Annotated in this window: 204 protein-coding genes and 3 tRNA genes (2 of these 207 running past the window's edge); 73 read left to right on the top strand and 134 right to left on the bottom strand. The window is 69.0% G+C overall.

Annotation, left to right across the window (positions count from 1 at the left end; genetic code table 11):
• Together KVY00_RS14180 and KVY00_RS14175 are read right to left on the bottom strand one after the other, a co-directional pair.
• A protein-coding gene (locus tag KVY00_RS14180; protein WP_223043512.1) for an amidohydrolase crosses the window boundary here: on the bottom strand, positions 1-416 show its 5' end (the start). Its footprint begins 1,294 nt before the window's first position; the window shows 416 of its 1,710 coding nt (coding positions 1-416); the start codon lies at positions 414-416; its stop codon lies beyond the left edge, outside the window.
• 55 nt (positions 417-471) lie between these two features.
• Positions 472-1,287, bottom strand: coding sequence for an SDR family NAD(P)-dependent oxidoreductase (locus tag KVY00_RS14175; RefSeq protein WP_223043511.1), 816 nt, complete (start codon positions 1,285-1,287; stop codon positions 472-474).
• A gap of 209 nt (positions 1,288-1,496) precedes the next feature.
• On the opposite strand from KVY00_RS14175, the gene KVY00_RS14170 reads away from it, so the two are divergent.
• From KVY00_RS14170 to KVY00_RS14160, 3 genes are read left to right on the top strand one after another with little or no spacing between them, the layout of a single operon-like run.
• A complete protein-coding gene (locus tag KVY00_RS14170; protein WP_223043510.1) occupies positions 1,497-3,587 on the top strand; it encodes a primary-amine oxidase in 2,091 nt (696 codons plus the stop codon).
• Between the two features lie 40 nt (positions 3,588-3,627).
• Complete coding sequence (locus KVY00_RS14165; protein WP_223043509.1) at positions 3,628-5,265, top strand: amidohydrolase; 1,638 nt, start codon at positions 3,628-3,630, stop codon at positions 5,263-5,265.
• 43 nt (positions 5,266-5,308) lie between these two features.
• The gene (locus KVY00_RS14160) at positions 5,309-5,620 is read left to right on the top strand and encodes an EthD family reductase (protein WP_223043508.1); all 312 of its coding nucleotides are present in this window, start codon (positions 5,309-5,311) and stop codon (positions 5,618-5,620) included.
• Positions 5,621-5,824: 204 nt separating this feature from the next.
• Here the strand turns inward: KVY00_RS14160 and KVY00_RS14155 are convergent, their stop codons facing one another.
• The 5 genes from KVY00_RS14155 to KVY00_RS14135 are packed head-to-tail and all read right to left on the bottom strand — an operon-like array spanning position 5,825 to position 11,566.
• Positions 5,825-8,158: an arylsulfatase gene (locus KVY00_RS14155; protein ID WP_223043507.1), complete on the bottom strand. Its 2,334-nt coding sequence runs from the start codon at positions 8,156-8,158 to the stop codon at positions 5,825-5,827.
• Position 8,159: 1 nt separating this feature from the next.
• Entirely contained in the window at positions 8,160-8,945 is a 786-nt protein-coding gene (locus KVY00_RS14150; RefSeq protein ID WP_223043506.1) for an ABC transporter ATP-binding protein, read from the bottom strand.
• Positions 8,942-9,778: an ABC transporter permease gene (locus KVY00_RS14145; protein WP_223043505.1), complete on the bottom strand. Its 837-nt coding sequence runs from the start codon at positions 9,776-9,778 to the stop codon at positions 8,942-8,944. The genes KVY00_RS14150 and KVY00_RS14145 overlap by 4 nt, the downstream gene beginning before the upstream one ends.
• On the bottom strand, positions 9,778-10,554 hold the full coding sequence (locus tag KVY00_RS14140; protein ID WP_223043504.1) for an ABC transporter permease: 777 nt from the start codon (positions 10,552-10,554) through the stop codon (positions 9,778-9,780). The genes KVY00_RS14145 and KVY00_RS14140 overlap by 1 nt, the downstream gene beginning before the upstream one ends.
• Positions 10,555-10,558: 4 nt before the next feature.
• Positions 10,559-11,566, bottom strand: a complete 1,008-nt coding sequence (locus KVY00_RS14135; RefSeq protein ID WP_223043503.1) for an ABC transporter substrate-binding protein — start codon at positions 11,564-11,566, stop codon at positions 10,559-10,561.
• Between the two features lie 199 nt (positions 11,567-11,765).
• On the opposite strand from KVY00_RS14135, the gene KVY00_RS14130 reads away from it, so the two are divergent.
• Positions 11,766-12,362, top strand: coding sequence for a TetR/AcrR family transcriptional regulator (locus KVY00_RS14130; protein WP_223043502.1), 597 nt, complete (start codon positions 11,766-11,768; stop codon positions 12,360-12,362).
• Positions 12,363-12,477: 115 nt separating this feature from the next.
• Here KVY00_RS14130 and KVY00_RS14125 read toward each other — a convergent pair whose 3' ends face one another.
• Both KVY00_RS14125 and KVY00_RS14120 read right to left on the bottom strand, forming a co-directional pair.
• Positions 12,478-14,001, bottom strand: coding sequence for an ABC transporter substrate-binding protein (locus tag KVY00_RS14125; RefSeq protein WP_223043501.1), 1,524 nt, complete (start codon positions 13,999-14,001; stop codon positions 12,478-12,480).
• Positions 14,002-14,052: 51 nt separating this feature from the next.
• Positions 14,053-16,374: an arylsulfatase gene (locus tag KVY00_RS14120; RefSeq protein WP_223043500.1), complete on the bottom strand. Its 2,322-nt coding sequence runs from the start codon at positions 16,372-16,374 to the stop codon at positions 14,053-14,055.
• Between the two features lie 171 nt (positions 16,375-16,545).
• On the opposite strand from KVY00_RS14120, the gene KVY00_RS14115 reads away from it, so the two are divergent.
• Both KVY00_RS14115 and KVY00_RS14110 read left to right on the top strand, forming a co-directional pair.
• Complete coding sequence (locus tag KVY00_RS14115; protein WP_223043499.1) at positions 16,546-17,151, top strand: TetR/AcrR family transcriptional regulator; 606 nt, start codon at positions 16,546-16,548, stop codon at positions 17,149-17,151.
• Between the two features lie 86 nt (positions 17,152-17,237).
• On the top strand, positions 17,238-18,173 hold the full coding sequence (locus KVY00_RS14110) for a formylglycine-generating enzyme family protein (protein ID WP_223045339.1): 936 nt from the start codon (positions 17,238-17,240) through the stop codon (positions 18,171-18,173).
• A 37-nt stretch (positions 18,174-18,210) separates the two neighbouring features.
• Here KVY00_RS14110 and KVY00_RS14105 read toward each other — a convergent pair whose 3' ends face one another.
• From KVY00_RS14105 to KVY00_RS14070, 8 genes are all read right to left on the bottom strand, one after another.
• Positions 18,211-19,191: an AraC family transcriptional regulator gene (locus tag KVY00_RS14105; protein WP_223043498.1), complete on the bottom strand. Its 981-nt coding sequence runs from the start codon at positions 19,189-19,191 to the stop codon at positions 18,211-18,213.
• 30 nt (positions 19,192-19,221) lie between these two features.
• Positions 19,222-19,722 (bottom strand): flavin reductase, encoded by a 501-nt coding sequence (locus tag KVY00_RS14100; protein WP_223043497.1) that lies wholly within the window; start codon positions 19,720-19,722, stop codon positions 19,222-19,224.
• Complete coding sequence (locus KVY00_RS14095; RefSeq protein WP_223043496.1) at positions 19,719-20,039, bottom strand: EthD family reductase; 321 nt, start codon at positions 20,037-20,039, stop codon at positions 19,719-19,721. The genes KVY00_RS14100 and KVY00_RS14095 overlap by 4 nt, the downstream gene beginning before the upstream one ends.
• Positions 20,040-20,064: 25 nt before the next feature.
• The gene (locus KVY00_RS14090; RefSeq protein WP_223043495.1) at positions 20,065-21,294 is read right to left on the bottom strand and encodes a styrene monooxygenase/indole monooxygenase family protein; all 1,230 of its coding nucleotides are present in this window, start codon (positions 21,292-21,294) and stop codon (positions 20,065-20,067) included.
• A 207-nt stretch (positions 21,295-21,501) separates the two neighbouring features.
• Positions 21,502-22,245: an IclR family transcriptional regulator gene (locus KVY00_RS14085; protein WP_223043494.1), complete on the bottom strand. Its 744-nt coding sequence runs from the start codon at positions 22,243-22,245 to the stop codon at positions 21,502-21,504.
• A 221-nt stretch (positions 22,246-22,466) separates the two neighbouring features.
• Positions 22,467-23,210 (bottom strand): SDR family NAD(P)-dependent oxidoreductase, encoded by a 744-nt coding sequence (locus tag KVY00_RS14080; RefSeq protein WP_223043493.1) that lies wholly within the window; start codon positions 23,208-23,210, stop codon positions 22,467-22,469.
• Between the two features lie 11 nt (positions 23,211-23,221).
• The gene (locus KVY00_RS14075; RefSeq protein WP_223043492.1) at positions 23,222-24,796 is read right to left on the bottom strand and encodes a GMC family oxidoreductase; all 1,575 of its coding nucleotides are present in this window, start codon (positions 24,794-24,796) and stop codon (positions 23,222-23,224) included.
• A 180-nt stretch (positions 24,797-24,976) separates the two neighbouring features.
• Positions 24,977-26,893, bottom strand: a complete 1,917-nt coding sequence (locus KVY00_RS14070) for a bifunctional metallophosphatase/5'-nucleotidase (protein WP_223043491.1) — start codon at positions 26,891-26,893, stop codon at positions 24,977-24,979.
• A gap of 279 nt (positions 26,894-27,172) precedes the next feature.
• On the opposite strand from KVY00_RS14070, the gene KVY00_RS14065 reads away from it, so the two are divergent.
• Positions 27,173-27,763, top strand: coding sequence for a TetR/AcrR family transcriptional regulator (locus tag KVY00_RS14065; RefSeq protein WP_223043490.1), 591 nt, complete (start codon positions 27,173-27,175; stop codon positions 27,761-27,763).
• A gap of 44 nt (positions 27,764-27,807) precedes the next feature.
• On the opposite strand, the gene KVY00_RS14060 is transcribed toward KVY00_RS14065, so the two are convergent.
• The 3 genes from KVY00_RS14060 to KVY00_RS14050 form a co-directional block, all read right to left on the bottom strand.
• Positions 27,808-28,977 (bottom strand): phosphotriesterase family protein, encoded by a 1,170-nt coding sequence (locus KVY00_RS14060; protein WP_255572659.1) that lies wholly within the window; start codon positions 28,975-28,977, stop codon positions 27,808-27,810.
• A complete protein-coding gene (locus KVY00_RS14055) occupies positions 28,974-30,224 on the bottom strand; it encodes a phosphotriesterase family protein (protein ID WP_223043489.1) in 1,251 nt (416 codons plus the stop codon). Before KVY00_RS14055 ends, KVY00_RS14060 begins: the two co-directional genes overlap by 4 nt.
• A 110-nt stretch (positions 30,225-30,334) precedes the next feature.
• Positions 30,335-31,309, bottom strand: coding sequence for a methyltransferase family protein (locus KVY00_RS14050; protein ID WP_223043488.1), 975 nt, complete (start codon positions 31,307-31,309; stop codon positions 30,335-30,337).
• Positions 31,310-31,559: 250 nt separating this feature from the next.
• Here KVY00_RS14050 and KVY00_RS14045 point away from each other — a divergent pair, with 250 nt between their 5' ends.
• Positions 31,560-32,282, top strand: a complete 723-nt coding sequence (locus tag KVY00_RS14045) for an alpha/beta fold hydrolase (protein WP_223043487.1) — start codon at positions 31,560-31,562, stop codon at positions 32,280-32,282.
• A 106-nt stretch (positions 32,283-32,388) separates the two neighbouring features.
• Here KVY00_RS14045 and KVY00_RS14040 read toward each other — a convergent pair whose 3' ends face one another.
• Both KVY00_RS14040 and KVY00_RS14035 read right to left on the bottom strand, forming a co-directional pair.
• The gene (locus KVY00_RS14040) at positions 32,389-33,312 is read right to left on the bottom strand and encodes an endonuclease domain-containing protein (protein WP_223043486.1); all 924 of its coding nucleotides are present in this window, start codon (positions 33,310-33,312) and stop codon (positions 32,389-32,391) included.
• A gap of 223 nt (positions 33,313-33,535) precedes the next feature.
• Positions 33,536-34,561 carry an aldo/keto reductase gene (locus KVY00_RS14035; RefSeq protein ID WP_223043485.1) on the bottom strand — a complete coding sequence of 342 codons (1,026 nt, stop codon included), beginning with the start codon at positions 34,559-34,561 and terminating at the stop codon, positions 33,536-33,538.
• 120 nt (positions 34,562-34,681) lie between these two features.
• On the opposite strand from KVY00_RS14035, the gene KVY00_RS14030 reads away from it, so the two are divergent.
• Positions 34,682-35,458, top strand: coding sequence for an SDR family NAD(P)-dependent oxidoreductase (locus KVY00_RS14030; RefSeq protein WP_223043484.1), 777 nt, complete (start codon positions 34,682-34,684; stop codon positions 35,456-35,458).
• Between the two features lie 195 nt (positions 35,459-35,653).
• On the opposite strand, the gene KVY00_RS14025 is transcribed toward KVY00_RS14030, so the two are convergent.
• Entirely contained in the window at positions 35,654-37,126 is a 1,473-nt protein-coding gene (locus KVY00_RS14025; RefSeq protein ID WP_223043483.1) for an amidohydrolase, read from the bottom strand.
• 179 nt (positions 37,127-37,305) lie between these two features.
• Here KVY00_RS14025 and KVY00_RS14020 point away from each other — a divergent pair, with 179 nt between their 5' ends.
• From KVY00_RS14020 to KVY00_RS13985, 8 genes are all read left to right on the top strand, one after another.
• Positions 37,306-38,445 (top strand): zinc-binding dehydrogenase, encoded by a 1,140-nt coding sequence (locus KVY00_RS14020; protein ID WP_223043482.1) that lies wholly within the window; start codon positions 37,306-37,308, stop codon positions 38,443-38,445.
• A 27-nt stretch (positions 38,446-38,472) separates the two neighbouring features.
• On the top strand, positions 38,473-39,435 hold the full coding sequence (locus KVY00_RS14015; RefSeq protein WP_223043481.1) for an aldo/keto reductase: 963 nt from the start codon (positions 38,473-38,475) through the stop codon (positions 39,433-39,435).
• 5 nt (positions 39,436-39,440) lie between these two features.
• Positions 39,441-40,466, top strand: a complete 1,026-nt coding sequence (locus KVY00_RS14010) for an alpha/beta hydrolase (RefSeq protein ID WP_223043480.1) — start codon at positions 39,441-39,443, stop codon at positions 40,464-40,466.
• Positions 40,459-41,484: an alpha/beta hydrolase gene (locus tag KVY00_RS14005; RefSeq protein ID WP_223043479.1), complete on the top strand. Its 1,026-nt coding sequence runs from the start codon at positions 40,459-40,461 to the stop codon at positions 41,482-41,484. Before KVY00_RS14010 ends, KVY00_RS14005 begins: the two co-directional genes overlap by 8 nt.
• Positions 41,481-42,809 (top strand): multidrug effflux MFS transporter, encoded by a 1,329-nt coding sequence (locus KVY00_RS14000; RefSeq protein ID WP_255572658.1) that lies wholly within the window; start codon positions 41,481-41,483, stop codon positions 42,807-42,809. Before KVY00_RS14005 ends, KVY00_RS14000 begins: the two co-directional genes overlap by 4 nt.
• A gap of 32 nt (positions 42,810-42,841) precedes the next feature.
• Positions 42,842-44,257, top strand: a complete 1,416-nt coding sequence (locus tag KVY00_RS13995; RefSeq protein ID WP_223043478.1) for an aldehyde dehydrogenase family protein — start codon at positions 42,842-42,844, stop codon at positions 44,255-44,257.
• 108 nt (positions 44,258-44,365) lie between these two features.
• A complete protein-coding gene (locus KVY00_RS13990; protein WP_223043477.1) occupies positions 44,366-44,722 on the top strand; it encodes a nuclear transport factor 2 family protein in 357 nt (118 codons plus the stop codon).
• 56 nt (positions 44,723-44,778) lie between these two features.
• On the top strand, positions 44,779-46,020 hold the full coding sequence (locus KVY00_RS13985) for a tyramine oxidase subunit B (protein WP_255572657.1): 1,242 nt from the start codon (positions 44,779-44,781) through the stop codon (positions 46,018-46,020).
• A gap of 345 nt (positions 46,021-46,365) precedes the next feature.
• Here the strand turns inward: KVY00_RS13985 and KVY00_RS13980 are convergent, their stop codons facing one another.
• The 6 genes from KVY00_RS13980 to KVY00_RS13955 all read right to left on the bottom strand — a co-directional run bounded on the left by KVY00_RS13980 (position 46,366) and on the right by KVY00_RS13955 (position 54,678).
• Positions 46,366-48,774: a DEAD/DEAH box helicase gene (locus tag KVY00_RS13980; protein ID WP_223043476.1), complete on the bottom strand. Its 2,409-nt coding sequence runs from the start codon at positions 48,772-48,774 to the stop codon at positions 46,366-46,368.
• A gap of 43 nt (positions 48,775-48,817) precedes the next feature.
• Positions 48,818-49,231, bottom strand: coding sequence for a hypothetical protein (locus tag KVY00_RS13975; protein ID WP_223043475.1), 414 nt, complete (start codon positions 49,229-49,231; stop codon positions 48,818-48,820).
• A 216-nt stretch (positions 49,232-49,447) separates the two neighbouring features.
• Positions 49,448-50,311, bottom strand: coding sequence for an ABC transporter ATP-binding protein (locus tag KVY00_RS13970; RefSeq protein ID WP_223043474.1), 864 nt, complete (start codon positions 50,309-50,311; stop codon positions 49,448-49,450).
• Positions 50,308-52,119: a dipeptide/oligopeptide/nickel ABC transporter permease/ATP-binding protein gene (locus KVY00_RS13965; protein ID WP_223043473.1), complete on the bottom strand. Its 1,812-nt coding sequence runs from the start codon at positions 52,117-52,119 to the stop codon at positions 50,308-50,310. Before KVY00_RS13965 ends, KVY00_RS13970 begins: the two co-directional genes overlap by 4 nt.
• Positions 52,116-53,057 (bottom strand): ABC transporter permease, encoded by a 942-nt coding sequence (locus tag KVY00_RS13960; RefSeq protein WP_223043472.1) that lies wholly within the window; start codon positions 53,055-53,057, stop codon positions 52,116-52,118. The genes KVY00_RS13965 and KVY00_RS13960 overlap by 4 nt, the downstream gene beginning before the upstream one ends.
• A gap of 76 nt (positions 53,058-53,133) precedes the next feature.
• On the bottom strand, positions 53,134-54,678 hold the full coding sequence (locus tag KVY00_RS13955; RefSeq protein WP_223043471.1) for an ABC transporter substrate-binding protein: 1,545 nt from the start codon (positions 54,676-54,678) through the stop codon (positions 53,134-53,136).
• A 305-nt stretch (positions 54,679-54,983) separates the two neighbouring features.
• On the opposite strand from KVY00_RS13955, the gene KVY00_RS13950 reads away from it, so the two are divergent.
• From KVY00_RS13950 to hpaD, 6 genes are all read left to right on the top strand, one after another.
• Positions 54,984-55,769 carry a fumarylacetoacetate hydrolase family protein gene (locus KVY00_RS13950; RefSeq protein WP_223043470.1) on the top strand — a complete coding sequence of 262 codons (786 nt, stop codon included), beginning with the start codon at positions 54,984-54,986 and terminating at the stop codon, positions 55,767-55,769.
• Complete coding sequence (locus KVY00_RS13945) at positions 55,754-56,572, top strand: HpcH/HpaI aldolase family protein (RefSeq protein ID WP_223043469.1); 819 nt, start codon at positions 55,754-55,756, stop codon at positions 56,570-56,572. Before KVY00_RS13950 ends, KVY00_RS13945 begins: the two co-directional genes overlap by 16 nt.
• A 234-nt stretch (positions 56,573-56,806) precedes the next feature.
• Positions 56,807-58,342, top strand: coding sequence for a fumarylacetoacetate hydrolase family protein (locus tag KVY00_RS13940; protein ID WP_223043468.1), 1,536 nt, complete (start codon positions 56,807-56,809; stop codon positions 58,340-58,342).
• 2 nt (positions 58,343-58,344) lie between these two features.
• Positions 58,345-59,031 carry a GntR family transcriptional regulator gene (locus tag KVY00_RS13935; protein WP_223043467.1) on the top strand — a complete coding sequence of 229 codons (687 nt, stop codon included), beginning with the start codon at positions 58,345-58,347 and terminating at the stop codon, positions 59,029-59,031.
• A 53-nt stretch (positions 59,032-59,084) separates the two neighbouring features.
• Positions 59,085-60,581, top strand: a complete 1,497-nt coding sequence (gene hpaE, locus KVY00_RS13930) for a 5-carboxymethyl-2-hydroxymuconate semialdehyde dehydrogenase (protein ID WP_223043466.1) — start codon at positions 59,085-59,087, stop codon at positions 60,579-60,581.
• A 41-nt stretch (positions 60,582-60,622) separates the two neighbouring features.
• Entirely contained in the window at positions 60,623-61,765 is a 1,143-nt protein-coding gene (gene hpaD, locus KVY00_RS13925; protein ID WP_223043465.1) for a 3,4-dihydroxyphenylacetate 2,3-dioxygenase, read from the top strand.
• Between the two features lie 83 nt (positions 61,766-61,848).
• Here the strand turns inward: hpaD and KVY00_RS13920 are convergent, their stop codons facing one another.
• Together KVY00_RS13920 and KVY00_RS13915 are read right to left on the bottom strand one after the other, a co-directional pair.
• The gene (locus tag KVY00_RS13920; protein WP_223043464.1) at positions 61,849-62,448 is read right to left on the bottom strand and encodes a hypothetical protein; all 600 of its coding nucleotides are present in this window, start codon (positions 62,446-62,448) and stop codon (positions 61,849-61,851) included.
• A gap of 54 nt (positions 62,449-62,502) precedes the next feature.
• On the bottom strand, positions 62,503-63,966 hold the full coding sequence (locus KVY00_RS13915) for an APC family permease (protein ID WP_223043463.1): 1,464 nt from the start codon (positions 63,964-63,966) through the stop codon (positions 62,503-62,505).
• 105 nt (positions 63,967-64,071) lie between these two features.
• Here KVY00_RS13915 and KVY00_RS13910 point away from each other — a divergent pair, with 105 nt between their 5' ends.
• On the top strand, positions 64,072-65,232 hold the full coding sequence (locus tag KVY00_RS13910) for a DmpA family aminopeptidase (protein WP_223043462.1): 1,161 nt from the start codon (positions 64,072-64,074) through the stop codon (positions 65,230-65,232).
• A 44-nt stretch (positions 65,233-65,276) separates the two neighbouring features.
• Here the strand turns inward: KVY00_RS13910 and KVY00_RS13905 are convergent, their stop codons facing one another.
• A complete protein-coding gene (locus KVY00_RS13905; protein WP_223043461.1) occupies positions 65,277-66,764 on the bottom strand; it encodes an APC family permease in 1,488 nt (495 codons plus the stop codon).
• Between the two features lie 304 nt (positions 66,765-67,068).
• Between KVY00_RS13905 and KVY00_RS13900 the strand changes: the two genes are divergently transcribed.
• Entirely contained in the window at positions 67,069-68,607 is a 1,539-nt protein-coding gene (locus KVY00_RS13900) for an APC family permease (RefSeq protein ID WP_223043460.1), read from the top strand.
• A 157-nt stretch (positions 68,608-68,764) separates the two neighbouring features.
• On the opposite strand, the gene KVY00_RS13895 is transcribed toward KVY00_RS13900, so the two are convergent.
• The 3 genes from KVY00_RS13895 to KVY00_RS13885 all read right to left on the bottom strand — a co-directional run bounded on the left by KVY00_RS13895 (position 68,765) and on the right by KVY00_RS13885 (position 71,407).
• The gene (locus KVY00_RS13895; protein WP_223043459.1) at positions 68,765-69,742 is read right to left on the bottom strand and encodes a ribose-phosphate diphosphokinase; all 978 of its coding nucleotides are present in this window, start codon (positions 69,740-69,742) and stop codon (positions 68,765-68,767) included.
• Positions 69,743-69,747: 5 nt separating this feature from the next.
• Positions 69,748-71,199: a bifunctional UDP-N-acetylglucosamine diphosphorylase/glucosamine-1-phosphate N-acetyltransferase GlmU gene (glmU, locus tag KVY00_RS13890; RefSeq protein ID WP_223043458.1), complete on the bottom strand. Its 1,452-nt coding sequence runs from the start codon at positions 71,197-71,199 to the stop codon at positions 69,748-69,750.
• 136 nt (positions 71,200-71,335) lie between these two features.
• Positions 71,336-71,407 (bottom strand) — tRNA-Gln (locus KVY00_RS13885).
• A 213-nt stretch (positions 71,408-71,620) separates the two neighbouring features.
• Between KVY00_RS13885 and KVY00_RS13880 the strand changes: the two genes are divergently transcribed.
• Positions 71,621-72,157 carry a MarR family winged helix-turn-helix transcriptional regulator gene (locus tag KVY00_RS13880; protein WP_223043457.1) on the top strand — a complete coding sequence of 179 codons (537 nt, stop codon included), beginning with the start codon at positions 71,621-71,623 and terminating at the stop codon, positions 72,155-72,157.
• Positions 72,158-72,256: 99 nt separating this feature from the next.
• On the top strand, positions 72,257-72,883 hold the full coding sequence (locus tag KVY00_RS13875) for an HAD family hydrolase (RefSeq protein WP_223043456.1): 627 nt from the start codon (positions 72,257-72,259) through the stop codon (positions 72,881-72,883).
• 10 nt (positions 72,884-72,893) lie between these two features.
• Here the strand turns inward: KVY00_RS13875 and KVY00_RS13870 are convergent, their stop codons facing one another.
• Positions 72,894-74,630, bottom strand: coding sequence for an amidase (locus tag KVY00_RS13870; RefSeq protein WP_223043455.1), 1,737 nt, complete (start codon positions 74,628-74,630; stop codon positions 72,894-72,896).
• Positions 74,631-74,770: 140 nt separating this feature from the next.
• Here KVY00_RS13870 and KVY00_RS13865 point away from each other — a divergent pair, with 140 nt between their 5' ends.
• Positions 74,771-75,358: a TetR/AcrR family transcriptional regulator gene (locus tag KVY00_RS13865; RefSeq protein WP_223043454.1), complete on the top strand. Its 588-nt coding sequence runs from the start codon at positions 74,771-74,773 to the stop codon at positions 75,356-75,358.
• 18 nt (positions 75,359-75,376) lie between these two features.
• On the opposite strand, the gene KVY00_RS13860 is transcribed toward KVY00_RS13865, so the two are convergent.
• Positions 75,377-76,300, bottom strand: a complete 924-nt coding sequence (locus tag KVY00_RS13860) for a LysR family transcriptional regulator (RefSeq protein ID WP_223045335.1) — start codon at positions 76,298-76,300, stop codon at positions 75,377-75,379.
• Between the two features lie 76 nt (positions 76,301-76,376).
• Here KVY00_RS13860 and KVY00_RS13855 point away from each other — a divergent pair, with 76 nt between their 5' ends.
• Together KVY00_RS13855 and KVY00_RS13850 are read left to right on the top strand one after the other, a co-directional pair.
• Entirely contained in the window at positions 76,377-77,903 is a 1,527-nt protein-coding gene (locus KVY00_RS13855) for an aminotransferase class I/II-fold pyridoxal phosphate-dependent enzyme (RefSeq protein WP_223043453.1), read from the top strand.
• Between the two features lie 46 nt (positions 77,904-77,949).
• Positions 77,950-79,389, top strand: a complete 1,440-nt coding sequence (locus KVY00_RS13850; RefSeq protein ID WP_223043452.1) for an amino acid permease — start codon at positions 77,950-77,952, stop codon at positions 79,387-79,389.
• A gap of 25 nt (positions 79,390-79,414) precedes the next feature.
• Here the strand turns inward: KVY00_RS13850 and KVY00_RS13845 are convergent, their stop codons facing one another.
• The 3 genes from KVY00_RS13845 to KVY00_RS13835 form a co-directional block, all read right to left on the bottom strand.
• A complete protein-coding gene (locus KVY00_RS13845) occupies positions 79,415-80,866 on the bottom strand; it encodes an HNH endonuclease signature motif containing protein (protein ID WP_223043451.1) in 1,452 nt (483 codons plus the stop codon).
• 258 nt (positions 80,867-81,124) lie between these two features.
• A complete protein-coding gene (locus tag KVY00_RS13840) occupies positions 81,125-82,537 on the bottom strand; it encodes an MFS transporter (protein ID WP_223043450.1) in 1,413 nt (470 codons plus the stop codon).
• A 91-nt stretch (positions 82,538-82,628) separates the two neighbouring features.
• Positions 82,629-83,525 carry an arginase family protein gene (locus KVY00_RS13835; RefSeq protein WP_223043449.1) on the bottom strand — a complete coding sequence of 299 codons (897 nt, stop codon included), beginning with the start codon at positions 83,523-83,525 and terminating at the stop codon, positions 82,629-82,631.
• A 128-nt stretch (positions 83,526-83,653) separates the two neighbouring features.
• On the opposite strand from KVY00_RS13835, the gene KVY00_RS13830 reads away from it, so the two are divergent.
• Positions 83,654-85,222, top strand: a complete 1,569-nt coding sequence (locus KVY00_RS13830; RefSeq protein ID WP_223043448.1) for a PucR family transcriptional regulator — start codon at positions 83,654-83,656, stop codon at positions 85,220-85,222.
• A gap of 65 nt (positions 85,223-85,287) precedes the next feature.
• Here KVY00_RS13830 and KVY00_RS13825 read toward each other — a convergent pair whose 3' ends face one another.
• Positions 85,288-86,514: an acyl-CoA dehydrogenase family protein gene (locus KVY00_RS13825; protein ID WP_223043447.1), complete on the bottom strand. Its 1,227-nt coding sequence runs from the start codon at positions 86,512-86,514 to the stop codon at positions 85,288-85,290.
• Between the two features lie 194 nt (positions 86,515-86,708).
• On the opposite strand from KVY00_RS13825, the gene KVY00_RS13820 reads away from it, so the two are divergent.
• Both KVY00_RS13820 and KVY00_RS13815 read left to right on the top strand, forming a co-directional pair.
• Entirely contained in the window at positions 86,709-87,398 is a 690-nt protein-coding gene (locus tag KVY00_RS13820; protein WP_223043446.1) for a TetR/AcrR family transcriptional regulator, read from the top strand.
• 91 nt (positions 87,399-87,489) lie between these two features.
• Positions 87,490-88,227 (top strand): ABC transporter permease, encoded by a 738-nt coding sequence (locus tag KVY00_RS13815; protein WP_223043445.1) that lies wholly within the window; start codon positions 87,490-87,492, stop codon positions 88,225-88,227.
• Between the two features lie 10 nt (positions 88,228-88,237).
• Here the strand turns inward: KVY00_RS13815 and KVY00_RS13810 are convergent, their stop codons facing one another.
• From KVY00_RS13810 to KVY00_RS13785, 6 genes are all read right to left on the bottom strand, one after another.
• On the bottom strand, positions 88,238-88,675 hold the full coding sequence (locus KVY00_RS13810) for a VOC family protein (RefSeq protein ID WP_223043444.1): 438 nt from the start codon (positions 88,673-88,675) through the stop codon (positions 88,238-88,240).
• A 106-nt stretch (positions 88,676-88,781) separates the two neighbouring features.
• Complete coding sequence (locus KVY00_RS13805; RefSeq protein ID WP_223043443.1) at positions 88,782-89,369, bottom strand: helix-turn-helix domain-containing protein; 588 nt, start codon at positions 89,367-89,369, stop codon at positions 88,782-88,784.
• A gap of 25 nt (positions 89,370-89,394) precedes the next feature.
• Positions 89,395-90,477, bottom strand: coding sequence for an ABC transporter ATP-binding protein (locus KVY00_RS13800; protein ID WP_223043442.1), 1,083 nt, complete (start codon positions 90,475-90,477; stop codon positions 89,395-89,397).
• On the bottom strand, positions 90,474-91,262 hold the full coding sequence (locus tag KVY00_RS13795; RefSeq protein ID WP_223043441.1) for an ABC transporter permease: 789 nt from the start codon (positions 91,260-91,262) through the stop codon (positions 90,474-90,476). The genes KVY00_RS13800 and KVY00_RS13795 overlap by 4 nt, the downstream gene beginning before the upstream one ends.
• Entirely contained in the window at positions 91,259-92,161 is a 903-nt protein-coding gene (locus tag KVY00_RS13790; RefSeq protein WP_223043440.1) for an ABC transporter permease, read from the bottom strand. The genes KVY00_RS13795 and KVY00_RS13790 overlap by 4 nt, the downstream gene beginning before the upstream one ends.
• Before the next feature lie 19 nt (positions 92,162-92,180).
• Positions 92,181-93,290: an ABC transporter substrate-binding protein gene (locus tag KVY00_RS13785; RefSeq protein ID WP_223043439.1), complete on the bottom strand. Its 1,110-nt coding sequence runs from the start codon at positions 93,288-93,290 to the stop codon at positions 92,181-92,183.
• A gap of 175 nt (positions 93,291-93,465) precedes the next feature.
• Here KVY00_RS13785 and KVY00_RS13780 point away from each other — a divergent pair, with 175 nt between their 5' ends.
• Together KVY00_RS13780 and argH are read left to right on the top strand one after the other, a co-directional pair.
• On the top strand, positions 93,466-94,719 hold the full coding sequence (locus KVY00_RS13780) for an NAD(P)/FAD-dependent oxidoreductase (RefSeq protein WP_223043438.1): 1,254 nt from the start codon (positions 93,466-93,468) through the stop codon (positions 94,717-94,719).
• Positions 94,720-96,168, top strand: coding sequence for an argininosuccinate lyase (gene argH / locus KVY00_RS13775; protein WP_223043437.1), 1,449 nt, complete (start codon positions 94,720-94,722; stop codon positions 96,166-96,168).
• Positions 96,169-96,173: 5 nt separating this feature from the next.
• Here argH and KVY00_RS13770 read toward each other — a convergent pair whose 3' ends face one another.
• Both KVY00_RS13770 and KVY00_RS13765 read right to left on the bottom strand, forming a co-directional pair.
• Positions 96,174-98,012, bottom strand: coding sequence for an ABC-F family ATP-binding cassette domain-containing protein (locus KVY00_RS13770; protein ID WP_223043436.1), 1,839 nt, complete (start codon positions 98,010-98,012; stop codon positions 96,174-96,176).
• Between the two features lie 234 nt (positions 98,013-98,246).
• Entirely contained in the window at positions 98,247-98,405 is a 159-nt protein-coding gene (locus KVY00_RS13765) for a hypothetical protein (RefSeq protein WP_223043435.1), read from the bottom strand.
• 197 nt (positions 98,406-98,602) lie between these two features.
• On the opposite strand from KVY00_RS13765, the gene KVY00_RS13760 reads away from it, so the two are divergent.
• Both KVY00_RS13760 and KVY00_RS13755 read left to right on the top strand, forming a co-directional pair.
• A complete protein-coding gene (locus KVY00_RS13760; RefSeq protein WP_223043434.1) occupies positions 98,603-99,016 on the top strand; it encodes a hypothetical protein in 414 nt (137 codons plus the stop codon).
• An 8-nt stretch (positions 99,017-99,024) separates the two neighbouring features.
• Positions 99,025-99,477, top strand: a complete 453-nt coding sequence (locus KVY00_RS13755) for an ImmA/IrrE family metallo-endopeptidase (protein ID WP_223043433.1) — start codon at positions 99,025-99,027, stop codon at positions 99,475-99,477.
• Positions 99,478-99,568: 91 nt separating this feature from the next.
• Here KVY00_RS13755 and KVY00_RS13750 read toward each other — a convergent pair whose 3' ends face one another.
• The 7 genes from KVY00_RS13750 to metG form a co-directional block, all read right to left on the bottom strand.
• Positions 99,569-99,769 (bottom strand): hypothetical protein, encoded by a 201-nt coding sequence (locus KVY00_RS13750; protein WP_223043432.1) that lies wholly within the window; start codon positions 99,767-99,769, stop codon positions 99,569-99,571.
• Between the two features lie 12 nt (positions 99,770-99,781).
• Positions 99,782-100,558 carry a DsbA family oxidoreductase gene (locus KVY00_RS13745; RefSeq protein WP_223043431.1) on the bottom strand — a complete coding sequence of 259 codons (777 nt, stop codon included), beginning with the start codon at positions 100,556-100,558 and terminating at the stop codon, positions 99,782-99,784.
• A gap of 136 nt (positions 100,559-100,694) precedes the next feature.
• Positions 100,695-102,089 carry an NAD(P)-binding domain-containing protein gene (locus KVY00_RS13740; protein WP_223043430.1) on the bottom strand — a complete coding sequence of 465 codons (1,395 nt, stop codon included), beginning with the start codon at positions 102,087-102,089 and terminating at the stop codon, positions 100,695-100,697.
• A gap of 515 nt (positions 102,090-102,604) precedes the next feature.
• Complete coding sequence (locus KVY00_RS13735) at positions 102,605-103,531, bottom strand: 4-(cytidine 5'-diphospho)-2-C-methyl-D-erythritol kinase (RefSeq protein WP_223043429.1); 927 nt, start codon at positions 103,529-103,531, stop codon at positions 102,605-102,607.
• A gap of 9 nt (positions 103,532-103,540) precedes the next feature.
• Positions 103,541-104,518: a 16S rRNA (adenine(1518)-N(6)/adenine(1519)-N(6))-dimethyltransferase RsmA gene (gene rsmA / locus KVY00_RS13730; protein WP_223043428.1), complete on the bottom strand. Its 978-nt coding sequence runs from the start codon at positions 104,516-104,518 to the stop codon at positions 103,541-103,543.
• A complete protein-coding gene (locus tag KVY00_RS13725) occupies positions 104,511-105,434 on the bottom strand; it encodes a TatD family hydrolase (RefSeq protein ID WP_394358251.1) in 924 nt (307 codons plus the stop codon). The genes rsmA and KVY00_RS13725 overlap by 8 nt, the downstream gene beginning before the upstream one ends.
• On the bottom strand, positions 105,431-107,032 hold the full coding sequence (metG, locus tag KVY00_RS13720) for a methionine--tRNA ligase (RefSeq protein WP_223043427.1): 1,602 nt from the start codon (positions 107,030-107,032) through the stop codon (positions 105,431-105,433). The genes KVY00_RS13725 and metG overlap by 4 nt, the downstream gene beginning before the upstream one ends.
• A gap of 89 nt (positions 107,033-107,121) precedes the next feature.
• Between metG and KVY00_RS13715 the strand changes: the two genes are divergently transcribed.
• Complete coding sequence (locus KVY00_RS13715; RefSeq protein WP_223043426.1) at positions 107,122-108,474, top strand: aminotransferase class III-fold pyridoxal phosphate-dependent enzyme; 1,353 nt, start codon at positions 107,122-107,124, stop codon at positions 108,472-108,474.
• 149 nt (positions 108,475-108,623) lie between these two features.
• Here KVY00_RS13715 and KVY00_RS13710 read toward each other — a convergent pair whose 3' ends face one another.
• From KVY00_RS13710 to prmC, 14 genes are all read right to left on the bottom strand, one after another.
• Positions 108,624-109,457, bottom strand: coding sequence for a PP2C family protein-serine/threonine phosphatase (locus tag KVY00_RS13710; RefSeq protein WP_223043425.1), 834 nt, complete (start codon positions 109,455-109,457; stop codon positions 108,624-108,626).
• Positions 109,441-110,292: a YaaA family protein gene (locus KVY00_RS13705; protein ID WP_223043424.1), complete on the bottom strand. Its 852-nt coding sequence runs from the start codon at positions 110,290-110,292 to the stop codon at positions 109,441-109,443. The genes KVY00_RS13710 and KVY00_RS13705 overlap by 17 nt, the downstream gene beginning before the upstream one ends.
• A 144-nt stretch (positions 110,293-110,436) precedes the next feature.
• Positions 110,437-110,694, bottom strand: coding sequence for a F0F1 ATP synthase subunit epsilon (locus tag KVY00_RS13700; protein ID WP_223043423.1), 258 nt, complete (start codon positions 110,692-110,694; stop codon positions 110,437-110,439).
• Between the two features lie 3 nt (positions 110,695-110,697).
• On the bottom strand, positions 110,698-112,161 hold the full coding sequence (gene atpD, locus KVY00_RS13695) for a F0F1 ATP synthase subunit beta (protein ID WP_223043422.1): 1,464 nt from the start codon (positions 112,159-112,161) through the stop codon (positions 110,698-110,700).
• Between the two features lie 21 nt (positions 112,162-112,182).
• Positions 112,183-113,073 (bottom strand): F0F1 ATP synthase subunit gamma, encoded by an 891-nt coding sequence (locus KVY00_RS13690; protein WP_223043421.1) that lies wholly within the window; start codon positions 113,071-113,073, stop codon positions 112,183-112,185.
• An 81-nt stretch (positions 113,074-113,154) separates the two neighbouring features.
• Positions 113,155-114,780 carry a F0F1 ATP synthase subunit alpha gene (gene atpA / locus KVY00_RS13685; RefSeq protein ID WP_223043420.1) on the bottom strand — a complete coding sequence of 542 codons (1,626 nt, stop codon included), beginning with the start codon at positions 114,778-114,780 and terminating at the stop codon, positions 113,155-113,157.
• A 54-nt stretch (positions 114,781-114,834) separates the two neighbouring features.
• The gene (locus KVY00_RS13680) at positions 114,835-115,611 is read right to left on the bottom strand and encodes a F0F1 ATP synthase subunit delta (protein WP_223043419.1); all 777 of its coding nucleotides are present in this window, start codon (positions 115,609-115,611) and stop codon (positions 114,835-114,837) included.
• Positions 115,611-116,159: a F0F1 ATP synthase subunit B gene (locus KVY00_RS13675; RefSeq protein WP_223043418.1), complete on the bottom strand. Its 549-nt coding sequence runs from the start codon at positions 116,157-116,159 to the stop codon at positions 115,611-115,613. The genes KVY00_RS13680 and KVY00_RS13675 overlap by 1 nt, the downstream gene beginning before the upstream one ends.
• A gap of 50 nt (positions 116,160-116,209) precedes the next feature.
• The gene (atpE, locus tag KVY00_RS13670) at positions 116,210-116,437 is read right to left on the bottom strand and encodes an ATP synthase F0 subunit C (protein WP_017883370.1); all 228 of its coding nucleotides are present in this window, start codon (positions 116,435-116,437) and stop codon (positions 116,210-116,212) included.
• 54 nt (positions 116,438-116,491) lie between these two features.
• Positions 116,492-117,316 (bottom strand): F0F1 ATP synthase subunit A, encoded by an 825-nt coding sequence (atpB, locus tag KVY00_RS13665; protein ID WP_223043417.1) that lies wholly within the window; start codon positions 117,314-117,316, stop codon positions 116,492-116,494.
• 166 nt (positions 117,317-117,482) lie between these two features.
• Positions 117,483-117,962, bottom strand: coding sequence for a 3-oxoacyl-ACP reductase (locus tag KVY00_RS13660; RefSeq protein WP_223043416.1), 480 nt, complete (start codon positions 117,960-117,962; stop codon positions 117,483-117,485).
• Positions 117,959-119,164, bottom strand: a complete 1,206-nt coding sequence (locus tag KVY00_RS13655) for an MraY family glycosyltransferase (protein WP_223043415.1) — start codon at positions 119,162-119,164, stop codon at positions 117,959-117,961. The genes KVY00_RS13660 and KVY00_RS13655 overlap by 4 nt, the downstream gene beginning before the upstream one ends.
• 13 nt (positions 119,165-119,177) lie before the next feature.
• Positions 119,178-119,843, bottom strand: a complete 666-nt coding sequence (locus KVY00_RS13650) for an L-threonylcarbamoyladenylate synthase (RefSeq protein ID WP_223043414.1) — start codon at positions 119,841-119,843, stop codon at positions 119,178-119,180.
• Positions 119,844-120,292: 449 nt separating this feature from the next.
• Complete coding sequence (gene prmC, locus KVY00_RS13645; RefSeq protein ID WP_223043413.1) at positions 120,293-121,255, bottom strand: peptide chain release factor N(5)-glutamine methyltransferase; 963 nt, start codon at positions 121,253-121,255, stop codon at positions 120,293-120,295.
• Between the two features lie 124 nt (positions 121,256-121,379).
• Between prmC and cysK the strand changes: the two genes are divergently transcribed.
• Positions 121,380-122,315, top strand: a complete 936-nt coding sequence (gene cysK / locus KVY00_RS13640) for a cysteine synthase A (protein WP_223043412.1) — start codon at positions 121,380-121,382, stop codon at positions 122,313-122,315.
• Between the two features lie 90 nt (positions 122,316-122,405).
• Positions 122,406-122,975 (top strand): serine O-acetyltransferase, encoded by a 570-nt coding sequence (cysE, locus tag KVY00_RS13635; protein ID WP_223043411.1) that lies wholly within the window; start codon positions 122,406-122,408, stop codon positions 122,973-122,975.
• Between the two features lie 26 nt (positions 122,976-123,001).
• On the opposite strand, the gene KVY00_RS13630 is transcribed toward cysE, so the two are convergent.
• The 13 genes from KVY00_RS13630 to trmB form a co-directional block, all read right to left on the bottom strand.
• Positions 123,002-124,393 (bottom strand): MFS transporter, encoded by a 1,392-nt coding sequence (locus KVY00_RS13630; protein WP_223043410.1) that lies wholly within the window; start codon positions 124,391-124,393, stop codon positions 123,002-123,004.
• Positions 124,394-124,403: 10 nt separating this feature from the next.
• Positions 124,404-125,066: a VanZ family protein gene (locus tag KVY00_RS13625; RefSeq protein WP_223043409.1), complete on the bottom strand. Its 663-nt coding sequence runs from the start codon at positions 125,064-125,066 to the stop codon at positions 124,404-124,406.
• A gap of 72 nt (positions 125,067-125,138) precedes the next feature.
• Positions 125,139-125,684, bottom strand: coding sequence for a GNAT family N-acetyltransferase (locus KVY00_RS13620; RefSeq protein WP_223043408.1), 546 nt, complete (start codon positions 125,682-125,684; stop codon positions 125,139-125,141).
• Positions 125,685-125,760: 76 nt separating this feature from the next.
• On the bottom strand, positions 125,761-126,834 hold the full coding sequence (gene prfA, locus KVY00_RS13615) for a peptide chain release factor 1 (RefSeq protein WP_223043407.1): 1,074 nt from the start codon (positions 126,832-126,834) through the stop codon (positions 125,761-125,763).
• The gene (gene rho / locus KVY00_RS13610; protein ID WP_223043406.1) at positions 126,834-129,002 is read right to left on the bottom strand and encodes a transcription termination factor Rho; all 2,169 of its coding nucleotides are present in this window, start codon (positions 129,000-129,002) and stop codon (positions 126,834-126,836) included. The genes prfA and rho overlap by 1 nt, the downstream gene beginning before the upstream one ends.
• A gap of 172 nt (positions 129,003-129,174) precedes the next feature.
• A complete protein-coding gene (thrB, locus tag KVY00_RS13605) occupies positions 129,175-130,113 on the bottom strand; it encodes a homoserine kinase (RefSeq protein WP_223043405.1) in 939 nt (312 codons plus the stop codon).
• A complete protein-coding gene (locus tag KVY00_RS13600) occupies positions 130,110-131,429 on the bottom strand; it encodes a homoserine dehydrogenase (RefSeq protein WP_223043404.1) in 1,320 nt (439 codons plus the stop codon). Before KVY00_RS13600 ends, thrB begins: the two co-directional genes overlap by 4 nt.
• Before the next feature lie 96 nt (positions 131,430-131,525).
• On the bottom strand, positions 131,526-132,947 hold the full coding sequence (gene lysA, locus KVY00_RS13595) for a diaminopimelate decarboxylase (protein ID WP_223043403.1): 1,422 nt from the start codon (positions 132,945-132,947) through the stop codon (positions 131,526-131,528).
• A 190-nt stretch (positions 132,948-133,137) separates the two neighbouring features.
• Positions 133,138-133,905 (bottom strand): hypothetical protein, encoded by a 768-nt coding sequence (locus KVY00_RS13590; protein WP_223043402.1) that lies wholly within the window; start codon positions 133,903-133,905, stop codon positions 133,138-133,140.
• Positions 133,906-133,918: 13 nt separating this feature from the next.
• Positions 133,919-135,589, bottom strand: coding sequence for an arginine--tRNA ligase (gene argS / locus KVY00_RS13585; RefSeq protein WP_223043401.1), 1,671 nt, complete (start codon positions 135,587-135,589; stop codon positions 133,919-133,921).
• Between the two features lie 103 nt (positions 135,590-135,692).
• Positions 135,693-135,765, bottom strand: a tRNA-Arg gene (locus KVY00_RS13580).
• A 694-nt stretch (positions 135,766-136,459) separates the two neighbouring features.
• Positions 136,460-137,836, bottom strand: coding sequence for an MFS transporter (locus tag KVY00_RS13575; RefSeq protein WP_223043400.1), 1,377 nt, complete (start codon positions 137,834-137,836; stop codon positions 136,460-136,462).
• Positions 137,837-137,889: 53 nt separating this feature from the next.
• Positions 137,890-138,636: a tRNA (guanosine(46)-N7)-methyltransferase TrmB gene (trmB, locus tag KVY00_RS13570; RefSeq protein WP_223043399.1), complete on the bottom strand. Its 747-nt coding sequence runs from the start codon at positions 138,634-138,636 to the stop codon at positions 137,890-137,892.
• Between the two features lie 127 nt (positions 138,637-138,763).
• Here trmB and aroQ point away from each other — a divergent pair, with 127 nt between their 5' ends.
• Positions 138,764-139,204: a type II 3-dehydroquinate dehydratase gene (gene aroQ, locus KVY00_RS13565; RefSeq protein WP_223043398.1), complete on the top strand. Its 441-nt coding sequence runs from the start codon at positions 138,764-138,766 to the stop codon at positions 139,202-139,204.
• 149 nt (positions 139,205-139,353) lie between these two features.
• On the opposite strand, the gene KVY00_RS13560 is transcribed toward aroQ, so the two are convergent.
• From KVY00_RS13560 to KVY00_RS13545, 4 genes are all read right to left on the bottom strand, one after another.
• The gene (locus KVY00_RS13560; RefSeq protein WP_223045333.1) at positions 139,354-140,361 is read right to left on the bottom strand and encodes a CPBP family intramembrane glutamic endopeptidase; all 1,008 of its coding nucleotides are present in this window, start codon (positions 140,359-140,361) and stop codon (positions 139,354-139,356) included.
• A 441-nt stretch (positions 140,362-140,802) separates the two neighbouring features.
• Entirely contained in the window at positions 140,803-142,323 is a 1,521-nt protein-coding gene (locus KVY00_RS13555; RefSeq protein WP_223043397.1) for a tripartite tricarboxylate transporter permease, read from the bottom strand.
• A 1-nt stretch (position 142,324) separates the two neighbouring features.
• Complete coding sequence (locus KVY00_RS13550) at positions 142,325-142,939, bottom strand: tripartite tricarboxylate transporter TctB family protein (RefSeq protein ID WP_223043396.1); 615 nt, start codon at positions 142,937-142,939, stop codon at positions 142,325-142,327.
• The gene (locus tag KVY00_RS13545) at positions 142,936-143,976 is read right to left on the bottom strand and encodes a tripartite tricarboxylate transporter substrate binding protein (protein ID WP_223043395.1); all 1,041 of its coding nucleotides are present in this window, start codon (positions 143,974-143,976) and stop codon (positions 142,936-142,938) included. Before KVY00_RS13545 ends, KVY00_RS13550 begins: the two co-directional genes overlap by 4 nt.
• Positions 143,977-144,114: 138 nt before the next feature.
• Here KVY00_RS13545 and KVY00_RS13540 point away from each other — a divergent pair, with 138 nt between their 5' ends.
• The 5 genes from KVY00_RS13540 (at position 144,115) to KVY00_RS15685 (ending at position 149,074) form a co-directional block, all read left to right on the top strand.
• Positions 144,115-145,398: an ATP-binding protein gene (locus tag KVY00_RS13540; protein ID WP_255572654.1), complete on the top strand. Its 1,284-nt coding sequence runs from the start codon at positions 144,115-144,117 to the stop codon at positions 145,396-145,398.
• Entirely contained in the window at positions 145,388-146,170 is a 783-nt protein-coding gene (locus KVY00_RS13535; protein ID WP_223043394.1) for a response regulator, read from the top strand. Before KVY00_RS13540 ends, KVY00_RS13535 begins: the two co-directional genes overlap by 11 nt.
• Before the next feature lie 38 nt (positions 146,171-146,208).
• Positions 146,209-148,602, top strand: coding sequence for an ATP-binding cassette domain-containing protein (locus KVY00_RS13530; protein WP_223043393.1), 2,394 nt, complete (start codon positions 146,209-146,211; stop codon positions 148,600-148,602).
• Between the two features lie 71 nt (positions 148,603-148,673).
• Positions 148,674-148,991, top strand: coding sequence for a type II toxin-antitoxin system ParD family antitoxin (locus KVY00_RS13525; protein ID WP_223043392.1), 318 nt, complete (start codon positions 148,674-148,676; stop codon positions 148,989-148,991).
• Positions 148,937-149,074, top strand: a complete 138-nt coding sequence (locus tag KVY00_RS15685; protein ID WP_394358289.1) for a hypothetical protein — start codon at positions 148,937-148,939, stop codon at positions 149,072-149,074. Before KVY00_RS13525 ends, KVY00_RS15685 begins: the two co-directional genes overlap by 55 nt.
• A gap of 37 nt (positions 149,075-149,111) precedes the next feature.
• On the opposite strand, the gene KVY00_RS13520 is transcribed toward KVY00_RS15685, so the two are convergent.
• The 10 genes from KVY00_RS13520 to rsmI all read right to left on the bottom strand — a co-directional run bounded on the left by KVY00_RS13520 (position 149,112) and on the right by rsmI (position 159,926).
• Positions 149,112-150,074 (bottom strand): GGDEF domain-containing protein, encoded by a 963-nt coding sequence (locus KVY00_RS13520; RefSeq protein ID WP_223043391.1) that lies wholly within the window; start codon positions 150,072-150,074, stop codon positions 149,112-149,114.
• A 62-nt stretch (positions 150,075-150,136) separates the two neighbouring features.
• Positions 150,137-151,255: an LOG family protein gene (locus KVY00_RS13515; protein WP_223043390.1), complete on the bottom strand. Its 1,119-nt coding sequence runs from the start codon at positions 151,253-151,255 to the stop codon at positions 150,137-150,139.
• 31 nt (positions 151,256-151,286) lie between these two features.
• Positions 151,287-151,757, bottom strand: a complete 471-nt coding sequence (locus tag KVY00_RS13510) for an SRPBCC domain-containing protein (protein WP_223043389.1) — start codon at positions 151,755-151,757, stop codon at positions 151,287-151,289.
• A gap of 10 nt (positions 151,758-151,767) precedes the next feature.
• Positions 151,768-152,898, bottom strand: coding sequence for a flavodoxin-dependent (E)-4-hydroxy-3-methylbut-2-enyl-diphosphate synthase (gene ispG / locus KVY00_RS13505; RefSeq protein WP_223045331.1), 1,131 nt, complete (start codon positions 152,896-152,898; stop codon positions 151,768-151,770).
• A 92-nt stretch (positions 152,899-152,990) separates the two neighbouring features.
• Complete coding sequence (locus KVY00_RS13500) at positions 152,991-154,391, bottom strand: M15 family metallopeptidase (protein ID WP_223043388.1); 1,401 nt, start codon at positions 154,389-154,391, stop codon at positions 152,991-152,993.
• A gap of 187 nt (positions 154,392-154,578) precedes the next feature.
• A complete protein-coding gene (locus KVY00_RS13495; protein WP_223043387.1) occupies positions 154,579-156,066 on the bottom strand; it encodes a M50 family metallopeptidase in 1,488 nt (495 codons plus the stop codon).
• A gap of 217 nt (positions 156,067-156,283) precedes the next feature.
• Positions 156,284-157,375 (bottom strand): 1-deoxy-D-xylulose-5-phosphate reductoisomerase, encoded by a 1,092-nt coding sequence (dxr, locus tag KVY00_RS13490; RefSeq protein ID WP_223043386.1) that lies wholly within the window; start codon positions 157,373-157,375, stop codon positions 156,284-156,286.
• Between the two features lie 95 nt (positions 157,376-157,470).
• Positions 157,471-158,523, bottom strand: coding sequence for an FKBP-type peptidyl-prolyl cis-trans isomerase (locus tag KVY00_RS13485; protein ID WP_255572653.1), 1,053 nt, complete (start codon positions 158,521-158,523; stop codon positions 157,471-157,473).
• A gap of 84 nt (positions 158,524-158,607) precedes the next feature.
• The gene (locus KVY00_RS13480) at positions 158,608-159,096 is read right to left on the bottom strand and encodes a hypothetical protein (protein ID WP_223043385.1); all 489 of its coding nucleotides are present in this window, start codon (positions 159,094-159,096) and stop codon (positions 158,608-158,610) included.
• A complete protein-coding gene (gene rsmI / locus KVY00_RS13475) occupies positions 159,093-159,926 on the bottom strand; it encodes a 16S rRNA (cytidine(1402)-2'-O)-methyltransferase (protein WP_223043384.1) in 834 nt (277 codons plus the stop codon). Before rsmI ends, KVY00_RS13480 begins: the two co-directional genes overlap by 4 nt.
• A gap of 69 nt (positions 159,927-159,995) precedes the next feature.
• On the opposite strand from rsmI, the gene KVY00_RS13470 reads away from it, so the two are divergent.
• Both KVY00_RS13470 and KVY00_RS13465 read left to right on the top strand, forming a co-directional pair.
• Complete coding sequence (locus KVY00_RS13470) at positions 159,996-161,009, top strand: DsbA family protein (protein WP_223043383.1); 1,014 nt, start codon at positions 159,996-159,998, stop codon at positions 161,007-161,009.
• A 22-nt stretch (positions 161,010-161,031) separates the two neighbouring features.
• Positions 161,032-162,303 (top strand): MFS transporter, encoded by a 1,272-nt coding sequence (locus KVY00_RS13465; protein ID WP_223043382.1) that lies wholly within the window; start codon positions 161,032-161,034, stop codon positions 162,301-162,303.
• Positions 162,304-162,350: 47 nt separating this feature from the next.
• Here the strand turns inward: KVY00_RS13465 and KVY00_RS13460 are convergent, their stop codons facing one another.
• On the bottom strand, positions 162,351-163,013 hold the full coding sequence (locus KVY00_RS13460) for a trimeric intracellular cation channel family protein (RefSeq protein ID WP_223043381.1): 663 nt from the start codon (positions 163,011-163,013) through the stop codon (positions 162,351-162,353).
• A 129-nt stretch (positions 163,014-163,142) separates the two neighbouring features.
• Between KVY00_RS13460 and KVY00_RS13455 the strand changes: the two genes are divergently transcribed.
• The 3 genes from KVY00_RS13455 to KVY00_RS13445 are packed head-to-tail and all read left to right on the top strand — an operon-like array spanning position 163,143 to position 165,597.
• Positions 163,143-164,450, top strand: coding sequence for an aminotransferase class V-fold PLP-dependent enzyme (locus KVY00_RS13455; protein WP_223043380.1), 1,308 nt, complete (start codon positions 163,143-163,145; stop codon positions 164,448-164,450).
• Positions 164,447-164,917: a Fe-S cluster assembly sulfur transfer protein SufU gene (gene sufU, locus KVY00_RS13450; RefSeq protein ID WP_223043379.1), complete on the top strand. Its 471-nt coding sequence runs from the start codon at positions 164,447-164,449 to the stop codon at positions 164,915-164,917. The genes KVY00_RS13455 and sufU overlap by 4 nt, the downstream gene beginning before the upstream one ends.
• Positions 164,914-165,597: a DNA alkylation repair protein gene (locus KVY00_RS13445; protein WP_223043378.1), complete on the top strand. Its 684-nt coding sequence runs from the start codon at positions 164,914-164,916 to the stop codon at positions 165,595-165,597. The genes sufU and KVY00_RS13445 overlap by 4 nt, the downstream gene beginning before the upstream one ends.
• A gap of 9 nt (positions 165,598-165,606) precedes the next feature.
• Here the strand turns inward: KVY00_RS13445 and KVY00_RS13440 are convergent, their stop codons facing one another.
• Entirely contained in the window at positions 165,607-166,539 is a 933-nt protein-coding gene (locus tag KVY00_RS13440; protein ID WP_223043377.1) for a LysR family transcriptional regulator, read from the bottom strand.
• Between the two features lie 78 nt (positions 166,540-166,617).
• Here KVY00_RS13440 and KVY00_RS13435 point away from each other — a divergent pair, with 78 nt between their 5' ends.
• Together KVY00_RS13435 and KVY00_RS13430 are read left to right on the top strand one after the other, a co-directional pair.
• Positions 166,618-168,393 (top strand): FAD-binding protein, encoded by a 1,776-nt coding sequence (locus tag KVY00_RS13435; RefSeq protein ID WP_223043376.1) that lies wholly within the window; start codon positions 166,618-166,620, stop codon positions 168,391-168,393.
• A 290-nt stretch (positions 168,394-168,683) separates the two neighbouring features.
• Positions 168,684-169,952: a DUF4192 family protein gene (locus KVY00_RS13430; RefSeq protein ID WP_223043375.1), complete on the top strand. Its 1,269-nt coding sequence runs from the start codon at positions 168,684-168,686 to the stop codon at positions 169,950-169,952.
• A 38-nt stretch (positions 169,953-169,990) separates the two neighbouring features.
• Here the strand turns inward: KVY00_RS13430 and KVY00_RS13425 are convergent, their stop codons facing one another.
• From KVY00_RS13425 to KVY00_RS13405, 5 genes are read right to left on the bottom strand one after another with little or no spacing between them, the layout of a single operon-like run.
• Positions 169,991-171,181, bottom strand: a complete 1,191-nt coding sequence (locus KVY00_RS13425; protein WP_223043374.1) for a cysteine desulfurase family protein — start codon at positions 171,179-171,181, stop codon at positions 169,991-169,993.
• The gene (gene nadC, locus KVY00_RS13420; RefSeq protein WP_223043373.1) at positions 171,178-172,026 is read right to left on the bottom strand and encodes a carboxylating nicotinate-nucleotide diphosphorylase; all 849 of its coding nucleotides are present in this window, start codon (positions 172,024-172,026) and stop codon (positions 171,178-171,180) included. The genes KVY00_RS13425 and nadC overlap by 4 nt, the downstream gene beginning before the upstream one ends.
• Positions 172,020-173,546 (bottom strand): L-aspartate oxidase, encoded by a 1,527-nt coding sequence (locus tag KVY00_RS13415; protein ID WP_223043372.1) that lies wholly within the window; start codon positions 173,544-173,546, stop codon positions 172,020-172,022. The genes nadC and KVY00_RS13415 overlap by 7 nt, the downstream gene beginning before the upstream one ends.
• A complete protein-coding gene (gene nadA, locus KVY00_RS13410) occupies positions 173,543-174,880 on the bottom strand; it encodes a quinolinate synthase NadA (protein ID WP_223043371.1) in 1,338 nt (445 codons plus the stop codon). The genes KVY00_RS13415 and nadA overlap by 4 nt, the downstream gene beginning before the upstream one ends.
• Entirely contained in the window at positions 174,877-175,881 is a 1,005-nt protein-coding gene (locus tag KVY00_RS13405) for an NUDIX hydrolase (RefSeq protein WP_223043370.1), read from the bottom strand. The genes nadA and KVY00_RS13405 overlap by 4 nt, the downstream gene beginning before the upstream one ends.
• 305 nt (positions 175,882-176,186) lie before the next feature.
• Here KVY00_RS13405 and KVY00_RS13400 point away from each other — a divergent pair, with 305 nt between their 5' ends.
• Positions 176,187-176,390 carry a cold-shock protein gene (locus tag KVY00_RS13400; RefSeq protein WP_223043369.1) on the top strand — a complete coding sequence of 68 codons (204 nt, stop codon included), beginning with the start codon at positions 176,187-176,189 and terminating at the stop codon, positions 176,388-176,390.
• 178 nt (positions 176,391-176,568) lie between these two features.
• Complete coding sequence (locus KVY00_RS13395) at positions 176,569-178,665, top strand: NADPH-dependent 2,4-dienoyl-CoA reductase (protein WP_223043368.1); 2,097 nt, start codon at positions 176,569-176,571, stop codon at positions 178,663-178,665.
• Positions 178,666-178,829: 164 nt separating this feature from the next.
• Here the strand turns inward: KVY00_RS13395 and KVY00_RS13390 are convergent, their stop codons facing one another.
• Positions 178,830-179,393 (bottom strand): TetR/AcrR family transcriptional regulator, encoded by a 564-nt coding sequence (locus KVY00_RS13390; protein ID WP_223043367.1) that lies wholly within the window; start codon positions 179,391-179,393, stop codon positions 178,830-178,832.
• 161 nt (positions 179,394-179,554) lie between these two features.
• Between KVY00_RS13390 and KVY00_RS13385 the strand changes: the two genes are divergently transcribed.
• The 4 genes from KVY00_RS13385 to KVY00_RS13370 all read left to right on the top strand — a co-directional run bounded on the left by KVY00_RS13385 (position 179,555) and on the right by KVY00_RS13370 (position 184,780).
• Positions 179,555-181,189 (top strand): ABC transporter substrate-binding protein, encoded by a 1,635-nt coding sequence (locus KVY00_RS13385; protein ID WP_223043366.1) that lies wholly within the window; start codon positions 179,555-179,557, stop codon positions 181,187-181,189.
• A 282-nt stretch (positions 181,190-181,471) separates the two neighbouring features.
• Positions 181,472-182,437 carry an ABC transporter permease gene (locus KVY00_RS13380; RefSeq protein ID WP_223043365.1) on the top strand — a complete coding sequence of 322 codons (966 nt, stop codon included), beginning with the start codon at positions 181,472-181,474 and terminating at the stop codon, positions 182,435-182,437.
• Positions 182,434-183,267, top strand: a complete 834-nt coding sequence (locus KVY00_RS13375; RefSeq protein WP_223043364.1) for an ABC transporter permease — start codon at positions 182,434-182,436, stop codon at positions 183,265-183,267. Before KVY00_RS13380 ends, KVY00_RS13375 begins: the two co-directional genes overlap by 4 nt.
• Complete coding sequence (locus tag KVY00_RS13370) at positions 183,260-184,780, top strand: ATP-binding cassette domain-containing protein (RefSeq protein WP_255572652.1); 1,521 nt, start codon at positions 183,260-183,262, stop codon at positions 184,778-184,780. The genes KVY00_RS13375 and KVY00_RS13370 overlap by 8 nt, the downstream gene beginning before the upstream one ends.
• Positions 184,781-184,892: 112 nt before the next feature.
• Here the strand turns inward: KVY00_RS13370 and KVY00_RS13365 are convergent, their stop codons facing one another.
• Together KVY00_RS13365 and KVY00_RS13360 are read right to left on the bottom strand one after the other, a co-directional pair.
• Positions 184,893-186,023 carry a carboxylate-amine ligase gene (locus KVY00_RS13365; protein ID WP_223043363.1) on the bottom strand — a complete coding sequence of 377 codons (1,131 nt, stop codon included), beginning with the start codon at positions 186,021-186,023 and terminating at the stop codon, positions 184,893-184,895.
• Positions 186,024-186,141: 118 nt separating this feature from the next.
• The gene (locus KVY00_RS13360; RefSeq protein ID WP_223043362.1) at positions 186,142-188,439 is read right to left on the bottom strand and encodes a bifunctional alpha,alpha-trehalose-phosphate synthase (UDP-forming)/trehalose-phosphatase; all 2,298 of its coding nucleotides are present in this window, start codon (positions 188,437-188,439) and stop codon (positions 186,142-186,144) included.
• A 221-nt stretch (positions 188,440-188,660) separates the two neighbouring features.
• Between KVY00_RS13360 and KVY00_RS13355 the strand changes: the two genes are divergently transcribed.
• From KVY00_RS13355 to KVY00_RS13345, 3 genes are all read left to right on the top strand, one after another.
• Positions 188,661-189,134: an Hsp20/alpha crystallin family protein gene (locus tag KVY00_RS13355; protein ID WP_223043361.1), complete on the top strand. Its 474-nt coding sequence runs from the start codon at positions 188,661-188,663 to the stop codon at positions 189,132-189,134.
• Between the two features lie 115 nt (positions 189,135-189,249).
• A complete protein-coding gene (locus KVY00_RS13350) occupies positions 189,250-189,888 on the top strand; it encodes a dihydrofolate reductase family protein (RefSeq protein ID WP_223043360.1) in 639 nt (212 codons plus the stop codon).
• 249 nt (positions 189,889-190,137) lie between these two features.
• On the top strand, positions 190,138-191,304 hold the full coding sequence (locus tag KVY00_RS13345) for a low temperature requirement protein A (protein ID WP_223043359.1): 1,167 nt from the start codon (positions 190,138-190,140) through the stop codon (positions 191,302-191,304).
• Positions 191,305-191,474: 170 nt separating this feature from the next.
• On the opposite strand, the gene KVY00_RS13340 is transcribed toward KVY00_RS13345, so the two are convergent.
• The 3 genes from KVY00_RS13340 to KVY00_RS13330 form a co-directional block, all read right to left on the bottom strand.
• Positions 191,475-192,245, bottom strand: coding sequence for a YidC/Oxa1 family membrane protein insertase (locus KVY00_RS13340; RefSeq protein ID WP_223043358.1), 771 nt, complete (start codon positions 192,243-192,245; stop codon positions 191,475-191,477).
• Positions 192,246-192,441: 196 nt separating this feature from the next.
• Positions 192,442-192,747 (bottom strand): hypothetical protein, encoded by a 306-nt coding sequence (locus tag KVY00_RS13335; RefSeq protein ID WP_223043357.1) that lies wholly within the window; start codon positions 192,745-192,747, stop codon positions 192,442-192,444.
• A gap of 182 nt (positions 192,748-192,929) precedes the next feature.
• On the bottom strand, positions 192,930-193,238 hold the full coding sequence (locus KVY00_RS13330; RefSeq protein ID WP_223043356.1) for a hypothetical protein: 309 nt from the start codon (positions 193,236-193,238) through the stop codon (positions 192,930-192,932).
• Between the two features lie 135 nt (positions 193,239-193,373).
• On the opposite strand from KVY00_RS13330, the gene KVY00_RS13325 reads away from it, so the two are divergent.
• From KVY00_RS13325 to KVY00_RS13315, 3 genes are all read left to right on the top strand, one after another.
• Entirely contained in the window at positions 193,374-194,177 is an 804-nt protein-coding gene (locus KVY00_RS13325; protein WP_223043355.1) for a MerR family transcriptional regulator, read from the top strand.
• Between the two features lie 44 nt (positions 194,178-194,221).
• Positions 194,222-195,049, top strand: coding sequence for a TrmH family RNA methyltransferase (locus KVY00_RS13320; protein ID WP_223043354.1), 828 nt, complete (start codon positions 194,222-194,224; stop codon positions 195,047-195,049).
• Between the two features lie 347 nt (positions 195,050-195,396).
• Positions 195,397-196,041, top strand: coding sequence for a DUF1801 domain-containing protein (locus KVY00_RS13315; protein WP_223043353.1), 645 nt, complete (start codon positions 195,397-195,399; stop codon positions 196,039-196,041).
• Positions 196,042-196,180: 139 nt separating this feature from the next.
• Here the strand turns inward: KVY00_RS13315 and KVY00_RS13310 are convergent, their stop codons facing one another.
• On the bottom strand, positions 196,181-197,101 hold the full coding sequence (locus KVY00_RS13310) for an alpha/beta fold hydrolase (protein ID WP_223043352.1): 921 nt from the start codon (positions 197,099-197,101) through the stop codon (positions 196,181-196,183).
• A gap of 270 nt (positions 197,102-197,371) precedes the next feature.
• On the opposite strand from KVY00_RS13310, the gene KVY00_RS13305 reads away from it, so the two are divergent.
• Entirely contained in the window at positions 197,372-198,049 is a 678-nt protein-coding gene (locus KVY00_RS13305; RefSeq protein ID WP_223043351.1) for a VTT domain-containing protein, read from the top strand.
• 210 nt (positions 198,050-198,259) lie between these two features.
• On the opposite strand, the gene KVY00_RS13300 is transcribed toward KVY00_RS13305, so the two are convergent.
• From KVY00_RS13300 to KVY00_RS13280, 5 genes are read right to left on the bottom strand one after another with little or no spacing between them, the layout of a single operon-like run.
• Entirely contained in the window at positions 198,260-198,889 is a 630-nt protein-coding gene (locus tag KVY00_RS13300; RefSeq protein ID WP_223043350.1) for a CotH family protein, read from the bottom strand.
• 37 nt (positions 198,890-198,926) lie between these two features.
• On the bottom strand, positions 198,927-200,396 hold the full coding sequence (locus tag KVY00_RS13295; protein WP_223043349.1) for a carbohydrate-binding domain-containing protein: 1,470 nt from the start codon (positions 200,394-200,396) through the stop codon (positions 198,927-198,929).
• Positions 200,393-201,250 carry a polyphosphate polymerase domain-containing protein gene (locus KVY00_RS13290; protein WP_255572651.1) on the bottom strand — a complete coding sequence of 286 codons (858 nt, stop codon included), beginning with the start codon at positions 201,248-201,250 and terminating at the stop codon, positions 200,393-200,395. Before KVY00_RS13290 ends, KVY00_RS13295 begins: the two co-directional genes overlap by 4 nt.
• Positions 201,250-201,840 (bottom strand): DUF4956 domain-containing protein, encoded by a 591-nt coding sequence (locus tag KVY00_RS13285; protein WP_223043348.1) that lies wholly within the window; start codon positions 201,838-201,840, stop codon positions 201,250-201,252. The genes KVY00_RS13290 and KVY00_RS13285 overlap by 1 nt, the downstream gene beginning before the upstream one ends.
• Before the next feature lie 3 nt (positions 201,841-201,843).
• The gene (locus tag KVY00_RS13280; protein WP_223043347.1) at positions 201,844-203,094 is read right to left on the bottom strand and encodes a DUF3500 domain-containing protein; all 1,251 of its coding nucleotides are present in this window, start codon (positions 203,092-203,094) and stop codon (positions 201,844-201,846) included.
• Positions 203,095-203,244: 150 nt separating this feature from the next.
• On the opposite strand from KVY00_RS13280, the gene KVY00_RS13275 reads away from it, so the two are divergent.
• Both KVY00_RS13275 and KVY00_RS13270 read left to right on the top strand, forming a co-directional pair.
• Positions 203,245-203,976 carry a response regulator transcription factor gene (locus KVY00_RS13275; protein ID WP_223043346.1) on the top strand — a complete coding sequence of 244 codons (732 nt, stop codon included), beginning with the start codon at positions 203,245-203,247 and terminating at the stop codon, positions 203,974-203,976.
• Positions 203,973-205,427 (top strand): sensor histidine kinase, encoded by a 1,455-nt coding sequence (locus KVY00_RS13270; protein ID WP_223043345.1) that lies wholly within the window; start codon positions 203,973-203,975, stop codon positions 205,425-205,427. The genes KVY00_RS13275 and KVY00_RS13270 overlap by 4 nt, the downstream gene beginning before the upstream one ends.
• Here KVY00_RS13270 and KVY00_RS13265 read toward each other — a convergent pair.
• From KVY00_RS13265 to KVY00_RS13220, 10 genes are all read right to left on the bottom strand, one after another.
• A complete protein-coding gene (locus tag KVY00_RS13265; RefSeq protein WP_255572650.1) occupies positions 205,417-206,271 on the bottom strand; it encodes an SDR family NAD(P)-dependent oxidoreductase in 855 nt (284 codons plus the stop codon). The two genes, KVY00_RS13270 and KVY00_RS13265, sit on opposite strands and share 11 nt — an antisense overlap.
• A 206-nt stretch (positions 206,272-206,477) precedes the next feature.
• Positions 206,478-207,491 carry a hypothetical protein gene (locus KVY00_RS13260; protein ID WP_223043344.1) on the bottom strand — a complete coding sequence of 338 codons (1,014 nt, stop codon included), beginning with the start codon at positions 207,489-207,491 and terminating at the stop codon, positions 206,478-206,480.
• A complete protein-coding gene (locus tag KVY00_RS13255; protein ID WP_223043343.1) occupies positions 207,488-208,636 on the bottom strand; it encodes a sensor histidine kinase in 1,149 nt (382 codons plus the stop codon). The genes KVY00_RS13260 and KVY00_RS13255 overlap by 4 nt, the downstream gene beginning before the upstream one ends.
• Before the next feature lie 138 nt (positions 208,637-208,774).
• On the bottom strand, positions 208,775-209,308 hold the full coding sequence (locus tag KVY00_RS13250) for a hypothetical protein (protein ID WP_223043342.1): 534 nt from the start codon (positions 209,306-209,308) through the stop codon (positions 208,775-208,777).
• A 6-nt stretch (positions 209,309-209,314) separates the two neighbouring features.
• Positions 209,315-209,665, bottom strand: a complete 351-nt coding sequence (locus KVY00_RS13245) for an META domain-containing protein (RefSeq protein ID WP_223043341.1) — start codon at positions 209,663-209,665, stop codon at positions 209,315-209,317.
• The gene (locus KVY00_RS13240) at positions 209,665-210,063 is read right to left on the bottom strand and encodes an SHOCT domain-containing protein (protein WP_223043340.1); all 399 of its coding nucleotides are present in this window, start codon (positions 210,061-210,063) and stop codon (positions 209,665-209,667) included. Before KVY00_RS13240 ends, KVY00_RS13245 begins: the two co-directional genes overlap by 1 nt.
• Positions 210,064-210,126: 63 nt before the next feature.
• Positions 210,127-210,387, bottom strand: a complete 261-nt coding sequence (locus tag KVY00_RS13235; protein ID WP_223043339.1) for an SHOCT domain-containing protein — start codon at positions 210,385-210,387, stop codon at positions 210,127-210,129.
• Positions 210,384-210,788 carry a hypothetical protein gene (locus tag KVY00_RS13230; protein WP_223043338.1) on the bottom strand — a complete coding sequence of 135 codons (405 nt, stop codon included), beginning with the start codon at positions 210,786-210,788 and terminating at the stop codon, positions 210,384-210,386. Before KVY00_RS13230 ends, KVY00_RS13235 begins: the two co-directional genes overlap by 4 nt.
• Before the next feature lie 2 nt (positions 210,789-210,790).
• Positions 210,791-212,305, bottom strand: coding sequence for a leucyl aminopeptidase (locus tag KVY00_RS13225; protein ID WP_223043337.1), 1,515 nt, complete (start codon positions 212,303-212,305; stop codon positions 210,791-210,793).
• A gap of 40 nt (positions 212,306-212,345) precedes the next feature.
• Positions 212,346-214,004, bottom strand: a complete 1,659-nt coding sequence (locus KVY00_RS13220; protein ID WP_223043336.1) for an AbgT family transporter — start codon at positions 214,002-214,004, stop codon at positions 212,346-212,348.
• Positions 214,005-214,168: 164 nt separating this feature from the next.
• On the opposite strand from KVY00_RS13220, the gene KVY00_RS13215 reads away from it, so the two are divergent.
• A complete protein-coding gene (locus KVY00_RS13215; RefSeq protein WP_223043335.1) occupies positions 214,169-215,737 on the top strand; it encodes an SLC13 family permease in 1,569 nt (522 codons plus the stop codon).
• 7 nt (positions 215,738-215,744) lie between these two features.
• Here the strand turns inward: KVY00_RS13215 and KVY00_RS13210 are convergent, their stop codons facing one another.
• From KVY00_RS13210 to KVY00_RS13200, 3 genes are all read right to left on the bottom strand, one after another.
• Positions 215,745-216,377 (bottom strand): response regulator transcription factor, encoded by a 633-nt coding sequence (locus KVY00_RS13210; RefSeq protein WP_223043334.1) that lies wholly within the window; start codon positions 216,375-216,377, stop codon positions 215,745-215,747.
• A 242-nt stretch (positions 216,378-216,619) separates the two neighbouring features.
• A complete protein-coding gene (locus tag KVY00_RS13205) occupies positions 216,620-217,672 on the bottom strand; it encodes a 2,3-butanediol dehydrogenase (RefSeq protein WP_223043333.1) in 1,053 nt (350 codons plus the stop codon).
• Positions 217,673-217,733: 61 nt separating this feature from the next.
• Positions 217,734-219,398, bottom strand: coding sequence for a GMC family oxidoreductase (locus KVY00_RS13200; protein ID WP_223043332.1), 1,665 nt, complete (start codon positions 219,396-219,398; stop codon positions 217,734-217,736).
• A gap of 210 nt (positions 219,399-219,608) precedes the next feature.
• Between KVY00_RS13200 and KVY00_RS13195 the strand changes: the two genes are divergently transcribed.
• Positions 219,609-220,136, top strand: a complete 528-nt coding sequence (locus KVY00_RS13195; RefSeq protein ID WP_223045326.1) for an acyl-CoA-like ligand-binding transcription factor — start codon at positions 219,609-219,611, stop codon at positions 220,134-220,136.
• 35 nt (positions 220,137-220,171) lie between these two features.
• Here KVY00_RS13195 and KVY00_RS13190 read toward each other — a convergent pair.
• Positions 220,172-220,248 (bottom strand) — tRNA-Pro (locus tag KVY00_RS13190).
• Between the two features lie 191 nt (positions 220,249-220,439).
• On the opposite strand from KVY00_RS13190, the gene KVY00_RS13185 reads away from it, so the two are divergent.
• Positions 220,440-222,092: an amidohydrolase gene (locus KVY00_RS13185; protein ID WP_223043331.1), complete on the top strand. Its 1,653-nt coding sequence runs from the start codon at positions 220,440-220,442 to the stop codon at positions 222,090-222,092.
• Positions 222,093-222,193: 101 nt separating this feature from the next.
• Here the strand turns inward: KVY00_RS13185 and typA are convergent, their stop codons facing one another.
• Entirely contained in the window at positions 222,194-224,098 is a 1,905-nt protein-coding gene (typA, locus tag KVY00_RS13180) for a translational GTPase TypA (protein ID WP_223043330.1), read from the bottom strand.
• A 120-nt stretch (positions 224,099-224,218) separates the two neighbouring features.
• Positions 224,219-225,178: an arginase family protein gene (locus KVY00_RS13175; protein ID WP_223043329.1), complete on the bottom strand. Its 960-nt coding sequence runs from the start codon at positions 225,176-225,178 to the stop codon at positions 224,219-224,221.
• 125 nt (positions 225,179-225,303) lie between these two features.
• On the opposite strand from KVY00_RS13175, the gene hutH reads away from it, so the two are divergent.
• On the top strand, positions 225,304-226,896 hold the full coding sequence (hutH, locus tag KVY00_RS13170; RefSeq protein ID WP_223043328.1) for a histidine ammonia-lyase: 1,593 nt from the start codon (positions 225,304-225,306) through the stop codon (positions 226,894-226,896).
• Positions 226,897-227,057: 161 nt separating this feature from the next.
• The gene (locus tag KVY00_RS13165) at positions 227,058-227,846 is read left to right on the top strand and encodes an IclR family transcriptional regulator (RefSeq protein ID WP_223043327.1); all 789 of its coding nucleotides are present in this window, start codon (positions 227,058-227,060) and stop codon (positions 227,844-227,846) included.
• Positions 227,847-228,024: 178 nt separating this feature from the next.
• Here the strand turns inward: KVY00_RS13165 and KVY00_RS13160 are convergent, their stop codons facing one another.
• Both KVY00_RS13160 and hutU read right to left on the bottom strand, forming a co-directional pair.
• Entirely contained in the window at positions 228,025-229,338 is a 1,314-nt protein-coding gene (locus KVY00_RS13160) for an amidohydrolase family protein (protein ID WP_223043326.1), read from the bottom strand.
• A gap of 28 nt (positions 229,339-229,366) precedes the next feature.
• Positions 229,367-229,630, bottom strand: partial view of a urocanate hydratase gene (hutU, locus tag KVY00_RS13155; protein ID WP_223043325.1) — the 3' portion only. It continues 1,464 nt past the right edge of the window; only the last 264 of its 1,728 coding nucleotides appear in the window; its start codon lies off the right edge, out of view; it ends in the stop codon at positions 229,367-229,369.

The raw sequence follows: 229,630 nt of genomic DNA, 5'->3' as shown, positions 1-229,630 counted from the left end.
ATGTCGGAGCGGTGCGGGATCGCGCGTTCGCCGTCGAGGCACTCGCTCAGATAGCCGACATCCCAGCCCTGACCGACGATCCACTCTCCCGGCGGCGCGGTCTCCGCCGCCCCGCGCACGGTCTCAGCGATCTCGGCGATCGAGCGCACGGCCGGGAACGACAGGTCGAGCGAGTACGGCGGGCTGCCGATCCCCCACGCCGCGGCGTGCAGGTGGGAGTCGTCGATGCCGGGCAGCACGGCCCGCCCCGCGAGCTCGATCACTCGAGTGTCGGGCCCGATCGCCTCGGCGACCTCCTCGTCGGAGCCCGTGGCGAGCACCTCGCCGCCGCGCAGGGCGATCGCCTGCGTGACGGTGAAGGCCTCGTCGAGGGTGTAGACGCTGCCTCCGCGCAGCACGAGATCGGCAGTCTCCATGGTGTTCCCTCCGGTCAGTCGGTTTCGATGAGGATCGGCGCGGGATCCGCGTCGCTCACATCCCGGCGTGCTCGAACGCGAGCGTCGGGAGGTCGACGATGTGCGCGCCGCCGTCGGCCATGATCACGGCCCCGGTGATGTACGACGACTCGTTCGAGCCGAGGAAGCGCACGACCGATGCGATCTCGTCGGGCTCGCCGACGCGCTTGAGCGGGACGTCGCGGGTGACACGGCCGTACGCCTCGTCACGGCTGGCGATCTCGGGTACGTGCCCCATGAACTCGTCCATCTCGGCGTCGGCCATCGGCGTGCGGGTCCAGCCGGGGCAGACCGCGTTCACCCGCACGCCGTGCACGCCGTAGTCGCGGGCCAGGGAGCGGGTGAGGCCGATGAGCGCGTGCTTCGTCGTGGTGTACCCGGCGACCTTCGGGCCGGCGAAGACGCCCGCGAGCGAGGAGATCACCACGATCTGACCGCGGCTCTCGATGAGCGCCGGCAGGGCTTCGCGCGACATCGTGAACGCGGTCGTCAGGTTCACCTTGATCGACGATTCCCAGGTATCGTCGTCGGTCTCGCCGACCGCGTTGAAGCCGTGGCCGCCCGCGTTCGCGACGAGCACGTCGATGCGGCCGAACTTGTCGACGATCTGCGCGACTGCGGCGCGAGCCGATTCGCCGTCGGCCGCGTCGGCGGCGATCGCGGTGCCGCCCAGCTTCGCCGCGACGTCCTCGATCGGGCCGATCCTGCGTCCGATGAGCACGACGTGGGCGCCCTCGCCCGCGTAGCGCTCGGCGATCGCGGCTCCGATGCCGGTGCCGCCGCCCGTGATGACGACCACTCGCCCCTGAACGCCGTCGTTCTTGTCTGCCATTGAGGTTCCTTTCGCCGGAGGCCTGTTCCGCGGATCGCCATGACCCGTCCACTCACATCTTCTCGGCTCCGGGCGCCTCCGGGGAGGGTGTGGGCACTCGCAGCGCAGCACTCTTCCCGCAGAGTCAACTGCTCGACTGTCCAAATGCCAAGCCGCTTGGGATACTGAGGGGAACTCCCCAACGTTCACCACGACGAGGATGATTTTCAATGACGCAAGCCGCAGGCCGCCAGCATCGACCCGACGCCACCCACACCCACGGCAAGCGAGTGACCACTCCTGAGACGGTCGAGCACCCGCTCGACCCGCTCACCGGCGACGAGATCGCCGAAGCGCGGCGGATCCTCGCGGACGCGGGGCACTTCACCGGGCACACGCGAGTGCCGCGCATGCTGCCCGTCGATCCGCCCAAGGCCGACCTCGCGGCGTGGCAGCCGGGAGATGCGCTCGACCGCCGCATCAGGGTGACGCTGCTCGATCGCAGCACCGGCGTCGCCTCCGAGGCGATCGTCGCTGTGACGCGCGGCGAGATCGACAGCCTGCGGGTGCTGCCGAACGGCGAGGCGCCCTACGGTCAGCCGCAGTACCTCTTCGAGGAGTACGAGGATGCGGCCGCGATCGTGAAGGCCTCCTCGGAGTGGCAGGCCGCTATGAAGCGCCGCGGCCTCGAGGACCGCATGGAGCTCGCATTCTGCTCCCCGCTCGCGCCCGGCTTCTTCGGCCGTGAGGACGAGGTCGGCAAGCGGATCGTGCGCTCGCACACCTACCTGCGCGACTCCGAGACCGACAGCCCGTGGGCGCACCCGGTCGAGGGCCTCGTGGTGCACGTCGACCTCACCGAGCGCCGGGTGATCCGCATCGACGACGAGGGCGACATCCCCGTGCCCGAGGCGCACGGCAACTACACGCTCGACGTGCAGGGCCCGGCCCGCACGAGCCTCAAGCCCATCGAGATCACGCAGCCGGAGGGGCCGTCGTTCTCGGTCGACGGCAGCCTCGTACAGTGGGAGAACTGGAAGTTCAGGGTCGGATTCACGCAGCAGGAGGGTCTGGTGCTGAACCAGATCAGCTTCCGCGACGGCGACGAGGATCGCTCGGTCGCGCACCGAGCGAGCGTGCCCGAGATGGTGGTGCCCTACGGCGACACCTCGGTGAGCCGCTACTGGATCAGCTACTTCGACGCCGGCGAGTACCTGCTCGGCAAGAACGCGAACTCCCTCGCGCTCGGCTGCGACTGCCTCGGCGTGATCCACTACTTCGACGCGTTCGTGCCCGACGACCGCGGCAACCCCGTGAGCATCCCCCAGGCGATCTGCATGCACGAGGAGGACTACGGGATCCTCTGGAAGCACACCGACCTCGACGGCAACGCCGAGGTGCGCCGCAGCCGCCGCCTCGTAGTCAGCTACTTCGCCACCATCGGCAACTACGACTACGGCTTCTTCTGGTACTTCTACCTCGACGGCTCGATCCAGGTCGAGGCGAAAGCCACCGGCATCGTATTCGCGGGCGCGGGGGTCCCGGGCAGTGAGGACGCGCACCGCACCGAGATCGCGCCCGGCATCTTCACCCCCGTGCACCAGCACCTCTTCTGCGCCCGCATCGATGCCGCCATCGACGGCGAGGACAACACGCTGCACGAGGTCGAGGCGGTGCAGATCCCGACCGGCCCCGACAACCCCTACGGCAACGCCTTCACCTGGTCGGACACGCAGCTGAGGAGCGAGCAGGAGGCGCAGCGGATCGCCAACGGCCTCACCGGCCGGGTGTGGGAGGTGCGGTCCGCGCACCGCAAGAACCACGTGGGCAAGCCGACCTCGTACTGGCTGATCCCCGAGGGCAAGATGCTGCTCGCGGCGCAGCCCGAATCGACGGTGCACGGGCGCGCCAACTTCGCCACGAAGCACCTGTGGGGCACCCGGTACGATCCCGAAGAGCTCTACCCGGCCGGCTTCTACCCCAACGCCCACGCGCCCGGGGCCGGGCTGCCCGAGTGGACGAAGGCCGACCGCTCGCTCGACGGCGAGGACATCGTGCTGTGGCACGTCTTCGGCCCCACCCACATCCCGCGCACCGAGGATTGGCCGATCATGCCCGTCGATTACTCGGGCTTCTGGTTCAAGCCGCACGGCTTCCTCGACCGGAACCCCGCGATGGATCTCGCCTCCGACGCGCGCGCCGGGGGCGGCGCGTGCGCCTCGGACGGCGCGGGATCCGGCTGCTGCGCGGGATCCGGCTGCGGATGCTGCGCGGGCGAGACCTGCCGCTGCGGCAACGAGCGCTGCGCCTGCGGCAAGTAGCCCGTTTTCAACTCACCACACCCCACGAACGGAGTCAACGATGACCACACAGCCCGATCTGATCCTCACCAACGGCCGCGTCTACACGGTCGATCCGGCGAACCCGCGCGCCGAGGCGATCGCGGTAGCGGGAGGACGGATCGTCGCGGTCGGATCGGCCGATGAGGTCGGCGCACTGGCGGGCCCTGATACCGAGGTGCGCGATCTCGCCGGGGCCTTCCTCATGCCGGGGCTCGCAGATGTGCACAACCACTTCTTCCTCGCAGGCAAGGAGGAGCTGTTCGAGCTGCGCGTGCCGATCGGGGCCCACCTCGACGGGATCCTCGAGGCGGTGCGCACCCACGCCGCGGAACTGCCGGCGGACGCCTGGGTGGTCGGCGGCCCCTGGGCGAGCGACCGCCTGAACGAGGTGAACACGGCCGACGCGCTCGCGCAGCTCGACGAGGCTGCGGGCGGGCGCCCGGTGATGCTCTCCGACGACTCCCACCACAACCGCTGGGTCAGCACCCGGGCGATGGAGATCGCCGGGATCGAGGCCGGGCAGCCCGGTGTGGTGCTCGATGCCGACGGCCGGCCCACGGGCGTGCTGCTCGAGGCCGCGGGGCTGCCCGTCGCGAAGGCGCAGCAGGCGGCGGGCGGGCTCGAGCCCGAGCAGGAACGGCGCGCGGCGCAGCGCGGCGTGGAGATCCTGAACTCCTTCGGAGTGACCGCGTTCCAGGACGCGGGCGTCTCGAACCACATCATGGAGGCGCTGCGCTCGCTCGACGCGGCAGGCGAGCTCGACGCCTGGGTGATCTCGTCGATGCTCATCAACGACGACATCTTCGGCTTCACCGAGATCGGTGACGGCCTCGTGTTCAACGGCGAGCAGTACCGCACCGAGCACCACCGCCCCGACTTCGTGAAGATCTTCCTCGACGGCGTGCCGCCGACTCGCACGGGCGCGTTCCTGGAGCCCTACCTCCCCGACGACGTGCACGGCGACCATCACCACGGTGAGACCCTGCTGAAGCCCGAGGAGCTCACCGACTGGCTGCGCCGCGTCGCGAAAGCCGGCCTCTCGGCGAAGATCCACTGCACGGGCGACGCCTCGGTGCACGAGGTGCTGAACGCCGTCGAGACGCTGCGCGGCGAGGGCATCACCGAGACCCGCTACCATATCGCCCACGGCCAGTTCGTGCACCCGGACGACATCGAGCGCTTCGCGAAGCTGGGCGTCGACGCCGACATCTGCCCCTTCATCTGGGTGCCGGGTCCGATCGTCGAGGCGATCCGCGAGGTGCTGCCGCGCGAGCGCGCGGACAAGATGCAGCCGAACCGTGCGCTGCTCGACGCCGGCGCCATCGTCGCGGGCGGATCCGACTGGCCCGTCGCGGCCTCGCCCAACGCGTGGGAGGGGATCCACGGCCTCGTCACCCGCGAGGACCCGAACGGCCAGTACCCCGGTACGCTCTGGCCGGAGCAGGCGATCACCCTCGAGGAGGCGATCTCCGCGTTCACGATCGGGGCCGTCACCGCGATGGGACTCGCCTCGGAGACGGGCTCGCTCGAGGTCGGCAAGTCGGCCGACTTCGTGCTGCTCGATCGGGACCCGTTCGAGCACCCCGCGAAGGAGCTCGTGCAGACCACCGTCGTGGAGACCTGGTTCACCGGTCGACGCGTGTACGCCCGCGACTGATCCGGCGCTGCCGCCGAACCGCCATAGTTTCAAGGAGAACCCCATGCACAAGCTCACCGTGCTCTACCCCGAGCCCGCCGACCGCGCCGCGTTCAGGGACTACTACCTGAGCACTCACCTGCCGCTCTGCGCCAAGCTCCCCGGAGTGCAGGAGATCACCTATTCGCTCGACATCTGCGAGCCCGGCGAGGGCCCCTACTACGGCATCTTCCAGGCCACGTTCGCCGACGAAGCGGCGCTCGGCGCGGCGCTCGCCTCCCCTGAGGGGCGGGCGGTCGAGGCCGACGTGCCGAACTACGCCACGGGCGGCGCGGTCGTGTTCCCGTTCGCGGTGGAGACGCTGCCGCTCGGCTGAGGCTGCCGCTGATCCGCCCTGCCCTCACCCCGCCCTGCCCCGCCCGCTCCCGCCCGCCCCTCGCGAGCCGTCCCATTTATTGCGAGCCGGCCCATGATTCGCGCATATTCCGGGCCGACTCGATACGAATAGGCGGTCTCGAGGGAGCGGGAGCGAGGGAGCGTGCGGGAGCAGGAGCAGGAGCGCAGGCCAGGAGCGCGCGCCTCAGTCCGCGAGCTCTGCGACGGCCTCGCCGATTGCGCGCAGCACGGTGGGGTCGTGCCGCGAGCGAGCGCCGGGCACGTAACGCAGCCGCGAGATCCTACCGCCTGAGAAGCGGAACGCCCGGTGCCGCTCGTGCAGGTCCCAGTCGACGGGCCCGCCGTAGTCGTAGCCGACGCTGATGCCGGTGAACGGGGCCATGCCCAGCAGCATGGGCACCGCGGCGATCTCCGCGGACGGCACGCCGTCGACCTCGAGCCGCAGGCGCCACCGCAGCCCCTCCAGCTCGTCGACGCGCAATACGAGCTCCCGGATCCCGGGCTGCAGCGCGGCCCCCCGGGCGCGATGCATGTCGCCGTAGGCGTTGTAGGAGATGATCGGCGCGCCGTCCTCGATGGCCAGCAGGTATCCTCCGCCCTGGTCGCCGTGGGCGACGAGCACACCGGCCGCACCCTCCTCGAGCTCGAGTGAGGCCTCGACGACGAACGACTTCAGCACGGTCAGCTTCGCCGACCTGAACCGCTCGAGCGGCGGGCGGAACGGCACGAGCGACACCGGAGCCTCGAGTCGCGCCTCCGTCTCCGGGCGATTGCTGTGCAGCGTCCCGTCGTCGTCGAGAGGCAGCACGGCGTTGTTCCAGGCCTCATCGAGCCACCGATCGGCGAGGGCGGTCACCCGCTCGGGGTGGGAGGCGGCCAGGTCGCGGGTCTCGGTCGGATCGTCGGCGAGGTGGTACAGCTCCCACGATCCGCCGGCGGCGCCCTCCTCGCGGCGAGGCGGCAGTGGGGACACGGCCTTCCACTCCCCGTCGACCATCGCGCGGCGCCCGACGCACTCGAAGTACTGGGCCTCGCGGCCCTCGGCTGAGGGATCGGCGAGCACCCCGGCGACGCTCCTGCCGTCGGGTTCCTGCGTCGGCCTCCCCCGCAGCTCGGCGAGCGGCGGCACCCCGGTCAGCTCGAGGATCGTCGGGGCGAGATCCGACACGAATACGAACTGATCCCGAATCCCGCGAGCCCGCGCGGGAGCCGCCGGCCACGAGACGATGAGCGGCGCGTGCACGCCGCCCTCGTACGTCGACGATTTGAACGATCGGAACGGGGTGTTCGAGACGCGCGCCCAGCCGGTCGGGTACTGGCTGAAGAGCCTGGGGCCGCCGATATCCTCGGGATCGCGGGGCACGTCGCGCACCCAGCCGTCGGGCACGGGAGCCGAGTGCCCGAACTGGGCGAAGTAGCTGCGGGTGCCGCTCGGGCCGCCCTCCGCGGTGCCGCCGTTGTCGCTCGCGAGCACGACGATCGTGTTCTCCAGCTCGCCGAGCCGCCTCAGGTGCTCGACGAGGCGGCCGACGCTCTGGTCGACCTCGTCGACCGCGGCCGCGTACACCTCCATATGCCTGGCGAAGAGCGCGCGATCCTCGTCGCTCAGCGACTCCCAACTCGGGATCCGATCCCCGTCGGCGATGGCGTCGGCGGGCAGCTCAGCCTGCGGCGGCACCACCCCGAGCTCCCGCTGCCGCGCGAATCGCGCTTCGCGCAGCGCGTTCCACCCGGCCTCGTAGCGCCCGCGATGGCGCGCGATGTCGGCCTCCTTCGCCTGGATCGGCCCGTGCACCGAGGTGTGCGCGTAGTACAGGAAGAAGGGCTTCGACGGGTCGTTGACCCGCAGCTCGTCGATCATGGCGAGCGCCTCGTCGGTGAGCTCGTCGGTGAGGAAGTAGCCGTCGGGGAACTGCTGCACGTCGACCACGGAGTTGTCTCGCACGAGGCGGTGCGGGTGATGCAGCGAGGTGAAGCCGTCCATGCTGCCGAAGTAGCGATCGAAGCCGCGCTGCAGCGGCCAGGACGACTTGTCGGCGGCGTCGTGCAGGCGCGACTCGAGCGTCAGGTGCCACTTGCCGACAGCGAAGGTGGCGTACCCGCCGGCCCGCAGGGACTCGGCGAGGGTGGGGGCGTCCTGCGGCAGCTCGCAGGTGAAGCCCGGGTACCCGGGATCGGTGTGCGCCACGTAGCCGAAGCCCGCGCGGTGCGGGTTGAGACCGGTCATGAGGGCGGCGCGGGCCGGCGAGCACATGGGGGCGGTGCGGTAGTTCGTGAACACCCATCCGTCATCGGCCAGCGCGTCGATGTTCGGAGTCGGGATCTCGCTGCCGAACGGACCGAGATCGCTGAAGCCGAGGTCGTCGACCAGCATCACGATCACGTTCGGGGCGTCATCGCGAGCGGTCGGGCGCTCGGGCCACCACGGCACGGAGTCCGAGACGAACTCGGCGGCGCGGCCGCCGAACGACTCGTATCCCCGCCGCGAGAGCTCGGGTTGCGCCGGTCGATCCCCCACCTCAGTGCGCCTTTCGGATGAGTTCGAAGATGTCGGTGCGGTGTTCGGCGAACGCGGGGGTGGCGCGGGTGGTGATCTGGTCGCGGGGTGCGGGGAGGTCGATATCGACGATGCGGGTGACGCGGGCGGGGCGTTCGCCGAGCACGACGACGCGGTCGGAGAGGTACACGGCCTCGTCGATGTCGTGGGTGACGACCACGATCGTCATGCCGAACTCGTCGCGGATCTTCAGGCAGAGGTCCTCGAGCTCGAACCGGGTCTGCGCGTCCACGGACGCGAAGGGCTCGTCCATGACGAGCACCTCGGGACGGTACGCGATCGCGCGGGCGATCGCGACGCGCTGCTGCATGCCGCCAGACAGCTGCCACGGGTACTTCGTCTCCGCGCCGGCGAGTCCGACCGCGGCCAGCGCGGACCGGATCCGCTCTTCCCGGTCCGCGGCCGACAGGCGCAGGTGCTTCAAGGGGAGGCGCACGTTCTTCTCGACCGTGAGCCACGGCATGAGCGAGCGCGTGTACTCCTGGAACACGAGCGCCATCTCCTCCGGCGGCCCATCGATCTGCTTGCCATCGATGCGCGCCGAACCCGACGTGATCGACTGCAACCCGGTCAGGCACTTCAGCAGGGTCGTCTTCCCGATCCCCGAGGGGCCCACGATGCACACGATCTCCGCGGCCTGCACCTCGAAGGTGAGATCGGCGATGACGGGCACCGCCCCCTGTTTCGTGTCGTACGTCTTCGCGAGGCCCTGCACGCTCAGGCGGGGCGCGGTCGTGGTGGTGGTCATAGGTTCTTCTCCTGCTGTCGGATAGCGATGTACCAGCGCAGCACGCGGCGCCGGAAGATGGCGAGCAGAGCGGTCGCGGCATAGCCGAGCACGCCCAGCACGAGGATCCCGACCCACATGTCGGCGATCATGAACGACTGCTGCGCGAGCAGGGTGCGCGCCCCGAGCCCGACCGAGGCGCCCAGCATCTCGGACGCGATCATCACCACGAACGCGGTGATCAGGCTGACCTGCATGCCCGACAGGATGCGGGGGCTCGCCTCGGGCAGCGCGACCTGGAAGATCCGATCCCACACCCCCAACCGGTAGATGCGGCTCACCGACCGGCGATCCGGATCCGTGGCATGGATCCCGTCGATCGTGGAGATCAGCACCGGGAACACCGCCGACAGCGTGATCGACAGGATGCGGGTCTCGTTGCCGAACCCGATCAGCGACACGAAGATCGGCACCAGCGCCACGGGCGGGATCGCGCGGAAGAAATGGATCGTGGGCTCCACCAGCCACGACAACCACCGCGACAGGCCCAGCACGATCCCGAGCCCCACCCCGATCACGCAGGCGAGCGCGAACGACAGCAGCAGGTTCCCCACCGACGACCCCACATCGCCCCAGAACGCGGGGGTCGCCACCAGCGCCCCCATCCGCTCGAGAATCGTCTGCAGGGGCGGGAAGAACGTGTTCGTCGAGTTCGCCGACGCCACCCACCACAGGCCCAGCAGCAGGATCGGGACGAGGATCTCGGCCCCGATCAACGCCCACTTGGGCAGCCCGCTGCGCTTCTGACGGCGCGCTTCCTTCGTGCGGATCAGCACGGTCGAGGTCACCGACATCACACCACCTGCTTCCGGTACTGGGGGTGCCAGTGCAACAGCCTGCGCTCGCCCCACTGACTCACTCCCTGCACGATCAATCCCAACAAGCCCAGCACGAGCACGTACGCGAACAAGCGCGGCTGATTGCCCGCGATCTGCGTCTGCACCAGGCTCTGCCCCAGCCCCGGGCCGCCCCCGATCAGGCCCGCGACCACGGCCACGATCAACGCGGTCGGCGCCGCGACCCGCACCGCCGTCCCGATATACGGCAGCGCACTCGGCAGCACGATGCTCCACAGCACCTCACCCCGACTCAACCCGTACGACTGCCCCGTCGCCCGCGCCACCGGATCCGTATCGAACACACCCGCCGACGCCTGCACCACGATCGACACGAAACACCCGATGAACACCAGGAACACGCCCATGCCCGCCGTAGGGCCGAGCACGAGCACCACCACCGGCAGAATCACGATCGGCGGGATCGGCTTCAAGAACTCCAACGGCACCCGCGTCGCGTGCATCGCCAAAGGCGACACCCCGATCCCGACACCGAGCAGCACCCCCGCCACCGTCGCGATCACCAGCCCCAGCACCGCCATCGCCACCGTGTCCCACACCGCGGACCACATCTCCAAAGTGACGACCAGCCCAGCCAGCTCCCCGATCGCCTCACCCGCGGTCGGCAGAGGCGAACCCGCGAGCGGCCCCGCAGCAGCCACCTGCCACACCCCGAGCACGACCAACGCACCCAGAGCACCGACACCCCACCTCAGCAGTCGAGAATCTCGCACGGGATCACTCCGAGACGATCACGTCGGTGAGATCCACCGGCTCGGGCAGGAAGCCGAGAGAGACCATCTTCTCGTTGGGGCGCTCGAGGTCTTCAGGGTTCACCACGGTCGGCCACACCGGCACCTTCACCTGGTCGACGGTGAGCTGCGAGTCGGTGTAGTCGAGACCCGCCTGAATGGCCTCCTCCGGGTTCTCGGTCGCCCACTCGTTCGACTTCACGATCGCCCGCTGGAAGGCCGCGATCGCGTCCTTCTTCTTCTCGACCGTGGTGGCTCCCGCGGTCCACAGGCCGGTCGCGCCCGTTTCGAAGAAGCCGATCGACGGGGCGGAGAGCTGCTCGGCTCCCGCGGCCTCGGCCTCGGTGGTGAAGGGACTCACGAGGCCGGCTGCGTCGACGGTGCCGTTCTGCAGCCCGGCCACGGCCGAGGTGAAGTCGAGCACGACCCAGTTCACGCCGGACGCGGGATCGATGCCCTCCTTCTCGAGCTCGCCGGCGATGACCACCTCGAGCTGCGCCTTGCGAGCCGGCACGGCGATGGTCTTGCCCTTGAGGTCCGCGACCGAGTGGATATCGCTGCCGACCGCGGCGAACAGCCCGGTGTCGTCGAAGTCGGCGGGATCGTCGATCTCCGAGGGATCGGCGGGGTATCCGTCGGCGGCCCCGATCACCTTGATGCCCACGCCCTGCCCGAGCGCATTGAGCAGCGGAATACTCGGAGAGTAGGCGATGTCGACCTGCCCGCTCTGCGCTGCGGCGAGGCCTGCCGGCGGGTTGGCGACGATCGAGGTCTCGATCTCCAGCCCCTCCTCTTCGAAGAACCCCTGTTCGATGCCGCCGATCAGGCTGCCGTCGGAGGTGAGGCCGATCGTCGCCACCTTGAGAGTCGTGACGTCGCCGCTGCCGCCGGACGGGGCTTCGGCGCCCCCTCCTCCCGACGAGCAGGCGGTGAGTGCCAGCGCGGCGGCCGGAATGAGAGCGAGCGCACCCCACAGGCGGTTGATCTTCTTCATGTGTTCGACTCCTTCGTCGGCGGAGATCGACGCATTCGCCGAGCTCACTTTAATCACCATTCGGTGACTAAAGAATAATCTCCAAGTGGTTATTTTAAGTAACGCTCCGGTAACGATTAATCACCAATTGGTGACGAAACCCCGCCGCACAGGTCGAGACTGGATTCCTCCCTAGAATTCAAGGGACGAACGGAGACACATGCCGAAGATCGTGGATCATGACGAGCGACGATCCCACATCGTCGAAGCCGTCACCCAGATCATCATCAGGGACGGCTTCGACCGGGTGACCATGCGCGAGATCGCCGCCGAGGCCGGATACGCGCACGGGGCGATAGCCCGCTATTTCCCCGACAAGAAGAGTCTGCTCACCGCGGCCTTCCTCGAGGTCTTCCAGAAGTCCCACGAGTACACCCTTCGGCGCACCGAGGGCGTGCGCGGTCTCGAAGCGCTCCGCCAGATGTGCCTCGAACTCATGCCTCTGGAGGCCGACGGACCCCAGCGGTCCAGGGTCGTCCTCTCGTTCTGGGACCGTGCCGCTCAGGACCACGAGCTCTGGGAGATCCACCACGAGAACATCACGCGGCGGCGCGACCTGATCCGAGGCTTCCTCACCGAGGCCCGCGAGGACGGCGAGCTCGCCGAGGAGGTCGACATCGAGGACGCGGTGAACCGGGTCTCGGCGCACAACGCGGGCTGGCAGATGATGGCCGTGCTCGTACCCGAGGCCGCGAACGACGCCAGTATCAACACCAGCGTCGACTCCATGATCGCCGATCTGCGGGGTTCCGTGTGAGCGGGCGCGACGCCGCGGGCAGGCGGTGCTGCTGCCCAGCGCGAGAAGTGCGGAACCGGCGGCCTCCCCGATGCGCTTCGCAGGGAGACCGCCGGAGCGCTCGATCACCGCTCCGTCACGCGGCGGGCTGGATCTGCCTCAACGTCGGGAACATCATGCCGGTCACCGGAGTCAATTCGATGTCAGGGGTGGTCACGTAGGTGTTCGCCGACTGATACCAGACGACGTTCCACGCCTGCTCCGTCACCATCTCGTTGAGCTCACGGATCTCGGCTTCCTGCTCTTCGCCGCGCGGCGCCTCGAGAGCCGCGTCGACCTGCGACTGCAGTTCGGGGAACTCGGAGATATCGGGTTCGGGCATGTACCACTGCGGCACCGTGAACTGACGGGCGATGGTCGCGACGGGATCCGAGTCCACGGCGAGCGAGACGATGAACATCGGGTAGTTCGGAGCGTTCGACTGGTAATCGGTGAACTGATATTCGTCCCAGGTGACCCGGATCCCCAGCTCCTGGAACACCTGCTCGACCGTGGGCTGCCAGGTCTGGAAAGGTCCGGACATCGGCATCGCCACTTCGAAACCGTCGGCATATCCCGCCTCCGCCATCAGCTCTTTGGCCTTCTCCATGTCGTAGGCGCACCGGTCGTCGAGAGCGGGATCATTACCGGGAAATCCGACCGCGAAGACCTGGTTGGTGACCTCGCCCCGGTCGCGTCCGAGCGAGGACAGGATCTCTGCACCGTCGAACGCGTAGTTGAGCGCTTGCCGAACACGCACGTCGCCGAGGGGTTCGAGTTGCTCGCCGGTGTGGTCGTTGATGCGCAGGCCGATCCAGGCTGCGACCTTCGATTCCGTCGACCAACCGTTCTGCTCCGCCATCTCCACCGTCGTGTCGTCGGCGAAGGTCACATTGATCTGGCCGGCCTCCATGGCATTGTTCCGAGCGCTATCGTCTTGGATCGGCAGCACCGAGACCTTCTCGAAGCGGAACTCGTCGGCCGCCCAGTGGTCGGCCACCCGGTCGAAGTGATATTCGGCGCCGGGAATGCTGCTCTCCGACAGCGTGTAGGGTCCGGATCCGACGGGGGCTTCGGCGAGAGTGCCGGCCTCTATCGCCGACGGCGCGGCCATGTAGCTTCGGCCGAGCCCCATGAAATAGAGCAGCCGATCGTCACGAGCGCTCAGGTCGATCTCCACGGTATCCTCGTCGACCGCCGTGAAACTCTCGACGTTGAGATATGCCTCACGGGAGACCGCTCCGTCTCGCAGGTACTCGAGGTTCGCGACGGCAGCATCGGCATCGAACTTCTCGCCGTCGGAGAACACCGCGTCGGTGCGCAGCTCCAGCGTGACCGTCAGAAAGTCTTCCGAAACCGTCCAGTCCGTGGCGAGCGCCGGAACGGGCTTCCCCTCCCCGTCGAGCGCGATGAGCGGGTCGTAGACCGCAGAAAGGTAAGGGCCGTTGAACCCGATATCGGCGACAGCGGTGTCCCACGACGTCAGATCCATGAAGTTGCCGATCTTCAGCTCGGTCGGCGAAGTCGATGAGCCCTCGTTCGGCGATCCTTCTCCCGAGCAAGCGGTCAGGGTGAGCGCGACGGCCGTGAGCCCGGCGGCCACGGCGAGTGTTCGTTTCATGATGTTCCTTTCAGTAATACTGCGAGTCGTTCTTCACGCTCGACCGCCTCGTCAATCCGCGACGGCGAGCGCGGCCTCCCCGATGCGATGCAGCACGGTGCGGTCGTGTCGGGAGCGCTCCCCCGGCAGATAACGAAGCTCGACGATGGCTCCGCGGGTGAACCGGAAACCGTCGGCATGGCGCTCCGCGAGCTCCCAATCGACGGGACCTCCGTAGTCGTAGCCCACGCTGATACCGGTGAAGGGCGCCATTCCGAGCAGCATGGGCACCTCGGGGATCTCCGCCGCCGCGCGACCGTCGATGAGAAGCGTGATCCTCCATCGCAAGCCTTCGATCTCCGCGAAACGGAGCTCGACACGGTGAGCGCCCTGCTCGAGAGGGGCCGCCCGCACCCGTCTCATGTCACCGTATGCGTTGTAGGAGACAAGAGGTGCACCGTCCTCGATCGCCAGTAGATACCCGCCACCCTGATCCCCGTGCGCGACGACGACTCCCCCGGTGTCGCGCTCGACCTCGAGGTCGGCGATCACGGTGAACGACCGAAGCACGGTCAGCTTCGAAGCACGGAACCGTTCGAGAGGAGGCCTGAACGACGTGAGCCGCGTTTCTCGAGAGAGCGCGCCTTCGCTCTCCGGACGAGTCGAGAACAGGCTGCCGTCGTCGTTCAAAGGAAACACGGTGTTGCGCCAGGCCTCGTCCCGCCAGCTCTCCGCCATCTCTCGAACGGTATCGGGGAACTCGGAGGCGCGATCCCTCGTCTCGGTCGGGTCGGAGGCCAGGTCGTAGAGCTCCCAGCGACCGCCGGTCGCGCCTTCAGCAGGGGTCGGCGGCACGGGGGAAAGCGCCTTCCACCGGCCGGAGAGCATGGCCCGCGACCCGAAGGCCTCGAAGTGCTGGAGATCACGGCCGGGAGAAGCGGCGTCCGCGAGCGCCGCGGCAAAACTCCGACCGTCGAACTCGAGGGCCGGTTTGCCGGAGCGCGCCGGCAGCGGCGGGATACCCGCGAGATCGAGCAGGGTGGGCGCGAGGTCCGAGACGAAGACCGATTGACCACGCAGCCCTCTGCCCCGGAGCTCCTCCGGTGCGGCGGGCCACGACACGATGAGCGGAGCGTGCACGCCGCCCTCGTAGAGGGTTCCCTTGAACGCCCGGAACGGCGTGTTGGAAACCCGCGCCCAGCCAGCGGGATAGTGCCCGTGCACCCGAGGACCGCCGAGCAGGTCGAGTTCTCGGGGAACGTCTCGCACCCAGTCCTCCGGGAGCGGGAGCCCGGACACGAACTGGGCGAAGTAGCTTCGAGTGCCCCGCAGACCGCCCTCCGCGGTACCTCCGTTGTCGCTCGCGATCACGATGATCGTGTTGTCGAGTTCACCCAGCTCTCGGAGCCGTTTCACGACTCGCCCCACACTCTCGTCGACCTCACTGACACACGCGGCATACACCTCCATGTGGCGCGCGAAGAGTTCTCGCGCCTCCTCGTCGAGGTCGTCCCACGCTGGGATCCGGTCCTGGTTCTGCCCCGATTCCGGGAGCGCCGAAAGATCGGCGATGATCCCGAGCCTTTTCTGCCGCTCGAAGCGCTCTTGCCTCAGGGCATCCCATCCCGCGGCGTATCTTCCTCGATATCGGCGGATATCCTCGCTCTTGGCCTGCACCGGCCCATGAACCGCGGAGTGAGCGAAGTACAGCAGGAACGGCTTATGACTATCGTTGGCGCGCAGATCGTCGATCATGCCGATCGCCTCGTCGGTCAGGTCGTCCGTGAGGAAGTAATCTTCGGCGAACCCGGTCCGATCCACGACTGAATTGTCACGCACGAGCCGATGCGGATGGTGGAGCGAGGTGAACCCGTCCATGCTGCCGTAGTAGCGATCGAATCCCCGCTGCAGCGGCCATGACGACCTGTCGGCCGCGTCGTGAAGTTGGGATTCGACGGTGAGGTGCCACTTCCCCACCATGAAGGTGGCGTATCCGCCCGCTCGGAGCGACTCCGCGAGGGTCGGGGCATCATCGGGGAGGGTGCAGGTATAGCCCGGATACCCGGGATCCACGTGCGCCACCGTGCCGAATCCCGCTCGGTGCGGGTTCAGCCCGGTGAGGAGCGACGCCCTCGCGGGCGAGCAGACCGGCGCAGTGCGATAGTCGGTGAAGACGCAGCCGCTCTCCGCTACGGCGTCGATGTTCGGGGTCTCGATCTCGCTGCCGAACGGACCCAGATCGCTGAAGCCGAGATCATCGACCAGCACGACGACCACGTTGGGAGCGCCTTCGGGCGCGACGTCCCGAGGTGGATACCACGGGCTCGACGCCGAGGAGAACTCCTCCACTCGGCCGCGAAAGCTCTCGTATCCACGTGCATCAGCTCCTGCCATCGCATCCTCGCCATCTTTAGAGACCAATTGGTCACTAACGATAACCGCGTCGCGATGCCCAAAAGTTACAAATCAATAACTTTCTACAAATGGAGAATAAAGTAGGCTGGGAACACCGGTCGCAAGACACTTCCGCGACCCCTGGCCCCTGCCGAGCGCGGAGAACCGAGAATGCCCAGAGTTATCGATCACGATGCGCGTCGCGACGAGATCGCGGAAGCTGCATGGCAGGTCATCGCACGCGACGGCTTCGACCGACTCACGATGCGCAATATCGCAGCGGAAGCGGGTTTCACGCACAGCGCGTTCGCCCGCTATTTCCCCGACAAGGAGAGTCTCCTCACAGCCGCGTTCCTCCGCACCCGCAATCTCGCAGACCAGAGCATCGAAGAGATGACCGCGGGCAAGCACGGGCTCGAAGCGCTGCACAGCCTGTGCCTGGCCGTGCTGCCTTTCGGGGAGGATGGGAGCCGTCACGCACGCGTCGCCCTCGCGTTCTGGAACCATGCTGCGCAGAACGAGTCGTTCTGGTTCACGCAGCGTGAGCACGCACGTCGGTGGAGGGCTCGAATCCTCCGCTTTCTCGAGGAGGCGGAGGACGCGGGCGAACTCGCGCCTGGCGTGGACCTGACCACGGCGTCCGACGAGATCGCCGCCGCGAACATGGGCTGGCAGACCCTCCGTCTCCTCATGCCCGAGTTCGCGACCGATCAGCGCATGCGAGCCTCTCTCGACTCGCTGCTGGCCAGCATCAGCCGCGAAGGGAGCGGGGCATGAACGCGGGTGCGACGCCGACCGGCCAGCCGCACTGCTGCGGTCCCGCCCACCGGGCGGCCGCTCCCCCGGCGAGGGCCGACAGGTCGATGACGGGTTCGATCCCCGGCGCGCACGACCCCGCCGGCACACAGGTGGCCGCCTCGGGCTCGGGCGAGCACCGGATCGAGCAGTGCCGCATCCCGGCGGGAGCCTTCACGATGGGCGACGCCTCCGGCGACGGACTCGCCGCCGACGGCGAACTGCCGCTGCACACCGTCGAGATCGACGCCTTCGAGATCGACGCGACCCCCGTCACCAACGAGCAGTTCGCCCGCTTCGTCGAAGCCACCGGCTATCTCACCGATGCCGAGCGCACCGGCGCCTCGGCGGTGTTCCATCTACTGGTGGACGCTCCCACCGCGGACATCATCGGCCCGATCGCGGGCACACCGTGGTGGATCGGCGTGCGCGGAGCCGACTGGCGGCATCCCGGCGGTCGGGCCTCGTCGCTCAGCGGACTCGAGCAGCACCCGGTCGTGCACGTGAGCTGGGCCGACGCGCTCGCCTACTGCGAGTGGACCCGACGCCGCCTGCCCACCGAAGCCGAGTGGGAGCGTGCAGCCCGAGGCGGCCTCGAGGCGGCGACCTACCCGTGGGGCGATGCGCCCATCGACGGCAGCGACGGGACCTGGCGCGCGAACGTCTGGCAGGGATCCTTCCCCGCTCACAACACCGCCGCGGACGGCTGGATCGGCACGGCCCCCGTGCGCTCCTTCGCTCCGAACGGCTATGGACTGTGGCAGGCGGTCGGCAACGTCTGGGAGTGGTGCGCCGACCGATTCGATCCTCGCTACTACGGGGTCTCCCCGCGCAAGAATCCCGAGGGCCCGACCGCGAGCAACGGAGCGGAGCGGCGGGTGCTGCGGGGCGGCAGCTATCTCTGCCACCCCTCCTACTGCAACCGCTACCGCAACTCGGCCAGGTCGAGCAACACCCCCGATTCGACGATGGGCAACGCCGGCTTCCGCACGGTCGGAGTCTGACCCCGCTCCGGCGCTCGGGCGGAGTACATCCCTCCGTTCACCTATCGAGAGTCACCGAGGGCAACTCGCCGAACTCCTCGCGATACTGACCCGAGAATCGTCCGAGGTGCGTGAAACCATGGCGAAGCGCGACTGCTCCGACCTGCTCGCCAAGCGGGTCGGAAGCGAGGAGCTCTTTGCGCACCCTGCGCAGTCGCTCTCGACGCTGCGCTCGCATCGGGCTCTCCCCGATCACCTGCCGGAACGCCGATTGCAGGGTACGGCCGCTCACACCCGCATACTCCGCGATCACCCCCAGCGACAACGGCGGGCCTTCCGCATGCATGATGGCTTCCATCGCCGACGCGACCACCCGATCGTCGCTGCGCTTCCCGTCCGTCTCCTCTCCTTCCGACCTCAAGACGCTCACGATGAAACCGTCGACGCAGCGCTCGCCGAAATACCGCACGATCCCCGCGTCGAGATCTGCGAGCCGTTGAGTGGTGCGAATCGTCGACCGTACCGCGGTGATCCAGGCACGCCCGACTCCCCGCGACACATCGAGCTCCGCAGCGTCCCAGGGCCGCTCCCCTGAAGCAGCCAGCTCATGCGCCAGGCGCTGCTCTACCAGCTCACGATCGAGCTTGATAGCCAACATCACGCACGGCTGCTCCCAACCGCTGATCGCGGTCGAGACATCCGGGGTATAGAGCGCTGCTCGAGAACTCGTGGCCTGCAGGTGCTGATCACCGATGGAAGTACGGAGCGTACCCTGCAGAGGAACATTGACCTGGAAGGCCGTCTCATACGGATCCGTATCGATTCTGACGGCCGTGGAGTACCGGAGCAGACCTGCTGTCACCGGGCCGAGTCGCGCCGCCGTGAGCGTGAGAGTCAACTCATCCGAGGCAGTGCCCGCGATCAGCGGCGTGAGACGGTGGCGATAGTAGAGTCGCTCACCGAGCGCCTGGGCGGCGTGAAGCGATCGTGCCTGCGCGGAGACGCCCACGGCTCTCAGCGGAGACTGGCTGCTCGACACGCCTCCTGGCTCCCCCGGGGCCGCCACCGTTCACGCTCCAGTGCCGACAGTGTGGAATGAACGACTGTCATAGACGAGCGCACGGGCGTCCGCGCGAACGCGGATCCCTTCGACCCTCACGAAGAACACCGTGTGCGTGCCCTGCTCGAGAGTACTGGAGATACGGCCCGAAAGCGCTACGCGCGCGTCTCGAATCGTCGGGATCCCCACCAGATCCTCCCAGATGTCCCACGAGAACCGTTCCTCCATCGGGACTTTCGTCTGCCCCGAGAAGTGGCGCGCCAGCTGCTCCTGCTCTCCGGCGAGCACGTTCAGGGCGAGCCGCCCGTTTCCGACGAAGACATCGTGGGCGGCGCTGCTGCGATTGATGCAGACCAGCAGAGTCGGCGGGTCGTCAGTCACCGAGCAGGCGGCGCTCACCGTGATACCGAGCCGGCCTCGCGGGCCGGCAGTGGTCACGACATGCACCGCGGCGGCAAGATTCGCCATCGCCTGTCGGAACTGCAGCTGCTCAGGGCTCAACTCAATCATGATGCTTCTCCTCCCGTAATCGTGTAGTCGAGAACGACCGCCCCACCCGTGGCGTAGTTCGGCACATCGGCTGCGACAGCGCGCCCCGCTTCCGAGCTCATGGCCAGCCGGAAGGCATCGGCATCCGCGAACTCCGCCTCGAACACCGCGAAGTAAGGGGCCGGGGCGCTATCGGGTCCTGGCTGCACGTCTATGGAGTAGCGCCAAGCGAGCATTCCGGGCAGTTGCTTCGCGAGTTTCAGGTGCGTCGTTTCGTAGTAGTCGATGAAAGTTCGGCGGTCCGCAGGTTCTGGATAGAGCACAGTGAGCTTGTGCATGGAAGTCTCCTTTCGGTTCTTCGCGTCACTCGCCGGTGGTCGCCGCGATCGCCGCAGCGACACGCTCGGGGGAACCGAGCAGATCGATCTGACGGATGGGGTAGTTGAAGTTCTCCGTGAAGCGGTTCGCCAGCTCCTGGTTGTGCACCATCTCGGTGAAGAGGAGAGGGATCTGCTCGGCGGGAGGGTTCTGGATGATGATGTTCACCCAGTCAGTGGACGCCTCAAGACGTTCAGCACGGCGCCGGGCGACCTTGCGCATGAAGCGCTCGTCGAAGACATGATCCTCTCGGATCACATCGGCCACCACTTTCGCGGAGTAAGTCGCGGAGTTCGCACCCTGTGCCTGCACGGGGTCGACTGTCATATGCACGTCTCCGAGCGCGAGCAGATACCTGCCGTTGGGCAGCAGCACGTAGTCCTCCCGAAGCACCGGGGTGACAGCGCCCTGCAAGATGTCCTTCGCACCGTTCTGCAGTTCGAACGCGCTTTCGTCGATCCTTTCGTAGACGGTGGGATGAAACTCCTTCAGCATCTCCAGTGTGAGAGCCCGATAAGCCTCCGGATCCTCCTCGTAGCGACGGTCGGTCAGCACTTCCTGAGGACCTCCGGGAACGCTCTCGAATAGCAACGCGTTAACCTTGCCCGAGAACGACCACATCGGCAGCACGAGCAGCTCTCCCGCGGGCGGTGCAACGCTGATCTCTACGCCACGAGGATCCCGTTCTGCAACGCCTTTCCAGAACCCCACGGCGAGTTTGCGCTGCGGACTCGTGTAGGGGGACTTGCCCTCCCGTCGCGGGAACAGCGCACCGATCTCGCCCTTGCCTGTCGAGACGACGACGAGGTCATGTTGTTCGGTGAGCGCCTCGATCTCGGCCACCGAGAGGTCGCGGATCTCGAGTCGTCCGCCGCGAGCCTCGAACTCTGCCATCAGTCGAGGGAGATAGATGCGGTAGTCGATGATGCGCGCGGGTTTCTCGAAGACGCCTTTGAAACGCCGATCATCGCCCCACCCGTTGTAGTGGTAATGATATGAGTATTCCGCGTCGGTGCCCGGCCATTCCCCGATGCCGAGCTCGTGCTCGATATCTATCGTTGCACTCATGTGCGCGACGCTATTCATGATCCGACCGTCCGCGACCTGTTCGGCTGTGCGGTTCGTGTAGATCGTGACGTCGAGGTCCTGCTGCCGCAGGTGAAGGCCGAGGTGCAGCCCAGCGACCCCCGCGCCGACGATACCGATACTGGTCATGTTCTCTCCGTTCTCGTGAAGGGACGCCGACGGAGTCGCCCGCGCCATTGCGTTAGCAGCTCGATATAAGAGCTCATATCGAGCAAATGCTCGATATTTGAGCACCATGCTACGCTTGGCGCCCCGCAGCACAATAGGGGCTTCGCAAAACGGATAGTGTGAAGAACAAGATGCGGAGCTCGGAGCAGCCGGAACTCCGGTTCGGTCTCAGCTCGACCACACCTCGGCAGGCCGCTCGATACGGAGCGCCGCATGCTGCAGCGGCTGCGCGACCTCGCGGGAGCGATGCTCGCTCGTCGGATACACCACGGCGAGACTGCCTCCCTGACTATCGCCCATCCTGACCGGCCGCGCGACCGCATCGAAGCCGGGGAACGGCCCTCCCTTGGTGTGCACATATCCGATCTTGCGGGCGAGCTTGACCTCATCGGAGTCATCTTCGCTCAGCGGATCGAGCGCGAGAATCGCCATTCCCGGCGCCCCCGAACTCAGCGGGAATCGAGTACTGCGGCGGATCGATACCGCCGCCGTCTGCGAAGAGGGCCTCGCGGAGAAGAGCACGACTGCGTGGTCCTTCTGTGCGACGCAGAGAATCGCGGTCGCCTGCGTCGCATTCGCGAGTTCATCGAGAATGTCTTCGACCCGCAGCTCAGAGCCGCTCAGACCGGATTCGGCAAGTGCGGCGATCCCGAGGCCGAGGATATAGCGACCGTCCTGCGCACGGCTCACGAAATGATAATCCTCGAGGGTTCGCAGAAATCGGTAGACGATGGAGCGGTGCAGGCCGAGTTCGGCGGCGAGTTCACCACTGGCGCGAGGCTTTCCGTCAGCCAGGATCCCGAGCGCATCGAGCGCGCGTTCGAGCGTCTGCGATCGGCTTCCCCGAGCACCGCCCGCGGGCCGCCGAGAGCCCGACGCGTCGGTAGAGGACTCACCGGGACGCTCGGACATGCGACTCGCGCTCCTTTGCTCAGACGTTGTATTCCTCTCATGCTATCCGAGCGCTCAGACAGGACAACGCCGAGCAGGTGCTCGCTCACTGACGATGAGCGTGCCGGTCTCCGCGGTGGCGTAGGCGCGGATCGCCGAAAATCGCGTACGGGATTCCAGCTGAGCGATCCACGGGCCCACGCAGGATAACGATTTCAAGAAGACTCGGCTCCTCCGACCCCTCAGATCGCGGTGGTGAGGTACCCGCCGTCGACCGGCAGCACGGCTCCGTTGACGAACGATGCCGCGTCCGACGCGAGGAACGCGATCACCGCGGCGACCTCGGCGGCCGCGCCGAAGCGGGCGAGCGGCGTGCGGGAGAGGATCCGCTCCTTCGCCTGCTGGTCCAGACCGTCCGCGAGCGGTGTCTCGATCCATCCCGGCGCGACGCAGTTCACCCGGATGCCGTCGCCCGCCCACGCCTCCGCGAGCGACTTCGTGAGCTGCACGACGCCGCCCTTCGACGCGGAGTAGGCCACGCGCGATCCACCGCCGAAGTACGCGAACATCGAGGCGATCGTGACGAGGGATCCGCCCGACGCCGCGAGCAGCGGGCGCGCCAGTTCGGCGACGCGGTACACGGCGGCGAGCTGGATCGACACAACGGTGTTGAACGGCTCCCACTCGAGTTCGCGCTCCCCCAGGCTGATCCCCGCGGCGGGAACCAGCACGTCGAGCCGGTCGAGCCCGGCGATCAGAGCGCGCAGCGCTTCGTCGTCGGTGACGTCGACCTCGACGAGTTCGAGGTCGACGCCCTCCGAGACCTCCGCGCGCTCGGCGCCGAGACCCACCGCGAGCACGCGGGCGCCCAGACGCGCGAACGTCTCAGCCGTTGCGAGACCGATCCCCGAGGTGCCGCCCGTGACCAGCACGGTCTTGCCGGAGAACAGCCCGGGCGCCAGGGCGGGAACCGCGTGCGCGCTCATCGCCGATCCCTCTAGCGTTCGCCTGCGAGCACGAATTTCGCGCCCTGTTCGCCGATGAGGATCGCGGGAGCGTTCGTGTTGCCCGTAGTGATGCGCGGCATCACGGACGCGTCGATCACGCGCAGCCCGTCCACCCCGTGCACCGCCAGCCGGGGCGAGACCACCGCGAGCTCGTCGACGCCCATCTTGCAGGTGCCGACCTGGTGGTGGTAGGTCGCGAGCGTGTTCCGCACGTAATCGACCAGATCCTCGCCGTCACCCACCTCTGGGCCCGGGTACACCTCGGTCGCGCCCCACCCGCCGTCGGCCGGAGCCGCCGCGAGCGCGGCCTGGCTCCCGATCCTGCGGCACTGCCGCACCGACGCCACGAGCGACGCGACATCGTCCTCGTGCTCGAGCGCGTGCGGATCCAGCAGCAGCGGATCCTCCGGATCCGGCCCCGACAGGCGGATCTCGCCCCGCGACTGCGGCGTCACCAGCCCGGCCATCAACGAGAACCCGTTATCACCCTTCGGCTCCAGGAAGTCGCCGTACATCGGCACCGAGAAATGGATCGGCTGCGTATCCGGGCGATCCAGCTCCTCCCGGCTCTTCCAGAACAGATGCGACTGCGTCACCGACACGCCCTCGCGCGGCGGATCGATCGGGGTCTCCGTATCGAAGATCACCGGCGCCAGATAGTGATCGTGCAGATTCTTCCCCACACCCGGCAGGTCCACGCGCGGCTCGATCCCGACCTCCCGCAACTCGTCGGCCGGGCCGATCCCGCTGCGCAGCAGCACCCGCGGCGAATCGATCGCACCCGCCGCGAGCACCACCTCATCCGCCCGCACCTCCCGCAGTTCCCCGCCCTGCGAGAACCGCACCCCCACCACACGGGGACGCCCGCCCTCGCCGTCCTCGGCGAAGATCAACTCGTGCACATGGCACCCCGTCTCGAGCCGGATGCGATCCCGCACCGGCTTCACATACGCCATATACGTATTCAGCCGCTTCCCGTCGCGCACCGTGATCTGCTGCTGCGCCACCCCCTCGATCGAGGCGCCGTTGTAATCCGGGTTACGCGCGAGGCCCTCCTCGACCGCGGCCTCGATGATGGACCGCTGGATCGGCGACAACTCGTACTCGTCCGTCACATCCAGCAGGCCCTCGGCCCCGTGCAGGGCCGGCTCGCCCCCACCCCGATAGTGCTCGATCGCCCTGAACACCGGCAGCACGCTCTCCCAATCCCAGCCGTCATTGCCCAACGACGCCCAGTGATCGTAATCCTGCGGCACACCCCGCACCCAGATCATCGCGTTCAGCGAGTGGGAACCGCCCAGCACCTTGCCGCGCGGCCAGTGCAGACGATGCCCGTTCGCGCCCGCCTGCGGCACCGTGTAGTAATCCCAGTCATCCGGCGAGTGCCACAACTCGCCCATCCGGCTCAGATCATGGATCGCGGGATTCGTATCCTCACCACCGGCCTCCAGCAGCGTCACCTCGACCCCCGCATCGGCCAACCGACGCGACACCACCGACCCCGCCGAACCCGCACCGACAACGATCACGCTCTCCGGCACCGCCGAACCCGAATGCTCCGACATCAGAACTCCTCTCACACGTGCAGCGCCCTCGCCGCACCCGTCCTCCAGCCTGGCACCGCCGCGAATACCGGTCGAGAGCTTCCGCCCCGGTCGTGCTCCCAGGTGCAAGACCAGTGCCGGGGCGGTCAATCGGGGTCGGACGCGGGGCGGTGGATCCCTGACCTCGTGTCGGGCCGGCCCCTACCGGCGCACCGCCCTCGCACGCAGGCCGAGCACGGCGCCCCCGACGAGTACCGCGATCCCGGCCAACCCGAGCACGACGCCCGAACCCTCGGAGCCGGTGCTCGCGAGTCCGACTTCCGAGTCGCCCTTAGCGGACGGTGCCGGGCCATCCGAGGCGCCGCCGCTCTCCCGGCTGTCCGCATCCGCGTCGGATCCAGCGCCAGCACCCGCACCGGAATCGGCAGCCGCTTCGGATCCCGCCGTCGCCTGCCCGCTCGCGTCGGCATCCCCCGGCGCACTGCCGTCCGGCGATCCCGCACCGGCATCGCTGTCGCTCTCGGGTCCGCCGCCCGCGTCACTGCCCTCAGCGCCCGAGTCGGCACCGGCATCGCTATCGCCGGGCCCCGGGGTCGGCGCGAAGGCGATCCGCCCCTCGAGTTCGGGCGACACCGGGCTGTGCGCCCGCAGGTACGCCTCGAGCATCGGAGTCGCCGAGCCGTGATCCGCCACGGTCTCGGCGTCGATCGCACCGGGGAACTCGCCGCCGCCCTTCGGCAGCGCCACGAGGTAGCTCGTGTCGAGGCCGATGGGCTCACCGTCGACCGTCACACTGTGCACGCGGCGCTCGGCTTCGACGTCGATGGAGTAGCCTCCACCGCCCACGTGGATGAACTCGCCCGATTCCCTCGGATACTCCCGCACGCACCGCTCGATGTAGTCGAGGATCTGCTGCCCCGTCATGCGCTTGGTGATGATGCTCGTGTCGACCCGCGCGATCTCGAAGAGTTGACGGCGCGTGATGTCGCCCGGCTCGATCTGGCCTCCGACGTACCCGGCTGAGAGGAACGCGAGATCCGCCTCGGTCGCCTCCCTGACCGCGTCGGCGAACATGTTGGCGACGGCGGCCTCTCCGGTGCGCACGAGCGAGCGATTGCCGTCGAGCGGCACCAGCGTCGACCCGACCACCTCCGCGAACTGCTCATCAGCGCTCTGCCGCATCTGATCCAGCGCCTGCTGCGTATCGGGCTTCGGAGCGAGCCCGGCCAGATCCTCGAGACCGCTGAGCTGCGCCTCCACTCCGGTGACCCCGCCGTCGACGAGATCGAGATCGACCCGTCCGATGTATTCCGAGAATCCCCCGGCCTGCGCGATGAGCGTGCCGTTCACGACGAGCCCCTCGGGAAACGCCGTGTGGCTGTGCCCGTCGATGATCACGTCGAAATCGGGGATCGCCTCGGCGAGCTTCGGACTCGACATCTCCGCGTCGAGTTCGCCCAGGTGCACGAGGCCCACGAGCAGGTCGACATCCGCCGCGCGCAGCTCGGCGACGCCCTGGCGCGCCACCTCGATCGCGTCGACGTAGGCGAGATCGTCGGCTCCCATGAGCGCAGAGGAGGGCGTGGTCACCCCGACGATCCCGACGGTCATGCCGTTCGGCAGGTCGACCGTGGTGGTGGTCGGGGCGATCGGCCGCCGGTCGGCGCGGTAGATCATGTTGCCCCCGAGTGCCGGGTAGTTCAACGCGCCGAGCCGCTCCTCGAGCACGGACGAGCCGTAGGTGAACTCGGCGTTTCCCACCGTCATCGCGTCGAGATCGAGGGTGTTCAGCACCGGCACGAGGCCGGCTCCCTCGTCGATCGCGGAGTACGGGTTCCCCGCGAACACGTCGCCGGCGTCGAGGAAGAGCGTGTCGGGATTCTCCGCGCGCACCTGCGCGGCGTAGGCTGCGGCACGGCCGTAGCCGATGCCGGGCTCCCCCTCGAACACGTTCGAGTGCACGTCGTTGATGTGCACGATGCTGACGGTGCCCGTGAACGCGGGATCGGCGGCGGGTTCCTCCGCCACCGCTGCGGGTGCAGCCGCCAGGAGCAGCGCGGCTGCCCCAGCCGCGGTTCCGATGATCAGGTTCTGCGAGGTTCTTCTCCGTTGAAGCATCCCCTGATGCTAGGCCAGGGTGCGGGCGACCTCTAGGGTTTCGACGCACCGGCATTGCACTCCTGCGCACAGCGGGTGGGGGAGGCGCCCGTGATCGAGATCACGCCTGTTGCCCCCGGCAGCGCCCGCAAGGGGCCGTACGCGTCATCTCGATCGCAGGATCAAGCGCCTCGCTCACGAGAGGAGGGCGCGGATCCGGGGCGTTCCCACGCTCCGCAGCGCGCCGCCGTTTTCGTCTACAATGGAGGAGAAAACTCGAACTCGCCGGAGAGGTTCTCAATGCCGAAGATCATCGACCACGATCAGCGCCGCAAGGAGATCGTCGACGTCACGTGGCAGCTCATCGTGGAGGGCGGCATCGAGGCGGCCACCATGCGCGAGATCGCGTCGCGGGCCGGCTTCGCGAACGGCGCCCTGAAGCACTACTTCTCTGGCAAGGACGCGATCATCGAGGGCGCCTACGAGCGGTCGCTGTCGCGCATTCAGGGCCGTCTCGCCGAGCATGTCGCGGGCAAACGCGGCATCGAAGCGCTCGAGATGTCGATGCGTTACACGCTGCCCACCAACGAGGACGCCACCGCCGCGCGCGTGCTGCTCTCGTTCTGGGAGCGCTGCGCCTTCAGCAGCGAGATCGATCACGACTACGGGGAGCACCTCACCAGCTGGAAGGCCGGGTACATGCAGTACCTGCGCGAGGGGCGCGAGGACGGCGACATCGTCACCGAGACCCCCGACGAGCAGCTGGTCAGCGAGATCGTGCTCATGAACATCGGCGCGACCGTCACCCGCGTCGTGAGCCCCGAGCACCTCGACAGCGCCGTGCTCGACGCGCAGGTGACCGACTTCATCGCGCGGCTCCGCAAGCCCTGAGGGGCGGCGCCCACTCTCCTGCGGCTCGCGCAGCTCAGCGGCGCTCAGCCCTCGCGCGGCTCCCGGAACGTCAGCACTCGCGCGGGATTCTCGACCATCATGCGGTCGAGCGCCTCGGGGGCGACGCCGAACTCCTCGAGCGTCGGCAGGAAGTGGTCGACGATGTACCCGTAGCCGTGCCCGCCGTAGCGGCGCAGCTGCACCCTCTGGCACACGTCCCCGCCGAGCACGAGCTGCGATCCCCATCCCTCGGCGACGAGCTGCGCGAAGCCGCGCGCCACCGAACGGTCGGTGAACGGGAAGAGCGTGCCCCACGGGCTCCCGGTCGTGCCCAGGAAGTCCGCCTCGACGGTCACCCCGCGCGAGAGCAGCCGCCGCGCGAGATCCATGTCGTCGGCGATAGTGCCGGCGTGCCCGAAGACGACGGATCGCGGATCCGCGCCCTCCTCCTCGAGCGCATCGAGCACCCGAAGCTTCGCCTCACCGAAACCGCCCATGTGCAGCGTGATCGGCGCGCCCGTCAGAGCGGAGGCCCGCCCGGCGGCGCGCACGCTGCGCATCTCCTCGGGGTCGACGGGATCGCCCTCGGCGCCGACCTCGCCGATGATGCCCGAGCGGATCCCGGTGCTCCGACCGTCCGCGTCAGGGACGCCGAGAACGATGTCGCGCACGATCTCGGCGGCGAGATCGTCGATGCTGCGGTCGGAGAAGCCGGCCGGGTGAAGATCCTTCTGGTACCAGCCGGCGCCCATCACGATGTTGAGGCCCGAGGCGCGGCTGAGTCGCGCGAGCGCCCGGGCGTCGCGGCCCACGCCGTTCGGGGTGACCTCCACCATCGTGCCGCCGCCCTGGCGGGCGAAATCGCCCACCTCGTCGAGCGCCGTGTCGAAGTCGCCGAGCACGTCGTTGTCGATGTTGGGGCGGCCTCGGCGCACGGCGGCGAGCGCGTCGAGGGTGAGCGGATCCCGGGCAGCTTCGTCCCACTCCCCCGGCCGCGGGTTCGGCGTGTGCGCCGGGCGGCGGATGTCGAGGAAGATGTGCTCGTGCATGAGCGTCGGGCCGAGCTGCTCGGGCGGCAGCGGGCCGAGCACGGTCTGCACGAGACCCGAGAGGTTCGGGATCGGCGGCAACCCGTCCGAGTTCGGGATCGGGCCGCCGCCCGTGCGGCTCATGCCCGCGGGGCCGCCCCGGCCGATCGCGCCGTTCGCACTCATGCGTTCGCTCCCCGAGTCGTCTCGTCGTCGTGCTCCCCGGCCCGCGCGGGTTCGCGCGCGAGCAGGCGCAGAGCGTTCCCGCCGCCGACGGCGCGCACCAGCGCGTCGTCGGCGCCCAGCATCCGCAGATATGGCAGGAACTGCTGCGGCACGAACTCGAGCCCGTTGCCGCCGTACGACGCGAGGCGGTGCTTGTTGCGTATGCCGCAGCTGAGCAGGATCCGGCTCGCCGCTCCCCGCTCGGCGGCGCGCAGGATCGCGACCGCGATGTCGTGGTCCGAGACGATCGTGCGCACGTTCGGGATCCGCCCCAGCTGGTCGAAGCAGATCGCCGCACCGAGGTCGAGGAGCGCATCGAGGCGGCCGTGATCCGCGCCCGCCCCGGAGGCGTCGCAGACAAGGCCCGCGGCCCCGGTGAGGATGACGCGCGAACGGTCGAGGCCCGCGGATTCCGCGACCTCGAGAGCCTCCTCGAACAGGGCCACGGTATCGCGGGCCGCTCGCTCTTCCGTGTCGCCGACACCGCCGGCGAGCCCCTGCGAGACGGCCCAGGGATCGGTGCGCGGGGCGAGCACGAGCGCCGCCCCGGCTCGATGCGCAGCGGCGGCGGCCGCGGCGAGGAGCGCGCGATCGGCGTCGGGTGCGGCCGAGGAGGCGCCGGATCCCGAATCCCCTCCCTGCGCCGCCCCGGGCAGCGGGATCGCCCCCACGACGCCGGCGTTGAACTCCTCGAGCTCGACCGCGATCCTCTCCCCCGCGGCCTCTGGGTCGTCGCGGGGTGCGAGTCCGCCGTGGGGCGCGGTTTCGTCGTCGCGCGCTGGTCGGCCGTCGGCCCCCGCGGCTCGACCGTCGACGCCCCGCACGATCGCGATCCCGCTCGCGCGGCTCAGGCACGCGAGCGAGGCGCGGTCGGCGGTCGAGCCGAATCCGGCGAGGGCGATCACCGCGGTCGCGGCGGCATCGCCGCCCTCGTCGCCGTTCTGCCCGCCCGTCGCCGCTGCGAGCGTGTCGAGCGCGCCCTCGGCGTCCGCGGCGACGAGCGTGCGGTCGTCGATGTTGGGCGCGCCCAGCATGAGCCGGCCGAGCATCGGCATGCTCACCGCCGCACGCGCGAACTCCGCGTCGGTGGCCGGCAGACCTGCGTTGCCGCGTTGCTGCGGCGGGGCGCACAGCAGGGTCTCGGCTGCGAGCACGGTGCGCAGCGGTGCCGCGTCGACGGCTCCCAGCACGGTCTCGATGACGGGCATCCGCGATCCTCCATTGCGTTCACACCCCGGGTCATGCACGCCCGAGCCTCATATCCCGCTGCGAGCATGCGCTGCGAGCTCGCGGCGCATGCCCGCTCCCGCGTCCGCGCTCAGACCGCGGTCGCGACGAGCACGCGCGGGCTGCCGGGCAGCGCGACGAGGCGCTCGGCCTTCCAGCCGGTCTCGGCGAGCCAACCCTCCACCTGCGCGATCGGGTACACGACCGTGCCATCGATGTTGAAGTACTCGCCGGCGTGCAGCGCGTCGATGGGGCGCTGCGTCTCGTCCTCGTCGAGGAAGAAGTCGAGCAGCATGAGCGTCGCCCCCTCGGCGGCCGCGCCCCGCGATGCGCGCAGGATCGCGCGGTTCTGGGCCTCGTCGAAGCGGTGCAGCACGTGGGTCAGCAGCACGAGGTCGTGCTCGCCGCCGGGCTCGGTCGACTCGGTGGCGCCCTCCTCGACGGTCACGCGGTCTGCGAGCCCCGCTGCCGCCGCGGCCTCGGCGATGCCCCCGGACATGTCGGGGGCGTAGACGAAGCGGGTCTTCAGCTCGGGATTCTGCTGCATCGCGACGATCGAGAAGCCGGCCGCGAGGCCGCCGAAGTCGAGCGCATCGCGGTACTGCGAGAAGTCGAACGCCTCGCCGAACTGCTCGGCGTGCAGGGCGTTGTAGGTCATCACGCCGTTCAGGAAGAACGCCCAGCCCGCCTCGTCGAGGTCGAGGGTGCCGGCCTCGTCAGTGTCGACGGTCTTGTCGTAGCCGAGCCACTGCTTGTAGCTGATGTCGCCGAGGAAGGCGATGAACGGGGTGAGGTCGATCTCGCCCTTGCCCGAGAGGTACTTCTCGGCGTCTTCGGCGAGGGAGTAGACGCCGTTCTCGCGCCCGAGCAGGCCGAGGCTGTTCATGGCGTCGGCGAGGGTGCGCACCTGGCGCTCCGCGTGCTGCGTGGCGGCGGCGAGCTCCGAGAGACTCTTGGGCCCGTCGGCGAGCGCCTTGAAGAGGCCGATGCGAGCCGCGGCGTCGAGCTGCTTCGCGCCCATGAATCCGATGGCGATGTCGACGATGCGGGAGGGGGTTGCGGTCATGCGAGTCGTTCCTTGCGATTCAGGGCCGCCCCGCGAGCGGGACGACGGTGTCCGTGGTGTGGCCTGCGGAAACTCTACAGACGTAGACATAAAAAGTCCAGCGCCCGATGGCTTATTTTCTACTACCATAGAAAATAACGGGGTTCGGGATCGCCGACTGCCGCGATCCCGAACCGTGCGATGCGGGATCGCGCCGATCGCCCCGGCCCGCTCCCCCAGACCCCACCCTTCACCGTCGAAAGGCTTTCCAATGGTTCTCGCAGCCCACCACTTCCCCGTACCCGAGAGCGACCTGCCGCCCGTCGTGCTGGTCCACGGCTTCGCGTCGAGCGCCGCCGAGGACTTCCTCGCGACCGGCTGGCCCGAGACACTGAACGCGGCCGGGCGCTCGGTCATCGCGATCGACCTCCCCGGACACGGCGAGAGCCCGGCCGTCGAGTCCTCCGCCGAGGCCACCACCTCGGCGGTGGTCGCCGCGATCCTCGACAGCGTCTCCGGCATCGCCCCGGAGGGCGCATTCGACGTGATCGGGTATTCCCTCGGCGGCAGGCTCGCGTGGGAGCTGCCTGCGGCCTCGCCCCGCGTGCGGCGCATGGTGCTCGGAGGGGTGAGCCCGCTCGAGCCGTTCACCGCGGTGGATCCCGCCGAACTCGACGCGGCCCTCGCCGGCGCCGAGCCCGGCAACCCGCTCGTCGGGATGATGGCCGGCATGATCTCCGCGCCGGGCCGCGACACCGCGTCGCTCGCCAGGCTGATCCCGGGCCTCGCCAGCGAACCCTTCGCGCCGCAGTCCGCGGCCCCCGCCGTGCCCACGCTGCTCGTCGCCGGCAGCGACGACCAGATGACGCAGGGCATCGAGGATCTCGCCGACGCGCTGCCCGACGGCTCCCTCACACGCGTGCCCGGAGACCACCGCGGTGCACTCGACAGCACGGAGTTCAGGGAGGCGGCGATCCGCTTCCTCAAGGGATAAGCGCAGTACCCTTACACATCTCCCTCACCTTCCCCAGTCATCCTCCCCCGCCCCCAGGAAACGCGGAGTCCCGAATTGCGGGATCACCACCACCCGAACCCGCAATTCAGGACTCCGCGTTTTCTCCGGTGGGATACCAACCCCGTGAGCGCAGCGCCCGGCGCGCCTGCCGCAGCTGACTGCTGAAGCTGTCGTATCGCGTGAAGCACACCGGCAGCCACCCCTCGGAGCCGAGCGCGTTGAGACGCCTCGCGTCTCGCCCGCGTTGGGCTTCCTCCCCGTGATACTCGCCGTCGTATTCGAAGACCAGCCGGTACTCGTACAGCACGAGATCGCCGTAGAACACCTCACCACCCACGAGCTCGATCCGCCCGTTCGGAACACCCGTCGGCACCCCGTCGTCCTCGAGACGAAGCCGCAGCCGCGTCTCCCGCGGTGAGTGCGTACCCGGCATCATACGGACCCTGGCCGCCCTCAAACGAGCGATGCCCTTCCAGTTGCGCAGGTCTCCGAGCATGGCATCGACGGCATCGACCGACACCAGCGGCTCGAATCGATCCCACAGTCGCTCGCCGGCGACGAGCAGTGCCACGTCGCTCCACACCAGCCCCGCCAGCGATGCCCAGGCATACTCCGGAGCGAGCACCCTCACTCCGTTCTTCATCACGACCGGCAGCGCGCGTTTCGTACGCGAACCGCACAATCCCCTTCCGTCGGGAGCGTTCGCACCGCCGATCGCGACCACGTGCAGACGGGTGTCGGTCTCGAGCTCTCTCGGCAGGGGCAGCCCGTGCAGCCGCGCCGCGGTGGCTCCACCGATGGCCCAGTTCTCGGGCTTGCCCGTCAGCAGCAGGCGGCAGCGATCCGACAGCCCCCGCAGTTCAGAGCGAGGTGCTCGCACGCCGTGGAACTCCCGCTGCAGGTCTCCGCATCGCAGCCGATGGGGCGGCACCCCTGACGCGAGCGCAGCGCTCACCGTGAACGGCGCACCGGCGAGGTGCGGAGGGAGGGGTGAGGGATCGCGAGGCATGCCCAGCATCCTGCCCCGGCGTCGGCGCCTGGAACGGGTTATCCACCGCATCCCGGGTCGATTCGAATCATCCGGTCGATCTCGGCCAGATGTGAGCGAAGTACCGCACGCTCGATCCGCCCCAACCCCTCAATCGCGGAGTGTCAATCTGCGGCTTACCCCGCCCTCGACCCCGCAATTTGAGACTCCGCGATCCATGGGGAGGGTCGGCGGGCGTCCACCCCTACGCGGCAGGGGGCGCAGGTGACGCAGGGGGCGCAGGGGACTCCCAGACCCCGTCTGCCCGCACCTCGCGGTCGAGCCAGAGCTCCGCGGTGGCCTCGCGGATCCGCTGCGCGCCCACGCGATCGAGCAGCGAGATCGCGCCGAGGTTGTCGTCGAGCTGCCGCACGCTCGAGGCCCCGAAGAGCACGTTCGCGGTCGCGGGGTTCGCGAGGCAGAACGCGATGCCGAGCTGCGCGGGCGTCGCGTCGAACGATGCGGCGATCTCGGCGACGCGCGGGTAGGCCGCGACGATGCGCTCGCGGATCCCCCCGACGTCGGCGCCGATCTTGCGGGCGGGGCTGAGCTTGCCGACCAGGATCCCGCCCTCGAAGGCGTCCGATGCCTGCAGCGCGAGCGTGCCGTTCTCGAACCAGCGCCCGTAGAACTCCCCCTCGGCCATGCTGCGGCGCACGAGCCCGTACTTGAGCTGGGCGAAGCTCGGCGGGGTCAGCCCCTCGGCGGTCGCCGTGTCGAGCGCGAGCTGCAGCGACTCGGCCGGCCAGTTGTTGACCCCCCAGCTGGCGAAGCTGCCGCGGTCGATCTCCGCCTGCACGTCGCGCACCACCTGGGCGATATCGATGTCGCCCATGAAGTCGCCCACGACGACCGTGTCGAAGCTCTCGGGTCCGCCGGCCCCGGCGCCGATGCGCTCGAGCGAGACATCCATCTGGCTCGCGAAGCCGGTATCGGGGTACTCCCACAGCCAGAGCTTGCCGCAGAGCTGATAGTCGGAGCGCGCAAGGCCGAGATCCCGAATCGTCTCACCGAAGAGCAGGTCGGTGCGCGAGGCCTCGGCATGCGGCCCCATGTTGTAGTAGGCCACGTCGAAGAACGCCGATCCCGCCTCGACGGCCCGGCTCATCAGCGCACGGCGATCCGCCGCCTCCATGCGGTCCCAGATATTCCAGGAGCCGAGCGCGAAGACCGGCACCTCCGGCCCGCCGGGCCCGAGCTTCCGAGTGGGAACCTTGCCGTTGAACTCCACAACCGCCTCCTCGCAGTTCGAGACTTCGGCTCCGCCGAGCCGTTGCCGTTTATTTTCTACGATCGTATAATATAAATCGCGAACGATCCACTCTCGCATCCGACCGACGAAGGAGTCACCGTGACCTCATCCGCGCCCACCCCCACCCCCAGCCCGGGCAGCGCTGAACCCCGCACCGTCCTCATCACCGGCGGCGCCGGCGGGATCGGGCAGAGCATCGCCCGGGCCTTCATCGCCGCCGGGGACCGCGCGATCCTCGCCGATCGCGATGCCGCAGCGGTGACCGCGGCGGCACCGGAACTCGGCGCCGAGGCCCTCGCGCTCGACATCACCGACGCCGCAGCCGTCGCCGCCGCGCTGAACGACCTCGCCGAGCGGGGCGGCGTCGACGTGCTCGTCAACAACGCCGGGATCCTGTCGGTGCACGGAGCTGTGACCGAGCTCGAACCCGACGCCTACCGCTCGATCCTCGAAGTGAACGTGATCGGTACCTTCAACATGATCCAGGCGTTCGCAAGGCACCGTATCGCGGCCGGCGGCGGTGGCGCGATCGTCAACATCTCATCGATCGGCGGACGCCAGCCGACCCCGGGCATGGGCGCCTACGAGTCGAGCAAGGCAGCGGTCGACTCCGTGACCCGCTGGGCGGCGATCGAGCTGGCCGCCCACGGCATCCGCGTCAACGCGGTCGCCCCAGGGCCCGTGCTCACGCCGATGCTCGAGATGGGGATGCCCGAGGGATCGGCGGCACGCGAGGCCTGGTCGAGCCGGATCCCGCTCGGCGACCTCGCGAAGACCACCGACATCGCACCCTCGGTGGTGTTCCTGGCGAGCACCGACGCCGGGCACATCACCGGAGTGAGTCTCGCTGTGGACGGCGGCCAGCTGCTCACCTGAGCCTGGGCACCCGGTGTCCGCGCCTGCACCCGGCACCTGCACCGGCACCCGAACCGGCACCGACACCGGCACGAAAACGCGGAGTCCCGAACTGCTGCTTCCACCCGAGGAATATCAGCAGGATGGGACTCCGCGTCGGCGTCGGCATCGGCGTCGGAGTCCGCGTCGGCGTCGGCGCACACGAGAGCGCGCCGCCTACCGCTCGAACACGACCCGCCCGTCGAGCACCGTGAGATCGACGGGCACCTCGGGCAGCGCCGCGGCGCCGACCTCGAAGGGGTCGCGCGCCAGTACGACGAGGTCGGCGACCTTGCCCGTCTCGATCGTGCCCTTCCACGCGGCGGCGCGGTCCTGCGCGGCGGGCACCGCGGTGTAGGCGCGCAGCAGCCGATGCAGGCGGTCCCGCGCCGCTTCCGGCATAGCTGATCCGCCCATCGCGACGATGCGGGCGTCGGCGTCGGCGATCCACCGCCGCCAGTCGAATCCGAGGATCGGCGAGTCCGACGAGAGCACGAGCACACCCGCGTCGAGCGCGGCGCCGAGCTGCCAGGCGCTGTCGGCCACGGCGTCGCCCATCATGCTCGCGAGCCAGTCGCGAGTGATGGCGGCGATGCCGGGCTGGGTATTGAGCCAGACGCCCAGCTCGGCCATGCGCCGCACCTGGGCCTCGGTCGCGAGGTCGCCGTGGATCATGACGTGGCCGAGCTCGTGCGACGAGGGGGCGCCGGGCACGGCCGCGGCCTCGGCGATCGCGTCGAGCGCGACCTGGATCGTGCGGTCGCCGGTGGCGTGGAGGCCGATCTGCAGGCCCGCCGCGTGGGCCGCGCGGATCATCTCGGCGAGCCGCTCGGCCTTCTGCTCGACGGTGTCGCCGTGCACGAGCAGGTCGCCGTGGGTGCCGTCGTCGTAGGGGTGCGAGGTCCACGCCTGGCGCGAGAGCGGGATGAGATCACCGAAGATCTTCACGCCGGGGACGTTGAGCCACGCGGGATCGGGTTCGGGATCAGCTGCCGCCCGCTCGCGGATGCCGGCGAGCACGGTGTCGACGTCGCACGGGCCGTCGAGCACTCCGTAGAGGGCCAGCATGGTGACCCGCTGGCGCAGTTCGCCGGCCGCGGCGAGCTCGCGGTAGACGTCGAGCACCTCGCTGTGGAAGCACCCGGTCTCGCCGTCGTCCTCCCCCGGGCCGATGCCGGGCTCGGTGTAGCTGGTGATGCCGAGTTCGGAGAGCATGCGGCCGGCAGCGAGGATCGCGGCGCGGCGCGAGGCCCGATCCGGCGCGAGCATCCCGCTCACCTTCGCGGCGGTTTCGGGATCCGGAGCGCCGAAGAACGTGTGCGGCCAGCGCGCGCCGAGCCAGGTGGCGTGCAGGTGGGAGTCGTTGATGCCCGGCAGCAGCGCGCGGCCCGCGAGCTCGACGACCCGGGTGCCGGGGCCGATCAGCGGCTCGATCTCGGCGTCGGATCCGACGGCCGCGATGCGCCCGCCGACGACCGCGACGGCCTCGGCGCGGTCGCCCGCGCCTGCCCCTGCGCCGCCGCTCCCCTCGGTCATGGTCAGCACGGTTCCGCCGCGCAGCACGAGGTCGGCCCGACCGGCCGCGACGGAGGGGGCGACCTCGCCCGGCTCGCACGCCCCGCCCGAGGATGTGTCACTGCACTGCGCCATGGATGCACTCCGTCTCGATGAATTCTCTCGCGACCTCGCGATTTCGCGACTCTCGGTTCGGCGCCTGCATCGCATCGGCGAATCGGGCTTCCCGTTTGGGTCAACGTATGTAGAATAAAACCACATCCTCGGCAGTCGGGCAACGACGCCATGCCGACACCCACGGAATGGAGCATTCGATGACGATCCCCACGTCCACCCGCGCCGCGGTGCTCACCGAGCACGGGCGCCCCCTCGAGATGCAGGACCTGCCTCTGCCGGAGCGCATCGAACCCGGCGCGGCGCTCGTGCGCATCACCTGCACTACCCTCTGCGGCACCGACATCGAGATCTGGGCGGGCAAGATGAGCTTCCCCGGCATGCTGCCGATGGTGCTCGGGCACGAGATGGTCGGCGAGGTCGTCGCGGTCGGCGAGGGCACGACCGACGCCCTCGGCGAGCCCATCGCGGTCGGGGACCGCCTCGGCTGGTCGGAGTCGGTGTGCGGCGAGTGCTTCGGTTGCACCGTGCTGCGCCAGCCGAACGCCTGCTCCAAGCGCGGCTACGGCTTCCTGCAGCGCAGCGACGTGCCGCCCTACGCCACCGCCGGGCTCTCCGACTACGCCTACGTCACCCCCGGCGCCCAGAAGCTGCGGCTGCCGGCCGAGGTGAAGGACACGTGGGCCTCGGCGGCCGGCTGCGCGGCGAAGACCGTGCTGCGGGCCTTCGATCGGGCGGGCGGCGTGCGCGCCGGATCGCGCGTGGTCGTGCAGGGCTCGGGCGCACTGGGCCTGTTCGCCACGGCCGTCGCGAGCATCTCGGGGGCCGGCACCGTCGTCACGGTCGGGGCGCCCGCCGCGCGGCTCGAGCTGGCGAAGCGCTTCGGCGCGACCCACACGGTCGACATCGGCGCCCCCGGGGCTGACGGCAAGCCCGGCGGATCGGAGGCGACGATCGCGCGGGTCATGGAGATCACCGACGGGCAGGGCGCGGATCTCGTGCTCGACTTCGCGGGCGCCCCGAGTATCGGACCCGAGGCCGTGGCCATGGCGGCGCAGCGCGCCACCGTGGCGATCGTCGGCTCGACCGGCCCCGCGGGCGACCCGTTCCCGCTCTCGACCGTCATGGGCAAGGAGCTCACCGTCGTGGGGTCGCTCAACGGCGACGTCTCCGACTACTACCGCTCGATCGAGTTCTTCCGCACCTTCGCCGACCGCTTCCCCTGGGACGAGCTGTTCTCCGCGCCCTGCGGCCTGTCCGAGGCCTCGGACAGGATCGCGAACATGCACCGTCTGGGCGAGGTCAAGGCCGTGATCGATCCGCGGATCGACGCCGCCTGATCCGCGACTCCACTGAAAGGACCTGACATGAACACCCCGATCCCCCGCCGCCGCATCGGACTGAGCGACCTCGAGACCTCGATCTTCGCGCTCGGCTCCTGGCACATCTACGACCGCATGCACTTCGAGGATGCCGTCGCGATGGTGCGCACCGCGATCGACCGCGGCGTCAACCTGTTCGACGTGGGCGTCTACGGCGCCCCCGGCATGCCGCCGGCGTTCACCGACGTGCTGTTCTCTGCGATCATCCGCGCCGCGGGTGTGCGCCGCGACGACTACCTGCTCTCGGAGAAGCTGTGGCTCGAGGGGTGGGACGCGGATCGCGGATTCCGCCCGCAGCTCGAGAACGCCCTCTTCCGCGTCGGCGACGACCACGCCGACCTCGTGATCCTCGGCGATCTGCGTCGCGACGACGTGGAGCTGCGCGATATCGCCCTGAGCCTTGATGAGCTGCGCCGGGACGGCCTGATCCGCGCGTGGGGCGTCAACAACTGGTCGGCGGCGAACGTGCAGGCCCTGCTCGACATCGCCGAGGCCGAGGGTGTCGCCCGCCCCGAGATCGCGCAGCTCAAGTACAGCGTCTCGCGCCGCTCGATCCCCGACGGCGAACCGTTCGCGCGGCTGTGGCAGCAGGGGCTCTCGATGCAGGCCTCCGACGTGATGGAGGGCGGCTACCTCGCGGGCAAGGTCGAGACGGACCGCATGGTGGGTCGGGATCCGGGCGGGATCCGCCAGCGCATCATCGACGACGTGCCGGCCTTCGTGGAGCTCGCCGAGGAGCTGGGCGGCACCCCCGCGCAGCTCGCGATCGCGTTCACGCTCACGCACCCGGCGACGGCGACGACGCTCTTCGGCACCTCGAGCGAGGCGCAGCTGGAGGCGAACCTCGGCAGTCTGGAACTGCTCGAGCGCGTGGGCGCCGAGGAGATCCGCGCCCGCGTCGAACCGTTCTGGGCCGATCGCGGCCTCGTCGATCCGGAAGGGCCGTGAGCGCGATGAGCACCCCGAACCGTCCGATCGCACACGGCGCCCCGAGCGTCGCCCCTGTCCCGTTCGATCCCGAGCTGCTGCCCGCGCTCGAGGCGCTCGCGGCATCGCCCCAGCCGGGCCTGAGCCGCGCCACGCTCGCCGCGATGCGGGAGCCCGGCGCCGGGCCGGCCTTCTCGAGCGGCGCCGAGCTGGTCGCGGGGCGCCCCGTCACCGCCGAAGAACTGCTGATCCCCGGGCCGGAGGGCGCACCCGATCTCGAGATCACGGTGTTCGCTCCCGCGGATCGCGGGCCGAGCCCGCTACCGGTGCTCGTGAACTTCCACGGCGGCGGCATGATCGTCGGGCATCGCTCCTGGGAGCACGGCCGGGTGGTGGATCTCGTCGAACGCCACGGTGTGGTCGGCGTCAACGTCGAGTACCGGCTCGCCCCCGAGCATCCGTATCCCGCCGGGGCCGAGGACAACTACGCGGCGACCCGCTGGGTCTCGGAGCACGCGGCCGAACTGGGCGCCGATCCGGATCGCCTCATCGTGATGGGCGGCAGCGCGGGCGGCGGCTTCGCGGCGGCGGTGTCGCTCATGGCGCGGGATCGCGGCGGCCCCGCGATCGCGGGCCAGCTGCTGCTGTGCCCCATGCTCGACAACACCAACTCGACCGTGTCGAGCCTGCAGTACGACGGCATCGGCACCTGGGCGCGCGATGCGAACCTGCTCGCGTGGGAGTGCGTGCTCGGCGAGGAGCTCGCCTACTCGCCCGAGGCTCCGGCCTACGCGGCTCCGGCGCGGGCGGCCGACCTCTCGGGACTGCCGCCGGCATTCATCGAGGTGGGCGCGGCCGAGATGTTCCGCGACGAGGACGTCGACTACGCGCGGCGCATCTGGGAGACCGGCGGACAGGCCGAGCTGCACGTCTGGTCCGGCGGATGCCACGGCTTCGACATGTACATGCCCGACACCGAGATCAGTCGGGCCGCGCTCGCGTCGCGCGACTCATGGATCTCCCGCGTGCTGAGCGGAGGCGGCGATGCCTGAGACCGGTTCCCTCTACCGGGCGCCCGAGCCCGCGAGCCGCCCCGCTCCCGTGCCCTACGATCCCGAACTCGAGAGCGGGCTCGCCTTCTTCCTCGATCTCGTCGAGCGGATCCCGCTGCGGGCCCACACGATCCTCGAGAACCGCGCGCACTTCGAGACCGTCATCCCGCCGATCGAGGCGCAGGCCGACGGCAGGGCGGTCGAGTGGGAGCACCGCACGATCCCCGGCCCCGCGGGCGCGCCCGACGTCGAGGTGACGATCGTGCGTCCCAGCGATTCCTCGCGCAGATTGACAGAGACCCGCCCGGGCGTGCTCGGCATCCACGGCGGGGGCTACGTGCTCGGCACGCGCTTCTTCGGCACCGGCGAGCTGATCGATCTCGCCGAGCGCTACGGCACCGTCGGCGTCGCGGTCGAGTACCGTCTCGCCCCCGAGCACCCCGCTCCCGCCGCCGCGGAGGACTGCTACGCAGCGCTCGCCTGGATGGCGCGGCACGCCGCGGAGCTCGGCGTCGATCCCGATCGCATCGTCGTCTCGGGAGCCTCGGCCGGAGGCGGCCTCACCGCCGCGGTGGCGCTCATGGCGCGGGATCGCGGCGGCCCCGCGCTCGCCGGACAGCTCGTGGGCTGCCCCATGATCGACGACCGCAACGCCACGGTCTCGGCATGGCAGTACGACGGCATCGGCGCCTGGGACCGCAACAATAACGACACCGGCTGGGACGCCGCGCTCGGGGCCGACCGCGGCGGCGAGCGCGTGCACCCGTACCAGGCTCCCGCGCGGGCGACCGACCTCTCGGGTCTGCCCCCGGCGTTCATCGAGGTCGGTTCAGCGGAGGTCTTCCGCGACGAGTCCGTCGACTACGCGAGCCGCATCTGGGCCGCGGGCGGAGAGGCCGAACTGCACGTCTGGTCCGGCGGGTACCACGGCTTCACGGGCTTCTCACCCGACGCCGCGGTGTCGCGCGCCGCGAACGACGCCCGCGACAGTTGGTGGCGCCGGATCCTCGCCCGATGAGCGCGCGGAGGCGACGGAGCGCGCGATCCTCCCCCACCCGGCCGATGGGGCTGCTGCGGATCACCCTCGTGCTGGGTCTGCTCGAGGCCTTCGGCCCGCTCTCGATGGATCTCTACCTGCCGCAGCTGCCGCAGCTCGCGCAATCACTCGGCACCTCCGATGCGCTTGCGCAGGCGACCATGTCGGTGTGCATGATCGGGCTCGGGATCGGGCAGCTCGTCGCCGGCCCGCTCTCCGATCGCTTCGGCCGCAAGCGACCGCTGGTCGTCGGGGTGATCCTCTTCTCGGTGCTCTCGGCGGTGTGCGCGATCGCGCCGACGATCGAGGTGCTGCTCGCGGCGCGGCTCCTGCAGGGGCTCGCCGGATCGGCCGGCGTGGTGATCAGCATGGCCGTGGCGCGGGATCTGTTCCACGGCGTCGAGCTCTCGCGCATGCTGTCCCTGCTCGCGCTCGTGACCTCGCTCACCCCGATCATCGCGCCCGTGATCGGGGGTCAGCTCGCCCGGGTGATGGACTGGCGCGGCATCTTCTTCGTGCTGGCGGGGATCGGCGCCGCGCTCGTGTTCGTCGCGGTATTCGGGTTGCGGGAATCGCTGCCCGAGGCGGGGCGGCACGCCGGCGGGGTGCTCGGCACCACGGTGTCGCACGCCTCGGTGGTGCTGCGCGATCCGCTGTTCGTCGCACTCATGCTGGCGGCGTGCCTGAGCGGCGCGGCCTTCTTCTCCTACCTCTCGATGTCGAGCTTCGTGCTGCAGGGGCAGTTCGGGCTCACCCCGCAGCTCTTCAGCCTGGTGTTCGCGATGAACGCGCTGTCGCAGCTCGGCGGGGCGCAGGTCAGTCGGGTGTTCGTGCGGCGGCTGGGCACGGCCCGCATGTACCTCACCGGGCAGCTCGCCGGGGCGACCGCGGCCTTCGCGCTGCTCATCGCGACGCTCCTCGGCGCGCCGGCGCCCGTGTTCATCGCGCTGCTCGCGCTCTACCTGGGGGCGGCGGGGCTCGGCGGACCCAACGGCACCGCGCTCGCGCTCGGCGGGCACGGGTCGCGAGCCGGCACCGCGTCGGCGCTGCTGGGAATGGCCATGTTCACGGCCGGCGCCGTCGCGGCACCGGTGGTATCGGCGCTCGCCGGCAGCTCGGCCGCAACCATGACGACGAGCATCGCGGCGGGCGCCGCGGCGGCGGCGCTCATCGGCTGGCTCGCCGTCCGACGACTCGCCCGTGAAGCGCCGGGGACCGATCCTGCCCCCTCCCCGGCGACTGTTCCCTCAGAGACAACGGGGGCACCGCACGAGTCAAGCCCCGATGAGGCGGGGAAGCTACGCTGAGAACACCTAGCGGTATTCGACCTGGAGGATCCATGGAAACCTACGAAAGCCTGCTCGCGGCGGTCGTCGCCACCGACGGCGAGACGCGCGACTCGGTCAACCCGGCCACTGACGAGGTCATCGGCAAGGTGCAGAAGCAGTCGATCGAGGATCTCGAGGCCGCGATCGACAAGGCCGAGGCTGCGCAGCCCGCGTGGGCCGCGCTCTCCGACGAGGAGCGCAGCGCGTACCTGCACCGTGCCGCTGACAAGATCGAGGCGTCGTCGGAGGCGCTCGCCGAGCTGCTCTCGCGCGAGCAGGGCAAGCCGCTCAACGGCCCGAACGCCCGCTTCGAGGTCGGCGGCTGCGTGGCCTGGACCCGCACCGCGGCCGACACCCCGCTGCCCGTCGAGGTCCTCGTCGACGACGAGTCCGGGTACGCCGAGATGCACTACCGCCCCATCGGCGTCGTCGGCGCGATCTCGCCCTGGAACTGGCCGATGATGATCTCGATCTGGCAGATCGCGCCCTCGCTGCGCATGGGCAACACCGTCGTCATCAAGCCGGCCGACACCACCGCGCTGTCGGTGCGCGCGCTCGTCGCCGTCATGAACCAGGTGCTGCCCGAGGGCGTGCTGAACATCGTGACCGGCCCTGGCCGCACCGTGGGCGATGCGCTCACCCGCAGCCCGAAGATCGGCAAGATCATGTTCACCGGCTCCACCCCGGTCGGCCAGCAGATCATCGAGGCGTCGGCGAACAACGTCACCCGTCTCACGCTCGAGCTCGGCGGCAACGACGCCGGCATCGTGCTCCCCGACGTCGATCCCGCCGCGATCGCCGAGGAGCTCTTCTGGGGCGCATTCATCAACACCGGCCAGACCTGCGCCGCGCTCAAGCGCCTCTACGTGCACGACTCGGTCTACGACGCCGTCGTCGACGAGCTCGCGAAGTTCGCCGCGAACGTGCCGATGGGCGTCGGGCTCGACGAGAACAACGTGCTCGGCCCGCTGCAGAACCGCAACCAGTTCGACACCGTCGACCGACTCGTCGAGGCAGCCAAGGCCTCCGGCGCCCGCGTGGTGCTCGGCGGTGAGCCCGACCGCGAGGCCCCGGGCAACTTCTACCCGACCACCATCGTCGCCGACATCGACCCCCACAACGATCTCGTCGTCGAGGAGCAGTTCGGGCCGGCGCTGCCCATCATCCGCTACACCGACCTCGACGAGGCGATCCGCCTCGCGAACGAGCTCGAGTTCGGCCTCGGCTCCTCGGTCTGGACGCAGGATCGCGCCAAGGCGCTCGAGGTCGCGGGCCGCCTGCAGGCCGGCACCACCTGGATCAACTCGCACGGCGGGCTCCACCCCATGGTGCCCTTCGGCGGTGCAAAGAAGTCCGGCTACGGCCGCGAGTTCGGTGTCGAGGGCCTCAAGGCCGTCGCCGAGCCCCAGGTGATCAGCGGACGCTGACCCGAGGCTCGAGAAAGGGCGCGGTGCTCGCTCGAGTACCGCGCCCGCCGTCGTCTCGTCGCCGTGCGAGACCTCCCCTCGTCTTCCCGTTATGAGCAGGAGAACAGTATGAGTGAAGCAGCAGCGGTCGAGGCCGCAGTGCAGAAGTACGTCGACGGGTGCAAGGCAGCCGATCCCGCGGTCGTGCGCGACGCCTTCGATCCGAACGCGATCATGTGGGGCTACCTCGGGCCCGACTACGCCACGATGAGCGGAGCGGAGTTCGCCGACAACGTCGTGGCGACCGCCGCGCCCGCGGGACCGGAGTACTCCTCCGAGATCCACAGCGTGACCGTCACCGGTGACATCGCCCACGCCGTACTCGACGAGCGGGGCTTCCTCGGCGCCGACTTCCGCAACCACTTCGGGCTCATCAAGCGCGACGGGGTGTGGCGCATCACCAGCAAGGTCTTCACCACGGTCTGAGCGGCGAGCCGCGCCGGGACTCTTCTCCCATTCCTCACCCCGCCCGAAGGAGCACAGTGACCGTCGAAAGCGCCCCCTCGGCGAGCGACCCCGCTGCTGCTTCTGCGGGCGGCCCCGCCCCGCCCTCCGCGCCCGGTTCCGTGCCACCCTCGCCGGGCAGCCCCGCCCCGCCCTCCGCGGGCCTCGACTTCCTCTACCTCGACGAACCGGCCATGATCGCCGCCGGCGTGACCGACATGGCCGCGTGCGTCGACACCATGACCGACGTGCTCGAGCTGTTCGCCCGGGGCGACTACCGCTTGGCCGGCGCCGACAGCCTCTCGCACGGAGCGATGCTGTCGTTCCCGGCCGATCCGGAGTTCCCGGGCATGCCCGCCGACGGCCCCGACCGCCGCTTCATGGCGATGCCCGCCTATCTCGGGGGCGACTACCGCGCGACGGGGTGCAAGTGGTACGGATCGAACGTCGAGAACCGCCAGAGGGGTCTGCCCCGCTCGATCCTCATGTACACCCTCAACGACACCGACACCGGGGCGCCGCTCGCGATCATGTCGGCGAACCTGCTGAGCGCCTACCGCACCGGCGCGATCCCCGGAGTGGGGGCGCGATACCTCGCACGCGAGGACACCCGCACGGTGGGCGTCGTCGGACCGGGACCGATCAACCGCGCCTCGTTCGAGGCCTTCATGGCGGTGCGGCCCGGCATCGACGAGGTGAAGGTCTACGGCATCGTGCAGGCCGACGTCGACGGGTTCATCCGCTGGACGCGAGAGCAGTTCCCCGCGGTCGCCTCGGTGGTGGCGGTCGACAGCATGGAGGCCGCGGTAAGGGGCTCCGATATCGTCAGCATCGCGGTGCCCAGCCCCTCGGGGTCCGAGCACTATCCCTTCGTCGTCAACGAGTGGGTGAAGCCCGGCGCGTTCATCTTCTGCCCCGCGCACCTCGCCCTCGACGAGGCACTGGTCGAGCGGGCTCGGCACGTCGTCGACGCCCGGCGCATCTACGAGGTGTGGGCCGACGAGGTGCCCGCTCCCGCATACGAGACGGTGGGGCTCTGGGGCGTGCACCTCGTCGAGCGCGTGCGTGCCGGGAGCCTGCCGGCCGAGCGGTTCGAGGACCTCGGCGAGATCATCCCCGGCCTCACCCGGGGACGCGAGCACGACGACGAGGTATTCGTGTTCGGCACGGGCGGCATTCCGGTGCAGGATGTCGCGTGGGCGACCAAGGTCTACCGCAACGCGATCGAGCGCGGCATCGGCACGAGGCTGCGGCTCTGGGATTCGCCGGCGCTCTCGTAGGGTGGGCCGGCGCGGGTCCGGGGGCTGGCGGGCGTTCGAGGGCTGGCGCGGGGCCGGGGTTGCGCCGCGGGGCCGCGCGCATCCGCTGCGCTCCGGCAGCACGCTCCGCCTCCAGCCCCTCTGGTCTCCCCTGCCCCTGGCTTACCCAACCGAGGGCGGGTTTTGCACGGAATCTCGGGGTTCAGCGTGCAAAATCCGCCTTTCGGCGTACATGAAGCGCACGGGGGCCGAGGCCGGGGCCGAAAGCCCGCTGACTAAGCCGGGGTCCGCCCGAACGCCCGTAGAAACGCTCGGGGCCGGACGCGATGCGTCCGGCCCCGAGCGTGCAGTCAGTAAGACCCGCGTCTACCAGCGAGGCTTGCGCTTACCGTCGGCGCGGTTGCCGCCGCGGTCGCGCTGACCGCCATCGCGCTGACCGCCGTCACGGCGGTCGTTGCGATCCCAGCGGTCTCCCCCGCCCCGGCGGTCGTCGCCGCGGTCCCAACCGCGGTTGCCGCGATCGCCACGATCGTACCCGCGATCGCCACGATCGTACCCGCGATCGCCACGATCGTTGCGGCTGCGGTCGTAGCCGCCCCGGTCGTAACCACCGCGATCGTCGCGCGAGCCGCGATCATAGCCGCCTCGGTTGCGATCGTAGCCGCCTCGATCGTCGCGGTCGCGGCGCTGGTATCCGCCCGAACGGTCTCCGCGATCCCCGCGGTCGTACCGATCATTGCGACCCCCGCGGTCGTAACGATCGCCGCGATCACCGCGATCGCCCCGGTCGCGACCGCTCGAGCCGCCCTTGTCGAGCGACATGTCGATGAGCTTGCCGCTGATGCGGGTCTGCGCCAGCTTGTCGAGCGAGTCGGCGGGCAGCTGCTTGGGCAGCTCGACGAGGGTGAACTCGTCGCGGATCTGGATGCGCCCGAAGTCGTCGCGCGACAGCCCGCCCTCGTTCGCGAGCGCGCCCACGATCTGGCCGGGCTTCACCTTCTGGCGATGCCCGATCTCGAGGCGGTACATCGCGAGGTCATCGCGGCGCGCACGCGGGCCGCGATCCTCGCGCTCCCGACGGTCGCCCCGGTCGCCGCGATCGTTCCGGTCGCGTCCCCGCGAGCCGTCCTCGAGGAAGCGCGCGGCCTGAGCGCGATCGCGCTCGAACTTGCGGTCATCGGCCTCGGTGAGCAGCAGCGGGGTGTCGCCCTGGGCGACGACGGCGAGCGCCGCGGCCACGTCGGCCTCGGGAACGTCGTGGTGCCGCACGTAGTGGTCGATGATGTCACGGAAGGCCTCGATGCGCTTGGTCTCGTCGAGCGCCGCCGTGATGGCGTCGTCGAAGCGCGACAGGCGGGTGGCGTTGACCTCCTCGACGCGCGGCAGCGGCATCTGGGTGAGCGGCTGCTTGGTGGCCTTCTCGATCGCCTTGAGCAGGCGCTGCTCGCGCGGGGTGACGAAGCTGATCGCGTCACCGCTGCGGCCGGCACGGCCGGTGCGACCGATGCGGTGCACGTAGCTCTCGGTGTCGATCGGCAGATCGTAGTTGATGACATGGCTGATGCGCTCGACGTCGAGGCCGCGCGCGGCGACATCGGTCGCGACGAGGATGTCGAGCTTGCCATCCTTGAGCGCCTGCACGGTGCGCTCGCGCTGCGCCTGCTGGATGTCGCCGTTGATGGCCGCCGCCGAGTAGCCGCGGGCGCGCAGCTTCTCGGCCACCTGCTCGGAGTCGCCGCGCGTGCGGGTGAAGACGATGAGCCCGTCGAACTCCTCGACCTCGAGAATGCGCGTGAGCGCGTCGAGCTTCTGGGTGTACGAGACCACGGTGTAGCGCTGCGTGATGCTCGAGCTCGTCTGCGTCTTGCCCGCGATCTTGATCTCCTGCGGGTCGTTGAGGTGCTGCTGCGAGATGCGCCGGATCTGCGCGGGCATCGTCGCGGAGAACAGCGCGACCTGCTTCTCGGCGGGGGTGTCGGCGAGGATCGTCTCGACGTCCTCGGCGAAGCCCATCTTCAGCATCTCGTCGGCCTCGTCGAGCACGAGGTACTTGATCTGCGAGAGGTCGAGCGAACCGCGGTTCAGGTGATCCATCACGCGCCCCGGCGTGCCGACGACGATATCGACGCCGCGGCGCAGCGCGCTCAGCTGCTGGCCGTAGGCCTGGCCGCCGTAGACGGGCAGCAGGCGCACCTCGGGCAGGTGCGAGGCGTACGATTCGAAGGCCTCGCAGACCTGCAGCGCGAGTTCTCGGGTGGGTGCGAGCACGATGGCCTGCGGCACGCCGAGGCCCGGCTGGATGCGGGAGAGGATCGGCAGCGCGAACGCGGCCGTCTTGCCGGTACCGGTCTGCGCGAGGCCGACCACGTCGCGGCCGCTGAGCAGCACCGGGATCGTCGCGGCCTGGATGGCCGAGGGGTTCTCGTAGCCGACATCGGTGATGGCGCGCAGCACGTCGGGCTGGAGCCCGAGGTCGGCGAAGGTGGTGCGGGGCTTCTCGGCGGCAGCTTCGGCCTGCTTCGAGGACGCCTCGGCGGGCTTCTCGGCGGGCGAGTCCGCGGCCTCGGTCTGCTCGGCGGAATCGGTGGAAGCCTCGGGCGCGGAATCGGCGGAAGCCTCGGCGGTGGAATCGGTCTCGGGAGCGGGGCTGGCCGGGGTATCGGCCTCCGCGGGAACTTCGGGCTGGGTCTCAGCCGGCACAGCAGCCTCGGTGGAGGCGACGTCGGTGGCGGTCTCGATGGGCTCGCCTGCGTCGACGTTTTCAGAATTGGTCATCATACAAGCTTACCGCGGATTCTTCGACGCCGCGCCGACGGGCTCAACTCCCGGCTGTGAGTCCGCCCTCCGCGATCCACGACTCCGCCCAGCGCACCGCCTTCGCGGGGTCGTCGGTGACGCGGGAGGGGCCGCCCCAGAACCTCATGCCCTTGCGGATCGCCTTGGCATTCGCGGCCTGCGATTCCGCCGACAGCACCACGGCCAGCCCGAGGCAGTTCTGCTGCAGCAGCGGCTTCATCCGCTTCGCGATGCGCACGAGCTCTGCGGCGCTGCCCAGCAGCCGCAGTTTGCTCACGACCGAGGGCAGCTCGATCACCGCGGCGAAACGGCCGTCCTCCGCCGCCCGCTCCAGCTCTTCGGCGAGTTCGCGCGCACCCTCGATCGGAGTGCGGTCGCTGACGTCGAAGCGCAGCAGCCGTGCGTCGGATGCAGATGTCGGGCCGGTTCCGGTCAAAGCGGTTCTCCTCGTGCTGTACGTCATAACGGTCGCATGGGCGTTCGCCCACGGCGACGGGCTTCCGATCGAGGCTACACCGGGCGGGCCGCGCCGGTCGAGCTCGCACTCACTCGCGCACCCGCAGACGCGGAGTCCCGAATTGCGGCCTCGGGCCGGGTCGAAACCGCAATTCGGCACTCCGCGTTCTCGGGCCGGGATGAGCGCAGATCGCACCTACGCCGTCGGAGACTCGCGCAGCGCGAGCCACTCCGCCCGGCGCTCCGCCTGCCGCGCCGGATCCGCGACCGGGGAGGCCGCGAGCAGGCGCCGGCTGTAGGGGTGCTGCGGATCCCGCGTCACCTGCTCCCCCTCCCCGATCTCGACCAGATTGCCGCGGTACATCACGGCGACGCGGTGGCAGATGCGCCGCACCACGCCCAGGTCGTGCGAGACGAAGAGGTACGAGACGCCGATGTCGCGCTGCAGTTCGATGAGCAGATCGAGCACGGTCGCCTGGGTCGTGAGGTCGAGTGCGCTCACCGGTTCGTCGCAGATGATGAGGCGCGGTTTGCGCACCAGCGCGCGGGCGATCGCGATGCGCTGCCGCTGACCGCCCGAGAACTCGCTCGGGTAGCGGTCGATCACACTCGCGGGCAGGTTGACGCGCTCGAGCATCTCGCCCACGATGGTTCGCGCCTCGGAACGCGGGGTGCCCGCGGTGGAGAGGGGTTCGGAGAGGATCTCCCCGATCGTCATCATGGGGTTCAGCGATCCGTAGGGATCCTGGAAGACGACCTGGATGTCCGAGGCGAGCTCGCGTCGCTCGCGACCCTTGAGGTGGGTGATGTCGCGTCCGTCGAAGGTGATGCGGCCCCCGGCGACGGGCACGAGGCCGAGGATCGCCTTCCCCAGTGTCGACTTGCCCGATCCCGACTCCCCGACCAGGCCCACGCACTCCCCGGCGCCGATCTCGAGGGAGACCTCGTGCAGCACCCGGTTGGGCTTGCGCCGCGACCCGTACTCGACGACGACGTTCTCGGCGCGCAGCAGCGGTTCTGCCGCAGGCGCGCCGGCCGCGCTCGTTTCGTTCGCGCTCATGCCTGCTTCTCCTTCGCTGTGTCGAGCTCCGCTCGGCTCTCCGCGCCGTCGAGCGAGGCCGCGATGAGCTCTCGGGTGTAGTCGCTCTCGGGATTCTCGAAGATGGGGCCGACGTCGTCGATCTCGACGATGGATCCCGACCTCATCACGACGACGCGGTCGCAGAGGTCGGCGACGACGCCGAAGTTATGGGTGACGATCACGAGGGCCATGTCGTACTCCTGCTGCAGTTCGCGCAGCAGCTCGAGCACCTCCGCCTGCACCGTCACGTCGAGCGCGGTCGTCGGCTCGTCGGCGACGAGCACCGAGGGCTTGCCCGCGATGGCCCCCGCGATGAGCACGCGCTGGGCCATGCCGCCCGAGAGCTCGTGCGGATACGACCGCATCACGCGCTCGGGGTCGACGATGCCCACGCGGTCGAGCATGGCGAGCGCCCGCTCCCGCGCTTCGGCCTTGCTCATGCCGTGCACCGCGCGCAGGGGCTCGGTCAGTTGGAACGCGATCGTGTACGAGGGGTCGAGGTTCGACATCGGCTCCTGCGGGATGTACCCGATCTCGTGGCCGAGCAGCTGCGCCCGATCTCGCTTCGACAGCGTCGTCACGTCTTCGCCGCCGATCCAGATGGCGTCGGCGGTGTAGTAACCCGACTTGGGCAGCAGGTCGAGCATCGAGAACACGGTCTGCGATTTGCCCGAGCCAGACTCGCCGACGATGCCGAGCACCTCTCCGGGCGCCACGTCGAGCGTGATGCCGTGCACGACCTCGACCTCGCCGTCGGGGGTCTCGTAGTTGACGCGCAGGTTCTCGAGCCGCACGGCCGAGTCGACCGCGGCGACCGAGATCGATCCGGTGGTCGTGGTGGTGGCGCCGAGCGGCTTCTTCTCGGCGTTGAGGCGGGCGATGCGCTTGCGCTCGCGCCGTGACAGGGTGGGGGTCTTGACGCTGATCACGTCGGCGAGGGTGGATCCCATGATCGCGAGCACGGCGATCGTGATGCCGAGTGCGAGCGAGGGCCAGAGCAGGAGGAGCGGATCGGTGCGCATCACGCGGAAGCCCTCGTTCATCGCGGCACCCCACCCCGGGGTCGTGCCGCCGCCGATGCCGAGGAACTGCAGGCCGGCCTGCATGCCCATCGCCATGCCCGCGGTGAGGGCGGACTGGATCACGATGGGCGCGACGACCGCGCGGATCACGTGGCGTCCCATGATGCGCAGGTCGGAGAGGCCGGCGACCTTGGCCGCGTCGACGTAGGCCTCGCCGCGCACCGCCATGACGGTGGAGCGGGTGAGGCGGAAGTAGCCGGGCGCCATGAACACGCCGACCGTGATCATGAGCACGGTGAAGTCGTTGCGGAAGGCGGTCGCCACGATCAGCAGGATGATCATGCCGGGGATCGCCTGGAGCCCGTCGCTGATCCAGGTGCCGATGCGGTCGACCGCGCCGCCGTAGTACCCGGCCGCGAGCCCCGACGGCACGCCGAGCACGAGCGAGGAGAGGATCGCGACGAGCGCTCCCCACAGCGTGATCTGGGTGCCCCAGATGATGCGGCTGAGCACGTCGCGACCCGTCGTGTCGACGCCGAGCGGGTGCTCCGCGCTCGGCAGAGAGCGCGCGAGACCGAGGTCGACGGCGTTGGGGTCGTAGGGCGAGAGCCACGGCGCGAGCACCGCGACGAGCACGATGAGCAGCAGGATCGCGGTGGTGACGGCGCCGGCCGGGCGGCGCAGGAAGCGGACGAGGGTCGTACCGCGGTTGCCGCCGCGCGAGTCGACCGAGTCGGCGACGGTGTCGGTGATCGGTGCGGTCATTTCACACGGGCCTTCGGGTTGATCCAGCCGAGCAGGACGTCGAGCAGGAAGTTGACGATGACGACGAAGACCACGGTGATCACCGTGATCCCGAGCAGCATCGGGATGTCGCCGTTCTGAGAGGCGCCCTGGGTCATGGCTCCGATGCCGGGCAGGGCGAAGATCTGTTCGACGACGATGGCGCCCGAGAGCAGGCCGACGAACATGAGTGCGAGGATCGTGAGCGACGCGGGCGCCGCATTGCGCAGCAGGTGGATGACGACGCGCCACTGCGGCAGGCCCCGGCTGCGCAGCGTGCGCACGTAGTCCTGCCGGTCCGCCTGCATGATGGCGTTGCGCAGCTGCTCGGCGATCATCACGATCGCCCCGAGGGCGAGCGCGACCGCCGGCAGCGTGATCGACAGCGCCCAGCCGCCCACGGACTGCGAGGGCTGGGTGTAGCCGACGGCGGGGAACCACTTGAGCTGCACCGCGAAGATCATCACCAGCACGAGCGCGACCCAGAAGCCGGGGAGGGCGAAGAGGATCACCGATCCGGCCTTCACGGCGCGGTCGATCCAGGTGTTGGGGCGCAGGCCGGCGATGACGCCGAGCACGCCGCCCAGGATCGCGGAGAGCAGGATCGAGACGCTCACGACCGACAGCGTCACGGGCAGCTTGAGCGCGATCTGCTTGCCGATGGGCTGGAAGTTCTTCCAGGACTCCCCGAAGTCGCCCCGCAGCATGCCGCCGACCCAGTCGCCGAACTGCACGAGCAGCGGTCGGTCCGTGCCGATCTTCTGCGCGAGCGCCGCCTGCGCCTCGGGTGTAGCGGCACTGCCGAGCAGGCCGAGCGTGGGATCGGGGATGGCGGCGTGCGCGAGGAAGAAGGTGCCTGTCGCGACCGCGAGCAGCAGGATCACCCCCGAGAGCAGCCTCTTGAGCGTGAATGAGAGCATCGGATCTCCTGGGTCGTGGGTACTCGGGAACGGGGGATCGGGGAGGGCGCGCGGTGCGCGCCCTCCCCGATCGCCGTCAGCCCTCGAGGTTGATGTGGCGGAGGGTCGGGAACATCATGCCGATGACCGGCGTGACGGTGAACTCCGACGTCGAGATGTAGGCGTTGTTCGCCTGGTACCAGACCGAGTAGAAGGCCTCCTCGGTGACCATCTCGTTCAGCTTCTCGATCTCTGCGGTCTGAGCATCGCCGGGCTCGGCCGCGAACACCTTGTCGGCCTGGGCCTTGATCTCGGGGAAGTCATCCATGCCGGTGTTCGGGTTGTACCACTGCGGGTTGACGATCTGACGCTCGACCGTGGCGACCGCGTTGCCGTCCATCGAGATCACGCCGATGAACATGGGGTAGGTGGGCGCGTTGCCCATGTAGTCCATGAACTGGTACTCGTCCCACGTCACCTTGATGCCGAGCTCGCCGAACACCTGCTCCACCGAGGCCTGGTAGGGCTGGAACGGAGGCGCCATGGGCATCTTCACCTCGAAGCCGTCGGCGTAGCCCGCGTCGGCGAGCAGCTCCTTGGCCTTGTCGAGGTCGTACTCGTAGAGCCCGTTGAGGTCGGGCACGTTGCCCGCGGTGCCGTCGGGGAAGACCTGGTTGGTGGCGGCCCCCTCGCCCTGCGCCAGGGCGTCGAGCATCTCGGGTCCGTTGAAGGCGTAGTTGAGCGCCTGGCGCACGCGCACGTCGCCGAGCGGCTTGCCCATCTCGGTCGAGCCGGCGCGGTCGGTGAACTGGAGGCCGACCCAGGTGGCGACGCCCGAGCTCACGTTCCAGCCGTGATCCTTCGCGAGATCGATCGCGGTGCGGTCGCCGTAGATGACGTTGAACTGGCCGCCCTCCATGCCGTTGAGCATGGCGGTCGGATCGCTGAGCGGCGAGATCACGAGCGGATCGAACGGGAAGTCGTCGGCGGCCCAGTGGTCGGCGACCTTGTCGAAGTGGTACTCGGAGCCGGCGACGCTCGCGTCGGAGAGCGTGTAGGGCCCAGACCCGACGGGCGCCGTCGCGAGGCTGCCGTCGTCGATGGCGGAGGGCGCCATCATGTAGCTGCGACCGAGACCCATGAAGTAGAGGATCGTATCGTCGCGCTGGGTGAGGTGGATCGCGATGGTGTCCTCGTCGACGGCCTCGAAACTCTCGACCTTCGTGTAGGCCTCCTGCGAGCGCACGCCCTCCTTGAGGTACTCGAGGCTCTTGACCGCGGCGTCGGCATTGAACTCCTCGCCGTTCGAGAACACGGCGTCGGTGCGGAGATCCATGGTGATGGTCTTGAAGTCGTCGGAAACCTCCCACTTCGTCGCGAGTGCAGGCTCGGGCTCGCCCTTGCCGTTGTCCACGACGAGCGGATCATAGACCGCGGAGAGATACGGGCCGTCGAAGCCGATGTCGGCGAGCGCGGGATCCCACGAGGTCACATCGAGGAAGTTGCCGATGTTGAGCGGCACGACGGCAGCGGCTTCATCGCCGCCCCCGCTTCCTTCGCCGGAGCCGCCGGCCGAGCAGGAGGTCAGCGCGAGCGACACTGCGGCTACGGCAGCGAGGCCCGCGAGGGTTTTCTTCATCATGTCTACTTCTCTCGGTCTTCGGAGATATGCGTGAGGGGTGAGGCGCCGTTGCTACTCCACCGCGCAGCCCGGGAACGGTGTCCCAACAGATGCGATGGACGTCACTCCGGCGTGCCGTCGGGTTTCATTCTACGCACGTTGACAATAAAAACAAGTCGGATTCGATGCCGAGAATGTTACGAATTCGCCACGGATGATTCACCCCGAAACAGTGGCGCGGTGCGCAGGGGATCGTATACGATCTTCGCAAGGCGAGGCGGAGCCGCACGGCGCACCGTCGCGCACCGAACGAACCAGGAGGCCCAGTGCTCGAGCAGTCACAGATCGAATCCATCGCAGACGAACTGGTGCAGGCGGACAAGGATCGCGCGATCCTGCCCAAGCTCACCGCCCGCTACCCCGGCATGGTGATCGAGGATTCGTACGCGATCCAGAAGGTCTGGTCCGATCGCCGCATCGAGGCGGGCGCCCGCCTCGTGGGTCACAAGATCGGCCTCACCTCCAAGGTGATGCAGGTCGCGACCGGCATCACCGAGCCCGACTACGGCGTGATCCACGACGACATGGTCTACGAGTCGGGGGCGGTGCTCGAGTTCGACCGCTACTCGAACGTGCGCATCGAGGTCGAGCTCGCATTCGTACTCTCGAAGCCGCTCTCGGGCCCCGGCACCACGATCTTCGACGTGCTCGACGCCACCGCCTATGTCGTCCCCGCCCTCGAGGTGCTCAACTCGCACCTCGAGCTCGAGGGGCGCACGATCGTCGACACGATCAGCGACAACGCCGCGATGGGGGCGATGGTGGTGGGCGGACGCCCCGTGAAGGTCGACGAGCTCGATCTCACCTGGGCGAAGGCGCTGCTCTACCGCAACGAGACCATCGAGGACTCGGGCGTGGCCGGCGCCGTGCTCGGGCACCCCGCCCTGGGCGTCGCCTGGCTCGCGAACAAGCTCGCGCAACACGGTCAGTCGCTCGAGGCCGGCGAGATCATCCTCGCGGGCTCGTTCACGAAGCCGATGTGGGTCGAGCGCGGCGACACCGTGCACGCTGACTACCACGAGCTGGGGTCGGTGACATGCCGCTTCATCTGACCCTCCCGGCAACCCTCCGCGACCGACTGGAAGAGGCCGATCGCCCGCTCATCGGGCTCTGGGCCTGCGCCGGCAGCCCGATCACCGCCGAGATCGTGGCCGGCAGCGGCTGCGACTGGGTGCTGCTCGACGCCGAGCACTCCCCCAACGGCCTCGAATCGGTGCTCGCGCAGCTCTACGCGATGTCGGCCTATCCCGTCGCCCCGCTCGTGCGCCCGCCCTACGGCGACACCGTCACGATCAAGCAGTTCCTCGACCTCGGCGCGCAGAACCTGCTGATCCCGATGGTCGACTCCGCCGAGCAGGCCGCCGAGATCGTGCGCGCGGTGCGCTACCCCGACGGCTCAGCGGCAGGCGGGGTGCGCGGGGTGGGATCCGCCCTCGCCCGATCCGCCCGTTGGAACCGCGTGGAGGGTTACCTCGGCCGCGCCTCCGAGACGATCAGCCTCACCGTGCAGATCGAGTCGGCGGCCGCGGTCGCGGATGTCGAGCGGATCGTGGCGGTCGACGGAATCGACGCGATCTTCGTCGGCCCCTCCGACCTCGCCGCCTCGATGGGGCTGCTCGGGCAGCAGAACCACCCCGACGTGGTCGAATCCGTGCTGCGGGCGATCAAAGCGGGTGTCGCCGCGGGCAAGCCCGTCGGCGTCAACGCCTTCGTCGCCGCCGACGCGGACCGCTACATCGAAGCCGGCGCCTCCTTCGTGGCCGTCGGAGCCGACGTCGCGATCCTCGCCCGCCAGACCGAGGCCCTCGTCGAGCGCTTCACCGGCGGCACGGGCACTGAGCGCGCAAGCTACTGAGGCGCCGCGCCGCCCCAGTTCCCTCTCCCCTCCCCTCCCAGAAACGAGGAGTCCCGAATTGCTGGTTCCAGAGATGAGGAAGCAGCAATTCGGGACTCCGCATTCTCGGAAACGGGGATCGAAGATGCTCGGAAACGGGGATCGATCCTCCCCTTCCCAAACCCACCCAGATCGTATACGATAAGAAATACAACGAGCGCACGCCCCGGCGTGAGCCAGATGAGCGAGGTAGCCATGACACACGGAATCGAGCAGCTGGGCATCGAGACCCCCGGCAAGATCATTGCCGTCCACCTCAACTATCCGTCGCGGATCGCGCAGCGAGGCCGCACCCCCGAGTTCCCGTCCTACTTCTTCAAGCCGGCGTCATCGCTGGCCCCCACGGGCAGCACGATCGAGCGCCCCGCCGGCACCGAGCTGCTCGCGTTCGAGGGCGAGGTCGCGCTCGTGATCGGCGAGCCCGCCCGCTGGGTCTCCCCCGAGGACGGCTGGAAGCACGTCGCGCAGGTGACCGCTGCCAATGACTTCGGCCTCTACGATCTGCGCGCGGCCGACAAGGGTTCGAACGTGCGCAACAAGGGCGGCGACGGCTACACCCCGCTCGGCCCGGCCGCGATCTCCACCGAGGGGATCGGGCAGGATCAGTGGCGCGTGCGCACCTGGGTGAACGGCGAGCTGGTGCAGATCGACACGAGCGACACGCTGAAGTTCCCCTTCGGGCAGCTCGTCGCCGACCTGTCGCAGCACATGACCCTCGAGACCGGCGATGTGATCCTCACCGGCACCCCGGCCGGCTCCTCGGTCGTGATCCCCGGAGACGTGGTCGAGGTCGAGGTCGACGCGCCGAACGCGCCCGGCGCTCCCACCACCGGTCGTCTCGTCACGACCGTCACCCAGGGCGAGCACGCCTTCGGCGACTTCGGCAACAAGCCCGCCGTGGACGACAAGCAGCGCATCGAGGCCTGGGGCAGCGAGGCGGAGCACGCAGCCGCCGTGGCGGCCGGTCGCGCCACCCCGCTCGACGCGCCCGCCGCGGCCGAAGAATCCGGCCCGGCAGCCGGTCCGCTCACCGCCGAGATCCGCGAACTCCTCGACGGAGTCGCCGTCGCGACCGTGTCGGCGGCCCTGCGCAAGCGCGGCTACGTCGACATCTTCATCGACGGCGTGCACCCGAACCACGAGGGAGACACGATCCTCGGCACCGCGAAGACGCTGCGCTTCATCCCGTTCCGACCCGACCTGTTCAAGCAGTACGGCGGCGGGTTCAACGCGCAGAAGCGCGCCTTCGACACCGTGAACGAGGGCGAGGTGCTCGTGGTCGAGGCCCGCGGCATCCCCTCCACCGGCACCGTGGGCGACGTGCTCGCGCTGCGCGCGCAGGTCCGCGGCGCGGCCGGCATCGTCACCGACGGCGGCGTACGCGACTTCGCGGCCGTGCAGGAGTTCGACATCCCCGTGTTCTCGCAGGGCGCGCACCCGAGCGTCCTCGGCCGACGCCACGTGCCCTGGGAGACCGACGTGACCGTCGCCTGCGGCGGCGCGGCCGTGCAGCCGGGCGACATCATCATGGGTGACCGCGACGGTGTCATCGTGATCCCGCCGTTCCTGCTCGAAGAGGTCGCCCGCGAGGCGGCCGCGCAGGAGGCGGCCGACGCGTGGGTCGCGGAGCAGGTGGCGAAGGGCGCCCCCGTCGACGGCCTGTTCCCGATGAACGCCGAGTGGAAGGCCCGCTACGAGGCCGAGCGCGCCGAGAAGGAAGCGCAGGCGTAACCATGGCCGCCGAGTCCAAGTCCGAGCGCGCGTACCGCCTGATCCGCAGCAGGATCGACAGCGGTCAGTACGTGCCCGGATACCGTCTCGTGCTCGCGACCATCGCGAGCGAGCTCGGCATGTCGGTCGTGCCCGTGCGCGAGGCGATCCGCCGCCTCGAAGCGGAACAGCTCGTCACCTTCGAGCGCAACGTCGGCGCGCAGGTCTCCCTCGTCAAGGAAACCGAGTATCTGCACACCATGCAGACCCTCGCCCTCGTCGAGGGAGCGGCCACCGGTCTCGCGGCCCCCTTCATCACCGCCGACCAGATCACCCGCGCGCGGGCCGTCAACCAGACCATGCGGGAGTCGCTCAGCGCGTTCGATCCGCTGCGCTTCACCGAGCTCAACCTCGAGTTCCACAGCGTGCTGTTCGAGACCTGCCCCAACCCGCACATCCTCGACCTCGTGCACCGCGGCTGGAACCGCATGAAGGTGCTCCGCAATTCGTCCTTCAGCTTCGTGCCGGGACGCGCGCAGGAGTCCGTCGAGGAGCACGAGCGGATCCTGCAGCTCATCGAGAGCGGCGCGGATGTGCTCGACATCGAGATGGCGGCGCGAGCGCACCGCACCTCCACCCTCGAGGCCGTGCTCGCCCACTCGGACGAGCACAAGCACACATCGGAGCGGCAGAGCATTCCTGCCGCCTGATCCCACTTTCCATCCCACCCACCACCGCAAATCCAACCCCGGAGGCGAAAAACATGACCCAGGAGAAGCCCGCAGGGCTGCCCGACAAGATCCGCCACTTCATCGACGGCAAGGACGTCGACTCCGTCGGAGGCGAGGAGTTCGAGGTTCTGAACCCCGTCACCAACGAGACCTACATCATGGCCGCATCGGGCCAGAAGGCCGACATCGACCTCGCGGTCGCCGCAGCGAAGCGCGCGTTCGAGGAGGGCCCCTGGCCGAAGATGCGCCCCCGCGAGCGCTCGCGCATCCTGCACAAGGTCGCCGACATCGTCGAGTCGCGCGACGAGCAGCTCGCGCAGTTCGAGAGCTTCGACTCGGGCCTGCCCATCACCCAGGCCAAGGGCCAGGCGCGCCGCGCGGCCGAGAACTTCCGCTTCTTCGCCGACCTCATCGTGGCGCAGCACGACGACACCTTCAAGGTGCCCGGCGTGCAGATCAACTACGTCAACCGCAAGCCGATCGGCGTCGCGGGCCTCATCACCCCGTGGAACACGCCCTTCATGCTCGAGTCGTGGAAGCTCGGCCCGGCACTCGCGACCGGCAACACCGTCGTGCTGAAGCCCGCGGAGTTCACTCCGCTCTCGGCTTCGCTGTGGGGCGAGATCTTCCGCGAGGCCGGCGTGCCCGACGGCGTCTTCAACCTGGTCGGCGGCTTCGGCGAGTCGGCCGGCGACTCGCTCGTGAAGCACCCCGACGTGCCCCTCATCTCCTTCACCGGCGAGAGCCGCACCGGCCAGATCATCTTCGGCAACTCGGCGCCGTTCCTGAAGGGCCTCTCGATGGAGCTCGGCGGCAAGAGCCCCGCCGTCATCTTCGACGACGCGGATCTCGACACCGCCCTCGACGCCACCGTCTTCGGCGTGTTCAGCCTGAACGGCGAGCGGTGCACCGCGGGCAGCCGCATCCTCGTGCAGCGCGGCATCTACGACGAGTTCGTCGAGCGCTACGCCGAGCGCACCAAGAACATCGTGGTGGGCCTCCCCTCGGATCCCAAGACCGAGGTGGGCGCGATCGTGCACCCCGAGCACTACGAGAAGGTCATGAGCTACGTCGAGATCGGCAAGAGCGAGGGCCGTCTCATCGCCGGCGGCGGGCGCCCCGAGGGCTTCCCCGAGGGCAACTTCGTCGCCCCGACCGCCTTCGCCGACGTCGCCCCCGACGCCCGCATCTTCCAGGAGGAGATCTTCGGCCCCGTGGTCGCGATCACCCCCTTCGACACCGAGGAGGAGGCGCTCGAGCTCGCCAACAACACCAAGTACGGCCTCGCGGCCTACATCTGGACCTCCGACCTCAAGCGCGCGCACAACTTCGCGCACGCCGTCGAGGCCGGCATGGTGTGGCTCAACTCGAACAACCTGCGCGACCTGCGCACCCCCTTCGGCGGCGTGAAGGCGTCGGGCCTCGGCCACGAGGGCGGCTACCGCTCGATCGACTTCTACACCGATCAGCAGGCCGTGCACATCACGCTGGGCACCGCCCACTTCCCCCGCTTCGGCGCCGGGAACTGAGGCAGCCTCCACTCCCCATCACACTGCAAGGAAGCAACATCATGGCAAAACTGAACGAAGAAGATAAGCAGTCCGCGGGCTTCTGGGTCACCAAGGAGGCCCCGATCGTCTCCGACAACCCGATCCCGACGGCGACCTCCCCCGCGCCCGACATCCTGCGCTGCGCGTACATGGAGCTCATCGTCACCGACCTCGCCGCCTCGCGCGAGTTCTACGTCGACGTGCTCGGCCTCTACGTGACCACCGAGGACGACGAGGCGATCTACCTGCGCTCGACGGAGGAGTTCATCCACCACAACCTCGTGCTCCGCAAGGGCCCCGTGGCCGCGGTCGCCGCGTTCTCGTACCGCGTGCGCACCCCCGAGGATCTCGACAAGGCCGTGGCGTTCTTCACCGAGCTGGGCTGCGAGGTGCGTCGCAACGAGAACGGCTTCGTGAAGGGCATCGGAGACTCGGTGCGCGTCATCGATCCGCTCGGCTTCCCCTACGAGTTCTTCTACCAGACCGAGCACACCGAGCGCATGTCGTGGCGCTACGACCTGCACATCCCGGGCGAGCTCGTGCGTCTCGACCACTTCAACCAGATCACCCCCGATGTGCCGCGCGCCGTCGGCTACATGCAGAACCTCGGGTTCCGCGTGACCGAGGACATCCAGGACAACGAGGGCACCGTCTACGCCGCGTGGATGCGCCGCAAGCCCACCGTGCACGACACCGCCATGACCGGCGGCGACGGCCCCCGCATGCACCACGTGTGCTTCGCGACCCACGAGAAGCACAACATCCTCGCGATCTGCGACAAGCTCGGCTCGCTGCGCAAGTCGGACAGCATCGAGCGCGGCCCCGGCCGCCACGGCGTCTCGAACGCGTTCTACCTGTACCTGCGCGATCCCGACGGCCACCGCGTCGAGGTCTACACCCAGGACTACTACACCGGCGACCCCGACAACCCGGTCGTCACCTGGGATGTGCACGACAACCAGCGCCGCGACTGGTGGGGCAACCCGGTCGTGCCCTCGTGGTACACCGACGGCTCGCTCGTGCTCGATCTCGACGGCAACCCGCAGCCGGTCGTGAAGCGCACCGACGACAGCGAGATGGCCGTGACCATCGGCGCCGACGGCTTCTCGTACACCCGCGAGGGTGACGACGTGAAGGGCTTCAAGCTCGGCGAGACGCTGTAGGACGGTTCTTCGAGGGGCTCGGGCGCGCGATGCGTCCGAGCCCCTCGTCGTTCATCGGTGCCGAGTTCCCCCGCCGCCCGGCGCTACCGCGGTGGGATTCCGAGTGCGAGCTCCGCGTAACTGCGCACCGCCGCGCGGCACTCCTCCCGCGGCGTCCGGTCGCCGACGAGGGGGTACAGATCGTAGGCGTCCTCGAGCGCGACGAGGTTGCGGGCGATGATGCCCGGGGGTGAGGCGAGGGTGAACTCCCCCGTGCCCGCACCGATCTCGATGAGGGTGCGGTAGAGCATGATCTGGCGCTCGGTGAGGGCGCGGTGCGCGGGCAGGTACTCGGGGTGCTCGGCGAGGATCGGCACGCTCTCGTAGACGTAGCGCAGTTCATCGCTGATCTCGTCGGGTACCCCCGCTTCGATGAGCGCGTAGATCCGCGCCGTCGCGCTCTCCGGTCGATCGATGATGCGCTGGCGCTGCTCGCTGAACTGCTCCATCGCCCCCGCGAGCGCGGTGATCTGCAGCTCGTTGAGGCTGGAGAAGTAGTGCAGCACGTTCGCCGGGCTCATCTGCGCCTCCGCGGCGACCGAGCGCACGTTCACGGGCTTGCGGGGGTGAGATCGGGCGACCCTCCAGAACGCCCGGATGATGTCTTCGCGGCGTTCGTGCCGACGGCGCGCGGTCGCGTTCATGGTCTCAGCCTAGCGGTCGGCGCACGGGTCCGAGAGCCGCCAAGACGGCCCTCCCTACTCGGCGGCCACGACCTTCACCGACTCGGTGAGACTCGCGTAGTAGGCGGGCCTGCGCTTCTTGAGCACGAGCCCCACGATGATGCCTCCGATGAACAGGATCGGCGTCGGCAGGAGCAGCACCTGATTGATCGGCCCCTCGAGCCCCGTGACCACCTCGAAGTTGGTGACGATGAGGAAGTAGCCGATCAGCAGGCCCACCGCACCGATCGCAGGCGCAATGATGACGCGCCAGACGCTGTGACCTCGGCGGTCCCTCACGAAGTACCAGACCACCGCGACCGCGGTGATCGCCTGGGCGAAGACGAGTCCCTGCACACCGGTCGCGTAGGTCCAGATCGCGAGCCCGAGGAACGGATCCGCTCGCAGCAGCAGCGCGATCACCACGGCGAGGAGCGAGACTGCCGAGAGCGCGATGCTCGCGATCGCCGGCGACTGGCTGCGCGCACTGGAGCGGCCGAGGACTCGGGGCAGGAGGCCCTCGCGACCGAGCGAGAAGAGGTATCGGGTGCACGCGTTGTGGAAGGCGAGCACGCAGGCGAAGAAGCTCGTGACGATGAGGATCTTCATGACGAACGCGGCCCAGGCGCCGGCGTAGTCGCCCGTGCCCTCGATGACGAGCGTCTCGAAGGCGTCGCTGCGTGCCAGCTCGATGAGTCCGTCGACACCGAATGCGAGGGTGAGGATCCAGAAGGTGAAGGCGTAGAAGATGCCCAGGAAAGCGATCGCGATAATCGTCGCGCGCGGCACGGTGCGCTCGGGCCGCTTCGCCTCCTCCGCGTAGATCGCGGTGCTCTCGAATCCGAGATAGGCGCCGAACCCGATCACGAAGAGCGCCCCCGCGCCGGGCGCGAAGAACACGTTCTGCGGGTCGAAGGAGGCGAGGCTCGCGGGCTCGGGTCCGCCGTCGATGAGCACTGCGGCGGCGAGCACGAGCAGGATCGCCACCTCGAGTGTGAGCAGCACCGCGAGAACCTTCGCGCCCACGTCGACCTTGTTATAGCCGAGCACGCCTACGACGAGCACCGCGACGATCGAATAGACGCCCCAGTGGAGTTCGAGCCCGAAGAGCTCGGCGAAGGTGAACTCGGCGAAGAAGCCGATGAAGCCGTAGAAGCAGATGACGAGGGCGACATAGGCGAACACGGTCACCGAGGAGACTGCGAGGCCGGCCGGCTTACCGAGACCGCGCGAGACGTACGCGTAGAACGCCCCGGCGTTGCGCACGCTCTGGGACATCGCCGTGAAGCCGAATGCGAAGCAGATGAGCACGGCGCCCGAGAAGAGGATCGCGCCCGGAGCGCCGATGCCTCCCATGCGGAAGGAGGTGATCGCCCCGCTGACGATCACCGTGAGCGGAGCCGCGGCGGAGATCACGAAGAAGACGATGTCCCAGGTGCCCAGCCTTCCGGAGGCGAGCTCGCCGCCCTTCGCCGTTACCGTGGTGGATGTTGCTGACATTTCGACCCCTTCGTCTTCGGAACCCCGGGATTGTAGAACACTGATCGAATCAGTGCGTCTCAAGCCCTGGAAATGTAGTGTAGTAGCAGAAGGAAGGATTAAACAATGTTCAATACCCCGGATCCGGCGATCTCCTCGACCCACAGACCGCCGGCCGCGCCGCGCGCTCGGGACCTCGGCATCCCATTCGACGGCACTCCGGGGCCGCTGAACGCGATCACCGACGTACCGGGGGTCGAAGCGGGCTTCGTGACGCTGACCGGCGACTCCCCCGCCGTCGCCCGCACCGGGGTCACGGCCATCCTGCCGCGCGGCCGCGATCGAGCCGGAGTCCCCTGCGCCGCCGGAATCGCGGTGCTCAACGGCAACGGCGAGCTCACGGGGCGCAGCTGGATCGAGGAATCCGGGCAGCTGCAGGCCCCTATCGCGATCACCAACTCGCACGCCGTCGGCGCGGTGCACCGCGGCATCGACCGCTGGATGGCCCTTCACCACCCCGCGGTCGCCGCCGCCTGGATGCTGCCGGTGGTCGGCGAGACCTGGGACGGCTACCTCAACTCGATCAACGCCGATATCGTGCGCCCCGAGCACGCAGAGGCAGCGCTCGACGCGGCCTCCGGCGGGCCGCTCCCGGAGGGCAATGTCGGCGGCGGCACCGGCATGAACTGCTACGGCTTCAAGGGCGGCACGGGCACGGCCTCGCGCGAGGCGCGGATCGGCGACGAGTCGTACACGGTCGGCGTGCTGCTGCAGGCGAACTTCGGATCCCGAAGCGAGCTGAAGGTCGCCGGTCGGCCGCTCGGCCGCGAGTCGCAGGCCCCCAACCCCATGGAGACGAGCGACTGGTTCGACCGCGAGCTCCCCGGCTCTCGCGCGGTGCCGGGGGCCGGCAGCGTCATCGTGATCGTCGCGACCGACGCACCGCTGCTCCCCGATCAGTGCGAGGCCCTCGCCCGCCGCGTGCCGCTCGGTCTCGCCCGCACGGGCACGACGGGCAGCCACTTCTCGGGCGACATCTTCCTCGCGTTCTCGACCGCGAACGAGGGATCTCTCGCGTCGCGCATGTCGGAGACCGGTCCGGTGGTCGAACAGCTCTCGCACGTGGCGTGGGGGCGCATCGATCCCCTGTACGCCGCGGTGGTCGAGGCCACCGAGGAGGCGGTGCTCAACGCACTCGTCGCCGCCCGGGACACCGTGGGGCGAGACGGACACGCGAGCTTCGCACTGCCCCATGACGAGGTACGGGCCGCGTTCGCCGCGAACTGAGCACAGCTCGCGGCGAACGCGGCCCGCAGAGACAGGCCTGAGCGCTACGCCTCCGATCCCTCCAGCTCGTCGAAGTTCTCGAGATCCTGGGTCAGCCGCTCGTAGGTCTCGGGCCGCCGCGCCTTCAGGTAGCGCGCGTAGATCAGACCGCCGATCACCGCGAGCACGAGCACCCACGGCAGCATGAGCACGTACACCGCACTCGAGCCGGCGACCAGATCGAAGTTGACGATCGCCATGATGCTGAACAGCAACAGCGCGAGGAACCCGAGGCCCGGAGCGACGAACGTGCTCAGGATCCGCGGATCCCGCTGACGTCGGAAGTACACCACCACGGCGAGCGCGGCGATGGCCTGCACGATCATGATCGAGAGCGTGCCGAAACCGAGGCCGACCGGCACGAGCGTGGCGACCGGGGGCAGCGGATTGCCGTCGGGATCGGTCTCGACGAAGATCGCGAAGATGCCCGCGATCACGAGGGCGAAGACGAGGTTCACCGCGAGCCCGCGCTGCGGCGCCCCCTTCGCGTTGGTCTTCGCGAGCCAGCTCGTCAGCACGCCCGCGCGGCCCAGCGCGTACAGGTAGCGCGCCGCCGAGTTGTGGAAGGCGAGCTGCGCGGCGAAAAGGCTGACCACGAGCAGCACGACCGCGACGATCCCCATCACCGGTCCGAGGTACTGATCCATGAGCACGAGGGTGAGGTCGCCGCCGTCGAGGTGGTCGAGACCCGCCTGCTGCGCGTCGAAGACCCCGAGCGCACTCACGATCGCCCACGCTCCGAAGGCGTGCAGCGCGCCGATGAGGATGATGGCGACGTAGGTCGCCCGCGGAATCGTCTTGCGGGGCTCGCGAGCCTCCTCGCCGAACAGGGCGGTGGCCTCGAATCCGATGAACGCCGTCGCGACGAGCAGCAGTGCGATCCAGACCGATCCGCCGACCAGGATCTCCGGGCTGAAGGCGAGGGTGAACGCCTGGAAGTCGAACCCGGTCGTGAAGAGCACCGAGAACCCGAAGACGAGGATGAGCAGGATCTCGAGCACCAGGGCGATCGCAAGCACGACGGCGCTGACGTGGATTCCCGAGCGGGCGAGCAGGAAGACCACGATGCAGAGCACGAACCCGCAGAGGTACCAGTGCAGCTCCACGCCGAAGATCATGGGCAGCGCCACCGCCCCGGTGAAGAAGCCGATGGTACCGAGGGCTCCCGCCACGAAGACGTTGTACCCGATCGTGGCGATGAGCCCAGTGATGAGCCCGGCGGCCCTGCCGAGTCCCTTCACCGCGATCGCGTAGAACCCGCCGGCGTTGGTGAGTTCCTTGGTCATCTGGGCGTAGCCCACCGCGAAGAGCAGCAGGGCGATCGCCACGAGGATCACGGCGACCGGCGTGCCGCCGCCGTTGCCGAAGGAGATCGCGAGCGGCAGCACGACGATCGCGACCGTGACGGGCGCGACCGCGGCGAGGACGAGGAAAACGATCGACGAGACGCCGAGCTTGTTCCGCGCGAGTCGGTTCTGAGAGATGTCGTTCATGCTGACTTCTTAACACGGCCGCGGGAGGCGGGGGCGCGCACGGAGCCCCGCCGTCGCTCTCAGTCAAGGATCGGCTCGGGATCCGCGCCCCGAGTCACGACGGTCACCGGCGAGCAAGCGGTCCAGCCGCCCGATCGCGGAATTATCCATATGGATAGCCGTGCGCTCATCCTCAAGCCCCGTGCGCCCAGAGCACAGCCCCGGGCTTCGCTCTCCAGCGACCGGTTCATAGACTCATCACGAACATGCCTCCGGCGCCCCACGGGCGCGTCCGGCAACGCAGCCATTCCGAGAGGAAACCCGCATGACCACACCAGCACCGACAGCAGAGGTCCACGACCCGGGTCTCAGTCGCCGCACGCTCGGCGTTCCCGCCATCACCTTCATGATCATCGCGGCCTCCGCGCCGCTCACCGTCGTCGCCGGCGGCGTCACCACGTCGTTCGCGGTCACCGAGTCGCTCGGTGTGCCGCTCGGCTTCCTGCTCATCGCGATCATCCTGACCGTCTTCGCCGTCGGCTACACGGCGATGGGCCGATTCATCACCAACGCCGGCGCGTTCTACGCCTACATCTCCCGTGGCCTCGGCCGCCCGGTCGGGGTCGGCGCCTCCCTCATCGCGCTCGTCGCGTACAACGCGATGCAGGTGGGCATCTACGGACTCTTCGGGTTCCAGCTCTCCATGTTCCTCGAGGCCAAGTTCGGGTTCTCATCGCCGTGGTGGCTGTGGATCCTGCTCTGCATCGTCGTGGTCGGCGTGCTCGGCGTGAACCGCGTCGATCTCTCGGCCAAGGTGCTCGGACTGCTGGTCGGCCTCGAGTTCCTCGTGGTCATCGTCTTCGACATCGTCTCGCTGAACGTCGCACCCGAGGGCGTCACCGCCGCGACGCTCGACCCGTCGGCGCTCTTCGGCCCGTCGCTCGGCATCATCCTCGTGTTCGGCGTCGCGGCGTTCATGGGCTTCGAGGGCGCCGCGATCTACGGCGAGGAGGCGAAGGATCCGAAGCGCACGGTGCCTCGCGCCACCTACGCGGCGGTCGCGATCATCGGCGTCTTCTACGCCATCAGCGCCTGGGCGTTCTCGGTCGGCATCGGCCCGTCGCAGATCGTCGCCCAGTCGCAGGAGTTCGGCCCCGACCTCATGTTCATCTTCATGGGCGAGCACACGGGCGTCATCTTCGCGGACATCATGACCCTGCTCTTCATCACGAGCCTCTTCGCATCCCTCCAGTCGTTCCACAACGCGGTCGCACGATACTTCTTCTCGCTGGGACGCGAGGGCGTGCTGCCCGCCTGGTTCGGGCACACGAGCAAGGCCGGCGCCCCCTGGGCCGGCTCCGTCGCGCAGACCGTCATCGCGCTCGTCGTGGTGATCGGCTTCGCCCTCGCGGGCGACGCATTCGGCGGCGCCGAGGCGATGCTCGGCGACATGGCCTTCCTCTACCCGGTGCTCACGATGTTCACCTGGCTCACCAACACCGGAGCCGCGGCGCTCGTGCTACTCATGGCGGTGATCGCGGCCGCAGTCATCGGGTTCTTCCGCAAGAATCGCCACGATCTCAGCCTGTGGACCACGGTCATCGCGCCCGTGATCTCGGGGCTCGCGCTGCTCTGGGTCTTCATCATGATCCTCGCGAACTTCCAGCTCATGCTCGATCAGGAGAAGCCCGACGCGACCACCTTCATCCTGCCCGGCCTCATCTTCGCGGCGGGCATCATCGGCGTGGTGTGGGGCCTCGTGCTCCGCTCCCGCAACCCCCAGGTGTACCGGCAGATCGGACACGGCACCGAGCCCGGCGCCTACGGCACCGAGATGATCGACGTGGTCGACGAGACGCTCTGATCACGTAGAAACGGGTGTGGCCCGGAAGCATTCGCTTCCGGGCCACACCCGTTTCCGGTCCTGCGGACTATCTATCAGGCCGCCACCCCGCGCTTCGCTCCGTAGGCTGGCCCTGTGGGGCCACCGCGGCCTGGCAAAACGCTGGCGCGTTTTGCTATCAGGCCGCGCCCTCGAACATGCTCGTGACCGAACCGTCCTCGAAGACCTCGTGGATCGCCTTCGCGAGCAGCGGAGCGATGGGCAGCACGGTGAGCTTGTCGAACTGCTTCTCGGGCCCCACCGGCAGGGTGTCGGTCACGACGACCTGATCGATGAAGTCCTGCGAGAGGTGCTCGGTCGCCTTGCCCGAGAAGATCGCGTGCGTGCAGGCAATCGTGACGCCGCGCGCACCGGCCTCCTTCAGCGCCCCGGCAGCCTTCGCGATCGTGCCGCCCGTGTCGATCATGTCGTCGACCACCACGCACCAGCGATCCTTCACCTCGCCGACGATCTCATGCACCGAGACCTGGTTCGGCACGAGCGGATCGCGGCGCTTGTGGATGATCGCCAGCGGAGCGTCGAGCCGGTCGCTCCACACGTCGGCGACGCGCACGCGCCCCATGTCGGGCGAGACGACGGTGAGATCATCACGATCGATGGTCTTCTTGAAGTGATCGAGCAGCACCGGCATCGCGAAGAGGTGATCGACGGGGCCGTCGAAGAAGCCCTGGATCTGCGGAGCGTGCAGATCCACCGACATGATGCGGTCCGCCCCCGCGGCCTTGAAAAGGTCGGCGACGAGGCGCGCCGAGATGGGCTCGCGCCCGCGCCCCTTCTTGTCCTGGCGGGAATAGGGGTAGAAGGGCGCCACCACGGTGATGCGCTTCGCCGAGGCGCGCTTGAGCGCGTCGACCATGATGAGCTGCTCCATGAGCCACTCGTTGATGGGGTTGGTGTGCGACTGGATCACGAACGCATCGGCGCCGCGAACGCTCTCGTCGAATCGGGCGTACAGCTCGCCGTTGGCGAAGGTGCGCGCGTCGGTCGGAACGAGTTCGGCGCCGAGCTCAGCGGCCACCTGCTCGGCGAGCTCGGGATACGCCCGGCCCGTGATGAGGACAAGCTTCTTCTGCCCCGCCATCTCGATCTTGCTCATGGGTACTATTTCCCGCTGTCCTTTGCTCGTTGCGTTTCCTGTGCGAGTTCCGCCGCACGGGCGGTACTCGTGCCGGGCCGGTGCTCGGCTACCCACCCCTCGAGGTTGCGCTGCGGCGCTACATTGAGCGCCAGCGATCCCGAGGGGACATCCTTGCGCACGACCGTGCCGGCGGCCGTGTACGTGCCATCCTCAATGGTAACCGGAGCGATGAGCACGTTCTTCGAGCCGATGCGCACACCGTTGCCGACGACCGACTGGTGCTTCTGCACACCGTCGTAGTTGGCGAAGATGGTGCCCGCCCCCACGTTGCTGTCCTCGCCGATCACGGCATCTCCCACATAGCTGAGATGCGGCACCTTGCTGCCCTCGCCGATCTTCGCGTTCTTCGTCTCCACGAACGCGCCGAGCTTGCCGCCGGTCCCGAGTTCGGTGCCGGGGCGGATGTACGAGAACGGCCCGACGCTCACCTCCGGCCCGAAGACGGCGAGGGTGGCTTCGCTGCGCCGGATCCTCGCTCCCTCTCCCACTTCGCAGTCGACCAGCGTCGTATCCGGGCCGATCACCGCACCCGCCGAGATCGTCGTGGCGCCGTGCAGGAAGGTGCCCGGCAGGATCTCTGCGTCGGCCTCGATCGAGACATCCGCATCGATCCAGGTGGTCGCCGGATCCTGAATGGTGACCCCGTTCCGCTGGTGCTCGCGCACGATGCGGCGATTGAGCTCGCGTCCGGCCTCCGACAGCTGGGCGCGGTCGTTGACGCCCGCGATGATCCAGGGATCATCGGTGGCGACCGCCTCCACTCCCCCGCCGCTCGACAGGATGCGGGCCGCCGCGTCGGTGAGGTACTTCTCGCCCTGGGCGTTGTTCGTGTCGATCTGCGCGAGCGCGGCCTCGAGCGCGCGCCGAGCGAACACGTAGATGCCCCCGTTGATCTCGGTAATGCGGCGCTGCGCCTCGCTCGCGTCCTTCTCCTCGACGATGCCGGTGACCGAGCCGCTCGCATCACGGAGCACACGGCCGAGACCCGTCGGATTGTCGAAGATGGCCGAGAGCATGGTCATCGCCCGACCGCCCTCGAGGTGACCCTGCACCAGGCGATCCAGCGTCGCGGTGTCGATGAGCGGCACATCCCCGGACAGCACCACGACCGAACCCTCGAAATCGTCGGGAAGCGCGGCGAGCGCCTGCTCGACCGCCCGGCCGGTGCCCGGGATCTCGTCCTGGTCCACGATCACGGTGTCGGGGGCATGATCGAGGATCGCCTCGGCCACGCGATCCCGATCGTGGCGCACCACCGCGAGCACCCGCTGCGGAGAGAGACCGGCCGCGGTGTCGAGCACGTGGGCGATGAGCGAGCGCCCCCCGATGCGGTGAAGCACCTTCGGCAGCGACGACTTCATGCGGGTGCCCTGGCCCGCCGCGAGGATGACAACTGCTAGGGAGCGTTCTGCCATAGTGGTTCGTCCTTTCGTACGCGGGGCGGGGTGGTCCGCTCCCGACACACGGAGAAGCTTCGCTTCCCTCAGTTCTCGGCGCTGGTGAGCGCCGTTTTCGGAGCGAGCTCGCGGCGCTCCGCACCGCGAGTGCTCGCTCCGCCCCTAGGGTTCGAACCTAGACCTCACAGCTCCAAAGGCTGTCGTGCTGCCATTACACCAAGGCGGATCGTGCCGCGAGGGCACCATACAAGTCTGCCAGATCGTCGAAGGTCCCGCGCCCAATCCACCCCGGGGACGGCTCCTGCGGCACAGATCTGCCGTGCAGCACATCGATACGCGCTATTCAGTGTGCTGGACGGCAGATCTGCGCTGCAACGCCGACGCCGACCCGTTCTGCCCGCTCACCCCCTTTCCGGGCACGAACAGAGATAATGGTGGGATGAAGCAAGAGGATGAGGTCGATCGCATCATCGCCGCGTGGGAGCGCGAGCGCCCCGATCTCGACCTTGCACCGCTGACCGTGTTCTCGCGCCTGTGGCGCATCGCCAAGCACGTCGAACGCGCACGAGCTCACGCGTTCGAGCGCTCCGGGCTCGCGTCCTGGGAGTTCGACGTGCTCTCGGTGCTGCGACGCAGCGGATCTCCGTTCACGCAGAGCCCCAAGGTGCTCGTGCAGCAGACCATGGTCTCGAGCGGCACGATGACGAACCGCATCGACCGCATGGTCGAGCGCGGCCTCGTGCGCCGCCTCACCGACCCCAACGACGGCCGGGGCGTGCTCGTCGAGATGACCCCGCACGGCCTCACTCTCGTCGACGCCGCCATGACCAGGCTGAGCGACGCCGAAGAGCATCTGCTCGGCGGGCTCGCCCGCTCCGAGCGAGACCGCCTCTCGGTGCTGTTGCGCAGGCTCGCGGCGAGCGTCGACCGCTTCGAGCCGGTCACGGGCCCCATCGATCTGCCCGAGGGAGGCTGACCGGCTCGAGGAGGCGCGGCGAACTCCCGGACCCGTGCCACGGGATGGTCAAGTAGTAGATTCCCCCTGAGAGGGAAGGAGCTCATCATCGAAGCCATCGTGTTCGACTGCGACGGAGTGCTCGTCGACAGCGAGAGACTCTTCGTCACCATCGACCAGCAGGTGTTCCGCGAACTCGGCTGGGAGGCCACCGTCGAGGAGATCACCACTCATTTCGTCGGCAAATCCGGGCGGGACTACGAGAAAGCACTCCGCTCCGTGCTCGGACCGCTCCCCGACAACTGGCGCGAACCCTACTCCCACCTGTACGCCCAGGCCATGAGCGAGCGTCTCACGGCGGTCGACGGAGTGGAGGCGGCGCTGCAGAGCATCCCCCTCCCCAAAGCCGTCGCTTCGAACAGTTCGAGGGACACGCTCCGAGCGTCGCTCACCGTCACATCCCTGCTGCCGTACTTCGACGACCGTGTCGTCAGTGTCGATGACGTCGAGCACGGGAAGCCCGAGCCCGACGTGTATCTCCGCGCCGCGGAGCTCCTCGGGCTCTCGCCGGAGCAGTGCATCGCGGTCGAAGACAGCCCCACGGGCGCCACGGCAGCGCTGGCTGCGGGCATGCACGTACTCGGCTACGGCGGCGGGCTGGTCCCGCCCGACGTGCTGAGCGAGCTCGGCGCTTCGGTCTTCATGTCGATGGACGAGCTCCCGGCCATCGTCGCCGAGCTCGCGTGACGCCCCTCGGTCAGGATCCGGGCAGCTCGCGGTCTTCGGGGAGAGCCGGCGTCGAGGCCGGCGGACGGCGCAGGCTGCCGGATCCGCCGCCCTCGAACGCCGCGGCGTAGCCGAGCAGCACGGGGTCGGTGTAGGCGGCGCCCGCGAAGGTGAGGCCGACGGGCATGCCGATGTCGCTCATGATCCCCATCGCGACCGTGACGCTCGGGATCCCGAGGTGCCGCAGCGCGTAGTTGCCGTTCGAGAAGAACACGCCGTTCGACCAGGCGTGATCCGCCGCGTCCATGTCGCGCTCGGCGTTCTCGCGGGCCACGTCGGCGTTCGCGGGGAACACCACCCCGTCGAAGCCGTTCTCGGCGAGCCATGATTCAAAGAGATCCTCGCGAAGCTTCACGAGTGCGCGCAGACCGTCCGCGAAGTCGGGGCGCTCGCGCGGATCCGGGATCCCCCGCTTCGCGTAGGCCACGGTCTCGCGGTAGCGGTTCTCGTAATCCTCGACCTCCTCGTAGCGGTCGGGCAGCGTGCCGGGGGGCTGCGGGAAGATCTGATCCGGATCCACCACCGCGAGCTCGGGGATCGCGGGATCGCCGTTGGCCTTCAGGAAGTCGTCCCAGCCGAAGGCGAGGAAGTCGGTGAACTCGGTGTCCATCCACCCCTCGGGCAGCACGCCGAGCGCTCCGACGTTCTCCTGGCCCGGCCGATCGCCCTCGTACCGCTCGATGAGCGGGAAGTCGGTCACCACGACCTCCGCCCCCAACGATTCGAGGCGCGCCCTCGCCTGCGCGAAGAGCTCGAGCACGGAGGGCCGCACGGCGATCGGGAAGTTCGGGTCTTCACCGAGGTACATCCGCGGAACCGCGAACCGCTTACCCTCGAGGGCTCCGGGATCGGCGACCTCGAGGTAGGAGGTCGGCCGGTGCTCGCTCGGCTTCGGCAGCTCGACGACGCTCTGGTTGCGCCAGAAGTCGCCGCGCGTGATCTCGTCGTCCTGCACGAGCACGTCGAGGAGTCGCAGCATGTCTGGCATGGAACGGGTGTGCGGCACGACCACGTCGCGCGCCGGGAACAGGGGCCAGTTGCCGCGGATCGACAGCACGCCCCAGCTGGGCGTGTACGCGCAGAGGGCGTTGTTGGAGGCGGGGCTGCGCCCGCTCGACACGGTTTCCTCGCCCATGCCGAACACGGCGAGGTTGGCGGCGGTCGAGACGCCCGAGCCGTTCGACGACCCCGAGGCGTACGCCGCGGCGAGATAGTCGCGGTTGTAGGGGCTCTCAGCGCGGCCGTACACGCCGCGCTGCATGCCTCCGTCGGCCATCGGCGGCATGTTCGTCTTGCCGATCAGCACCGCGCCTGCCTCGCGCAGCTTCGCGACCGAGAAGGCGTCCCACTGCGCGACGAGGTCTTTGAACGCCGGCGATCCGGAAGCCACCGTGAGGCCCTCGACCATGTACGAGTCCTTCACCGTGAACGGCACGCCCTCGAGCGGCCGCTGCTCCCCCGCTGCCCAGCGGCGGTCGGATTCCGCGGCCTCCTCCAGCGCCCGCGGGTTGGGCACCACGATCGCGTTGAGGCCGTTCTCGCCACGGTCGTAGGCCTCGATGCGGGCCAGGTAGCGCTCGGTGAGCCAGGTGCTCGTGATCTCGCCGCGGCTCAGCGCGCCGAGCACATCGTCGATGCCGGCCTCGATCAGCTCGAACGCCTCCGGAGTCGCAGCCCCCTCTTCGTACGCCTCGGTGCGGTCGCCCATGGATCCCTCGCTTCTTTCGATTCTTCGGATGCGCGGCCATTGCCGCGAACGGCCGATCGCCGTATCCTGAAAATAGTTTCAGTTGTGATCGGCCGGGTGTCAAGTGGCCCGCGCCGATCAGTCGGAGAAAGGGCGGGATCGTGGCGGCGGAAACCCGTGAGCGCATCATCGAGGCATGCGAGCGCGTGATCGCGCGCGGAGGCCTCCGCGGTTTCCGCATGGGCGACGTGGCTCGCGAGGCAGGGGTCTCGATCGGCCTGCTCGCGTATCACTTCGGCGACCGCGACGGGCTGCTGCAGGCGGCCCTCGACCACGTCAACGAGAGCGCGGCGCGGCGTGCGGAGGCGGCCTCCGAGCAGGCCGCGAGCCGGGAGGCCGGCAACGAATCGCGCCCGCCGACCGACCGGCTCGCCGCGCTGCTCTGCTCGGAATTCGGCGACGATCCGCAGGTGCGCGCGGGATCGACGGCGTGGAACGAGCTGCGGGCCGCTGCCGTGTTCGACACGGATCGGGCAGCCGCGGTCGCCCGATCCACCGCCGATTGGCAGCGGGAGGTGCGGGGACTGCTCCTCGAGGCCCGGCCGGAGATCGATCCGGATCCCGCGGCGCTGATCCTGACCGCGCTCGTCGAGGGTCTCTCCGGGCGATGGCTCACGGGTCAGCTCACGACCGCCGAGGCGCAGCGCGCGGTCCACGAGGCGCTGCGCGGGCTCGGGATGCAGGTCTGATCACTGCGAGGGCGAGGATCAGGCGCGCCTCGACGGCCGAGCGCGCCGAGCTCTCTCAGCGGCGACACCGCGCAACGCCTCACCCAGCCAGGAGACGACAGCGGCGTTCTCGCCTGCGCGGCGCATGAACGCCACCCGTCGTTCACCGAGATCCTGCACGGTCGGTCGCAGTACGACGTCGAAGTCAGGATCGACGCTGGCGGCGGTGGTGAGCGCGAAACCGAGCCCCTCCTCGACGAGTCCGTGGATCATGTAGAGGTCATCGGTTCGCATCAGTTCGCGCACCGGGTAGCCGGCAGCACGGCAGACGCGGCGCAGCACCCGGTCGGAGGCCTCGTCATCGCTGCGGCTGCAGAGCCAGGCCACGCCCTCGAGCTCGGCGAAGTCCAACCGCTCGCGGGCCGCCCACTCCCCCTCGCGCGCGACCATCACCCCGTAGGGTTCGCTCAGCAGCGTTTCGAGCACCAGGTCGGGAGCTGCGAACGCGGGATCGGCGGACGCGTCGAATACGAGCCCCGCGTGAACCTCCCCGGCTCGCAGCAGCCGTGCGACCTCGCTCGGCTCGGCCTCGATCACCTCGACGCGCACCGGGCTGCGCTGCTGCAGCGCCGAGATTGCTGCAGGCAGCAGTCGCGATCCCATCGAGGCGAAGGTACCGACCCGCAGCGTGACGAGTCCGGCGTCACGCAGATCCACCACTTCCCGCTCCGCGCGGTCGATACCCGCGAGCGCCTGCTCGATCCGCTCCGCGAACGCGGCGCCGAGCGGGGTCAATCGCGTTCCCCGGCGGTCGCTCTCGACGAGCTTCGCGCGAAGGTGCGCTTCGAGTCCGCGGAGATGGTGCGTGAGCGTGGGCACACCGTAGTGGAGCGCGTCGGCCGCCCGCGTCAGGCTGCCGTGCTCGCGCACCGCGATCAGCACTCGGAACTGCTGCAGATTCATCACTCATAGAGCGTATGCCACTGAGAGCGAAACTCTGATATTCCAACTGTGATGCGGCTTCTCTACTCTGATCCTCATGTCCACCACCGCCCCGCACGCCCCAGCGCCACGAGACTCCGCCGCGGCGATCCCCGAACACCAGTTCGAGACCCCGTTCGCCGACGCCCTGCGCTCGCTCGCGCAGCACGACTGGCAACGACTGCACGTACCCGCACACCACGGTCACGCGGAGAACGCGCCCGGCGTCGCGAATCTCATCGGCGCCGGGACGCTGCGGCTCGACTTCCCGATGCTGTTCAGCAACGCGGATCAGGAGACCTGGCGCCTCGTGACGCCCGGCCGTAGGACCCCGATCATGCGCGCGCAGGATCTCGCGGCTGAAGCCTGGGGCGCGAGCCGGGCCTGGTTCATCACCACGGGCGCCTCGGGCTGCAACCACATCGCGACCTCGGTCGTGCGCGGGCTCGGATCGGAGCTGGTCGTGCAGCGCAGCGTGCACTCGAGCGTGATCGACGGCATCACGCACGCGGGCCTCATCCCCCATTTCGTCTACGGCTCGGTCGACGCGGGGCTGGGATCCTCCCACGGCGTCACCGCGGAGCAGGTCGAGGCCGCGCTCGCCGCCGCCCCCGCGAGCGCCGCGGTCTACATCGTCTCCCCCAGCTACTTCGGCGCCGTCGCCGACATCGCAGCGATCTCGGAGGTCGCCCACCGCCACGGCGTGCCGCTCATCGTCGACGAGGCCTGGGGCGCCCACTTCGGTCTGCACCCGGCGCTTCCCGTGAACGCAGCCCGTCTCGGCGCCGACCTCGTGATCTCGAGTACGCAGAAGGGCGCGGGATCGCTCGCCCAGTCGGCGATGCTGCACCTCGGCCACGGCCCGCAGGCCGAGCGGCTCGAGTCGCTCGTGGATCGCGTGGTGCGCTCCTATCAGTCGACGAGCACGAGCGGCCTGCTGCTCGCCTCGCTCGACGAGGCGCGGCGCCACCTGGTGACGCGGCCCGACCGGATCGAGGCCGCACTCGCCTCGGCCGAGCGGATCCGGTCGCTGGTGCGGGCGGATCGCCGGTTCCGCGACGCCACCCCCGACATCCTCGCGAGCCCCGACGCGATCGCGAACGACCCGTTCAAGATCGCCATCGACACCCGAGGCGCCGGAATCACCGGGGATGACGCCCACAATCGGCTGCTGCGCGACCACCGCATCTACTGCGAGCTGTCGACGCCCGCGGCCCTGCTGCTGCTCATCGGAGTCACCTCCCCCGCCGACGTCGACCGCTTCTGGGAGGCGCTGCAGGCGTTGCCCGAGGCCGCCGTCGAGCCGGAGCGGCCGATCGCGCTGCCCGCCCCGTGCGAGCGCGCGATGGGCCTGGACGAGGCGTTCTACGCCCCGGTCGAGCTCGTATCGCACAATGCCGCTGTCGGCCGCGTCTCAGCCGATTCCCTCGCCGCGTACCCGCCGGGCGTGCCCAATGTCATGCCGGGCGAGGTGCTCTCGGCGGAAGTCGTGGAGTTCCTGCGCAGCACCGCGGCGTCGCCGTCCGGCTACGTGCGGGGCGCCGCCGATCCCGAGCTCGCGGTCTTCCGCGTCGTCGCCCAGTAATCTCGAACACCATCATGGCCGAAAGGCCCCCGCACGAAGGAGTGTCATGCCGACCACCGGAACCATCGCGCCGCCCGAGGAGATGCATCGCGGCCTGAAGAACCGCCATCTCCAGCTCATCGCCATCGGAGGCGCGATCGGCACGGGCCTCTTCCTGGGCTCCGGCAAGCTCATCAGCGTCTCGGGGCCGTCGATCATCTTCGTCTACATGGTGATCGGCTTCTTCGTCTTCTTCATCATGCGCGCGCTCGGCGAGCTGCTGCTGTCGAACCTGCACTACAAGACCTTCGGCGACATCGCGAAGGACATGCTCGGGCCGTGGGCCGGGTTCTTCGTGTCGTGGAACTACTGGTTCTCGTGGGTCATCGCCTGCGTCGCCGACATCGTGGCGATCACCGCGTACGTGCAGTGGTTCAACGAGGACATCCCCAGCTGGGTGCCCGCACTCGTGGCCGCCGTGGTCCTCCTGCTGCTCAACCTGCAGCCCGTCAAGTACTTCGGGGAGACGGAGTTCTGGTTCGCCATCATCAAGATCGTCGCGATCCTCGGTCTCATCGCTGTCGGGCTGATCCTCATCTTCACCCGCTTCGAGAACCCCGACGGCGACGTCGCCTCGATCACGCACCTGTGGGATCACGGCGGCATGTTCCCGATGGGCGCGAGCGGCTTCGTGCTCGGCTTCCAGATGGGCATCTTCTCGTTCATCGGCGTCGAGCTGGTCGGCACTGCCGCCGCGGAGACCCAGAACCCGCGCAAGACCCTGCCCAAGGCCATCAATTCGATCGTCGTGCGCATCCTCATCTTCTACGTGGGCGCCCTTGCGATCATCATGAGCGTCACCCCGTGGGACCGGATCGAGCCCGACGAAAGCCCGTTCGTGTCGACGCTCGCGACCGCCGGTTTCGGGCTCGCGGCGTTCGCGATCCAGCTCGTGGTGCTCACCTCGGCGGCGTCGAGCGCGAACTCGGGGCTCTATTCAGGCACGCGCATGCTCTTCGGCCTCTCGAAGGACGGCCACGCTCCCAGGGTGTTCTCGCTGACCGACTCGCGCGGCGTGCCGACGAGGTCGGTGTTCTTCACGGCGGTGTTCCTGTTCAGCGCGATCCCGCTGCTCTTCGCCGGCGACGGCGTGGTCGCCGCGTTCACGTTCGTGTCGTCGATGTGCGCCACGCTGATCCTCTTCACCTGGGGCTCGATCGTGGTGAGCTACATCGTGTACCGCCGACGCTTCCCCGAGCGGCACGCGGCCTCGAAGTTCAAAATGCCGCTCTCGCGGATCGCGCCCTGGCTCGTGCTCGCTTTCTTCGTCTTCATTGCCGGCACCCTGCTCTACGGCGATGACACCCGGCCTCCGTTCCTCGCGACCCCCGTGTGGTTCATCGTGCTCACCGCGCTCTGGCAGTTGCGCAAGCGCAAGCTGCAGCGCGAGGGGCGCCCGCTGACCGCTCCGGTACCCACGGTCCCCCACCCCCTCGACGAGGAGTAGACCGGGCCCACGGGGCGGGGGCGGGTCACCCCCTGAATCTGACGGGACCCGCCCGAGCACCTGACGCGGAGTCCGCGCCGGCGAACGACTCTGGATCGGGCGGAGCTGCAGACCCGAGCGACGGGCCCGTCCCCGGTGGGTGGTCTGTGTGGGTGCGTCCGGTGGGACTGGTCCAGCGGAGCGTTCCGCCGCGGTGTTGTCGAACGTGCCAGCCGCCGTGGTGTTTGAGGGTGTGGTGCCCACGGCACAGGTGGGCGAGATTGTCGGTCGAGGTCGGCCCGCCTTTGGCGGCGTCGATGGTGTGGTCGAGGTCGCAGCGGGCGGTGGGGATTCGGCAGCCGGGGAATCGGCAGTGCTGGTCTCGTATGGTAAGGATGCGGCGCATCTGCTCGCTCGGGCGGTAGCGGTCCACGCTGAGCACCTCACCGGTGGGGTCGGTGTGCACCCGGGTCCAGGTGTCGGCGTGTCCGGCGAGTTCGCGTGCGGTGTGCTCGTCGATGGGTCCGTGCCCTGAGAGCACCGGTGCTGCACCGTACGCGCCCCCGGGCTTGTCCCCGAGTTCGCCCCCGAGTTCTGCTCCGGGCGTGAGGGTGTGCGCGGGGACGATGATCTGCACGCTCGCGCGGATCGCCTCGCCCGGAGTCCCGGCGAGCATCACGCGCTCGTCGGCGCCGAGCAGCAGGTCCGCGAACGCGTCGGCGCGGAACTGGTCCCGGGTGCGGGGCGCCGGTTCGGGTGATCCCGCGAGCCCGACCGTTGCTGCCGGCTCGGCGGGAGCGGATGCTGCCCCTATCGGCCCGACTGTTGCAGCCGCTTCGGTCTCCGCGGGGCGGGGAGAGGTGGTGTCGCGTATGGTGCGTGCGCCGCGCTCGGCGGCCCTGGCGATACGGGTGAGCCGATCATGAATCGCGTACGCCTGCACCGCGGGCAGGCGCGCGAACAGGTCCGCCATCCCGTCGTCCCCGTCAACCACCCGTACACACCGCTGAGCGGCCGCGTCCCGGTGCCGGGTCTCGAGCGGGCGCTCGGCCCAGCGCTCGGCGATGCGCTGCGCGATCGGACGCAACCGGTTCGGCGTCTCCCGCACCGCGATCCCGAGCACCTCGTTCTCGTACCCCGCCCGCCGCTGCCGCACTCCCTCCCCGTCGCCGGCACCGATCACCATCCCCGCGTCGGCGACCACGCGCGCATGCGCGAGCGATAACTCGGCTTCCTCGAGCGCGGACAGCGTCGCCGGGAACCCATGGGTGAGACGGAACGCGAGATCCATCTGCGACTCAATCTGGTACTCGCCCACCCCCAGCGCGGTCGCCAGTTCCGCCCGCAACGAGCGATACCGGATCTCACGCGACGCCCCGCCCCCGAAGCCGGCCCTCGCATCTCCGACCGTGACCTCGTCGATCGCGGCCGCGATCAGCTGCAGGCGGCCCGCATCGACCCGGCGCTGCTGCCACTCCAACCGCTCCACCCAGGACACCACCGCATCCACCCCGCACACCCCACCCGCGGCCTCCCCGGGCCGAGCATCCGAAGACACCCCGCACACCCCGCCCGGCACCCCGCCCTCGGGCGCGCACCCCGGAGCGTCGGCCCCACCCGGGGCCCGAAACGGTACTGATCGGTCATGACACCATTGCACCAGCAACCACCGACATTCATAGAGCCGGCTGCTCCTGAGCCGATTCCCAGCCGGAGCAGGGGCGGGGCGCAGTAGCGCGAGCGGCCAGAACGAGGTCTACGCGTTCGCCGCGCTCCGCGCTAGATGCAGTTCGTGAGCTTCGAGTTCCGTCTCGACATTGGGCTCGGAGCCGGCCAATGCCTGCCCCGCGGTCTCCCGAATGCAGCATACGGCGATGAGCCCCACCACCGACATGCCCATCAGGTAGAACGCTGCCGCCGCCGGGTTGCCCGTGGTTCGCACCAGCGAATCGATCACGAGCGGCGCGGTGCCCCCGAAGAGCGCGATGGAGATGTTGTACGAGACTCCGAGGCTCGTGTTCCGCGACGCGGTCGGGAACATCGCCGGGTAGGTCGACGCCAGAGTTCCCATGTAGAGCGCGACCGGGATACCGATGAGCGCGAGACCTCCGACGATGGCGACCGGAGAATCGGCTCCGATCAGCATGAACGCAGGGAATGCCAGCACGATCACCCAGATCGCGGCCGCGAAAAGAACCGGTTTGCGCCCGAGACGATCCGAGAGCATCCCGACGAAGGGCATGAGGCACGCCATGAGCAGCATGAGTGGGAGAGAGAAGAGATTGCCCTGGACGGCGTCGTGTTCGAGCACCGTGGAGAGATAGGTGGGCATGTAGGAGGTGAAGGCATAGCCGGCCGAGTTCGCGGCGGCTACGAGCAGCACCACCAGCAGCATCGGGCGCCAGTTGCTCGCGAAGACCCGCAGTGGGTTGACCTTCAGCGGACCCGTCGCATCTGCGCTCCGCTCTGCCGCGAGCGCCGCGAAGTGGGGAGACTCCTCCACCCGCATCCGCAGGTAGACCGCGATGAGGCCGAGCGGGCCCGCGATGAGGAACGGCACCCGCCAGAGTCCGGCTTCCATCGCCTCCTGCCCGTACAGGACCTGCATCACGGTCACGATCGCTGCGCCGAGCACGAAACCGAGGTAGCTGCCCCCGTCGAGGAACGCCGCGTAGAACCCTCGCCTGCGGTCCGGAGCCGACTCGCTGATGAAGGTGAGCGCCCCCGTGAATTCCCCACCCGCCGAGAAGCCCTGCAGCACCTTCAGCGCGACCAGCAGCACGGCCGCGCTGGCCCCGATCATCGAGTACCCGGGGAGCAGTCCGATGAGGAAGGTAGCGACCGCCACCAGCGTCAGCGTCATGAACAGGACGCGTTTGCGCCCGATCTTGTCGCCGAGCCAGCCGAAGAGGAGGCCGCCGAGAGGCCGGAAGAGGTACGTGCTCGCGAAAGTGCCGAGCATGAAGATGACCTGGGTCGCCTGATCCGCCTCCGGGAGGAAGACGGGCCCCAGCGTGACGATGAGGTACCCGAACACCCCCACGTCGTACCACTCCATGATGTTGCCGACGAAGGTGCCCCGTACGGCCCTGCGCAGCTCTCGTTTGCGGACCACGTTGATGGTCCCTGTATCGAGCGCCGTGCTCTCAGGGGCAGCGGGTTCGGTCATCTCGGAACTCCTTTGTCTGTGACGATGATGGATGGCACTGGGGCGGCCGAGCAGGGCCGCAGGATCGGTGCCGCCGTGCTGAGCACGGATGTCAGTCGGCCGTGGGAGCGGTACGTCGCTGCCCGAACACGGCGAAGTAGTAACAGAGGTATGCCGCGAGCGTCGCGGTCATGTCCTGATGATCCGTCATCGGGTTGACCTCGGTCACCGCGAACGAATCGCAGTGCGGAGCGAGCGCCGCCACCGCGTCGATCGCCTGACGCGAGGTGAGCCCGCCGGGTTCGAGCGCACCGGCCCCGGGTGCATGCGCCGGATCGATCGCATCGATATCGAAGGAGAAGTGCACGTGATCGGCACCGGCGATGCGACGCAGGATCCGATCCACCGCCGCGTCGGTGCCGATGCGCGCGAATTCCTCGGCGGTGATCCGAGCGAGCCCCGAGTCTTCGAGGTACCGTCGCGACGAGGGGAAGTTGAAATGCCGGAGACCCACCTGGATACTGTGCGCGGTACTCGCGCGCGGGAGCTCGAGAGAGCGCCGCATACCGCTCGATTGGCTGTGCGTGCCCTGCTGCACATTGGCGTCCATGACGTCGAGATGGGCGTCGAAGTGGATTACGGCGACGCTGCCCTCGGTGGCATCGTGCAGTCCTCGCGTACCCGCGTAGAGGAAGCAGTCGTCGCCGCCCAGCAGGATGGGTACGCGCCCCTCACGCATTGTCGCGGCGACCCGGTCGGCCGTCCGATCCAGTGTGGTCATGAGATCGTGAGCCACGACCTCAGCGTCGCCGCCGTCGATGAGTTCCGGAGCCGGGTGGAGCTCTCCCGTTTCGAGCGAGAAGACCTCTCCTCCCTCCACACGCTGGGTGATCCAGCCCAGCGCGTGACGGATGCGGTCGGGAGCGTACCGCGATCCGGGGAACCCGAGCGTGGAGGCGCCGTCGAAGGGCGCTCCGATGAGCTCGAACTGGCGGGCTGCTGCGATCATGCGGTCTCCTCCGTAAGGCGGTCGTCTCGGTCCGATGCGGTGTTCTGTCCCAGCCTCACGGGTGCTCCACAATGAAACAACCACGTATACCGTGAATGTCAATCTCAATATTCACTATCATCGTGAATATGGCTCCGACGCTCGCCGATCTTCTCGCCAACCGATCGCTCGCCCTCACCTGCGTCACGGGCCACGACGCCCTCCATCGGCCCGTCTCCCGGGTGCACGTGGCAGAGGTGAGCGATCCGAGCCCCTGGTTGACGCGGGACGTGCTCCTGCTCACTACCGGACTGCTTGAGCGAACGCCTGAGGAGCTCGACGACTTCTTCGCCGCGCTCGCGGGCCGCGAGATCGCCGCGGTCGGGTTCGGCGTGGGTCTCATCGTCGAGGCGGTTCCCGAGGAGTGGGTGCGCGCTGCCGACCGGCACGGGATCCCTCTGCTGAGCATTCCGCTCTCCACCCCCTACATCGCCATCTCCGAGTTCGTCTCGACCCGTCTGGCCGACCGGCAGCTCGATCAAGTGAGACGCATGCTCGAGGTCCAGCAGCGCATCGCGTATTCAGAGGCGACCCCCGCTCAGCAGATCGAGGCGCTCCGATACCTCGCACGGGAGCTCGAAGCCGTCGTGCTCTGGATCGCCCCCGACGGCGCGCTCCGCACAGCCGGAGACGGTATCGCGCTCGGCGTCCGCGAACGGCAGATGGTGAGCACGGAGCTCTCGCGCCACATCGCCTCGGGCCGTTCGACCGGTAGTGCGTCGATCGGCGGATTGTTCGTGCACCTGAAAAGCACCGCCGGCTCACCGATCGCGGTGGCGCGCCCTCGGCGCTATTCCCCTCTGGAGCAGGGACTCATCGGTTCTCTCGCCACCTTCATCGATCTCTCGCGCGACACCGCGGCGTTGCCCGGTCTCGCCGCTTCCCTGCGCGAGCAGCTGCTCTCCGAGGCGATCACCGGCCGCCTGACGGCGGACGCCCGACTCTTCGAGGTGCTCTTCTCGGGCACCGAGGCGTGCACGGCGGTCTTTCTCGCTCCGACCCCGGAGACGAGGGGTGCCCGGGTTCGGGAGCCGGCCGCCGGCCTCCTGCTCAAGTCCTATCTCGCCGCTGAGCTGGCCGAGGGAACCCCGGCTGCCGCGCCGCTGTTGAGCACCGTCGACGACGGCTTCTATCTGATTCTCCCCGCTGTATCGGCGAACCGGGCGGCTCCGGCGGTCGAGCGCTTCCTCACCCGGGAAGCGAGCATGCTCCCGGGCTGGAGCGCCGGTGTCAGCGAGACGCGGGAGCCCGGCGTTCTGCGTGAGCTTTGCGCGTCCGCCCGACGAGCGCAGGAGGCAACGGCGTTCCACCGGGAAGCCCTGGTACTCAGCGCCGACCAGCTCGGCCATCTGGAACTCATGGGCGATTGGTTCCGCAGCAGCGGCGAAGCACCGGTCTTCTCGGATTGGCGCCTTCGGATCGCCGGCCTCGAGCCGGCCCGGGCCGAGCGCCTGCTCGGCCCGCTGCGAGCATTTCTCTCCGTGAATGGGGCGTTGGAGCGGGCCGCCGCCGCGCTCGGCCTGCACCGTCAGACGCTGAACGCCCGTCTCGCCGAGGTCGAGCGGGTGCTCGGCGTGTCGCTCTCGGACCCGACCGACCGCGCTCTGCTATGGCTCGGTTTCGAATCCGGCGCACTGATCGGCACGGACGCAGGATGACGCCCCGGCGTCAGGCCTGGCGCCAGCTCCTGCGTCAGCCCCCCGGTATCAGCCCCGCTCCGCCCTCAGGCGAACGCCGACACCCCCGTGATATCGCGGCCGATGATGAGCGCCTGCACCGTCTCCGTGCCCTCGTAGGTGTGCAGCGCCTCGATGTCGGCGAAGTGACGGGCCACCCGGTTCTCGAGCAGGATCCCGTTGCCTCCGAGCAGATCCCGCGCGTTGGCGGCCATCGCCCGAGCCGTGCGGGTCGCGGTGTACTTGCCGAGCGATGCGCCGGGCCCGGAGAGCTCGTCCCGCTCCTCGGCTCGGGTGAGCTGCATGAGCAGCGTCTGCAGCGACGTGAGCTGCGAGAGCATCTCGGCGAGTCGCGCCTGCACGATCTGGGACGCGGCGAGCGGTCGGCCGAACTGCACGCGCTGCTTCGCATAGTGCACCGCGGTCTCGTAGACGGCGGTCGCCTGGCCGAGGGCTCCCCAGGCGACGCCGAGGCGCGTCGCCTGCAGCACTCGCGCGGTGTCCTTGAAGCTGCGGGCTCCGGGCAGCTTGGCGGATGCCGGCACGCTGACGCCGTCGAGTTCGATGTGCGCCTGCCAGATGGCGCGCAGCGACATCTTGCCCTCGATCGTGGTGCCCCGATAGCCGGGGGAATCCTGCGGAACGATGAATCCCTGCACCTGCCCGTCGTCGCCTCGCGCCCAGACGACAGCGATACTGCCCACGCTTCCCGATCCGATCCACTTCTTGTGGCCGGTGATGACGTAGCCGCCGTCTCGAGCCTCGGCCCTGGTCTCGAGACTCACCGAGTCGGAGCCGTGGGTGGGCTCCGTCAGGGCGAAGGCCCCGAGCTCGACGCCGCGCGCCATCGGTTCGAGCCAACGCTGCCTCTGCTCGTCCGAGCCGCACTCCGCGATCGATCGCATCGCGAGGCCGCCCTGCACCCCGACGATCGTGGCGATGGATCCGTCGCCGCGCGAGAGCTCCATCATGGTGAGGCTCGCTGCGAGCAGGCTCTGCTCGGGGAAGCCGGGCACCTCGATGCCGTCGCGCAGCAGGTCGAGGTCGCCGAGCCGCTTCGCGAGGTCGAGCGGGTACTCGGCGCGATCCCAGATCCCGGCGATCACGGGGCGCACCTCGTTCTGCACGAACTCGCGCGCCCGATCGCGGTAGGCGAGGTCGTCGGCCGAGAGGCCGCGGAACACCCCCGCGACGTCGGGGTCGATCGGCTCCCACAGATCGTACTCCGGTTCCTGGGTACCGAGCGCGACGGGCGACTTGCTGTGCTGAGACATTGCGGATCCTCCCCGCGCCGTCGGATTCTCGTGCCACTGCGGTGGCCGGGTCGGCGCGTGTTTCGAGCATGACTGAGACCGCGTCTCATGTCAAGCCGTGATCCCCGGACCCATCACCGCTCATGCTTCATCAATTCAGCATTTCACACGATGGGACTCCGTGCCATTTCGACGAAATGTGCTACCGTCGGCGTATGCCAGCGAAGCCCCCGCCCGTCTCCGCGCCGCACGAGCACGAGAACTCGGCCGCCGCGATCCGCCGCCTCGCCGAGCAGGGCTACGAGGCCACCACCGCGGGCGACCTCGCCGATGCGGTGGGCATGAGCCGCAGCACGTTCTTCCGCCGCTTCGGCAGCAAGGACGACGTGATCTTCGCCGATCACGACCACGCCCTCGCACAGCTCGGAGCCTTCCTGGACTCCACCGAGCTCGCCCCCGCGGATGCTCTGGCCGAGGGCACCGCCGACGTGCTGCGTCTGCTGGTGCGCGATCCCGAAGCCGCCCGCCTGCGCTTCGAGCTGATGCGCGAGACCCCGGCGCTGCGCGACCGGGAGCTGGTGATCACGCACCGCTACGAGCGCGTGTTCGCACGATACATCCGCCGTGTACAGCAGCCCGAGACGCCGGACTGGGTGGCATCGGCGCTCGCGGCGTCACTCGTCGCGGTGCACAACGCGACGCTGCGCGATTGGCTGCGCGACCGGGTCTCCGATGCGCCTCGGGCAGTGGTTCGGGATCTGCGCAGACTGCTGGCGCTCTATGACCGCTGGCTCTCAGCCGAGGGCGCGCACCAGCGGGTCCTGGTCGCGGTCTACGACGCAGCGGCCTCCCCCGATGCCGTGCTGAGCGCCGTCGCGTCTCAGATCGAGGCCGAAGCCCGCTGAGGTTCGCGCGATCCGGCGCACCGAGCCCGCCGATCCCGAGCGCCCGCGCCTACGATGGACACGTGACCACCGGCGACCCGCTCCCCCGACGATGAACCATCTCGTCGACTCGATCCCCACACTGATGGGGATCGCACTGCTCGTCGCCCTCGCAGCGATCGTGCTGCGGTACGCGGGCGCGAGTGGCTGGTGGGTCCCCGCCGTAGCGGTGCTGCGCGGCAGCCTGCAGCTCGCCGCACTCAGCATCGTGCTCACGGGCGTGATCACGGATCCGCTCTGGGTCGGGATCGCGCTCGCCGTGATGTTCTCGGTAGCTTCGACGACCAGCGCCCGGCGCATCTCCTGGGGATGGCGAAGGTTCGGGATCATCGCCTCGGCGATGCTCGCAGGCGTCGCGTCGACGCTCGTCATCATCTTCGCCAGCGGTGCAGTAGACCTCGCGCCGCGCTATCTGCTCGCGCTGGGCGGGATCCTGATCGGCAACTCGATGACCGTGGCGACGCTCGCGGCCCGGCGCGTGTACGAGAGCATCGACGAGCACTGGGACGAGGTGGAAGGCCGGTTCGCACTCGGAGCCACCCCGCGCCAGGCGACCGCCGGTTTCGCGACGCGCGCCATCGGCGAAGCGCTCGTGCCGTCGACCGATCAGACGAAGACGACGGGGCTGGTCACGCTGCCCGGCGCTTTCATCGGCGCGATCTTCGGCGGCCTCGATCCGATCGAAGCGGGCCGGTTTCAGATCGTGGTACTCGCGGGCATCCTCGCCGCCGGTGCGATCACTTCGGTCATCGTCGCGCACGGCCTCGCCCCCGTGACTCAGCGCCCGTGAATCGGGATCGTCAGCCTCGGTTCAGCTCCTCGGCGAGCATCACGAGGATGCCGCTGGGCCCTCGGAGGTAGGTGAGCCTGTAGATGTCCCCGTATGTCGCCACGCCGCGCAGCGGGCGGCAGCCGTGACGTGCCGCGATCTCCAGAGCCTCATCGAGGTCGTCGACCGAGAACGCGACGCGGTGCATGCCGATCTCGTTGGGGAGAGTGGGCTCCGTCTCGATCGCGTCGGGGTGGATGTATTCGAAGAGCTCGAGCCGGCCGTGACCGTCGGGCGTCTGGAGCATCGCGATCCTGGCATGATTGCCATCGAGCCCGACCGCGGTATCGGCCCACTCGCCGCTCACCGTATCGCGCCCCAGCACGGTGAGACCGAGATCGGTGAAGAAGGCAATGGTCGCTTCGAGGTCGCGAACCGCGATGCCGACGTTCTCGAATCTGATGCTCATGAACGCATGATAATCGAGGCTGCGGCGAGCGCTCCCAGAGAATCGGAGCGCTCCTCGGAACGACGAGGCGCGCTCGAAGTTCGGAGAGACCCGGTACGGCTTCAGGTCAGGACGAGTGCCCTTGGCCGTTCCGCCCGCTCGTCGGCGGCGAGATCACCCAGAGCGCTGCCGACTCGCCGTCGTAGAGGTTGGTCACCATGTGCGGGAGCGACGTCTGCAACTCGATGGAGTCCCCCTCCTCGAGGATGAACTCCTCGTCGTCGAGCAGCAGCTTCATCCTGCCCCTCAGGATCAGCAGGAACTCCTCGGAGTCGCCGTGGATGTACGGCTTCTCCGCATCGCTCGCACCCGGCATGTAGCGCACCTCGAACACCTCGAAGCTGACATCGGGGCGACGGGACAGGATGTCCTCGACGTATCCCTCCGAGCCGGCGATCTGTGCCCGGTCCGCTTTTCTCAAGGGTTGCGGGGTCCACTCCTCCTCTGCGAAGAGGCTCCCCGTCGATACCCCGAGAGCGCCGGCGATCCGCACGACGGTCTCGACCGTGACCCCGCTGCGGCCACGCTCGATCTGGCTGAGCGCCCCGGCGGTCATGTCGGCCCGCTCGGCCACCACCGAGAGCGTGAGGCCCCGCTGTTTGCGGACGCTTCGAAGCCGGTTTCCGAAACGTATCCGTTCCTGTTTGGGATCCATGATCTCCACGATATCCCGCCTTCGGCTACGACCTGAGGATCTGGGTCTCGCGCTCCAGGAACCACACGACCGCGCGCTCCCCCGGAGCCCACTGCCGGGTGTCCTGCGCCGAGAGCCGCGCCACCACCGGCGTCTTCCCGTCGGCGAGCCGCAGTTCTACGCGGGACGAGGATCCCAGGAAGGTCTGGGAGATCACGGCGGCGTCGAGCGCGACGGCGTCGGCGGGCGCCTCCCTCACCGACGGGGCGATGTCCACCTGCTCAGGACGCACGAACAGGAATGCGGATCCGTCGGGGTGCGACGGGGCACCGATCCCGCGCACACCGAGATCGGAGGAGAACGAGCCGCGCTGCACGTCTCCGGGCACCAGCACGGAATCCCCGAGGAACTGCGCGACGAAGAGGTTGGCCGGTCGACGGTACAGCACCTCGGGGCGGTCGAACTGCACCACCTCGCCCTCCTGGAACACGGCGATCCGATCCGACATCGTCAACGCCTCCTCCTGATCGTGGGTCACGAAGACGCAGGTGCTGCCGACCTCCCTCTGAATACGCTTGATCTCGACCTGCAGCGAATCCCGCAGGCGCTTGTCGAGCGCGCCGAGAGGCTCGTCCATGAGCAGGAGCGGAGGACGGTAGACGAGAGCCCTGGCCAGTGCGACCCGCTGCTGCTGACCTCCCGAGAGTTCACTCGTGCGTCGGTTCTCGTACCCGCCCAGATCGACGAGAGCGAGCGATTCCCGCGCCAGCTTCGCGCTCTCCTTCCGGCTGATACCGCGCCGCCGCAGCGGGAACATCACGTTCTCGAGAACGCTCTGGTGCGGGAACAGGGCGTAGTGCTGGAACACCACGCCGAGCCCTCTCTTATACGCCGGCGTTCGGCCGATATCGGTGCCGTCGACGAAGATGCTCCCCGAGGTGATCGGAGTGAAGCCCGCGATGAGGTTCAGAGTAGTCGTCTTACCCGATCCCGAGGGGCCGAGCAGGGTGACGAACTCCCCCGACTCGATCGAGACGTTGAGGTCGCGCACCACCTCCTTGTCTCCGTAGCGCTTCGTGAGGCCGACCAGTTCGACCGGTGCTCCGATGTTGCCAGTGTGCTTCGTCACGATTTCTTCTTTCGGGCTGAGGAGACCACCGCGATGACGACGACGATGCTCGTGATGGTCAGGATGAGAGTGGATGCCGCTGCCATGGTCGGATCGGTGTCTCTCGTGAGGCTCGAGAACATCTGCACCGGGAGCGTCTTGAGCAGCGGGCTCTGGATGAACAGCGACGCGAGCACCTCGTCGAAGGAGATGACGAAGGCGATGAGTGCACCGGCGGCCACGCCCGGCAGAATGCCCGGCAGCGTGACGAGCAGGAAGGTGCGCACCGGGCCGGCTCCGAGGCTTGCCGACGCGTCGAGAAGGCGGCGGTCGAAATTCGCGAGCGAGGCCCCGACCGAGATGATGACGTAAGGTACGGCGAAGAGCGTGTGCGCCGCAACGAACCCGGCGACGGTCCCCACCAGCTGGCCGTAGAGGAACATCGTGTAGATGCCCACGGCGATGATCACTCCTGGGATGATCAACGGCGACAGGAAGAGGGCGCGCATGATGCCCGCGCTCCGTTTCCCCATGCGTGCGAGACCGAGCGCAGCCGACGTGCCGATCACCACCGATACGAGCATGACGAGCAGACCGATGCCGACAGAATTGGCGAGGCCGCTGGCCCAGGAGGGATCGGTGAAGAAGTTCTCGTACCACTTGAGCGAGAGCTTCTGCGGAGGAAACGCGAACGAGGCGCGCTCGTTGAAACTGAGCGGCACGACGATCAGCAGCGGCAGCACCATGAAGAGAGCCACCAGCACACCGACGATCGCGAGGAGCGCGCGGGTCAGGGTGCGAGTCATTGTTCCGCCTTTCCGAGTCGCCTGCTGCGCAACCGCAAGAGATACATGCCGAGCAGCCCGATCAGTGCGATCGCGACCAGCACCAGCAGCAGTACGACTCCGATGGCGCCGGCGTGCCCGAAGTTGAGGTCCCTCGAGGTCTCGTTGAAGATCGCCTGAGACAGCATCGCCTCGCTCGGAGACCCCAGCAGAGCGGGGAAGATGTAGAAGCCGAGAGCCGTGACGAACACGATCACCGCGCCGCTCATGATCCCGGGCACGGAGAGCGGCACGAAGACGCGCATGAACGCACTGGCCGGCCGCGCGCCCATGCTCTCGGCCGCGGTCAGCAGCCTCCGGTCGATGCCGCGCAGCACGTTGTAGAGCGGTAGCACCATGAAGGGCAGCAGCACCTGTGTCATACCGATCATCACACCCATCGGCGTGCGGATGAGGTGCAGCGGTTCCAGTCCGAGCATCGCCAGCAATTGGTTGAGCGCGCCCGCGTCCTGCAGGATGACGAACCAGGCGAAGGTGCGCACGAGGGCGCTCACCCAGAACGGGAGCATCACGAGAGCGAGCAGCACGGTGCGCAGCGTCGGCCCCACCAGTGTCATCAGGTACGCGTAGGGGTATCCGATGACCAGCGTGAACAGCGTCGTTGCACCGGCGACCGCGAGCGTGCGCCAGAGCATGTCCCGGTTCGCCTGCGACGAGAAGAACCAGATGTAGTTGTCGAGCCCCCACGTCGGATCGGAGAAGCTCTGCATGATGCCCGTGCCGAGGGGGTATGCGAACATCGATGCGAGCAGCAGCAGGGAGGGCAGCAGCAGACCGAGCGTCGCCAGGTTCCGGCCGTTCGCGCGCGGCTTCCCGCCGCTTGCGCGAACGGCCAGCACCATGGTGTCCGTTTGAGTCATCGTTCGAGCACGCTCCGAGTCAGCTGCCCTGGACCCAGGCGCGGTAGGCCTCGGTGAGCTCATCGAGGTGCTCGCCCCAGTAGTCGTTGTCTATGAGGATCGTCTGGTCCGCGATCTCGGGGTTGGTGATCTGGAAGTCGCCCGAGATCCCCTCGAACTGCGGGTCGGCGTTCACGTTCACCGGGCCGCTTCCGTTGCCCTCCGCGAAGGCGGTCTGCTGCTCGGCGCCGATGTAGTAGTTGATGAAAGCCATCGCAGCGTCGGGGTTCTTCACCCCGGTCGGCACCGCGAGGGACTCGTAAGTCTGGAACGCCTGATTCCAGACCACCCCAATGGGAGCTCCGGCCTCGGCGGCACCCCGCGCGCGGCTGGTCCAGACGATGCCCATCGCGGCCTCACCCGTCTCGAGGAGCTGCTGCGCCTGAGCGCCGGAGGACCAGAAGATGATGTGATCGCGGATCGTGTTGAGCTTCGCGACGGCGCGTTCGATGTCGAGGGGGTAGAGATCCTCCGGAGCGACGCCGTCCGCGAGGAGGGCGCCCTCGAAGACGCCGGTGTCATAGTCCTGGTTGATGGCGCGCTTGCCCGGGTACTTCTCGACGTCGAAGAAATCGACCCAGCTCGTGGGCGTCTCGTCGAGCTGATCCTCGTTGTAGGCGAAGACGTTGCCGAACATATTGGCCGGCACCGAGCAGTCGCCCCAGGTGCCCTCCGGCAGTTCGCTCGTGTCGATGATGTCGAAGTCGAGCTTCATGAGGTTCGTGCCGCAGTTCGGCTCCACCCAGCTCGCGTCGACGTCGACGACGTCCCAGGTCACCTGACCGGTCTTCACCTGGGCCTCGAGCTTCGCGTACTCGGTCGGCCCGTCCGAGAGCACCTTTGCGCCCGAGGCTTCCGCGAAGGGCTCGCCCACTGTCTCCATCTGCACGTCCTGGTAGCCGCCGCCCCACGACACGAAGCTGAGCGTGATCCCCTCGAGCGCGCCCTCCTTCACCTCCCCGGCGACGGGCGGCCCCGATCCGAGGTCGACTTCCTTGGCGGGAGCCGATCCCGAGGCGCATCCCGCGAGCAGTGCGACGACTGCCGCTCCAGCCGCCCCGGCGATCAAAGCTCTTCTCTGTGTACGCATGACTTCTCTCCATCGATCCTGTCGAGCGTGAGTGTGTCGGCATCTCCGACCCGCTCAGTCAAGCACCCTAGGACAGCCCTAAAAATATTGCAACACGTAATTTCATTTGAGTGAGGCTAAATTTTTGTGCTTTACTATCCGATGTCGCAGACCGCAGAGACATGGGAGTTACACGATGCCGCCCTCAACTGTCATCATCGGCGCCGGCCCCATCGGCTTGCTGACCGCCTTCGAACTCACGAGACACGGAAGGCATGTCACCGTGATCGACCGCGACCGCATCGGAAGCGGCGGCTCTCGGTGGAACGCAGGCGAGGTCGTGCCGTTCGAGGTCGACCCGGTCGCCTCATCCGCCTTCCTGCGAAAAGGCGCCCGCGGGCTGCTCTCGGCGCGGCTCGAACCGTCGCTCACCGTCGGGATCGGCGACCTCTTGGCAGACCCCGGCTTCTTCACGCGGTTCGCGTGGCACTCCCGGCCCGCAGCGTACGAAGCGGGCCGGCGTGCGCTGCTCGAACTGGCGAAGCCGACCTTCGAACTTCTGCAGCAGTACCGGGCAGAGGGCCTCCCGATGCATCCGCAGGGGAATCGCTTTCTCTATCTCTTCGAATCGCCGAGAGCAGCGCGGGCGGCGCGTCGGAACGCGGAGCACGGATCGAGGATCAGCGGGCTTCCGGCCCCCGGGGAACTGCTGCACAGCACCGAGCTGCGCGACTTCGAGCCGGGCCTCAGCGACAAGGCGACAGCGGGATTCTTCCAGAGCGGCAACCAGTACATCGACTCGAACCAGTTCTTCGAAGACCTCATCGGACTGCTCAGCGCGCGGGGTGTGCAGTTCATGGACCGCACCGAGGCGACCGAGGTGCGAGAATCGCTCGACGGGGCCGAGGTGCTCACTCCGCTCACGAGCATTCCGTGCGACAGCGTGCTCATCGCCGCCGGCGCCGACGCAGGCCGGTTGGCCGAGAGGTGGCGGATCCGCCTCCCGCTCCGGGCCGGCCGCGGATACAGCGTTCGCGTCGACCTCCCATTGAACCACCGGGACACGCTGCTGCATTTCTCGGAGTCGCACGTGGTCGCCAGCCCGTTCGACCGCGAGGTGCAACTCGCCGGCCAGATGAACATCGCGAGCAAGCCGAAAGACCCGGCGAGCTACCATCGACGCATCCTCGCCATGGCGGCCGAGTACCTGCCCGCCGTCGCCGAAGCATCCGTGGTGCGGCAGGGCGCCGGCGTGCGCCCGCTCACCCCGGACGGTCTGCCCTACATCGGCTCGCTCAGCCGCCGCGTGCATGTCGCAGCCGGGCACAACATGATCGGCCTGACCCTGGCCCCCACGACGGCGGCGGCGATCGCACCGCTGCTGCTCGGTGAAGCCGCCCGGACCAACCTCGCACCCTTCTCCCCCGCCCGATTCACCCGAGGAGCATAAATGCCAGCATCATTCCGCCACCGTCTGACGGCCGAGAAGGATCCCATCCTCGAGCGGCACACCGTCCGGTGGATCGAATCGGAGAAGGAGCTGTACCTCGATGAGCACCTCGCGATCAACCGCGCCCACGCGACGATGCTCGCCGAGGTCGGGATCCTGACCGATGCCGAGTGCCGGGTGATCCTCGACTCGCTCGCTCGAATCGAACACGACGCCGTCGGCGAACTCGTGCGGCGCGGCGACGAGGAGGATCTCTTCTCCGTGATCGAGGGGGCCCTGATCCGGATCTGCGGCGTCGACATCGCCGGCAAACTGCACACCGGTCGTTCTCGCAACGACTACTACATGACGCTCGCGAGGCTCGTCATCAAACGCGAGACCGAGGCCCTCATCACCACGATCTCGGATCTGGTGGCGCAGTTGCTCAGCTCAGGAGAGAGATACGCGGATCAGGTCTTCCCCGGTTACACGCACAATTCTCAGCAGGCGCAGCCGGTGTCGCTCGGCCACTTCTTCCTCGCGCACGCCGACGCGTTCACTCGGGATCTCGAGCGGCACCGCGCGAGTCTCGGCCGGGTGGATCTCAGCCCCATGGGCGCCGCGGCGCTCGGGGGTACCGACTTCCCCCTCGATCGGCACCGCATGGCCGAACTGCTCGGGTTCGCCGGCATCGTCGAGAACACCCAGGACGCGGCCGGGATCCGGGACTTTCAGCTGGAGACCGCCGGCAACATCGTCACGCTCATGATGAACGCCGACCGGCTCGTCGAAGCGCTCGTGATGTACGCGACCACCGAGTTCGGCCTCATCGTCATCGACGACTCGCTGATGGGCGTCTCGAGCATCATGCCGCAGAAGCGCAATCCCGTCGCGCTCGAGTACGTCGAGACCATCGCATCGAAGTCGCTCGGCGCATTCGTATCGGCGGCCGCGACGCTGAAGAGCACCACGATCGGCATGAGCGAGGAGGCGATCTCGATCGACGACACGATCGTACGGATGTGCCTCGACGCGCGCGACGCCGTCTCGATCCTCACGAAGATCATCGACGGCGTGCGCGTCGACTCCCATCGCGTCGAGGAGGTGCTGCGGGCGGGCTTCTTCACCGTGACCCAGCTCACCGATTTCCTGGTGGCGCACGAGGGTTTCCCCTTCCGCGTCGCCCACACCGTCGTCGCGCTCGCCGTCACGCACCTGACTGCGGAGAACCTCGACCTTTCCACGTCCCCCGGCCGCGAGCGCTTCATCGCGATGCTTCGAGAGGAGGCCCTGACGGAGACGGGTCGGGTTCTCGCTTCGGATGACGCGGCGCTGCTGCGCACACTCGAGCCCTCGGAGACGGTGCTCAGCCGCACGATCGAGGGCGGCCCGGGCGTCGAGCGGGTTCGCGAGATGACCGCTCGCAGGAAGCAGTCGCTCTCAGCGAAGGGAGCGCTCGCGAACAGCTGAGCGAATCACCCGATGAGTTCGCCCAGCTCCAGCCAGCGCTCCTCGAGCGCAGCCACCTCGTCCTCGAGCGCCGTGATCTTCACCATCTCGGCGTTCAGCAGCGCGTAGTCGCTCTGGTCGAGATCGGCGAGCCCGGCGCGCGCCTTCGCGGCCTCGGCCTGCAGCTTCTCCATCTTGCGTTCGACCGCGGCGAGCTCCTTCTCGGCTGCCCGGCGCTCGGCACCGGAGAGGGCCGACGTGGATTCTGCGACCTGCTTCGCGTCCGCAGAATGACCGGAGGAGCCCGCTCCCGCCGCAGAGCGGGCCGAACCCGCCGCCGCTGCACGATCCTGAGCCGCTCGCAGTTCGAGGTACTGGTCCACTCCCCCGGGCAGGTGCCACAGGCGCCTGTCGAGAATCGCGTACTGCTGATCCGTCACGCGCTCCAGGAAGTAGCGATCGTGCGACACCACGATCAGCGTGCCGGGCCACGAGTCGAGCAGATCCTCCATCGCGGCGAGCATGTCGGTGTCGAGGTCGTTCGTCGGTTCGTCGAGGATCAGCACGTTCGGCTGGTCGAGCAGGATCAGCAGCAGCTGCAGCCGGCGCTTCTGACCGCCCGAGAGATCCTTCACCGGCGTCGACAGCTGCGCACTCGTGAAGCCCATGCGCTCGAGCATCTGACCCGGCGTCAGCTCCTGGGCCTTCGAACCGCTGCCGACGGTGAAGCTCGTGCGCAGACGGCCGATGACCACCCGCACCTGCTCGTTCAGGTGCTCCTCGAGTTCATCGAGGCGCTGCGTGAGCGTGGCGACCTTCACGGTCTTGCCGCGCTTCACCTGCCCCGTCGTCGGCTCGACGTCACCCGAGATGAGACCGAGCAGCGTCGACTTGCCCGCCCCGTTGACGCCCAGGATGCCGGTGCGCTCGCCCGGAGCGAGCCGCCATTCGATGTCTTCGAGGACGACCCGATCCCCGTACGAGACGCCGGCGTCGAGCAGATTCACGACCTCCTTGCCGAGACGCTGCACGGCCATCGACTGCAGCGAGACCTTGTCGCGGATCTCGGGGACGTCGGAGATCAGCTCGTTCGCGGCGTCGATGCGGAACTTCGGCTTCGAGGTGCGAGCGGGCGCGCCGCGGCGCAGCCAGGCCAGCTCCTTACGCGCAAGATTCTGCCGCTTCTGCTCGATCGTCGCCGCCTGCCGATCCCGCTCGACGCGCTGCAGGATGTAGGCCGCGTACCCGCCCTCGAACGGTTCGACGATGCGATCGTGCACCTCCCACGTCGTATTGCACACCTCGTCGAGGAACCACCGGTCGTGCGTCACGACCAGCAGTGCGCCCTGCCCCTTCGGCCAGCGGCGCTTCAGATGCTCGGCGAGCCAGGCGATGCCCTCCACATCGAGGTGGTTGGTGGGCTCGTCAAGGAAGAGCACCTCGTGGTCGCCGACCAGCAGACGCGCCAGTGCGACACGGCGACGCTGACCGCCCGAGAGCGCATCGACCCGCGCCTCCCAGTCGAGGTCTCCGACGAGGCCGGCGATGACGTCGCGCGTGCGCGAGTCGCCGGCCCACTCGTACTCGGGCCGGTCACCCACGATCGCGTGCCCCACCGTCGCGCCGTCTTCGAAGACGTCGGCCTGATCCAGCACCCCGATCGTGGTGCCGCTGCGCATCGTCACCTGCCCGGCGTCGGGTTCGCGACGCCCGGCCAGCATCATGAGCAGGCTGGACTTGCCGTCGCCGTTGCGACCGACGATGCCGATCCGATCGCCCTCGGCGACCCCCAGCGTCACCGAGTCGAACACGGTCTTGGTCGGAACTTCGAGGTGCAGGGCCTCAGCCCCCAGGAGATGAGCCATAACCCATCCAGTCTAGGCGTGCGAGCGGGCTGCGATGCGCGGATACTCAGGGAAGGGCCGCGCCTGCGCGGAGCTGGGGGAGCAACTCGGATGCGCAGACACGGCCCCTCGGGTGCCGCTCGCCGCGGAGGCGTGCGGCGCGCCTCGCCGCACACCGGGGGAGTAAGTGCGTCGAGGCGGGTCGATGGCCGCGCTCGGTCGGTGCCGAGCGTCGGCTGCCCTCGTGGGGAAGGATCAGCGGGCATCACCCTCCTCCTGGATGACCGCGGCACTGTCGAATATGCGGTGCACATCGATGCCCAGGAACCCCGCGATCCACTCCAGTTCGGAGACGTCGAAGGGTTCCGAGGCATCGAGGCGTCGCAGCAGTGCTTCGGGACTCATTCCCAGCATCGCCGCAACCTCGTTCGGCGTCGCTTCATGGCTTGCCAACTCCCGGCGTACCGCTTCGGCGACCGCCGCTACCCAATTCCCCTTGTGAACATGTGCGGGCACATTGAGTATGCTTGCACACATTTGTAAGCAAAACAATTCCAGACCGTGAATTCGCGGCAGGCAGTCGCTCTCGGGGCACTGAGTACGCTTGAGACATGGCACAACCAGGCAAACGCCGCTCCACCCTCGGGCCGACCCCGTTCGCCAGGCATCTCGGCTCCTACCTGTGGTCGCTGGTCAAAGCGGAGAACGGCGACCGGTCGGGCAGGTGGCTCGCCGCCCGCACCGATCGGTCGAACGGGTACTGGGAGAAGATCCTGAATCTCCGTCAGGCCATGACCACGAACGACATCGCCATCGTGGCCGAACTGTTCGGCGTCTCGCCCTACCAGTTCGTGCACGAGGCCAGGGAGTGGGACGGCGAAGAGCAGGAGCCCTCCCCCGCTCCCGTCGTCCCCATCGCCTCCAAGAACGTCGGTGGCTCCACTCATACTGAAGGGCACCAGGCCCGCGAGCCCCGCGTCGCATTCCGCGACGACAGCGGCTCGGGCGAGCTCATCGACGAATAGGAGCCCCGATGGATCCCCTCGACCGTTACGCGCAGCAGTTAGGGGTGACGATCGAGTGCACGCCCGACCTCGACCCTGATTTTCCAGGCGACTACTCCCACCGCAGCCGCCACGTGCGCATTCTCGACGGCATGACGCCGGTCAAGACGCGCACCGTGCTCGCGCACGAGCTCGGTCACGCCAGCTACGGCGACGAACCCAGCCCGTGCCCCCGCATTGCGGAGTCACTCGAGCGTCGAGCCGACGAGTGGGCGGCGCACTTCCTCATCGACGCGGAGGAATACCGTCTCGCGGAGCAGCGCTTCGGCAGCAACGTGGTGTGGTTGGCGCAGGAGCTCCGCGTGATGCCGCGGCTCGTGCGCGCCTACCGACGCACCCTGCGGCGCGTCGGCGACAGCGTATGCGTCGACCCCGGCATCGCATCCGCGATCCCGCGCATGCGATACGAAGCGGATCCCTGAGCAGCAGTGTTCGACGCGATTCGAGAGCCGCGGCACGCGGGCCGCGAGGGCGGCGCGCGTGCTGGGGTTCAGGGCCCGACTGCGCTGTCGATCAGGCGCAGCAGGATCCGCCGCAGCAGGCGCCCCCGGCCTCGCCCGAGTTCAGGACATTGAGGATCTCCCTCGACTCGGCGTCGGCGAATCCCGCCGCTCCCCCGAACCCGGCCTCGCCCGAACCCGCCTCGGGGTCCAGCTCGGCCGCGATCTCCGCTTCGACGGCTGCGCTTGCGATCGACTGCTGCTTCTCACTCATCATGGTTCCTTTTCAAGCCTGGTCGGCGTGGTGGTTCTCGGGTGCCTCGGCGGCATCGGGGTTCGGGCCCGCGGCGGCGCCCGGGTCGGCATCGACGTTCGGGCCCGCGGCGGCGCCCGGGTCGTCGGCGCTCGCGCGGAACCCGAGCACCTGTTCGAACGCGCCCGCGAAGGCCTCGCTGCTCTGCGCCCCCGAGATGCCGTACTTCTCATCGATCAGGAAGAAGGGCACCCCGCTCACCCCGAGCATACGGGCACGCGTGATATCGCGCTCGACGGCCTGCCCGTACCCCTCGTCGTCGAGTGCGGCGCGCACGGCATCCGGGTCGAGCCCCACCTCGGCACCGAGCCGGGCAAGAGTGTCGGGGTCCGACATATCCTCACCCTCCGCGAAGTACGCCCGGAAGAGGCGCTCCTGCATCTCCGTCTGCAAACCAGACTCCGCCGCGAGGTGCAGCACCCGGTGCGCCCGAGCAGTGTTCGCGTGCCTCACCCGCGAGAAGTCGAACTCGATGCCATCGGCCGCCGCGAGCTCCGTCATCTGCTCGAGCATCTGCTCCACCTGTGCGGCGGGCATACCCTTGTGCCGCACCAGGAAGTCGACCTCGCTGCCCGAGAAGTCGGGCGGTGTGTCGGGGGCGAGTTCGAAGCTGTGCCCCTCGACCTCGAACTCGACATCGGGCCGCTGGGCGCGGAACGCCGCCACGCCGGCTTCGAAACGATGCTTACCGATGTAGCACCACGGGCAGGCGATGTCGGACCAGATGTCGACGCGGATCGTCTCACTCATGCTCGCCTCAACCACCTTCGACGGCTCGTTATTCCTTGCGCTCCCCGCACAGCAAAGCGGCGGCGGATCGGGGTCTCCGATCCACCGCCGCCGGTCCCTCCCGATTCACCGGGAGCCGCGCCGCAGAGAGGCTGCGCTACCGCTTCGGGGCGGAGGCCTGCTCCTCGTGCTCCAGCTCGCCGCTCGGCTGATGCAGGAGGTAACGCTCACGCGAATCGTCGAGCTCATCGAGCCACCTGGTGTGGTGCTCGACGGCCATCGTGCCGGTCATCACCGAGCGATGCGCTTTGTCGCGGTAGGTGAGGATGTCGCGCTTCTTGTCCTGCTTCCACGCGAGGAAGATCTCGACCACCGCGTCGAGATCGAACATCGGGTAGTCGGTCGCCTCGATGAGATCGCGGATGTAGTCGGCCTGGAAGCGCACCGCCGCCGGATCGTCTTCAAGGGCTTCATGCCGCCGCAGCCACTCCTCCATGTGCGCGACGCGCTCCTCGGGCGAGGGCAGCTCTGCGCGGCCGAGGATGAGGTCGCGCGCGTACCAGGCCTGAGCGTCGAACATGTTGAAGGTGAACCACTGGTCCTGTGCCCCGAGGTAGTACAGGTGCGGATTGCCCTGCCACACGACGCCGCGGTAGAGGCCGGTCGGGTACAGGTTGTTCGGCGAATCGATGCGCATCTCGTTCGGCAGGAACGGGTAGTGGTGCAGGTAGCCGGTGCAGAGCACGACCGCATCGAACTCTCGGCGCTGCCCGTCGACGAACGAGACTTCGGCACCGTCGAAACGGAGGATCTCGGGAACCTCGTCCACCCCCTCGGGCCAGGCGAAGCCCTGCGGCCGCGAGCGGTAGCTCATCGTGACGTGACGGGCGCCCATCTTGTGCGCCTGCACGCCGATGTCCTCGGCCGAGTACGAACCCCCGATGAGCAGCACACGCTGTCCGGCCAGGCGCTCGGCGCCGCGGAACTCGTGCGCATGGATGACCTCGCCAGGGAACGTCTCGATCCCGTCGAAGTTCGGTACGTTCGGGTACGAGAAGTGCCCCGTCGCGACGATGACCTCATCGAACACCTCGCGCGATGTGCGCCTGTTCCGGAGGTCCTCTACGGTGAGGGTGAACCGCTCGGCGGTCTCGTCGTAGTCGATCCAGCGCACGGCGTGGGCGAACCGCACCAGGTCCTTCACTCCCGACTGCGAGGCCCGTCCGTCGATGTAGTCCCACAGCACCTCGCGCGGCGGGTACGACGAGATCGGCCGACCGAAGTGCTCGTCGAACGTGTACTCGGCGAACTCCAGCGCCTCCTTGGGCCCGTTCGACCAGAGGTTCCTGTACATGCTCGAGTGAACCGGCTCACCGTAGTGATCCGTGCCGGTGCGCCAGGTGAAATTCCACTGGCCGCCCCAGTCGTCCTGCTTCTCGTAGCAGATGATTTCGGGGATCTGCTCCCCCTGGCTCTCCGCTGCCGCGAAGGCCCGCATGGCCGCCATTCCGCTCGGCCCAGCTCCGATGATCGCTATTCTTTTCTGCTGCACATAGGCCTTTCCACCCTCAGGAATCTCCCTCGGGCATCCGTGGGTATATTCGTTCGGGTCACAAGCACCGCGCAGCGTGGAAACGTGCTCGACACTCTGCGCAGGCTCCCCTCTCACACTTTGGCCACATGTGCGTGAATAGTCAAGTTGACCGGGGCGACCCCGTTCGTCTCACCGATCCTCGCCGGTCCTCACGATCCTCACCGACCCTCACCGGTCCCGTCCGCCCCGGCCCACCCGCCGATGTAGACCTCTCGCACGGTTGTAGATATCTCGCGCGGTACGGGAGGTCTACAACGGGACAGGAGGCCTACAATGGCGAACGGATCCGTTAAGAGCGACCCCGGGCTGGTGAGCCCGGCGCGGATCGCGGGAAAACGCCTGCGGCAGTAGCCGCAGGGTCCCGGGCAGCGAAACGCTTTGCGTTTCGCTCTGAGCCCGAAACCCGTCTCCCCTAAACGATCCCGGGCTGGTGAGCCCGGCGCGGATCGCGGGAAAACGCTCCGCGTTTTCCCCTAAACGATCCGCGCCCCAGGGACCGGGCCGGTGACGGTGAGCGCCCGCACTCCCGCGCGGTTCAGCACGCCGCGCAGCTCGGCGGCCTCCTGGGCGTCTCCCACGAGGAACGCGACGGTGGGCCCCGATCCCGAGACGATGCCCGCGCGAGCGCCCCGCGACTCCCCCAGCTCGAGCAGCTCCGTCAGTTCCGGTGCGAGCTTGAGGGCCGCGACCTGCAGGTCATTGTGCATCGACTCGGCGAGCGAATCGGCGTCTCCGACACGCACCGCCTGCAGCACGGCGGTGTCGACCTTCACCTGATCGGGCTGCCTGCCGAGGTCGCGCACGTGCGCGTCCCGGTGCCGGTCGAGCATGCGGTACACCACGGGGGTGCTGAGCCCCGCGTCGGAGAGGGCGAGCACCCAGTGGAAGGTTCCCTTCGCGAGCGCGGGGCTGAGCTCGTCACCGCGACCGGTGCCCACTGCCGTGCCGCCCTCCAGCGCGAACGGAACGTCGGCCCCGAGCTCGGCGGCGATCGGCAGCAGCCCAGGCCGCCCCAGCTCGGTGCCCCACAGCTCATCGCACGCCACCAGGGTTGCAGCGGCGTCAGCGGATCCCCCGCCCATGCCGCCGGCGATCGGCACGCGCTTGAACACCGTCAGGTCGACGCCGCCCGAGTACCCGGTGCGCTCGGCGAGCAGCTTCGCGGCCCGGACCGCCAGGTTGGAGCCGTCGGTCGCGAGGCCACTGCTGTCGATCGGCCCCGTGAAACGCACCGAGAACTCATGAGCCGGGGTCGCGGTCACCTCTTCGAACAGCGAGACCGCCTGATAGAGCGAAGCGACGTCGTGATAGCCATCGTCCTGCAGCGCGCCCACGCGGAAGAACACGTTGATCTTGCCCGGTGCCCGCACCGTGATCGATCGCCCCCGAATCGCGCTCATGGTTACACGCTAGCGCACCCCGGAGCGCCCGAGATGCACGCGAGCGATCGCGAGGAACTCGTCGATACCCAGCTGCTCCGCGCGAGCGGTGGAAGCGACTCCTGCGGCCTCGATCGTCGCCACGGCCTCGTCGAGCGGCCCGAGCACCGTCTGCAGCGCCTGCCGCAGCATCTTGCGGCGCTGAGCGAAAGCGGCGTTCACCAGTTCGAACACGAGCATGCGCTCGGTCTCATCGCCCCTCGGCTCCGCGAGCTTCTCATACCCCACCAGTACCGAGTCGACGCCGGGCACCGGCCAGAAGATGCGGCGGCTCACGTTGCCCGCGATCCGCCACTCCCCGTACCAGGCCGCCTTAGCGCTGGGCGCACCGTACTCCTTCGAACCGGGACCGGCCGCGATCCGGTATCCGACTTCCGACTGCACCATCACGAGACCGCTGCGCAGCTCGGGAATCAGCTGGAGCAGGTGCATCAGGATCGGCACCGAGACGTTGTATGGCAGGTTGGCGACGAGCACGGTCGGCATGGGAGAACCATCGTGATGCGCCGCGTCGCGGGTGGCCGGAGCGCCCGAACCGGCGAGCGCGCGCAGGAGGACGGCGCGGCTCAGGTCGAGGGCGTCGGTGTTGATCACCCGCAGACGCGGAGCGCGCTCGTCGGCGAAGATGCCGGGCTGCATGGCACGAGCGGTGGTGAGCAGCTCGTCCGCAAGGCGGCGGTCGATCTCGATCGCGGTGACATCGGCGCCTACCTCGGTGATCCCGAGGGTGAGCGAGCCGAGGCCCGGGCCGACCTCGATCACGCGGTCGCCCGCTTCGACGCCCGCGAGCCGCACGATCTTGCGCACCGTGTTGGGGTCGATCACGAAGTTCTGGCCGAGCTTCTTCGTGGGCGAGACCTCGAGTCGCGCCGCGAGTTCACGGACCTCGTTGGGCCCGAGCAAGCGGCCGCCCGCCTCGACGGAGTCGGGGGACGCCGACTCAGTCATCGCCGTCCTCGTCCCAGAGCCCGTAGACCCGCTCGGTATTCGCGGCGATGCGCGCGCACACGTCGTCGAGCGGCTCCTCGAGCGTTTCCGCCATGCGACGCACGGTGTGGGGCAGCAGGTAGGGCGCATTCGGCCGACCGCGGAACGGCTCGGGCGTGAGGAAGGGAGCGTCCGTCTCGGCGAGCACCAGCTCGGGGCGAGCGACGGCGAGCGCCTCTCGCAGCGCGGGGGCGTTCTTGAAGGTCGAGGTGCCGGAGAACGACATGTACCAGCCGTGCTCGTTGCAGATGCGCGCGAGGCGCGCGTCACCCGAGAAGCAGTGGAACACCGTTCGCTCGGGCGCGCCGACCCGCAGCAGCGTCGCGACGACCTCGTCGTGGGCGTCGCGATCGTGGATCTGCAGAGCGATCCCGTTGGCCTTCGCGATCTCGATGTGGGTCTCGAACGACTCGATCTGGGCGGCCCTGCCGTCTTCACCGGTGCGGAAGAAGTCGAGACCGGTCTCGCCGACCGCGCGCACCCGGGGCTGACCGGCGAGGCGGGCGATCTCCGAGAGGTGAGAGCTCAGCAGGCCCTCTGCGAAGAGACGGGGGGCCTCGTTCGGGTGGAGCGCGACCGCGGCGAGCACTCGCCGGTCACCCGCCGCGAGCTCGGCGCTCCACCGGCTCGTCTCGAGATCGGTGCCCACCTGCACGATGCCGCGCACGCCCACGGCCGCCGCTCGGGCCAGCGAATCGAGCGGTTCGAGCTGGTCGACTCCGTCTTCGAACTCGAGGTGGGCGTGGTTGTCGTAGACCGGGATCGGCAGCGGCTCGGGGCTCTCGGGCCGTGTCGTGTCGCGCGATCCGCCATCCTTCCGCTTGCGCAGGCCGCCCGCGGGCACCTGCGCATCGCGCTGCGCGGGATCGGTACTCACTTGTCGGCCTCGATGCGCGGGAACAGCGGGGGAAGCTCGTGCTGCTCGGTTCCGGCGGCGAGCCGGCCCCAGCGGCCGGCCTCGCGGATCGGCTGCTCGGCGAGCGCGCCCAGAGCCGCCTCCGCGCCGAGCGCGGTCCACAGCTTCGCCGCCGCCTGCGGGATCACCGGTGCGAGCAGCTCGGCGAGCACGCGCAGGCCCTCGGTCGTCGTGTAGAGCACGGCGGCTAGGCGATCGCGCTGCTCGGGATCCTTGGCGAGCGCCCACGGCTGCTGCTCGGTGATGTAGCCGTTGAGAGCGTCGACCAGCTCCCACACCGCGGCGATCGCCTCGTGGATCGCGAAGGCCTCGATCCGCGCATCGGCGCGCGCAGCCACGTCCGCCGCAAGCTCGCGGATGGCAACATCGTCGGCGTGCTCCGCCGAGCCGAATGCGACCTCGGGCACCCGGCCTTCGAAGTACTTCTTGTTCATCGCGAGCACGCGGCTGGCGAGGTTGCCGAAGCCGTTGGCGAGTTCGGCCTGGTAGCGAGCCGCCAGATCCTCCCAGCTGAAGGACCCGTCATGGCCGAACGAGATCGCCCGCATGAAGTAGTAGCGGAACGCATCCGAACCGAAGGTGTCGGTGATCTCGTTGGGCGCGATACCGGTGAGCTTCGACTTCGACATCTTCTCGCCGCCGACCAGCAGCCAGCCGTGCGCGAACACGTGCTCGGGCACCTCGAGCCCGGCCGCCATGAGCATGGCCGGCCAGATCACCGCGTGGAAGCGCAGGATGTCCTTGCCCACGATGTGGGTCGCGGGCCAGCGCCGCTCGAACTGCTCGGGGTCGGAGCCGTAGCCGGTCGCGGTGACGTAGTTGAGCAGGGCATCGAACCACACGTAGGTGACGTGCGAGGAGTCCCAGGGAATCGGGATGCCCCAGTCGAACGAGGTGCGGGAGATGCTCAGATCCTCGAGCCCCTGCTGCACGAAGGCGATCACCTCGTTGCGGGCGCTGGCGGGCTGCACGAAATCGGGGCGCTCCTCGTAGAGCGCCAGCAGGCGATCCTGGAACGCGCTCATCTTGAAGAAGTAGTTCTTCTCCTGCAGCAGCTCGAGCGGCTTCGAATGGATCGCGCAGACCTTCTCGCCCTCGAAGGCGCCCTCGCCGTCGACGATCTCGCTCTTCGGCTTGAACTCCTCGCAGCCCACGCAGTACAGCGCCTCGAACTCGCCGGCGTAGACGTGGCCGTCGTCGTAGAGCTTCTGCAGGAACTTCGCGACGCCCTCCTCGTGGCGGGCATCGGTCGTGCGGATGAAGTCGTCGTTGGAGAGGTCGACGGTGTCGAGCAGCGGCTTCCACGCCGATTCGACGAGCCGATCCGCCCACTCCTTCGGAGCTACGCCGTTGGCGGTCGCGGTGCGCAGGATCTTCTGGCCGTGCTCGTCCGTGCCCGTGAGGAACCAGGTGTCGTCGCCCGCCTGCCGATGCCAGCGCGCCAGCACGTCAGCCGCCACCTCGGTGTACGCGTGCCCGATGTGCGGGGCGTCGTTGACGTAGAAGATGGGGGTCGTGATGAAGAACGAGGAGGGCTGTGCCCGGTGGTCGAGTGCCATGGGTTCCATTGTATTCGGAACGACTGACACGCTCGTCCGTGTTACTCACGGGCCGCGATCCCTCAGCCTGCCGGAGTAAGATCGAGCGCATGAGCGAAGAAGCGACCGTCACCGAATCGTCCGTCCCCCAGAAGCGTCTCGTCGTCACCGAGATCCCCGGTCCCCGCTCACGAGAGATCCATGAGCGCCGCCGCGCGGTCGTTCCGCCCGGGGTTCACAGCGTGCTGCCGGTCTACGTCGAGCGCTCGCACGATTCGATCATCGTCGACGTCGACGGCAACCACCTCATCGATGTCTGCGGCGGCATCGGCGTGACCACCATTGGCCACACCGACGGGTCCGTCGTCGCTGCGGCGACCGAGCAGCTGAACAAGGTCACCCACACCCTGTTCACCATGACCCCGTACGAGCCGTACGTCCAGGTCGCCGAGCACCTCGCCAAGCACGCGCCGGGATCCACCCCCGAGAACCCTTACAAGACCCTGCTCATGAACTCGGGCGCCGAGGCCGTCGAGAACGGCGTCAAGATCGCCCGCAAGTACACCGGCCGCCCCGGCGTGGCCGTGCTCGAGCACGCCTACCACGGCCGCACGATGCTGACCTCGACCATGAACCACAAGGCAGCGCCCTACGCGCTCGGCTACGGCCCGCGCGCCGGTGACGTCTACAAGGCGCCCAACTCGTACCCGCTGCACGACGGCCTGAGCGGCGCCGAGGCGGCGGCTCGCACGATCGCGCACCTCGAGAAGATCGCGGGAGCCGAGGATCTGGCCTGCCTCGTCGTCGAGCCGATCCAGGGCGAGGGCGGCTTCATCGTGCCCGCAGACGGCTACCTGCCGGCGCTCGCACAGTGGTGCCGCGAGAACGGCATCGTCTTCATCGCCGACGAGGTGCAGGCCGGTATGGCCCGCACCGGCACCGTCTTCTCGATCGAGCAGTTCGGGGTCGAGCCCGACATCGTGCTCTCGGCGAAGGGCATCGCGGGCGGCCTGCCGCTCGCCGGCATCACCGGCCGCGCCGAGATCATGGACAAGTCGCAGCCCGGCGGCCTCGGCGGCACCTTCGGCGGCAACCCGGTGTCGTGCGCCGCGGCGGTCGCGGTGTTCGAGCAGATCGAGCAGGAGGGTCTGCTCGCCGAGGCGAAGCGGATCGAGGCCACCTTCACCGCGGGCCTGAACCAGCTCGCGCAGAAGTACGACAGCATCGCCGAGGTGCGCGGCCGCGGTGCGATGCTCGCGATCGAGCTCGTGAAGCCCGGCACCCTCGAGCCCGACGCCGCGCTCGTCTCGCACGTCATCGACTTCGCTGCGAAACAGGGGGTCGTGCTGCTGAGCACCGGCATCTACAACCAGGGCATCCGCTTCCTGCCCTCGCTGAAGATGACCGATGAACTCATCGAGGACGTCATCGGCGTGCTCGACGAGGCCTTCGCAGCCGCGTAACTCCGGCCCCAGAGGGCTTCGTTCTTCACCTCGAAAGGCGGATATTGCATGAGGATCCACGGATCCTCATGCAATATCCGCCTTTCGAGCGTGATGGGGCTCCGGCCCGGGCGAGAAACCGGGCGAGGAGCGGGCCGACCCGCCAGGCCCTACGCCGTGATCTCGAGGCCCGACGCCTCGAAGCTGCCGGTATCCACCACGTCGCCCACGGCGTGCACGTCGATCACGATCACGGTCACGTTGTCGCGTCCCGCGTTGTCGAGCGCCTGCTGCACGAGCGTGCGGGCCGCCTCCTCCGCTGTCGGCTGCGACGCCAGATAGTGCTGGATGCCGATATCCGTGAGCTCCTTGGTGAGCCCGTCGGAGCAGATGAGGAGTCGCTGGCCGGGGATGAGGGCGAGCGAGGTGTAGTCGGGGATGGGCGCCTCATTGAACCCGACAGCCCGGGTGATCACGTTGGCGTGAGGGTGCACCTCCGCCTCCTCCTCGCTGATCGCACCCGTGTCGATGAGGTGCTGCACGACGGAGTGATCCACGGTGATCTGGCTGAGAGCGCCCTTGAAATACTGGTAGACACGTGAGTCGCCGATGTTGAAGACCCGCCAGGTCGGCTCGTCCTCGGTGCTCAGGCACACGCCCGTCACGGTCGTGCCCGCGCCCAGCTCGGTCTCCCCCGCATCGAGTTCGATGTCGTCGACGGCGTCGCCGAGCACCTCATCGATGTCGCGCTCAGTGACGTTCGCAGTGCCCCCGAGCTCCGCGAGGCGCCGTACCACGGCCGCCGAGGCGATCTCGCCGGCCGAGTGACCGCCCATCCCGTCGGCGACGGCGAAGATGGGCGGGATCGTGACGTAGCTGTCCTGATTCGTGTCGCGTCGTCGCCCGACGTCCGTCAGTCCGAACCACGAGAGCTCGATCTCGAGGTCGCAGTCTTTGCGGTAGCGCAGACGGCGCCGCGATGCATTCTCACCGCGCGCGGTCACTGCTTCCACCTCCGAGACACCCGAGTATCCTACCGCGCTCCGGTGACCGCCGACGACCCTGGAGCCGGGGCCCGAGCTCCGTGACCAGCGTGACGACGCCCGAGCCCGCGTCGAGAGTCATCTCGAGCTTCTCGTCGGCGGCCCAGGCGAGAAGGTCGTCCGCGGAGTCGATGTCGGCTCCGGATCGGGCCAGACGACGCACGAGGTCGCCCTTCGCGGCCTTGTTGAAGTGATTGAGGGCACGCACCTCGCCGTCGGCGCCGCGCTGCACGACATGCAGTAAGAGGCCCGTGCCGGACGGCAGCGGCGCGAGCGCGACGTAGTCCTTCGACCGGAGATCGAGCACGAACCCCGCCCGGTTCCACCCGAGTCGCGCGTGGGCCTCCGCCCAGAGGCGCTTGAGCGGTGCACCGAGGGCGGGCAGGCGCGAGCCGGCGGAAAGACGATACGCGGGGATCGGATCACCCGCCCCCACCAGGCCGAGCAGCGCCGATTGCACGAGCACGTGCTTCGAGAGCCACTCGCGCGCCGAGGCATCGAGCGAGGCCACGTCGAGCGCGTCGTAGAGCACCCCCGTGTAGCGCTCGATCGCGGGCATCACGCCGCTCTCGTCCAGGCGCAGGTTGTGCTGCAGTTCAGAGCGGTTCTTCACGCCCAGTTTGAGCGCCTTCGCCGCGGTCTCCTCGTCACCGCGGCTCAGCTCCTCGAGGGCCTCGCGCACCCTGCGTCGCACCAGGCGCATCTCCTCGTGCTGGTGCCCGTGCAGGGTCTCCGGCTGCAGCACTCCCTCGCCGCCGACGCGCTTCGTCTCGGAGGGCGGCAGCAGAATCAGCATGAAGGTCTCCTGTTCTGATTCGCACGGGCATGGCGGAGGCTCCGGCGCGAATCGGAGTCGGGACGGGGACGGGTGGGGAAAGACGAGAGGCCGGAGCCGCTCACGAAGAGCGGATCCGGCCTCGACGTCGGAGGGAGGGCGGGACTAGACGAGCGCTGCCCTTCCCGCGACGATGGTCACGGTGTCGTGATCGACCGAGAGGAAACCCCCCTCGGCATCGACCGCGATCTTCTCGCCGCCGGCGGTGGTGACCCGCACCTCGCCCTGCGCGAGCAGGGCGAGCAGCGGCTCGTGCCCACCGAGGATGCCGATCTCGCCCTCGACCGTCTTCGCGACGACCTGGGCTGCCTCGCCGGCCCAGACCTCACTATCGGCCGAGACGACACTCACGTTGAGCGCCATGGCTTAGGCCAGTTCCTTCTGCATCTTGGCCCAGTTCTCCTCGACGTCGGAGATACCGCCGACGTTGAAGAAGGCCTGCTCCGCGACGTGGTCGAACTCGCCCTTGCAGATCGCGTCGAAGGACTCGATCGTCTCGGTGAGCGGCACCGTGGAGCCCTCGACACCGGTGAACTTCTTCGCCATGTAGGTGTTCTGCGAGAGGAACTGCTGGATGCGACGGGCGCGCGCCACGGTGATCTTGTCCTCTTCGGAGAGCTCGTCGACACCGAGGATCGCGATGATCTCCTGCAGCTCCTTGTTCTTCTGCAGGATCGCCTTGACCGTGGTGGCCACCCGGTAGTGGTCCTCGCCCAAGTAGCGGGGGTCCATGATGCGGCTGGTCGAGGTCAGCGGGTCGATCGCGGGGTACAGACCCTTCGAGGCGATCTCGCGCGAGAGCTCGGTGGTCGCGTCGAGGTGCGCGAAGGTCGTCGCCGGGGCCGGGTCGGTGTAGTCGTCGGCGGGCACGTAGATGGCCTGCAGCGAGGTGATCGAGTGGCCTCGGGTCGAGGTGATGCGCTCCTGGAGGATACCCATCTCGTCCGCGAGGTTCGGCTGGTAGCCCACAGCGGAGGGCATGCGGCCGAGCAGCGTCGAGACCTCGGAGCCCGCCTGCGTGAAGCGGAAGATGTTGTCGATGAAGAGCAGCACGTCCTGCTTCTGCACATCGCGGAAGTACTCCGCCATGGTCAGCGCCGACAGGGCGACACGGAGACGGGTCCCCGGGGGCTCGTCCATCTGGCCGAACACGAGGGCGGTCTTGTCGAAGACGCCCGCCTCGTCCATCTCGTGGATGAGGTCGTTGCCCTCACGGGTGCGCTCGCCCACACCGGCGAACACGGAGACGCCGCCGTGATCCTGAGCCACGCGCTGGATCATCTCCTGGATCAGAACGGTCTTGCCGACGCCGGCGCCGCCGAACAGGCCGATCTTGCCGCCCTGCACGTAGGGGGTGAGGAGGTCGATCGACTTGATGCCGGTCTCGAAGAGCTGAGTCTTCGACTCGAGCTGATCGAAGGCGGGCGGCGTACGGTGGATGCTCCAGCGCTCGTTGACCTCGATGGTCTCGCCCTCGGGGAGGTTGAGCACGTTGCCGGTGACGTCGAACACCTTGCCCTTGGTGACGTCGCCGACGGGCACGGTGATCGAGTCACCGGTGTCGACGACCTCCTGGCCGCGCACGAGGCCGTCGGTGGGCTTCAGTGCGATGGCGCGGACGAGGTTGTCACCGAGGTGCTGAGCGACCTCGAGCACGAGCTTGAAGGGCTCGGCGCCCTCGCCCATGTTCACGGTGGTCTCGAGAGCGTTGTAGACGGCGGGGATCGCGTCGTGCGGGAACTCGATATCGACGACGGGGCCGGTCACTCGAGCGATCCGCCCGACAACCTTCGTTGCGGCCTCAGTCGCCACTGCGGCGGTTTCGGTCATGTTTCTCTCTCTTCGTGCTTTCTAGCTCGACAGCGCGTCGGCGCCGCCTACGATCTCGGAAATCTGCTGGGTGATCTCGGCCTGGCGAGCGTTGTTCGCGAGGCGCGTGTAATCGCGGATCAGCGCGTCGGCGTTGTCGCTCGCCGACTTCATCGCCTTCTGCGTGGCCGCGTGCTTGGCGGCGGCCGACTCCAGCATGGCGTTGAAGATGCGCGACTCGATGTAGGCCGGCAGCAGCTGGTCGAGCACCGTGTCTGCGTCGGGCTCGAACTCGTACAGCGCCTCGGGTGCGTCCGTCGCCTCCGCGACGCCCTCGACGACCTGCAGCGGGAGCAGGCGGTGCACCTCGGGAACCTGGCTCACCATGCTGATGAGCCGGTTGTAGACGAGGTGGATCTCCTGCGCGCCGCCCTCTTCGGCGGGGCGGGCGAAGATCTCGAGCAGAGACTCCGCGACCTCCTTCGCCGTCTCGAAGGCGGGGTTCTCGGTGTCACCGGTCCACACGCGCTCCGACGGACGACGACGGAAGGAGAAGTACCCCTGGGCCTTGCGGCCGATCAGGTAGTACACGACTTCCTTGCCCTCGTCGTGGAGCAGCTCGGTGAGCTCCTCCGCCTCGCGCAGCACCTGCGAGTTGAAGGCGCCCGCAAGACCGCGGTCGGAGGTGAAGATCACCACTGCGGCGCGCTCGACCTTGTCGGCCTCGACGAGCAGCGGGTGGGCGGTGTTCGAGTGCGTGGCGACGGCGGACACCGCCCGGGTGATCGCGGTGGCGTACGGCGTCGACGCCTCGGCGCGGGCCTTCGCCTTCTGAATGCGAGAGGCTGCGATCAGCTCCATCGCACGGGTGATCTTCTTGGTCGTCTGGGCAGAACGAATCTTCTGCCGGTAGACCCGAAGTTGCGCTCCCATGTCTCTCCTGTACTGGTCGGGGCTGGCTGGTCGAGATAGTTCGGGATCGGCGGGGGCTTGCGCCCCCGCCTGGATCCGTCGCTACTTCTTGACGACCAGCTGCTCCTGCTTGATCTCTGCCTCGTCGAGCGCGTCGAACTGCTCGTTCAGGCTCTTGCCGGCCGAGGTGCGGAACTCGCTCTTGAACTTCTCGATCTGCGCGGTGATCTCGGCAACGGTGTCGTCGTCGAGCACGTTGGTCGCGCGGAGCGTGTTCAGCGCCTCGGAGTTGCGGCCGAGGTAGTCGAGGAACTCGCGCTCGAAGCGCAGGATGTCCTCCACCGGAACCTCGTCGAGGAACCCGTTGGTACCGGCCCAGATCGACACGGTCTGCTCCTCGACCGGGTACGGGGTGTACTGCGGCTGCTTGAGCAGCTCGGTGAGGCGGGCGCCTCGCTCGAGCTGGCGGCGGCTGGCCGCGTCGAGATCGGATGCGAACATCGCGAACGCCTCGAGTGCACGGTACTGGGCGAGCTCGAGCTTGAGGGTACCGGAGACCTTCTTGATCGACTTCACCTGGGCGTCGCCGCCGACTCGCGAGACCGAGATGCCCACGTCGACCGCGGGGCGCTGGTTCGCGTTGAAGAGGTCGGACTGGAGGAAGATCTGGCCGTCGGTGATCGAGATCACGTTGGTCGGGATGTAGGCCGAGACGTCGTTCGCCTTCGTCTCGATGATCGGCAGACCGGTCATCGACCCCGCGCCCAGCTCGTCCGAGAGCTTCGCGCAGCGCTCCAGCAGACGGGAGTGCAGGTAGAAGACGTCGCCCGGGTAGGCCTCGCGCCCCGGCGGGCGGCGGAGCAGCAGCGACACGGCGCGGTAGGCCTCGGCCTGCTTCGACAGATCGTCGAAGATGATGAGCACGTGCTTGCCGTCGTACATCCAGTGCTGGCCGATAGCCGAGCCGGTGTAGGGCGCCAGGTACTTGAAGCCTGCGGGATCGGAGGCCGGCGACGCGACGATGGTGGTGTACTCCATCGCACCCGCGTCCTCGAGCGCACCCTTCACCGAGGCGATGGTCGAGCCCTTCTGGCCGATCGCGACGTAGATGCAGCGGACCTGCTTCGTCTTGTCGCCCGACTCCCAGTTGGCCTTCTGGTTGATGATGGTGTCGATCGCGATCGCGGTCTTGCCGGTCTGGCGGTCGCCGATGATGAGCTGGCGCTGGCCGCGGCCGACGGGGATCATGGCGTCGATCGCCTTGATGCCGGTCTGCAGCGGCTCGTGCACCGACTTGCGCTGCATGACGCCGGGCGCCTGCAGCTCGAGAGCGCGACGGCCCTCGATACCGGCGATCTCGCCGAGACCGTCGATCGGGTTGCCGAGCGGGTCGACCACGCGGCCGAGGTAGCCCTCGCCCACGGGCACCGAGAGCACCTCGCCGGTGCGGGTGACCTGCTGGCCCTCTTCGATGCCGGTGAACTCGCCGAGCACGATGACACCGATCTCGTTCTCCTCGAGATTCTGGGCGAGGCCCAGGGTGCCGTCTGCGAAGCGCACCAGCTCGTTCGCCATTACGCCGGGGAGGCCCTCGACGTGGGCGATGCCGTCTGCGGCATCGACCACCGTGCCGACCTCGGTCTTCTCCGCCTGGGCCGGCTCGTACGACGCTGCGAAGTCATTCAGCGCGTCGCGGATCTCGTCCGGGCTGATTGAGAGTTCTGCCATTTCGTTTCCTCTGTCTGATCCGGAAGCGCCGCCCCCGGGGTGAAAAGTTGTGCCCTATGCTGCGAGCTGCTGTCGAAGGTCGTCGAGGCGAGCGCGAACGCTGCCGTCGATCACGTCGTCGGCGATCTGGATGCGCACACCGCCGATGAGCTCGGGATCGATGACGGTGGTGATCTTCACCGGACGACCGGCGGACTGCTCGAGTGCCCGAGCGAGCCGCTCCTGCTGCGCAGCCGAGAGCGGTGCCGCAACCGTGACGGTTGCGAGATCACTGCCGTTCTGGTCGGCGGCAATACGAGCGGCGCTGCGGAGCGAGGCGTCGAGCCTGCGGCCGCGCGGGTTCGCGACGAGGTGGCTGACGACCGAGACCGCGGAGGCCGAGGTCTTGCCGGCGAGCAGGCGCTGCACGAGCGCGACCTTGCCCGTCGGATCGACGAGCTTGCTGCCCAGGCTGAGCTGCAGCTCATGGTTGCGGTCGACCAGATCGGCGACCGCGAGCAGTTCGTCGGAGAGCGCCGGGTTGGCGAGGCCCTCGGCGCGGAGGCCGAGCTCCTCGACGCCCGAGACGAACTCGTCGACGTTCGACCAGCGCGCCTGGACGGCGGCGGTGAGCACGGAGCGCGCGTCAGCGGTCAGCCCGCCGAAGAGCCGTGCGACGATCTGCCCCTTGCCCTCGGCGCTCGCCGAGGCGTCGCCGAGCGCCGAGGCGAGTGCGGGGCTCTCGGCGATCCGATCCGCCGCCAGCAGCAGTTCGCCGCCGGTGGCCGGGTCGATTCCCGCCCGCAGCGCGGTGCGCGCCTGGGCCAGTGCTTCGCGTGACGCGCTTCCCATCAGTTCGCCGCCTTCTCGGATGCTTCGAGGTCAGCGAGGAAGCGATCGACGAGCGCCGACGCCTTCTGGTCGTCGGCGAGGCTCTCACCGACCACGCTGGAAGCGAGACCGAGGGCCAGCGAGCCGACGTCCTTGCGCAGCGAGACGACCGCGCTCTGGCGCTCCGCCTCGATCTGCGCCTGAGCCGCCTGCGCGATGCGGGCCTGCTCGGCGATGGCCTCTTCGCGGGCCTTGGCGCGGATCTTGTCGCCGTCGGCGCGGGCGTCCTCGCGGATCACACCGGCCTCTTCGCGAGCGCTGGCGAGCTGCGCGGTGTACTCCTGCAGCGCGGCCTCCGCCTTCGCCTGGGCCTCATCGGCCTTGGCGATGTTGCCCTCGATGGCCTCTGCGCGGGCATCGAGCATCGCCTGCATCTTGGGAAGGAAGACCTTCCAGAATGCGATGAGCAGGATGACGAAGATGACTGCCGACCATACGATGTCGTACGTCGCGGGGAGCAGCGGGTTGTGGTCCGCGGTCTCAGCAGCAACAACGATTGTGTTGATCATCGCTGCCTCCTCTCATGTCAGTTACGAAACGTGTTGTAGAAGAACGTTTCTTAGTAGCCGAACATGTAGGCGGTGCCGATGCCCACGAACGCGAGAGCCTCGGTGAACGCGATACCGATCCACATCAGCACCTGCAGGCGGCCGGCGAGCTCGGGCTGGCGAGCGACGCCCTCGATCGTCTTGCCGACGACGATGCCCACGCCGATGGCGGGGCCGATGGCGGCGAGACCGTAACCGACGGTGGCGATGCTACCCGAAACTTGAGCGAGAACAGACACAGTATGTGTTTCCTTCCGTGTGTTGAGTACGGCGGTTGCCGGACCCGGGTTGGTTTAGTGCTCTTCAGCCAGCGCGAGCTGGATGTAGACAGCGGTGAGAAGCGTGAAGACGTAGGCCTGCAGCACGGCGACGAGGATCTCGAAGAGCGTGAACGCGAAGCCGAAGCCGAAGGTGAAGACGCCGAGCACCGGGAAGAACCCGCCGGCGTAGAGGATGAAGAAGTTGGTCGCCGCGAAGAAGAGCACGAGCAGCATGTGGCCGACCATCATGTTCATCAGCAGACGCAGCGTGAGCGTGACGGGGCGGATCACGAAGGTCGAGATGAACTCGATGGGCGTGACGATGATGTAGATCGGCTTGGGCACGCCTGCAGGGAAGAGCGAGTTCTTGAAGAAGTTCTTCGGGCTCTTCTTGATGCCCGCGTAGATGAAGGTCACGTAGGAGACGACGGCGAGCACGAGCGGCGTGCCGATCACGGCGGTGCCGGCGACGTTGAGGCCGGGCACGATGCCGGTGACGTTGAACGCCAGGATCATGAAGAACATCGCGCACAGGATCGGCAGGAAGCGACGACCGTCAACCTTGCCGAGCAGATCCTCGGCGATGTTGACGCGCACGAAGTCGAGCGCCATCTCGGTGAGCGACTGACCGCGGGTCGGGATCACGCGCATCTTGCGCGTGCCCAGCCAGAAGAGCAGCAGCACGAGGAGCGCCATGATCACGCGGATGATCATGATGCGGTTCATCTCGAAGGGGGTGCCCTCGAAGAGCACGGCGTCGGGGAAGAACTCCGCGATCGACGGCGGATGGAATTCACCCTCTTCCGCGGTAAAGACAGTAGGGGCCACGAGTTGCACAGCGTTAGCGAACAGCGCCATTCTCCTGATTCGGGGTGCAGTTCGAAACTGCACAGCGGCGAACGATGGTCGTGCCCCCAGGGCCCGCAGGCATACGCATAGCGCGTCCAGGCTGGGAACTCTTCAATCCTAGCAAGGTTTTTGACTCAGGTGAAACCGAACGGGCAGCTCTACGGCCGCCGCAGCCTCACGCCGATTCGGAGATGATCGGGATGCGGGAGCGGGTCACCACGATCACATCCAGCACGAGCGATGCCAGCACGCTGGCGATCAGCCCGAAGAAGAGGACGTTCGTATCGAGCCAGGGCTGCCCGCGCAGCAGCAGCACGGACACGATGAACGCGATGAACTTCAGCAGCCAGCAGCCCAGCACGATCCCGAAGAAGATTCCGATGTACACGGGGCTCTCGACGAAACGGTTGGCGAAGGCGATGCTGCCGATCGTCAGCAGCAGGAAGAACCCGCCCATCGCCGTGCCGATGAGCCCGCCGACGACGCCCTCTCCCCCGGAGACCAGCCAGCCGATACCCGCGAAGACCGCCATGAGCACAATCGTCGCGATGATCCCCCACCGCAGCGCCCGCAGCAGAACCGGCTGCGATGCCGGCATGGGCCGGGGGCCCTGGTCGGGCGTCTCCTGCGGCTCGGGCTGGATTGCGTCGCTCACTCGGGGATCCTCTCATCCGGTTCCGTCCCGGCCGTGCGCTCGGTGCTCGGGGCGTCGACGGGTGTTCCCCGCCCCGGCAACGCTATCAAGTCGCGCTGTGCGAATCGTGCGCGCACGCGCACCGCGGGGAAGAGCAGCAGCAGCACGCAGGCGATCCCGCCCACCACGAGCACCACGACCGGCAGCACCCAGCTCTGCAGCGTGAACACCAGCAGCACGGCGACCGACAGCACCGCTGTGCCGAGGTAGAAGATGAACACCGCCTGCAGCGGCGAGTGCCCCATGTCGAGCAGCCGGTGGTGCAGGTGCTGCCGATCCGCGGTGAACGGGCTCTTGCCCGCCTTCAGGCGCCGCACGACCGCCAGCGAGAAATCGGCGAGCGGCAGCGCCAGCACCGCGATGGGGAGGATGATCGGGATGTAGCTCGCCAGCACGAGCTTCTGATCGAGCGCCGCCGGGTTGATCTGCCCGGTCACCGACACGGTCGAGGTCGCCATGAGCAGCCCGACGAGCAGGGCCCCCGTGTCGCCCATGAACATGCGTGCGCGATGCCAGTTGAACGGTAGGAAGCCGACGCAGATCCCGACCACCACGATGCCGATGAAACTCGCGAAGACCACGGAGTCGACACGGCCGCTCTGCTCGTTCAGCAGACGTGTGTAGATGAAGAAAAGCGAGTTGGCGATGATGGCGACGCCCGCCACGAGCCCGTCGAGGCCGTCCACGAAGTTGACCGCGTTCATCACCAGCGTGATCAGGAACACTGTGATCACGAAGTTGGCCGCGGGCGAACCGACCACCAGGGTGTCGCCGAAGGGCAGCGAGACGATCTGCACCCCGTTCCACGCGAGCAGCCCGGCCGCGGCGAGCTGCGCTGCGAGCTTCACCATCCAGTCGAGGTCGAGCAGATCGTCGAGGATCCCGACGGCGGCGATCAGCGCGCACGCTCCCAGGAGGGCCCACATCTCCGGACCGCGCGTGAACAGCCCCGAGAACTCGGGCTGCGCACCCGCCACGGCGAAGGAGGCGAGGATGCCGATGAACATCGCGATCCCGCCGAGACGCGGTGTCGGCGTGCGATGCACGTCGCGCTCGCGCACCTCGGGGGCGAGTCGGTAGCGCCTGCTCAGCCGCAGCACCGCGTACGACGCCGCCGCCGTCACGAGCACGGCGACGGCGGCGACTACGAGGTAGGGCGCCATTTCGATCCCCGGTTCAGTCGGCGAAGGTCGCCTGCGGCAGCACCTCGGCGAGCGCCTCTCGACTCACCCCGCCCTCTCTCAGGATGCGCAGCTGCCCGCCCTCCTCCGTGAGACCGGTGGCGTCGATGATCGTGGACGCTATGCCGTCGCCGGGCGTCTCGCCGGCTTCCAGGTAGACCTCCACCGAGTCGCCGAGCATCTCGTGCGCGGCCGCGGCGGTGCGGGCCGCGGGCTGACCGGTGAGGTTCGCCGATGAGACCGCCAGCGGGCCCGTCTCCTGCAGCAGCTCGAGGGCGAGCGGCTGATCCGGAATGCGCAGCGCGACCGTGCCCCTCGTCTCCCCGAGATCCCAGCTCAGCGAGGGGTTCGCCTGCGTGATGATGGTGAGCGGACCGGGCCAGAAGGCCTCCGCGAGCGCCGTCAGCGGCGCCGTGACCTCCGCCGCGAGGGCGGAGAGCGTGCTCGTGTTCGGGATCAGCACGGGCGGGGGCGACTGCCTGCCGCGACCCTTCGCGTCGAGCAGGCGCTGAACGGCCTCCGGCGTGAACGCGTCGGCGGCGACGCCGTAGACGGTATCGGTGGGCAGCACGACGAGCTGCCCGCTGCCGAGCGCGCGACGCGCCGTGCGCGTGCCGGTCAGCAGTTGGGAGCTATCGGAACAATCGAACACCTCGGCCATAACCCACCATCTTACTCCGCGCCTTCCCCGGAGCCTGTGCGCCCGCGCGCCCGACAGGCTCGCGGGGTCCGCGTTCCCGTACCCCGTGTCCCGAGTTTCGGATCTCTCCCGTAATTCGGATGAAAACGCGGCATTCCATCCGAAACAACGGCGCGGCCCGAGTTACGGGGACACCGAACCGAGGCGCCGGTCAATCGAGCGCGCGGCGCACGAGCCCTCGCGGCCTGGCCATGGTCGCGGCGGCGGCGAGGCGCCGGGGTCCTTCTCGGGGCGCAGCGCCGAGGCGGTGTCGGGAAGATCGAACCCGGCGGGATCCTCACCCCTCGAGATACGGATATCGCAGGCCGAATCGCGATCGGACCTGCGAAAGCCGTACCTCGGCGGGCATAAAGAAAGATCCCCGGCGCCTCCGCCCCTTCGACGGACTCAGTGGACGGAGCCTCGCCCGGTCAGCGGCGGGCCAGCGTCGCGCGGTCCCGGCCCGTGAGATCGGGGCGGGTGACAGCCTCGCGCCAGCCGTCGGCCGTCAGCAGCTGCCGGATCGCCGACCCCTGCATCTCGGCGTGCTCCAGCACGAGCAGGCCATCCGGGCGCAGCAGGTCGCGGCCGATCCTGCTGATCACGCGGATCAGGTCGAGGCCGTCCGCACCGCTGTAGAGGGCGAGCTCGGGGTCGTGATCGCGCACCTCGGGATCCCGGGGCACCATGTCGCGCGGCACGTAGGGCGGATTGGAGACGAGCACCGCGACCCGGCCGGCCAGGGGTGCGAAGACGCGGCGGAGCTCGGATCCGCCCGGCTCGATCCCCTCGGGCGATTCGGGATCGCCATCGCGCGGCTCGGGGCGGATCGGATCGAGCTCGGTGACGTCGCCGCGCAGCAGCTCGACGCGATCCTCGCCCCACTCGCGTACATTGCGGTCCGCCCAGGCATGCGCCTCAGCGCTCTTCTCGACCGCCCAGACCCGCACCTCGCTCACCTCGTGCACCAGCGCGAGCGCGAGCGCTCCGCTGCCGGTGCAGAGGTCGACGGCCAGGGGCTCCGGATCGGACAGCCGCCGCAGCTCGTCGATGGCGAACTGCGCCACCGTCTCGGTCTCGGGGCGCGGCACGAACACCCCGGGCCCCACTGAGAGCTCGATGCCCCGGAAGGGCGCTCGTCCGGTGAGGTGCTGCAACGGCACGCGGCGGGCTCGCTCCCCTGCGAGCTCGGACAGCGCGGCGAGTTCATCCGGAGCGAGATCCCGCCCCATCACGGCAAGCGCTTGCACCCGCCCTCGTGACACCCCGAGCACGTGCCCGACGAGCAGCTCGGCATCGGTCGCCGGATCCTCGATCCCCGCCGCCGCGAATCGCTCCCGCAGCTCGTCCAGCACCCCGCGGATCCCCCGCGGCTCGTTCCTCGCCTCACTCACTCCCCAACCCTAACCGCCGCCGTAACAGAGCGACGCATCCATAACGCTCTGCACATCCTCGGATAACTGCACGCTATAGTTTTGGGTGGCTTCGTCCCCCGACCCCCTGGAGGAGATCACACTCATGGCACGCACCTACGACAACATCACTCAAGCCTTCGGCAATACCCCCCTCGTGCGCCTCAACCGCGTCACCGACGGCGCCGAGGCCGAGGTCTACGCCAAGCTCGAGTTCTACAACCCCGCCGGCAGCGTCAAGGACCGGATCGGCATCGCGATCATCGACGCGGCCGAGGAGTCCGGCGCCCTGCAGCCCGGCGGCACCATCGTCGAGGGCACGAGCGGCAACACCGGCATCGCGCTCGCCTTCGTGGGCGCAGCGCGCGGCTACCGCGTGATCCTCACCATGCCGGAGACCATGAGCATCGAGCGCCGCAAGCTGCTCGCCGCCTACGGCGCCGAGATCGTACTCACCGAGGGGCCCCTCGGCATGAAGGGCGCCGTCGCGAAGGCCGAGGAGATCGCCGCCTCGACCCCGGGCGCCGTGCTGGCCCAGCAGTTCGCGAACCCCGCGAACCCCGCCATCCACCGCACGACCACCGGCCCCGAGATCTGGAACGACACCGACGGCCAGGTCGACATCCTCGTCTCCGGCATCGGCACCGGCGGTACGATCACCGGCGCCGGCGGCTACCTCAAGGAGCAGAACCCGGAGATCAAGGTCGTCGCGGTCGAGCCCATCGACTCTCCGCTGCTCACCGAGGGCAAGGCGGGCCCCCACAAGATCCAGGGCCTCGGAGCGAACTTCGTGCCCGACATCCTCGACCGCGAGGTCTACGACGAGGTGATCGACGTGACTCTCGCCGACTCGATCGCGAAGGCCCGCGCGCTCGGCACCGACGAGGGCATCCTCGCCGGCATCTCCGGCGGCGCGGCGGTGTGGGCAGCGACCCAGGTCGCGAAGCGCCCCGAGAACGCCGGCAAGAAGATCGTGGTCGTGGTGCCCGACTTCGGCGAGCGCTACTTCTCGACCGTGCTCTACGAGGATCTGAACGTCTGATCTCCACCAGGCCGGGCCCGCGCGGGAATCAACCGCGCGGGCCCGGTGTTGTATCCCAGCAGCCGACCAGCCCGACCAGGAGGGACGCCAGTGAGCTTCTTCGGCCGCATCCGCGAGGACATCCGAGCCGCCAAGGCCGGCGACCCCGCCGCCCGCAGCGGCATCTCGGTGTTCCTCATCTACTCCGGTCTGCACGCCGTCTGGTGGCACCGAGCCTCGCATGCGATGTGGCTCCGGGGTATGCGCTTCCTCCCCCGCGCCCTCTCCCAGCTCGCGCGCTTCTTCACCGGGATCGAGATCCACCCCGGCGCGACGATCGGCCGACGCCTCTTCATCGACCACGGCATGGGCGTCGTGATCGGGGAGACCGCGGTCGTGGGCGACGATGTGCTCATCTACCACGGCGTCACCCTCGGCGGCACCGGGCACAGCCGCGGCAAGCGGCACCCCACCATCGGCGACCGCGTGGTCATCGGCGCCGGGGCGAAGGTGCTCGGCGATATCGAGCTCGGCCACGACAGCGCGGTGGGGTCGAACGCCGTCGTCGTGCACTCCGCGCCGCCGTGGACCACGCTCACGGGCATCCCGGCCCAGGGGCGCCCGCGGCGCGGCGCGCCCGTCGCCGAGACCCCGGATCTCGCCGACTTCTACGTGATCTGAGCCGGTCGGCACCGGAGCGGGTCCGTTCACCGCAGTCGGCGCCCGTGCTCCTCCATCCACCGTTTGGTGCGGCGCTGCTCGATGAAGATCATGGCGATCCCGCCGACCCAGAACGGGATCTGCACGGCGAACGCCACCTTGAAGGCGCCCAGGGAGTAGTGGTCGGGCGATCCTGCGCCCTGCAGATCGAGCACGAAGCCGATGAGCAGGATCACGAACAGCGAGGCGATGAATCCGCCCATGTTCACGAGGCCGGTGCTGAAACCGGCGAAGCTGCGGGGCGTATGCGAGCGGGCGACCTCGAAGGCGATCATCGACGCCGGGCCGCCGAACGGCATCACGATCATCAGCGCGACCAGCAGCCACATCGGCGGCGGCCCCGACCACAGCAGCACGGCGACCCAGACCGTCATGATGGCCGCGGTGATGCCGACGTTCATGTAGACGCGGCGCTCGACGAAGCGCGAGCTCAGCGGACCGAGCAGCAGGCCGGCCGTCATCGAGGCGAGCACGACGATATTGAGCAGGCCGCTCGCGGTAGCCCCGTCGAGCCCTGCGCCTCCCGTGAGGAACGGCGTGCCCCACAGCAGGATGAACGCGTTCAGGGCGAACGGCGACGAGAAGTGCACCCAGAACGCGAGCCGCACCCCCGGCAGCGCGAGCAGGCGACGCAGCTTGCGCCAGAACCCCAGGCCTGGCACCCGCGTCTCGGTGATGACGGGAAGCATCCCGGTCTCCGGCGGCGGCATCGCGAACGCGCCGGTCGCCTCACCCGCGCCCAGCGAGCGCGCTTCGCGACTCAGTCGACCTAGACGCCCGGTGAGCCGCTCGACCGGCGTGCCCTCCCCCGGCGCGTTCCGCAGCACGAAGCAGCCGAGGATCATGACGAGCAGGCCGACCGCGGCCACGCCGAGGAACCCCGTCATCCACCCGAATCCCGCGACGACGAGCGCGAGCGGGGTCACCGACACCAGCTGACCGGCCTGACCGATGAGGCCCGTCAGCTGGCTCACGACGGGCAGCTGCCGCACCGAGAACCACTCCGGCAGCACGCGCATCACGCTGATGAAGGTGCAGGCGTCGCCCGCACCCACGAACACGCGGGCGAGGATCGCGAGCCACACATCCGAGACGGTCGCCATGATGCTCTGCCCCACGACCATGAGCAGGCCCCCGCTGAGGATCATCGCCGTCGCACCGAAGCGATCGAGCAGCGTGCCGACCGGGATCTGCAGACCGGCGTAGACGATGAGCTGGATCACCGGGAACGCCGACAGGGTGGTCGCGTCGATGTCGAAGTGGTGCTGGGCGGCGGGGCCGAGCGCCGCGAGCGAGGAACGGTTGATGATCGCGACAGCATAGGCCAGCGCGGCCACGCCCCACACCACCCATGGGAGAAGTGGCCGTGCCGTGCGCATAGGCTCAACTCTACTCTTCCCGGGGTGCTCGGTACCTGGCCGGCGCTGAAACCCGAGGCCCGCCCGCATCGAGAGCGCAGGGCTCCGATGCGACGTCCGGCCGTGCGCGTGCATCGGTCGTTTCGGCCGCCGCCCAGCGGAAACGCTCGGCGAAGCGCGCGAACCCCGGCATGCGGGTCAGGGTCGCGAACAGCAGGTAGCCGAGCAGGCCTCCCACCACGTTGGAGAGGAGATCGCTGGTATCGGCGATGTGCCCTCCGCCGAAGAGCTCCTGCACCGCGAACTGCGTCACCTCGATGCCGAGACTCGTGGCCGTGACCGCGATCAGCGCCCTCCACCATGACGGCTTCGCGAACATCAGCGCGAAGAGGATCCCGAGCGGCACGAAGACCAGCACATTGGTCACCGCATCCTCGAGCTCGTAGTTGACGAACGGGACGAACACGACGCCGGCGGTCCACGGCTGCGCGCCCGGGGTGACGTGGACGTAGATCGGGAACACGGTGTTCGCCGCGATCCCAGCCGCATACACTCCGAGCGCCGCCGCCACCGCGGCACGCGGGACGGTGAAACGGCGCTTCGCCACGAGACGCCGCACCAGCAGCGCGAAGATCACCGCCCCCAGAGGAATGACGACTGGCAGCACGGGCACCTGCTCGAAAGGATCGCTCACGACCGTCGAGATTACCCGCCGAGAGTTGTGCGATCACCCGGCAAGCCGAGCGCATCGTCTCGCCGTCGCGGGTCAGTCGCGCGGAGGCAGCGGCGGCCCCTCCGGGAAGTCGCTGCGGGTGAGGTCGAGGAGGAGCCCGTCTTCGAGGTGCCCGCCGGGCCGCACCTGGTAGTCGCGCAGCACTCCGACACGCCGGAAGCCGAGCCGCTCGTAGCTGCGGATCGCGCCCTCGTTATGCACATTGGGATCGAGCGTGACGCGGCTGATCCCCGCCGCGAACTCCTCGCGGATCGCCAGGGCGAGCGCTTCCTCGCCGATGCGCCGACCGCGGAAGCGCGTACCGATGAAGAGGTGAATGACAGTGGTCGGGTACTCGGGATCCTCGCCGCGCAGCACGTACATCGCGCCGGCGCACACTCCCCCGACCTCGATGATGCGGGTCGCGGCGGCCTCGATGAACTCCTCGCGCACGCGCTCGGGGGTGTAGCCGACCCACCACTCGGCCACCTCGGGTTCCCGCAGGATCGCGAGGAGCGGATCGGCGTCGGAACTCTGCGGCGCCCGCAGCGTGACGAGCGGGCCTACGATGGGAGCAGTGATCGCGATAGCGGATGTCATGCTCTCAGCGTAGCCCGCCCGTCACGGCCGTCGGAGCGCCGCGGCCGCTCGAGCGGCGCTGCTGCCGGACCGGCTGCTACTGCCCGAGCTGCTTCAGCCGGTCTTCCTCGTCCATGCGGATGCACGACTCGATCACAGGATCGAGCGCGCCGTTCATGACGTGGTCGAGGTTGTACGCCTTGTAGCCCGTGCGGTGATCGGCGATGCGGTTCTCGGGGAAGTTGTACGTGCGGATGCGCTCCGAGCGGTCCATGGTGCGGATCTGGCTGGATCGATGCGCCGACGCCTCCGCCGCAGCCTCTTCCGCCTGCTTGGCGAGCAGGCGGGCGCGCAGCACGCGCATGGCTGCCTCGCGGTTCTGCAGCTGCGACTTCTCGTTCTGCATGGCGACCACGATGCCGGTGGGCAGGTGCGTGATGCGCACCGCGGAGTCGGTGGTGTTCACCGACTGCCCGCCGGGGCCGGATGAGCGGTACACGTCGATCTTGAGGTCGTTCTGGTTGATCTCGACCTCTTCGGGCTCGTCGACCTCGGGGTACACGAGCACGCCCGTGGTGGAGGTGTGGATGCGCCCCTGGGACTCGGTGACCGGCACGCGCTGCACGCGGTGCACGCCGCCCTCGTACTTGAGGTGCGCCCACACGCCCTGCGAGGGATCGCTCGCGTTCGACTTGATCGCGACCTGCACGTTCTTGTATCCGCCGAGGTCGCTCTCGTCCTTCTCGAGGATCTCGCTCTTCCACCCCTTCGACTCCGCGTAGTGCATGTACATGCGCAGCAGATCGGCGCCGAAGAGCGCCGACTCCGCACCGCCCTCGCCGCCCTTGATCTCGAGGATCACGTCGCGGGCGTCGTCGGGGTCGCGCGGAATCAGCAGTCGGCGAACCTTCTCCTGGGCCTCTGCGAGGCCCTCCTCGAGACCCGGGATCTCCTCGGCGAAGGCGTCGTCCTCCTTCGCCAGCTCGCGTGCGGCCTGCAGATCGTCGCCGAGCTGCTGCCACTGCTCGTAGGCGGCCTTGATCTTGCTGAGCTCCGCGTAGCGCCGATTGACGCGCTTGGCGCGACCCGCATCGGCGTGCAGCGCGGGATCGGCCAGCTCCTCCTGCAGTCTGGCGTGCTCGGAGAGCAGCGCCTCCACCTGTTCGAACATCAGGCGCGGCTCCGCTGGACCTCTGCGAGCAGTGCGGCGTTGGAGGCGGTGGCGCGCAGGCGCGCAGCGATCTCGTCGACCGCGTCGTCATCGGACGCGATGCGCTCCCGCAGCGCGGAGAGTGCCGCGGCCTCTGCCGCGCCGAGCATCGCCTCGGCGTTGCGGGTGAGCGAGGCCTCGAGATCCACGGCGGGGACCGTGCCGGGCAGGCTCTTCTCGAAACGGACCTCGCTGTTGGCGACGGCGCGCACCTCGCGCAGCAGCAGCTTGTCGGCGTCGACGCCGGTCTTCGTCTGCGCCGTGGCGAGCACGGTGAGGGATCCGCCGTTCTCGACGTTGCGGGCCGCTGCGAGCAGACGCTTGATCTGGCCGAGCGCGAACTCGTCGATCTCGTCGAAGGCGGGGCGCGCCGAGGCGTGCTGCGCCTGCGCGTAAGCCCGCGCGAAGCGGTTGAGTGAGTCCACGAGCACCACGACGTCGTGCCCGAGCTCGACGAGGCGCTTCGCGCGGTCGATGGCGAGCTCGGCGACGGTGGCCTGGTCCTCGGCGGGACGATCGAAGCTCGCAGCGACGACCTCGCCCGAGATCGTGCGCTGCAGGTGGGTGATCTCCTCGGGCTGCGCGTTCGCGAGCACGACCATCAGGTGAGCGTCGGGCCGGTTGGCGCTGATCGCCTGCGCGAGTTCCGAGAGCACTCCGACGCCGTGGGCGGAGGCCGGCAGCACCAGCAGACCGCGCTGGCCGAGGCCGATGGGCGCCGCGATGTCGATGGCGCGCCCGAGCAGCCGATCCGGCGTGGTTTCGAGCGACAGGCGCTCCTGGGGGAACACCGGGGTGAGGTCGGCGATGTCGACGCGCTTCTCGTTCTCATCGACGGTGCGCCCGTTGACGGTGTCGACCTTCACGATGGCGTTGTACTTCTGGCGGCCGCCGCCCTCGCCCTCACGGGGCTGACGGATCGCGCCGACGACCGCGTCGCCGCGGCGCAGGCCGTATTTCTTCACCTGGCCGAGCGAGACGTAGACGTCGCTCGTGCCCGGAAGGTAACCGCTCGTGCGCACGAAGGCGTAGTTATCGAGCACGTCGAGGATTCCCGCGACGGGCAGCAGCACGTCGTCCTCGGTGATCTCGGGCTCGAGATCGTCGTTCTGGCCGCGGCGCTTGCGATCGCGCTGGCGGGTGCGGGTGGAGCGCGACGCGTTCTCGCCCTTGCCCTGACCGTTCTTGTCGCCGCCCTGGCTCTGGCCGCGCCCCTTGGAGTCATCGTTCTGCTCGGCCGCGTCCGCCGCCTCGCCGTTCTCGTTCTTCTGCCCGCGGGTGCGACGGCCGCGGCCGCGGCCGTTGCCCTCGCCCTCGGCGTCGGACTTCGCAGCATCGGACTTCGCAGCGTCCGCCTTGGCGGCCTCGTCCTTGGCCGGCTCCTCGGCCGACTCGTTCTGGGGAGCTTCGTTCTGGGACTGCTTGCCGCGCCCCTTGGCCTTCGCCTTGCCGCCCGAAGCCTGCTCCGCGCTCTTCTCGGCGGGCTGATCCTCCGTTGCCTCGGTCTCCGCCTGAGGCTTCGACTCGGCCTGCGCACGGCGCGAACGACCGCGCTTGGCGGGAGCCGCAGCGGTCTCGGCGTTCTCAGCGGCCGAGGTATCGCTCTCGCCCGCGGGGGCCTCGGCAGCGACCGGGGCATCGGTAGCGGGCACCTCAGCGGCCGCCTCGGCCGGAGCTTCTTCCGCGGCCTTCTTCCGGCTGCGCGAAGCACGCTTCTTCGGCGCCTCGGCAGGAACCTCTCCGGGGTCCGCTGCATCCGAGGCAGACTCCGCGGGGGTCTTCGCAGCCGCAGGCTCCGCAGACGCGTCGGCGGCCGGCGCCTCAGCGGGCGCCTCCTCTGCGGCCTTCTTCCGGCTGCGCGAAGCACGCTTCTTCGGCGCCTCGGCAGCAGCCTCGGCAGCGGGAGCGGCCTCGGCAGGAGCACCAGCTTCAGCAGGAGCGGCGGCGGCCTCAGCAGGGGCGGCAGCGGCCTCGGCAGGAGCAGCGGCACCCGCCGCCTGCGTCTCCGCGGGGGCGGCCTCGCTGACGGTTCCCGCAGCGGTGCTCACGCGACGCGAGGCGCGGCGCCGCACGGGCGCGGTCTCCTCAGCTGCGGGGGCAGAGTTCGTCTCTTCGACGTTCGATTCCATCGTTCTTCCTCTCGGAACGCGCGGGTTCAGCGGGCGCAAACGGCCCTCCCGCGGTGGTGCACAGACTGTGCTTCGGGATCACCGGACCTGTCGTCTCGGTGAGGGAATGATCCACCGGCCACGAGCGAGGAGCGAGAACGCGATGCGCGCCGACTGCTCGCCCGCATGATTGCTAGGCGGGGATCGCCTCCACTGTAGCACCCTTCGTGTCGACGGCGAGGATCAGCGCCTGCCAATCGCTGTGCTCCGCTTCGACGAGGTCGACGGCTCGCAGTCGATCCGCCGGCCCGTTCGAGAGCACCAGGATCGAGGGCCCCGCTCCCGACACGACCGCCGGGTGCCCCGCCTCGCGCAGCTCGCCGATCAGATCCCGGGTCGCGGGCATCGCATCGCCCCGGTAGTTCTGGTGCAGGCGATCCTCGGTCGCCTCGAGCAGCAGCTCGGGGCTCTGCGTGAGCGCGGCGATCAGCAGCGCGGAGCGCGAGACGTTGAACACCGCGTCCTCGTGAGGCACCTGCTTCGGCTGCAGGCTGCGCGCGAGCTCGGTCGACATCGTGAAGCTGGGCACGAGCACCAGCGGTGCCACACCGCGGTGCACCATGAGCCTCTTGAACCGCGGCCCCTCCGGGGTGGTCCACGCGATGGTGAGACCGCCGAAGAGCGCGGGTGCGACATTGTCGGGGTGCCCCTCGAGCTCGGTCGCGAACGCGAGCAACTGCTCCTCGCTCAGCTCGATCGGGTCGACGGGGTCGCTCTGCAGCAGCCCCGCGGCGATCATCACACCGGCGACGATCGCCGAGCCCGAAGAGCCCATGCCGCGACCGTGCGGAATGCGGTTGTGCGCGGTGACCTCGAGGCCGGGCACGGCACGGCCCAGCCGCTCGAAGACGTGCGCCGCCGAGCGCACGACCAGGTTGGAGGCATCGGTCGGCACCTCCCCCTCGCCGACGCCGGTGACGTGCACCGTGGCGCCCGGCTCCTCGCGAGTCACGGCGGTCAGCTCGTCGCCGTAGGCGAGGGCGATGCCCAGGGTGTCGAAGCCCGGACCCAGGTTCGCGCTGGTCGCCGGCACGCGGACGCGCACGGCGCGCTGAGCGCTCGCGCCGCTCACGCGTTGCCCTCGAGACGCAGCACGCTGGTGACCTCGATGACCATGTCGGAGGAGCGAAGCGCTTCCACGGTCGCCGCGAGGTCGGCCTCCCGGGCGATGTGAGTGCCGATGACGAGCGCGGCTCGAGCCGCCTCATCGCCTGCGCCCTGCGCTGCGGTCTGCTCGACGCTCGCGGCCGACACGCCGTGCTCGGCGAGAATGCCGGCGATCGCCGCGAGCACGCCCGGCTCATCGCGCACCTCGAGCATCACCTGATAGGCGGTATTGACCTCACCCACGGGGAGGATCGGGAGGTCGGCGTGCTGCGATCCGGCAATGCCCGGACCGCCCGCGACGTGGCGCCGGGCAGCGGAGACGAGGTCACCCAGCACGGCCGACGCGGTCTCCGCGCCCCCGGCGCCGGCACCGTAGAACATGAGCTCACCCGCGGCCTCGGCTTCGACGAACACCGCGTTCTTGCCCTCGTGAACGGCGGCGAGCGGGTGGTCTCGGCGGATGAGCGCCGGGTAGACGCGCGCCGAGACACCGTCGACGCCCTCAGAGGAGGTGAGCCGCTCGGCGATCGCGAGCAGCTTGATCACGTAGCCCGCGTTCTTCGCGGCCTCGATCTGCTCGGCTGTGATGCCCGTGATGCCTTCGCGGTACACGGCTTCGACGGGCACCTCGGTGTGGAAGGCGATGCTCGCAAGGATCGTCGCCTTCTGCGCCGCGTCGTAGCCCTCGACGTCGAGGGTCGGATCCGCCTCGAGGTAGCCGAGCTCGCTCGCGACGCGCGCCGCGTCCTCCGCACTGTCTCCGAAGCGATCCATGCGGTCGAGGATGTAGTTGGTCGAGCCGTTGACGATCCCGAGCACGCTCGTGATGTGGTCGCCGGCGAGGCTCTCGCGCAGCGGGCGCAGGATCGGGATCGCCGCGGCGACCGCAGCCTCGTACGACAGCTGCGCGCCGACCTGCTCGGCGGCGTCGGAGAGTTCGGGCCCGTGGGCGGCGATCAGCGCCTTGTTGGCGGTGACCACGTCGGCGCCGCCCTGCAGCGCCTGCAGGATCAGGGATCGCGCCGGTTCGATGCCACCCATGAGCTCGATCACGATGTCGGCGCCCTGCACGAGGCGCTCTGCGTCGGTGGTGAAGAGCTCCGCGGGGAGTTCGACGTCGCGCTTCGCTTCGATGCTGCGCACTGCGATCCCGGCCAGAACGAGGCGCGCGCCGACGCGCGCGGCGAGCTCGTCGCCGTGCTCGAGGATGAGCCGGGCCACCTGTGCGCCGACCGAGCCGCAGCCCAGCAGCGCGACCCTCAGATCACGGTACTCGTTCACTTCGTATCTCCGTTTCGTTCGAGAATGCTTCTGTTCGACTGTCAAGGTTCGGAGGCCGCCTGCCCGTGAGAACAGTCTGCGGGCGACCTCCGACATTCATGGCGAGAGGGTCGCGACCACGCTCTTCGCGAGCAGCTCGTCCTCGGTCTCACCGCGCACGATGATGCGCGATGCTCCCTCGCGCACCGCCACCACCGGGGGTCGCGGCACGTAGTTGTAGTTGCTCGCGAGCGACCAGCAGTAGGCTCCCGTGGCCGCCACGGCAAGCGTGTCTCCCGGCCGCACATCGCCGGGCAGCACGTCGCGCTGCACCACGATGTCGCCCGATTCGCAGTGCTTGCCGACCACGCGCACGAGCGCCGGTTCGGCGTCGCTCGACCGATTCGCCAGGCGCACCTGGTAGTCGGCGCCGTAGAGGGCGGGGCGGGCGTTGTCGCTCATGCCGCCGTCGACGCTCACGTAGAGGCGCGAGGAGTAGCCGAGGTCCGCGGGATCGGCAGCCGCGTCCGAACCGGCGAGCGCCACCTCCTTGGTCGTGCCGACGGTGTAGAGCGTCACCCCCGACTGACCGATGATCGAGCGCCCCGGCTCGAACGCGAGCTTCGGCACCGCGACGCCGAACTCCCGGGCGCTCTCGGCGACGATGTCGGCCAGCTCCCGCGCGATATCGGCGATCCTCGGCGCCTCATCGGCCTGCTCGCTCGTGTAGGCGATGCCGAAGCCGCCGCCGAGGTTCAGCTCGGGGATCGGGGCACCGACGAGCCGCTCGAGCTCGGGATAGACGCCGAGCAGCCGCCGAGCCGACTCGCGGAAGCCGTCGGTCGCGAAGATCTGGGAGCCGATGTGGCAGTGCAGGCCGACGAATTCGAGGCTCTCGTGAGCGAGGATCGCCTCCACCAGGCGAGGCGCCTCGCCGAGCGGCTGGCCGAACTTCTGATCCTCGTGCGAGGTCGCGAGGAAGTCGTGAGTGGAGGCGTGCACTCCGCTGTTGACCCGCAGACGCACCCGCTGTCGCCGACCGGCCGCGCTCGCGGCCGCGGCGATCCGCTCCGTCTCGATCTCGCTGTCGATGATGATCGTGCCGACGCCTGCTTCGACGGCGCGCGCGATCTCGCGCTCGGACTTGTTATTGCCGTGGAAGCCGATCCGCGAGGGATCGACGCCCGCTGCGAGCGCGACGGCGAGCTCGCCCCCGCTCGCGACATCGACCGCGAGGCCCTCCTCGTCCATCCAGCGGGCCACCTCGACGCAGAGGAAGGCCTTCCCTGCGTAGTAAACGGTGGCCTCCGTGCCGACGCGCGCGGCCTCGCGCTGCAGCGCCTCGCGCACCTCACGAGCGCGATCCCGAGCCGCTTGCTCATCGACCACGTACAGCGGCGAGCCGTGCTTCGCAGTGAGCTCGGTGGCGGGGATCCCGGCGAGCTTCAATTCACCGCACCGGCTCCCGCGGCGTGCCGACGGGGGGAACACCCGAGCGTCGACGGCGTTGAGGTCGCTGCCTGGTGCGGCTGTGGTCATGCTTCACTCCTCAGGGATTCTTGCGGATCCGTCGACGCTCGATCAGCCTGACGGCAACCGGCGAGCGGACCCGGATTGGCCCCTGAAGCCTGCGAACGGAGGAACACCTCGGAACGGACCGCTCCAGTTTAGCGGGACGACAGTGCCGATGCTGTATGCGACCGGGATCGACGCGGCGGCGGACCGCCCGCTACTCGCAGCTGCCGGGCTGCTGCTCGGCGGGGTCGGAGAGGATGCGCGGAGAGAGATCCGCGGTGATGGATGCGGATCCCGTGCTCGACAGCGAGATCCCCGTGAGTTCCACGCCCGCGGGCAGATTGCCCCGCACGCAGACCGTCTGCGTCTCGAGCAGCGGGCGCAAGATGCCGCCGCCGACATCCGCGAGCTGATCGGCGTTCAGGTCGAACCCCGCAGCCGCGGCACCGCGCGGCTCCACCTCGACCTCGCCGTCCTCGGTGACCCTGAGACCGAGAGACGCGGTGATCGGCACCTGCTGACCGAACAGTTCGAGCGTGCGGCCGACGACGAGCGAGCCGTCGCGCACCTCTCCCGTCTGCGCGACGCCCTGCGTGAGCAGGCTCACCACCGATCCGAGCTGCTCCTTGTCGACCCTCAGCTCCGCGGTACCGTCCCGGATCTCACCCTGGGTCGGATCGAACGGCACGAAGCTCGCCCGCACCGTCCCGTCGGCGGAGACGCCCTCGAGCAGAGGCGCGTCGGGAACCGTGACGGTCACCCCGCCGATCCCTCCGCGCAAGGCGTTCAGCAGCGAAGAGCCCGACAGGGACACCTCGACCGGGTGATCCGGCGTGAGACCGAGCCCCTCGCGCACCGAGTCCGCGACGATCCCGGGCGAGATCGCGCGCAGCACCAGCTCCACCGCACCGCCCAGCACCGCGATCGCGAGGATCGCGCTGAGGATCCGGAGCCACCACCGGGGCTTGCGTTCGGCCTTCACGTCGATCGCGCGCCTACAGTCGCTCGGGAGCGGAGACGCCGAGCAGATCGAGGCCGTTGCGCAGCACCTGGCCGGCCGCGTCGTTCAGCCACAGCCGGGTGCGGTGCAGATCCTCGACGGGCTCCTCGCCCATCGGGATCACGCGGCAGTTGTCGTACCAGCGGTGGTACGCGGCGGCGAGCTCCTCGAGGAAGCGCGCCACGCGATGCGGCTCGCGCAGCTCGGCGGCGCCGGCCACGATGCCCGGGTACTGCTGCAGCTTGCCGAGCAGGTCGGTCTCGGTCTGGTGCGTGAGCAGCTCGGGTGCGAAGGCGCTGCGATCCACACCGGCCGCGGCCGCGTTGCGGTCGACCGCGCAGGTGCGGGCGTGCGCGTACTGCACGTAGAAGACCGGGTTGTCGTTGGTGCGGCTGCGCAGCTTCTCGCCGTCGAGGGAGAGCGGCGAGTCGGCGGGATAGCGCGCGAGCCAGTAGCGCAGCGCGTCGCTGCCCAGCCACTCGAGCAGATCGTCGAGCTCGATGATGTTGCCCGCCCGCTTCGAGAGGCGCGCGCCGTTGAGGTTGACGAGCTGACCGATGAGCACGGTGACGTCGGTCTCGATGTTGTCGCCCGCGGCGCCGGCGATCGCGGTGAGGCGCCCGATGTAGCCGTGGTGGTCGGCACCCAGCAGGTAGATCTTCTCGCCGAAGCCGCGGTCCATCTTCGAGAGGTAGTAGGCGGCGTCGGCGGCGAAGTAGGTGTAGACCCCGTTGCCGCGGGTGAACACGCGATCCTTGTCGTCGCCGAATGCGGTCGTGCGCACCCACACCGCGTCGTCCTCGTCGTAGACGTGGCCCTGCTCGCGCAGCCGGTCGATCGCGGCTTCGATGGGGCTCGGTTCGCCGTTCTCGCCCTGTGCGTGCAGCGTGCGCTCCGAGAAGAACACGTCGAAATGCACGTTGAAGCGCTCGAGCGAATCCTTGATCTCGGCGAGCTGCAACTGGTAGGCGAGCTCCTGGGCCTGCTCGAGAGCGGCCTCACGGTCGCTCTCGGCGAGTTCGGCGAGATTCGGGATCCGCTCGCGCACCTGCGCGCCGAGCGACTGGATGTACTCGCCGGGGTATGCGTCTTCCGGGGCCTCCTCGCCGAGGGCGGCCGCCAGCACGGAGCGACCGAACTTGTTCATCTGCGCGCCCGCGTCGTTGATGTAGTACTCGCTCGTCACATCCGCGCCCGCGGCACGCAGCACCCGCGCCGTCGAGTCGCCGAGAGCCGCCCAGCGGGTGTGCCCCATGTGCAGCGGGCCGGTGGGGTTGGCGCTCACGAACTCGAGGTTGATCCGCTGCCCCGCGAGCACATCGCTGCGACCGTAGGCCTCGCCCTGCTCGACCACGCGGCGAGCGGTCTCACCCGCGCTCGCGGCGTCGAGGGTGATGTTGATGAAGCCGGGGCCGGCGACCTCCGCCTTCGCCACACCCTCGATCGCCGCAGCGCGCTCGACGATCTCCTCGGCGAGTTCACGAGGGTTCGTGCCGATCCGCTTCGCGAACTTCATCGCGGCGTTCGAGGCCCAATCGCCGTGATCCCGGTTCTTCGGGCGCTCCACCTGCGTGTCCTGCTCGGTGACCTCGATATCGGCACCGCGAGCGGCGACGATGTCGGTCAGGATGCGGGCGAGGGCGAGGGCGAGTTCTTGTGGCGTCACAAACGACCAGTCTACTCCGCCCGCCTGCGGGGGCGAATTCGCTGAGAAATGCGGAGGGCCCGGCCAGAAACTCGTTCTGACCGGGCCTTCTCGGTTGCTTTCGTGCCCCCGGAGGGATTCGAACCCCCGACCTACGGTACCGGAAACCGGCGCTCTATCCCCTGAGCTACGGAGGCGAGCACTGGCAACGCCGACTAGCCTAGCGCACTTCCGGGGGTGCGCCGTGCCACCCCGGCGTCTCCTTCAACGAGGTCTCCTTCGGCGGGGTCTTCTTCAACGAGGTCTCCTTCGGCCGTCGAATCTTGGCTCGCCCTGCGCCTACCTCCCGGCCGGTCGGCCTTCTGCTCTCAGCTTCTCCCCTCCGGGAGAGGGGCAGCGAGGACCTCCGTCCCGCGGTCGAGATGACGCTTGTCGCCCCGAGAACGCCGACCTAGGGGCCGTAAGCGTCATCTCGGTCGTGGACGAAGGACGCCGCGAGCAGCCGGCACGCATCTTCACCCGGCACAATGGAATCTGCGATCCGGATCGATCGCGAGAACGTCGATCGAAACCCCGAAGGAGAACCACCATGTGCCAGCGAGTGACCTGCCAGAGCTGCAACAAGCCGACCTGGGTGGGCTGCGGCGAGCACGTCGAGGAGGCCCTGGCCGGGGTGCCCCAGGCCGAGCGTTGCCGCTGCAGCGACTGATCGCGGCGCCCGGCGTCCTCCGCGGCGCTGGCTGATTGAGGCGCCCGCGCTGCACCTCTGACAGCACCGATCGACGTTGGAGCACCCCGATTCCGAAACTCGGGGTGCTCCAACGTCGATCGGTGCCGTTGCATGCGGGGGTTGACGACGGCGCACTCGGTCGGGGACGCGACGCTCGCCGACTACCGATCGTCGAGCGCCTCGCCCCGGCGATCCACGAGGCCCCAGGTCGCCCCGGCCGCGACCACGAAGAACACCGCGAACACCGCGAAGGTGAGACCCGCTCCGCCCGCAGCCAGCATGAGCGGCACCAGCAGCGGAGCGACGATCGAGGCGATGCGCCCCACACCCGCGGCCCACCCCGCCCCCGTACCCCGTAGCGAGGTCGGGTAGATCTCGGGGGTGACCGCGTAGAGCGCACCCCAGGCGCCGAGGTTGAAGAAGGAGAGCGCCATGCCCGAGGCGATGGTCGCACCCTCGGCGTGGACCGTGCCGAAGATCACGGCCGAGACCGCTGACCCCATGAGGAAGAGCGACAGCGTCAGCCGCCGGCCCCACACCTCGATGAGCCACGCCGCGACCGCGTAACCGGGGAGCTGCGCGAGCGTGATGATCAGCGTGAATCCGAACGAGCGCACGAGGTCGAAGCCCGCGTCGACGAGGATGCTCGGGATCCAGATGAATGCGCCGTAGTAGGCGAAGTTCACGCAGAACCACACCAGCCAGATCGAGGCCGTGCGCAGTCGGAACTCCGCCGACCAGAGTCCGCCGAGCCTGGAGCGGGCGCCGAGCCGGTGGGCCGGTTCGCGCGCTTCGACAGGGTCGACATGCGAACCGGGCTCGGCATGCGAACCGGGTTCGACAGCCTGACCGGCCCTGACCGCGGACGACTCGAACTCGCCCACGATCCGCTCGGCTTCGGCGGTGCGCCCGCGCCCGGCCAGCCACCGAGGGGACTCGGGCAGGCCCCAGCGCACGATGAGCGCATACACGGCGGGGATCGCCCCGAGCGCGAAGGCCCAGCGCCACCCGTTCTCCGAGGCGGGCACCACGAAGTAGCCGATCAGCGCCGCAGCGGTCCACCCCACCGCCCAGAAGGCCTCGAGGATCACGATGAGCCGGCCGCGGATGCGCGCCGGCGCGAACTCGCTCACGTATGTCGAGGCCACGGGCAGCTCGGCGCCGAGCCCCAGCCCGACGAAGAATCGCAGTACGAGCAGCAGAGCGATACCGCCTACGAGCGCGCTCGCCCCCGTAGCCGCGCCGTAGACCAGCAGCGTGAGCGCGAACACCTGGCGCCGCCCGAACCGGTCGGCGAGCAGGCCGCCGAGGCTCGCACCGATCGCCATGCCCAGGAAGCCGATCGAGGCGATGAGGCCGCTCTCGCCCTTCGAGATGCCCCAGTGCTCGACCAGCGCCGCGATGATGAACGAGATGAGGCCGACGTCCATGGCGTCGAGGGCCCACCCGAGCCCGGACCCCGTGAGCACGCGCCCGTGCTTGCGGGTGAAGGGCAGCGCATCGAGACGCTGCGACAGGGAGGGGTGGGTTTCGCTCATGGTTCACATGTTAGAGCGGGGCTCGGACATTCATGGGAGCCGGCCCCGGACATTCATACGCGAAGGTAGTTCAAGTCCCGGATCTGACGCCCCTTCTCAGCGCCCTTCTGCTCGAAGGCGGTGAGCACGCGGCCGTCGAAGCGATCCGCCCACTCCCCCTCGAAGCCGCGCTCGAAACCGTCGGCGGCATCGAGCACCTCGCGCATCTGCTCGGCGTAGTCCTCCCAGTCGGTCGCGAGCCGCAGCACGCCCCCGGGCTTCAGCGCGCGGTGCGCGATGCGCGCGAAGTCGGCACTCACGAGTCGCCGCTTCTTGTGGCGCTCCTTCTTCCAGGGATCGGGGAAGAACACCCAGATCTCGTCGACCGAACCCGCCGGCAGATACTTCTCGAGCAGCTCGGGCGCGTTGACCTCGGCGAGGCGGAGGTTGTCGAGCTTCGCGAGCTCGGCGCGGATCATGGTGCGGGCGAGCCCGGCGCGGAACACCTCGATGGCGAGGAAGTCGGTATCGCGACGATGCTCGGCGGCGTGCAGGATCGCGTGGCCCTGTCCGGAGCCGACCTCGACCACGAGCGGCGCCTTCCTGCCGAAGATCTGCTCGGGATCGCCCGTCGCCCCGTCGGCCACGCTCGTCGCGGCGGGGCCGTGCGCGATGTCGAGCACGTACTTCTCGCGATGCTCCTCCCACGCCCGCGTCTGCGAGGGCGTCATGCGCCCGCTGCGGCGCACGAAAGATACCGGCTTGTCGCGGAACGTGGTGGGGTCGAAATTCTTGTGAGGCAGGGGCTGCTGGTCGGTCACCCGTCTACGGTAGCCCACGGTCGGCGATCCCGAACTCTCCCCGCGTCCGCATCGCGAGAACGACTGACCGCGAGCAGCCCTGCGGCGGTACCATGGGTAGAACACTTCGAAGCGGAGGGAACGACCCATGTCCAGACGACTTCTCCTGGTGAACGGCCCGAACCTCAACCTGCTCGGCACGCGCGAACCCGAGATCTACGGCGAGGAGACCCTCGAAGACGTCGAGGCGCTCGTCTCGCGCATCGCGTCCGACTTCGGCTTCGGGGTGCGCGCCGTGCAGAGCAACCACGAGGGCGAGCTCATCGACGCCATCCACGCGGCCCGCGAGGACTGCGCCGCGATCATCATCAACCCCGGAGCCTTCACCCACACCTCGATCGCGCTGCGCGACGCGCTGACGGGGGTCGCGCTTCCCGTCGCAGAGGTGCACATCTCGAACGTGCACGCGCGCGAGGAGTTCCGCAGCCACTCCTACATCTCGGGCATCGCGCAGTGCGTGATCGTGGGCTGCGGGGTGCAGGGCTACGAGTTCGCGGTACGCCGTCTGGCGGCGCTGACGGCGGGCTGATCCGGGCGTCGCCCGCGCGCGGGTGATGGCTGAGGATCGAGGCAGCCTATTCCTATCGAGCCAGGCCGAAAGTTGCGTGAATCATAGGCCGGCTCGTCAAGAATGGGCTGTCTCACTCGAGCGCGCAGCGGGATCGCGCCCGGAATCCGCTACGGCGCCGTCAAGAACACGTCGAACAGCTGCGGATTGTGGGCGTGGACCAGCACCGCGAACACGACCGCGTCGAACAGCAGGTGCACGGTCACGACGTAGGCGAGCGAGTGCGTGCGCAGGAAGATGTACCCCTGCACGAGCGCGAACGGGATCGTGAGCAGCGGCCCCCAGGCGCGGTAGCCGAGCTCCCAGAGGAACGACACGAAGACCACCGCCTGCAGCAGGTTCGCGGCCCACGCGGGGAAGTGCCGTAGCAGCACGGCGAACACGGTGCAGATGAAGAAGAGCTCGTCCCAGATGCCGACCGCTCCGACGCCGACGAAGAGCCGGGCGATGAGGTCGGCGTCGTCGACGTCGGGCCAATTGAGGTATACCCCCGAGCTGATGAAGTACCAGGGCAGGATCAGCCAGCCCAGCACGAGCACCGCCGCGAGCCACGTCCAGTGCAGCAGGCCCCATCGCTTGCCCGCGCCACCTCTCGCTTCGCTCCGTAGGCTGCCGCCGTGTGCGGCACCGCGGGCGCAGTCGACGCTCCGCGTCTCCTCGGCGCGCCCGCGCCATGGGAACCCGGTCGCGCGATCCCGGTACACCCACCTTGAGACGACGTACGGCACCGCGACGGCACCGCCGAGGGCGAGCGTGAACTTCACCATCGACCAGTCGTCGAGCTCGGCTGCGAGCGGGATGCTGCGCACGATCGCGAGCCCGATCGCGATGAGCGAGAGGTCGCGCAGCAGGCTGGGCGGGCGCGGCGCGGATCGGGATCCTGATCCGGATCCCGATCCCAATCCCGACGCGGCGCCCGCGGCGGGCCCCGCCCACGACCCCGATCCCGCAGCCGATCCTCGCTCAGCGCCCGCGACCGCCGCACCCCGCGACCCCGCCCACGCGACAAGCAGCCCTCCGGCCAGCAGGGCGAAGCCGAGCAGCGGCAGTTCGAGCACGAAGAACGCCGGGGCCGCGAGCACAACGAGGAGCGCGGCGGCCAGGCTCAGCGGCTCGATCGCCCGCGGGCGTGCCGGCTGCGGGCGTGGCGGCTGCGCCGATCCTCCCCCTGCGTTCACCCTCCCAGCGTAACGGCGCTCCGCCCAGGGGTCGTGTCGCGGTCACGTCGCCGGCTCGCCCGAGACCCGGGCACCCTGCTCGAGATACGGATCTCGCAGCTCCTTCCGCGTCCATGGGTGCGAAATTCGTATCTCGAGGAGGATCGGGGCCGGATCCTGCGCTCGCTTCGACAAGCTCAGGGTACGATCGATCCACCTCTCGAGAGGCCGCGCCGAAAGGTCGAAAAGGGCTCTGATCCACGTGGATCGGAGCCCTTTTCGACCTTTCGAGGGGATGGCCCCGCCGCGCCGCAACCCGCCGCGCCGCCGTAGCACGCAGGCCCCGCAGCGCCGCAGCAGCCTGCCCCGGGCCGCCGTAGCAGGCAGCCCGCAGCCCGCCGCTCAGCCGACGGGGGCGAGCGCCTTCGCGCGCCTCCGCTCCACGATCTTGCCGCGCACGGCGAACGCGATCACGAGCAGCAGCAGGGAATAGAGGGTGAGCGGGATCGGCCCCTGCACGAGCACCGAGAAGTCGCCGTTCGCGCTCATGGCGGCGTCCCGCAGGCTCGTCTCGGCGAGCGGGCCGAGCACCATGCCGATGATGAGCGGCGCGAGCGGGAAGTCGACGGCGCGCATCACGAAGCCGACGAGTCCGACGACGAGCAGCAGCATGAGGTCGAAGGTCTTGCCCGACGTGGCGTAGATGCCGAGGGCGCAGACCATCGTGATGCCCGCGTACAGGTACGGCCGCGGGATCAGCAGCAGCTTCGCCCACACCATCGCGAACGGCAGGTTGAGGATCAGCAGCACGATCATCGCGATGAAGAAGCTGGCGAGCAGCGCCCACACGAGTTCGGAGGATCGCTCGAAGAGCAGCGGCCCCGGCTGCAGCCCGTACTGGCGGAAGGCCGCGAGCATGATGGCGGCGGTCGCCGAGATCGGCAGGCCGAGGGCGAGCAGCGCGCCCATCGCCATGCCCGTCGTCGAGTTGCCCGCGGCCTCGGGGGCTGCGAGACCGCGGATCGCGCCCTTGCCGAACTGCGGGTTCTTGCGGCGCGCGTCGAGCTTCTTCTCGAGGCCGAAGGCCAGGAAGGTCGGGATCTCCGATCCGCCGGCGGGCACGACGCCGAAGGGCATGCCGATCGCCGTACCGCGCAGCCAGGCCGGCAGCGCTTCGCGGAACTCGCGGCCCGACAGCCACGGGCGGCCCTTGGGCCTGATGAGCTTGCCGCCGCCGATGTGCCGTTCGAGGCAGGCGACGTAGATGACCTCGCCGAGAGCCAGCACCGCCACCGTCACCGTGACGAGGGAGACGCCGTCGAAGAGGTTGGGCGAGTCCATCGTGAAGCGCGGCGCACCCGAGATGCCGTCGACGCCGATCACCGCGATCCCGAGCCCGATGAAGAGCGACGAGAGGCCCTTCACGGGGTTGTCGGTGACCACCGAGGAGGTCGCGACGAAGGCGAAGAGCGCGAGCGCGAAGAACTCGGCGGGGCCGAACTGCGTCGAGAAGTCGGCGAGCGCGGGCGCCATGAAGACGACCGCGATCGACGCGAGAAAGCCTCCGACGAACGCGCCGATCGCCGCGGTGGCGAGCGCTTGGGCGGCTCTGCCGTTGAGCGCCATCTTGTGCCCCTCGAACGTCGAGGCGATCGCCGAGGCCTGCCCGGGCATGTTCATGAGGATGCTCATCGTCGAGTCTCCGAAGAGCCCGCCGAAGTACACGCCGGAGAACATGATGAAGGCCGCCGTGGGCTCGAGTGCGAAGGTCATGGGCAGCAGCAGCGCGACCGCCATCGACGATCCGAGGCCGGGCATGACGCCGACCGCGGTGCCGAGCAGACAGCCGATCACCACCCAGAGCAGGTTCTGCCAGGTGAGGGCTCCCGCGAAGCCCTCTGCCAGGAGTTGCAGCGTATCCATGTCAGAACCCCCAACCGAGGATGCCGGACGGCAGCGTGAGGCCGAGCAGCATGTCGAACGCGATGTAGGCGAGCGAGCTCGCGGTCAGACCGACGACGAGGTTGAAGATCGGTCGTTCGGATCCGAAGGCGCGTGCCACGCACCAGAACAGCAGCGCGGCCGCGACGATCCACCCCAGGACGGGCAGCAGCAGCGCGAATCCGATGAACGAGCCGACGATCCACGCCATGGAGCGCCAGTCGATGCCGACTCGTTTCGCGGCCTCCGCTTCGAGCGCGGCGACCTCCTCGTCGGTGAGCAGCTCGATCTCCGCGGCCGATCGCTCGGCCGCCGCTGCAGCCTCGGCGCGATCCCTCACCGCCCGCACGACCAGCAGTACCGCGAACAGGTAGAGCCCGGCGGCGATGATCGACGGGAAGAACTGGGGCCCGGGGAACACGACGCCCTCGGGCACGCGCATCGTGAGGATGCCGATGAGCAAATAGGTGGCGAAGGCGACGAGGATCGCGGGCATGACGAGCTGCTTGAGCAGCGCGGCGCCGGGGTTCTCCCTCCCGATCTCGAGCTCTTCGCCCATGACCGCCGAGACGGCGGTGGGATTGTTCGAGTGCGTCATTGCCCCATCTCCCTGTACAGCTGCGCGATGCGTTCGTGCTCCTCCCCGAGGAACTCTTCGAGTTCGTCGCCGGTGAGCACTTTCTCGGTCCAGTGGTAGCGCTCCATCGCGTCGTCCCACTCGGGGGTCTCGACGGTCTCGAGCACCAGGTCGACGAGGGCCTCGCGGTCGTCGTCGCTCAAGCCCGCCGGCGCGGAGAGCGAGCGCCAGTTGGTGAGGGTGATGTCGTACCCCTGCTCGCGGGCGGTCGGGATGTCGATGCCGTCGACCCGCTCGGGGGCGACCAGCGCGAGCGCTCGGAGCCGGCCCGACTCGATCTGATCGATGTTGTCGGGGTAACCGCCGGCTGCTGCCGCGACGGTGCCGTTGAGCATGGCCTGGATCGCCTCGCCGCCGCCGTCGGACGGGATGTAGGTGAGGTCGACCGGATCGATGCCCGCGGCGAGCGCGAGATCGGTGATCACGAGCTGGTCGAAGGATCCGCCGCCCGACCAGGGCAGGGCTTTCGGATCGGCGCGCCACGCCTCGACCAGGTCGTCGAGCGTCTGGTAGGGCGAGTCGGCCGGCACGACGATGACGTCGTACTCCTCGACGATGGTCGCGAGCGCCGTGACGTCGTCGAGCGTGGCTGCCGAATCGAACTGGATGGTCGCCGCGAGGAGGCCGGTGCCGCCCACGAGGATGTTGTTGGGCTGCCCCGAGAGCACCGACAGGTTTCCGAGCGCGATGGTGCCGCCGGCTCCGGGCATGTTGACCACCTGCACGTTGTTCACGATGCCGTTCGCCTTCATGGCCTGCTGCATCTCGCGGGCCACGCCGTCCCATCCGCCACCGGCGGCCGCGGGTGCGATGACGGTCATCGAATTGCGGATGTCGGATCCGAGCGCCGCCGAGCTGATCGACCCGTACGAGGCGAAGCCGACGGCGGCCACCGCGATGGCCCCGCCGATCACGCGCCCGATGATTCTGCCCGTGCGCTTCCCCGTCCGCTGTTCCGGGGGCGGTGCCTGAGCAGGCTCCGCTGATGCTGCCGTCATTGATTTCACTCCTCTGTGCAGACTCCGTTGTCATCTGACGTAGTCACTAGAATGTACAGACGGTCCGGCCGGTTCACCCCGGTGCCGGGCCTTTGTGCTCATTGATGCTCACGATCCGGACTCCGAGGGGGTGGCCTGGTGGCGACACGGGTGAGGCCCGTCGCGATGCGTCTCGCGATCCTGCTGCTGCCGAGCCTCATCGTGCTCGCTTCGGTGGGCGTCACCACGGCCATCGCCGTGTCGGTGCAGGAGCGCAGCCTGCGCACCGCGACGGGCGAGCGCGTGAGGGAGGTGGCGATCACGCTCGCGGAGCTGAGCCAGGTGCGGGAGGCGCTGAGGATCGCGGCGGCCGATGCCGAGGGCGGCCGTGAGCGCGCCACGGCGGAGCTGCAGCCGCTGGCCGATGTGGTGGAGCACGCCTCGGGCGTCGACTACGTCGTCATCACCGACGCATCGGGGATCCGGATCACCCACCCCACCCCCGCCGAGCGCGGAAAGCCCGTGTCGACGGACTCGTCCAGGGTGCTCGCGGGCGAGGAGTTCCTCGGAACCGAGACCGGAACCCTCGGAACGACGCTGCGCGCGAAGGTGCCGGTGCGCGAGGGCGGAGACGGGAGCCGGGTGATCGGCACCCTCTCGGTGGGCATCCTCGAGTCGCACATCTCGGCCGAGCACGACGAGTCCCTGGGACAGCTGCTGCCGTGGGCGCTCGGCGCGCTGGTGCTGGGGACTCTGGCGAGCTCGCTGCTCGCGGCGGGCCTGGAACGACGTTTCCGCCGTCTCGCCGACGCCGCCCGCGAGCACGAGCGGGTGCGGCGCACGGCGGCGGCGCTCCGCGAGCAGACCCACGAGTTCCACACGCGGCTGCACGTGATCCACGGCCTCGTCTCGCACGGCGACGTGCAGGAGGCGCTCGACTACATCGATGACGCGGCCCCCGTGCTCACCGAGGGCGGTGGCGACGGAGTGCTGCCCGGGCAGCCGCTGCTGCGCGCGACCGTCGAGGCGCTGCGGGCCGAACTCGGGGCGCTCGGGGCGCGGATCGAGACGCGGATCGAGGTCTCCGACGAGATCGATCGCGATGCGGTGCTCGTGATCGCGAATCTCTGCCGCAATGCCGGCGAGGCGGGCGCCTCACGCGTGCGCTGCTCGCTCGTGCAGCGCTCCCGGCGCCTGTTCGGCGTGGTGGAGGACGACGGTCCGGGCGTGGACCCCCGGGCCGCGGAGCGGATCTTCACCCGCGGGTACTCCTCGAAGCCCGACCCTTCGGGGGTCGGCCGGGGGCTCGGGCTGGACCTCGTGCGGCGAACGGTCGCCTCGCGGGGCGGATCGGTCGAGCTCGGCAGGTCGGAGTGGGGCGGCGCCCGCTTCTCGTTCGAGATGGACATGATCGAGGGCGGAGGGCACGACGATGGCCGATAAGCCGATCCGCGTGCTCGTCGTCGACGACGACCCGGGCGCACGCTCCCTGCACGGGCGCTTCGTCTCGGGCACGCCCGGATTCGCGCTGGCCGGCACGGTCGGGCTGGGCGAGGCCGCGATCGACCGCGGATTGCGCGGGGGCGTCGATCTGATCCTGCTCGATATGCGCCTCCCCGACATCAGCGGCATCGAGGTGCTGCACCAGCTGCGCACATTCGGATCGCGGTCCCCCGATGTACTCGTGATCAGTTCGTCCCGGGATCAGATCACCGTGCGCCAGGCGCTCGCGGCGCACGTCGTCGGGTATCTGGTGAAGCCCTTCACTCAGGAGGCCCTGCAGGAGCGGTTGCGGGTCTACCGTGCCGAACGGCGGGCGCGCGAGCACAACGAGCGGGAGCGGCCCCTCGGCCAGGGCGAGATCGACCGGCTGCTCTCGACGGGCAGGATCCGGCTGCCGGCCGCATCGGCGCGAAACTGGCGGAGAGCCGCCGGATCCGCGCCTCCCCTGCCCTCGACGACCCCGCCCAGACTGCCGAAGGGGCTCTCCGAGGTGACGCTCGCGCGCGTCGTCGACGCCCTCGACCCCGTCTCCACGATCTCGGCCGCGGAGCTCGCCGAGCGCTGCACGATCTCCCGGGCGACCGCGCGGCGCTACCTCGACTACCTCGTCTCGGAGGGCACCATCGATCTGGCGCACCGCTACGGCAAGCGCGGTCGGCCGGAGGTGCTCTACCGGCTGGCCCCGTCCCCCGCCGGCGGCGATCAGGAATGAAGAAGTGCGATGTCGGCGGCTCGCGCTAATCTTTCCCCATGACCGACGAGCACGCCGCACCGCAGCCTTCGACCCACCCCGCCGACAGCCACGATCGCATCCGCGTGCAGGGCGCCCGCGAGCACAACCTGAAGAACGTCAGCGTCGACCTGCCGAAGCGCAGGCTCACCGTCTTCACCGGTGTCTCCGGCTCCGGCAAGAGCTCGCTCGTGTTCAGCACGATCGCCGCCGAGTCCCAGCGCCTTATCAATGAGACGTACAGCGCATTCGTGCAGGGGTTCATGCCCTCGCAGTCGCGACCCGACGTCGACGTGCTCGAGGGGCTCACGACCGCGATCATCGTCGACCAGGAGCGCATGGGGGCGAACCCCCGCTCGACCGTGGGCACCGCGACCGACGTGAACGCGATGCTCCGCATCGTCTTCTCGCGGCTCGGGCAGCCGCACATCGGCTCTCCCAACGCGTTCTCCTTCAATGTGGCGTCGGTGAGCGGGGCGGGGGCCGTCACGCTCGAGAAGGGCGGCAAGAAGGTCAAGGAGCGCCGCAGCTTCGAGGTGCTGGGCGGCATGTGCGCGACCTGCGAGGGGCGGGGCACCGTGAGCGACTTCGCGCTCGACGAGCTCTACGACGCCGACAAGTCGCTGTCGGAGGGCGCGCTGAAGGTGCCCGGCTACAGCATGGACGGCTGGTGGGGGCGCCTCTTCTCCGATCTCTTCGACATGGACAAGCCGATCCGCGACTTCACCGAGCAGGAGCTCGACGATCTGCTGCGCAAGGAACCGACGAAGATCAAGGTCGAGGGGGTGAACCTCACCTACGAGGGCCTCATCCCCCGCATTCAGAAGTCGATGCTCTCGAAGGATCGCGAGGCCATGCAGCCTCATATCCGGGCGTTCGTGGATCGCGCGATCGTCTTCCGCCCCTGCCCCGAGTGCGACGGCACGCGTCTCAACGCCACGGCCCGATCCTCGAAGATCGACGGCCGGTCGATCGCCGACGTGTGCGCGATGCAGATCTCGGACCTGGCCGAGTGGGTGCGGGGCATCGACGATCCGGGCATGGCGCCGCTCATCGGCAAGCTCAGCGATACGCTCGACTCCTTCGTGCAGATCGGTCTCGGCTACCTCAGCCTCGATCGGCCGACGGGCACGCTCTCGGGCGGCGAGTCCCAGCGCACCAAGATGATCCGCCACCTCGGATCCCCCATCACCGACGCCACCTACGTGTTCGACGAGCCCTCCGTCGGCCTGCACCCCCACGACATCCAGCGCATGAACCAGCTGCTGCTCAAGCTGCGCGACAAGGGCAACACGGTGCTGGTCGTCGAGCACAAGCCCGAGATGATCGCGATCGCCGACCACGTCGTCGACCTCGGCCCCCGGGCCGGCACGAACGGCGGCGAGATCTGCTTCGAGGGCACGGTCGAGGCGCTGCGCGCCTCGGAGACCCTCACCGGCAAGCACCTCGACGACCGGGCGAAGCTCAAGGAGAGCGTGCGCTCGGCGAACGGCTCCATCGAGGTGCGCGGGGCGGATCGCCACAACCTGCAGAACGTCGACGTGGACGTGCCGCTCGGCGTGCTGTGCGCGATCACGGGCGTCGCCGGTTCGGGCAAGAGCTCGCTCATCCACGGCTACGTCTCGAACCGCGAGGGGGTCGTCGCCGTCGATCAGGGTGCGATCAAGGGTTCGCGCCGTTCCAACCCCGCCACGTACACGGGCCTGCTCGATCCCGTGCGCACCGCCTTCGCGAAGGCGAACGGCGTCAAACCCGCGCTCTTCAGCGCCAACTCCGAAGGCGCATGCCCCGAGTGCAAGGGCGCGGGCATCATCTACACCGATCTCGGCATGATGGCCACGATGGAGAGCGTCTGCCAGGTCTGCGACGGCAAGCGCTACGATTCCGAGGTGCTGCAGTACACCCTCGGCGGCAAGAACATCGCCGAGGTGCTCGACCTGTCGATGTCGGAGGCGCGCGAGTTCTTCTCGGGACGCTCCGACGCCGGGGCTGAGGCGAAGATCCCGAAGGCCGCCAAGATCCTCGACCGCCTCGTCGACGTCGGCATCGGCTACCTGAAGCTCGGGCAGCCGCTCTCGACCCTCTCGGGCGGCGAGCGGCAGCGCCTCAAGCTCGCCATCCACATGATCGACGACGCCGACGTCTACGTGCTCGACGAGCCCACCACCGGCCTGCATCTCGCGGACGTCGAGCAGCTGCTCGAACTGCTCGACCGCCTCGTCGACGCGGGCAAGAGCGTGATCGTGATCGAGCATCACCAGGCCGTCATGGCGCACGCCGACTGGATCATCGACATCGGACCCGGCGCCGGCCAGCAGGGCGGCACGATCGTGTTCGAGGGTTCGCCGCGCGAGCTGGTCGAGGCGAGGTCGACGCTCACGGGCGAGCACCTGGCCGAGTACGTGGCGGGCTGACCGAACCGCTGTTTTTCGTTCAGGCGACGACCGGTTGACACGACTCGATCAGGGCGGCATAGAATCAGCGCATGAGCGAGATCACCGTTTCATTGAGCGAAGACGCGCAGGCGTTCGTCGATCGCAAGGTCGCTGAAGGCGGCTACGGAACGGTCGTCGAGTACCTGCACGCCCTGCTCGAGCAGGAGCAGGCGAAGCAGCAGCTCCGTGATCTTCTTCAGGAGGGCATCGACTCCGGGGATTCCGGGATGTCGCATGACGAAGTCATGGAGCGCATGAGACAGCAGGGGAAATCGCCGAACATCCTTCGCTCGGTTCCCAACGCTACGCCCAGATCCTCAACTTCGAGCAGCTGCGCCATCGTGCAACTCCGGGATTCCCCTACCTGATGCTCTATCGTGAGCAAACGGATCGAATCGAAATCATCCGCTTGCTGCACGCACGACGGGATATCCCCTCGCTTATCGGTTGAATCATCCGGTTAACCGCGGCCCTCCCGCTCGGGCGGGTTATCGCTCGGTCGGATCCCGACGCGATGCTTTGTCTCGGTACATCTCGCCGTCGGCGTTGGCGATCGCGTGGGAGAGCTTCTCGTCGGCCCGCCACTCGACGAGGCCCCACGACCAGGGGTGCGACGAGTGCCCGTTGAGGCGTTCCATGACGCCGCGCCCGGTCTCGGCGTCGGTGTCGGGCAGCACGACCACGAACTCATCGCCGCCGAGCCGCGCGATGATGTCGCTCTCGCGCAACTGCGTCTTCCACTGCCCCGCCAGACCGCGCAGCACGTAGTCGCCCGCGCTGTGACCCCGGGTGTCGTTGATCTGCTTGAAACGATCGAGATCGATCATCGCAACGCTGATCGGGCGCTCACTCCGGCTGGCGCGCGCCCGCTCGGCGTAGGCGCGGTCGAGGAGGCCCTGCCGGTTCAGCAGGCCGGTCAGGCTGTCGACATGGGTCTCGCGCCTGAATCGTTTCCGAGCGTAGATCCCGGCTTCGAGACAGACCCAGACGAAGACCATGGTCTTGAGCAGGTTCCTCCCGCCGTAGAAGACGTCGGTTCCCGCGTGCCCCAGCACGGCGGCGGAGAGCACGGCCAGCAGCACACCGGCCTCCATGACCCGCGCCGCGAGCGGGCGCAGGAAGACGCCGAGGTAGAGCGCCAGCACCGGCAGCTGGATCAAGGACCCGATGGTGTTGGTCGGCACGCGCAGCAGGGTGAAGTCGAGCACCATCATGACGCCGTTGGCGGTGGCGACCGCGAGGGCCGGCCAAAATCCGAGCCTGTCGCCGAGCACGAGAAACACGAAGGCGGCGACGGCCGACAGGAGCATGAGCGCGACCGCTATCGGATAGCCGAGCCGCGGGCCTCCCGGCAGGAACAGATCGGAGAACAGCAGCACGGTGAACACGACGCAGAGGGTCGCGGTGGCAACCGAGTACATCGTGCTCCGCTTGCGAATCCACGCGAGCACGCCTTCAGCATCTCCCGATCTGACCACCCGCACCCCTCACACAGCTGTGTATCAACTCCAGTCTATGCGTCCCCTTGCTTCTTCGCGGCGAGTTCATTGCACGCGCGGATCAGAGTATGCAGAGATCCGATCGCACGCGGTTGCGGCACGAACGAGATCCGTGCGAGCTCGAGGCGATCCCGATCCGCCACCTCCTCGGGCGCAGGATCGGCGAGCTCGATGCGTCCGCTCGCGATCAGGTCGGCGAAGCGCTGGTTCAGCTCCGCGATCTGCTGCTCGTTCGGAGCCGTGCGGAGCCGCAGCACGAGACGGTCGTACCGCACCTCTGCCGCAGGCGGCGCAGGCCTGCCGGGGCCCGCCCCGGCCGGGCCGCGATCCGGCACCCAGCGCAGCGAATCGTAGTTGCTCCAGAATCCCGCGATCTCCGACACCGCGGCATCGACCGAGTCGGTGATGAGCACCCGGTCGAGATCACCCGCCGACACCATGCCGTACTCGGCGAGCTGCTCCCGCACGAACCCCTCGAATCCGCGCCAGAACGTGCCTCCCGGGCGGTCGAGCAGCACGATCGGCGTGGGCGCCATCTTGCCCGTCTGCTGCAGCGTCAGCAGCTCGAAGGTCTCATCGAGCGTGCCGAACCCGCCCGGCAGGCAGACGAAACCGCTCGACTCCTTGACCAGCATGAGCTTGCGCGTGAAGAAGTACTTCATCGCGACGTGATTGCCGTCCTGGTTGATCATGTCGTTCGGCTTCTCCTCGAAGGGCAGCCGGATCGAGACACCCAGCGATTGCGCCGGGCCCGCACCCCTCGCCGCGGCCTCCATGATGCCGGGCCCCGCGCCGGTGACCAGCATCCAGCCGAGTGCGGCGAGGCCTTCCGCCACGGCCTCGGCCTGCTCCCAGAGCGGATCCCCGAGTCGCGTGCGGGCCGAGCCGAAGATCGTGACCTTGGGGGTGCCGTCGTGTGCCGCGAAGATGCGGAATGCGCGCCGCATCTCCGTCAGGGCCGCCGCCGACAGCTTGAGATTCGCACGGTTCGTGCCGTCCTGCCCGAGGCCGACACTCGTCTCGACGAGCTGGGTGATCAGCTTGCGCTGCCCTCGCACTCCGGCCTCGTCGAGCAGCTCGGCGATCCGCCCCCGCAGCGCGTCCAGTTCCTCTTCCGCTCGCCCCTCACTCATGCCCTCGAGTCTAGAGGTCGCGGGGCGCGGCTCAGGTCTCGAGCATCCTCGCGAGATTGGCGAGCGACGATGCGAGGCCGACCGCGTGCTCCGCCGCAGAGATCCCCGACGGCACGTTCTCCGCCCGGATCTCGACCCGGCTGCTGTTCGGGCCTCCGGTTCCGGCCGACACTCGCCACGTCATGCGCATGGTGCCGCGGTAAGCCGGATCGGGCGACTCGAAGTCGATATCCTGCACCACGCGCTCGCCCGGAACGAGCTCGACGAAGCGCGCCTCCACCGCATCGGTGCCGTCCCCGCGCTTGCCGGGCGAAGCGGCGGGATCCTCATAGCTCAGCACCATCCGGTACGAGCCGCCCGGCCGCGCGTCGAACCGCTCGAAAGCGGCGCGCATGCCGGCCGGCGGCAGCCAGACGAGCAGTGCGTCGGGGTCGACGAACGCGGCGTAGACGCTGTCCGGCGCAGCGGCGACCTCGCGAGCGGCGGTGTCTGTGCGCGGCATGATGCGGGCCTCAGACCGTGATGACCTCGGGCGCGCCCGTGCCGGCCGTGTGGCCCATCTCGTCGGCGATCCGGTTCGCCTCCTCGATGAGCGTAGCGACGATCTCGCTCTCGGGGACGGTCTTGATGACCTCGCCCTTCACGAAGATCTGACCCTTGCCGTTGCCGCTCGCGACACCGAGATCGGCCTCGCGCGCCTCACCTGGACCGTTGACGACGCAGCCCATCACCGCCACGCGCAGCGGCACGCTCATGCCCTCGAGGCCCTTCGTGACCTCATCGGCGAGCGTGTACACATCGACCTGAGCGCGGCCGCAGGAGGGGCACGACACGATCTCGAGCTTGCGCTCGCGGAGGTTGAGCGACTGCAGGATCTGAAGGCCCACCTTCACCTCTTCGACCGGGGGCGCCGAGAGCGAGACGCGGATCGTGTCGCCGATACCCTCGGAGAGCAGGATGCCAAACGCGGTGGCGCTCTTGATGGTGCCCTGGAAGGCGGGGCCGGCCTCCGTCACACCGAGGTGCAGCGGCCAGTCGCCGCGCTCGGCGAGCTGACGGTAGGCCTTCACCATGACGATCGGGTCGTTGTGCTTGACCGAGATCTTGAAGTCGTGGAAGTCGTGCTCCTCGAAGAGCGATGCCTCCCAGATCGCGCTCTCGACGAGCGCCTCGGGGGTGGCCTTGCCGTACTTCTGCAGCAGACGAGGATCGAGCGAGCCGGCGTTCACGCCGATGCGGATCGAAACGCCCGCGGCCTTGGCGCGCCTCGCGATCTCACCGACCTGATCGTCGAACTTGCGGATGTTACCCGGGTTGACGCGCACCGCCGCGCAGCCGGCGTCGATGGCCGCGTAGACGTAGTTCGGCTGGAAGTGGATGTCCGCGATCACCGGGATCTGGCTCTTCTTCGCGATGATGGGCAGCGCCTCGGCGTCGTCGCGCGAGGGGCAGGCCACACGCACGATGTCGCATCCCGACGCCGTCAGCTCGGCGATCTGCTGCAGGGTCGCGTTGATATCGGTGGTGGGCGTCGTGGTCATCGACTGCACCGAGACGGGGGCGTCGCCGCCCACCATCACCGAACCGACCTTGATCTGCCGGGACTTGCGCCGGGGGGCGAGGACCTCGGGGACCTTCGGCATTCCTAGATTCACTGCTGCCACGCACGAGAGTCTACCGCTGCCCGCTGTGCGCCGCCCGATGATGAGCCCGAACCGGGCGGGCCCCGCGAGCCTCAGTAGCTCGGCGCGGCGGGCAACCCGAAGTACTCCTCGAGATTCTTGATCCCGCGCTCATGCATATCGCCCGCCACCTGCGTACCGACGTATCGGAAGTGCCACGGCTCGTAGATGAAGCCGACCACCGGCTCCTGACCGGCGTCGTAGCGCAGGATGAAGCCGAAGCGGTGCGCGTTCTCACGCAGCCACTGCCCCGTCGCCGTCTCACCGAAGCAGCTCTCGAACGCGCATCCTGAGCCGTCGTCGAGATCGACGGCCAGCCCCGTCTGATGTTCGGAGTGCCCCGGCCTCGCCGAATAGGTCTCGGCGGCCGCCACGCCGTCGCGCGCGGCGTAGCTCTCGAACAGCGACACCTGCAGGCTGTAGCTGCGGTAGGCGCTCGTGATCGTGAACGGCAGCCCCGCAGCCGAGGCCTCCGCGTACATCGATTCGAGCGCGGTCGCGGCTTCGGCGCGCACCGGCTGACCGTTGGTGTTCGGGATCCCGGCGGGCATGCGCAGGTCGCCCGGCTCCCAGGAGATCGGGTTCAGCGGCCGCTGCTTGTTCACCACGACCGTGATCGAAGCCGGATCGCCGGAGTCCGCTCCTGCTCGGGCTTCCTTTCGGGCTTCCTCCTGCGCTTTCTCTGCTTCCTCGGCAGCGGCGGCGTCGTGCTCGGCCCTCACCGTCTCGAGCGCCGCGGTGAGCGCCGTCGCAGAGGAGGCTGCGTCCGGGAGCGGGGCCTCGACCACGGCGCCGCTCGCCTCTTCGAGTGCCTGTTTGGCCTCCGGCGAGGCCTCCGTCAACGGCTCCGCCTGCTGGGCCGCCGACGCGGCCAGTGCCTCCACTGCGGCGTCGGCGGCACTCACGACCGCCGACCGCTGCTCGGCCACGACGGCGAGCGAGGCCTCGGCGGCGCGCTCCTCATCTGCGCGCTCCTTGAGCGCCGCTTCGATTTCCTGAGCGGCGGCCCTGAGCTCGTCGGGGCTCCGGCGATCGCCGCTCCGCACCGGGCTTTCGCTCTCGACCGCGGCGCCGTGCTGCTCGGCGGCCTCACGCGCCGAGGCCACGGCCCCGGCGAGCGCGGTCTTCGCCTCCGTTCCGACCAGAGGCTCGGGCAGCGCCTCGGCGAGCGCCTGCGCCGCGGCCGTCTCACCGTCGAGGCCGTCGAGTGCTTTACTCAGACGAGCATGGGCAGCATCCTCGGACGACGCGTCCCAGCGCTCGACCGCCGCTCGATACTCCTCTCGGGCGCCTCGCTCGTCGATCCAGCGGATCGTCCCGGCGACCCCCACCGCCACGACGAGTACGGCGGCGAGCGTCGCGAGGCCCCAGACCCAGTTCCGCCGTCTGTTCCGGCGCGGGCGTGGCTGCGCCCCGGGGTCGAGCACGGACGGGGTGTTGCTCTGCTCGTTCACGCGATCCAGTCTAAGAGCAGCCTCTGACAGGCCCATGGACCGTGTCGGCCGGGTCCGGTCTCGATCGAGATGACGCGTGCGGCCCCTCTTCGAAGGTTCCGGGGGCATCGAGCGTCATCTCGTCGACGGCACCGGGGAGGGTGACGGTTATGGCACCGGGGGCCGCACCCGCTCCCCCCGGGCGCCCTCACCCGAAGAACGAGACCGGTTTCACGATGTCGGCGTACATGAGCAGCAGCGACATGGCGCCGAGCGCGACCACCACCACGAAGGTCACCGGAACCATACGAGCGGTGTCGACGGGGCCCGGGTCCGGTTTGCGCCGGATCCGCGCGATCCCGCGCTTCGCCCCCTCGTACAGCGCGCCGGCGACGTGACCGCCGTCGAGCGGCATGAGCGGCACCAGGTTGAAGACGAAGAGGGCGACGTTGAGGGATCCCAGCAGCCCGATGACGCCCGATGCGCGCGTGGCGATCGGGGCCTCGTCGAGGCTCACGATCTCACCCGCGAGCCGACCGACGCCGACCACGCTCATGGGCCCGTTCGGGTCTCGCTCTTCCGCTCCGAACGCGGCGTTCCAGATGTCGACCATGCGCTGCGGCAATCGCACGATCACCCCGGCGACCTGCTGCACATTCTCGCCGACGAACGCGGGCACGGCAGTGATGGGTTGCGAGACGGTCTCGGTCGCGGCGACGGCTCCGATCATGCCGACCGTCTCGGTGACCGGGTCGCCCTGCGCGTCGACCACCGGCTGCCCCGCTCCATCGACGACGATGCGGGCGTTCGGCTGCGGCGTCAGGGAGAGTGCGCGTTCGGCCCCGTCGCGCTCGATCAGCACGCGGAGGCTCTGCCCCGGAGCGTCCGCGACAATACCGCGGAACTGCTCCCAGCTGTCGATGTCCGTCCCGTTCACCTCCAGGATCCGGTCGCCGGGCAGCATCCCCGCAGCGGCCGCGGGGGCCGCCGGGTCTCCCTGCCCGCACGAGGTCGCGGTGCTGCCCGCGGGCACCAGGCACTCGCTCACGCTGCCGAGCGTGGTGCTCGACTGCGGCACGCCGAATCCCACGAGCACGATGCCGAAGAACACGAACGCCAGCACGAGGTTCATGAGGGGTCCGCCGAGCATGATCACGATCTTCTTCCAGACCGGCAGGCGGTAGAAGGAGCGGTGATCCTCGCCCTCGGCGATCGTCTCACCGCTCGCGATCCGGGCGTCGTCGACCATCCCTGCAATACCGCGACGCGCCTCGCCCGGGACGGAGTCGGCGGGCGTCTCGGTGGTGGTCGTCGCGGCGGGCTCGGGATCCCCGATCCGCTCGATCTCCGCGATCGCATCGCTCGTACCGGATCGATGACCGAGCGCCGGCCGCTCCTCCACCACGGTGTTGAGGAAGCCCGTCGTCGATTCGCGTGGTGCCTCCCCCGGCTTCTGAGGCGGATACATGCCGATCATCGCGACATAGCCGCCGAGCGGGATCGCTTTGACTCCGTACTCCGTCTCGCCCTTCTTGCGCGACCACAGGGTCTTGCCGAAGCCGACCATGTACTGCGTCACCTTCACGCCAAACAGCTTCGCGGGCAGCAGGTGGCCGATCTCGTGCAGGCCGATCGAGACCGCGAGCCCGACCAGCACGATCAGGATCCCGAGCACGTACAGCAGCACCTCAATCACCAGCTCAGGCTACTGCGCCGCGCTGTGGAATCTCGGGGAGGTCCCTCCACGACCGCCCGGCTCCGCCTCGGCGCCGCCGGCTCCGCCTCGACGCACCGATCGAGCCTCAAGCACCTCGATTTCCACGGAATCGGTGCTTGAACGTCGATCGGTGCCGTTGGGAAGCAAAGCGGGCGCAGCCGCGCGGGGCAGAGCCGCGAACCGGAGTCGGGCGGGATCAGCGCGAGGATCGGGCCGCGATCACCTTCTCGGCTCGCTCGCGCGCCCAGCGCTCCGCCTCCGCGAGCGACTCGAGGGTGAGCTGCTCGGGCGCGGTGTGCGCCTCGAGCACGTCGCGCACCGTGTCGACGATGTCGAGGAAGCCGATGCGGCCCGCGTGGAACGCCTCGACCGCTTCCTCGTTCGCGGCGTTGTAGACCGCCGGGTAGGTGCGCCGCGCCCGGCCGACCTCCTTCGCGAGATCGACCGCGGGGAACGCCTCGGTGTCGAGCGGCTCGAACTCCCAGGAGGTCGCGCGGGTCCAGTCGAGCGGCGCCCCGACGTTGCCGACCCGATTCGGCCAGCTGAGGCCGAGCGCGATCGGCAGCCGCATATCGGGCGGGGAGGCCTGCGCGATCGTCGAGCCGTCGATGAACTCGACCATGGAGTGCACGATCGACTGCGGGTGCACGACCACGTCGATGTCGCCGTAGGAGACGCCGAAGAGCAGGTGCGCCTCGATCACCTCGAGCCCCTTGTTGACGAGGGTGGCCGAGTTGGTGGTGACGACGCGCCCCATGTTCCAGGTGGGGTGCGCGAGGGCCTGCTCCGGGGTCACGTCGCGCAGCGATTCGCGGCTGCGACCGCGGAAGGGCCCGCCGGACGCGGTGAGCACGAGCCGCCGCACCTCGTCGGAGCTGCCCGACCGCAGCGCCTGGGCGAGCGCCGAGTGCTCGGAGTCGACGGGCACGATCTGCCCGGGTTTCGCGAGGCCGGTGACGAGGTCGCCGCCGACGATGAGGGACTCCTTGTTGGCGAGAGCGAGCGTGCGACCGGCCTCGAGCGCGGCGATGGTGGGGCCGAGGCCGATGGAGCCGGTGATGCCGTTGAGCACGACGTCGGCGGGCACGTCGCGGATCAGCCTCGCCGCGTCGTCGGCGCCGAGCGCGGTGTGCTCGACGTTGAACTCGTCGGCCTGATCCCGAACCCGATCCGCCTGCGACCCCGCGACCAGACCGACGACCTGGAACTTCGAGGGGTTCTTGCGGACGACGTCGAGCGCCTGCTCTCCGATCGAACCGGTGGACCCGAGGATGACGATGCGCTTCATGACTCCCATTCTGTCGGTTCGCCGGAGACGACGCAGCCCCGCAGGCTCCCCGAGATCGTCGAAGGGAGCGGGCGGGGCTGCGAGCGGATACCCGGTTACTTCGCCGAGTCGTCGGCGTGCACGGTGCCGAGGATGTCGAGCACGAAGACCAGGGTGTCGTCGTTCGTGACGTCGAAGTCGGGGTTCGAGCGCTTGAGGCTCGCCTCGGTCTGATCACCGTAGCCCTCGGCGGGCGGCACGACCGAGATGATCTGCGAGCCGACCTTCTGTCCCTCGAGCGCCTTCGTGAACCCGGGAATCACCTCGTTCGTGAGGAACGGGACGGGCTGCCCGCCCTTCCAGCTCGAGTCGAACTCCTCGCCGGTGCGCCAGATCACACCGCGGTAGTGCACGTAGACCCGATCGCCGGGCTGCACCTCTTCGCCGTCTCCCTCGATGAGCGTGGCGACTTCGAGCTCCGAGGGCGCCTCGACGCCCTCGGGCATGGTGATGGTCGGGGATCCGTCCTCGGCGAGCTTCACGCTGGGGAACCCCTCGGGGGCCTTCTTCGCCTTGCCCTCCGCCTTCTTCAGCAGCTCATCGGGCTTGAGTTCGCCCGGCTCGCCCGCCGTGACCTCGCCGAACTGCATGACGATGACGATCGAATCGTCCTCGCTCAGGTTCTCGTTTCCGCTCTGCTCGGGCGGCACATTGCCGAGCACATCGGCGTAGGGCGCCACGATGGCGGCCTGCTCGCCCGGCACCGCGCAGCGAATGCCCTCGTTCGCCCAGGGCATGAGCTGTCCCTCGTCGAACGGCACGGCGGTCTCGGGGAACTGCTGCAGCACGGACCCGTCCGAGCCGTTGAACATCGTCATCGCGACGCCGATGCTCTGCCCGTTCTCGACGACGTCGCCCTCGCCCTCCTTGAGCACCGACCGCTGCATTTCATCGGCGGAGACGGGAGTCTTCGAGGTCAGCTCCAGGTCCGTACCCACATCGCCCTTCACCGCGATGCTCTTGCTCGCCTCGCCGGCGGGCACGCAGTCGGCTCCCGAGGAGTCCTTCCCGGCACCACCCCCCGCGCAGCCCGACAAGAGCAGAGCCCCGGCGAGAGCCGCGGGCAGGAGAACGGAGGAGAGCTTCACGAGTACCTGACTTCCTGACACCTGATGAGGTATTGGCGCAACCGGTTCAGTATTTCGCACCCGGCTGCCCGTCACCTGAGAGCGACGACCGGAGCGGGGCGCCGCTCAGCGCGTCGGCTTCGGAGGCAGCAGCGCCCGGACCGCGCCCATCGCGACCACGACGAGCAGCACCATGGTGGCGAGATCGCACACGATGTAGACGTAGTGCCACGGCGACTGCCCCGGATCCGCCCCCTGCAGCACGAGATCGGTGCGCGCGTTCAGCGGCGGCCGCACGACCGTGAGCTTGAACACGAAGACGAGCAGCAGAGCGATCCATGTCCAGAGGCGGGCTCCCGCGATGCGGGTCGCTGCCGGCCAGAAGCAGAGCAGGGTGTAGGCGAGCAGGATCGCGGCCTCGACGATGTTCAGCACCGCGAACACGAGCCGCCCGATCCCGAGCCCCAGCGGAATCGTGATGCCGGGCGCCTGGAACTTGAGCGGAGCCTCGATGAACGAGATCGCCGCGACCATGCCGAACCACAGCACGGGCAGCACGATCCGCCATAGCTCGATCGTCATCCGGCCGCGCTCGGTCACCGTCTCCCGGTTCATGCCCGTCCTCCTTCAGCGCGGGCGTCGAGCGCCGCAGCGTACAGTTCGCGCGCCGAGAGCCCGGTCGCCTCGGCGACGGCGCGGGTCGCGTCTTTGAGCCGCTCGCCCTCCTCGACGCGCTGCTGCACCTCGGCGAGTGCCGTCTCGGCCGACACCGCCACGTCGGGTGCGCCGCCGACCACCACCACGATCTCGCCGCGCACGCCCTCAGAGGCCCATTCGGCGAGCTCTCCGAGCGATCCCCGGCGCACCTCCTCGTGCAGCTTGGTGAGTTCACGGCAGACGGCGGCGGGGCGCTCCGCCCCGAAGGCGGCGGCGAGGTCGGAGAGTGAGGCCGCGAGCCGGGTCGGCGCCTCGAAGAACACCAGCGTGCGGCGCTCGGCTGCGAGCGCCGCGAGCGCGCGGGATCGCTCCCCCGCCTTGCGCGGCAGGAACCCTTCGAACGCGAAGCGATCGGTGGGCAGCCCGGCAACGGCGAGCGCGGTGATGACCGCGCTGGGGCCGGGGATCGCGCTGACCTCGACACCCTGCTCGGCCGCGAGCTGCACCACTCGGAAACCGGGATCCGACACGGTCGGCATGCCCGCGTCGCTCACGAGTACGACGTCCTCGCCTGCCGCCCGCTCCACGAGGGCCGCGGCCTTCTCGTGCTCGTTGTGGTCGTGCAGCGCGAGCAGCTCGGGGCGGTTGCCGATACCGAGCAGGCGCAGCAGCTGAGCGGTGTGGCGCGTGTCCTCGGCCGCGATCACGGTCGCTGTCTCGAGCGTTTCGCGGAGGCGGGCTGATGCGTCCCCCAGGTTGCCGATGGGCGTTGCCGCGAGGAGGATCATGCGTCAATCGTAGCCCCGCCGGATTGACGCGGGGCGCCGCTGTCAGGGGGTGCTGCCAGAATGTGGGGCATGAGCGAAACGTCTGCCCCGGACCCTCAGGGCTCCCAGAATCCCCTCGACCCTCGGGATGCCGAGCGCCTCAGCGCCCCGCCGGCGAACCCCTTCGCTGACGCGGAGGCGGCCGGCCGAGGGGATCGCGGGCAGAAGCGCGTGATGATCTGGATCGCCGCCGCGCTCGTCGCTCTGCTGTTCACGGGGCTCATGGTCTGGTACGTCTCGGCGAAGCTGGGGTCGGACGCGGGCGGCGACCGGCCGGCCGCCGCGCCGCTCGAGGAAGACGACTCGCGCGCCGAGGCCCCGGGCGGCGATTCGTCGGAGAGCGGGGCGGTCGAGTGGCCGGCGAACATGGTCACGGGCGGCGTGCTGTTCTCGGGGGACGATGAGGGCGACGGGATCGGCGTCATCGCTTCCCAGGCGCCCGAGGACAACGCGCTGCCCGTGCCGCTCGACGCCTCGGAGATCGGGGCGCAGCACCACATCCGCGTCTACCTCGACTACCGCTGCCCCTTCTGCGCGCGCTTCGAGGACGCGAACGCGGACACGCTCGAGCAGGCCGTGCAGGGAGGCGGTGCGGTGCTCGAGCTGCACCCGCTGACCTTCCTGGATCGGGTGTCCCAGGGCAGCTACTACTCCTCGCGGGCCGCCGGCGCCCTCGCGTGCGTAGCCGATGCGCAGCCGGAGGTGGCGTGGCGGGCGCACAGCGCGCTGATCGATCCCGATTTCCAGCCCGCAGAGAACGGACCGGGGCACGACAACGCGGCGATCCTCGACGAACTCGACCGCGCGACCGGCGGCCTGAACGGCGATGCGAGCTCGTGCATCGAGCAGGAGCGCTTCGTGCCGTTCACGCAGGCCCTCAACGACTGGGTGTTCGCGAACCCGGTGCCGGGAGCGGTGGATCCCGAGCTCATGGTTACCGGCACCCCGCTCGTGCTGGTCGATGGTGTGCCGTACCCGGGCGATCCGGGCGACAGCGCGAGTTTCCGGGCGTTCCTCGAGCAGCAGGGCGTCGAACTCGGCTGACCGCTGCTAGACTCGGTCGGCTATGCATGCACCCCCTCGGCAGAGCCCTCCGCAGCCCGCTCCCACGCTGACCTCGCGCACCGGCATCCTCTACTACCCGGTCGCGCTGGTGGCGAGGCTGCCCTTCGCCATGATGGTGATCGGCGTGCTCACCCTCGTCGTGTCCGCGCGCGGTTCCGTCGAGCTCGGCGGTCTCAACTCGGCGATGGTCGGCCTCGGCATCGCCGTGATCGGCCCCCTGATCGGCGCCGCCGCGGACCGCTTCGGGCAGCGCCCCACGCTGCTCATCGCCGGAGCCGTGAACAGCGTCATGCTCGGCGCGCTCGCCTGGGTCGCGTTCAGCCCCGCCCCGACCTGGGTGCTGTTCCTCACCTCGTTCGCCGTCGGTGCGACCGTGCCGCAGATCTCCCCGATGTCGCGCTCCAGGCTCGTCACGATCATCTCGAACGACCTGCCGCGCGAGCGTCGGCCCCGCCTGTTCTCGACGGTGCTCGCATACGAGTCGGCCGCCGACGAGGTCATCTTCGTGTTCGGCCCCGTCGCCGTCGGAGCACTCGCCACCACGCTGGGGGCGTGGGCCCCGATCGCCGGAGCCGCGATCCTCACCCTCTGCTTCGTCACCGCCTTCGCCGTGCACCGCACGAGCGCCCCCGCGAAGACTGCCGAGGAGCGCGCCGCCACCCTCGGTCCCGTCTCGGAGCTGTGGCGGCCGGCGCTGCTCATCACGGTGTTCGGGATCGTCACCGTGGGCTTCTTCTTCGGCTCGATGCTGACATCGCTCACGTCGTTCATGCAGGATCGCGGCGACGCCGAGAGCGCCGGCCTCGTGTACGGCGTGATGGGCATCGGATCCGCGATCTTCGCCATCGGCGTGGCGCTGCTGCCCCCGCGCTTCACGCTGCGAGCGCGCTGGTTGGTCTTCGCGCTGATGATTCTGGCCGGCACCGCTCTGCTGCAGACCGCGGAGGACCTGCCGCGCATGCTGCTGAGCCTCGCGATGATGGGAATCGGGATCGGCCCGCTGCTCGTCACCCTCTACAGCTTCGGCGCGCGGCGCAGCCCCGAGGGCCGCTCGGCGACGGTGATGACCATGCTCGGATCCGGGCTGATGGTGGGCCAGTCCATCGCGGCGGCGGTGACGGGGGTCGTCTCAGCGGAGGCCGGCACGCGGGCCGCGCTGCTGCTGCCGCTCATCTCGGCGGTGCTCGCCGTGGTCGCCGGTGCGGTGAACTGGATGCTCACACCCGCCGGGCCCGAGCCCTCGCTGAGCACCGGTCCCGTCGACCTCGACTGAGCCTCCGTCGGCCGCTGAGGCGCCGGTCCCGCGGTCCTCAGTGCGGCTCAGCCCTCCCCGGGAGCCTCCTGCGAGTCACCAGGGCTCCGCTCCCGGCCGATGCGCGGTTTGGGCAGGTGCCACCCGCGCGCGACCGAGGTGAGACGCAGGAGGATCGCCCCGGCTCCTCCCACCAGGGACGCCAGGCCGTTCCCGCCGCCGAGCGCCATGATCGCCACCGCGATCCCCGCCCCGAGCAGAGCCGACACGGCGTAGAGCTCGCGCGTGAGCACGCCGGGCACGGTGTTGACGAGCACGTCGCGGATCACGCCGCCGCCGATCGCGGTGATCGTGCCGACGAGGATCGCGGTGAGCGGGGTCTGGCCCGCGGCGAGCGCGGTTGCGGCTCCGTTCGCGGAGAACAGGCCCAGACCGAACGCGTCGAACACGACCTCGAAGTGGCGGATGCGCGTGATGCCGGGGTGGATGAAGAAGACCGCGAGCGAACCCGCAACGGCGACCGCGAGGTTCGGCCAGTGCGTGAACGACACGGGCGGGTGCACGCCCAGCAGCATGTCGCGCACGATCCCGCCGCCGACGCCGGTGAACGAGCCGACCACCACCACGCCGAGGATGTCGAGTCGTCGCCGCACGCCGACGAGGGCGCCCGAGATCGCGAATGCGAGAATGCCGGAAAGCTGCAGTATCTCGTAGACGGCGTCGCTCAGCACGGGCCGATTCTACCGGCGAACACGGTTGGGCCGTCGGCTCGCGTCTGCCGGCCGCGAGCCCGTCGGACGGAATATCGGATCGGGCGTCGACGTTGTACCGGTTCCACGGGCAGGAGCCCGGGTGGAAGAATGGAGAACATGTCTGCTCTCACTCCCGCGGAGGTCGCCGAGTTGCGCGCGGCCTTCCCCTACTTCGCGCTGCAGGCGGGGAGCGCGCGGCCGCCCGCCTACCTCGACGCCGCCGCCACCTCGCAGCGCCCGACTGCGGTGCTCGACGCCGAACGGCGCTTCCTCGAGACCGCGAACGCCGCGGTGCACCGCGGTACGAGCGGCGCCGTCGGGGCCGCCACCGAGGTCTTCGAGGGTGCGCGCGCCGCGGTCGCGCGCTTCGTGGGCGCGGCGACCCCCGAGCAGATCGTGTGGGCGGAGAACGCGACCGACGCGCTGAACATCGTGGCCCTCGGGATCGGCGAGGCCAGCGCGAGCCCCGAACTCGGGGTGCCGGGCAGCGACCGATTCGCGATCGGACCCGGCGACGAGATCCTCGTCACCGAGGCCGAGCACCACGCCAACCTCATTCCGTGGCAGCGGCTCGCCGCCCGCACCGGGGCGTCCTTCCGCTACATCCCCGTGCGCGAGGACGGCACCTGGACCGTCGACGACGCGCGCGAGGCCCTGAACGAGCGCACCCGCGTATTCGCCTTCGCGCACGTCTCCAACGTCACCGGCTTCGTCGCCCCGGTCGCCGAGCTCGCCGACCTGGCTCGCGGCGTCGGCGCGATCACGGTGCTCGACGCCTGCCAGTCGGTGCCGCACATCCCGGTCGATCTCGACGCGCTCGGGGTCGATTTCGCGGCCTTCTCGGGCCACAAGATGCTCGGCCCGAACGGCATCGGCGTGCTCTACGGACGACCCGAACTGCTCGCTGCGCTGCCGCCGTCCCGCACCGGTGGATCCGCGATCACCCGGGTGACGATGGAATCCGCGCAGTTCATGCCGCCGCCGATGCGCTTCGAGCCCGGCACGCAGCCGGTTTCGCAGGCGGTCGGCCTGGGCGCGGCGGTCGACTTCCTGACCGAAGCGGGCATGGAGCGGGCCGCGGCGCGCGAGCACGAGCTCATCGGGCGACTCGTCGACGGGATCGAGGCGACGCCCGGCGTGCGCCTGCTCGGACCGCAGGATCCGGCGCGGCGGATCGCGCTCGCCTCCGTGTCGGTCGAGGGTCTGCACGCGCACGACGTGGGCCAGTTCCTCGACGAGCAGGGGGTGCTCGTGAGAGTCGGGCACCACTGCGCGCAGCCGCTGCACCGGGCGTTCGGCATCGCCTCGTCGACCCGCGCAAGCGTGCATCTGACCACGACCGAGGACGAGATCGATCGCTTCCTCGACGCGCTCCGCGGCGCCCAGCGGTACTTCGGAGTGGAGGTTGCGGCGTGAGCGCGCTCGACGGACTGTACCAGGAACTGATCCTCGATCATTCGAAGCGGCCCGTGGGCAAGGGCGCACTCGATGCCCCCGAGGGCGCCCTCACCGCCTCGCACCACGAGTTCAACCCGAGCTGCGGCGACGAGATCGATCTCTCGATCGCGGTCGACCCCGAGAGCGGCCGCATCGAGCGACTCGCCTGGGAGGGCCAGGGCTGCTCCATCTCGATGGCCTCTGCGTCGATCCTGTCTCAGCTGGTGCGCGACGAGCAGCTGACGATCGAGGATGCGCAGGAGCGCATCGCCGCGTTCAGGGAGATGATCCAGGCCCGCGGCGAGGGTGAGCCCGACGAGGAGTTGCTGGGCGACGCCGTCGCACTGCAGGGCGTCGCGAAGTTCGTGATGCGGGTGAAGTGCGCCATGCTCGGCTGGGTCGCGCTCGAGGCCGATCTGCGCCAGGTCGAGGGACAGCGGGCGTGAGCACCCCCGTCACGATCGACAGCACCGCCGCGGAGGTGGTCGCGGCGCTCGAGGCGCTCGAGGATCCGAAGGTGCGCGCCGTCAACGAGAAGCACGGCGACGACCACGGGGTGAACCTCACCCGGCTGCGCGAGGTGGCCAAGCCGCTGAAGAAGAACCAGGATCTCGCCCTCGAGTTGTGGGCCACGGGATACACCCCCGCCCGGCTCGTCGCCACCCTCATCGGCAAGCCCCGAGTGTTCACGCAGGCTCAGCTCGACTCCATGCTGCGCGAGGCATATGTTCCGAAGGTGCACGGCTGGCTCGTGAACTACATCGTCAAGAAGAGTCCGCACGCCGAGGCGCTGCGCCTGATCTGGCTCATGGACGACGACCCCGTGGTCGCGAGCGCCGGTTGGGATCTCACGACCGAGCGCGTCATGAAGCAGCCCGAGGGCGTGGATCTACCGGGGCTGCTGAACGTGATCGAACTCGGCATGGGCAGCGCTCCGGATCGGCTGCAGTGGGCGATGAACTGGTGCCTCACGCAGATCGGCGTCTGTCACGAGGAGTACCGCGAACGGGCCGTTTCGATCGCCGAGCGCCTGGAGGTGCTCAAGGACTACCCCACCCCGCCCGGCTGCACGTCGCCGTACGCTCCCCTCGCGATCGCCGAACTCGTGTCGCGCCGGGAGGGGTGATCCCGAGCCTCACGCACGGGCCAGGAGATCCCCCTCGGCGTCGGCGAGCCGGTCCGCGACCTGACGGATGATGGCCTGCATGGCAGCGGCAGCATGCGTGGGCGCCATGTCGCTGCGACGCGCGATGCTGATCGTGCGGGTGAGGCCGTCGCCCTCCAGGGTCGTGACGCGCAGCTTGGCGCGATCCGCCGCCACCATCGCCGGGACCACGGCGGCCCCGACGCCCCGCTCCGCGAAGCTCAGAGCCGCGTCCATCTCGGCGCCCTCCACGGCCACGAGCGGTTCGACCCCCGCATCCCGAAAAGCGGCGTCGGTCGCCGCACGCAGGTCGTAGCTCTCGGGGAACACGATCTGCGGCACGCCGGCCAGCGCTTCCAGGTTCACGGGAGCAGCACCGGCGAACGGATCCGGCCCGTCCACGGCCGAGACCGCGACCAATCGCTCCCGCAGGATCGGCTCCCGCTCCAGCACCGCGCGCGCCGCCCCCGAGGAGACGCTCGTCACGATGAGTGCGAGGTCGAGCCCGCCCTCCATGAGCTCGGTGATGAGACTGCGCGATCCGCGCTCCAGAATCTCGATGTCGACGCCGGGGTATCTCCCTCGGAACTCGGCGAGCACCTCCGCCACGAGGCTCGTGCACAGCGTCGGGGTCGCTCCCAGCCGGATACGACCGCGTTTGAGACCCGCGAGCTCGGCCATCTCGCCGCGCGCCGTGTCCGCGTCTGCGAGCATGCGCCGCGCGAACGGCAGCAGGCGCTCCCCCGCGGCGGTCAGCGCGACGTTACCGCGAGCGCGATGGAACAGTTCCACCCCGAACTCTTGCTCGAGGCCGGCGATCTGGCGGCTCAGCGACGGCTGAGCGAGGTGGAGGCGCTCGGCGGCGCGCGTGAAGTGCCCGGTGCGGGCGACCTCCGCGAAGCCGCGCAACTGGTCGAGATTCACACTTCATAGCTTATCCGCATCATTATTATCCGATCTATTCATTGGAGTAATCGAGCGCGGATGCCTAGCGTGGTCCGCATGAACACCATCGCAGCAACCACCGACATTCCTGCTTCCGCGCGCTCCGAGCGCCTGCTCTCGACCTCCGTGCTCGTCATCGGCACCGGGGGCGCCGGCCTGCGAGCCTCGATCGAGCTCGCCGAGCGGGGCGTACAGGTGCTCGCGGTCGGCAAGCGCCGCAAGCACGACGCCCACACGACGCTCGCAGCCGGCGGGATCAACGCGGCCCTCGGCACGATCGATCCCGAGGACAGCTGGCAGCAGCACGCCGCCGATACCCTGCGCGAGTCGTACTTCCTCGGCGATCCCGCGATCATCGAGGTCGTCGCCAAGAACGCGGCCCGCGGCATCGAGGATCTCGAGCGCTGGGGCATGCCCTTCGCGCGCGAGGCGGACGGGCGGATCAGCCAGCGCTTCTTCGGAGCGCACAAGTACCGCCGCACCTGCTACGCGGGCGACTACACCGGCCTCGAGATCCAGCGCACGCTGCTGCGCCGCGCCCGCGAGCTCGAGGTGCCGATCGTCGACACGATCTACATCACCCGCCTGCTGGCCGCGGACGGCAGGATCTTCGGCGCCTACGGCTTCGACGTCGTCGACGGCACCCCCGTGCTCATCCACGCCGACGCCGTGATCCTCGCAGCGGGCGGGCACAACCGCATCTGGCGCAACACCTCCTCCCGACGCGACGAGAACACCGGCGACTCCTTCCGTCTCGCCGCCCTCGCGGGTGCCAGGATCCGCGATGCCGAGCTCGTGCAGTTCCACCCCTCGGGCATCCTCGAACCCGCCGACGCCGCCGGAACCCTCGTCTCCGAGGCGGCGCGCGGAGAGGGCGGCATCCTGCGCAACGCCCTGGGCGAGCGCTACATGGAGCGCTACGACCCCGAGCGGATGGAGCTCTCGACCCGCGATCGCGTCGCACTCGCGAGCTACACCGAGATCATCGAGGGGCGCGGCACGACGAACGGCGGCGTCTACCTCGACGTCTCGCACCTGCCGCGCGAAACCATCTTCGAGAAGCTGCCCCGGGTCTACCGCACGCTCATCGACCTGCAGATGCTCGACATCACCGAGGAGCCGATCGAGATCGCTCCCACGGCGCACTACTCGATGGGCGGCGTCTGGGTCGACGCCGAGAGCCACAGCACCGGCGTCGACGGCTTCTACGCCATCGGGGAGGCGTCCTCTGGTCTGCACGGCGCGAACCGTCTCGGCGGCAACTCGCTCATCGAACTGCTCGTGTACGGGCGCATCACCGGCACCGACGCGGCCGAGTACGTCTCGGGGCTCACGAGGGTGACCCGCTCGGCAGAGGCCGTGGCCGAGGCGCGGGCCGAGATGCGGGCGCTGCTCTCGAGCAAGGGCACCGAGACTCCGCGCCTGCTGCAGCGGGCCGTGCGCGACCTCATGACCGAGCACGCGGGTGTGGTGCGAAGCGAGGCGGGGCTGCGCGAGGGCCTCGAGAAGCTGGGGGCGATCGAGGATCGCGCCTCCGGTCTCGGGGTGCACCCCGATATCGCGGGCTTCGACGACCTCGCCCACGCGTTCGATCTCTACGGTTCGCTGCTGGCCGCCCGCGCCACCCTCGAGTGCGCGATCGAGCGCCGCGAGACCCGGGGCTGCCACAACCGGTCCGATTTCCCGGAGCAGGACGAGGCGCTGCGCGGCAGCTTCGTCTGGACCCCCGAGGGCGGCGTGACCTTCGAGCGCGTGGCCGAGGCACCTGATTCGTTCCGCAGTCTCGCCTACGACAACATCGACACCTCGGTCGAGGGCAAGCTCGTGGAGTAGCTGGGGAGCAGGCGCTCCGCTCCTCTTCTGGTCTCTGTCTGGTCTCTGTCTGGTCTCTCGATGCTCCTCGTCCCCGTCCCTTCGTTCGGATCTCACCCGTTTTTCGGATGAAACTCCAACGATCCGATCCGAATGAGTGGCAGCATCCGAAAGAGGGGACACGCGCTCCGCGCCGGAGGACGGATAGGAACTTCGCTCACAATCGGCCGATTCGGGTGAATCTCACCCGAATCGGCCGTGCGCCTGTGCATAACCCGATTCCTCCGCTCCCCGCGGCGCATGATCGGTGCATGAACCGAACCCACTCACCCTCCGATTCGCCCCGTGTGCTCAAGTGCCGCAGCACCGCAGACTTCCTGGCAGCTCTGCCGCACTTCATCGGGTACACGGCCACCGACAGCCTCTTCGTCGTCCTGTTCTCTGGCTCGCGCACCGGCCGGGCGATACGCATCGATCTCCCGCAGGACGAGAGTGCCGAGCAGGTCGACCCTCTGCTCGACTTCATCTGCGACATCCTCCACGAGCTCGATGTCACGAGCGAATCGGCGCCCGCGATCGCGATCACCTGCTCCCGCACCTTCGCCGAGTGCGGCGGCCCTCCGTGGAGTGCCCTCGCCCGGCGGATCGAACACCGTCTGATCGACGAGGAGATCGGCCTGCGAGAGCTGTGCTGCCTCGCACCCGACGGATGGATCGGCTTCCTCGATCCCGCCGCCCCACGAGAGGGACGCCCGCTCAGCGAGATCGCGGAGAGCCCCATCAGGCTGGATGCCCAGCTGCGCGGCGAGGTTCCGCGCGATCTGGCCGAATTCGGCGTGGTGCCCGAAGCGGATCAGGATCGATGCGAGGAGGTGCGGAAGGCGCTCGACGAGATACCGCCCTTCGCTCCGGCCCGGGTCCCTTCGACGTTCAGGTTGAAATCTCCGAAGCTTCGGAAGAGCAGCGCTCTCGGCCGCCGCGACTTCGAGACGATCATGGCCGAGCAGGCGAGGCACCCGGCGCCGCCCGAGGCGTACTCCTGGATGCTCGATACAGCGGAGGTGACCGAGGCGCTGCGGAACACCGCTCAGGCCCTCGCACCCGACATGTCGGCACGTCTGATCCGCTGCGCTCAGCTCCCCGACCGCTGGTTGCTGCTCGCTCTGGGAATACTCACTCGACCGCTCTTCCCCGTCGAGCTCGCTGAGGAGATCGGACCGTCGCAGTTCGTCGACATTCCGATCGATCTCGACTCCGGCCCGGAGCCCGCCCTCGCTCCCGGATGGTCGGTGTGGCGCGTCCTCGCCACCATCTGCCCGGATTTCACCGAGCGAGACCGCCTGGGCCCGCTGCGCGAACGGCTGCTCGAGGTGCTGGCCGAGACGCCGCCGCCGCTGAAGCCGGCGCTCTTCGCTCTCAGCGCCTGGCTGTGGTGGTTGAGCGGTTCGCAAAGCATTGCTCTGCGTCAATTGGACGAGGCGCTCGAGATCGAACCTGGAAACGAGCTCGCGCTCATGGCACGGCATCTCGTCTCGAATCTCAGCTCGATCCGCCCGGCTCTCCTTGCGAGCGCGGCCTGATGCACCGCAAGACGGGCGCGTTCCACCGGAGCGCGGTTTCAGCGCACCCGGACCTCGGATCGGAGCACCGCGACGATGCGATCGATAGCACCCTCGTCGAGGGGCGACGCGAGAGTGAATCGGATCGCCGTCTGCGCGAGCTCGGCAGAGAACCCCATCGCGAGCAGCGTCGGCGAGGCCTCATCCCGTCCCGCCGCGCAGGCCGAGCCCGAAGAGACCGCGAAACCCGCGGCATCGAGCGCGACCAGCAGCGACTCTCCGCTCGCGGAAGCGATTACGAACGAGGCGTGGCCCGGCAGTCGTTCGCTCGGGTGGCCGGTCAGACGCGCCCCCGGCACCTCTGCGAGCACCCGCTCGACCAGGCGGTCCCTGCTCTCGACCAGAGCCAGAGCGCGGGTGCCGATCTCGGCGGCAGTGGACTCGGCGGCAGCGGCGAAACCGACCGCCGCGACCACGTTCTCCGTTCCCGAACGCCGCCCGCTCTCCTGCCCGCCTCCGTGCAGCAGCGGCTCGAGAGGGAGGCGCGCGCGCACGAGCAGTGCGCCGGCGCCCTGCGGCCCGCCGAACTTGTGCGAGGCCACGCTCATCGCGTCGACCGCGGAGCCGGGCCAGGCGGGGCTGCGGTCGGCACCGGAGCCGCCGTCGCTCGCGAACGATACGGGCAGAGACGCGGCGGCCTGCACCGCGTCGGTGTGCACCCGCACCCCGAGAGCTCGGGCATGCGCCGCGATCTCCGGCAGCGGCTGCACCGTGCCCACCTCGGCGTTCGCGAGGCCCACCGTGAGCAGCGTCGTGTCCTCCCGGAGAGCGGCGGCGACATCCGCCGGATCGACGCGCCCCTCGGCATCGACGGGCACCAGGCTCAGCTCGAACCCGTGCAGCCGCTGCAGGAAGCGGCAGCTCTCGAGCACGGAGGGGTGCTCGATCGGCGTGGTCACGATGTGGCGGCCGCGCGGGTCGGCGAGCGCGAGCCCGATCACCGCGAGGTTGTTGGCCTCCGTACCGCCAGAGGTGAGCACCACCTCATCCGTGCGCGCGCCGAGGGCTTTCGCGATCGCCGCGCGAGCGGCGTCCAGGGCCTGCTGCGCGCGGTATCCGGCCTGATGCACGCTCGACGGGTTGGCCTGACCCGCGTCGAGAGCCGAGAGCATCGCCGCGCGGGCTTCCGGGCGCAACAGCGCGGTGGCCGCGGCATCGAGGTATCGCGAGTGCGATTCGTCGAGGTTCACGGGGTGTCCAGGCCGAGATCGAGCGCCTGCGCACCGTGCGTCAGACGGCCGACGGAGATGATGTCGACGCCGGTCTCCGCGATCTGCGCGACGGTCTCGAGGCTCACGCCCCCGCTGGCTTCGACGACCGCGCGACCGTCGATCATCCGCACCCCCTCGCGGAGGTCCTCGATCGAGAAGTTGTCGAGCAGAATGCCGGTCGGAGCAGCTGCGAGCACCGGAGGAATCTGTTCGAGTCGATCCACCTCGACCACGATCGAGACGGTGTGGCCCGCTCGACTGCGCAGCTCCCGCAACGCCGCCGTGGTCGATTCGTCGTCCATGGCACCGAGAGCGGCGAGGTGGTTGTCCTTCACCATGATCGCATCGGAGAGCCCGAAGCGGTGGTTCGTTCCTCCGCCCGCCCGCACCGCGTGCTTCTCGAGTGCGCGCAGCCCGGGCGTCGTCTTGCGGGTATCAGCGATGCGGGCACCGGTGTGGGAGACGGCGGCGACGTATCGCGCGGTGAGCGCTGCGATACCGCTCAGGCGCTGGCAGAGGTTGAGCGCCACCCGCTCGCCCGTCAGCACGCCGCGTGCGGGTCCGGCGATGCGCGCGAGCGACTGGCCCGCACTGAACGCCTCCCCCTCCGCTGCGAGCGCGGTCACCTCGATCCGTGTGTCGAGCTGCCGGAAGGTCTCGACGACGAGGGGACCGCCCGCGAACACTCCGGGCTCCCTGGCCACAAGCCGAGTGTCGATGCACAACCCCTCGGGGATCGCGAGTTCGACGGTGAGGTCGCCCCAGGGGGCGTCTTCGGCGAGCGCGGTGCGCACGACCGACTCGATGATGCGGGGGGTCAGCATTGTGCGAGGCTCCTCTGCTGGGCGGGTTCGGTGGTCGACGGCGCGGCGAAAGCCAGAGCGAACCCGCGCCGGCGGGCCTGGGCGGGATCGGTCTGCGGGGCGTCGTCTCTCTGGTGCGCCCCACGCGATTCTGCACGTGCCGCCGCGGCGAGGGCGATCATGTCACCGAGAGGGCTCGTTCCCCGGTCGGCGGCGATCACCCCCGGCACGGCCGTTGAGACCAGCTCTCGCATTCCGTGTCCGTCGAGCTTCCAGTCACCGCGCTTCTCGGCGAAGGCGGCGGCCGCCAATCCGGCGCGGCGCCCGAAGACGAGGCCCTCGAGCAGGGAGTTGGAGGCGAGCCGGTTGGCTCCGTGCACGCCGGTCGACGCCGTCTCGCCGGCGACGAACAGTCCGGGCACCGTGCTGCGGCCCCGCAGGTCGGCGGCCACGCCTCCCATCGTGTAGTGGGCCGCGGGTGAAACGGGAATCGGCTCTCGCGTCCAGTCGAGACCGTGCTCCGCGAGGGCGGCCGTAATCCCGGGGAACCGTGCGGCGAGCGAGCCCGGGCCTCCCTCTCGTTCGATACCGGTGGCGTCGAGCCAGAGCCGGGATTCACCGCGCATCCGCATCGCACGTTGCATCTCCCTCGACACCACGTCCCGCGGTGCGAGCTCCGCGAGCGGGTGACGGCCCGCCATGAAGCGGGATCCCGATCCGTCCCGCAGCACGGCCCCAGCGCCGCGCACCGCTTCCGAGATGAGGAGACCGGAACCATGCAGCACCGTCGGGTGGAACTGCACGAACTCGAGATCCGAGACGACTGCGCCGGCTCGGGCCGCGAGCACCACGCCGTCCCCGCGAGACGAGGTGGGATTCGTCGAGCGCTCGTAGAACGCGGCGTACCCGCCCATCGCGAGCACCACGGCGTCTGCGTGCCTGCTCTCGAGGGCGCTGTCTCCCGAAAGAGACCGCAATACGGCACCCCGCACCACCCCCGAGTCGCTCGTCAGTTCGACGGCCGTGCGGTTCTCGATCAGTTCGATCCTCCCCGCCTCCGCATCGGCGAGCACCCGCGTCGCAAGGTGGGCGTGCAGCACCGCCCCGGTGCGATCACCGCCGGCGTGCACGATGCGGGCGCGCCCGTGCGCGGCTTCGAGCCCGAGCGCCGGGCGGCCCGCGGCGTCGAGGTCAGCGGCGAACCCCTCGCGCAGCAGCCCCCGCACGATCCTCGCGCCCTCATCGACCAGCACTCCGGCCGCCTCCGCGTCGACGAGTCCGACCCCTGCGGCGACGGTGTCTGCGAGGTGCTGCTCGGGGGAATCATCCGCGCCGATGGCAGCGGCGATGCCTCCCTGCGCGAGCACCGTGCTGCCGCCCGCGCAGCCGAGGCCCGCCGCAGAACCCCCGAGGCCCGCCGCAGAATCCTCGAAGCTCGGGCGCAGCCGACCCGGCACGACGAGGGCGACCTCCGCGCCCGCCGCGGCTGCGGCGAGCGCGCACGAGAGGCCGGCGACCCCCGCCCCGATGACGATGATCACGGCCGTGCCGCGAGCATTCGCTCGAGCGCGATGCGAGAATCGTCGGCCACGTCATCGGAGACGGTGATGCGATTCGGCACCGCTCCCTCGACGAGCGCTTCGAGCGTCCACGCGAGGTACGCAGGATGAATGCGATACATGGTCGAGCAGGGGCACACGACGGGGTCGAGGCAGAACACGGTCAGCTCCGGGTGCTGCTCCTGCAACCGGTTCACGAGGTTGATCTCGGTGCCGACCGCGATCACGTCTCCGGGCGCGGCCGCCTCGATCTGCTTGCGGATGTACTCCGTCGAACCGGCGCCGTCGGCGGCCTCGACGACCGCTGCGGGGCACTCGGGGTGCACGATCACGCGCGCACCGGGGTACTCCGATCGCGCCCGCTCGATCTGCTCGACGGTGAAGCGCTTGTGCACCGAGCAGAACCCGTTCCAGAGGATCACCCGGGCCTCGCGCAGTTGCTCGACGGTGTTGCCGCCGAGCGGCAGGTGCGGCCGCCACAGCGGCATCAGATCCTCTGTGATGCCCATCGCCTTCGCGGTGTTGCGGCCGAGATGCTGGTCGGGGAAGAAGACGACGCGTCGACCCCGCTCGAAAGCCCACTCGAGCACGGTGCGCGCGTTCGACGAGGTGCAGACGATACCCCCGTTGCGGCCGCAGAACGCTTTGATCGCAGCCGAGGAGTTCATGTAGGTGACCGGGATGACGGGTTCCAGCCCGTCATCCGGATCGGTTCCGAGCGCCGCGGTCAGGTCCTCCCAGCAGCGCTCGACCTGCTCGATCGTCGCCATGTCGGCCATCGAGCAGCCCGCGGCGAGATTCGGCAGCACCACGGCCTGCGACGGCTCCGACAGGATGTCGGCGGTCTCGGCCATGAAGTGCACCCCGCAGAACACGAACGCCTCGGCTTCGGGATGGGCCTTCGCGGCCTGCGCCAGCATGAAGGAGTCGCCGACGAAATCGGCGTGCTGCACGATCTCATCCCTCTGATAGAAGTGCCCGAGAATCCGCACGCGGTCCCCGAGCGTCTGCTTGGCCGCCACGATCCACTCGTGCAACTGCTCCTCGGAGGCATCGGTGTAGCGGGCGGGAAGCGGCCCCTGGCGCGGAGCGTCCCCGGGAGCCGCATCCTCCACCGAGGCGCCCGGCCCGTAACCGGGCGTCCGGTCGATCGCCCACGGGTCCCGAGCCAGCCCGGAGTCGCAGCTCGACAGCCCTGTTGCGCGGAGCGCGATGGGCCGGCGGTGAGACGTCTGCGCGCCCTCCGGCTTCCGCGGGGGCCGCGTCGCGCTCTCGCGCTCAGCAGCCGCCCGGATGAGTTCCTGCACGCTCGTCATGATGCGCTCCTCGGTAGTGGTTCGTCCGGCAGAGCACGCGCTCCCGGCTGGATCGGCTTCACCGGGCCGCGAGGCCCGGCGAGCCGGTCTGAGTGTTCGGGGTGACCCGATGACGGGCTCCCTCGGAATCGATAGAGGCGGGCGGGCCGGTGCCGCCCGCCGGTCTCGACCTCGCCGGTGTCGACGAGGTTGCCCTGCGCCAGCGCCTGGCGGCGGAAGTTGGCGGGATCCACGGTTTCCCCGAGCACCGCCTCGGTCACGGCCCGGAGCCTGGTGAGCGTGAACGTCGATCCGAGAAAACGGTGGGCGAGGGCCTCGTACTCGGTCTTGGAGCGCAGACGCGCGAGGGCGTAGGCCACGATCTCGGCGTGATCGAACGCGAGCTCCGGGAGCCTGTCGGCCGAGAACCAGGCGACATTGGGGTCGGGATCGCCCGGCGCGGGATCGCCCGACGCGGGATCGCCCGGCGCGGTGTTCCCCAGCGCGGTGTCCCCCGGCGCCGGCGACGCCGCCGGAGAGGGGGGATCCGGATCGTCCCAGCGCCGCGAGCGGTCACCGTTCTGCACAGCAGCGCCGTGCTCAGGAATCGGGCTGGGCGACTCGGCGAGGTCGCTCTCGCCGTACAGCGCCCAGTACGCGATGGTGACGAGACGCTGCGCCTCGGCGGAGCGCTCGACTCCCCCGAAGGAGTAGAGCTGTTCGAGGTATCCGGGATCCCTCAGCACCGCGGCCCGCAGCGTTCGCAGCGCAGTGTCCGAGAGCGTCTCGTCCCAGCGCGTCGGGCCTCCGGGCAGCGCCCACCTGCCCCGAAACGGAGCACGGGTCCGACGCACGAGCGGCAGCCAGAGCGTGATCGCCCGGCTGGTCTGCGCGTCATCCGCGCGCGACGCGTCGCCGATAAGCGATCCCTCCGGAGGGCGCAGGGCGAAGGCGACGGTCGAAACCGCGACCGCGGGCGGCATCGTACGCCGTTCGCTCACGCTCGCGTTCTCGTAGAGCACGACTCTCCCCCTTCGGCCGGGCCCGGAGGTTTCCGAGCCCCGTTCAACTTATGGTCATTGTGACCATAAGTCAATTTCCTCCGAAACACCACCGAAGAAGACACAAGAAGATCACAAAAGCACCACGGAGAAGACATCTGGGATAGGCTCGCCTACAAGACCAGTAATGCCGAACGTTGGAGCAGTCCAGACACGTTTTATCGCTGCGGTTCACCGCAGCACGCACCACCAGTCTCCACGTCGGCGCCGTCGCCGTGGCATCCCGGTCGCGTTCAGCGGCCAGCAACACACAAAGGAAACACAGTATGACCACCGGCACCGTGAAATGGTTCAACTCCGAAAAGGGCTTCGGCTTCATCACCCCCGATGACGGAGCATCCGACGTCTTCGCGCACTTCAGCGCGATCCAGGGCAGCGGCCGTCGCGACCTCTTCGAGAACCAGCGCGTTGAGTTCGACGTCGAGCAGGGCCCCAAGGGCCTGCAGGCCAGCAACATCGTCGCGCTCTAAGTAGCAAGCGACACCCGGCGGGGTGCGGGGCTTCGGCCGCGCACCCCGCTTTTGCGTGTCCGCGCTGCAGAAGCGTCCCCGCCCGCGCCGTCGTTTTGTGCATTCACCACACCGGGTTCGACAGAGGCTCCCCGGCCTCGTACATTCGGGTCACCGCGACCGACCGAAACAGGGATCAATGTCACCGCAGACCTACCCGCACCTCTTCGCACCCCTCGACCTGGGCTTCGTCACGCTCCCCAACCGGGTGATCATGGGCTCGATGCATCTCGGGCTCGAGGAGGCCCCGGGCGGCGCCGAACGCCTCGCCGCCTTCTACCGCGAGCGGGCTCGCGGAGGAGCCGCGCTCATCGTGACGGGCGGCATCGCGCCGAACCCGGCGGGGCGCCTCACTCCCGGCGCGGCCACGCTCGAGACCGAGGATCAGTTGCCGCACCATCGCGTCGTCACGGACGCCGTGCACGAGGAGGGCGGGAGGATCGCGCTGCAGATCCTGCACGCCGGACGCTACGGGGCGCACCCCGGCATCGTCGCGCCGAGCCCGATCCAGGCCCCGATCTCCCCGATCACCCCGCGAGAACTCGACGAGGCCGAGATCGAGCGCACCATCGACGACTTCGCCCGCACCGCCGGCCTCGCGCAGCGCGCCGGCTACGACGGCGTCGAGATCATGGGATCCGAGGGGTACCTCATCAACCAGTTCACCGCGCGCCGCACCAATCACCGCGAGGATCGCTGGGGCGGCGGCCTCGACGGCCGCCTCCGTTTTCCAGTCGAGATCGTCCGCCGCGTGCGCGAGGCGGTCGGCAAACGCTTCATCGTGATCTACCGCTTGTCGATGCTCGAGCTGGTGCCGGAGGGAGCTTCGCTCGAAGAGGCGCTGGAGCTCGCGCGACGCGTCGAGGCAGCGGGCGCGACGATGATCAACTCGGGCATCGGCTGGCACGAGGCGCGCATCCCGACCATCGCCGGCTCGGTGCCCCGCGGCGCTTTCGCCTGGGTCACCGACCGCTTCGCGAGTGCGGTGTCGATCCCGCTCATCACGACCAACCGCATCAACACGCCCGATACCGCGGAGCGCCTGCTCTCCGAGGGCCGCGCCGCCATGGTCTCGCTCGCCCGCCCCTTCCTCGCGGATCCCGAGTTCGTGAGCAAAGCGGCTTCCGGCGCTCCGCAGCGCATCAACACCTGCATCGGCTGCAATCAGGCGTGCCTCGATCACACCTTCTCGGGCAGGCCGGCATCGTGCCTCGTGAACCCGCGAGCGGGGCACGAGACCGACCTCGTCGTCGCTCCGGCAGCCGTCGGGAAGCGGATAGCGGTGACCGGCGCCGGGCCGGCGGGGCTCGCGTGCGCCACCACCGCAGCCTCACGGGGCCACGATGTCACGCTGTTCGAAGCGTCGGATCGCATCGGCGGGCAGTTGAACGTGGCGCTGCAGGTGCCCGGCAAGAGCGAGTTCCGGGAGACGCTGCGCTACTTCGGGGTGAGGATCGAGGAGACCGGCGTCGAGCTGCGCCTGAACCACCGCGTCACGGCCACCGAACTCGCGGAGCAGGGCTTCGACGAGGTGGTCGTCGCCACGGGTGTCGTGCCGCGTCGCCCCGACATCCCGGGCCTCGAGCACCCGAGCGTGCTCGGCTATCTCGACGTGCTGCGCGAGAAGGCGCCCGTGGGCGAGCGGGTCGCGATCCTCGGGGCCGGCGGCATCGGCTTCGATGTCGCCGAGTATCTGACGGCGCCCTCGGAGGATCCAGGATGGAGCGACGCGAGTGCCGAGGATCCCGAAGCGCTCCGAGCCTTCCTCGCGCACTGGGGCGTGGACCGGGACTACGCGCACGCCGGCGGGCTGCAGCCGCCGGCGCAGGAGCGGCCCGCCCGCGACGTCGTCATGCTGCAGCGCAAGTCCGGCAAGCTCGGCGCCGGCCTCGGTAAGACGACCGGGTGGATCCACCGCACCGAGCTCGCGCGCCGCGGAGTGCAAATGATGCCCGGCGTCGAGTACCTCGGTATCGACGACGCGGGGCTGCGGGTGAGGATCCCGTCCGCGTCGCCGGCCGCGGGAGCGCCCGAGGCCGATCCCTCGCACGAGGAGCGCATCATCGAGGTCGACACGGTCGTGCTCTGCACGGGCCAGGAACCGGCGCGGGAGCTGCACGGGGAACTCGCGGAGCTCGGGATCGGCGCGCACCTCATCGGCGGGGCCGACGTGGCCGGCGAGCTCGACGCCAAACGGGCGATCGATCAGGGGACGCGGCTCGCGGCGTGGCTGTAGGGTCCGACGCGATCCCGCTCAGCAGAGGCAGGATCGGAGCCTCATCATCCGGGCACCGACCCCAACTTCGGAGCTCACCCGTATTTCGGATCGGATCGCTTGGGTTTCATCCGAATAACGGGTGAGCTCCGAAGTACGGGGCCGCGGACCCCTGCCCCGGCCGGCTACCCGAGCACCTCGCGGGCGACGGCGAGCGCGTCGCCCAGCACGCGGTCGAGGCGGTGCCTCCCCGCTCCGAGATCGGCCCACCGCCACACGGCGGAGACGAGCGCAGCGGCGTAGCCGGCCCCGATCACCTCGGCGCGCACCGCCTCGACGCCGTCGCGCTCGAGACGGGCCGTGACCGCGGCGCCGATGCGCAACTGCCGCGCGGCCCGGCCGGCCTCGAGCTCCTGCTCGACATCCATGGTGCGGGCGTCGACGATCGCGAGGGCGAGCGTATCGGGCGCCTCACCGAGAGCGAAGGCCGCGAGCGCATCGGAGAGCGATCGCGCGGGATCGGCGAGCGCGTCGACCAGCGCGGCGATCCTGCCGTCGAACACGAACCACAGGATCTCGGACTTGCCCGCGAAGTAGTTGAAGAAGCTGGATCGGCTCACCCCGGCCCGCCTCGCGATCTCCGCGATCGAGGTCGCCTCGTACCCCTGCTCGAGGAACAGCTCGCACGCCGCGTCGGCGAGCACCTCGCGCGAGGATGCCGGCGGGCGTCCGCGGGTGGGTGAGCTCATGCCAATACCCTACTGACCGGAGCCGCTGCCGTATGCGGGGTGCGCTAGAATCGCATAGTTGAACTCGATCTAACAAAACGGCTGCCGCGGCGCGCGCAACACCGGCGCCGCCACCGTCGCAACTCCCTCTCCAGCCCCGACCCGAGGAGCCTCGCGCACCCATGACCCGACACCTCCCCCGTTCGCTCCCGCTCGTCGCACTCGCCGCGGTCGGCGCCCTCGCCCTCAGCGCCTGCAGCGCCGAGACGGCGGATGACAACGCCGCTCCCCAGGAGGGCGGCACCCTGGTCTACGCGACCGGCGACGCCGAGCCGACCTGCCTCGACCCGCACGTGGGCGGCAACTATCCGCAGGCGCTGATCTCGACGCAGTACCTCGAGCCGATGGTCGGCCGCGACGCCGACGGCAAGATCCAGCCCTGGCTCGCGACCGAGTGGGAGACGAGCGAGGACGGGCTCACCTGGGACTTCACGCTGCAGGATGGCGTCACCTTCACCGACGGCACCCCGCTCGACGCGGAGGCGATCAAGGCGAACATCGAGCACCTGCAGGATCCCGACACCCAGTCGTCGACCGGCTACCTCGCCGTGCAGAAGATCGCCGAGATCGAGACCGTCGACGACACGCACGTGCGCTTCCACCTCTCGGCCCCGGACTCGGCGCTGCTGGAGTCGCTGAGCCAGCAGTGGACGGCGATCCAGTCCCCCGCCGGCATCGCGCGCGGCATGGAGGAGAACTGCCAGTCCCCCATCGGCACCGGCCCGTTCATCGTCGAGAAGTGGACGCCGCAGCAGCAGGTGGACCTCGTGCGCAACGACGACTACCGCACGCCCGGGCCCGAGGCCGAGAACGACGGCCCGGCCCACCTCGAGCGCATCGAGTGGCGCTTCATCCCCGACGCCGCCACCCGCAACGCGGCCCTCACCTCCGGCGAGGTGCACGTCATCGACAACCCGCTGCCCGCCGACATCGTCGCCGCGGAGAACGCCGACGGCATCGAGCACATCGACGCTCCGCGACCCGGCGCCGTCAACCGCATCGAGCTGAACTCGGGCCAGGCCCCGTTCGACGACGCCCGCGTGCGCGAGGCGTTCATCCGGGTCGCCGACCCGAACCCGGGCATCGAGTCACTCTTCCAGGGGGTGGCCACGCGCTCCTATTCGCCGCTCGCGAGCGTCGAGCCGACCGCGGTGAGCGATGAGAGCCTGTTCGAGACCGATCCCGACGCCGCTGCGAAGCTGCTCGACGAGGCGGGCTGGACCGAGGGCGAGGACGGCGTGCGCGAGAAGGACGGCAAGAAGCTCACCGTGCGCTTCCCCGTCAGCACGAACCAGTCGACCGCGGCCGAGCAGTCGCTCTTCGAGCAGATCCAGGCCAACGCCGCGGCCGTCGGCTTCGACGTGGTCATCACCCCCGTCGACCTCAGCAGCTGGTACGGCGCGCTCGCGGCGCACGAGTACGAGGCCGTGAGCGCTCCGTACACCAAGGTCGGTCCCGACGTGCTGCGCATCCTGTACCACTCCGACGGCACGATCCCCGCGCCCTCGGGGTACTTCGCGAACAACGCGCAGCTCAAGGATCCCGAGCTCGACGCCGTCCTCGAGCAGGCCTCGGCGACCCTCGACGAGGCCGAGCGCACGAAGCTGTACGCCGATGCGCAGCAGCGCATCCTGGAGAGCTACACGGTGCTGCCGCTCTACGACCAGCAGAACCACTTCCTGGTGAACGGTGTCGAGGGCGTCGCGACGCTCGGCACGGTGGCCACGCCCACCTTCATCGACGCCCGGATTGCTTGAAAGAAGATGCCTCGCATGTTCGCGCAATCCGCGGTGACGCACTGCGTCAGGCCGACCCGGTAGGCGCCGCTCGAGTTCGCCCCTTTACCCACATGCACCGATCTGCCGTAGAGCACACGCGAACCCGGGTTCTGGTGTGCTTTACGGCAGATCGGTGCGTCTGCGATGGTGCAGGCGAGTGGGGGCGGCAAGGCGGCAAGCGTGGGGCGGCGAGCAGGAGCAGGGGCACGAGCAGGAGCAGGAGCACGGGCACGAGCAGGAGCACGACACGGTGAGGCAGCAGTGAGAGGCAGACGGATCGCGCGGGCCGCAGCGCAGAGGATCGGCGCGGCTCTACTCGTCGTGTGGCTGACGGCGACGGTCGTGTTCTTCGCGCTGCGCCTCTCGGGCGACCCGCTCGAGGCGATCATGGGCGGCCCCGGATCGCAGGCGGGCCCCGAGGCCACGGAGCGGGCGCGGCAGGCGTACGGGCTGGATCAGCCGCTCGTGCTGCAGTACCTCGCTCAGCTGTGGCGCACCGCCACGCTGCAGTTCGGCGACTCCTACGCCCGCAAGCAGCCGGTGGCCGATCTGCTCGCCGCGAATCTGCCGCCCACCCTCTTGATCGCGACGCTCGCGCTGCTGCTCGCATGGGCCCTCGTGGTGCTCGGCGCGCTCGTCTCCGCGGTAGCGGGGAGGGGCAGGATCGGCCGCGCGATCCGCGCCGTGCTCGCCGGCGTCGAGACCGTCGCGTCCGTCGCCCCGCAGTTCTTCGTGGGAGCCGTGCTCATCCTCGTCTTCGCGAGCGGACTCGGGATCCTGCCCGCCACGAGCGGCTCGTCACCCGCCGGGCTGGTGCTGCCCGTGATCACCCTCGCGGTGCCGATCGCGGGCTACCTCGCCCACGTGCTGCAGGGCTCGCTCGTCGAGGCCGACGACGCGCCCTTCACTGTGACGGCCCGATCCCGCGGGGCCTCCGAGACGCGGGTGCTGTTCACGCACACGCTGCGGCACGCCGCGCTGCCCGCCCTCGCGCTGTCGGGGTGGGCGTACGGTTCGCTGCTGAGCGGCGCGGTGGTCGTCGAGGCGCTGTTCGCGCGCCAGGGGCTGGGACGCATGCTGCTCGAGGCCGCCACGGTGCGCGACGTGCCGGTGGTGATCGGTGCGGTCGTGGTCATCGCGCTGCTGTACGTGGCGATCATGCTGATCTCCGATCTGCTCGAGCACCTCGTCGATCCGCGCCTGCGTCGCGGGGTGATCCCCGCATGATGCGCCGCGCACTCGGAAGCGGGCGGATCGGCGCGAACCCGCTCGGCTGGTCGGGCTGGGCCGCTCTCGCGATCCTGCTCGTCGCCCTCATCGCCGTCTGCGCGCCGCAGCTGCTCGCCCCGGGCGACCCGCTCGCGGTGCACCCGGCAGAGGGCTTCCGCCCGCCGTCGTTCGAGCACCCCTTCGGCACCGACGAATCGGGCCGAGACCTCTTCACCCGGGTGGTGCACGGCGCCGGAGCATCCGTGGGCATCGGCCTCGCGGCGACCGGCATCGGGATCGGGATCGGCGCCGCGCTCGGCTTCGCGGCCGGTCTCGGCCCGCGCTGGCTCGACGGCTCGCTCGGCCGCGTGTTCGAGGTGCTGTTCGCGCTGCCGACCCTCGTGATGGCGCTGCTCTTCATCTCGGTGATGGGTTCGGGGCCGACGGCTTCGATCCTCGCGATCGGCCTCGCCACGATTCCCGGGTACGCGCGCATGCTGCGCGCCCGTGTGCGCGGCATCGCCGCGAGCGGCTACGTGGAGTGGGCACGGCTCGACGAGGTCGGACCCGTGCGGGTGTTCATGCGGCACGTCGCCCCGAACTCGCTGTGGCCGCTGGTGTCGGCGGCGACGCTCGGGATCGGCCAGGCCATCGTGTGGGTGTCGGCGCTCGGCTTCCTCGGCCTCGGGGCGCTGCCGCCCTCACCGGAGTGGGGGGCGATGCTGAACGCGGGCCGCGTGTACCTCACCACGGCCTGGTGGATGACGGTGATGCCGGGCCTCGCGATCGTGCTGGTAGCGGGCTCGCTGACGGTGCTCGGACGGAGACTGGGAGGTTCTCGTGGCTGAGCGCAAGGGCGTGCTCGAGGTCGAGGGGCTGCGCGTGGAGCTGCGCGGCGGCGCCTCGCCGGTGCTCGACGGGGTGTCGCTGCGGGTGGAGCGCGGCGAGTGCCTCGCGGTCGTGGGCGAGTCGGGGGCCGGTAAGTCGGTGCTCGCGCGCACGCTCCTGGGGTTGACGCAGTCGGATCCGCAGTGGACCGTGCGATCCGACTCCTTCGAGATCGCGGGCAGCGACGCGCGCAGGCTCGGTCGTCGGCAGTGGCGGGGGCTGCGCGGCCGCTCCGTCTCGCTCGTGCTGCAGGACGCGCTGCAGTCGCTCGATCCGCTGCGCACCATCGAGGCCGAGGTCGGGGAAGCCCTCGCGGTGCGCGGGATCGGACGCCGCGAACGACGCGCCGCCGCGATCCGGTCCCTCGAAGCCGCCGGCCTCCCGCACGCCGCGGCCCGCCTGCGGCAGCGACCGGGCGAGCTCTCGGGCGGGATGCGGCAGCGGGCGCTCATCGCGTCCGCGCTCATCGGCGAGCCGGAGCTGCTGATCGCCGACGAGCCGACCACGGCGCTCGACCCGACCACTGCGGCTCGTGTGCTGGGCCTGTTCGACGAGATCAGGGCGCGGAGCACCGCGATCGTGCTCATCAGCCACGACCTCGCAAGCGTGGCCCGCGTCGCCGATCGCATCGCGGTGCTCGACCGCGGGCGCGTCGTCGAGCAGGGCCCGACCGAGCAGGTGCTGCACCGCCCCGCCCACGCGGTCACCCGAGCGCTCGTGGCGGCGATCCCGAGCGGCCCGAAACCCATCGCGAGCACGGCGCCCGCCGATGCCCCCGAACTGCTGGCGCTGCGCGGCGCCGCCCGCCGCTTCCCCACCCCCGGCGGCGGCACGACCGGCCTGCAGGGAGTCGATCTCGCACTGCGGCGGGGCGAGGCCGTGGGGGTCGTCGGCGAATCAGGCGCGGGCAAGAGCACCCTCGCGCGCGTGCTCGTGGGCGCCGAGCAACCCGACTCGGGCACCGTCGAGCGGGTCGATCCGCACATCAGGGTGCGCCTCATCCCGCAGGATCCGCTCGCGACCTTCGACCCGCGCTGGCGGGTGGGCAGGATCCTGACCGCCTCGCTCCGCTCCCCCGATCGCGCGCCCGCCAAGCTGCTCGCGCAGGTGGGCCTCGGCCCCGAGTACCTCGACCGCAAGCCGGCGACGCTCTCGGGCGGCCAGCGCCAGCGCGTCGCGATCGCACGCGCGCTCGCCGCAGACCCCGACGTGCTCGTGTGCGACGAACCCGTGTCGGCGCTCGACGTCACCACGCAGGCCGGCATCCTGTCGCTGCTGCGCGAGCTCCAGGAGAAGCAGGGCCTGACCCTCGTCTTCGTCTCGCACGATCTGGCGGCGGTGCGCACCGTGTGCGACCGCGTGCTCATCATGCGAGACGGTCGGGTGGTCGAGGAGGGAGAGACGGAGCCGGTGCTGGCTGATCCCCGCGACCCGTTCACCCGCGAGCTCATCGCGAGCGCGGCCGCTGGCTAGCCCCGCACCTCCACCCCACACCCCTCCCCCCCTCCGAAACGCGGAGTCCCGAATTGCTGCTTCATCGTCTCGGCAAACAGCAATTCGGGACTCCGCATTTCGCTCACAATGGTCAGCGCGAACTCTCGCGATAGAGGCCGATGAGCCCCTCGAGGCCCTCCGCCTCGAAGCGTTCGAGCTGGCGCCGCGCCGGCCCGCCCGTGCGCCGGAGCCGGTCGAGGTAGCGGGAGACCCGATCGTGGTCACCGGTGCGCCGCAGCTCGTTCTCGACCGAGGCGGCCATCCGCTCGAGCGTGTCGAAGGCCGGCTCGGGGCGTGCGGTGAGCGGATCGATGAGCTGCGCTCCGAGCCCGTCGCGAGCGGCCATCCAGATCGCGCCGTTCACGAGGCCGTGGGCGATACTCGGGCGCGGCTCTCCCGCCTCGGCCTCGCTCAGCGCCCGATCGACGAGCGCCCGCACCAGCACCGCGAAGCACACCGCGTCCTCGGCCTCCAGCTGAGCGTCGGCGATGCGCAGCTCCATCGTGGGGAAGTTCTGCGAGAGCCGCGCCAGCCAGGTCACCACCCCGGAGTCGAGCAGCACGCCGCTCTCGACCAACTGCTCGACGGAGCGCGCGTACGCCTCACCGCTGTCGAACTCGGGCGGGAACCCGGCCACGGGCCACGACATGTTCATGACGTGGCGCCAACTGGCGAATCCCGTCGGCTCGCCGCACCACAGCGGGGAGTTCGCCGTCATCGCGAGCAGCGCCGGAGCCCACGGGGCGAGACGCGCCAGCACCTCGACGCCCGCATCGGGCGAGGGGATCTCGACGTGCACGTGCGTGCCCGTCACGTACTGGTAGGCGGCAGCGTTGCGCAGCTGCTCCCCGAGTTCGCGGTAGCGCGACTTCGGGGTGACGGTTCCTGCGGCTTCACCGCCGACGGGCGGCAGGCCGCTGCCTGCGAGGACGATGCCGCGATCCGCCGCCTCTCGAGACAGCGCGGTGCGGAACCCGGTAAGGGTCTCCAGCGCCTCATCGGCGGTGCGGCACACCTGCGTCGCGGTCTCCAGCTGGCTCGAGAAGAACTCCCGCTCGGCCGGCGCCACGGAGTGCGGAGCCGACCGCACCATGTCGGCGGCGAGATCGGTCGGGGCACCGTGCGCTGCGTCGAGCAGCAGGTACTCCTCCTCGACCCCGAAACTGCGGAACTCGTCGGTTGCGAGCCCGCCGGTGTCGCGCGTACCGTCGGTGTGGCTCATATCGCCCTCCTTCGTGTTCGGCCGTCGCGTCACGGCCCGGGGTTCGAGCGTAGAGGTTCGCGGGACGAACTGTCACCGGGGTTGATTTCGCAGGCGCCCACCGGGTAGGCGATGACCCTCACTCAGAGCCGATGATGATCCCGGTGCGCAGCTCCGCCAGCAGTGCGAGCACCGCCGTGGCCGTCTCGGGATCGGGCACCCGCTCCATGGCCGCGGTGTCGCCCTCCCCCACCTTGATCCCCAGGTCGTCGTGACTGAGGGTCGTGAACACGTCCTCGTCGGTCACGTCGTCCCCGAGGAACAGCACGGGCGCGTCGGGCAGTGCCGCGCGGATGCTGCGCAGCACCGATCCCTTATTCGAATCGCGCACGGAGAACTCCCGCACCTGCTTGCCCTCGCGCACGTGCATGTCGGCGGCAAGGCCCAGTTCGACGGCCGCAGCCATCAGCTCCTCCGCCTGCTCGGGGTCGGCGACCTGCCTCGTGTGCACCGCGATCCCGAACGGCTTGCGCTCGAGCCGCACCCCGGGCTCGCCGCCGAGCACGCGCTCGAACCGCCGCCCGACGCGCTCGAGCCTTTCGCTCTCTTCCTCGGTGAGCGGGCTGCCGAGCGGGGGTCCGTCGCCGCCCTGCCCTGTCGGGCCGATGTCGAGCCCGGTCAGCTCCGAGCCGTGGGAACCCGACACGATCCAGCCGTCGCTCTGCAGCCCCGTCTCGGCCAGTCCGCCCAGCGAGCGCCCCGTGAGCACGGCGACGTAGGTGTCGGGCGCGTTTCGCAGCACCTCGAGCGCCTGGCGGGCCCTGGGCAGGATCCTGGCGTCCTCCGGCCTCGGCACGATCGGTGCGAGCGTGCCGTCGAAGTCGCTCGCCACGATGAGCCTGGGAAGCGCGGCGAGCCGGCGCACGCGGTCGTCGATGCTGCGCGGCACGAATGCCGTGCTCACCTGGATCGGCTCGGTACGGTGCCCGGTGGGGCTCGGGCGCTGCGCCTCCGCGGTCGCCCGCACCGCCCCCAGGTAGCCGGACGCCCAGTGCGCGACATCGTTGTCGTAGACGGTTCGGCGCAGCGAGCGCATGCGCCGGCGCTGCTCCTCGCGCGGCATGTGGGCCGCACGCACGATCGCGGCCTTGAGCCCCTCGATGTCGTGCGGGTTGACGAGCAGCGCGTCCCGCAATTCGTCGGCCGCCCCCGCGAACTCGCTCAGCACCAGCACGCCCTGCTCGTCGGTGCGGCACGCGGCGTACTCCTTCGCGACGAGGTTCATGCCGTCGCGCAGCGGAGTGACCAGCAGCACGTCCGCGGCCAGGTAGAGCGCCACCATCTCGTCGCGCGTGTGCCCGCGATGCAGATAGACGAGCGGCGCGTGCCCGATGCTTCCGTACTCCCCGTTGATGCGCCCCACGGTGAGCTCGACCTCGTCGCGCAACTGCCGATAGGCGTCGACGCGCTCCCGGCTCGGGCTCGCCACCTGCACGAGCACCGTCTGCTCGGCGTCGATCTCGCCGTCCGAGAGCAGCTCGTCGAACGCCTTGAGGCGGTGCCTGATCCCCTTCGTGTAGTCGAGTCTGTCGACGCCCAGCATGACCGTCTTCGGGTTGCCGAGTTCGGCGCGGATCTCCCTCGCCCGCTCCTGGATCTCGGGGCGGGCGGCCACCTCGGCGAAGGCCGCGGCGTCGATCGAGATCGGGAACTCCTGGGCGAGCACCGTGCGCGACGGCTCACCGGCGGCGCCGGGCACGACGATCGTGTTGCCGAGCGCGGGCACGCGGGTGAACCGCTCGGCCGTCATGCGGAACGCCACGGCGTCGGTGACCTGCTGGAACCCGATCACGTCGGCCCCGAGCAGCCCCTCGACCACGCGCTTGCGCCACGGGAGCTGCGCGAAGAGCCGGCTCGGCGGGAACGGGATGTGCAGGAAGAAGGCGATCGTGAGGTCGGGGCGCAGCTCGCGCAGCATCGCGGGCACGAGCTGGAGCTGGTAGTCATGGACCCAGACGATCGCACCCTCAGCCGCGTGCTGCGCGACGCGCTCCGCGAAGCGCTGGTTCACCTTCTGATAGCGGTCCCACCACACGCGGTGGAATTCGGGACGCGCGATCACGTCGTGGTAGAGCGGCCAGAGCGTGCCGTTCGAGAAGCCCTCGTAGTAGAGCTCGATGTCGTCCTCGCTCAACTCGACGGGCGCGAGGCGCATCGATCCGATCTCGAATGGCTCCACCGCCTCGTCTGCAGAACCGACCCACCCCACCCAGAGGCAGCCGAGCTGCTCCACGATGGGGGCGACCGCCGTGACGAGTCCTCCCGGTGAGGTGCGCCACGAGGTGGATCCGTCCTTCTCGACGACCCGGTCAACCGGCAACCGGTTGGACACCATGACGAGTTCGCGCCCGCCCGTCATGTCCTTCATCTCGGTCATGGCACCCCCTTGCGAGTCTCTGTTATCGCAGTCTACGAGACCTGCGCGACCGCTGCTGCCCATTGCGGCCGTATCCCGCCGGATGCTAGTGAGCCGCGCGTTTGCCTCAAGCGAACAACAGTTAGCACTCTACCCGAGAGAGTGCTAATATTTTCTCAAGTTGAGTTACCTGCACTCAACTTTCACATCTTGAATCGCCAGTTCAGAGAAAGGTGAGAAACATGGCAACCTACACCCCCTTCCGTGAGATGGAACGCATCGCCGACAGCCTGTTCAACGAGCCCCTGCGCGGACCGCGGCAGATGCCCATGGATCTCTATCGCGACGGCGACCACTACCTGCTGACCGCTGACCTGCCCGGCATGGATCCGGGCTCCGTCGACATCGATGTGGACGGCCAGTTGCTGACGATCCGCGCCGAGCGCACTCTGCCGAGCACCGAGAACGTGAAGTGGATCACCCGCGAGCGCACCTCGGGCAGCTTCCTGCGTCAGCTCAGCCTCGGCCAGGGCATCGATACCGAGCGCATCAGCGCCAGCTACGACAACGGCGTGCTGTGCGTGACGATCCCGGTCAGCGAGCGGGCGAAGCCGCGTAAGGTGGAGGTCACCAGCGCGAACGGCAGCGCAGCGTCGCAGACGCTGGAGGCAGACAGCGGGGCGGACAAGCAGCAGCTGGAGAACAGCCCCGCGTAAGGGCTGACCCACCGCTGAGGCTCGGGGCGGGGCCGCAGACCGGCACCCGCCCCTTCCCTCCCCGGCGCGACCGGCCTAGAGTTGAGCGATCAGACCGCAATCGCCTGGAGGCGTCATGGCTCGCGCACGCATACATAATCAGTTCGTGTCTCTCGACGGCTTCTCGGCGGGCGACCACGTGACGTTCGACCGCCCGATCGGAGACGCCGGCGCCCTCTTCAGCTGGTTCGACGGCCGCGTCATCGAGGGCGTTCACCGGGTCGCCGATCCGGTGACGCTGGATCGTGCCCTGTTCAGCATGTGGGGGCAGGGCATCGGCGCGGAGATCATGGGGCGCCGCAAGTTCGGCCCGCAGAGCGGGCCCTGGCCCGACGACGGGTGGCGTGGATGGTGGGGCGACGAGCCGCCCTTCAAGACCCCCTGCTTCATACTCACGCACCACCCGCGCGAGCCCATGGTGTTCGCGAACGGCACGAGCTTCCACTTCATCGACGCCGACCCGGCCGAGGCGCTGCGCCGCGCGAGCGAGGCCGCCGACGGCAGGGACGTTCGCATCGGGGGCGGGCCCTCGACGATCCGCCAATTCCTGCGCGCCGACCTCGTCGACTTCATGCACGTCGTGGTCGTGCCGATCACGCTGGGTCGCGGCGTGCACCTCTGGGACGACGTCGTGGGGATCGAGGATCGCTTCACGATCGAATCGGTCAGCAGTTCGAGCGGGCTGACCCACCAGCTGTGGAACCGGAAGCAGTAGCCGCCGTACCTCGGGCCGCTCGCTACGCCCCGTGCCCGCTGGAGTCGAGCTCGAGCTCGATCATCACGCCAGCCTAGCGGCGCAGATCTGCCGTCGAGCACACCGGATCTCGGGTTTCGGTGTGCTCGACGGCGGATCTGCGGCGCGACCACCGCGTCTCGAGCACTATCATGAGATGGCCCGAGCGATCCGCCCCGGGCCCGGTACCCATCGTTTTCCGGAATCCCCAGCGGAGAGGGACATCCGCCCATGGCGCCAGCACCCCGCTTCAGGCTCATCCCGATGCGCCCGCGAGACCCCCATGAGCCGGGCCGGACGGCGTCGACGCTCGAGCTGTTCTTCGACCTCGTATTCGTCGTCGCGGTCAGCATCGCGGCCGCACAACTGCACCACGCGCTCAGCGAGGGGCACATTCGCGACGGGATCCTCAACTACGCCATCGTGTTCTTCGGGATCTGGTGGGCGTGGATGAACTTCACCTGGTTCGCCACGTCGTTCGACACCGACGACTGGCTGTACCGGGTGCTCACCATCGTGCAGATGGGCGGCGTGCTCGTGCTCGCCTCCGGCGTCGCTCCGGCCTTCGAGGATCACGACTTCTCCGTGCTGATCCTCGCGTATGTCGTGATGCGCCTGGCCCTGGGCGCGCAATGGCTGCGCGCCTCGCGAGGTGCCGGGAGCGCGCGTCGGGCGACGCTCATCTACGCGGTCGGGGTCGTGCTGGTCCAAGTGCTCTGGCTCGCAGCACTGCTGCTCCCGGAATCGGTCTTCATGATCGCACTCGTCGTGCTCGTCCTCGCGGAGATCAGCATCCCCGTCATCGCGGAGCGCACCGGATCCACGCCCTGGCACCCGCACCACATCACCGAGCGCTACGGGCTGTTCACACTGATCCTGCTCGGCGAGAGCCTGCTCGCCTCGGCCAACGCCATTATCGAGGCTCTGCATGAGACCGAGATCCTCGGCCCGCTCATCGCGATCTCCGCGCTCACCCTCATCGCGACCGCGGCGCTGTGGTGGATCTATTTCTGGCCTCCCCACCACCACGCGATCAACGGCCTCAGGGGTTCCCTCGCCTACGGCTACGGTCACTTCTTCATCTTCGCGGCCGCCGGAGCCTTCTCGGCCGGGATCGAGGTCGAGATCGACGTCCTCGCGGGCAAGAGCGAGCTCGCCGCTCCCTACGCCTCGTTCGCCTACACGATTCCCATCGCCATCTTCGTGCTCGGCGTGTGGGTGCTGGCGATCCGCCCGTGCGCCGGGAGAGCGGTGAACATCGCGCTGCCCGCGGCCGGCCTGCTGGTGCTCATAGACCCGCTGATCCCGGTCCCATTCGCACTGACGGCGGTGATCCTCGCGCTCGCAGTGGCTGTGCTGGTCTGGCGTCCGCCGGTCGAGCGCGACTCCGCGTCCTAGCGGCACCGATCTGCCGTCAAGCACACCGGATCCCGGATTTCGGTGTGCGCGACGGCAGATCGGTGCGTTTGCTGTGGGGACTACGGGGTAGGGGCGGGGGCGGAAGCGGCAATGCGGCGATGCGGCCATGATGCAGCGAGATGCAGCGAGGATCAGCACCCGCTCCCGCTTTAGCGCTCAGGCTGGTAGATACGGGTCAGGATCAGCCGCTCCCCGAGGGTCCACGCCGTCGTCGTGAGAAGGTACAGCCCCGCAGCGAGCGGAACGAACGCCGCGATCACGGCGGTCATGAACGGCATGAAGCTCAGCACGCGCATCATGCCCGTCAGATCCGGCATGCCTGCGGGCTGCTGGGACTGCGGCTGCGACGCCGTCTCGGGTTGCGGCTGAGCGAGCAGACGCCGCGAAGCCTGGGCGACGACGGCGATAAGCACCATGATCGTCAAGAAGACCGCCGCCGATCCCCATGACACCGTCCCCGCACCGATCTGCCCGATGAACCCGGCATCGAGCGGAACACCGAAGAACGTGTGCGAGAGCAGCTCGTTCGGGTGCCCGTCGATCTCCGGCAGGATGAACAAACCGTACACGGCCATGAGCACCGGCGTCTGCGCGAGCACGGGCAGACATCCGGCGAACGGGGAGGCCTTCTCCGCCGCGTAGAGCTCCATCGTCTTCCGCTGCAGCACCTCGGGGTTCTTCTGGTGACGGCGCCGCAGCTCGGCGATCTGCGGCGCGAGCCGCTGTCTCATGACGTTCGCCTTCACCTGCGATCGGCCGACCGGGACGAGGATCGCGCGGATCACGACAGTGAGCACGATGATCGCCACCGCGGCGCTGTACGCGCCGGCCACCGGTTCGAGGATCTCGCTGAGCGAGGTCACGATCCAGTAGGCGGCATTGATCAGGATCTTGATGGGCGGGAACTCGTAGATGCTCATCGGGCCTCCTCCTGACGCTCCGTGATCAGAGGAGCGGTCGCATTCGAGGGATCAGCGGGCAGATGGTATTCGGGGTGCATGGTGTTCTCGTTTCAGTCGCGGGTATCGAGCGCGTGCACGCCCTGCGAGAACGAGAGCACCCGAGGGTGCGCCGAAAGAACACCGACCGCAAGGATCGGTTGATGCGAAACGTCGTTCAGGCAGAGGCGTGAACGACGCGCGACGGAGCCCGCGCGAGCGCGGTCCCCGGCATACCGGCGTCGCCGGGTACGCGGAATTCGCGCACCTCGGGCACATGCGATCGACGCGGCGGAGCGTTGGGAGCCAGCGCCAGAGCCCGCGTGAGAACTCGCGCGATCGCCGGAAGGACCGGCACCAGGATGAGGGCCCCCACCGCGAGCACCAGCACCGCCTGGATCATCGGCTGCGGGAGATGCGGCGTGAGCGCGACGGAGAGCGTGAGCAGCACCAGCTGCGCCATCAGCCACAGCGATATCAGCATGCTCTGCACCTCCGCTCCCCTTGGAGTGTATCCGACCACCGGATCTTCTACGACCCGTACCCGGCCGCGCGCAGGCCGTCCTTCTGCCTGCGCACCCCGCTCGAGAGGCGATTTTTGCATGAGGATCGCGGATCCCGCGTGCAAAAATCGCCTTTCAACGGGTATGGAGAAGCAGGGTCGGGTCAGACGCCCCCGTTCTCCGCCTCGACCCTCTGGTTGTGGCCGAACATGATGAAGCTCCCCGTCAGCACGACGACGCCGAGAAGCACCAGCAGGAAGACGAGCTGCTCACTGCCGATGAGAATCCCACTGGACACCATGAGGACACCACCGAGCACGCGGGTCCAGATCGAGTGCCGGGGAATCGGCCGCGGGTTCGACCAGATCGGTATGCGCCGATCCGGATGCGCTCTCACGGTCAGCATCAGCGATACCAGGAACAGCATCGCGCCCGCCCCAGCGATCCCCCATCCGATGATCGTCGTCGCCATGCTCGCCTCCCGCATTTCTCCGTCCCATTCGCTCTCTCCAGACTGCCAGCGAGACGACGGACCGGCAATGGGGGTACGGCCCTGCTCCGCTCCTCCGGCTACGACACAATGAGAGGTGCGACGAAAGGAGGCCCGATGTCCGTGCAGACCGCTGCGGCGCCGTTGACCGTCGGCGCAGTCGCCGGCCTGGTCGGGGTCAGCATTCGCACCCTGCACCACTGGGATGAGATCGGCCTTGTGCACCCATCGAACCGCACGGCTGCCGGATACCGCAGCTACTCGGCAGACGACATCGGCCGCATCTACCGGGTACTGGTCTACCGCGAGCTCGGGTTCAGTCTCGCCGCGATCGCGGAGCTCCTGGACGATCCCACGGTCGATGCAGAGCAGCACCTCCGCGAGCAGCGCCGTCTCCTCGATGAGCAGATCACGCAACTGCAGCACACGGCGAATGCGGTGGATCGCCTGCTCTCGCTCAAAGAGGCCGGCGCCGCGCCGACCTTGCAGCAGCAAGCGGAGATCTTCGGGCGATCCTGGCGGCAGGACTGGGCCGTCGAGGCGCAGGAGCGCTGGGGCGGCTCCGGAGAGTGGCGGCAGTTCAAGGAGAACGCGGAGGCGCTCACCTCCGCGGAGCGCGTCGCGCTCCATGAGACCGGCGAAGCGCTCTACGGGGAGATCGCGGAGGCAGTGCGAGCAGGCATCGCTCCGACGAGCCCGGAGGCTGCCGCATTGGCCGTGCGCCATCGAGAGATGTTCGGGAGGCTCTTCACCTGCACGCCGTCGATGCACGCGCTGCTCGGCCGTATGTTCGTGGACGATCCGCGCTTCCGCGCGTTCTTCGACGGTGTCGAACCGGGGCTGAGCGTTTGGCTGCGGGATGCGATCTTCGCAGTCTCCCGCGCGGCCGGCGTCGATCCGTATACCGCGGTGTGGGAGTAGCCGTGACTTGACCCTCACGCTGCGTGAGGGCCGACGCTGAATGCATGACCGGTACCCTACTCGACGCAAGCGCTACGAATGGCGCGTCCACGGGGATCATCGAGAACCTCCGGCATCCGGCGGTGAGGAGAATCACCGACGTGCTTCGCTCGCAGACCGCCCGCCCCAGGACGATCCTCATCGACGATGAAGAGAACATCGCACAGGCACTCCGCGCAGGGCTTCGTCTACTCGCGCTGTACGCGACTGCCGGGTACGCAGAAGCGGCTCGTCGACTGCAGCAGGGCATCCCCTCGATCTCACTGCATGTCCTCGGCGACGAGGTGGCGCGATCGGTCTTCGGACGGGAGAAAGCCGCTCGGCTGTTCGCGCTCGCACAGGCACCCGCGCCTACGAGCTGGCGCGATCTCAGCACCCGCCGCGGAGATGTGCTCGTGCTCGACGGCGTCCGGATCGCGGGCAACATCGGCGCGATCCTCCGCTCAGCCCGCGCCTTCGACACCGCCGGCATCGTGCTCATCGACAGCGGCCTGACCACGGTCTACGATCGAAGGCTGATCCGCGCCAGCCGAGGGCTCGTCTTCACAATCCCGGCACTCATCACGACACGAACCGAACTCGCCCGCTTTCTCCGGGCGGAGCGGATCCCGCTCGCCAGCCTGAGCGCGGATGCCGGCACCTCTCTCGAAACGATCTCAAGGTTGCGGGGACGGATCGCGGTACTGCTGGGCTCGGAACGGGCCGGCGCATCCGGAGAGCTCACGAGCATCGCTACGCACCGGTACGCGGTTCCCATGTCGCCCGACGTGGAGTCGTTGAACGTGTCAGTCGCCGCGGGCATCGCCCTGTACGAGCGCCAGCGCAGTCGATGATGAACCCACCGGATCTGCCATGCGCTCTGCGCACGGCCCGTCGATCAGGAATCTAAAGCACGATTGTTCTGGACCGATAGCGGTCGCTCGCATACTGCTCATCGCATCGGAGGACATCGGCGTATTCCAGACCACGCGGGTCCAGCTGAAGCCCCCGAAAACCGGCCTTCCGTAGTGCTACGGCGGCGGGAGACGCAACCATAGCGTTCGAGGCTCGCGGGGTGCCGACCGATCACCGCCTCCGACTTTTGCGCTTCACCCCGGCTAAGCTCTCCTGAACCGACAACGATGGGACCTCTGCCGGTCTCGAGGTCGAGATGACAGATGCGGAGCGGAGGAGAAGGATCATGCCCAGCAGCACCCAACAGGCGGTGGAGGCCTGGCTCCGAGAGATGTCCGATGACCGGGTGCCGCTCCTCGCGGAACTGTGCAGGATCATCGAGCAGTCCGACGGCCGCGTCGTCGGAGAGATCAAGTGGAACGCGCCCAGCTACCGTATCGTCGAGCACTTCGCCACCACGGGTATCGAACGCAAGGGCGGCATCCGCCTCGTGCTCCACACTGGAGCGGCGAAACGCGAGACGCCGCTCCCGATGCGGGAGCATGTCGAGGATCCGACGGGGCTGCTGACCTGGAAAGGGTCGGATCGCGCGGTCGCGCTGTTCAGTTCCATCGAAGACGTATGCGCCGCGCGCGAGGCGTTGACAGCGATCCTTCGGCAGTGGATCGCCGCCATGCCCTTCCCTGATCCCGAGGCTGAGTCGGAGACCTCGTCCCCGGCAGGCTCCGAAACGGCAGAGACCGACGGGTTCCCGTCTTCGCTCGGCAAGGTAGCCCTGCGTGCTCTCTCCGCCGAAGGCATCACGAGGTTCGAACAGCTTGCGGAACGCACGAAGAAAGAGCTTCTCGCTCTGCACGGTGTCGGCCCGAAGGCGATCCGGATTCTGGGCGAGGAGCTCGAAGCCAGGGGGCTGAGTTTCCGGGGTGAGTGAGGACGCCGCGCAGGCGGCTCTAGCGCACCCGCAGGATCTGCCTTCTACCGGGCGAATACCCTGACGTGTGCGCGGGCGATGTCATGAGGCTCGGCGAACAGCTCGCGCGCCGCCGTACGACGAGATGCACGCTCGCTCGTCATGGCCCTCCGCGATCCTGTCCGTCGATCTCGTCCAGGAACGGGAGGAGCGCCGCGAGGAACGCGTCGTGCGCTTCGAGCTGGGCCCAGTGCCCGCAATCGGGTTGCAGCACGAGCTTCGCGCCGGGGATCGCCGCCGCCGCGCGCACGGAGTCCTGAGGATTCACCAGCGGATCCTCCATCCCGTGGAAGAACAGCGCCGGCATGCGCAGCTCGCCGATACGACCGGTGAGATCGTTCAGCATGCGTCCGCGCCCGATGGAGGCCTGGTTGTAGCGCAAATAGCCGATCGCACCTCGAGGATGCCGGGAGAGGCGCACGAACTCCTCGACGACCTCGGGCGGAATGACCTCGGGATCGCGCACCATCGCGCGCAGCGAACTTCGGACGAAGCGGTTCGCGACCCGGCTGAGCGGCAGCATCAGCCAGTCCGGCCAGCGTGTCGCCCACCAGGTGAGCGCATGGACCACGGGAGAGCGGAACCGGGAGAGCAGACCCCCGGGCGCGATGGCGACGATACCCCGCACGCATTCCGGATGATCGAGGCCGAGATTCAGCACCACGTCCCCGCCCATCGAGACGCCGATCGCCGCAACAGGCGCACCGACCGCTCTGTCGATGACCTCGGAGACGATCCCGGCCATGCGGGCGGCGCTGCCCACGCCGTCGAGGTCCATGCTGCCGCCGAAGCCGGGCAGATCGATCGCCCACACCTCCCTGCCTCGGGAGAGCGGCTCGATCAGGCGGTACCAGGAAACAGACGCGGCATCGCCCCCGCCGCCGTGCACGAGCACCAGCGGAACGCGCTCGGCGTGCGGGGTACCTGCGTGCAGCAGGTGCACCCTCCCGAGGCTCGTGTCGATACATCGCGACTCGGCCCCCGGCGGGATGAGAGGCCCCATGACGGGAGTACGAGTCATGATCGTGCTCCTCCCGCGTTGTCGCCCGGCACCACGATTCTTTCACGGGAGCCGGACGACCGATATGTGCGGATCGGCACGATCCCTCGAACTCGTCTTGGAACGAACCCCCGTGGGCGAGCCCGACATGCTGCCTTCTCGCCGTGGCGGTTGCGTCGCCTGGGGCGACTTCTCAGTCAGAAGTCGGGAGTATCGGGAAGAGTAGGTGCGGCCCTGCCGTCGTAGCGCACGGCTCGCACTCCGCGACGCCCCTGTTTCGAGAGGAACCCCGTGACACCGTTCTTCGCCGCTCCCGGCATCGTGCCCGCTCTGCTCGGGATCGACTGGCTCGACCCCGAGACCCTGCTCAACGCAGGCGGTTGGGCTGCGCTGATCCTCGCGTGCGCGTTCGTCTTCCTCGAGACGGGGGTCGTCGTACTCGCGTTCCTCCCCGGGGATTCTCTGCTCTTCACCGTCGGCCTCTTCAGCGCCACGGGGATCATCGATGTGCCCATCTGGCTCACCTGTGCCGCGCTCTTCCTCTTCGCCTTCGCGGGCGACCAGATGGGATTCATGCTCGGACGCAGGTTGGGGCCGGCGATCTTCAACCGTGAGAAAAGCCGCTTCTTCAACCCCGCAAACGTGGAGCGCACGCACGCGTTCTTCGAGAAGCACGGCCCGAAGGCGATCATCATCGCGCGGTTCCTGCCGGTGATCCGTGCGTTCGTTCCCGCGGCGGCGGGCGTCGGTCACATGTCCTACCGTCGATTCGTCGTCTACAACGGCGTGGGGGCGCTGCTGTGGGGCGTCGGGGTGACGCTGCTCGGCTACTTCCTCGGCCGGATCCCGTTCGTCCGCGAGTACAGCGAACTCTTCATCATCGTGCTCGTGCTCATCCCCGGCATCCCGATCCTGCTCGAGGCGATCCGGGCATTCTCCGCCTGGAAGAAAGGCCGCCGCACAGCTTGACGAGGGCGCAGCGTCGTATTCTGCTCACATGCGGGTGTTCTTGTCGCGGAGGATCCGATTGCGACGGTGCGCGGTCGCGGCTACCGGCTGGGTCGGGCGGTTTCAGGTAGGAATAGCGTGTGATCGTCCGCCGCACCGTGATCAGGCTCACGATCCAGTACCCGCTCGTGATGCTCGGGATCATCGCGGCCTTCGCGGTTGTGACTCGGCCTACTCGATGCCCAGCGCCTCGGCGATCTGGGAGGCCTCGCTGCGGACGGTGTCGGCGGAGACGACCTCTCCCACCGCCCCACCGGTCAGCGTGTTCTGCCGCTGGTCCAGGCTCTCGGCGGCGCGGCCGCTGTCGATCAGCTCGGCCTGGAGGGCCGATGCTGCATCGTCGATCGTGTGCCCGAATTCCTCGTTCGCTCGGAATCGCTCCGCGAGCACGTTGCTCCGGCTCATGCCGCCTTGCCCGCCGCCGAAGTCTTCGCCCCCGTCGCCCTCCGATTTGTAGAGCAGCGCGCCTTCCCCGAAGTTCGTCTCCGTCCATTGCTCGTTGGAGTTCTGCACGATCAGGCGCAGTGCCGAGCCGCCGCCGTTGACCGAGAACGATGACGAGACGGCGGCCTCGGCTGCGAGGCCTGTTTCGGCGAACAGGCTGAGCGCGATGGCCTCGTTGAGAGAGGTCTCCGAACTGTTGGCGTGGACCACGGGCTCGCTCCACCCGTCCCAGGTCCGGTCGTCGACGAATCTATCGAGCCGGATGATCCACGGCAGGGTCGCGGGATCGGACTGGGCCGAGATGCCGCGCAGACTCGAATTGCCCTTCAACTTGAGGCCCACATTCTCGAAGCTCACGCCGTCGATGAGTGGTTCGACGTGATGCCGCAAGTCGTTACGACCCGTTGCCGGACGCCTGGCCACTGACGGGGCCGCCGTTCCCGCCGCCGGGCATTTGGTCGCCACCGGGCATCTGACCACCACCGGGCATCTGGTCACCACCGGGCATCTGACCACCGCCGGGCATTTGACCGCCACCGGGCGCACCCATCTGACCCGCTGTGTCGGGATCCCACTCGGCGCCGTTCGCGGTGATGGTGACACCGTCGGCCACCGTGATCTCGCCGTTGGCGTCGAGCGGAGTATCGCCGCCGTTATCGGCGCTCGTGATCGAGAGATCGCCTCCGGTGATCGTGATGGTGCCGTTCGAGTCGAGCCCGTCGGTGCCCGCGTGCACCGTGATCGTGCCGCCCGAGATCTCGAGGCGCTCGCCGGTGTCGGCCTCCCGGTTCTGGGTGCCGTCGTTCAGACCTGCGGCGTTGACGCCGTCGTCCGAGGCGGTGACATCGATCGTTCCGTCGAAGATCGCGACGTTCACCGCTTCGATCGCCTCGGTGGACTCTAAGACGGTGATGTCCCCGCCTGAGACCGAGACGATGAGTTCACCCTTGATACCGTCGTCGGCGACCGCGACGGTGATGGTGCCGCCGGTGACGATCGTGTCGGTCTCGGCCTGGATGCCGTCGTCGCCCGCAGTGATGTCGATCGTGCCGCCCGTGATGAGGATGTATCCCCTGGTCTCGTCGCTGTCGTGGTTGCTCTTCATCCCGTCGCCTTCGGCCGCGGTGAGTGACAGCGTGCCGCCCTCGACCACGAGCGCGTCCTTACCGCGGAGCGCGTCGTCGACCGCGGTCACTGCGATGTCGCCGGAGAGGATGACGAGGTCGTCCTTGCTCGCGATGCCGTCATTGCCGTTGCCGTGCACGGTGAGGGAGCCGGTGCCGGAGACGGTGAGGTCGGCCGCCGAGAAGATCGCGGCCTTTCCGGAGGCGTCCTCGGCGTAGGAGGAGGTGTCGGAGACGGTGTTCTCGCTGCCCTCGGCCAGGTGGATCCCGACGTCGTCAGCACTCGCCACCGTGATTGCGGATCCAGTGTCGTTGGTGATCGTGACGCCGTCGAGGATGAGCACCACCACGGCGTCCTCCGGGGCGTCGACGACGAGCTGCCCGTCGAGCGTGCCGCTGAGCCGGTAGACGCCGGCCTCGCCGATCGTGACGGTCGATCCGGCGCTCGTCACGGCGGACGATTCGCTCGTCGCGCCGGATCCGTTCAGAGCCACGTCGACGGCGTCCGATACCGACCATTCGTCGTCGTTCACTGTGGTGTAGTCGGCGTTGTCGGCGAGCACCGCGTCGGGGCTGAGGTCGCCGGTGAAGGCCGTCAGCGCGGATGTCGCGGTCTCGGCGGTCGCGGCCTCGGCGGTGCTGCCGGTGAGCGCGGCGCTGCCGTCGGAGATCGCGGTGCAGCCGGCGAGGAGGCCGCCCGCGAGCAGCAGCGAGGCGAAGGTGAGCAGCGGTCGTTTCATGATGTTCCTCCTGGCGTCGGGGCGTGGGAGTACGCCGCGGCGGTCGATTGTGCTGAGAAGGCACCGCGCAGAGTGCGCGCCCACTTGTTGCTGGGGAGCTCTGGATGCAGAGCGGCGGTTCCGGTGCCGAACTTGCTCAGGCCGCTCGGCCGATATCCCGCGCACCACAGGGTTCGGTCGAGTTCGCTCGGGCGGCGTAGCGATTTCGTCTCGATGATGACGTGTCCGGGAAGCGCCGTCCGTTGCTCGCCGTCAGCTGTCGTCCAGCGCAGTTCGGTGTCGATGGTGGCCCGGCTGCCGCACGGCAGCAGCAGGGTGGCGCGCCGATAGCGGCTCACGAGCGACGGGCGCAGTCGCTCGACCAGGCGAGGATTATGCCCGTGCTGTTCGAGGAGCGCCGAGACGTACTCGCGGCCTTCGTCCGTGAGCTTCTCGCGGTTATGCGGATCGTACGGCACTCGGTCCTTCACCGTGCTGCCGCGTCCGCTCTTCGTCTTCAGCTCCAGGTAGGCGGTGCCGGTGTCCAGGTAGCTGCGGGTGCGGAGTTTGAAGCGGCGCCTGCGGCGCTGCGCCGTGAGCCGGTAGCTCAGATGATCGGGAGTGTCGAAATACACGGAGTCGTAGGCGAAGCCGCGACGCCCGCCGATCTCGAGCACTCGGCTGCGTCGGTCGATCCCGTCCAGGATCACGGCCGCGTCCGCAGCCGGCACCAGGTACTTGCGGTCGACGCGCTGCAGGAGCGCCGCCTGTGCGATGAGTCCCTCGAGGCTGATCGATGCGAGACCCTCGAAGCCGATCACCTGCGCGTGCCCGGTGCCTGCTTCGACGCCGGTGCCCTTCATCCGGATGTCCATCACACCGCCTCCGTCCTCTCTCGCGCCGGCCGTGCGCGAGCGGGTTCGAGCCGGAACCGCACGTCGACCAGCGTCGAGTCGTTCACCAGATCCAGCTGCTGCACGGTCAGCGAGGTGACTGTCGCTCCGAGGCGCGCTTCGATCTCCGTCCGTAGGTCGCCTTCGTCCGGGATCGCGCGGTCGATCCTCACCAGCTGATGCCTGCTGCCGGCGAGCAGGGCCGGGTGATCCACCACCCACATGACGGCGAGAATCAGAGTGATCAACGCGGAGGCGAGCACCGGGTTCCCGGAGCCGAGACCTCCGAGGAGCCCGGTCGCGAGCGCCGCGAAGTAGTAGGCGACTTCGCGCTGGGAGATCTCGGAAGAGCGCAGGCGGATGATGCTCAGGACTCCGAAGAGGCCCAGGCCGAGGCCGGCCGCGATACCGGCCTCGCTGAGCATCGAGGCGACGGCGAGGACGCCGACGTTCACACCGAGGAACGCGACGACGAGATCCCTGCGCCGATGCCGCGGATAGTAGACGCCGAGCGTGAGGATGAGGGCGGCGACGAGGTCGACGCCGACGGGGATGAGCGTGTTGACATCCACGGCTCAGTTCTCCGATCCGGGCAGCCCCGGACGGGTGCCGCCGTCTCCGGGGCCGCCCGAGGGCATCTCGCCTCCCCCTGGCGCCCCACCGCCGGGTCCCGACGTCTCCTGCTGCTCGACACTGTTCGCGTAGTCGTTCGTCGGGTCGCGGTAGATGGTGTGCACGTGCCCCCACCCGGCAGTGGTGACGCCGTCGACGTCGGCGCCCACCGAATCCGGTTGCGCCTGGAACGCGACGTAGACGTTCGGGCCGGAGATCGAGAAGCTGATGCCGTTCCCGGTGCTCATGTCGTAGACGGTCTCACCGCTCCACGCGACGACCGTGTCGTCGAGGGTCGCCTCGATCTCCGCGCGAGCAGCCTCGGTGGTCTGCTCGTCGGCCATACCCGCCCAGTTCATGATGAGATCCAGCAGCAGTTGCTTCTGCTCATCGGTCAGATCGGCCGCCATCAGGCCGTCGCCGGCGGCGAAATCGCAGGTGCCGCCGGGAGCGCACATGCTGACATCGCCAGAGGTGAGCGTCGCCTGTTGCTCGGCGGTGAGACTGTCGAAGAACGCGAACGCGTCGGTGTAGATGCCGTCGAAGGGCTGCACCTCGTTGCCGTCAGCGTCCGTGTACACGGCCGGCTGCACGCCCAGGTGGGTGGGAGCGAAGGTGATCGCGTCGGCGTCGGCGTCGAGGGTGGCGTTGATGCCGAGGTGGTGGCCGCCGAACTGTACCTCATAGGCGCTGTCACTCGTCGGGTCGCCGAAGAACGCGATGTAGTACTGACCCAGCGACGTCTCGGTGCTGCTCGAATACTCGAGCAGATACTCGTCGCCGCCCATGATCCCGGTGACGGTCGAGTAGGCCTCGTCGCTCAGCAGCGCTTCAAGCACCTCCAAGGCTGCGGCCCGCTGCTCATCGGTCAGGTCGTTCAGGTTGAGGCCCGCGCGCTCGACGAATGTGACGGGGAAGTTCGACCACGAGGTCGTCTTGGTCTCGTCGTCGTAGTCGTACAGCACGGCCTCGCGCTGCTCATCGGACAGGGTTGCGAGGAACGCTTCGGCCGCAGCGGAGGTGTCCGAGATGGTCTGGCTCGTGGTGGTCGCATCGGCACTATCGCTCGAGTAGGCCGACGTCGCCACGGTGCTCAAACCGGTAGTCGACCCGGTGCTCTCGACGCCGGTCGCGCAGCCGGTGAACAGCAGGCCGGCAGCAAGCGTGATCGCAGCGACGCTCAGCGTCCGCTGCTTCGTCTGTGATGTCAACATCGGGGTGCTCCTTCGTAAGAGTGCTGGTGACGTCGATACAAGCGACGAAATATTCACGAACGATAAGAAGCTTCCAAACGGCGCATAAGACTCGTCGTGCAGGGCTCGTGTTTCCTGTGCGAGACTGCCGCGGTAGGCGAGACTGGAGGTATGAACGACTCGAGCTCCGTGCAGCGCTTCACCCGACCCGATGGTTCGCCCGTGCGCGCGGTGGTGGCGGATGACGAGCGGAACCTCACCGAACTGCTGCACATGGCATTGAGCAACGAGGGCTGGCTGGTGGAGACGGCCGCGAACGGGCAGGAAGCGCTGAACACCGTGCGCGAGGTCGGTCCGGATGTCGTGGTGCTCGACGTCATGATGCCGGGCATCGACGGTCTCGAGGTGCTGCGCCGCCTCAGAACGGCGGGGAACGATGTGCCGGTGCTGTTCCTGACCGCGAAGGACGGGGTCGACGACCGGATCGACGCGATCACGGCGGGCGGCGACGACTACGTCACCAAGCCGTTCCATCTGCGCGAGGTCGTCGCCCGCGTGCGCGGCATGGCGCGGCGCTATGTCGGGGCGACGAACGACGACGGGCCCCTCACGGTCGGCGACCTCAGCCTCGACGAGCGCAGCTACCGGGTGCACCGAGGCGGTGCACCGATCCAGCTGACGGCCAAGGAGTTCGAGCTGCTGCGCTACCTCATGCAGAACACAGGGCAGGTGCTCACTCGGGCGCAGATCCTCGAGAACGTGTGGAGCTACGACTTCGGCGGCAAATCCGGGGTGGTCGAGATCTACATCTCCTACCTGCGCAAGAAGATCGACACGCTCGGCCCGCCGCTGATCCACACCGTGCGCAGCGTCGGCTACACGATCAGGGACAACGACGCATGAGATCTCCGCTGCGTTCTTGGAGTTTGCGGCGGCGACTCATCATCGGCACTACTGGGCTGGCGCTGCTCGCGCTGCTCCTCTCGTCCGCCGCGACTCTGTTCTCGCTTCGGGCTTCCCTGTACGAGCGTCTCGACCAGGATGTGCGCACCGGCCTGGAACTGGCCGTGGGGCCGCAGGGGGCGTCTCCGGACGGCGCCCCTGATTCCAGGCCACCAAGCGGTGCCGGCCCTCGTCAGCGGATCGACACGCTCGAGATCGTCTTCGCCGCAGACGGGACGGCCACCCGCTCCGCCTATGTCACGCCGGCGGGTCGTGTCGTCTCGCTGACGGCCTCGCAGCTGGAAGAGATCCGATCCGTGATAGAGACGGACCGGGGGCCGACGACGGTCGATCTCGGAGCTTCGCTCGGCTCGTTCCGCATCGCAGCGCAAACGGTCGCCACTTCGACCGTGGTGTCCGGCCTGTCGTTGCGGGATGTGACCGCGACAATGACCTCCCTCGGCGGGATCCTCGCCGCCGTCATGGGTACCGCACTGCTCATCATGGTGGCGGGCGTCGCGTGGCTCGTCACCCGCACGCTGCGACCGCTGCGACGGGTCGCCGACACCGCCGAGCGCGTCTCGCTACGCCCGCTCGCGGCGGGGGCGGTGACGGTTCCCGAGCGCGCCGGGCTCTCCGACGACCCCCGCACCGAGGTCGGGCGGGTCGGAGCCGCCCTCGACACGCTGCTCGGCCATGTCGAACAAGCGCTCGGGGCGAGGCAGGAGAGCGAGGATCGGCTGCGCGCATTCATCGCCGACGCCAGCCACGAGCTGCGCACCCCGCTCGCCTCCATCCGCGGCTACGCGCAACTCGCCCAGGGAGAGGACAGCGAGAAGACTGTCACCCAGGTGCGGTCACTCGACCGGATCGAGTCCGAGGCCGAACGTATGGGCACCCTCGTCGAGGACCTGCTGCTGCTCGCGAGACTCGACGCGGGGCAGCCGCTGCGACGCGAGCCGGTCGATGTCGCCCTGCTGGCGATCGAGGCGGCCGGAGATGCCCACGCGGCGCACCCGGATCACGAGTGGTCGGTCGAGGTCGACGAGTCGATCGAGGTGATCGGCGACGAGTACCGGCTGCGGCAGGTCTTCATCAATCTGCTGGGCAACGCAGGAGCGCATACGCCGCCCGGCACACGGGTGACCACTACCGTGCGGCAGGAGGCGGATCGAGTGGTGGTCACCGTGGCCGATGACGGCCCCGGCATCGACCCGGCACTGCTGCCGCGACTCTTCGATCGTTTCACCCGAGGCGACGTCTCGCGCAACCGGGCGTCGGGGAGTACCGGCTTGGGGCTCTCAATCGCTTCGGCGATCGTCCAGGCGCACGGCGGCGCCATCGAGGTCACGAGCAACGCCAGCGGGACGGTGTTCGTCGTCGTGCTTCCCCCTGCCACGTTTAAGCGGTGATGTTGGCGCTGTCACCGCCGGTCGCCGCAAAGCTCGTGCCGCTGACCATGCGGGCCTCTTCCGATGCGAGAAACACCACGAGCGGGGCGACGTCCTCCGGCTCGACCCACGGCACCCCCAGCGGCAGCTTCTTGCGCTGCGCATCCGCCGTGGTCTGCTCGTCCCTCGCCACGTCGCCGGTGGGCTCGTTGCCGCCGGTGCGGATGATCTGCGCGTAGCGGTCCTCGTGACGGGTGAGGGCCGTGTTGATCAGGCCGGGGATCACGGCGTTGACGGTGATCCCGTACTGCCCGAGTTCCAGCGCCGCGGACTTCATGAGCCCGATGAGCCCCCACTTCGACGCCGAGTAGCCGCTGCCGTCGAGTGTGCCGTGCTGACCCTGGGTCGAAGAGGTGATGATGATCCGCCCTCCGCCGCGCTCGACCAGCAGCGGCGCGGCGACGCGGAGGACATTCGCGGTGCCCGTGAGGTTGATGTCGATCTGGTCGTTCCATAGCTCGTCGCTCATCTCGAGCAGCGGAGCGAAGCCCTGCACGCCCGCGTTCGCGAATACGACATCGACGCCGCCGAACCGGTCGACGACCTGCGCGAAGCCCTCGCGCACGGCCTCTTTGTCGCGCTGGTCGAAGACCACCGGCAGCCACTCCGCGCCGGCCTCCCCCACGAGCCGGCCGGTCTCGGCGAGATCCTCGGCGCTGGCCGGCTCGTAATCCATGGCCGAGCTCGCGAGCGCCGCGATGTCCGCGCCCGCGACCCGGTATCCGGCCTTCGCGAACGCGACCGCCGTGGCGCGGCCGATCCCCCGCGCCGCTCCCGTCACCACCGCCACCCGGTTCTCGCTCATCGCACGCTCCTCCCAGTCGTCGAATATCGCTCACGATACTCCTCGACTCGCAGACGTACGGATCGACGAACCGGGATCACGTCCTGCAGAAGGTGCCCGCGGCGACAGGATCCGTGATTCCCCGCCCCTCTCCCCGGTGGCCAGACGGTGTGCTGCGCCGGTGCTGTCAGGCCTCGATACGGGCGCCTCGGAGTAGCGCGCCCGGGTCAGGCTTGCCCGACGGTCTGTCCGTCGCGGCCGTAGCGGCGCAGCGTGCGCCCGATAGCGGTCTCGACCAGCAGGGTGCACGCGATCGCCGAGGTCGGGGGATGCTGTCGAATCGTGATGCGAATCGCGTCTACGACCTCGGTCAGGTCACTGACCAGGCGCTCGCCCACGGGTTCAGGCAGCAGCATCGGATCTCCGGCAGCCTGCACGTGGCCCAGGAGCACCACCACGGCGCCCCGGTTGCGGTGATGCCGCACGGCGTCCATCAGCGGCGGGCTGAGCATTCCCGGAGCGACGAGCCGGTCGCGGATCTGCGCCTCCGCGACGCTGAAGGCTCGCTGCTGCGCAGCAGTCACGTCGTCACCGCGCGCGAGATGCTCGAGCAGCGGTCCGGCGTCACGGCTGATGCTCGCGTATTCCGCTCGACTCGCAGTGATGCTCGCCTCGGATGCGAGCGCGGCGAGTTTGGCGCGTTCTGCTTCGCTGCGGAAGGACTGTTCGGCGCGGATCATGCGGCGGAACCACCATCGGATGAGGTAGCCGACCAGTATCCCGAGCAGCGGCAGGGTGAGGAGCTCGTTATAGGCGGCGGGCGGCCCGTCCTGCGCTTGCACGTATACGGCTCCGAAGGTGAGGAGTGCGACACCGCCGATGCCTGCGGCGACAGGGTTGTCGCGCGCCGCAGCCATGCCGAGGAGGAAGGAGATGTAGCTGAAGTAGTAGAACGAATCGGTGATGACTCCGTTGCTCAGGATCGCAGCGCTGGCGACGACGAGGCAGACGACGAGCAGCGATGAGCGGGCCTTCGACAGCGGGGCGGTTCCGGGGGTCGTGACGAGGAGTGCTCCGAGGTAGCCGGCGAGGTAGCACCAGAGCATCCACGGGTGGTCCTGCCAGTTTCCGATGAGCAGGTCGTGGAGGACGTACAGGGTGCAGAAGGAGAGGAGCGCCCATCGCCCGCCTCGGGTGCCCAGGCCCGAGCCCCGGGTGGAGTCGCCGCGGGGGCCGTTCATGGCCGCCGCCATTCCAGGCGCACCGTCGTGCCGCGGCCGGGCGACGAGGTGACCGTGGCGCTTCCGCCGTCGACCTCGCGCATCCGCTGCACGATACTCGCGCGGATACCGAGCCGCTGAGCGAAAGAGGCGGCCATGTCGAAGCCGGCCCCGTCGTCCTCGATGAGGATCGATACCCGTCGTGCTGAGAGCTGAGCGGTGAACCTCCGGGGGACCGGATCGCCGGCGTGGCGGAGACTGTTGCGCACTGCTTCCGCCGACGCGTCCTCGAGGGCTCGGGCAGCATCGGCGGGAATTTCTTCGAACCCTGCTGCCGGGGTCAGCACCAGGTGCCAGAGCATCGTGTCGAGCTGTGCGCTCAGGCGGTGCGCGAGCTCCATCGGAGAGAGATCCGGTGAGGAGGATCCGCCCGGCACCCCGGGATCCTGCAGCATCTGCAAGGTGCGACGCGCCGACGCGCTGACCTCCTGCGGAGGCGGGCCGGTGAATCGGATCGCCGCTGCCAGGGTCGCGAGTACGTGGTCGTGAACGAACCGCACGAACCAGGCATCCGCACGCGCACGCGCCGCGGCGAAGGCTGACGCGATCTGCTCGGCTTTCGCGATCTGCTGGGCCTCGTGGTAGCGGATCATCTCCGCCCGCATCGCGGCGAAGATGCTCGCGAACACGAAGAACCCCATCTGGACGAGCACGAACCGTCCCGCCCCCGCGGGAAGGTAGCCGAGTCCGAGGACGGCTGAGATCCCGGGGAGCAGTCCCGCCGTCGCCGCGACGCCGATCGCCGGTCCGGGCCGCAGCCATACCGCGAGGAAACTCGCGTAGCTCATGCACATCCACCACTGCAGGGCGACGAACGTGCCGGCTTCGCCGCCCTCGTACGCGAAGAAGGTGAGCAGCGTCGTGAGATACCCGAGTGCGGGGATCGTGATCCACAGTGCACGCAGGAGTTGCAGCGGCAGTACGGGGCTCAAGAGGGCGACCGTGACGGTCGGCAGGATCCCGGCGAGGATCAGGAGATGCCACCACAGCGACATCGCCGGTACGGCGTCATACACGCGGATATAGAGCATGCCGGCGACCAGCAGGCCCAGCACGGCGACGAGTTGCCCGAGCGGACGATCGACGGGCTCGAATGCACGGTTCACGCCCTGTCCTCCTCCCGCAGCTGCAGCACTGACGGCGTGCTCGCCATTCTCCTCTGTCGCACCGTCCGAAGCACCTGCGCTCTTCCGCGCAGCCCCTGTTGCATCGCAGGATCGACGTCCGGGGCTGCTGGGAGCGGTCTAGTGATGGATCAGGACCTTCAACAGCATCAGGACCGCCCCGATCGCGGCGGTCAGGACGGCACCTCCGGCCCGACCCCACCACGAGTTCGTACGGGCGGCGGTGATCACCCAGCCGAGCGCCCCGAGCAGCGCACCGTCGAGGATGAGGGCGAGCCAGACAGCGTCCGCATGCCGGAGCAGGCCGATGACTCCGAGGCCGAGGGCGAGAATCGGGAGCACGCCGATCAGGAGCAGACCGAGGGATTCTCTGACGCTGTGCCGGATCGCGGAGCCGAGGTGGGTGGTGCCGGGTGCCGCGAGTCGGGCGAGCGCGCCCGCATACACGTGCGCGATGAAGAACACGATGAGGGTCACCGCCACGATGAGGAGCGCCTCACCGGAGGAGCCCGTGAGATCCCGGCTCACCACGATCATGCCGCCGACGAGGATCAGCCCGTAGATCCCCTCCGACGACGACGCGAACGCGCCGAGCCGTGAGCCCCGCCCGAGACGAACGGGCGGGGCTGCCGCTGCTCCTGCCGCTTCGATCATCGCGGGTTACTGCTGCAGAGTGCCGATCTCGGCCCCGTCAGCGTCGAAGATGTGCAGAGTGCTCCCGTCTCGGGTGGCGGTGCTCATCCCCGACAGCCAGGTATCGACATCGGGACAGGCCATCGTCGTGGACGCGATCTCGCCGAATGAGATCGTCTCATCCTTTTCCGTCCAGTCTCCGTTCAGACGGTTGCAGCCGTCGGTGCCGGTCAGGGTGCCGTCTTGGTCGAGTACGAGCTGCGGCTCACCCTCCGCGTCCGATCCCCAAGTGCCGGCCGCGCCGGATGCGCCCGAGCAGCCCGTCAGCAGGGCGGCTGCGGCGACGGCGACGGCCGCGAGAACGGTCCGGCCGCGCATCATCGCACCCTCGCCAGTGCTGCCGCTTTGAGAGAGGCGTACTCGTCTTCGCTGATCGCACCGGCATCGAGCAACTGCTTGGCACGAGCGATCTCATCGGTCGGGGTGGTTTCCGCGGCGACGGATCGGATGTACGACTCGGTGGCCTGCTGCGCCTGATCCGCCTGCGCCTGCGCGCGTTCACCCATCCCGCGACCACGGGCGATGAGGTACACGAGCGCGGTGAGGAACGGGAGGAAGACCAGGAAGATCAGCCAGATCGCTTTCGCGAAGCCGTTCAGCTTCCGGTCGCGGAACAGGTCGCTGATGATCGAGAACAAGGCCATGAGGTAGGCGATGAACACGAAGATCGTGAGCATCCACCAGATCGCATCCCAGATGTTCGACCAGAATGACATTGCGCTTCCTTTCTCACACCCGATTTCGGGCGTTCATGCTATTGGGGGTAGTTGGCTTCGGGTTCACGCGAGCAAGCGCTGCTTCTGGGCGTCGAACTCCTCGGCGGTGAGCACCCCAGCGTCACGCAATTGACCGAGCTGAGCCAGCTGGTCGATGAGCGCCTGGGAACCGCCCGACGGTGCGGCGGGCGACGGTGAGGCGACCGGGGCCGCAGCGGCGTGCCCGGCATCTTGCGCGGCCCAGGCCGCCTGTTGACGCCGCTGCACGCGGCCGACGGCACGGGCGGCGACCGAGGCACGGGCGGCGGTGCGAAGCAGACTCATGGCGCACTCTCCTGGTGCTGTTCGTCGAGGTCGTCGGGATCGACGCCGCCGACCCACAGTTCCGTGCCGCCGACGGCGGCGACCTGTGCGGCGAGGCCGGCGAGCAAGCGGTCCTCGTAGACGACGACGAACGCGAGCCGCCCGTCCGGGAGCTCTCGCGCGACCGTCTCGAGATCCCCCTCGTCGAGCAGCCCGGTCTCCGCGGGTGCGAGGCCCTCGCTGAGCTCGAAGCGCTGTACGGAACCGTCCTCCGCACGGCCCACGAGTTCGACGTCGAGGATCTCGGCCCGACGGTCCGCCGCGAGCCTGGTGAGTTCGGCGGTGATCCCGGCGAGATCCGGCGGGGCGGGCAACGTGAACACGGTGAAGCTCACGGGCCCTGCATAGGTGGCATCTGCCATCGTCACTCCTCCCGGTCCGGTGCGGTGAAGTCCGTTGCGAACTGCAGGAGCAGGCGAGCCCCGAATCCGGTCGCGCCGCGGGTTCGCCAGGAGTCGTCCTTCTCCACCTGCATGGTGCCTGCGATGTCGAGATGCGCCCACGGCGTCTTGCCTGCGAAGTGGTCGAGGAAGAGCGCGGCCGTGATGGTCCCGGCGAAGGGGCCTCCGAGGTTCGAGATGTCGGCGATGTCGGAGTCGAGCTGGGGACGGTACTTCCGCACCAGCGGCAACTGCCATACTTGCTCGTCCGTCTCGTCCGAGGCAGCGCGGACCGCATCGATCATCCGGTCGTCGTTGCCGAGGAGCGCGGCGACGTGCCCGCCGAGGGAGACGAGCGCGGCTCCGGTGAGCGTCGCGATATCGACGATCGCGTCGACCCGATCCTCGTTGGCGAGTGCGAAGGCGTCGCTCATGGCGAGCCGTCCCTCGGCATCGGTGTTCTTCACCTCGATCGTGGTGCCGTTCCGCGCGGTGAGCACGTCGCCGAGCTTATAGGCGGTGCTCGAGGGCATGTTGTCCGTGCACATCAGCCACCCGACGACCTCGACCGACGCGCCGGCATCGCGCAGTCCGGTGAAGGCGCCGAGCACGGCCGCGGCCCCGCCCATGTCCATCTTCATGAGCAGGTGCATCGGGTCCGACGGCTTCAGACTGATGCCGCCGGAGTCGTACATGATGCCCTTGCCGATGAGGCCGAGTCTGCCGGTGGGCTCTTCCTCGGGGCGGTAGCGCAGCACGATCATGCGCGGCTCCTCGATGGAGCCCTGATTGACGCCGAGCAGTCCGCCGCAGCCCAGATCGATGAGCTGCTGCTTGTCATGAACCTCGACGTCGAAGCCGAACCTGTCGCCCAGCTCGACCGCTATCTCGCCCATGTTCGTGGCGGTGAGGTGCCCGGGCGGAGTGTTCGCGAGATCCCGTGCGACGACCGCGGCGCGCACCGCCACGAGCCCGGTATCGACCGCACCCCGGTCGGCCTCGTCAGCGCCCTCGATGACGAGTTCGGTCAGGTCGATCCGCTTCGCGTCCGATTGCAGCACCGAGTAGCGGTACCGCGCGAGCAGTGCGCCCTCCACGATGGACCGCACGAGCACGGTCCGATCCAGTGCCTCCGCGACGAATCGCACAGCGATGCTCGCCCGCGAAGCCGCCGCGCGCACCAGGGCCGCGGCCCCGTCACGCACGCCGGCGGCGGTCAGTTCCGCGGTCTCGCCGAGGCCGACCGCGATGAGATCCGGCTCCTCGGATCGGGGCAGCAGGAGGGTCTGGCCGGGCTTCGCCTCGAAGCCGAGACTGGTCAGCGCCTCACGGGAGAGACCGATCTGCGCCGGGACGTCGGCGTCCGCGGTGACGCCGACGCCGAGGACCTCCGGCTGCGCATCCGCCGCGCCGAGTCGCACCTGCGCGAGACCGAGGGCGTCGAGGCCGGGAACGGTGGCGAGGTCGTTCGGGATGAGCTTGTTCGGGCTGCGTTGCATGAGTTCTGCTCCTTCGTCGATCGGGATGGACGGCGGGCGGTCAGCCGCCGAGCTGGACGGGGGCGCCCGGCCCCCACGGGATGCCGGTGAGGAACCAGACCACGTAGAGCGCGGTCCAGGAGAGGAAGATCCAGACGGCGTACGGGATCATGAGCGCGATGATGGTGCCGATACCGGCGTCCTTCCGGTACCGCTGCGCCACGGTGACCATGAACGGCAGGTACACCATCAGCGGGGTGAGGACGTTGACGGGCGAGTCGCCGACGCGGTAAGCGGCGAGCAACGTCTGCGGGGCGACATCGAGCGACGCGAAGATCGGGATGAACACCGGCGCGAAGATCACCCACTTCGGCACCAGACCGGGCAGGATGAAGTCGAGCAGCACGATCACGACGATGAACGCGACCAGCAGCACGATCGCAGGCACGTTCGCCTGCTGCAGCAATTCCGCAGCGGACACCGCGGCCACAGTGGGCAGGTTCGACCAGTTGAACAGGGCGATGAACTGGGCGATCATCAGGAACATCACGAGCAGCCCACCGAGGCTGGCGAAGGTCTTCGCGATCGCGCCGACCGCGGCGGATCCGCCCCTCAGCGTCCGCGCCCCGGCCCCGTAGGCGACGCCGCAGACGAGGAATCCGAGCGAGATGATGAACACGAGGCTCGCCATGAAGGGGGTGGTGCCGATGATCGCGCCCGTCTCGGGGTCGCGCAGCGGAGCACCTGGAGGAGCTGTGAGCGCGGCGATGACGACGATGAAGCCGATCAGCGCCCAGAACGCGAACTTGAGGCCCCGAGCCTCGGCGTCATGGTCGATCTCGTCATCGCTCTCAGCACCGGCGTACTGGGAGCGATCGTAGGCCCCGAGCCGTTTCTCGGTGACGAAGACCGTGACGAGCAGCGCGACGATCGCCATGAGGATCGATGAGGCGACGGAGAAGTAGTAGTTCTGCGTCACCTCGAGCGTCTCCATGCCCGCGGTCGCGAGCACCTCGTTCGTGATCTCGACGAGCATGCTGTCCGTCGGCGTGATCAGCAGGTTCACCGCGAAGATCGCGCCCACGCTCGCGAACGCCGCCGCGAGTCCCGCGAGCGGATGCCGGCCGACGGTGAAGAAGGCGGCTGCGGCGAGCGGCACGAGGATCAGGTATCCGGCGTCGGTCGCGACAGAGGAGAGCACGCCGACGAAGATGAGGATGAACGCGAGCCAGCGACGCGGGGCGACCTTCACCACTCGCCGGATGAGGGCGCCCATCATGCCCGCGTGCTCGGCCACGCCGACGCCGGCCATCGCGATCAGCACCACGGCGACGACACCGAATCCGGCGAAGTTGTCGACGAAGGAGGTGAAGAAGAAGCGGAGCCCGTCGACCGAGAGCAGGTTCTGCACCTCGAAGGTCTGTTCCTCGACGATGTAGTCCGGCACCTCCGCCGGTTCGCCCGTGGTGGAGTCGTAGATCGACCACGTACCGCCTAGATTCTCATTGATCTGCGAGAACTCGTCTTTCGGCACGGGCGTGACGACCTCGTCCGTGACCGACACCCCGGCCCAGGACAGGAGGGCCGAGAGCACTGCGATGAGCCCGATGAGGTAGACGAACATGATCGTCGGGTTCGGGATCCTGTTCCCGACCTTCTCGATCCAGTTCAGAAAGCCTTTTTGTTGCGCCGCGGGGGCGGCGTCGGCAAGGGCGTCCATGCGATGGCCCCTCCTTTCTGCTGCGGAGCTCGGCGCTCTTGCGGAATTCACAGGAGCCTGTGAGGCCATGATTTCGAGTGCCGCGAGACCCGGCAAATCACACCCCCCAGAACATGGGGTGTCCGGTATGAGCCTCCCCTTCCGCGCGACTACGCTCAGCAGCTATGGACCCGATCGTCGTCGTTCTCGTCATCCTGGCGCTGGCGGTGATCGCGTTCATCTCCAATGCGGTGCCGCTCGGGGTGACCGCCATCGGGGTGTCTCTCGCGCTGTACCTCACCGGCGTCCTCGACCTCGGATCCGCGCTCGCAGGGTTCGGAGATCCGACGGTGCTGTTCATCGCGGCGCTCTTCGTCGTCAGCGAGGCATTGGAGGCATCCGGGATCATCGCGTGGGCCGGGCAGCAGGTCATCTCCCGGGCGGGCGCACGACGTGTCCCGCTCACGATCGTGCTGTGCCTGCTCACCGCGGTCGTCACGGCCCTGATCAGCGTGAACGGATCGGTCGCGGCGTTCCTGCCGCTGGTCGTAGTGGTGGCGACACGGGCCGGCATCGCCCCGTCCCAGATGCTGCTGCCGCTCGCGTTCTCCGCGCACGCCGGTTCGATGCTCGCCCTCACCGGCACCCCGGTGAACATTCTCGTCTCCGAAGCGGCCCGCGACGCCGGAGCCCGACAATTCGGGTTCTTCGAGTTCGCCCTCGCAGGGCTCCCGCTCGTCGTCGGCAGCGCCGCGATCATCGTGCTGCTCGGGCCGCGCCTGCTCCCGAAACGACCGCCCTACCGCGCTCCGCTGGATCTCCAGCAGTTCGCCAGGCTCCTGCGTGCCGAATACGACCTCGACGGAGACGCTTTCACTGTTTCAGCAGAACGCGGCGTCACCGAAGTCCTCGTCTCCCCTCGGTCGCCGCTGATCGGCCTGCACGTCTACCCGGGGATGTGCACGCCGAGCGGAGACCTCGTCATTCGCGCCGCCCGCAGAGGCGATACCCTGCTGTCCGGAGCAGGCATCCGGCTCCAGGCCGGGGATGTGCTCCTGCTCGACGGCGCCTGGGAAGACCTCACCCGGCACACGTCAGACGGTCGCGAGGTACTCGTCGTCGAGCGTCCCGATCGCCTGCGCCGCAGCGTGCCGCTCGGCCGCGGAGCGAAACGGACGCTCGCCGTCACAGCGGGTATGGTGATGCTCCTCGTCACGGGAGTCGTTCCTGCGGCCGTCGCCGGCCTCCTCGCCGCATGCGCGCTCATCATTCTCAAGGTGATCACTCCGGCCCAGGCGTACCGGGCGATCTCCTGGACGACGGTCGTGCTCGTCGCCGGCATGATCCCGCTGTCTGCCGCGTTCCAGTCGACCGGTGCCGCGCAACTCATCGCCGACCAGCTCCAGTCTCTGGTCGGCGGGTTCGGGCCGACCGCAGCGCTCGGGGCGATAGCACTCGTCTCCCTCATACTGGGGCAGCTCATCAGCAACACCGCGACCGTGCTCATCATGATCCCCATCGCGACCGCGCTCGCCGACGGCATGCACGTCTCCCCGCTGCCGTTCCTCATGGGCCTCACCGTCATCGGCGCTGCGGCATTCCTCACCCCGGTCGCCACGCCGGCGAACCTGATGGTGATGGAACCCGGCCGCTATCGCTTCGGGGACTACTCGAGGTTCGGGCTGCCGTTTGCGGCTCTGTTCTTCCTCGTCGCTGTGTTCTGGGTGCCGCTCATCTGGCCGTTCCGGATCTGAGCGCCCGTCACGCGCCCGGAATCAGCCCGTCCTCTCGCGCGCGCCTGAACAGATCGATCTTCGTAGGTGCGGGACGATCCACCGCGGCATAGCGCCGCCTGATCCGTTTGATGTGGTCGATCACGGTCTCCACCGAGATCCCGAGGAATTCGGCCACCCGTTCGGCGGTCTCCCCCGAGGCATAGAGGGAGAGGACCTCCGTTTCGCGCTGCGTCAGCCCGGCGGCCTCGAGGTTCGGGTCGGACTCGAGCGCGGCGGCCCAATCGGCCGTGGAGACCACGTCGCCCGCTACAGCCCGGCGCACCGCCTGCGCAACCGCCTCCGGTGTCTCCGATTTACGCACCATGCCGGCCACGCCTGCGCGCGCCGCCTCTCGGATCAACCCGGGCCGGTCGCCGGCGGTGTACGCCAGAATCGGAACCGGGTTCTTGGCGTTCAGAGCGGCGATGTTCTGAGCGGGCGTCGTTCCGTCATTGAGCGTGAGGTCCAGCAGCACCACATCGAATGCTTGCCGCCGAGCGAGAAGCTCTCGCACGGTCTTCCCTGCGGCAACGACACGGAGGTCCGGGCGAGCATTGAGCACGGTCGCCGTCCCGAGCGTCATCGCAGGATGATCCTCGACAATACCGATGCGAATCATCCGCTCAGGCACCTCACTGTTCGGAGCTTGCGAGCCGACGGCTCCTAATCTTTACACATGATTCTATGCGTTCGGGTGGTCGACGGATGGGGCGGATAGCTTCCTCGACTCCCGGCTGATCAGCGTGGTGGGGCAGGGCGTTGGAGTACGGGTGCGCTGTTGAAGACTTCGTGACGCAGCTATGTCCTCGAGGGCCAGGTTTAGTCCTCGAGGGCCTGGTTTAGTCCTCAAGGAGCTGGTTGTCAGCCGAGCGCTACCAGGATTTTGGCGCCGGCTCCGTTGCGCAGCGCTTGGATCGCTTCGACGACGTCATTGAGCTGAGTCTCGTCGACCCACCCGGTGGTGTCGTAGACGCCCCTGGCCATGGCGCTGATGACGGTGTCGAAGTCGTCGGGGCGGTGGCCGACGGCGCCGACGATCTCAGTCTCTCCCATCATCAGTTGGGTGGGCAGGAACTCCATGGGTTGCTCGTGGAGCGCGACCACCACCAGCCGTCCTCCTGGTGTCAGGCTCGTCAATGCCGAATTGATAGCGGCACCGGCCCCGGCAGCGTCAATGGCTACGTCGACGCCCTGTCCGTCGGTGAGCGTCGCGACTGCATCGGCGAGGTCGGCGTTGACCGGGTCGACGACGGTGGCGCCCAAAGATGCGATGATCGCGCGACGCTGCTCGCTCGGTTCTGATACGAGCACCCGCTCTACTCCGCGCGCCTTGAGCGCGAACCAGACCCCGATCCCGATGGGTCCGGCTCCCGCGACGAGTGCGGTGCCTCCGGCGACCACACCGCTTCGCTCGACGGCGTGCCAGGCGACGGCCATCGGTTCGACGAGCGCGCCCATCTGCAGGCTGACGTTCTCGGGGAGGACGTGCAGGTTCGAGGCATCCACGACGGCGTATTCGGACAGACCTCCTCCGTTGGCGCTCGCGCCGAGGGACGCCATGAGAGGGCAGGCGAAGAAGATCCCCGCACGGCACGCCGCACACTCGCCGCAGGAAGCCACCAGCGGGTAGACCGCGGCTCGGTCGCCGACGCGCACCTTCGTAACGCCTTCGCCGACCTCGACCACCGTACCGGCGAACTCGTGGCCGAGAGTCTGCGGAAGCTTCGCCCCCGTGAGCGGATGTGGTTGGTTCGGGTCGAGCGGGAGTGTCTCTGGGTGGTAGAAGAAGTGGAGATCGGAGCCGCAGATCCCTGCGTAGGCGTTCTGCAGCTTCACTTGACCGGGGCCGGGCGTCGGCTCGGCGACCTCTTCGACTCGGAGGTCTTCCTGGCCGTAGAGCAGCGCTGTCTTCATGTGTGTACCGTTCTGGTCGGAGTGGATTTCGTGTGGCATTCTGGGCGGATCGACGGCCGGATTACGCGGTTTCGGCGTCGATGAGGTCGGCCGCGCGTGCACCCATCATCATCGCGGTCGCGTTCGGTCCCCTGCGCAGCAGATCCGGGGCGATGGACAGGTCCACGACACGGAGATTGTCGATGCCGTGCACGCGGCAGCGCTCATCGACCACGGTGCCCGGGTCTGACGAGGGCCCCATCTTGCAGGTGCCCATCAGGTGTCCGCTGGGGGCGGGGTTGAGCAGCATCCAGCGATCGAGATCCCGGTCAGATCCGATCACGTCAACAAGCTGCGGGGAGATCTGCCTGACCATCGGAGCGAACGCGGAGGTGCGCATCAGCTCGACGGTGAATCGGATCGCCTCACGCATCCGCCGGCGGTCCTCCGGATCGCTGAAGGAGCGATGCTCCGAGCGCGGGAACACGGACGGGTTGGCGGAGGTCAGAGTCATTCGGCCACGGCTGAGCGGATTGAGTACGGACACGATGAACGCGTTCGCTCCCATGGACGAGGTCATCCGGACCATCGATGACAGGTCGGCTCTCCGTACAGCCTTGAACGCACCGATCGGGTGGCTCGCCATCGAAGCCATGGCTTTGGCCTGCGAGATGCCCGCGGCCCTGCCCATCGTGGCGTCCATCAAGGGCAGAGTCATCGGCATGATCTCGAGATCGCTCCCGAAGTCCGAACCCTCGGCTGTCCGGTGCGCTACTGCTTCGATGAGGGCGGTATCGTTCGGCACGGGGAGAGGGACATCTGCGGCCTTGTACCCGACAAGCACTTCCGCATGGTCCATGAAGTCTCTCCCGACGCCGGGAAGATCCTGCACCACGGTGATGCCGTGGGCGAGCAACTCGTCAGCGGGACCGATACCCGACAGCATCAGCAGGTGAGGACTCTTCGCAGCCCCGGCCGACAGGATGATCTCCTCTCCGCGGATCACCTGGCGTTTGCCGCCGACGACCGCCCGGACTCCGACGGCTCGCCGGCCCTCGATGAGCACTCGCTCCACCAACGCGTGACCACGTACGGTGAGGTTGGGGCGACCTCGTCGTGGCGTCAGGTGAGCCATGGCCGAGTTGAATCGCACTCCATCTTGGATGTTCGCCGGCAGGGCACCGACACCGTCACCGGTGTGAAGTCCGTTCTTGTCGCGATCCTCCTCGACGCCGAGATCTAGGCATGCTTGGAAGAAGTGCTCGCTGATCGGGCTCATCTGCCCGGGCATCGCCCGGGTGATCGGCAGGGGGCCTGTGGAACCGTGCGCGGCCTCGTCGGCACCGAACTCGCGGTCGCTCTCTCCCTCGCGGAAGAACGGAAGGACCTTATCGAAGGACCACTGCGGGTTTCCCGATTCCGCCCACCGATCGAAGTCCGCGGCTAGGCCACGCACGTAGTACGCACCGTTGACCGAACTGCCCCCGCCGATAATCCGTCCACGCGGCAACGGCATCCGCGCACCGGCCGTCCATTGGGTCACGATCGGCCACCCGAACGGCGAACCCGGAGCCAAGGCGGACGACACGTTGGCCCGTCGGATTTCCAGCGGGAAGTCCTCGATCCGCGCGTAGTCGGGACCCGCTTCGAGCAACAGTACCGATCTGCCGGCGGTATCACTCAGCCGACCGGCCAAGGCGGCACCCGCAGATCCTCCGCCGACGACGATGACATCGTATTGCTCCATGACAGCTCCCTTGCTCGTCCGTGTCGCCCATGCACCTAGCCTCTATTATTGTCAGTCACAGACATAATGCAAGGATCCGCAGTTGCGACACGGTGCACCTGAGAGGATCGAAGAATGACAGACGCCGCAGATGACCTATCCGAGGGAGCCCGGACCCGGGGACGCCCTCGCTCCACGAGCGCTCACGAGTTACGCAGTATCGGTCTGAGGATGTTCACCGACCACGGGTTCGAGAACACCACGGTCGCGCAGATCGCCAGAGAAGCTGGGATCACCGAGCGAACGTACTTCCGCTACTACAACTCGAAGGCCGCCTTGTTAGGGTCCCTGTTCGAGTCACAGAAACGTTCCCTCCAGGCGGAACTGGACACCGCACCCAGCGGCCTTCCGATGATGGACGCCCTCCGCCATGCCGTCATCGCGGGCATTCAATACCCGGAGCTGGACAACCCCGAGCAACGCATGCTCGTCAATCTCCTCGCCTCAGAACCAGCGCTCAACGCCGTCGCAACCGACTACCTAGCGGCCTGGGAGCACATCATCAGCGAGTTCGCCGGAAAACGACTAGGGCAGCCAGCTACGTCGCTCTATTGCGTCGTCGTCGGGCGAACAACGCTCGCCGCCTGCCGCGCAGCATTCGAGGAATGGGCCGCGCATCCCGACGACACCCTGGCCAGCTACCTCGATTCCGCACTCATCGCTCTGGCAAGGGGATTCGGTTCCAGTTCTACAACCTAAAAAGCCGCGGAAACCCTTGAGTTTCCGCGGCTTTGTGGTCGGGATGACAGGATTTGAACCTGCGACCCCGTCGTCCCGAACGACGTGCGCTACCAAGCTGCGCCACATCCCGATTGCGTTTTTCACGCGAGGATTACTCTAGCGCGTTCCCCGCGAAAAACGAAAACGAGGCGCGCGGGAGCGGCCGGAACACCCGCTGACTCGAGCCCGGCGATGCCGCATCCCGCCGGCCGGGGCAGACGTGCCGACCCACGCTATAGTCTTGCTGCGTTCCCGTGACGGCCGCAGAGAACCGGAGATCCCATGGCATCGCTCACCCACTACCGCGGCGGGCGCATCTTCACCGCCGACGATGAGCAGCCCTGGGCCGAGTCCCTGCTGGTGCAGGGCGGCAGGATCCGCTTCGTCGGCTCCACCCTCGCCGCCGACCAGCTGGCAGCGCACCATCCCGCTGCCGCCGACGTAGTCGAGCTGCACGGCGCGCTCGTCGTCCCCGGCTTCGTCGAGGCGCACAGCCATCTCGTCAACCTCGGCCGCTCGCTCTCGCAGGTCGACCTGCTCGATGCACCCGACCTCGCCGAGGTGCAGCGCAGGGTCTTGGAGGCGGTCGACGCCGCACCCGACGCCGACCGTATCCTCGGCCGCAGCTGGCTGCTGGAGCCGCTCGCCGGGGCGCAGCCGGATCGCCGCATGATCGACGCGGTCGTCGCCGACCGGCCCGTCTACCTGGTGTCGAACGATCTGCACTCGGGCTGGGTGAACACGGCCGCTCTGCGCGAGCTCGGTATCGATCGGGAGACTCCGGATCCCGAGGGCGGCACGATCGTGCGCGACGCAGAGGGCGAGGCGACCGGACTGCTGCTCGAGACCGCGGCGCTCGTGCTCATGCGCGGGGGCGTCGAGCGTCTCGAGGACGACACCGTTCGCGACACGGCGGTGCTGCGGGCCCTCGAGAGCTATCGCGCGGCGGGCACCACCGCGGTCGCCGATCTCGGCCTGCGCCGCGCCGAGTTCGAGGCGCTCGAGCGGGCATGGGACGCAGACGCTCTGCCGATCCCCGTCGCCGGCTACCTGCGCGTCGAGACCTCCGCCGATCCGCGTCTGCTGCGCGAGCAGCTGCAGCGGGCCGTCGAGACCCGTGACCGCATCGCGGCCCGAGCCCTCGAGCGCGGTGAGCGCGATCCGATGCTGCGCATCGCGGGCATCAAGGTGTGGATCGACGGGGTCATCGACAGCGGCACGGCGGCCATGTCCGCGCCGTTCTCCGACGGTTCGCAGCCCGCTCCGCTGTGGACCCGCGAGCTCCTCGAACCCGTCGTCGTCGCGGCGGACGCCGCCGGCCTGCAGGTCGCGATGCACGCCATCGGCGACGCCGCCGTGAACCTCGCCCTCGACGCGATCGAGGCAGCCAGACGCGCGAACGGCGGCGACGGCCCGCGGCACCGGATCGAGCACCTGGAGTTCGTGGATCGTCGCGCCGCCCACCGGATCGCAGCGTCGGGCACGGTCGCCTCCGTGCAGCCCGTGCACTCCGACCCGGCGGTGCAGGGCGCCTGGCGGCGGCAGCTCGGCGACGACCGCGTCGAGCGCGGCTACCCGTGGGCCGAGTTCGAGCACGCCGGGGCGCTGATCGCGCTCGGAACCGACGCGCCCACCGCCCCGTACGCCCCGCTTCCGAACATCTTCATCGCGGTCACGCGCCGCTCCCCCGGCCGCCCCGACCTCCCGGCGAACCACCCGGCGCTGCACCTGGAGCTCTCGCGAGCCCTGGTCGCCGCGACCCGCGACGCCGCGGTCGCCTGCGGGTGGGGCGACAGCCGAGGTGTACTCGGGATCGGGCGCCGCGCCGACTTCGCCGCGCTCGACGTCGACCCCTTCGCCGACGGTGCGGAGGTGCTGCGCGAGGCGACACCGGTGCTCACGGTCGTGGGCGGCGAGGGGTTCCCGCGCACCTGAGGGCCCGAACCGCTGAGCGCCAAACGCAAAAACGGGAGTCCCGAACTGCTGCCTCCGTCACATTCGAGACAGCAATTCGGGACTCCCGTTTCGCAGCGCGCCTACTTCTGGTTCTTGAGACGCGACGCGGCGCGGGCGCGGGCGGTCGCCTCGAGCTCGACCTTGCGGATGCGCACGTGCTCGGGGGTCACCTCGACGCACTCGTCCTCGCGGGCGAACTCGAGGCACTCCTCGAGCGTGAGCTTGCGGGGCGGCGTCATCGACTCGAAGGTATCGGCCGTGGAGGAGCGCATGTTGGTGAGCTTCTTCTCCTTGGTGATGTTCACGTCCATGTCCTCGGAGCGCGAGTTCTCACCGATGACCATGCCCTCGTACACCTCTTCGGTGGGCTGCACGAAGAAGCTCATGCGCTCCTGCAGGTTGATGATCGAGAACGGCGTCGCCACACCCGCGCGGTCGGCCACGATGGAGCCGTTGTTGCGGGTGGTGATGGTGCCGGCCCACTCGCCGTAGCCGTGGGCGATCGCGTTGGCGATGCCGGTGCCGCGCGTGATGGTCATGAACTCCGAGCGGAACCCGATGAGACCGCGCGAGGGCACGATGAACTCCATGCGCACCCAGCCGGTGCCGTTGTTCACCATGTTCTCCATGCGGCCCTTGCGCGCAGCCAACAGCTGCGTGATCGCGCCGAGGTGCTCCTCGGGGGTGTCGATCGTGAGGTGCTCGTAGGGCTCGTGCTTCTTGCCGTCGATCATCTTGGTGACCACCTGGGGCTTGCCCACGGTCAGCTCGAAGCCCTCGCGGCGCATGTTCTCGACGAGGATCGCGAGCGCGAGCTCGCCTCGGCCCTGCACCTCCCAGGCGTCGGGGCGACCGGTGTCGACGACGCGCAGCGACACGTTGCCGATGAGCTCGCGGTCGAGGCGATCCTTGATCATGCGCGCGGTGAGCTTGTGACCCTTGATCTTGCCGACGAGCGGCGAGGTGTTCGCGCCGATGGTCATCGAGATGGCGGGCTCGTCGACCGTGATGGTCGGCAGCGGGCGCACGTCCTCGGCGTCGGCGATGGTCTCGCCGATCGTGATGTCCTCGATGCCGGCGATCGCGACGATGTCGCCGGGGCCGGCCTTCTCCGCCGGGTAGCGGGTGAGTGCCTTGGTGAGCATGAGCTCGGTGATGCGCACGTTCTGCACGCTGCCATCGTGCTTCACCCAGGCGACAGTCTCGCCCTTCTTGATCCACCCGTTGTGCACGCGCAGCAGCGCGATGCGGCCGAGGAACGGCGAGGAGTCGAGGTTGGTGACGTGCGCCTGCAGCGGGTGCTCGTCGTCGAAGCTGGGGGCGGGCACGCGCTCGAGGATCGTCTCGAACAGCGGCTCGAGGTCGGGGTTGTCGGGCAGGGCGCCGTCGGCCGGACGGTTGTGCGACGCGGCGCCGGCGCGGCCCGAGAGGTAGACGGTGGGCACGTCGAGCACGGCGTCGACATCGATGTCGGGGTGATCCTCCGAGAGGTCCGAGGCGAGACCGAGCAGGAGATCCTGCGCCTCGCCCTCGACCTCCTCGATGCGCGCGTCGGGGCGATCGGTCTTGTTGACCGCGAGGATCACCGGCAGCTTCGCCTCGAGCGCCTTGCGCAGCACGAAGCGGGTCTGCGGCAGCGGGCCCTCGGATGCGTCGACGAGCAGCACGACGCCGTCGACCATCGACAGGGCGCGCTCGACCTCGCCGCCGAAGTCGGCGTGACCCGGGGTATCGACCACGTTGATGACGATGGGGCCGTTCTTCGCGTGCGCCCCCTCGTAGGTGATCGCAGTGTTCTTCGCGAGGATCGTGATGCCCTTCTCGCGCTCGAGGTCGTTCGAGTCCATGACCCGGTCGTCGACCTCGGCGTGCGCGTCGAAGGAGTTGGTCTGACGCAGCATGGCGTCGACGAGGGTGGTCTTGCCGTGGTCGACGTGTGCGACGATGGCGACGTTGCGGAGGTCTTCGCGAGTGGCGAGAGCCATAGATGGTTCCTAACGAACGTGAAACAGCGAACGTTCAATGATACATGGCGAGCCTGCGAACTCCCCTGGACGCCGGGGAACCGGCCCGGCGTGCGAACCCGGCCCGGCGCCGAACGTTTCTCAGCGGCCGAGGCGCGCGGCGAGACCGGCGGCCGCCTCGAGCACGAGCAGCGCCGCGAGGCGGACCGTGCGACCGTCGGCGGCATCGGCGCTCGCGTCGACCTCGGCGATGTCGATGCCGCGCACACGCGCGTCGGAGGCCAGCAGACGGGTGGCGATCCGCAGTTCGTCGGCGCCGATGCCGCCCGGGATCGACGCCGGGCATCCCGGCGCCACCGAGCGGTCGCAGACATCCACGTCGAGATCCACATGGATCGGCCCGCCGCCCGCGCCCGCGACCTCGAGCGCCTCGTCGACGATCTCGGCGAGGGGGCGGGTGCGCAGTTCGTCGCGGTGGATCACCGTGACCCCGAGATCCTTGGCCCGCTGCCGGTAGGCCCGGGAGTTCGCGAAGTCGGCGATCCCGATCTGCACGATGCGCCGCGGATCCAGCCCGGCCTCGACGAGCCGCCGCACGGGTGAGCCGTTGCTGCGCCCGTCGCGCAGGTCGTGGTGCGCGTCGAGAGTGATGAGGCCGGCCGTCGCGAGGTCGTCGCCCGCGACGCCGAGCGCCGCGGGCACCGTAAGGGCGTTGTCGCCGCCAAGCGCGACGAGCAGCTGCGCGCTCGCGGCGAGCTGCTGCACGCGCTCGACGGCCGCGCGCTCCCCCGCCTCGGTGTCGGGATCCGCGAGGTCGCCCGCGTTGACGATCCTGAGCGCCTCGTCGAGCACCCACTCGGCCTCGTCGCCGCGCTCGCCCGGCGCTCCCTGGGCGACGAGGTGGCTGGAGTAGCGGCGCAGCGCCTCCCGCACCGCGGCCGGGGTCTCGTGCGCGTTGCTCGGCGAGAGCGAGGTCTGCGAGGTGGGGATGCCCACGATCACGAGGTCGGCCGGCGCGCCGTCGACGGGCGGCCAGGCGCCGGTGCGCGGCCATGCGGGATCGTGCGAGAGCGGACGTGCTTCGGGGGCTTCAGTGCTCATGCCTGCGACGCTAACAGCCCCGGGTGCGGGGGCAGCGCCGATCCGCCGCCCACCGTCTGTAATCCCGGACGCAACGCGCGCGAAACCCCTGGAACGCGGCCCTCCGCTGCGATGTGATCGAACACATGAACGCGAACGCATCCGCTGCACCCGCCGCATCCGCCGTCGAGCTCGGCTCCGCTCCCCTCACCGTCGCAGACGTCGTGGCCGTCGCGCGCCACGACGCGCGGGTCGAGGTGTCGGCCGAGGCCCTCGCCCGCGTCGCCGAGAGCCGCCGCATCATCGAGGATCTTGCGAACGACACCCGCCCTCACTACGGCGTCTCCACGGGCTTCGGCGCGCTCGCGAAGGTGCAGATCCCCGCGGAGAAGCGCCAGCAGCTGCAGCGGAGCCTGATCCGCTCGCACGCCGCCGGCGCCGGCCCCGAGGTCGAGCGCGAGGTCGTGCGCGCCCTCATGCTGCTGCGCCTGAACACCCTCGCGAGCGGGCGCACCGGCGTGCGGCCCGAGGTCGTCGAGACCTACGCCGCGATCCTCAACGCCGGCATCACACCCGTGGTGCACGAGTACGGCTCCCTCGGCTGCTCGGGCGACCTCAGCCCGCTGGCCCACTGCGCTCTCGCGCTGATGGGCGAGGGGTCGGTGAGGACCGCGAAGGATCCGCAGGCGGCACCGATCCCCGCCGCCGATGCGCTCGCCTCGGCCGGCATCCGCCCCCTGGTGCTCGCCGAGAAGGAGGGCCTCGCCCTCATCAACGGCACCGACGGCATGCTCGGCATGCTCTGCCTCGCACTGCACGACTTCACCGCGCTGCTGCGCACCGCCGACGTCGCGGCCGCAGCGAGCGTCGAGGCCCTCACCGGCACCGACTCCGTGTTCGCCGCCGATCTGCAGGCCCTCAGGCCGCACCCCGGTCAGGCCGCGGCGGCCGCGAACATGCGCGCGGTGCTCGAGGGATCGGGTCTGATCCAGCGCCCCCGCGACGGCGAGTTCACGCGGGTGCAGGACGCCTACTCGCTCCGCTGCGCCCCGCAAGTGCACGGCGCCGCACGCGACACCGTCGGCCACGCGGCGCGCGTCGCCGAGATCGAACTGGTCTCGGCCGTCGACAACCCGGTCGTCACCCTCGACGGCCGCGTCGAATCGAACGGCAACTTCCACGGCGCACCCGTCGGCTACGTGCTCGACTTCCTCGCGATCGCTGCGGCCGATGTCGCCTCGATCAGCGAGCGCCGCACCGACCGCTTCCTCGACGTGGCGCGCAACCACGGCCTCCCGCCCTTCCTCGCCGCCGACGCCGGCCTCGACTCGGGCCTCATGATCGCGCAGTACACGGCGGCCGGCATCGTGTCCGAGCTGAAGCGTCTCGCAGCGCCCGCGTCGGTCGACTCGATCCCGTCGTCCGCCATGCAGGAGGACCACGTCTCGATGGGCTGGCACGCGGCCCGCAAACTGCGCCGCGCGCTCGACGGCCTCGCGCGGGTGCTCGGGATCGAGCTGCTCGCCTCGACGCGGGCCCTCGACTTCCGCTCCGCCGATCCCGAATCCGGCTCGCCGGCTGCCCCGACCGCGGCGGTGCACGCGCTGTTCCGCAGCCGCATCGCCGCGCCCGACACGGACGGCTTTCTCTCCCCCGACATCGCGGCGGCGCACGAGTTCGTCGCGAACCGGAGCGTGCTCGACGCCGTCGAGGCCCGGCTGGGCACCCCGCTCGCCTGAGAATGGATATCGAGGCAGCCTCTCGCCGTCGAGACCGTCTGCAATACCGACGGCTGCAGGCGGTCTCGACGGGAGGAGCCCGAGTCGAATCCGCGGGCGCCGCGGGAGCACGGGGCGAGGTGAAGGCGCGGCGCGCGGGGCGGAAAGGTAGGCTTCGATCCATGGCGACTCCGAAGGTGCCCGCGGCGGATCACACGCTGCGCATCCTGAGCCTGCTCGCGGGTTCGCGGGGGCCGCTGCCCGCCAGCATGATCGCGGCCCAGCTCGAACTGCCCCGGTCGACCGTCTATCACCTGCTCGCCACGCTGCAGGAGCACGGCTTCGTGATGCACCTCCCCGAGGAGAAGCGCTACGGCCTCGGGATCGCCGCGGTCGAACTGAGCTCGGCCTACGCCCGCCAGGAGCCGCTGGCGCGCATCGGACGCCCGCTCCTGGCAGCCCTCGTCGACCGGGCGCGCATGAGCGGACACCTCGCGGTGCCGCACGGGCGCGACGTGCTCTACGTGATCGAGGAGCGGGCTCCGGGCTCGCCCCCGCTCATCACCGACGTCGATGTGCGCCTGCCCATGCACCTCACCGCGAGCGGGCGCGCGGTGCTCGCGGCACTGCCGAAAGCGCAGGCCCGTGCACTGTTTCCAGATCAGAACGCCTTCTCGCACCGGCACGAATCGAACGACGGCATCGACCGCTACTCGAAGCTGCGCGCTGTGCTCGACGAGACCGTGACGCGCGGCTTCGCGCTCGAGCGCGGATCCGTCACGCCGGGGCTCACCTCAGTCGGCGTGCCCGTGCTCGACCATCGAGGCTGGCCCGTCGCAGCGATCGCCGTGACGTTTCCCGACGAGCAGATCGCCGACGACGCACTCGCGGGTCTCGCAGACGATGTCCGGCGAACCGCGGAGACGCTTTCGACCCGCATCTACGGCCGGGCCGCCGCGACCGCGCGGTGATCCGGATCCGCGCACTCCCCGCCATACAGCGAGTCGGCCTCGCGCCGCATGCGGCCCCTCCCCCTCCCGGCCCCGCAGCGAGCCGGCCAGAAATTATCGAGTCGGCCCAAAACTTGCGTGAATCGTGGGCCGGCTCGCACAGAACGGGCCGGCTCGATCACCGCGGGGCGCGATCCTCCTACACGATCCGCGCTCCGGCCCGCCACACCGCCGCGGTGAGCGGCATCCCCGGCCGATAGGCCAGGTGGGTCGCCGACGGTGCCTCGAGCAGCTGCAGGTCGGCCCGGGCACCGGGCTCCACGACGCCGACGCGCGGTTGAGAGACGCCGCGCGGATCCCGCCAGCCGTCCTCGTGCATGCCGAGCGCCATCGCGCCCCCGAGTGTCGCCGCGCGCACGGCCTCCTGCACCGTGAGCCGCATCTGCAGCACGGCGGTCGCCACGCAGAAGCCCATCGAGCTGGTGTACGACGTGCCCGGGTTGCAGTTCGACGCGATCGCCAGCACGGCTCCCGCGTCGAGCAGTTCGCGAGCCGGGGCCAGGGGCACGCGGGTCGAGAGGTCGCACGCCGGCAGCACCGTGGCGACGGTGCCGCGCGCCCCCGACCCGGATCCCGATCCCGACCCGGAGCCCGATCCCGACCCGGATCCCGATCCCGACCCGGAGCCCGCTCCCGACTCCAACCCCGCGACGTCGCGCCACGAGCCGGCCAGCGCCGCGATGTCGTCGTCGCTGAGGTATCCGAGGTGGTCGACGCTGAGGGAGCCGTGCTCCACGGCCAGCTGCACGCCGGGTCCGTGGCCGAGCTGGTTGCCGTGCACGCGGGTGTCGAGGCCGGCGGCGAGCGCCGTCTCGAGCACGCGGCGCGACGCGGCCTCGTCGAAGGCGCCGGTCTCGCAGAACACGTCGACGGCGCTCACGTGGGGTGCGACGGCGTCGAGCATCGGGCCGGTGACGAGGTCGAGATAGGATGCGGGATCCTCCCCCGCCGGCACCACGTGCGCCCCGAGAAAGGTGATCGCGTCGACCTGCTCACCCGCGAGGCGGGCGGCGCGCACCTCGTCGGCGACGGTGAGCCCGTAACCCGTCTTGGTCTCGAGCGTCGTGGTGCCGCCGCGTCGCGCCTCGGCGACGAGCCGCTCGAGGTTCGCGGCGAGCGTCGCGTCGGACGCCGCCCGTGTCGCCTCGACCGTCACGTTGATGCCCCCGGCGGCGTAGGCCTCGCCCGCCATGCGCGCCTCGAACTCCGCGGTGCGGTCGCCCCCGAACACCAGATGCGTGTGCGAGTCGACCCAGCCGGGCAGCACCGCGCGGCCCGCGGCGTCGAAGCGCTCGTCCGCGGCCGGGGCCGCTGCCGCCGGGCCGACCCACGCGATCCGCTCGCCGTCGATCAGCACGGCGGCGTCGTGCAGGCGGCCCCCGATCCCCTCCCCGATCTCCGGGTCGTTCGTCGTCAGCTCGCCGATGTTCTCGATCAGCAGTGTGCGAGTCATCACTCTCCCAGCCTTCGCCGCACGCGGCCTACCAGGCGCGGTCGTGGTTGCGGATGGTCGGCGGCAACGGCACTCGCACCCCGCGTTCCGCGGCGGTCTCGGCGGCGCGCTCGTAGCCGGCGTCGACGTGCCTGATCACCCCCATGCCCGGATCGTTGGTGAGCAGGCGCTCGAGCTTCTCGGCGGCCAGCTCCGTGCCGTCGGCCACCGACACCTGGCCGGTGTGGATGGAGCGCCCCATCCCGACCCCGCCTCCGTGGTGGATCGACACCCAGGTCGCCCCGGAGGAGGC

The sequence above is a fragment of the Leucobacter tenebrionis genome, from assembly GCF_019884725.1.
GTDB lineage: Bacteria > Actinomycetota > Actinomycetes > Actinomycetales > Microbacteriaceae > Leucobacter > Leucobacter tenebrionis.
Note: the sequence above shows the minus strand (reverse complement) of the source record. Positions and strands in the feature narration are given on the sequence as shown.

Coding starts and splice junctions, on each gene's coding strand:
- KVY00_RS14175 (WP_223043511.1), bottom strand. CDS start 1,287: ATGGCAGACAAGAACGACGGCGTTCAGGGGCGAGTGGTCGTCATCACG.
- KVY00_RS14170 (WP_223043510.1), top strand. CDS start 1,497: ATGACGCAAGCCGCAGGCCGCCAGCATCGACCCGACGCCACCCACACC.
- KVY00_RS14165 (WP_223043509.1), top strand. CDS start 3,628: ATGACCACACAGCCCGATCTGATCCTCACCAACGGCCGCGTCTACACG.
- KVY00_RS14160 (WP_223043508.1), top strand. CDS start 5,309: ATGCACAAGCTCACCGTGCTCTACCCCGAGCCCGCCGACCGCGCCGCG.
- KVY00_RS14150 (WP_223043506.1), bottom strand. CDS start 8,945: ATGACCACCACCACGACCGCGCCCCGCCTGAGCGTGCAGGGCCTCGCG.
- KVY00_RS14145 (WP_223043505.1), bottom strand. CDS start 9,778: ATGTCGGTGACCTCGACCGTGCTGATCCGCACGAAGGAAGCGCGCCGT.
- KVY00_RS14135 (WP_223043503.1), bottom strand. CDS start 11,566: ATGAAGAAGATCAACCGCCTGTGGGGTGCGCTCGCTCTCATTCCGGCC.
- KVY00_RS14130 (WP_223043502.1), top strand. CDS start 11,766: ATGCCGAAGATCGTGGATCATGACGAGCGACGATCCCACATCGTCGAA.
- KVY00_RS14125 (WP_223043501.1), bottom strand. CDS start 14,001: ATGAAACGAACACTCGCCGTGGCCGCCGGGCTCACGGCCGTCGCGCTC.
- KVY00_RS14120 (WP_223043500.1), bottom strand. CDS start 16,374: ATGGCAGGAGCTGATGCACGTGGATACGAGAGCTTTCGCGGCCGAGTG.
- KVY00_RS14115 (WP_223043499.1), top strand. CDS start 16,546: ATGCCCAGAGTTATCGATCACGATGCGCGTCGCGACGAGATCGCGGAA.
- KVY00_RS14110 (WP_223045339.1), top strand. CDS start 17,238: ATGACGGGTTCGATCCCCGGCGCGCACGACCCCGCCGGCACACAGGTG.
- KVY00_RS14100 (WP_223043497.1), bottom strand. CDS start 19,722: ATGATTGAGTTGAGCCCTGAGCAGCTGCAGTTCCGACAGGCGATGGCG.
- KVY00_RS14095 (WP_223043496.1), bottom strand. CDS start 20,039: ATGCACAAGCTCACTGTGCTCTATCCAGAACCTGCGGACCGCCGAACT.
- KVY00_RS14090 (WP_223043495.1), bottom strand. CDS start 21,294: ATGACCAGTATCGGTATCGTCGGCGCGGGGGTCGCTGGGCTGCACCTC.
- KVY00_RS14085 (WP_223043494.1), bottom strand. CDS start 22,245: ATGTCCGAGCGTCCCGGTGAGTCCTCTACCGACGCGTCGGGCTCTCGG.
- KVY00_RS14080 (WP_223043493.1), bottom strand. CDS start 23,210: ATGAGCGCGCACGCGGTTCCCGCCCTGGCGCCCGGGCTGTTCTCCGGC.
- KVY00_RS14075 (WP_223043492.1), bottom strand. CDS start 24,796: ATGTCGGAGCATTCGGGTTCGGCGGTGCCGGAGAGCGTGATCGTTGTC.
- KVY00_RS14070 (WP_223043491.1), bottom strand. CDS start 26,893: ATGCTTCAACGGAGAAGAACCTCGCAGAACCTGATCATCGGAACCGCG.
- KVY00_RS14065 (WP_223043490.1), top strand. CDS start 27,173: ATGCCGAAGATCATCGACCACGATCAGCGCCGCAAGGAGATCGTCGAC.
- KVY00_RS14060 (WP_255572659.1), bottom strand. CDS start 28,977: ATGAGTGCGAACGGCGCGATCGGCCGGGGCGGCCCCGCGGGCATGAGC.
- KVY00_RS14055 (WP_223043489.1), bottom strand. CDS start 30,224: ATGCCCGTCATCGAGACCGTGCTGGGAGCCGTCGACGCGGCACCGCTG.
- KVY00_RS14050 (WP_223043488.1), bottom strand. CDS start 31,309: ATGACCGCAACCCCCTCCCGCATCGTCGACATCGCCATCGGATTCATG.
- KVY00_RS14045 (WP_223043487.1), top strand. CDS start 31,560: ATGGTTCTCGCAGCCCACCACTTCCCCGTACCCGAGAGCGACCTGCCG.
- KVY00_RS14040 (WP_223043486.1), bottom strand. CDS start 33,312: ATGCCTCGCGATCCCTCACCCCTCCCTCCGCACCTCGCCGGTGCGCCG.
- KVY00_RS14025 (WP_223043483.1), bottom strand. CDS start 37,126: ATGGCGCAGTGCAGTGACACATCCTCGGGCGGGGCGTGCGAGCCGGGC.
- KVY00_RS14020 (WP_223043482.1), top strand. CDS start 37,306: ATGACGATCCCCACGTCCACCCGCGCCGCGGTGCTCACCGAGCACGGG.
- KVY00_RS14015 (WP_223043481.1), top strand. CDS start 38,473: ATGAACACCCCGATCCCCCGCCGCCGCATCGGACTGAGCGACCTCGAG.
- KVY00_RS14010 (WP_223043480.1), top strand. CDS start 39,441: ATGAGCACCCCGAACCGTCCGATCGCACACGGCGCCCCGAGCGTCGCC.
- KVY00_RS14005 (WP_223043479.1), top strand. CDS start 40,459: ATGCCTGAGACCGGTTCCCTCTACCGGGCGCCCGAGCCCGCGAGCCGC.
- KVY00_RS14000 (WP_255572658.1), top strand. CDS start 41,481: ATGAGCGCGCGGAGGCGACGGAGCGCGCGATCCTCCCCCACCCGGCCG.
- KVY00_RS13995 (WP_223043478.1), top strand. CDS start 42,842: ATGGAAACCTACGAAAGCCTGCTCGCGGCGGTCGTCGCCACCGACGGC.
- KVY00_RS13990 (WP_223043477.1), top strand. CDS start 44,366: ATGAGTGAAGCAGCAGCGGTCGAGGCCGCAGTGCAGAAGTACGTCGAC.
- KVY00_RS13980 (WP_223043476.1), bottom strand. CDS start 48,774: ATGACCAATTCTGAAAACGTCGACGCAGGCGAGCCCATCGAGACCGCC.
- KVY00_RS13970 (WP_223043474.1), bottom strand. CDS start 50,311: ATGAGCGCGAACGAAACGAGCGCGGCCGGCGCGCCTGCGGCAGAACCG.
- KVY00_RS13965 (WP_223043473.1), bottom strand. CDS start 52,119: ATGACCGCACCGATCACCGACACCGTCGCCGACTCGGTCGACTCGCGC.
- KVY00_RS13960 (WP_223043472.1), bottom strand. CDS start 53,057: ATGCTCTCATTCACGCTCAAGAGGCTGCTCTCGGGGGTGATCCTGCTG.
- KVY00_RS13955 (WP_223043471.1), bottom strand. CDS start 54,678: ATGATGAAGAAAACCCTCGCGGGCCTCGCTGCCGTAGCCGCAGTGTCG.
- KVY00_RS13945 (WP_223043469.1), top strand. CDS start 55,754: ATGCCGCTTCATCTGACCCTCCCGGCAACCCTCCGCGACCGACTGGAA.
- KVY00_RS13940 (WP_223043468.1), top strand. CDS start 56,807: ATGACACACGGAATCGAGCAGCTGGGCATCGAGACCCCCGGCAAGATC.
- KVY00_RS13935 (WP_223043467.1), top strand. CDS start 58,345: ATGGCCGCCGAGTCCAAGTCCGAGCGCGCGTACCGCCTGATCCGCAGC.
- hpaE (WP_223043466.1), top strand. CDS start 59,085: ATGACCCAGGAGAAGCCCGCAGGGCTGCCCGACAAGATCCGCCACTTC.
- hpaD (WP_223043465.1), top strand. CDS start 60,623: ATGGCAAAACTGAACGAAGAAGATAAGCAGTCCGCGGGCTTCTGGGTC.
- KVY00_RS13920 (WP_223043464.1), bottom strand. CDS start 62,448: ATGAACGCGACCGCGCGCCGTCGGCACGAACGCCGCGAAGACATCATC.
- KVY00_RS13915 (WP_223043463.1), bottom strand. CDS start 63,966: ATGTCAGCAACATCCACCACGGTAACGGCGAAGGGCGGCGAGCTCGCC.
- KVY00_RS13910 (WP_223043462.1), top strand. CDS start 64,072: ATGTTCAATACCCCGGATCCGGCGATCTCCTCGACCCACAGACCGCCG.
- KVY00_RS13905 (WP_223043461.1), bottom strand. CDS start 66,764: ATGAACGACATCTCTCAGAACCGACTCGCGCGGAACAAGCTCGGCGTC.
- KVY00_RS13900 (WP_223043460.1), top strand. CDS start 67,069: ATGACCACACCAGCACCGACAGCAGAGGTCCACGACCCGGGTCTCAGT.
- KVY00_RS13895 (WP_223043459.1), bottom strand. CDS start 69,742: ATGAGCAAGATCGAGATGGCGGGGCAGAAGAAGCTTGTCCTCATCACG.
- glmU (WP_223043458.1), bottom strand. CDS start 71,199: ATGGCAGAACGCTCCCTAGCAGTTGTCATCCTCGCGGCGGGCCAGGGC.
- KVY00_RS13880 (WP_223043457.1), top strand. CDS start 71,621: ATGAAGCAAGAGGATGAGGTCGATCGCATCATCGCCGCGTGGGAGCGC.
- KVY00_RS13870 (WP_223043455.1), bottom strand. CDS start 74,630: ATGGGCGACCGCACCGAGGCGTACGAAGAGGGGGCTGCGACTCCGGAG.
- KVY00_RS13860 (WP_223045335.1), bottom strand. CDS start 76,300: ATGAATCTGCAGCAGTTCCGAGTGCTGATCGCGGTGCGCGAGCACGGC.
- KVY00_RS13855 (WP_223043453.1), top strand. CDS start 76,377: ATGTCCACCACCGCCCCGCACGCCCCAGCGCCACGAGACTCCGCCGCG.
- KVY00_RS13850 (WP_223043452.1), top strand. CDS start 77,950: ATGCCGACCACCGGAACCATCGCGCCGCCCGAGGAGATGCATCGCGGC.
- KVY00_RS13840 (WP_223043450.1), bottom strand. CDS start 82,537: ATGACCGAACCCGCTGCCCCTGAGAGCACGGCGCTCGATACAGGGACC.
- KVY00_RS13835 (WP_223043449.1), bottom strand. CDS start 83,525: ATGATCGCAGCAGCCCGCCAGTTCGAGCTCATCGGAGCGCCCTTCGAC.
- KVY00_RS13830 (WP_223043448.1), top strand. CDS start 83,654: ATGGCTCCGACGCTCGCCGATCTTCTCGCCAACCGATCGCTCGCCCTC.
- KVY00_RS13825 (WP_223043447.1), bottom strand. CDS start 86,514: ATGTCTCAGCACAGCAAGTCGCCCGTCGCGCTCGGTACCCAGGAACCG.
- KVY00_RS13820 (WP_223043446.1), top strand. CDS start 86,709: ATGCCAGCGAAGCCCCCGCCCGTCTCCGCGCCGCACGAGCACGAGAAC.
- KVY00_RS13815 (WP_223043445.1), top strand. CDS start 87,490: ATGAACCATCTCGTCGACTCGATCCCCACACTGATGGGGATCGCACTG.
- KVY00_RS13810 (WP_223043444.1), bottom strand. CDS start 88,675: ATGAGCATCAGATTCGAGAACGTCGGCATCGCGGTTCGCGACCTCGAA.
- KVY00_RS13805 (WP_223043443.1), bottom strand. CDS start 89,369: ATGGATCCCAAACAGGAACGGATACGTTTCGGAAACCGGCTTCGAAGC.
- KVY00_RS13795 (WP_223043441.1), bottom strand. CDS start 91,262: ATGACTCGCACCCTGACCCGCGCGCTCCTCGCGATCGTCGGTGTGCTG.
- KVY00_RS13790 (WP_223043440.1), bottom strand. CDS start 92,161: ATGACTCAAACGGACACCATGGTGCTGGCCGTTCGCGCAAGCGGCGGG.
- KVY00_RS13785 (WP_223043439.1), bottom strand. CDS start 93,290: ATGCGTACACAGAGAAGAGCTTTGATCGCCGGGGCGGCTGGAGCGGCA.
- KVY00_RS13780 (WP_223043438.1), top strand. CDS start 93,466: ATGCCGCCCTCAACTGTCATCATCGGCGCCGGCCCCATCGGCTTGCTG.
- argH (WP_223043437.1), top strand. CDS start 94,720: ATGCCAGCATCATTCCGCCACCGTCTGACGGCCGAGAAGGATCCCATC.
- KVY00_RS13770 (WP_223043436.1), bottom strand. CDS start 98,012: ATGGCTCATCTCCTGGGGGCTGAGGCCCTGCACCTCGAAGTTCCGACC.
- KVY00_RS13765 (WP_223043435.1), bottom strand. CDS start 98,405: ATGCTGGGAATGAGTCCCGAAGCACTGCTGCGACGCCTCGATGCCTCG.
- KVY00_RS13760 (WP_223043434.1), top strand. CDS start 98,603: ATGGCACAACCAGGCAAACGCCGCTCCACCCTCGGGCCGACCCCGTTC.
- KVY00_RS13755 (WP_223043433.1), top strand. CDS start 99,025: ATGGATCCCCTCGACCGTTACGCGCAGCAGTTAGGGGTGACGATCGAG.
- KVY00_RS13750 (WP_223043432.1), bottom strand. CDS start 99,769: ATGAGTGAGAAGCAGCAGTCGATCGCAAGCGCAGCCGTCGAAGCGGAG.
- KVY00_RS13745 (WP_223043431.1), bottom strand. CDS start 100,558: ATGAGTGAGACGATCCGCGTCGACATCTGGTCCGACATCGCCTGCCCG.
- KVY00_RS13735 (WP_223043429.1), bottom strand. CDS start 103,531: ATGAGCGCGATTCGGGGGCGATCGATCACGGTGCGGGCACCGGGCAAG.
- rsmA (WP_223043428.1), bottom strand. CDS start 104,518: ATGACTGAGTCGGCGTCCCCCGACTCCGTCGAGGCGGGCGGCCGCTTG.
- metG (WP_223043427.1), bottom strand. CDS start 107,032: ATGGCACTCGACCACCGGGCACAGCCCTCCTCGTTCTTCATCACGACC.
- KVY00_RS13715 (WP_223043426.1), top strand. CDS start 107,122: ATGAGCGAAGAAGCGACCGTCACCGAATCGTCCGTCCCCCAGAAGCGT.
- KVY00_RS13705 (WP_223043424.1), bottom strand. CDS start 110,292: ATGCTGATTCTGCTGCCGCCCTCCGAGACGAAGCGCGTCGGCGGCGAG.
- KVY00_RS13700 (WP_223043423.1), bottom strand. CDS start 110,694: ATGGCGCTCAACGTGAGTGTCGTCTCGGCCGATAGTGAGGTCTGGGCC.
- atpD (WP_223043422.1), bottom strand. CDS start 112,161: ATGACCGAAACCGCCGCAGTGGCGACTGAGGCCGCAACGAAGGTTGTC.
- KVY00_RS13690 (WP_223043421.1), bottom strand. CDS start 113,073: ATGGGAGCGCAACTTCGGGTCTACCGGCAGAAGATTCGTTCTGCCCAG.
- atpA (WP_223043420.1), bottom strand. CDS start 114,780: ATGGCAGAACTCTCAATCAGCCCGGACGAGATCCGCGACGCGCTGAAT.
- KVY00_RS13680 (WP_223043419.1), bottom strand. CDS start 115,611: ATGGGAAGCGCGTCACGCGAAGCACTGGCCCAGGCGCGCACCGCGCTG.
- KVY00_RS13675 (WP_223043418.1), bottom strand. CDS start 116,159: ATGATCAACACAATCGTTGTTGCTGCTGAGACCGCGGACCACAACCCG.
- atpB (WP_223043417.1), bottom strand. CDS start 117,316: ATGGCGCTGTTCGCTAACGCTGTGCAACTCGTGGCCCCTACTGTCTTT.
- KVY00_RS13655 (WP_223043415.1), bottom strand. CDS start 119,164: ATGGCGCCCTACCTCGTAGTCGCCGCCGTCGCCGTGCTCGTGACGGCG.
- KVY00_RS13650 (WP_223043414.1), bottom strand. CDS start 119,843: ATGGCCGAGGTGTTCGATTGTTCCGATAGCTCCCAACTGCTGACCGGC.
- cysK (WP_223043412.1), top strand. CDS start 121,380: ATGGCACGCACCTACGACAACATCACTCAAGCCTTCGGCAATACCCCC.
- KVY00_RS13630 (WP_223043410.1), bottom strand. CDS start 124,393: ATGCGCACGGCACGGCCACTTCTCCCATGGGTGGTGTGGGGCGTGGCC.
- KVY00_RS13620 (WP_223043408.1), bottom strand. CDS start 125,684: ATGACATCCGCTATCGCGATCACTGCTCCCATCGTAGGCCCGCTCGTC.
- prfA (WP_223043407.1), bottom strand. CDS start 126,834: ATGTTCGAACAGGTGGAGGCGCTGCTCTCCGAGCACGCCAGACTGCAG.
- rho (WP_223043406.1), bottom strand. CDS start 129,002: ATGGAATCGAACGTCGAAGAGACGAACTCTGCCCCCGCAGCTGAGGAG.
- lysA (WP_223043403.1), bottom strand. CDS start 132,947: ATGACCACAGCCGCACCAGGCAGCGACCTCAACGCCGTCGACGCTCGG.
- KVY00_RS13575 (WP_223043400.1), bottom strand. CDS start 137,836: ATGAGCGAAACCCACCCCTCCCTGTCGCAGCGTCTCGATGCGCTGCCC.
- aroQ (WP_223043398.1), top strand. CDS start 138,764: ATGTCCAGACGACTTCTCCTGGTGAACGGCCCGAACCTCAACCTGCTC.
- KVY00_RS13555 (WP_223043397.1), bottom strand. CDS start 142,323: ATGGATACGCTGCAACTCCTGGCAGAGGGCTTCGCGGGAGCCCTCACC.
- KVY00_RS13550 (WP_223043396.1), bottom strand. CDS start 142,939: ATGACGCACTCGAACAATCCCACCGCCGTCTCGGCGGTCATGGGCGAA.
- KVY00_RS13545 (WP_223043395.1), bottom strand. CDS start 143,976: ATGACGGCAGCATCAGCGGAGCCTGCTCAGGCACCGCCCCCGGAACAG.
- KVY00_RS13535 (WP_223043394.1), top strand. CDS start 145,388: ATGGCCGATAAGCCGATCCGCGTGCTCGTCGTCGACGACGACCCGGGC.
- KVY00_RS13530 (WP_223043393.1), top strand. CDS start 146,209: ATGACCGACGAGCACGCCGCACCGCAGCCTTCGACCCACCCCGCCGAC.
- KVY00_RS13525 (WP_223043392.1), top strand. CDS start 148,674: ATGAGCGAGATCACCGTTTCATTGAGCGAAGACGCGCAGGCGTTCGTC.
- KVY00_RS13515 (WP_223043390.1), bottom strand. CDS start 151,255: ATGAGTGAGGGGCGAGCGGAAGAGGAACTGGACGCGCTGCGGGGGCGG.
- KVY00_RS13510 (WP_223043389.1), bottom strand. CDS start 151,757: ATGCCGCGCACAGACACCGCCGCTCGCGAGGTCGCCGCTGCGCCGGAC.
- ispG (WP_223045331.1), bottom strand. CDS start 152,898: ATGCCGAAGGTCCCCGAGGTCCTCGCCCCCCGGCGCAAGTCCCGGCAG.
- dxr (WP_223043386.1), bottom strand. CDS start 157,375: ATGAAGCGCATCGTCATCCTCGGGTCCACCGGTTCGATCGGAGAGCAG.
- KVY00_RS13480 (WP_223043385.1), bottom strand. CDS start 159,096: ATGAACCGGGAGACGGTGACCGAGCGCGGCCGGATGACGATCGAGCTA.
- rsmI (WP_223043384.1), bottom strand. CDS start 159,926: ATGATCCTCCTCGCGGCAACGCCCATCGGCAACCTGGGGGACGCATCA.
- KVY00_RS13470 (WP_223043383.1), top strand. CDS start 159,996: ATGAGCGAAACGTCTGCCCCGGACCCTCAGGGCTCCCAGAATCCCCTC.
- KVY00_RS13465 (WP_223043382.1), top strand. CDS start 161,032: ATGCATGCACCCCCTCGGCAGAGCCCTCCGCAGCCCGCTCCCACGCTG.
- KVY00_RS13455 (WP_223043380.1), top strand. CDS start 163,143: ATGGAGAACATGTCTGCTCTCACTCCCGCGGAGGTCGCCGAGTTGCGC.
- KVY00_RS13435 (WP_223043376.1), top strand. CDS start 166,618: ATGAACACCATCGCAGCAACCACCGACATTCCTGCTTCCGCGCGCTCC.
- KVY00_RS13430 (WP_223043375.1), top strand. CDS start 168,684: ATGAACCGAACCCACTCACCCTCCGATTCGCCCCGTGTGCTCAAGTGC.
- nadC (WP_223043373.1), bottom strand. CDS start 172,026: ATGCTGACCCCCCGCATCATCGAGTCGGTCGTGCGCACCGCGCTCGCC.
- nadA (WP_223043371.1), bottom strand. CDS start 174,880: ATGACGAGCGTGCAGGAACTCATCCGGGCGGCTGCTGAGCGCGAGAGC.
- KVY00_RS13400 (WP_223043369.1), top strand. CDS start 176,187: ATGACCACCGGCACCGTGAAATGGTTCAACTCCGAAAAGGGCTTCGGC.
- KVY00_RS13395 (WP_223043368.1), top strand. CDS start 176,569: ATGTCACCGCAGACCTACCCGCACCTCTTCGCACCCCTCGACCTGGGC.
- KVY00_RS13390 (WP_223043367.1), bottom strand. CDS start 179,393: ATGAGCTCACCCACCCGCGGACGCCCGCCGGCATCCTCGCGCGAGGTG.
- KVY00_RS13385 (WP_223043366.1), top strand. CDS start 179,555: ATGACCCGACACCTCCCCCGTTCGCTCCCGCTCGTCGCACTCGCCGCG.
- KVY00_RS13375 (WP_223043364.1), top strand. CDS start 182,434: ATGATGCGCCGCGCACTCGGAAGCGGGCGGATCGGCGCGAACCCGCTC.
- KVY00_RS13365 (WP_223043363.1), bottom strand. CDS start 186,023: ATGAGCCACACCGACGGTACGCGCGACACCGGCGGGCTCGCAACCGAC.
- KVY00_RS13360 (WP_223043362.1), bottom strand. CDS start 188,439: ATGACCGAGATGAAGGACATGACGGGCGGGCGCGAACTCGTCATGGTG.
- KVY00_RS13355 (WP_223043361.1), top strand. CDS start 188,661: ATGGCAACCTACACCCCCTTCCGTGAGATGGAACGCATCGCCGACAGC.
- KVY00_RS13350 (WP_223043360.1), top strand. CDS start 189,250: ATGGCTCGCGCACGCATACATAATCAGTTCGTGTCTCTCGACGGCTTC.
- KVY00_RS13345 (WP_223043359.1), top strand. CDS start 190,138: ATGGCGCCAGCACCCCGCTTCAGGCTCATCCCGATGCGCCCGCGAGAC.
- KVY00_RS13340 (WP_223043358.1), bottom strand. CDS start 192,245: ATGAGCATCTACGAGTTCCCGCCCATCAAGATCCTGATCAATGCCGCC.
- KVY00_RS13335 (WP_223043357.1), bottom strand. CDS start 192,747: ATGCTGATATCGCTGTGGCTGATGGCGCAGCTGGTGCTGCTCACGCTC.
- KVY00_RS13330 (WP_223043356.1), bottom strand. CDS start 193,238: ATGGCGACGACGATCATCGGATGGGGGATCGCTGGGGCGGGCGCGATG.
- KVY00_RS13325 (WP_223043355.1), top strand. CDS start 193,374: ATGTCCGTGCAGACCGCTGCGGCGCCGTTGACCGTCGGCGCAGTCGCC.
- KVY00_RS13320 (WP_223043354.1), top strand. CDS start 194,222: ATGACCGGTACCCTACTCGACGCAAGCGCTACGAATGGCGCGTCCACG.
- KVY00_RS13315 (WP_223043353.1), top strand. CDS start 195,397: ATGCCCAGCAGCACCCAACAGGCGGTGGAGGCCTGGCTCCGAGAGATG.
- KVY00_RS13310 (WP_223043352.1), bottom strand. CDS start 197,101: ATGACTCGTACTCCCGTCATGGGGCCTCTCATCCCGCCGGGGGCCGAG.
- KVY00_RS13295 (WP_223043349.1), bottom strand. CDS start 200,396: ATGAAACGACCGCTGCTCACCTTCGCCTCGCTGCTGCTCGCGGGCGGC.
- KVY00_RS13290 (WP_255572651.1), bottom strand. CDS start 201,250: ATGGACATCCGGATGAAGGGCACCGGCGTCGAAGCAGGCACCGGGCAC.
- KVY00_RS13280 (WP_223043347.1), bottom strand. CDS start 203,094: ATGTTGACATCACAGACGAAGCAGCGGACGCTGAGCGTCGCTGCGATC.
- KVY00_RS13275 (WP_223043346.1), top strand. CDS start 203,245: ATGAACGACTCGAGCTCCGTGCAGCGCTTCACCCGACCCGATGGTTCG.
- KVY00_RS13270 (WP_223043345.1), top strand. CDS start 203,973: ATGAGATCTCCGCTGCGTTCTTGGAGTTTGCGGCGGCGACTCATCATC.
- KVY00_RS13265 (WP_255572650.1), bottom strand. CDS start 206,271: ATGAGCGAGAACCGGGTGGCGGTGGTGACGGGAGCGGCGCGGGGGATC.
- KVY00_RS13260 (WP_223043344.1), bottom strand. CDS start 207,491: ATGAACGGCCCCCGCGGCGACTCCACCCGGGGCTCGGGCCTGGGCACC.
- KVY00_RS13250 (WP_223043342.1), bottom strand. CDS start 209,308: ATGATCGAAGCGGCAGGAGCAGCGGCAGCCCCGCCCGTTCGTCTCGGG.
- KVY00_RS13245 (WP_223043341.1), bottom strand. CDS start 209,665: ATGCGCGGCCGGACCGTTCTCGCGGCCGTCGCCGTCGCCGCAGCCGCC.
- KVY00_RS13240 (WP_223043340.1), bottom strand. CDS start 210,063: ATGTCATTCTGGTCGAACATCTGGGATGCGATCTGGTGGATGCTCACG.
- KVY00_RS13235 (WP_223043339.1), bottom strand. CDS start 210,387: ATGAGTCTGCTTCGCACCGCCGCCCGTGCCTCGGTCGCCGCCCGTGCC.
- KVY00_RS13230 (WP_223043338.1), bottom strand. CDS start 210,788: ATGGCAGATGCCACCTATGCAGGGCCCGTGAGCTTCACCGTGTTCACG.
- KVY00_RS13225 (WP_223043337.1), bottom strand. CDS start 212,305: ATGCAACGCAGCCCGAACAAGCTCATCCCGAACGACCTCGCCACCGTT.
- KVY00_RS13220 (WP_223043336.1), bottom strand. CDS start 214,004: ATGGACGCCCTTGCCGACGCCGCCCCCGCGGCGCAACAAAAAGGCTTT.
- KVY00_RS13215 (WP_223043335.1), top strand. CDS start 214,169: ATGGACCCGATCGTCGTCGTTCTCGTCATCCTGGCGCTGGCGGTGATC.
- KVY00_RS13210 (WP_223043334.1), bottom strand. CDS start 216,377: ATGATTCGCATCGGTATTGTCGAGGATCATCCTGCGATGACGCTCGGG.
- KVY00_RS13205 (WP_223043333.1), bottom strand. CDS start 217,672: ATGAAGACAGCGCTGCTCTACGGCCAGGAAGACCTCCGAGTCGAAGAG.
- KVY00_RS13200 (WP_223043332.1), bottom strand. CDS start 219,398: ATGGAGCAATACGATGTCATCGTCGTCGGCGGAGGATCTGCGGGTGCC.
- KVY00_RS13195 (WP_223045326.1), top strand. CDS start 219,609: ATGTTCACCGACCACGGGTTCGAGAACACCACGGTCGCGCAGATCGCC.
- KVY00_RS13185 (WP_223043331.1), top strand. CDS start 220,440: ATGGCATCGCTCACCCACTACCGCGGCGGGCGCATCTTCACCGCCGAC.
- typA (WP_223043330.1), bottom strand. CDS start 224,098: ATGGCTCTCGCCACTCGCGAAGACCTCCGCAACGTCGCCATCGTCGCA.
- KVY00_RS13175 (WP_223043329.1), bottom strand. CDS start 225,178: ATGAGCACTGAAGCCCCCGAAGCACGTCCGCTCTCGCACGATCCCGCA.
- hutH (WP_223043328.1), top strand. CDS start 225,304: ATGAACGCGAACGCATCCGCTGCACCCGCCGCATCCGCCGTCGAGCTC.
- KVY00_RS13165 (WP_223043327.1), top strand. CDS start 227,058: ATGGCGACTCCGAAGGTGCCCGCGGCGGATCACACGCTGCGCATCCTG.
- KVY00_RS13160 (WP_223043326.1), bottom strand. CDS start 229,338: ATGACTCGCACACTGCTGATCGAGAACATCGGCGAGCTGACGACGAAC.